The organism is Paramixta manurensis (genome assembly GCF_013285385.1).
GTDB classification, from domain to species: domain Bacteria; phylum Pseudomonadota; class Gammaproteobacteria; order Enterobacterales; family Enterobacteriaceae; genus Paramixta; species Paramixta manurensis.
In genome coordinates, this window is sequence record NZ_CP054212.1 from 2,122,900 (window position 1) to 2,353,585 (window position 230,686).

At 52.2% G+C, this 230,686-nt stretch carries 216 protein-coding genes, 3 tRNA genes, 1 other RNA gene, 1 pseudogene and 1 other annotated feature (2 of these 222 running past the window's edge); of the genes and pseudogenes, 99 read left to right on the forward strand and 122 right to left on the reverse strand.

All coding sequences use genetic code 11. From position 1 onward, the window contains the following. Nucleotides 1–1,334, forward strand: partial view of a YchO/YchP family invasin gene (locus tag PMPD1_RS10310; RefSeq protein ID WP_354292853.1) — the 3' portion only. Its footprint begins 64 nt before the window's first position; only the last 1,334 of its 1,398 coding nucleotides appear in the window; the start codon falls outside the window, past its left edge; the stop codon is at nucleotides 1,332–1,334. Nucleotides 1,335–1,428: 94 nt separating this feature from the next. Next, nucleotides 1,429–2,334 carry a bestrophin family protein gene (locus PMPD1_RS10315; RefSeq protein ID WP_173636183.1) on the forward strand — a complete coding sequence of 302 codons (906 nt, stop codon included), beginning with the start codon at nucleotides 1,429–1,431 and terminating at the stop codon, nucleotides 2,332–2,334. 38 nt (nucleotides 2,335–2,372) lie between these two features. Here the strand turns inward: PMPD1_RS10315 and PMPD1_RS10320 are convergent, their stop codons facing one another. The 3 genes from PMPD1_RS10320 to PMPD1_RS10330 are packed head-to-tail and all read right to left on the reverse strand — an operon-like array spanning nucleotide 2,373 to nucleotide 4,976. After that, nucleotides 2,373–2,531 (reverse strand): DUF2474 domain-containing protein, encoded by a 159-nt coding sequence (locus PMPD1_RS10320; protein WP_173633955.1) that lies wholly within the window; start codon nucleotides 2,529–2,531, stop codon nucleotides 2,373–2,375. Between the two features lie 13 nt (nucleotides 2,532–2,544). Further along, the gene (gene cydB, locus PMPD1_RS10325) at nucleotides 2,545–3,555 is read right to left on the reverse strand and encodes a cytochrome d ubiquinol oxidase subunit II (RefSeq protein WP_173633956.1); all 1,011 of its coding nucleotides are present in this window, start codon (nucleotides 3,553–3,555) and stop codon (nucleotides 2,545–2,547) included. Continuing rightward, nucleotides 3,555–4,976, reverse strand: a complete 1,422-nt coding sequence (locus tag PMPD1_RS10330) for a cytochrome ubiquinol oxidase subunit I (RefSeq protein WP_173633957.1) — start codon at nucleotides 4,974–4,976, stop codon at nucleotides 3,555–3,557. Before PMPD1_RS10330 ends, cydB begins: the two co-directional genes overlap by 1 nt. 512 nt (nucleotides 4,977–5,488) lie before the next feature. Here PMPD1_RS10330 and PMPD1_RS10335 point away from each other — a divergent pair. The 9 genes from PMPD1_RS10335 (at nucleotide 5,489) to spy (ending at nucleotide 14,117) form a co-directional block, all read left to right on the forward strand. Next, nucleotides 5,489–6,709 carry an aspartate aminotransferase family protein gene (locus tag PMPD1_RS10335; protein ID WP_173633958.1) on the forward strand — a complete coding sequence of 407 codons (1,221 nt, stop codon included), beginning with the start codon at nucleotides 5,489–5,491 and terminating at the stop codon, nucleotides 6,707–6,709. Beyond that, nucleotides 6,706–7,740, forward strand: coding sequence for an arginine N-succinyltransferase (gene astA, locus PMPD1_RS10340; protein ID WP_173633959.1), 1,035 nt, complete (start codon nucleotides 6,706–6,708; stop codon nucleotides 7,738–7,740). The genes PMPD1_RS10335 and astA overlap by 4 nt, the downstream gene beginning before the upstream one ends. Further along, complete coding sequence (gene astD, locus PMPD1_RS10345) at nucleotides 7,737–9,206, forward strand: succinylglutamate-semialdehyde dehydrogenase (protein WP_173633960.1); 1,470 nt, start codon at nucleotides 7,737–7,739, stop codon at nucleotides 9,204–9,206. Before astA ends, astD begins: the two co-directional genes overlap by 4 nt. Beyond that, nucleotides 9,203–10,531: an N-succinylarginine dihydrolase gene (astB, locus tag PMPD1_RS10350; RefSeq protein WP_173633961.1), complete on the forward strand. Its 1,329-nt coding sequence runs from the start codon at nucleotides 9,203–9,205 to the stop codon at nucleotides 10,529–10,531. Before astD ends, astB begins: the two co-directional genes overlap by 4 nt. An 89-nt stretch (nucleotides 10,532–10,620) precedes the next feature. Then, on the forward strand, nucleotides 10,621–11,616 hold the full coding sequence (gene astE, locus PMPD1_RS10355; RefSeq protein ID WP_173633962.1) for a succinylglutamate desuccinylase: 996 nt from the start codon (nucleotides 10,621–10,623) through the stop codon (nucleotides 11,614–11,616). Nucleotides 11,617–11,710: 94 nt separating this feature from the next. Continuing rightward, entirely contained in the window at nucleotides 11,711–12,346 is a 636-nt protein-coding gene (locus PMPD1_RS10360) for a hypothetical protein (protein WP_173633963.1), read from the forward strand. Then, a complete protein-coding gene (locus PMPD1_RS10365) occupies nucleotides 12,318–12,536 on the forward strand; it encodes a hypothetical protein (protein WP_173633964.1) in 219 nt (72 codons plus the stop codon). Before PMPD1_RS10360 ends, PMPD1_RS10365 begins: the two co-directional genes overlap by 29 nt. Nucleotides 12,537–12,746: 210 nt before the next feature. Beyond that, the gene (locus PMPD1_RS10370; protein ID WP_173633965.1) at nucleotides 12,747–13,202 is read left to right on the forward strand and encodes a lysozyme inhibitor LprI family protein; all 456 of its coding nucleotides are present in this window, start codon (nucleotides 12,747–12,749) and stop codon (nucleotides 13,200–13,202) included. Between the two features lie 411 nt (nucleotides 13,203–13,613). Continuing rightward, nucleotides 13,614–14,117 carry an ATP-independent periplasmic protein-refolding chaperone Spy gene (spy, locus tag PMPD1_RS10375; RefSeq protein ID WP_173633966.1) on the forward strand — a complete coding sequence of 168 codons (504 nt, stop codon included), beginning with the start codon at nucleotides 13,614–13,616 and terminating at the stop codon, nucleotides 14,115–14,117. A gap of 112 nt (nucleotides 14,118–14,229) precedes the next feature. Here spy and PMPD1_RS10380 read toward each other — a convergent pair whose 3' ends face one another. The 3 genes from PMPD1_RS10380 to nadE form a co-directional block, all read right to left on the reverse strand. Next, nucleotides 14,230–15,153 carry an SDR family oxidoreductase gene (locus PMPD1_RS10380; RefSeq protein ID WP_173633967.1) on the reverse strand — a complete coding sequence of 308 codons (924 nt, stop codon included), beginning with the start codon at nucleotides 15,151–15,153 and terminating at the stop codon, nucleotides 14,230–14,232. A gap of 100 nt (nucleotides 15,154–15,253) precedes the next feature. Beyond that, nucleotides 15,254–16,114: an excinuclease Cho gene (cho, locus tag PMPD1_RS10385; RefSeq protein ID WP_173633968.1), complete on the reverse strand. Its 861-nt coding sequence runs from the start codon at nucleotides 16,112–16,114 to the stop codon at nucleotides 15,254–15,256. A 114-nt stretch (nucleotides 16,115–16,228) separates the two neighbouring features. Further along, nucleotides 16,229–17,056 (reverse strand): NAD(+) synthase, encoded by an 828-nt coding sequence (nadE, locus tag PMPD1_RS10390; RefSeq protein ID WP_173633969.1) that lies wholly within the window; start codon nucleotides 17,054–17,056, stop codon nucleotides 16,229–16,231. A 298-nt stretch (nucleotides 17,057–17,354) separates the two neighbouring features. Between nadE and osmE the strand changes: the two genes are divergently transcribed. Continuing rightward, nucleotides 17,355–17,690 (forward strand): osmotically-inducible lipoprotein OsmE, encoded by a 336-nt coding sequence (gene osmE / locus PMPD1_RS10395; protein ID WP_173633970.1) that lies wholly within the window; start codon nucleotides 17,355–17,357, stop codon nucleotides 17,688–17,690. Nucleotides 17,691–17,762: 72 nt separating this feature from the next. Here the strand turns inward: osmE and PMPD1_RS10400 are convergent, their stop codons facing one another. The 7 genes from PMPD1_RS10400 to hxpB form a co-directional block, all read right to left on the reverse strand. After that, the gene (locus PMPD1_RS10400; protein ID WP_173633971.1) at nucleotides 17,763–18,155 is read right to left on the reverse strand and encodes a DUF6515 family protein; all 393 of its coding nucleotides are present in this window, start codon (nucleotides 18,153–18,155) and stop codon (nucleotides 17,763–17,765) included. Nucleotides 18,156–18,349: 194 nt separating this feature from the next. Further along, on the reverse strand, nucleotides 18,350–20,614 hold the full coding sequence (gene katE, locus PMPD1_RS10405) for a catalase HPII (RefSeq protein WP_173633972.1): 2,265 nt from the start codon (nucleotides 20,612–20,614) through the stop codon (nucleotides 18,350–18,352). Between the two features lie 205 nt (nucleotides 20,615–20,819). Continuing rightward, nucleotides 20,820–22,211 (reverse strand): L-cystine transporter, encoded by a 1,392-nt coding sequence (locus PMPD1_RS10410; RefSeq protein WP_173633973.1) that lies wholly within the window; start codon nucleotides 22,209–22,211, stop codon nucleotides 20,820–20,822. A gap of 180 nt (nucleotides 22,212–22,391) precedes the next feature. After that, nucleotides 22,392–22,973, reverse strand: coding sequence for a metal-dependent hydrolase (locus PMPD1_RS10415; RefSeq protein ID WP_173636184.1), 582 nt, complete (start codon nucleotides 22,971–22,973; stop codon nucleotides 22,392–22,394). Between the two features lie 155 nt (nucleotides 22,974–23,128). Continuing rightward, complete coding sequence (kduD, locus tag PMPD1_RS10420; RefSeq protein ID WP_173633974.1) at nucleotides 23,129–23,890, reverse strand: 2-dehydro-3-deoxy-D-gluconate 5-dehydrogenase KduD; 762 nt, start codon at nucleotides 23,888–23,890, stop codon at nucleotides 23,129–23,131. A gap of 57 nt (nucleotides 23,891–23,947) precedes the next feature. Next, nucleotides 23,948–24,784 (reverse strand): 5-dehydro-4-deoxy-D-glucuronate isomerase, encoded by an 837-nt coding sequence (gene kduI / locus PMPD1_RS10425; RefSeq protein WP_173633975.1) that lies wholly within the window; start codon nucleotides 24,782–24,784, stop codon nucleotides 23,948–23,950. Nucleotides 24,785–24,990: 206 nt separating this feature from the next. After that, nucleotides 24,991–25,659 (reverse strand): hexitol phosphatase HxpB, encoded by a 669-nt coding sequence (gene hxpB / locus PMPD1_RS10430; protein WP_173633976.1) that lies wholly within the window; start codon nucleotides 25,657–25,659, stop codon nucleotides 24,991–24,993. Nucleotides 25,660–25,813: 154 nt separating this feature from the next. Here hxpB and PMPD1_RS10435 point away from each other — a divergent pair, with 154 nt between their 5' ends. Then, the gene (locus PMPD1_RS10435) at nucleotides 25,814–26,350 is read left to right on the forward strand and encodes a YniB family protein (RefSeq protein WP_173633977.1); all 537 of its coding nucleotides are present in this window, start codon (nucleotides 25,814–25,816) and stop codon (nucleotides 26,348–26,350) included. Between the two features lie 16 nt (nucleotides 26,351–26,366). Here PMPD1_RS10435 and PMPD1_RS10440 read toward each other — a convergent pair whose 3' ends face one another. Both PMPD1_RS10440 and ghoS read right to left on the reverse strand, forming a co-directional pair. After that, entirely contained in the window at nucleotides 26,367–27,260 is an 894-nt protein-coding gene (locus PMPD1_RS10440; RefSeq protein WP_173633978.1) for a fructosamine kinase family protein, read from the reverse strand. A gap of 104 nt (nucleotides 27,261–27,364) precedes the next feature. Then, the gene (gene ghoS, locus PMPD1_RS10445; protein WP_173633979.1) at nucleotides 27,365–27,655 is read right to left on the reverse strand and encodes a type V toxin-antitoxin system endoribonuclease antitoxin GhoS; all 291 of its coding nucleotides are present in this window, start codon (nucleotides 27,653–27,655) and stop codon (nucleotides 27,365–27,367) included. Between the two features lie 424 nt (nucleotides 27,656–28,079). On the opposite strand from ghoS, the gene PMPD1_RS10450 reads away from it, so the two are divergent. Continuing rightward, a complete protein-coding gene (locus tag PMPD1_RS10450) occupies nucleotides 28,080–28,835 on the forward strand; it encodes a DUF481 domain-containing protein (protein WP_173633980.1) in 756 nt (251 codons plus the stop codon). Between the two features lie 56 nt (nucleotides 28,836–28,891). On the opposite strand, the gene PMPD1_RS10455 is transcribed toward PMPD1_RS10450, so the two are convergent. Then, nucleotides 28,892–29,149, reverse strand: a complete 258-nt coding sequence (locus PMPD1_RS10455) for a biofilm/acid-resistance regulator YmgB/AriR (protein ID WP_173633981.1) — start codon at nucleotides 29,147–29,149, stop codon at nucleotides 28,892–28,894. Between the two features lie 484 nt (nucleotides 29,150–29,633). Here PMPD1_RS10455 and thrS point away from each other — a divergent pair, with 484 nt between their 5' ends. The 14 genes from thrS (at nucleotide 29,634) to PMPD1_RS10525 (ending at nucleotide 42,516) form a co-directional block, all read left to right on the forward strand. Continuing rightward, nucleotides 29,634–31,562 (forward strand): threonine--tRNA ligase, encoded by a 1,929-nt coding sequence (gene thrS / locus PMPD1_RS10460; protein ID WP_173633982.1) that lies wholly within the window; start codon nucleotides 29,634–29,636, stop codon nucleotides 31,560–31,562. 3 nt (nucleotides 31,563–31,565) lie between these two features. After that, entirely contained in the window at nucleotides 31,566–32,117 is a 552-nt protein-coding gene (infC, locus tag PMPD1_RS10465) for a translation initiation factor IF-3 (protein WP_173636185.1), read from the forward strand. 95 nt (nucleotides 32,118–32,212) lie between these two features. Further along, nucleotides 32,213–32,410, forward strand: coding sequence for a 50S ribosomal protein L35 (gene rpmI / locus PMPD1_RS10470; RefSeq protein WP_006118955.1), 198 nt, complete (start codon nucleotides 32,213–32,215; stop codon nucleotides 32,408–32,410). A 92-nt stretch (nucleotides 32,411–32,502) separates the two neighbouring features. After that, on the forward strand, nucleotides 32,503–32,859 hold the full coding sequence (gene rplT / locus PMPD1_RS10475) for a 50S ribosomal protein L20 (protein ID WP_038626360.1): 357 nt from the start codon (nucleotides 32,503–32,505) through the stop codon (nucleotides 32,857–32,859). Nucleotides 32,860–32,975: 116 nt separating this feature from the next. Next, nucleotides 32,976–33,101, forward strand: a sequence feature (Phe leader region). Next, nucleotides 32,981–33,025 (forward strand): pheST operon leader peptide PheM, encoded by a 45-nt coding sequence (pheM, locus tag PMPD1_RS10480; protein WP_170870447.1) that lies wholly within the window; start codon nucleotides 32,981–32,983, stop codon nucleotides 33,023–33,025. (Overlaps the previous feature by 45 nt.) A gap of 97 nt (nucleotides 33,102–33,198) precedes the next feature. Continuing rightward, nucleotides 33,199–34,182, forward strand: a complete 984-nt coding sequence (pheS, locus tag PMPD1_RS10485; protein ID WP_173633983.1) for a phenylalanine--tRNA ligase subunit alpha — start codon at nucleotides 33,199–33,201, stop codon at nucleotides 34,180–34,182. A 15-nt stretch (nucleotides 34,183–34,197) separates the two neighbouring features. Further along, nucleotides 34,198–36,585: a phenylalanine--tRNA ligase subunit beta gene (gene pheT, locus PMPD1_RS10490; protein WP_173633984.1), complete on the forward strand. Its 2,388-nt coding sequence runs from the start codon at nucleotides 34,198–34,200 to the stop codon at nucleotides 36,583–36,585. A gap of 4 nt (nucleotides 36,586–36,589) precedes the next feature. Next, nucleotides 36,590–36,889, forward strand: a complete 300-nt coding sequence (ihfA, locus tag PMPD1_RS10495) for an integration host factor subunit alpha (RefSeq protein WP_173633985.1) — start codon at nucleotides 36,590–36,592, stop codon at nucleotides 36,887–36,889. A gap of 114 nt (nucleotides 36,890–37,003) precedes the next feature. Further along, complete coding sequence (gene btuC / locus PMPD1_RS10500) at nucleotides 37,004–37,987, forward strand: vitamin B12 ABC transporter permease BtuC (RefSeq protein ID WP_173633986.1); 984 nt, start codon at nucleotides 37,004–37,006, stop codon at nucleotides 37,985–37,987. Between the two features lie 39 nt (nucleotides 37,988–38,026). After that, the gene (locus PMPD1_RS10505) at nucleotides 38,027–38,572 is read left to right on the forward strand and encodes a glutathione peroxidase (RefSeq protein WP_354292855.1); all 546 of its coding nucleotides are present in this window, start codon (nucleotides 38,027–38,029) and stop codon (nucleotides 38,570–38,572) included. Then, nucleotides 38,573–39,322: a vitamin B12 ABC transporter ATP-binding protein BtuD gene (gene btuD, locus PMPD1_RS10510; protein ID WP_173633987.1), complete on the forward strand. Its 750-nt coding sequence runs from the start codon at nucleotides 38,573–38,575 to the stop codon at nucleotides 39,320–39,322. A gap of 81 nt (nucleotides 39,323–39,403) precedes the next feature. Then, on the forward strand, nucleotides 39,404–39,862 hold the full coding sequence (locus PMPD1_RS10515) for a C40 family peptidase (RefSeq protein WP_173633988.1): 459 nt from the start codon (nucleotides 39,404–39,406) through the stop codon (nucleotides 39,860–39,862). A 341-nt stretch (nucleotides 39,863–40,203) separates the two neighbouring features. Further along, a complete protein-coding gene (locus PMPD1_RS10520; RefSeq protein ID WP_173633989.1) occupies nucleotides 40,204–40,944 on the forward strand; it encodes an EAL domain-containing protein in 741 nt (246 codons plus the stop codon). Between the two features lie 132 nt (nucleotides 40,945–41,076). Next, complete coding sequence (locus PMPD1_RS10525) at nucleotides 41,077–42,516, forward strand: protein adenylyltransferase SelO (RefSeq protein ID WP_173633990.1); 1,440 nt, start codon at nucleotides 41,077–41,079, stop codon at nucleotides 42,514–42,516. Here the strand turns inward: PMPD1_RS10525 and PMPD1_RS10530 are convergent. The 8 genes from PMPD1_RS10530 to ppsR all read right to left on the reverse strand — a co-directional run bounded on the left by PMPD1_RS10530 (nucleotide 42,513) and on the right by ppsR (nucleotide 50,668). Continuing rightward, complete coding sequence (locus PMPD1_RS10530; RefSeq protein ID WP_173633991.1) at nucleotides 42,513–43,289, reverse strand: heme ABC transporter ATP-binding protein; 777 nt, start codon at nucleotides 43,287–43,289, stop codon at nucleotides 42,513–42,515. The two genes, PMPD1_RS10525 and PMPD1_RS10530, sit on opposite strands and share 4 nt — an antisense overlap. Further along, on the reverse strand, nucleotides 43,286–44,284 hold the full coding sequence (locus tag PMPD1_RS10535) for a FecCD family ABC transporter permease (protein ID WP_173633992.1): 999 nt from the start codon (nucleotides 44,282–44,284) through the stop codon (nucleotides 43,286–43,288). The genes PMPD1_RS10530 and PMPD1_RS10535 overlap by 4 nt, the downstream gene beginning before the upstream one ends. Continuing rightward, nucleotides 44,281–45,099, reverse strand: coding sequence for a heme/hemin ABC transporter substrate-binding protein (locus PMPD1_RS10540; RefSeq protein ID WP_173633993.1), 819 nt, complete (start codon nucleotides 45,097–45,099; stop codon nucleotides 44,281–44,283). Before PMPD1_RS10540 ends, PMPD1_RS10535 begins: the two co-directional genes overlap by 4 nt. Then, nucleotides 45,096–46,127, reverse strand: coding sequence for a hemin-degrading factor (locus PMPD1_RS10545; RefSeq protein ID WP_173633994.1), 1,032 nt, complete (start codon nucleotides 46,125–46,127; stop codon nucleotides 45,096–45,098). Before PMPD1_RS10545 ends, PMPD1_RS10540 begins: the two co-directional genes overlap by 4 nt. A 46-nt stretch (nucleotides 46,128–46,173) precedes the next feature. Then, nucleotides 46,174–48,189 (reverse strand): TonB-dependent hemoglobin/transferrin/lactoferrin family receptor, encoded by a 2,016-nt coding sequence (locus tag PMPD1_RS10550; RefSeq protein WP_173633995.1) that lies wholly within the window; start codon nucleotides 48,187–48,189, stop codon nucleotides 46,174–46,176. 140 nt (nucleotides 48,190–48,329) lie between these two features. Beyond that, complete coding sequence (hemP, locus tag PMPD1_RS10555; RefSeq protein WP_173633996.1) at nucleotides 48,330–48,497, reverse strand: hemin uptake protein HemP; 168 nt, start codon at nucleotides 48,495–48,497, stop codon at nucleotides 48,330–48,332. 172 nt (nucleotides 48,498–48,669) lie between these two features. Continuing rightward, on the reverse strand, nucleotides 48,670–49,716 hold the full coding sequence (locus tag PMPD1_RS10560) for a 3-deoxy-7-phosphoheptulonate synthase (protein WP_173633997.1): 1,047 nt from the start codon (nucleotides 49,714–49,716) through the stop codon (nucleotides 48,670–48,672). A gap of 118 nt (nucleotides 49,717–49,834) precedes the next feature. Continuing rightward, nucleotides 49,835–50,668 (reverse strand): posphoenolpyruvate synthetase regulatory kinase/phosphorylase PpsR, encoded by an 834-nt coding sequence (gene ppsR / locus PMPD1_RS10565; protein WP_173633998.1) that lies wholly within the window; start codon nucleotides 50,666–50,668, stop codon nucleotides 49,835–49,837. Between the two features lie 490 nt (nucleotides 50,669–51,158). Here ppsR and ppsA point away from each other — a divergent pair, with 490 nt between their 5' ends. Next, the gene (gene ppsA, locus PMPD1_RS10570; RefSeq protein ID WP_173633999.1) at nucleotides 51,159–53,534 is read left to right on the forward strand and encodes a phosphoenolpyruvate synthase; all 2,376 of its coding nucleotides are present in this window, start codon (nucleotides 51,159–51,161) and stop codon (nucleotides 53,532–53,534) included. Nucleotides 53,535–53,645: 111 nt separating this feature from the next. On the opposite strand, the gene rprA is transcribed toward ppsA, so the two are convergent. Together rprA and ydiK are read right to left on the reverse strand one after the other, a co-directional pair. After that, nucleotides 53,646–53,755: antisense sRNA RprA (gene rprA, locus PMPD1_RS10575), an RNA gene on the reverse strand. 251 nt (nucleotides 53,756–54,006) lie between these two features. Continuing rightward, a complete protein-coding gene (ydiK, locus tag PMPD1_RS10580; RefSeq protein WP_173634000.1) occupies nucleotides 54,007–55,134 on the reverse strand; it encodes an AI-2E family transporter YdiK in 1,128 nt (375 codons plus the stop codon). 231 nt (nucleotides 55,135–55,365) lie between these two features. On the opposite strand from ydiK, the gene ydiJ reads away from it, so the two are divergent. Both ydiJ and PMPD1_RS10590 read left to right on the forward strand, forming a co-directional pair. After that, nucleotides 55,366–58,419 carry a D-2-hydroxyglutarate dehydrogenase YdiJ gene (gene ydiJ / locus PMPD1_RS10585; protein WP_173634001.1) on the forward strand — a complete coding sequence of 1,018 codons (3,054 nt, stop codon included), beginning with the start codon at nucleotides 55,366–55,368 and terminating at the stop codon, nucleotides 58,417–58,419. Then, nucleotides 58,419–58,862 carry a hotdog fold thioesterase gene (locus PMPD1_RS10590; protein WP_173634002.1) on the forward strand — a complete coding sequence of 148 codons (444 nt, stop codon included), beginning with the start codon at nucleotides 58,419–58,421 and terminating at the stop codon, nucleotides 58,860–58,862. The genes ydiJ and PMPD1_RS10590 overlap by 1 nt, the downstream gene beginning before the upstream one ends. Here PMPD1_RS10590 and PMPD1_RS10595 read toward each other — a convergent pair. Continuing rightward, nucleotides 58,859–59,263, reverse strand: coding sequence for a hypothetical protein (locus PMPD1_RS10595; protein ID WP_173634003.1), 405 nt, complete (start codon nucleotides 59,261–59,263; stop codon nucleotides 58,859–58,861). The two genes, PMPD1_RS10590 and PMPD1_RS10595, sit on opposite strands and share 4 nt — an antisense overlap. 396 nt (nucleotides 59,264–59,659) lie before the next feature. Between PMPD1_RS10595 and sufA the strand changes: the two genes are divergently transcribed. From sufA to PMPD1_RS10630, 7 genes are all read left to right on the forward strand, one after another. After that, nucleotides 59,660–60,034 carry a Fe-S cluster assembly scaffold SufA gene (sufA, locus tag PMPD1_RS10600; protein ID WP_173634004.1) on the forward strand — a complete coding sequence of 125 codons (375 nt, stop codon included), beginning with the start codon at nucleotides 59,660–59,662 and terminating at the stop codon, nucleotides 60,032–60,034. A gap of 8 nt (nucleotides 60,035–60,042) precedes the next feature. Then, nucleotides 60,043–61,539, forward strand: a complete 1,497-nt coding sequence (gene sufB, locus PMPD1_RS10605; protein WP_173634005.1) for a Fe-S cluster assembly protein SufB — start codon at nucleotides 60,043–60,045, stop codon at nucleotides 61,537–61,539. Between the two features lie 50 nt (nucleotides 61,540–61,589). After that, complete coding sequence (gene sufC, locus PMPD1_RS10610; RefSeq protein WP_173634006.1) at nucleotides 61,590–62,336, forward strand: Fe-S cluster assembly ATPase SufC; 747 nt, start codon at nucleotides 61,590–61,592, stop codon at nucleotides 62,334–62,336. Further along, entirely contained in the window at nucleotides 62,311–63,591 is a 1,281-nt protein-coding gene (sufD, locus tag PMPD1_RS10615; RefSeq protein ID WP_173634007.1) for a Fe-S cluster assembly protein SufD, read from the forward strand. The genes sufC and sufD overlap by 26 nt, the downstream gene beginning before the upstream one ends. Next, nucleotides 63,588–64,811, forward strand: coding sequence for a cysteine desulfurase SufS (gene sufS / locus PMPD1_RS10620; protein ID WP_173634008.1), 1,224 nt, complete (start codon nucleotides 63,588–63,590; stop codon nucleotides 64,809–64,811). The genes sufD and sufS overlap by 4 nt, the downstream gene beginning before the upstream one ends. 28 nt (nucleotides 64,812–64,839) lie before the next feature. Then, entirely contained in the window at nucleotides 64,840–65,256 is a 417-nt protein-coding gene (gene sufE, locus PMPD1_RS10625; protein WP_173634009.1) for a cysteine desulfuration protein SufE, read from the forward strand. Nucleotides 65,257–65,325: 69 nt separating this feature from the next. Next, on the forward strand, nucleotides 65,326–66,297 hold the full coding sequence (locus PMPD1_RS10630) for a L,D-transpeptidase family protein (protein ID WP_173634010.1): 972 nt from the start codon (nucleotides 65,326–65,328) through the stop codon (nucleotides 66,295–66,297). A 57-nt stretch (nucleotides 66,298–66,354) separates the two neighbouring features. Here PMPD1_RS10630 and PMPD1_RS10635 read toward each other — a convergent pair whose 3' ends face one another. The 6 genes from PMPD1_RS10635 to mdtK all read right to left on the reverse strand — a co-directional run bounded on the left by PMPD1_RS10635 (nucleotide 66,355) and on the right by mdtK (nucleotide 70,458). Next, complete coding sequence (locus PMPD1_RS10635; protein ID WP_013201929.1) at nucleotides 66,355–66,591, reverse strand: major outer membrane lipoprotein; 237 nt, start codon at nucleotides 66,589–66,591, stop codon at nucleotides 66,355–66,357. A gap of 309 nt (nucleotides 66,592–66,900) precedes the next feature. Further along, entirely contained in the window at nucleotides 66,901–68,313 is a 1,413-nt protein-coding gene (gene pykF / locus PMPD1_RS10640) for a pyruvate kinase PykF (RefSeq protein WP_173634011.1), read from the reverse strand. A 372-nt stretch (nucleotides 68,314–68,685) separates the two neighbouring features. Continuing rightward, nucleotides 68,686–68,762, reverse strand: a tRNA-Val gene (locus PMPD1_RS10645). A 6-nt stretch (nucleotides 68,763–68,768) separates the two neighbouring features. Then, nucleotides 68,769–68,845: transfer RNA gene (locus PMPD1_RS10650), tRNA-Val, on the reverse strand. Nucleotides 68,846–68,863: 18 nt separating this feature from the next. Continuing rightward, nucleotides 68,864–68,940 (reverse strand) — tRNA-Val (locus PMPD1_RS10655). 144 nt (nucleotides 68,941–69,084) lie between these two features. After that, nucleotides 69,085–70,458, reverse strand: a complete 1,374-nt coding sequence (gene mdtK / locus PMPD1_RS10660; RefSeq protein ID WP_173634012.1) for an MdtK family multidrug efflux MATE transporter — start codon at nucleotides 70,456–70,458, stop codon at nucleotides 69,085–69,087. 225 nt (nucleotides 70,459–70,683) lie between these two features. Here mdtK and PMPD1_RS10665 point away from each other — a divergent pair, with 225 nt between their 5' ends. Further along, on the forward strand, nucleotides 70,684–71,334 hold the full coding sequence (locus PMPD1_RS10665) for a riboflavin synthase subunit alpha (protein ID WP_173634013.1): 651 nt from the start codon (nucleotides 70,684–70,686) through the stop codon (nucleotides 71,332–71,334). Between the two features lie 57 nt (nucleotides 71,335–71,391). On the opposite strand, the gene cfa is transcribed toward PMPD1_RS10665, so the two are convergent. Further along, on the reverse strand, nucleotides 71,392–72,540 hold the full coding sequence (gene cfa / locus PMPD1_RS10670) for a cyclopropane fatty acyl phospholipid synthase (RefSeq protein ID WP_173634014.1): 1,149 nt from the start codon (nucleotides 72,538–72,540) through the stop codon (nucleotides 71,392–71,394). Nucleotides 72,541–72,846: 306 nt separating this feature from the next. Further along, on the reverse strand, nucleotides 72,847–74,049 hold the full coding sequence (gene punC / locus PMPD1_RS10675) for a purine nucleoside transporter PunC (protein ID WP_173634015.1): 1,203 nt from the start codon (nucleotides 74,047–74,049) through the stop codon (nucleotides 72,847–72,849). Between the two features lie 117 nt (nucleotides 74,050–74,166). On the opposite strand from punC, the gene punR reads away from it, so the two are divergent. Further along, nucleotides 74,167–75,084 (forward strand): DNA-binding transcriptional activator PunR, encoded by a 918-nt coding sequence (punR, locus tag PMPD1_RS10680; RefSeq protein ID WP_173634016.1) that lies wholly within the window; start codon nucleotides 74,167–74,169, stop codon nucleotides 75,082–75,084. Between the two features lie 50 nt (nucleotides 75,085–75,134). Here the strand turns inward: punR and purR are convergent, their stop codons facing one another. After that, nucleotides 75,135–76,160, reverse strand: a complete 1,026-nt coding sequence (purR, locus tag PMPD1_RS10685; RefSeq protein WP_173634017.1) for an HTH-type transcriptional repressor PurR — start codon at nucleotides 76,158–76,160, stop codon at nucleotides 75,135–75,137. Nucleotides 76,161–76,446: 286 nt separating this feature from the next. Here purR and cydH point away from each other — a divergent pair, with 286 nt between their 5' ends. Both cydH and PMPD1_RS10695 read left to right on the forward strand, forming a co-directional pair. After that, on the forward strand, nucleotides 76,447–76,536 hold the full coding sequence (gene cydH, locus PMPD1_RS10690; protein WP_173634018.1) for a cytochrome bd-I oxidase subunit CydH: 90 nt from the start codon (nucleotides 76,447–76,449) through the stop codon (nucleotides 76,534–76,536). A gap of 259 nt (nucleotides 76,537–76,795) precedes the next feature. Then, nucleotides 76,796–77,863: an aldo/keto reductase gene (locus PMPD1_RS10695; RefSeq protein ID WP_173634019.1), complete on the forward strand. Its 1,068-nt coding sequence runs from the start codon at nucleotides 76,796–76,798 to the stop codon at nucleotides 77,861–77,863. 93 nt (nucleotides 77,864–77,956) lie between these two features. On the opposite strand, the gene PMPD1_RS10700 is transcribed toward PMPD1_RS10695, so the two are convergent. Continuing rightward, complete coding sequence (locus PMPD1_RS10700) at nucleotides 77,957–78,736, reverse strand: C40 family peptidase (protein ID WP_173636187.1); 780 nt, start codon at nucleotides 78,734–78,736, stop codon at nucleotides 77,957–77,959. 363 nt (nucleotides 78,737–79,099) lie between these two features. On the opposite strand from PMPD1_RS10700, the gene PMPD1_RS10705 reads away from it, so the two are divergent. After that, nucleotides 79,100–79,432: a Grx4 family monothiol glutaredoxin gene (locus PMPD1_RS10705; protein ID WP_173634020.1), complete on the forward strand. Its 333-nt coding sequence runs from the start codon at nucleotides 79,100–79,102 to the stop codon at nucleotides 79,430–79,432. A 36-nt stretch (nucleotides 79,433–79,468) separates the two neighbouring features. Here the strand turns inward: PMPD1_RS10705 and rnt are convergent, their stop codons facing one another. Beyond that, a complete protein-coding gene (gene rnt / locus PMPD1_RS10710) occupies nucleotides 79,469–80,143 on the reverse strand; it encodes a ribonuclease T (RefSeq protein WP_173634021.1) in 675 nt (224 codons plus the stop codon). Between the two features lie 147 nt (nucleotides 80,144–80,290). On the opposite strand from rnt, the gene ampC reads away from it, so the two are divergent. After that, nucleotides 80,291–81,448, forward strand: a complete 1,158-nt coding sequence (gene ampC, locus PMPD1_RS10715) for a class C beta-lactamase (protein WP_173634022.1) — start codon at nucleotides 80,291–80,293, stop codon at nucleotides 81,446–81,448. Between the two features lie 59 nt (nucleotides 81,449–81,507). Here ampC and gloA read toward each other — a convergent pair whose 3' ends face one another. The 4 genes from gloA to eptA all read right to left on the reverse strand — a co-directional run bounded on the left by gloA (nucleotide 81,508) and on the right by eptA (nucleotide 85,450). Further along, a complete protein-coding gene (gene gloA / locus PMPD1_RS10720) occupies nucleotides 81,508–81,915 on the reverse strand; it encodes a lactoylglutathione lyase (protein ID WP_173634023.1) in 408 nt (135 codons plus the stop codon). Nucleotides 81,916–82,031: 116 nt separating this feature from the next. Further along, nucleotides 82,032–83,129, reverse strand: a complete 1,098-nt coding sequence (locus PMPD1_RS10725; protein ID WP_173634024.1) for an alkene reductase — start codon at nucleotides 83,127–83,129, stop codon at nucleotides 82,032–82,034. A gap of 50 nt (nucleotides 83,130–83,179) precedes the next feature. Continuing rightward, entirely contained in the window at nucleotides 83,180–83,773 is a 594-nt protein-coding gene (locus PMPD1_RS10730) for a TetR/AcrR family transcriptional regulator (RefSeq protein WP_173634025.1), read from the reverse strand. A 27-nt stretch (nucleotides 83,774–83,800) separates the two neighbouring features. Further along, nucleotides 83,801–85,450 carry a phosphoethanolamine transferase EptA gene (eptA, locus tag PMPD1_RS10735; RefSeq protein ID WP_173634026.1) on the reverse strand — a complete coding sequence of 550 codons (1,650 nt, stop codon included), beginning with the start codon at nucleotides 85,448–85,450 and terminating at the stop codon, nucleotides 83,801–83,803. 221 nt (nucleotides 85,451–85,671) lie between these two features. Here eptA and PMPD1_RS10740 point away from each other — a divergent pair, with 221 nt between their 5' ends. Next, complete coding sequence (locus PMPD1_RS10740) at nucleotides 85,672–85,911, forward strand: DUF1289 domain-containing protein (protein ID WP_173636188.1); 240 nt, start codon at nucleotides 85,672–85,674, stop codon at nucleotides 85,909–85,911. Here PMPD1_RS10740 and PMPD1_RS10745 read toward each other — a convergent pair. Next, on the reverse strand, nucleotides 85,908–86,264 hold the full coding sequence (locus PMPD1_RS10745; protein ID WP_173634027.1) for a hypothetical protein: 357 nt from the start codon (nucleotides 86,262–86,264) through the stop codon (nucleotides 85,908–85,910). The genes PMPD1_RS10740 and PMPD1_RS10745 overlap by 4 nt on opposite strands. 277 nt (nucleotides 86,265–86,541) lie before the next feature. On the opposite strand from PMPD1_RS10745, the gene PMPD1_RS10750 reads away from it, so the two are divergent. Together PMPD1_RS10750 and PMPD1_RS10755 are read left to right on the forward strand one after the other, a co-directional pair. Further along, on the forward strand, nucleotides 86,542–87,438 hold the full coding sequence (locus PMPD1_RS10750) for an aldo/keto reductase (protein WP_173634028.1): 897 nt from the start codon (nucleotides 86,542–86,544) through the stop codon (nucleotides 87,436–87,438). 54 nt (nucleotides 87,439–87,492) lie between these two features. Then, nucleotides 87,493–87,837, forward strand: coding sequence for an MliC family protein (locus tag PMPD1_RS10755; RefSeq protein ID WP_173634029.1), 345 nt, complete (start codon nucleotides 87,493–87,495; stop codon nucleotides 87,835–87,837). A gap of 39 nt (nucleotides 87,838–87,876) precedes the next feature. On the opposite strand, the gene PMPD1_RS10760 is transcribed toward PMPD1_RS10755, so the two are convergent. Genes PMPD1_RS10760 through PMPD1_RS10770 form a run of 3 tightly spaced genes read right to left on the reverse strand, consistent with a single transcriptional unit; the run spans nucleotide 87,877 to nucleotide 90,977 of the window. Further along, nucleotides 87,877–89,871: an FUSC family protein gene (locus PMPD1_RS10760; protein ID WP_173634030.1), complete on the reverse strand. Its 1,995-nt coding sequence runs from the start codon at nucleotides 89,869–89,871 to the stop codon at nucleotides 87,877–87,879. Between the two features lie 7 nt (nucleotides 89,872–89,878). Next, nucleotides 89,879–90,736: an efflux RND transporter periplasmic adaptor subunit gene (locus PMPD1_RS10765; protein ID WP_173634031.1), complete on the reverse strand. Its 858-nt coding sequence runs from the start codon at nucleotides 90,734–90,736 to the stop codon at nucleotides 89,879–89,881. Nucleotides 90,737–90,740: 4 nt separating this feature from the next. Further along, nucleotides 90,741–90,977: a DUF1656 domain-containing protein gene (locus PMPD1_RS10770; RefSeq protein WP_173634032.1), complete on the reverse strand. Its 237-nt coding sequence runs from the start codon at nucleotides 90,975–90,977 to the stop codon at nucleotides 90,741–90,743. A 148-nt stretch (nucleotides 90,978–91,125) separates the two neighbouring features. Between PMPD1_RS10770 and slyA the strand changes: the two genes are divergently transcribed. Next, nucleotides 91,126–91,569, forward strand: a complete 444-nt coding sequence (gene slyA, locus PMPD1_RS10775) for a transcriptional regulator SlyA (RefSeq protein WP_173634033.1) — start codon at nucleotides 91,126–91,128, stop codon at nucleotides 91,567–91,569. A gap of 57 nt (nucleotides 91,570–91,626) precedes the next feature. On the opposite strand, the gene PMPD1_RS10780 is transcribed toward slyA, so the two are convergent. Further along, complete coding sequence (locus tag PMPD1_RS10780; RefSeq protein WP_173634034.1) at nucleotides 91,627–92,094, reverse strand: outer membrane lipoprotein; 468 nt, start codon at nucleotides 92,092–92,094, stop codon at nucleotides 91,627–91,629. Between the two features lie 288 nt (nucleotides 92,095–92,382). Between PMPD1_RS10780 and anmK the strand changes: the two genes are divergently transcribed. The 5 genes from anmK to pdxY all read left to right on the forward strand — a co-directional run bounded on the left by anmK (nucleotide 92,383) and on the right by pdxY (nucleotide 96,931). Continuing rightward, complete coding sequence (gene anmK, locus PMPD1_RS10785; protein WP_173634035.1) at nucleotides 92,383–93,507, forward strand: anhydro-N-acetylmuramic acid kinase; 1,125 nt, start codon at nucleotides 92,383–92,385, stop codon at nucleotides 93,505–93,507. Nucleotides 93,508–93,553: 46 nt separating this feature from the next. Continuing rightward, nucleotides 93,554–93,865: an MliC family protein gene (locus tag PMPD1_RS10790; RefSeq protein WP_173634036.1), complete on the forward strand. Its 312-nt coding sequence runs from the start codon at nucleotides 93,554–93,556 to the stop codon at nucleotides 93,863–93,865. Nucleotides 93,866–93,933: 68 nt separating this feature from the next. After that, the gene (gene pdxH, locus PMPD1_RS10795) at nucleotides 93,934–94,590 is read left to right on the forward strand and encodes a pyridoxamine 5'-phosphate oxidase (RefSeq protein ID WP_173634037.1); all 657 of its coding nucleotides are present in this window, start codon (nucleotides 93,934–93,936) and stop codon (nucleotides 94,588–94,590) included. 132 nt (nucleotides 94,591–94,722) lie between these two features. Continuing rightward, the gene (gene tyrS / locus PMPD1_RS10800; RefSeq protein ID WP_173634038.1) at nucleotides 94,723–95,997 is read left to right on the forward strand and encodes a tyrosine--tRNA ligase; all 1,275 of its coding nucleotides are present in this window, start codon (nucleotides 94,723–94,725) and stop codon (nucleotides 95,995–95,997) included. 70 nt (nucleotides 95,998–96,067) lie between these two features. After that, nucleotides 96,068–96,931: a pyridoxal kinase PdxY gene (gene pdxY, locus PMPD1_RS10805; protein WP_173634039.1), complete on the forward strand. Its 864-nt coding sequence runs from the start codon at nucleotides 96,068–96,070 to the stop codon at nucleotides 96,929–96,931. A 51-nt stretch (nucleotides 96,932–96,982) separates the two neighbouring features. Here pdxY and gstA read toward each other — a convergent pair whose 3' ends face one another. Further along, on the reverse strand, nucleotides 96,983–97,588 hold the full coding sequence (gene gstA / locus PMPD1_RS10810) for a glutathione transferase GstA (protein ID WP_173634040.1): 606 nt from the start codon (nucleotides 97,586–97,588) through the stop codon (nucleotides 96,983–96,985). Nucleotides 97,589–97,730: 142 nt separating this feature from the next. Then, on the reverse strand, nucleotides 97,731–98,324 hold the full coding sequence (gene betI, locus PMPD1_RS10815) for a transcriptional regulator BetI (protein ID WP_173634041.1): 594 nt from the start codon (nucleotides 98,322–98,324) through the stop codon (nucleotides 97,731–97,733). A 150-nt stretch (nucleotides 98,325–98,474) separates the two neighbouring features. Between betI (PMPD1_RS10815) and PMPD1_RS10820 the strand changes: the two genes are divergently transcribed. After that, entirely contained in the window at nucleotides 98,475–100,025 is a 1,551-nt protein-coding gene (locus tag PMPD1_RS10820) for a BCCT family transporter (protein ID WP_173634042.1), read from the forward strand. Between the two features lie 23 nt (nucleotides 100,026–100,048). On the opposite strand, the gene dtpA is transcribed toward PMPD1_RS10820, so the two are convergent. Both dtpA and betT read right to left on the reverse strand, forming a co-directional pair. Then, the gene (gene dtpA, locus PMPD1_RS10825; protein WP_173634043.1) at nucleotides 100,049–101,554 is read right to left on the reverse strand and encodes a dipeptide/tripeptide permease DtpA; all 1,506 of its coding nucleotides are present in this window, start codon (nucleotides 101,552–101,554) and stop codon (nucleotides 100,049–100,051) included. A gap of 505 nt (nucleotides 101,555–102,059) precedes the next feature. Continuing rightward, nucleotides 102,060–104,072, reverse strand: coding sequence for a choline BCCT transporter BetT (gene betT, locus PMPD1_RS10830; protein WP_173634044.1), 2,013 nt, complete (start codon nucleotides 104,070–104,072; stop codon nucleotides 102,060–102,062). Nucleotides 104,073–104,233: 161 nt separating this feature from the next. On the opposite strand from betT, the gene betI (PMPD1_RS10835) reads away from it, so the two are divergent. Genes betI (PMPD1_RS10835) through betA form a run of 3 tightly spaced genes read left to right on the forward strand, consistent with a single transcriptional unit; the run spans nucleotide 104,234 to nucleotide 108,034 of the window. Further along, nucleotides 104,234–104,827: a transcriptional regulator BetI gene (betI, locus tag PMPD1_RS10835; protein ID WP_173634045.1), complete on the forward strand. Its 594-nt coding sequence runs from the start codon at nucleotides 104,234–104,236 to the stop codon at nucleotides 104,825–104,827. A gap of 29 nt (nucleotides 104,828–104,856) precedes the next feature. Beyond that, nucleotides 104,857–106,317: a betaine-aldehyde dehydrogenase gene (betB, locus tag PMPD1_RS10840; protein ID WP_173636189.1), complete on the forward strand. Its 1,461-nt coding sequence runs from the start codon at nucleotides 104,857–104,859 to the stop codon at nucleotides 106,315–106,317. A 46-nt stretch (nucleotides 106,318–106,363) separates the two neighbouring features. Beyond that, a complete protein-coding gene (betA, locus tag PMPD1_RS10845; RefSeq protein ID WP_173634046.1) occupies nucleotides 106,364–108,034 on the forward strand; it encodes a choline dehydrogenase in 1,671 nt (556 codons plus the stop codon). A 62-nt stretch (nucleotides 108,035–108,096) separates the two neighbouring features. Here the strand turns inward: betA and nth are convergent, their stop codons facing one another. From nth to ydgT, 9 genes are all read right to left on the reverse strand, one after another. Further along, nucleotides 108,097–108,732 carry an endonuclease III gene (nth, locus tag PMPD1_RS10850; RefSeq protein ID WP_173634047.1) on the reverse strand — a complete coding sequence of 212 codons (636 nt, stop codon included), beginning with the start codon at nucleotides 108,730–108,732 and terminating at the stop codon, nucleotides 108,097–108,099. Further along, nucleotides 108,729–109,427 (reverse strand): electron transport complex subunit E, encoded by a 699-nt coding sequence (locus PMPD1_RS10855; RefSeq protein ID WP_173634048.1) that lies wholly within the window; start codon nucleotides 109,425–109,427, stop codon nucleotides 108,729–108,731. Before PMPD1_RS10855 ends, nth begins: the two co-directional genes overlap by 4 nt. Then, entirely contained in the window at nucleotides 109,420–110,052 is a 633-nt protein-coding gene (gene rsxG / locus PMPD1_RS10860) for an electron transport complex subunit RsxG (protein WP_173634049.1), read from the reverse strand. The genes PMPD1_RS10855 and rsxG overlap by 8 nt, the downstream gene beginning before the upstream one ends. Nucleotides 110,053–110,055: 3 nt before the next feature. Beyond that, nucleotides 110,056–111,114 carry an electron transport complex subunit RsxD gene (rsxD, locus tag PMPD1_RS10865; RefSeq protein WP_173634050.1) on the reverse strand — a complete coding sequence of 353 codons (1,059 nt, stop codon included), beginning with the start codon at nucleotides 111,112–111,114 and terminating at the stop codon, nucleotides 110,056–110,058. Then, a complete protein-coding gene (rsxC, locus tag PMPD1_RS10870; protein ID WP_173634051.1) occupies nucleotides 111,115–113,070 on the reverse strand; it encodes an electron transport complex subunit RsxC in 1,956 nt (651 codons plus the stop codon). It abuts the gene before it with no gap. After that, on the reverse strand, nucleotides 113,063–113,641 hold the full coding sequence (rsxB, locus tag PMPD1_RS10875) for an electron transport complex subunit RsxB (RefSeq protein ID WP_173634052.1): 579 nt from the start codon (nucleotides 113,639–113,641) through the stop codon (nucleotides 113,063–113,065). The genes rsxC and rsxB overlap by 8 nt, the downstream gene beginning before the upstream one ends. Then, on the reverse strand, nucleotides 113,641–114,222 hold the full coding sequence (gene rsxA, locus PMPD1_RS10880) for an electron transport complex subunit RsxA (RefSeq protein WP_173634053.1): 582 nt from the start codon (nucleotides 114,220–114,222) through the stop codon (nucleotides 113,641–113,643). The genes rsxB and rsxA overlap by 1 nt, the downstream gene beginning before the upstream one ends. A 114-nt stretch (nucleotides 114,223–114,336) precedes the next feature. After that, the gene (locus PMPD1_RS10885; protein WP_173634054.1) at nucleotides 114,337–114,780 is read right to left on the reverse strand and encodes a DUF2569 domain-containing protein; all 444 of its coding nucleotides are present in this window, start codon (nucleotides 114,778–114,780) and stop codon (nucleotides 114,337–114,339) included. Between the two features lie 122 nt (nucleotides 114,781–114,902). Next, nucleotides 114,903–115,118, reverse strand: coding sequence for a transcription modulator YdgT (gene ydgT / locus PMPD1_RS10890; RefSeq protein ID WP_173634055.1), 216 nt, complete (start codon nucleotides 115,116–115,118; stop codon nucleotides 114,903–114,905). Nucleotides 115,119–115,391: 273 nt separating this feature from the next. Between ydgT and PMPD1_RS10895 the strand changes: the two genes are divergently transcribed. Next, complete coding sequence (locus PMPD1_RS10895; RefSeq protein WP_173634056.1) at nucleotides 115,392–116,432, forward strand: oxidoreductase; 1,041 nt, start codon at nucleotides 115,392–115,394, stop codon at nucleotides 116,430–116,432. Between the two features lie 31 nt (nucleotides 116,433–116,463). Here PMPD1_RS10895 and add read toward each other — a convergent pair whose 3' ends face one another. Next, on the reverse strand, nucleotides 116,464–117,465 hold the full coding sequence (gene add / locus PMPD1_RS10900; protein ID WP_173634057.1) for an adenosine deaminase: 1,002 nt from the start codon (nucleotides 117,463–117,465) through the stop codon (nucleotides 116,464–116,466). A gap of 504 nt (nucleotides 117,466–117,969) precedes the next feature. On the opposite strand from add, the gene PMPD1_RS10905 reads away from it, so the two are divergent. Continuing rightward, the gene (locus PMPD1_RS10905) at nucleotides 117,970–119,226 is read left to right on the forward strand and encodes an oligosaccharide flippase family protein (RefSeq protein WP_173634058.1); all 1,257 of its coding nucleotides are present in this window, start codon (nucleotides 117,970–117,972) and stop codon (nucleotides 119,224–119,226) included. A gap of 1 nt (nucleotide 119,227) precedes the next feature. Next, entirely contained in the window at nucleotides 119,228–120,103 is an 876-nt protein-coding gene (locus PMPD1_RS10910) for an ATP-grasp fold amidoligase family protein (RefSeq protein WP_173634059.1), read from the forward strand. A 123-nt stretch (nucleotides 120,104–120,226) separates the two neighbouring features. On the opposite strand, the gene PMPD1_RS10915 is transcribed toward PMPD1_RS10910, so the two are convergent. Both PMPD1_RS10915 and malX read right to left on the reverse strand, forming a co-directional pair. Next, nucleotides 120,227–121,405: a MalY/PatB family protein gene (locus PMPD1_RS10915; RefSeq protein WP_173634060.1), complete on the reverse strand. Its 1,179-nt coding sequence runs from the start codon at nucleotides 121,403–121,405 to the stop codon at nucleotides 120,227–120,229. An 81-nt stretch (nucleotides 121,406–121,486) separates the two neighbouring features. Beyond that, complete coding sequence (gene malX, locus PMPD1_RS10920) at nucleotides 121,487–123,076, reverse strand: maltose/glucose-specific PTS transporter subunit IIBC (RefSeq protein WP_173634061.1); 1,590 nt, start codon at nucleotides 123,074–123,076, stop codon at nucleotides 121,487–121,489. A gap of 197 nt (nucleotides 123,077–123,273) precedes the next feature. Here malX and PMPD1_RS10925 point away from each other — a divergent pair, with 197 nt between their 5' ends. Beyond that, the gene (locus PMPD1_RS10925; protein WP_173634062.1) at nucleotides 123,274–124,305 is read left to right on the forward strand and encodes a Mal regulon transcriptional regulator MalI; all 1,032 of its coding nucleotides are present in this window, start codon (nucleotides 123,274–123,276) and stop codon (nucleotides 124,303–124,305) included. Nucleotides 124,306–124,448: 143 nt separating this feature from the next. Further along, nucleotides 124,449–124,778 carry a hypothetical protein gene (locus tag PMPD1_RS10930; protein WP_173634063.1) on the forward strand — a complete coding sequence of 110 codons (330 nt, stop codon included), beginning with the start codon at nucleotides 124,449–124,451 and terminating at the stop codon, nucleotides 124,776–124,778. Here PMPD1_RS10930 and PMPD1_RS10935 read toward each other — a convergent pair. The 4 genes and pseudogenes from PMPD1_RS10935 to manA all read right to left on the reverse strand — a co-directional run. Continuing rightward, a pseudogene (locus PMPD1_RS10935) lies at nucleotides 124,756–125,325 on the reverse strand (DUF4225 domain-containing protein); the annotation flags it as partial. The gene PMPD1_RS10930 and the pseudogene PMPD1_RS10935 overlap by 23 nt on opposite strands. Then, complete coding sequence (locus PMPD1_RS10940; protein ID WP_173634065.1) at nucleotides 125,280–125,486, reverse strand: type VI secretion system tube protein Hcp; 207 nt, start codon at nucleotides 125,484–125,486, stop codon at nucleotides 125,280–125,282. The gene PMPD1_RS10940 and the pseudogene PMPD1_RS10935, both read right to left, overlap by 46 nt. A 111-nt stretch (nucleotides 125,487–125,597) precedes the next feature. Beyond that, nucleotides 125,598–127,121, reverse strand: coding sequence for a YdgA family protein (locus PMPD1_RS10945; RefSeq protein WP_173634066.1), 1,524 nt, complete (start codon nucleotides 127,119–127,121; stop codon nucleotides 125,598–125,600). 131 nt (nucleotides 127,122–127,252) lie between these two features. After that, entirely contained in the window at nucleotides 127,253–128,428 is a 1,176-nt protein-coding gene (gene manA / locus PMPD1_RS10950) for a mannose-6-phosphate isomerase (protein WP_173634067.1), read from the reverse strand. A 208-nt stretch (nucleotides 128,429–128,636) separates the two neighbouring features. On the opposite strand from manA, the gene fumC reads away from it, so the two are divergent. Further along, nucleotides 128,637–130,034 carry a class II fumarate hydratase gene (fumC, locus tag PMPD1_RS10955; RefSeq protein ID WP_173634068.1) on the forward strand — a complete coding sequence of 466 codons (1,398 nt, stop codon included), beginning with the start codon at nucleotides 128,637–128,639 and terminating at the stop codon, nucleotides 130,032–130,034. A gap of 47 nt (nucleotides 130,035–130,081) precedes the next feature. On the opposite strand, the gene tus is transcribed toward fumC, so the two are convergent. Further along, nucleotides 130,082–131,002, reverse strand: coding sequence for a DNA replication terminus site-binding protein (gene tus, locus PMPD1_RS10960; protein WP_173634069.1), 921 nt, complete (start codon nucleotides 131,000–131,002; stop codon nucleotides 130,082–130,084). A gap of 177 nt (nucleotides 131,003–131,179) precedes the next feature. Here tus and PMPD1_RS10965 point away from each other — a divergent pair, with 177 nt between their 5' ends. Then, nucleotides 131,180–132,316 (forward strand): Rossmann-fold NAD(P)-binding domain-containing protein, encoded by a 1,137-nt coding sequence (locus tag PMPD1_RS10965; RefSeq protein ID WP_173634070.1) that lies wholly within the window; start codon nucleotides 131,180–131,182, stop codon nucleotides 132,314–132,316. Between the two features lie 59 nt (nucleotides 132,317–132,375). Here PMPD1_RS10965 and PMPD1_RS10970 read toward each other — a convergent pair whose 3' ends face one another. Then, nucleotides 132,376–133,632 carry a multidrug efflux MFS transporter YnfM/SxtP(Kp) gene (locus PMPD1_RS10970; RefSeq protein ID WP_173634071.1) on the reverse strand — a complete coding sequence of 419 codons (1,257 nt, stop codon included), beginning with the start codon at nucleotides 133,630–133,632 and terminating at the stop codon, nucleotides 132,376–132,378. Nucleotides 133,633–133,728: 96 nt separating this feature from the next. On the opposite strand from PMPD1_RS10970, the gene PMPD1_RS10975 reads away from it, so the two are divergent. From PMPD1_RS10975 to bioD, 3 genes are all read left to right on the forward strand, one after another. Next, entirely contained in the window at nucleotides 133,729–134,616 is an 888-nt protein-coding gene (locus tag PMPD1_RS10975; RefSeq protein WP_173634072.1) for a LysR family transcriptional regulator, read from the forward strand. A gap of 164 nt (nucleotides 134,617–134,780) precedes the next feature. Next, complete coding sequence (gene mlc / locus PMPD1_RS10980) at nucleotides 134,781–135,998, forward strand: sugar metabolism global transcriptional regulator Mlc (protein ID WP_173634073.1); 1,218 nt, start codon at nucleotides 134,781–134,783, stop codon at nucleotides 135,996–135,998. 131 nt (nucleotides 135,999–136,129) lie between these two features. Beyond that, entirely contained in the window at nucleotides 136,130–136,792 is a 663-nt protein-coding gene (bioD, locus tag PMPD1_RS10985) for a dethiobiotin synthase (protein ID WP_173634074.1), read from the forward strand. A gap of 46 nt (nucleotides 136,793–136,838) precedes the next feature. On the opposite strand, the gene osmV is transcribed toward bioD, so the two are convergent. Genes osmV through osmY form a run of 4 tightly spaced genes read right to left on the reverse strand, consistent with a single transcriptional unit; the run spans nucleotide 136,839 to nucleotide 140,294 of the window. Next, nucleotides 136,839–137,975, reverse strand: a complete 1,137-nt coding sequence (gene osmV, locus PMPD1_RS10990; protein ID WP_173634075.1) for an osmoprotectant ABC transporter ATP-binding protein OsmV — start codon at nucleotides 137,973–137,975, stop codon at nucleotides 136,839–136,841. Then, nucleotides 137,975–138,622, reverse strand: a complete 648-nt coding sequence (gene osmW / locus PMPD1_RS10995; protein WP_173634076.1) for an osmoprotectant ABC transporter permease OsmW — start codon at nucleotides 138,620–138,622, stop codon at nucleotides 137,975–137,977. The genes osmV and osmW overlap by 1 nt, the downstream gene beginning before the upstream one ends. 9 nt (nucleotides 138,623–138,631) lie before the next feature. Next, nucleotides 138,632–139,555 carry a glycine betaine ABC transporter substrate-binding protein gene (locus PMPD1_RS11000; RefSeq protein ID WP_173634077.1) on the reverse strand — a complete coding sequence of 308 codons (924 nt, stop codon included), beginning with the start codon at nucleotides 139,553–139,555 and terminating at the stop codon, nucleotides 138,632–138,634. A 22-nt stretch (nucleotides 139,556–139,577) separates the two neighbouring features. After that, entirely contained in the window at nucleotides 139,578–140,294 is a 717-nt protein-coding gene (gene osmY / locus PMPD1_RS11005) for an osmoprotectant ABC transporter permease OsmY (RefSeq protein WP_173634078.1), read from the reverse strand. A gap of 429 nt (nucleotides 140,295–140,723) precedes the next feature. On the opposite strand from osmY, the gene PMPD1_RS11010 reads away from it, so the two are divergent. Beyond that, nucleotides 140,724–142,178: an MDR family MFS transporter gene (locus tag PMPD1_RS11010; protein WP_173634079.1), complete on the forward strand. Its 1,455-nt coding sequence runs from the start codon at nucleotides 140,724–140,726 to the stop codon at nucleotides 142,176–142,178. Between the two features lie 53 nt (nucleotides 142,179–142,231). Here the strand turns inward: PMPD1_RS11010 and PMPD1_RS11015 are convergent, their stop codons facing one another. Both PMPD1_RS11015 and PMPD1_RS11020 read right to left on the reverse strand, forming a co-directional pair. Beyond that, nucleotides 142,232–142,528 carry a DUF1161 domain-containing protein gene (locus PMPD1_RS11015; protein ID WP_173634080.1) on the reverse strand — a complete coding sequence of 99 codons (297 nt, stop codon included), beginning with the start codon at nucleotides 142,526–142,528 and terminating at the stop codon, nucleotides 142,232–142,234. Between the two features lie 52 nt (nucleotides 142,529–142,580). After that, nucleotides 142,581–142,925 (reverse strand): DUF1283 family protein, encoded by a 345-nt coding sequence (locus PMPD1_RS11020; protein WP_173636190.1) that lies wholly within the window; start codon nucleotides 142,923–142,925, stop codon nucleotides 142,581–142,583. Between the two features lie 135 nt (nucleotides 142,926–143,060). Here PMPD1_RS11020 and PMPD1_RS11025 point away from each other — a divergent pair, with 135 nt between their 5' ends. Beyond that, entirely contained in the window at nucleotides 143,061–143,387 is a 327-nt protein-coding gene (locus tag PMPD1_RS11025; RefSeq protein ID WP_173636191.1) for a YnfA family protein, read from the forward strand. Nucleotides 143,388–143,434: 47 nt separating this feature from the next. Here the strand turns inward: PMPD1_RS11025 and ydfG are convergent, their stop codons facing one another. Continuing rightward, nucleotides 143,435–144,181, reverse strand: a complete 747-nt coding sequence (gene ydfG, locus PMPD1_RS11030) for a bifunctional NADP-dependent 3-hydroxy acid dehydrogenase/3-hydroxypropionate dehydrogenase YdfG (RefSeq protein WP_173634081.1) — start codon at nucleotides 144,179–144,181, stop codon at nucleotides 143,435–143,437. Between the two features lie 249 nt (nucleotides 144,182–144,430). On the opposite strand from ydfG, the gene dcp reads away from it, so the two are divergent. After that, the gene (gene dcp / locus PMPD1_RS11035; RefSeq protein ID WP_173634082.1) at nucleotides 144,431–146,581 is read left to right on the forward strand and encodes a peptidyl-dipeptidase Dcp; all 2,151 of its coding nucleotides are present in this window, start codon (nucleotides 144,431–144,433) and stop codon (nucleotides 146,579–146,581) included. 33 nt (nucleotides 146,582–146,614) lie between these two features. Here dcp and PMPD1_RS11040 read toward each other — a convergent pair whose 3' ends face one another. Next, the gene (locus PMPD1_RS11040) at nucleotides 146,615–151,276 is read right to left on the reverse strand and encodes an ATP-dependent helicase (RefSeq protein WP_173634083.1); all 4,662 of its coding nucleotides are present in this window, start codon (nucleotides 151,274–151,276) and stop codon (nucleotides 146,615–146,617) included. A gap of 121 nt (nucleotides 151,277–151,397) precedes the next feature. Here PMPD1_RS11040 and PMPD1_RS11045 point away from each other — a divergent pair, with 121 nt between their 5' ends. The 5 genes from PMPD1_RS11045 to PMPD1_RS11065 all read left to right on the forward strand — a co-directional run bounded on the left by PMPD1_RS11045 (nucleotide 151,398) and on the right by PMPD1_RS11065 (nucleotide 154,412). Further along, entirely contained in the window at nucleotides 151,398–152,072 is a 675-nt protein-coding gene (locus tag PMPD1_RS11045) for a hypothetical protein (RefSeq protein ID WP_354292859.1), read from the forward strand. Between the two features lie 8 nt (nucleotides 152,073–152,080). Next, entirely contained in the window at nucleotides 152,081–152,506 is a 426-nt protein-coding gene (locus PMPD1_RS11050) for a WapI family immunity protein (RefSeq protein ID WP_173634084.1), read from the forward strand. Between the two features lie 88 nt (nucleotides 152,507–152,594). Further along, nucleotides 152,595–153,092: a lysozyme inhibitor LprI family protein gene (locus PMPD1_RS11055; protein WP_173634085.1), complete on the forward strand. Its 498-nt coding sequence runs from the start codon at nucleotides 152,595–152,597 to the stop codon at nucleotides 153,090–153,092. A 224-nt stretch (nucleotides 153,093–153,316) separates the two neighbouring features. Continuing rightward, nucleotides 153,317–153,733: a WapI family immunity protein gene (locus tag PMPD1_RS11060; RefSeq protein ID WP_173634086.1), complete on the forward strand. Its 417-nt coding sequence runs from the start codon at nucleotides 153,317–153,319 to the stop codon at nucleotides 153,731–153,733. A gap of 73 nt (nucleotides 153,734–153,806) precedes the next feature. Continuing rightward, nucleotides 153,807–154,412 carry a class I SAM-dependent DNA methyltransferase gene (locus tag PMPD1_RS11065; protein ID WP_173634087.1) on the forward strand — a complete coding sequence of 202 codons (606 nt, stop codon included), beginning with the start codon at nucleotides 153,807–153,809 and terminating at the stop codon, nucleotides 154,410–154,412. A gap of 421 nt (nucleotides 154,413–154,833) precedes the next feature. Here PMPD1_RS11065 and PMPD1_RS11070 read toward each other — a convergent pair whose 3' ends face one another. Beyond that, on the reverse strand, nucleotides 154,834–155,268 hold the full coding sequence (locus PMPD1_RS11070; RefSeq protein WP_173634088.1) for a DUF29 domain-containing protein: 435 nt from the start codon (nucleotides 155,266–155,268) through the stop codon (nucleotides 154,834–154,836). A 5-nt stretch (nucleotides 155,269–155,273) separates the two neighbouring features. Beyond that, complete coding sequence (locus tag PMPD1_RS11075) at nucleotides 155,274–155,588, reverse strand: hypothetical protein (protein ID WP_354292861.1); 315 nt, start codon at nucleotides 155,586–155,588, stop codon at nucleotides 155,274–155,276. A 279-nt stretch (nucleotides 155,589–155,867) separates the two neighbouring features. Here PMPD1_RS11075 and PMPD1_RS11080 point away from each other — a divergent pair, with 279 nt between their 5' ends. The 3 genes from PMPD1_RS11080 to PMPD1_RS11090 all read left to right on the forward strand — a co-directional run bounded on the left by PMPD1_RS11080 (nucleotide 155,868) and on the right by PMPD1_RS11090 (nucleotide 158,273). Continuing rightward, a complete protein-coding gene (locus tag PMPD1_RS11080; protein ID WP_173634089.1) occupies nucleotides 155,868–156,509 on the forward strand; it encodes a dihydrofolate reductase family protein in 642 nt (213 codons plus the stop codon). Nucleotides 156,510–156,676: 167 nt separating this feature from the next. Then, nucleotides 156,677–157,951, forward strand: a complete 1,275-nt coding sequence (locus PMPD1_RS11085) for a glycoside hydrolase family 10-like protein (protein WP_354292902.1) — start codon at nucleotides 156,677–156,679, stop codon at nucleotides 157,949–157,951. 118 nt (nucleotides 157,952–158,069) lie between these two features. Beyond that, nucleotides 158,070–158,273, forward strand: a complete 204-nt coding sequence (locus tag PMPD1_RS11090) for a hypothetical protein (RefSeq protein ID WP_173634090.1) — start codon at nucleotides 158,070–158,072, stop codon at nucleotides 158,271–158,273. 72 nt (nucleotides 158,274–158,345) lie between these two features. Here the strand turns inward: PMPD1_RS11090 and PMPD1_RS11095 are convergent, their stop codons facing one another. Further along, entirely contained in the window at nucleotides 158,346–159,266 is a 921-nt protein-coding gene (locus tag PMPD1_RS11095) for a LysR family transcriptional regulator (RefSeq protein WP_173636195.1), read from the reverse strand. 132 nt (nucleotides 159,267–159,398) lie between these two features. Here PMPD1_RS11095 and PMPD1_RS11100 point away from each other — a divergent pair, with 132 nt between their 5' ends. Further along, nucleotides 159,399–160,103, forward strand: coding sequence for an SDR family NAD(P)-dependent oxidoreductase (locus PMPD1_RS11100; RefSeq protein WP_173634091.1), 705 nt, complete (start codon nucleotides 159,399–159,401; stop codon nucleotides 160,101–160,103). Between the two features lie 31 nt (nucleotides 160,104–160,134). Here the strand turns inward: PMPD1_RS11100 and PMPD1_RS11105 are convergent, their stop codons facing one another. Further along, nucleotides 160,135–160,596, reverse strand: a complete 462-nt coding sequence (locus PMPD1_RS11105; RefSeq protein WP_173634092.1) for a MarR family winged helix-turn-helix transcriptional regulator — start codon at nucleotides 160,594–160,596, stop codon at nucleotides 160,135–160,137. A gap of 72 nt (nucleotides 160,597–160,668) precedes the next feature. On the opposite strand from PMPD1_RS11105, the gene PMPD1_RS11110 reads away from it, so the two are divergent. Next, nucleotides 160,669–161,616 (forward strand): quinone oxidoreductase family protein, encoded by a 948-nt coding sequence (locus tag PMPD1_RS11110; RefSeq protein ID WP_173634093.1) that lies wholly within the window; start codon nucleotides 160,669–160,671, stop codon nucleotides 161,614–161,616. Nucleotides 161,617–161,704: 88 nt separating this feature from the next. Next, the gene (locus PMPD1_RS11115; protein WP_173634094.1) at nucleotides 161,705–162,490 is read left to right on the forward strand and encodes an MBL fold metallo-hydrolase; all 786 of its coding nucleotides are present in this window, start codon (nucleotides 161,705–161,707) and stop codon (nucleotides 162,488–162,490) included. A gap of 1 nt (nucleotide 162,491) precedes the next feature. Here PMPD1_RS11115 and PMPD1_RS11120 read toward each other — a convergent pair whose 3' ends face one another. The 5 genes from PMPD1_RS11120 to PMPD1_RS11140 form a co-directional block, all read right to left on the reverse strand. Then, nucleotides 162,492–163,850, reverse strand: a complete 1,359-nt coding sequence (locus tag PMPD1_RS11120) for an MFS transporter (RefSeq protein ID WP_173634095.1) — start codon at nucleotides 163,848–163,850, stop codon at nucleotides 162,492–162,494. A 47-nt stretch (nucleotides 163,851–163,897) separates the two neighbouring features. After that, complete coding sequence (locus PMPD1_RS11125) at nucleotides 163,898–164,599, reverse strand: SDR family NAD(P)-dependent oxidoreductase (RefSeq protein WP_173634096.1); 702 nt, start codon at nucleotides 164,597–164,599, stop codon at nucleotides 163,898–163,900. Between the two features lie 12 nt (nucleotides 164,600–164,611). Beyond that, nucleotides 164,612–165,901: a flavin-containing monooxygenase gene (locus tag PMPD1_RS11130; protein ID WP_173634097.1), complete on the reverse strand. Its 1,290-nt coding sequence runs from the start codon at nucleotides 165,899–165,901 to the stop codon at nucleotides 164,612–164,614. A gap of 131 nt (nucleotides 165,902–166,032) precedes the next feature. Beyond that, entirely contained in the window at nucleotides 166,033–166,956 is a 924-nt protein-coding gene (locus PMPD1_RS11135) for a LysR family transcriptional regulator (protein WP_173634098.1), read from the reverse strand. A gap of 87 nt (nucleotides 166,957–167,043) precedes the next feature. Beyond that, nucleotides 167,044–167,964: a DMT family transporter gene (locus PMPD1_RS11140; protein WP_173634099.1), complete on the reverse strand. Its 921-nt coding sequence runs from the start codon at nucleotides 167,962–167,964 to the stop codon at nucleotides 167,044–167,046. 89 nt (nucleotides 167,965–168,053) lie between these two features. Between PMPD1_RS11140 and PMPD1_RS11145 the strand changes: the two genes are divergently transcribed. From PMPD1_RS11145 to PMPD1_RS11155, 3 genes are all read left to right on the forward strand, one after another. Further along, entirely contained in the window at nucleotides 168,054–168,908 is an 855-nt protein-coding gene (locus PMPD1_RS11145) for a LysR substrate-binding domain-containing protein (RefSeq protein WP_173634100.1), read from the forward strand. 93 nt (nucleotides 168,909–169,001) lie between these two features. Next, entirely contained in the window at nucleotides 169,002–169,421 is a 420-nt protein-coding gene (locus PMPD1_RS11150) for a DUF2946 domain-containing protein (protein ID WP_173634101.1), read from the forward strand. 80 nt (nucleotides 169,422–169,501) lie between these two features. Then, nucleotides 169,502–171,178, forward strand: coding sequence for a DUF2534 family protein (locus PMPD1_RS11155; protein ID WP_173636196.1), 1,677 nt, complete (start codon nucleotides 169,502–169,504; stop codon nucleotides 171,176–171,178). Between the two features lie 45 nt (nucleotides 171,179–171,223). Here the strand turns inward: PMPD1_RS11155 and PMPD1_RS11160 are convergent, their stop codons facing one another. The 4 genes from PMPD1_RS11160 to PMPD1_RS11175 form a co-directional block, all read right to left on the reverse strand. After that, on the reverse strand, nucleotides 171,224–172,540 hold the full coding sequence (locus tag PMPD1_RS11160) for an MFS transporter (protein ID WP_173634102.1): 1,317 nt from the start codon (nucleotides 172,538–172,540) through the stop codon (nucleotides 171,224–171,226). An 83-nt stretch (nucleotides 172,541–172,623) separates the two neighbouring features. Next, complete coding sequence (locus PMPD1_RS11165) at nucleotides 172,624–173,526, reverse strand: dihydrodipicolinate synthase family protein (RefSeq protein WP_173634103.1); 903 nt, start codon at nucleotides 173,524–173,526, stop codon at nucleotides 172,624–172,626. Beyond that, nucleotides 173,523–174,179 carry a DAK2 domain-containing protein gene (locus PMPD1_RS11170; protein WP_173634104.1) on the reverse strand — a complete coding sequence of 219 codons (657 nt, stop codon included), beginning with the start codon at nucleotides 174,177–174,179 and terminating at the stop codon, nucleotides 173,523–173,525. Before PMPD1_RS11170 ends, PMPD1_RS11165 begins: the two co-directional genes overlap by 4 nt. Next, complete coding sequence (locus PMPD1_RS11175; RefSeq protein WP_173634105.1) at nucleotides 174,163–175,194, reverse strand: dihydroxyacetone kinase subunit DhaK; 1,032 nt, start codon at nucleotides 175,192–175,194, stop codon at nucleotides 174,163–174,165. The genes PMPD1_RS11170 and PMPD1_RS11175 overlap by 17 nt, the downstream gene beginning before the upstream one ends. A 208-nt stretch (nucleotides 175,195–175,402) precedes the next feature. Here PMPD1_RS11175 and PMPD1_RS11180 point away from each other — a divergent pair, with 208 nt between their 5' ends. Next, complete coding sequence (locus tag PMPD1_RS11180) at nucleotides 175,403–176,461, forward strand: LacI family DNA-binding transcriptional regulator (protein ID WP_173634106.1); 1,059 nt, start codon at nucleotides 175,403–175,405, stop codon at nucleotides 176,459–176,461. Here PMPD1_RS11180 and PMPD1_RS11185 read toward each other — a convergent pair. Then, the gene (locus PMPD1_RS11185; RefSeq protein WP_173634107.1) at nucleotides 176,427–176,720 is read right to left on the reverse strand and encodes a DUF2623 family protein; all 294 of its coding nucleotides are present in this window, start codon (nucleotides 176,718–176,720) and stop codon (nucleotides 176,427–176,429) included. The genes PMPD1_RS11180 and PMPD1_RS11185 overlap by 35 nt on opposite strands. A 105-nt stretch (nucleotides 176,721–176,825) precedes the next feature. Continuing rightward, entirely contained in the window at nucleotides 176,826–178,517 is a 1,692-nt protein-coding gene (cysI, locus tag PMPD1_RS11190; RefSeq protein ID WP_173634108.1) for an assimilatory sulfite reductase (NADPH) hemoprotein subunit, read from the reverse strand. A gap of 260 nt (nucleotides 178,518–178,777) precedes the next feature. Between cysI and PMPD1_RS11195 the strand changes: the two genes are divergently transcribed. Beyond that, nucleotides 178,778–179,128, forward strand: coding sequence for a hypothetical protein (locus tag PMPD1_RS11195; protein ID WP_173634109.1), 351 nt, complete (start codon nucleotides 178,778–178,780; stop codon nucleotides 179,126–179,128). Nucleotides 179,129–179,149: 21 nt separating this feature from the next. Here the strand turns inward: PMPD1_RS11195 and PMPD1_RS11200 are convergent, their stop codons facing one another. The 4 genes from PMPD1_RS11200 to PMPD1_RS11215 all read right to left on the reverse strand — a co-directional run bounded on the left by PMPD1_RS11200 (nucleotide 179,150) and on the right by PMPD1_RS11215 (nucleotide 184,151). Then, nucleotides 179,150–179,992 (reverse strand): arylamine N-acetyltransferase family protein, encoded by an 843-nt coding sequence (locus tag PMPD1_RS11200; protein ID WP_173634110.1) that lies wholly within the window; start codon nucleotides 179,990–179,992, stop codon nucleotides 179,150–179,152. 71 nt (nucleotides 179,993–180,063) lie between these two features. Further along, nucleotides 180,064–180,831: a phosphate/phosphite/phosphonate ABC transporter substrate-binding protein gene (locus PMPD1_RS11205; protein WP_354292863.1), complete on the reverse strand. Its 768-nt coding sequence runs from the start codon at nucleotides 180,829–180,831 to the stop codon at nucleotides 180,064–180,066. Further along, a complete protein-coding gene (locus tag PMPD1_RS11210; RefSeq protein WP_173634111.1) occupies nucleotides 180,786–181,811 on the reverse strand; it encodes a fatty acid desaturase in 1,026 nt (341 codons plus the stop codon). The genes PMPD1_RS11205 and PMPD1_RS11210 overlap by 46 nt, the downstream gene beginning before the upstream one ends. A 111-nt stretch (nucleotides 181,812–181,922) precedes the next feature. Further along, complete coding sequence (locus PMPD1_RS11215; RefSeq protein WP_173634112.1) at nucleotides 181,923–184,151, reverse strand: EAL domain-containing protein; 2,229 nt, start codon at nucleotides 184,149–184,151, stop codon at nucleotides 181,923–181,925. A gap of 356 nt (nucleotides 184,152–184,507) precedes the next feature. Here PMPD1_RS11215 and pqqU point away from each other — a divergent pair, with 356 nt between their 5' ends. Next, the gene (gene pqqU, locus PMPD1_RS11220) at nucleotides 184,508–186,664 is read left to right on the forward strand and encodes a TonB-dependent receptor PqqU (RefSeq protein WP_173634113.1); all 2,157 of its coding nucleotides are present in this window, start codon (nucleotides 184,508–184,510) and stop codon (nucleotides 186,662–186,664) included. 16 nt (nucleotides 186,665–186,680) lie between these two features. On the opposite strand, the gene PMPD1_RS11225 is transcribed toward pqqU, so the two are convergent. Further along, a complete protein-coding gene (locus tag PMPD1_RS11225; RefSeq protein ID WP_173634114.1) occupies nucleotides 186,681–187,784 on the reverse strand; it encodes an AbrB family transcriptional regulator in 1,104 nt (367 codons plus the stop codon). Nucleotides 187,785–188,019: 235 nt separating this feature from the next. Here PMPD1_RS11225 and PMPD1_RS11230 point away from each other — a divergent pair, with 235 nt between their 5' ends. Continuing rightward, on the forward strand, nucleotides 188,020–188,970 hold the full coding sequence (locus tag PMPD1_RS11230) for an aliphatic sulfonate ABC transporter substrate-binding protein (RefSeq protein ID WP_173634115.1): 951 nt from the start codon (nucleotides 188,020–188,022) through the stop codon (nucleotides 188,968–188,970). 400 nt (nucleotides 188,971–189,370) lie between these two features. On the opposite strand, the gene PMPD1_RS11235 is transcribed toward PMPD1_RS11230, so the two are convergent. The 12 genes from PMPD1_RS11235 to ssuD form a co-directional block, all read right to left on the reverse strand. Continuing rightward, on the reverse strand, nucleotides 189,371–190,075 hold the full coding sequence (locus tag PMPD1_RS11235; protein WP_173634116.1) for a hypothetical protein: 705 nt from the start codon (nucleotides 190,073–190,075) through the stop codon (nucleotides 189,371–189,373). 462 nt (nucleotides 190,076–190,537) lie between these two features. Further along, nucleotides 190,538–190,732 carry a hypothetical protein gene (locus PMPD1_RS11240; RefSeq protein ID WP_173634117.1) on the reverse strand — a complete coding sequence of 65 codons (195 nt, stop codon included), beginning with the start codon at nucleotides 190,730–190,732 and terminating at the stop codon, nucleotides 190,538–190,540. Nucleotides 190,733–190,831: 99 nt separating this feature from the next. After that, nucleotides 190,832–191,299 (reverse strand): DUF943 family protein, encoded by a 468-nt coding sequence (locus PMPD1_RS11245; protein WP_173634118.1) that lies wholly within the window; start codon nucleotides 191,297–191,299, stop codon nucleotides 190,832–190,834. Next, nucleotides 191,283–192,131 (reverse strand): YPO3983 family protein, encoded by an 849-nt coding sequence (locus tag PMPD1_RS11250; RefSeq protein WP_173634119.1) that lies wholly within the window; start codon nucleotides 192,129–192,131, stop codon nucleotides 191,283–191,285. The genes PMPD1_RS11245 and PMPD1_RS11250 overlap by 17 nt, the downstream gene beginning before the upstream one ends. A 156-nt stretch (nucleotides 192,132–192,287) precedes the next feature. Beyond that, nucleotides 192,288–193,505: an acyl-CoA dehydrogenase family protein gene (locus PMPD1_RS11255; protein ID WP_173634120.1), complete on the reverse strand. Its 1,218-nt coding sequence runs from the start codon at nucleotides 193,503–193,505 to the stop codon at nucleotides 192,288–192,290. Then, nucleotides 193,502–194,959, reverse strand: a complete 1,458-nt coding sequence (locus PMPD1_RS11260; protein ID WP_173636198.1) for an MFS transporter — start codon at nucleotides 194,957–194,959, stop codon at nucleotides 193,502–193,504. The genes PMPD1_RS11255 and PMPD1_RS11260 overlap by 4 nt, the downstream gene beginning before the upstream one ends. 174 nt (nucleotides 194,960–195,133) lie before the next feature. Continuing rightward, nucleotides 195,134–196,009, reverse strand: coding sequence for a MetQ/NlpA family ABC transporter substrate-binding protein (locus tag PMPD1_RS11265; protein WP_173634121.1), 876 nt, complete (start codon nucleotides 196,007–196,009; stop codon nucleotides 195,134–195,136). 2 nt (nucleotides 196,010–196,011) lie between these two features. Further along, a complete protein-coding gene (locus tag PMPD1_RS11270; protein WP_173634122.1) occupies nucleotides 196,012–196,713 on the reverse strand; it encodes a methionine ABC transporter permease in 702 nt (233 codons plus the stop codon). Beyond that, nucleotides 196,710–197,729 carry a methionine ABC transporter ATP-binding protein gene (locus PMPD1_RS11275; RefSeq protein ID WP_173634123.1) on the reverse strand — a complete coding sequence of 340 codons (1,020 nt, stop codon included), beginning with the start codon at nucleotides 197,727–197,729 and terminating at the stop codon, nucleotides 196,710–196,712. The genes PMPD1_RS11270 and PMPD1_RS11275 overlap by 4 nt, the downstream gene beginning before the upstream one ends. Continuing rightward, complete coding sequence (locus PMPD1_RS11280; protein ID WP_173634124.1) at nucleotides 197,726–199,141, reverse strand: LLM class flavin-dependent oxidoreductase; 1,416 nt, start codon at nucleotides 199,139–199,141, stop codon at nucleotides 197,726–197,728. Before PMPD1_RS11280 ends, PMPD1_RS11275 begins: the two co-directional genes overlap by 4 nt. Before the next feature lie 114 nt (nucleotides 199,142–199,255). After that, nucleotides 199,256–200,659, reverse strand: a complete 1,404-nt coding sequence (locus tag PMPD1_RS11285; RefSeq protein WP_173634125.1) for an FAD/NAD(P)-binding protein — start codon at nucleotides 200,657–200,659, stop codon at nucleotides 199,256–199,258. A 47-nt stretch (nucleotides 200,660–200,706) separates the two neighbouring features. Next, on the reverse strand, nucleotides 200,707–201,873 hold the full coding sequence (ssuD, locus tag PMPD1_RS11290) for an FMNH2-dependent alkanesulfonate monooxygenase (protein WP_173634126.1): 1,167 nt from the start codon (nucleotides 201,871–201,873) through the stop codon (nucleotides 200,707–200,709). A 273-nt stretch (nucleotides 201,874–202,146) separates the two neighbouring features. On the opposite strand from ssuD, the gene PMPD1_RS11295 reads away from it, so the two are divergent. Both PMPD1_RS11295 and PMPD1_RS11300 read left to right on the forward strand, forming a co-directional pair. After that, the gene (locus tag PMPD1_RS11295) at nucleotides 202,147–204,063 is read left to right on the forward strand and encodes a sigma-54-dependent Fis family transcriptional regulator (RefSeq protein WP_173634127.1); all 1,917 of its coding nucleotides are present in this window, start codon (nucleotides 202,147–202,149) and stop codon (nucleotides 204,061–204,063) included. Between the two features lie 158 nt (nucleotides 204,064–204,221). Continuing rightward, nucleotides 204,222–204,758 carry a hypothetical protein gene (locus PMPD1_RS11300; RefSeq protein ID WP_173634128.1) on the forward strand — a complete coding sequence of 179 codons (537 nt, stop codon included), beginning with the start codon at nucleotides 204,222–204,224 and terminating at the stop codon, nucleotides 204,756–204,758. A 27-nt stretch (nucleotides 204,759–204,785) separates the two neighbouring features. Here PMPD1_RS11300 and PMPD1_RS11305 read toward each other — a convergent pair whose 3' ends face one another. The 3 genes from PMPD1_RS11305 to PMPD1_RS11315 form a co-directional block, all read right to left on the reverse strand. Continuing rightward, nucleotides 204,786–205,370, reverse strand: a complete 585-nt coding sequence (locus PMPD1_RS11305; RefSeq protein ID WP_173634129.1) for a glycoside hydrolase family 19 protein — start codon at nucleotides 205,368–205,370, stop codon at nucleotides 204,786–204,788. A 13-nt stretch (nucleotides 205,371–205,383) separates the two neighbouring features. Beyond that, on the reverse strand, nucleotides 205,384–205,866 hold the full coding sequence (locus tag PMPD1_RS11310; protein ID WP_173634130.1) for an Hcp family type VI secretion system effector: 483 nt from the start codon (nucleotides 205,864–205,866) through the stop codon (nucleotides 205,384–205,386). A 334-nt stretch (nucleotides 205,867–206,200) separates the two neighbouring features. Beyond that, entirely contained in the window at nucleotides 206,201–206,554 is a 354-nt protein-coding gene (locus PMPD1_RS11315; protein WP_173634131.1) for a DUF1428 domain-containing protein, read from the reverse strand. A 174-nt stretch (nucleotides 206,555–206,728) separates the two neighbouring features. Here PMPD1_RS11315 and PMPD1_RS11320 point away from each other — a divergent pair, with 174 nt between their 5' ends. Genes PMPD1_RS11320 through PMPD1_RS11330 form a run of 3 tightly spaced genes read left to right on the forward strand, consistent with a single transcriptional unit; the run spans nucleotide 206,729 to nucleotide 213,359 of the window. Further along, complete coding sequence (locus PMPD1_RS11320) at nucleotides 206,729–208,042, forward strand: SrfA family protein (protein WP_173634132.1); 1,314 nt, start codon at nucleotides 206,729–206,731, stop codon at nucleotides 208,040–208,042. A gap of 2 nt (nucleotides 208,043–208,044) precedes the next feature. Continuing rightward, nucleotides 208,045–210,990 (forward strand): virulence factor SrfB, encoded by a 2,946-nt coding sequence (locus PMPD1_RS11325; RefSeq protein WP_173634133.1) that lies wholly within the window; start codon nucleotides 208,045–208,047, stop codon nucleotides 210,988–210,990. Continuing rightward, on the forward strand, nucleotides 210,987–213,359 hold the full coding sequence (locus PMPD1_RS11330; RefSeq protein WP_173634134.1) for a virulence factor SrfC family protein: 2,373 nt from the start codon (nucleotides 210,987–210,989) through the stop codon (nucleotides 213,357–213,359). The genes PMPD1_RS11325 and PMPD1_RS11330 overlap by 4 nt, the downstream gene beginning before the upstream one ends. Nucleotides 213,360–213,368: 9 nt before the next feature. Here the strand turns inward: PMPD1_RS11330 and PMPD1_RS11335 are convergent, their stop codons facing one another. The 3 genes from PMPD1_RS11335 to PMPD1_RS11345 all read right to left on the reverse strand — a co-directional run bounded on the left by PMPD1_RS11335 (nucleotide 213,369) and on the right by PMPD1_RS11345 (nucleotide 214,584). Continuing rightward, complete coding sequence (locus PMPD1_RS11335) at nucleotides 213,369–213,641, reverse strand: barstar family protein (RefSeq protein WP_173634135.1); 273 nt, start codon at nucleotides 213,639–213,641, stop codon at nucleotides 213,369–213,371. A gap of 3 nt (nucleotides 213,642–213,644) precedes the next feature. Further along, nucleotides 213,645–214,103, reverse strand: a complete 459-nt coding sequence (locus tag PMPD1_RS11340; RefSeq protein WP_173634136.1) for a ribonuclease domain-containing protein — start codon at nucleotides 214,101–214,103, stop codon at nucleotides 213,645–213,647. A gap of 127 nt (nucleotides 214,104–214,230) precedes the next feature. Further along, nucleotides 214,231–214,584 carry a helix-turn-helix domain-containing protein gene (locus PMPD1_RS11345; RefSeq protein WP_173634137.1) on the reverse strand — a complete coding sequence of 118 codons (354 nt, stop codon included), beginning with the start codon at nucleotides 214,582–214,584 and terminating at the stop codon, nucleotides 214,231–214,233. Between the two features lie 341 nt (nucleotides 214,585–214,925). Between PMPD1_RS11345 and PMPD1_RS11350 the strand changes: the two genes are divergently transcribed. The 3 genes from PMPD1_RS11350 (at nucleotide 214,926) to PMPD1_RS11360 (ending at nucleotide 220,479) form a co-directional block, all read left to right on the forward strand. After that, nucleotides 214,926–216,101, forward strand: coding sequence for an efflux RND transporter periplasmic adaptor subunit (locus PMPD1_RS11350; protein WP_173634138.1), 1,176 nt, complete (start codon nucleotides 214,926–214,928; stop codon nucleotides 216,099–216,101). Nucleotides 216,102–216,125: 24 nt separating this feature from the next. Then, complete coding sequence (oqxB, locus tag PMPD1_RS11355) at nucleotides 216,126–219,281, forward strand: multidrug efflux RND transporter permease subunit OqxB (protein WP_173634139.1); 3,156 nt, start codon at nucleotides 216,126–216,128, stop codon at nucleotides 219,279–219,281. A gap of 121 nt (nucleotides 219,282–219,402) precedes the next feature. After that, the gene (locus PMPD1_RS11360; protein WP_173634140.1) at nucleotides 219,403–220,479 is read left to right on the forward strand and encodes a hypothetical protein; all 1,077 of its coding nucleotides are present in this window, start codon (nucleotides 219,403–219,405) and stop codon (nucleotides 220,477–220,479) included. A gap of 14 nt (nucleotides 220,480–220,493) precedes the next feature. Here PMPD1_RS11360 and oqxR read toward each other — a convergent pair whose 3' ends face one another. The 5 genes from oqxR to PMPD1_RS11385 form a co-directional block, all read right to left on the reverse strand. Next, nucleotides 220,494–220,973, reverse strand: coding sequence for an efflux pump transcriptional repressor OqxR (gene oqxR, locus PMPD1_RS11365; protein WP_173634141.1), 480 nt, complete (start codon nucleotides 220,971–220,973; stop codon nucleotides 220,494–220,496). A 139-nt stretch (nucleotides 220,974–221,112) separates the two neighbouring features. Next, nucleotides 221,113–222,054, reverse strand: a complete 942-nt coding sequence (locus tag PMPD1_RS11370) for an ROK family protein (protein ID WP_173634142.1) — start codon at nucleotides 222,052–222,054, stop codon at nucleotides 221,113–221,115. Beyond that, nucleotides 222,051–222,914 carry an ABC transporter permease gene (locus PMPD1_RS11375; protein ID WP_173634143.1) on the reverse strand — a complete coding sequence of 288 codons (864 nt, stop codon included), beginning with the start codon at nucleotides 222,912–222,914 and terminating at the stop codon, nucleotides 222,051–222,053. Before PMPD1_RS11375 ends, PMPD1_RS11370 begins: the two co-directional genes overlap by 4 nt. Beyond that, complete coding sequence (locus PMPD1_RS11380; RefSeq protein WP_173634144.1) at nucleotides 222,914–223,834, reverse strand: ABC transporter permease; 921 nt, start codon at nucleotides 223,832–223,834, stop codon at nucleotides 222,914–222,916. Before PMPD1_RS11380 ends, PMPD1_RS11375 begins: the two co-directional genes overlap by 1 nt. 28 nt (nucleotides 223,835–223,862) lie before the next feature. After that, nucleotides 223,863–225,404, reverse strand: coding sequence for an ABC transporter substrate-binding protein (locus tag PMPD1_RS11385; protein ID WP_173634145.1), 1,542 nt, complete (start codon nucleotides 225,402–225,404; stop codon nucleotides 223,863–223,865). 254 nt (nucleotides 225,405–225,658) lie between these two features. On the opposite strand from PMPD1_RS11385, the gene PMPD1_RS11390 reads away from it, so the two are divergent. From PMPD1_RS11390 to PMPD1_RS11400, 3 genes are read left to right on the forward strand one after another with little or no spacing between them, the layout of a single operon-like run. Then, complete coding sequence (locus PMPD1_RS11390; RefSeq protein WP_173634146.1) at nucleotides 225,659–226,789, forward strand: ROK family transcriptional regulator; 1,131 nt, start codon at nucleotides 225,659–225,661, stop codon at nucleotides 226,787–226,789. Between the two features lie 13 nt (nucleotides 226,790–226,802). Beyond that, nucleotides 226,803–228,242 carry a M81 family metallopeptidase gene (locus PMPD1_RS11395; RefSeq protein WP_173634147.1) on the forward strand — a complete coding sequence of 480 codons (1,440 nt, stop codon included), beginning with the start codon at nucleotides 226,803–226,805 and terminating at the stop codon, nucleotides 228,240–228,242. A gap of 15 nt (nucleotides 228,243–228,257) precedes the next feature. Next, on the forward strand, nucleotides 228,258–230,075 hold the full coding sequence (locus tag PMPD1_RS11400) for an ABC transporter ATP-binding protein (protein ID WP_173634148.1): 1,818 nt from the start codon (nucleotides 228,258–228,260) through the stop codon (nucleotides 230,073–230,075). Here PMPD1_RS11400 and PMPD1_RS22720 read toward each other — a convergent pair. Then, nucleotides 230,047–230,418 carry an RNase A-like domain-containing protein gene (locus PMPD1_RS22720; RefSeq protein WP_354292597.1) on the reverse strand — a complete coding sequence of 124 codons (372 nt, stop codon included), beginning with the start codon at nucleotides 230,416–230,418 and terminating at the stop codon, nucleotides 230,047–230,049. The two genes, PMPD1_RS11400 and PMPD1_RS22720, sit on opposite strands and share 29 nt — an antisense overlap. 27 nt (nucleotides 230,419–230,445) lie before the next feature. Continuing rightward, nucleotides 230,446–230,686: the final stretch of a hypothetical protein gene (locus PMPD1_RS11405; protein ID WP_354292599.1), read on the reverse strand. Its footprint extends 557 nt past the window's final position; the window shows 241 of its 798 coding nt (coding positions 558–798); its start codon lies beyond the right edge, outside the window; its stop codon occupies nucleotides 230,446–230,448.

Below are 230,686 nucleotides of genomic sequence, written 5' to 3' on the forward strand. Positions count from 1 at the left end.
CCGCGTACCCTTTTGCTAACCCCGCCCGTTTTACTGAGATGCAGAATCAATTGCCGTCGCTGAGTAGCGATGCGACTGATACCAGTGATTTTTCCACCCAACTGGCGACGATGGCGAAAAGCATCGGCGAAACCAGCATGCAAGATGAAAGCGAAGCCTCGCTGGGCCAACAGGCCAGTCTCTGGGCGTTTAACCATTTCCGTGACACGCTTGCCGAACGCGCGGTGGCGAAAGGGCAATCTCTGCTCTCCCCGTATGGCACCGCCAGCCTGTCGTTACAAGTCGACAGAGAGGGGAACTTTAACGGCAGCGGTGGGCAATTGTTGACCCCGTGGCAGGACAAATACCAATATCTGACCTTTTCTCAGGTAGGTTTTGCACAAACCAATGATGGATTGACCGGTAATTTCGGTCTGGGGCAACGCTGGATCGCCGGAAAATGGCTGCTGGGATATAACGGCTTTATCGACCGACTGTTTGACCAGGATTTACAACGTGCATCGGTTGGCACCGAAGCCTGGAGCGACTTTTTACGTTTTTCAGCGAATTACTACGCGCCGCTGAGTGGTTGGCGTAATCGTGGGTTAACGCAGCAAACGCGGTTGGCGCGTGGCTATGATATTACGACCAAAGGTTATTTACCTTTTTATCGCCAACTGGGGATGTCGGTAACCTATGAGCAATACCTCGGTGATAATGTTGATTTGTTCAATAATGGTACCGGCTACAGCAATCCGGCAGCGGTACAGGTTGGCGTCAATTACACGCCGGTGCCGCTGGTGACGTTCACCGCCTCACATAAAGAGGGGGAAGGCGGTCAATCGCAGGACCAGTTCGGCCTGACGCTTAATTACCGGCCTGGCGTGGCATTGAGCCAACAGCTTTCGGCGGATAATGTGGCTGAAGCCCTTTCATTGCGCGGTAGCCGCTACGATATTACCGAGCGAGACAACACGCCGGTGTTGGCATTCCGCCAGCGTAAAACGTTATCGGTATTCCTCGCCACGCCGCCATGGCAATTACAGGCGGGTGAGACCTTGCCGTTAAAACTCCAAATTCGCAGTACCTGGAAAATTACCCGCGTCAGTTGGCAGGGCGATACCCAAGCGCTGAGCCTGACGCCGCCGCCCAATAGCACTGACCCGCAAGGGTGGAGCATCATCATGCCGCAATGGGATAGCACGCCCGGCGCCAGCAATCAGTACCGCTTATCGGTGACGCTGGAAGATGAAAAGCAGCAACGTGTCACCTCGAATTGGATCACCCTGCAGTTATCGCCCCCGATGACGCTGCAAAACCCGCGAGCGAATACTTTTGACGTGATGGCGCCGTAGGGGCAACAGTGTGTGATTAATGTCACAAAAAAGCGCTTTGCAGCCGCCGCGCTTTTTGTCAGAATCGACAAAAAACACTAATCACCTGCCTATCATGATCATCCGTCCACCCCGTCACTGGTTTATCCGCCTGTTTGCCTGGCATGGCTCCGTCTTGCCCGATATTTTGTTTCGCCTGTTTCTCAACCTGTTGATGTCGATCGTCGCGGTTTACACTTTCGATTGGTACAAGACGTTGGGCATTAAGTTGACCCTGGCGCCGTTTAGTTTGTTAGGGATCGCGATTGCGGTGTTTCTTGGCTTTCGAAATAACGTTTGTTATGGCCGTTATACCGAAGCGCGGGTTCTATGGGGCAACCTGCTGATTGCCTGTCGCACCGTACAACGTCAAGTCATCGCCGTCTGCCCGCAAGAGCGGGAATCAATAATGCAGTTGTTGCTGGCTTTCTGCTACAGCCTGAAACACCAGTTGCGGGGCAGCGAAGCCACGGCCGATCTGACACGTTTACTGGGTGATGACGCGCAAAACATTCTGGCGCGTCGCACCCCCACCAATACGCTGGTGCTGCAATTGTCGCAGCGGCTGGCGGCGCGCCGCCAGGCGGGCGAACTATCTGAGATGGTGTACGTCAATCTCGATCAAAGCCTGAAGCAGCTTTCAGCGGTACAAGCCGGCTGTGAGCGCTTAGTCAGTACCCCGGTGCCTTTCGCTTATACGTTGCTATTGCACCGCACGGTATACCTGTTTTGTTGTTTACTGCCGTTTGCGCTGGTACCTGATTTGCATTATATGACGCCGCTGGTTTCAGTGCTGGTGAGCTACAGCTTTCTCTCGATCGATACGTTGGCGGAAGAGTTGGAGATGCCGTTTGGCCGCGAGGGTAACCATCTCCCGTTGGATGCGATTTGTCATAACATTGAGATCAATTTGCGCGAGATGAATGATGAAAACCCTCTGCCTGCCGATTTACGACCGGATGCCTGGTATCGGCTGACATAATTTGCGGGGCGCACCAAACGCCCCGCGAAGGAGATGACCTAATGCAGTTTCAGACCGGCGGCGGTCATTAAAAAGCGAAACACGCTGGCAATGGCGAACAGCGCGGCGACGCTGCCCAGCCAAATGATCGCCATCCATCCCAGCCGCTTCCACAGCGGCTGTTTTTCCGTTTTTTGCGTCATACGTTGAATTAGCATGGGCGACGCCCTCCTAGTGATAACCATGTTCTGGTTTAACTTTTCCACGGAATACGTAATAGCTCCAGAAGGTGTACACCAGAATAAACGGGATAATAAACAGCGCGCCAACCAGCATGAATCCCTGACTTTCCGGCGGTGAGGCTGCCGCGCGGAAGCTGATGTCTGGTGGGATCAGATTGGGCCAAATACTGATGCCTAACCCGCTAAAGCCAAGAAAAATCAGCGCTAATGTGAGGATAAACGGCGCGTAGTGTGCGTTAGGATCCCATGAGGTATGCCATAGCCCCCAAGCCACTAACAGAACCAGAATAGGTACCGGCAAAAAGAAAAACAGGTTTGGCAGTGTGAACCAGCGGTCGGCAATCGCGTGATGGCTGAGCGGCGTCCAGCAACTGACAATCGCCAGCATCACCAATAACGCCAGTAATAAAGGGCGCGCCAGTTTCCGCATGGTTTGCAGCAAATGACCTTCGGTTTTAATAATCAGCCAACTACAACCCAGCAAGGCATACGCCACTACTAAGCCTAGCCCGCAAAACAGGCTAAAAGGGCTGATCCAGTCAAAAACGCTGCCGACCCACTCACGCCCGCGCACTGGAAAACCATTCAGGAAGGCGCCGAGCACCACGCCTTGGGCAAAAGTGGCAATAAACGAACCGGCGATAAAGGATTTATCCCAGAACGGGCGATGCGCCGGGGTGGCTTTAAAACGAAACTCAAAGGCGACACCACGGAAAATAAGCCCGATCAACATAATGGTGAGTGGGATCGCCAATGCGTCCAGGATCACCGAATAGGCCAATGGAAAGGCGCCAAATAACCCCGCGCCGCCCATCACCAGCCAGGTTTCGTTACCATCCCAAACCGGCGCCACCGTGTTCATCATCACATCACGATCTTTCCCGTCGCGAACCATGGGATAGAGCAAGCCAATGCCAAGATCGAAGCCATCCATCACCACATACATCAGGATGCTGAAGACAATAATAATGAACCAGATAAGAGCAAGATCGATCCCCATTAGCGTGTCCTCTGCGTATTATCGTGGGCGTCATCGGCGGCGGAAAGCGGACGCGCTGGCGTGCGATGTTCTCCGGGGCCGCCTTCGGGAGCGTGTTCAACATAGGGTTGCGGCCCACGGGCGACCAGCTTGAGTAAATACATTAGCCCCACGCCAAACACGGAGCCGTACACCACAATAAATGCCAGCAAGCTTAATGACATGTGCAACGTACCGTGGGCGGAAACCGCATCGCGGGTGCGCAGCAATCCATATACTACCCAAGGCTGGCGGCCGATTTCGGTCGTGAACCAACCGGCGAGGATCGCCAGCAGACCCGACGGCCCCATGACTAATACAAAGCGATGAAACAGACGTTGGTCATAGAGACGGTGGCGGAAACGCAGCAGTAGGCTCCACAGTCCGGCGGCGATCATTAATAGGCCCAGCCCAACCATCACGCGGAATGACCAGAAAATCACCGTAGAATCAGGGCGATCCTGTGGTGGAAAACTTTTCAATGCCGGAATTTGGCGCGTTAGGCTATGGGTGAGGATCAAGCTGCCAAGATAGGGCACTTCCAGCGCATATTTGGTTTGCTGCGCGTGCATATCCGGCCAGCCAAACAAGATGAGCGGAGAAGGCTGGCCCGGAACATTGTCCCAGTGCCCCTCAATGGCGGCGATTTTTGCCGGTTGATGCTCAAGCGTGTTTAAACCGTGCGCATCGCCGATACCGGCCTGAATCGGGGCGACGATCAATGCCATCCACATCGCCATTGAGAACATATGCCGAACGGCAGGTGTTTTATTACCGCGTAGTAAATGCCAGGCGCTGGAAGCGCCAACAAAGAAAGCGGTGGCGAGGAAAGAGGCGGTGGCCATATGTAACAGTCGATACGGGAAGGAGGGGTTAAACACCACTTTGAACCAATCCACCGGCACTAACTGATTATTGACGATCTCATACCCTTGCGGCGTATGCATAAAACTGTTGGAGGCCAAGATCCAGAAGGTGGACATTAAGGTGCCGAGCGCCACCATACAGGTAGAAAAAAAGTGTAGCCCCGGACCGACCCGGTTCCAGCCAAACATCATGACGCCCAGAAAACCGGCTTCAAGGAAAAAGGCGGTGAGTACCTCATAGGTCAACAGCGGGCCGGTAATACTCCCGGCGAAGGCGGAAAATCCGCTCCAGTTAGTGCCGAATTGATAAGCCATTACCAGCCCCGACACCACGCCCATGCCGAAATTAACCGCAAAGACCTTCAACCAAAAATGGTAAAGATCGCGCCAGGTTTCGTTATGCGTTTTTAGCCACAGCCCTTCCAGCACCATTAAAAAACTAGCCAGTCCGATGGTAATTGCCGGAAAAATGATATGAAAAGAGACCGTGAACGCGAATTGAATCCTTGCCAGTTCGAATGCGTCTAAACCGAACATAGCCACCTCGATATTGTCATTGTGAAGCTTCCAAAAAAAGAACCGGTGTATCTGGCAGGTAAGCAGACATCACAAGTGTAGAAGAGGCTTTAGTGAAACACAGAAAATAAGACTATAACAGGCACAGTAAATTAAAATAAATCTATAACAGAAGAATCCTGCCACGCACTGGTTTGGTGCGTAAACGCCCGCTTCATGTGCAATACGGCGCTAAAAGTAAAACCAAATCCCACCGGCGATCACAAAAGCAATATTTTATTCCGCCATTGCATAATTGTGCTTTTTTATGTTCGGCAAATAAGGCTTTATCAGACATTTATTCACTTTTTATGCATTAAATGTGAATAAGGATAGGTGGTAACTCTTTGAAAATAGGTGATGGAGATCGATTTATGCATTTTTGCCTCTGGCTGGCACGATGTCTGCACTCTACAGTAGAGCTGCGATGATTCATTTCATTAACATAATTTAAACTTTTCATTCACCCCGCAAGGTGAATCAGTGAGGCCGCTATGCAACAGTCAGTTTCTCGTCAGGATTTTGATCAGTGGATGGTTCCTGTGTATTTACCGGCCAGTTTCGTCCCGGTTAGAGCGGAAGGCTCGACGCTGTGGGATCAAAATAATAAAGATTATATCGACTTTGCGGGCGGTATTGCGGTTAACGCGCTGGGCCACGCGCACCCGGATTTACAGCAGGCGCTGCAACAACAAGCCGCACGACTGTGGCATACCGGTAATGGTTATACCAATGAACCCATCTTACGTTTAGCGAAACAACTCATTGATGCGACCTTTGCAGAGCGGGTGTTCTTCTGTAACTCCGGCGCAGAGGCCAATGAGGCCGCGCTCAAACTGGCGCGTAAATATGCGCATGACCACGGTGGCCCGCAAAAAAGCGGGATTGTTGCCTTTAATAACGCGTTTCATGGCCGCACGCTGTTTACCGTTTCGGCTGGTGGACAGCCTGCTTATTCGAAAGATTTCGCCCCATTGCCCGGCGAGATCCAACACGCGGTGTTCAACGATCTGGAATCGGCGGCGGCGTTAATTAATGACCAAACCTGCGCGGTAATCGTCGAACCGATTCAGGGCGAAGGCGGAGTGGTTCCTGCTGAGCCTGCCTTTCTACGCGGATTACGCGAGCTATGCGATCGCCATAATGCACTGCTGATTTTTGATGAAGTGCAGACTGGCGTAGGCCGCACCGGTTCGTTGTATGCCTATATGCATTACGGCGTCACACCGGATGTGTTATCAACGGCGAAAGCGCTCGGCGGCGGCTTCCCGATTGGCGCGATGCTGACCACGGATAAATTCGCCGCATCGATGGGCGTCGGCACGCACGGCACCACCTATGGCGGTAACCCGCTGGCAGGCGCAGTGGCGGGTAAAGTTATGGAGTTAATCAACCGCTCGGATGTGATGGATGGCGTAGGTTTGCGTCACCGCTGGTTTATCGATGGGCTAAATGCCATCAACCAGCGTCTGCATCTGTTTAAAGAAATTCGCGGTTTAGGGCTACTGATTGGTTGCGTGCTGAATGAAGACTTTAGCGGCAAGGCGAAACAGTTCAACTTAGCGGCGGCGGAGCACGGGCTGATGGTGTTGATTGCCGGTGCGAATGTGGTGCGTTTCGCCCCTTCATTAGTGATTAGCGAGCAAGAAGTAAAAGAGGGGCTGGCGCGCTTTGAACGGGCATGCGAAGTGGTGGTGAGGGGTGCGCAGGTATGATGTTTATTCGTCCCATTGAACGTGACGATTTACCGCAACTGCTGGCGTTGGCGGGGAAAACCGGTGGCGGTATGACGTCACTCCCGGTTGACCATAACACGTTGTCGGCGCGTATCGAACGCTCAATCCAAACCTGGCAGGATGCCTTGCCGCGTGCGGAGCAGGGATATGTTTTTGTGCTGGCCGATGGTGACAGCGGAAAAGCGGTGGGGATTTGCGCTATTGAGGTTGCCGTGGGGCTACAAGACCCGTGGTACAACTTCCGCGTCGGCACGCAGGTTCATGCTTCGAAAGAGCTGAATGTCTATAACAATTTACCGATTCTTTCGCTGAGTAATGACCACACCGGTAGCAGTGAACTCTGTTCGCTGTTCCTCGACCCGGATTATCGCGACGGTAAGAACGGTTATCTGCTTTCGAAATCACGCTTCTTATTTATGGCGGCCTTCCGTTCGCGTTTTATGCAAAAAGTGGTGGCGGAAATGCGTGGCGTGAGTGATGAAAATGGTCGCTCACCATTTTGGGACAGTGTCGGTAGCCGCTTTTTTTCAATGGATTTCACGGAGGCGGATTTTCTGAGTGGCACCGGTCAAAAGGCGTTTATTGCCGAACTGATGCCGAAGCATCCGTTGTATATCGATTATTTGTCGCCTGAAGCGCAGGCGGTTATCGGGCAGGTTCATCCACATACCGCGCCGGCGCGTGCGGTACTGGAAGCGGAAGGTTTTCGCTATCAAAACTATATCGACATTTTCGACGGCGGGCCGACACTGGAGTGCGATATTGACCGAGTCCGTGCAATTCGTAAAAGCCGCTCCATTCCGGTTGAAGTCGGTGAGCCGGCGGGGGAAGAGCTGCCGCTCTGTCTGGTGAGTAACGATAATTACCACCATTTTCGCGTCATGTTACTGCCTGCCGACCCGCATGCGTCTACCTTAACGGTCAGTCCGGCCGTCGCTGAAATAATGAAATGCCAGGCGGGCGATCATCTCCGTGTGGTGAAACTCTGTGTTGAGGAGAAAAAAGCATGACGCACTGTATTAACGGCCAGTGGCTAGTCGGTCATGGCGAAGCGATAACCAAAACCGATCCGGTCGACGGTACGCTACTGTGGCAGGGGCAAGCGGCTGATGAAGCGCAAGTTGGCGCGGCCTGCGACGCGGCGCGTAATGCGTTTCCCGCCTGGGCCCGGCAGCCGTTTGCGGCGCGTCAGGCGCTGGTAGAGGCCTTCGCGGCGCGGTTGGAAGCCCAGAAAGTGGATCTGGCGGAGACTATCGCCCAGGAGACCGGTAAACCTCGTTGGGAAGCCTTAACTGAAGTACAGGCGATGATCAATAAAGCCGCGATTTCGGTCAAAGCCTGGCACAGCCGTACCGGTGAACAGCGTAGTGAAGAGAGCGCGTTGCGCCATCGGCCGCATGGTGTGATGGCCGTGTTTGGCCCTTATAACTTCCCCGGACATTTACCCAATGGGCATATTATTCCCGCGCTGTTGGCGGGGAATTGCGTGGTGTTTAAACCGAGCGAGCTGACGCCGCTAACTGCAGAAAAGACCGTGCAGATCTGGCTGGATGCCGGGCTGCCCGTCGGGGTGCTGAACTTGATTCAGGGCGGGCGCGCAACCGGTCAGGCGTTGTCGCACGCCACACAAATTGATGGCGTACTGTTTACCGGTAGTGCGAACACCGGGTATCAGCTACATCGCCAGTTCGCCGGGCAGCCAGAGAAAATGCTGGCGTTGGAGATGGGTGGCAATAATGCTCTGATTGTTGAAGACCCGGATGATATTGATGCGGCGGTGAACCTTGCTATTCAATCGGCATTTATTACCGCCGGGCAGCGTTGTACCTGCGCACGGCGTATGCTGGTGAAACGTGGCAAAGCGGGCGATGCGTTCCTCGCGCGGCTGGTCGAGGTGGCCGATAAATTACGCGTTGGCCGCTGGAATGATGAGCCCGCGCCTTTTATGGGCAGTGTCATTTCGCTTAGCGCGGCAGAACATATCTGGCAGGCGTGGCAACAACATGTTGACGCGGGCGCCACGGTATTGTTGCCGATGCGTTGGCCGCAGCGCGATAGTGCCATCCTGACGCCCGGTATTGTAGATGTTACGGCGCTGACCGCGGTGGCGGATGAAGAGGTGTTTGGCCCGCTATTAACCGTGATCCGCTACGATGACTACTCGCAAGCGATTGCCATCGCGAATCGCACGCGGTACGGGCTCTCTTGCGGGCTGATTTCACCGCAGCGCGAAAAGTTCGACCAGCTATTAATTGAGGCGCGCGCCGGGATTGTGAACTGGAATAAGCCATTAACCGGGGCTGCCAGCAATGCGCCGTTTGGCGGTATTGGCGCTTCAGGGAATCATCGTGCCAGTGCATGGTATGCGGCGGATTACTGCGCCTGGCCGATGGCCTCGCTGACCAGCGCGGATCTGACACTACCGGCGACGTTATCGCCAGGGTTGGATTTTTCATCACCCGGAGAGTCGATATGAAAGCCCGTGAAGTCAATTTTGATGGATTAGTGGGCTTAACGCATCACTACGCCGGTTTGTCTTTCGGCAATGAAGCCTCTACCCGCAACCAGCATCAGCTCTCCAACCCGAAACTGGCGGCGAAGCAGGGGCTGCTAAAAATGAAAGCGCTGGCGGATTTAGGTTTCGCGCAAGGCATTATTCCGCCCCATGAGCGGCCCAATATTGCCGCGCTGCGGCAACTCGGTTTTAGCGGGAGTGATGCGCAGGTGTTAGCCAGCGCCGCGAAGCATGCGCCGCAGTTACTTTCGGCGGCGAGCTCCGCTTCGGCGATGTGGGTTGCGAACGCCGCGACAGTAGCGCCTTCGGCCGATAGCGCTGATGGCAAGGTGCACTTCACCGTCGCCAATCTCAATAATAAATTCCATCGCGCGATGGAGGCGCCGACCACGGCGGCATTATTGCGGGCGATATTTGGTGATAAAGCGCGCTTCACTGTGCATGATGCGCTACCGCAGGTGGCGTTATTTGGCGATGAAGGCGCGGCTAACCATAACCGTTTTGGCGCTGATTATGGCGAGCCGGGCGTGCAGCTTTTTGTTTATGGTCGTGAAGAGGCGGCAGCCGGGCGAATACCGAGCCGCTATCCGGCACGGCAAACGCGCGAAGCCAGTGAGGCGGTGGCGCGTTTGCATCAACTTGATCCTACGCGCACACTGTTTGCTCAGCAAAACCCGCATGTGATTGACCAGGGTGTGTTTCATAATGATGTAATTGCGGTCAGTAACCAACAGGTTCTGTTTTGCCACCAGCATGCTTTTTTAAATCAACCGGAGGTGTTGGCGGCACTGCGCGAAAAGGTGCGCGGCTTTACCACGATTGAGGTTCCAGAGGCCCGCGTTTCGGTCAGTGATGCGGTCACCACCTATTTGTTTAATAGCCAGTTACTGAGCCGTGATGATGGCAAGATGCTATTAGTGTTGCCAGAAGAGGCGCGTCGTCATCCCGGCGTGTGGCAATATCTGTGTGAACAGGTGGAGAGCGACAGTCCGATTAGCGAGCTAAAGGTGTTCGATCTGCGTGAAAGTATGTGTAATGGCGGCGGTCCGGCCTGTCTGCGCCTACGCGTAGCGTTGACGGCGCAAGAACAAGCGGCAGTGAACCCGGCGGTAATGATGAATGATACGCTATTCGCCGCCTTGAACCGTTGGGTTGATCGTTACTATCGCGACCGCCTGTCGCAGGCCGATCTTGCCGACCCTCAGTTGTTACAAGAAGGGCGCGAAGCGCTGGATGAACTGACGCGTCTGCTAAACTTAGGCAATGTTTATTCATTCCAGCACTAGCCACGGATGTTTTTTACCCGGCGACGGCGAGCATTATTGGCCGTCGTCGCGACAAGGAGGAATGATCCATCGAAGGAGTAGAGACAACAATGCGGGATTTTTTGCAGCAAACCCTGGACGGTAATCGCCCGGTAATATCGTCTGGTCGGAATACACACTTGAGTTGGCAATGGCACGACGACGGCATTCTGGAACTGACGCCGCATCAAAGCACCAGCATGGCGCTGGTGGTGTCGGCGGGCATTCATGGTAATGAAACCGCGCCGGTCGAAATACTCAATGCGCTAACCACTTCTTTACTCAATGGTGAAAAGCCATTGATGCCGCGTTTATTACTTATCTTAGGTAACCCGCCCGCGCTACGTGCCGGCAAGCGTTATGTACGTTGCGACGTTAACCGCCTGTTTGGCGGGCGCTGGCAGCAGTATGAAGACACCTCCGAAGCGCGCCGCGCCTGGCGTCTTGAGCAGGCGATGGAAAACTTTTATCAGGCCGGGAATAACGAAGAGGTGCGTTGGCATCTCGATCTGCATACCGCCATTCGCGGTTCTTATCATCCACGTTTCGGCGTATTGCCACTGAACCAACGTCCGTGGCCGGAGGATTTTTTAGGCTGGATGGCCGCTGCGGGTCTGGAGGCGTTGGTTTTCCACCGCGCGCCGGGCGGCACATTTACGCATTATAGCTGTGAGCATTTTGGTGCCTTGAGTTGTACCCTTGAGCTCGGTAAAGCGCAGCCCTTTGGGGAAAATGATTTAACGCAATTTTCCGCCGCGCGTAATGCGCTGGCCGCGTTGCTGTTTGGCGAGCCGTTGCCGGAAAGCGGTGAAACCCCACGTCGCTATCGCGTTTCACAACAAATTACCCGTACCAACGAGCATTTCACGCTGCATATGAGCGCGGAAACGCTCAACTTTACCGCTTTTCCCCAGGGGACATTATTGGCGGAAGCGGGTGATAAGCGTTATTACGTGCAGCAGGCACGTGAATATGTGCTGTTTCCCAATCCGAACGTGGCGCCCGGATTGCGCGCGGGTTTAATGCTGGTGGAGGATAATCAGCACAATGAAGTGGCGGGAAATTAACCCGCTGTTAGTTGAGTGGCTAATTACAGCGCATCAGGAAGATGCTAAGTTAGCCATTCAATGATGGAGAGTTTATCATTACTAAAGGGATTTTATGGATTCTAAGCAAATAGCATTAGGGATTTTGGATGGTATAACATCTGTCGGTGTAGGTTTTTATGATGGTGTGATAAGAACGGCGCAAGGAAGTGGCTTAGCAGGCTCGCGTCTTAAACAGCGTAATGCGTATGAAACCGAGCGATTTATGCGCATTATCAAATCAACTGCTAATCGACAAGAACCGATCCGCAATTTAATCACGATTATTGTCACTGATTTTTATTCAAAAATTACTCCTGAAGGGCGAGAAGCCATAAATAGCCAAATCGGATATGGGGTAGGGAGGATTAGTGCCAGAACCGGTTCTCAGTTTGTTTTGGCTCAATTTATCGCACAATCATTATTAACGAGAATGGTAACGGCAGAAGCCTATAAACGGTTTATCCGCGTCGGATCTTCATTCACTCTAAACGTGCTAATGCTACAAGGCCTGGTCGAAGAGGCAGCCAAGGCTTCAAGGCGTATGCAAGAGCACTATCCACAGACTTATATGAAAGTGTCTCGCATGAATTTAGATATGGTTTATTTTCTTGTTGAAAAACCGCTTCAACCTTATCTGGTTTATATCAATAGCCATCCTATGTTTTGTAAAAGGGTAGATAATGAACTCTGTAAGAGCATTGTTCGCTAAATTTTGCCGTTTTATTGGCTTTCAAACGGCAAGCTTAGTTGAAGGCATTGCTACCGGATTATGCTCCTTTGCTGCCTTCTTTAGTTTATTTTTACTTGATGGGTGGTGGAAGATTCTGGGGTTTATTGGTTTTTTTTTACTGGCATATGGTATGGCATCGCTACTTGATCGTTTTAAGCGGGAAGAGTGAGCGTGGGGAGAACGCAATTATTAATCGAGCCTGTCAGTAATTCTGTGTAACTGCCCACTCGTTAAAGATGATCAATCAGGCGGTCACCGAACTCGATAATAAAACGGTTCATTGCCAGTTATCTAAAAACCGATCCGGCCCAAGTCAGCTCATACGGAAGAAATAAACTGAGGCTACGATATATTAATGGTGTGTAAAAAAACGGGTCTGATGACCATGCTGATCTTACTCGCGGGCAGTGCCCTGGCCAGTGAGCCTGGTAATTTACTCACGGGCCCGGAAATGGCATCTTGCCAGAAAAAAGAGACCTCAAACGGGAAAGGCTTTGCCGATTATGTTTCTTGCATGCAGGAACAGGAACAGAAAACATCCGTGATGGTAGAGGGTGCCTATAAGAAGTTACTTTCTATAACTCAGTCTGATGAATGGCTTCTCCCAAACGTAGATTACAGTGATGTCACATCGCCCATCGTAACGGAAAATAAAAATAATCTGACAGAAGACCAGCGGTTATGGATAAAGCATAAAAGTCTTTTTTGTGGTGTGTCATCCTCTCAGACAAGCTCATCTGCCCCGATGCATGCGATATACCTACTTCAGTGTAAAGTTAATTTAAATAAAAACAGGCTTAAAGAATTCGATGCTGTTTTTAAACAACTACAGTGATTGAAGGCAATATTTAACACTGAGTAGTAATAGGTAGCCGTCACAGGAGAACGAGCTCCAGACGGTTTCCATTATTTTTATCATACGTTGCATCCCATCTCCTGGCGGACAAATTTCAATACATGCGATGGTTTAAATTTTGTATAAACTAATTGTCATGATTTTCTTTCCATAATTCTGTGTAAAGCGTTACACTCCTCCATAATTCCTGCGAAAACCCCCTGTTATTCATCTCTTTTTGCAATTTCTTGCGCGAATCTTCGCATTCTCTCCATGATTGCCGCTATTTTGTCTTTTATGCTTTCAGGGCTTTACTCACTCTCATGAGTAATTGACGTTCGGTACCGTAAACTTGATTTCGAACTCGCGGCACAGACTGTCGCCATTAAACTGAAAAGTAAGGACAACATTATGCGTAAATTAACTTCTCTGTTTGTTGCTACGACACTGGCTCTGGGCGCGGCTAATATCGTTCACGCGGCGGCCGATAGCCTGACCCCGCCACCGGCGGATAAAGCGCCCCAAACCCATCGCATGATGCATCACGGCATGTACGGTATGCACGGCATGTTCCAGGGTCTGAACCTGACGGATGCGCAGAAGCAGCAGATGCGTACCATTATGAAAGACGCACACAAAGAGATGAAGCGTCCGTCGCTGGAAGAGCGCCGCGCTAATCATGAGATAATTGCTTCCGACACCTTTGATAAGGCGAAAGCGGAAGAGCAGGCGGCGAAACTGACCGCTAATGCGAAGGAGAACGCGGTGGCGATGATGGAAACACAAAACAAACTGTACAACGTGTTGACTGCGGATCAGAAGAAACAGTACAACGCCAATTTTGAGAAACGTCTGACAGAAAAGCCGATGCACCACGGTAAGATGATGACACCAGCATCATCATCAGCACAGTAAACGCGTTGGTTTATACCTAAATAGTTTGAAACCGCCGGCGTTGCCCACATTGCCTTTTAGGTCGTGGTCAGCGTCGGCGGTTTTATATTAAACGGCGTCAGTGAAGTGTCGGTTAAAACACGCCAGAGCCGCCATCTGAACACCAAACCTGGCCAGAGGTGAAACTGCTTTCCGCCGCGGCCAGCGTAACATATAGCGAGGCGATTTCAGCCGGTTGTCCTGGCCGACCCAACGGCGCGTCTTCACCAAACTTAACCACTTTCTCCATTGGCTGCCCGCCGCTAGATTGTAATGGCGTCCAGTAAGGCCCGGGCGCGACGGCATTTACGCGAATACCTTTTTCCGCTACCTGCTTAGCTAAGCCTTTAGTAAAGGCGATAATCGCCGCTTTGGTGGGCGCGTAATCCAGTAAAATTGGGCTCGGTTTTCCTGCCTGTACCGATGAGGTGTTAATAATGGCCGCGCCGGGGGGCAGGTGTGACATCGCGGCTTTGGTAATCCAAAACATCGCGTAGACGTTGGTTTTAAACGTTTTATCAAATGATTCACTACTCAGTTCGGCAAGTGATTCGGCAAATTGTTGGCGCCCGGCGTTATTGACCAGGATATCTACTCCACCTAGCTTTGACACCGCGTCGCTGACTAATTGCTGACAAAAAGCTTCGTCCGTAATATCCCCAGGCAGGGCGATCGCCTTACGCCCTTCGGCGCTAATCAGCGCAATCACTTCTTGCGCATCGGATTCTTCTTCCGGTAGATAATTAATTGCCACATCGGCGCCTTCACGCGCATAAGCGATGGCGACGGCACGTCCAATACCGGAGTCGCCGCCGGTAATTAACGCCTTGCGCCCTGCTAATCGCCCACTACCACGGTAGCTTTTTTCACCGTGATCGGGGAGTGGAACCATTTTACTTGCCAGGCCTGGCGGGTCTTGCGGTTGACGTTCAAAAGGGGGGCGCGGATAAACTTCGCGCGGATCTTTTCCAGTTAACGGAGAGGTGGCAACAAACGACTGCGAGTTATTTTGAGACATAGTTTCTCCTCTAACCTGATAAGTCGGGTACCGCGAATGTGGCACGCAACATGAGTAGTTAAAGGTAGACGTTAACGGTGGGATATGCGAAGCGGCACACTCAAAGCGGAATGATTGGATACTTTCCGCCAATCATCAGGCGGCACAGAATTTTATAACCATCGTTATCGAAACCGCCGGGCGCGCGCGTTAATGCCTGCGCATCCTTAATGTCATTAACCGAACCAAGATAAAACCAGTTATCGATAACATGGATTTGTTCCCCACCGGGGCCGCGCTCAACCAGCCCGACCGCGCCTTGCCACGGCCAGCATTGAACGCGCACCTGTTCTAACGCGGCGATGAGGCGATGCTGGTGCGCTTCAACGGGCTCTTTACCGCAGCAGGCGCCGGCACAACGCCCAAGGCTTGCGCGAAAGCAGGCGCGATCCTTACCGACAGTTTCCAGCCCCAGTAATCCATAACATAACTGCTGCTGGTCAGCGATTTTTCGTAGTGCCTCAAGCGCCGCACGCCGATGGGCAAACAGGCCGAACAGGTTAGGTGAGCGGGAAAAGTCGAGTTCTTTGGCATACACCACCGCAGGTTTGCCCGCATTAATCCATAACGAACAGAGTTGGCGATTACGCCGTAGCCGTTTGTTAAATAGCGGCTGCCGGGTTTTAATCATCTGCGCCTCAAGTAACAACGCGCCCAGCTCACCTGCGGTGGTGTGCCAGCTAATATGGCGCGTTAAATGCAGCATTTTTGCTTCTTCAGGCGTGCGAAAATGAGACATTACCCGCGTGCGTAAATTGACGCTCTTGCCAATATACAGCGGCATAACGTCGCTCTCGCCATGAAAAATATACACGCCGGGCAGGGCAGGCAAATCGGACAGAAAGGGGCGTAGATGCTCTGGATAACGATAAATTGCCGCCGTCTCAAAATTCAGGCGCCAGGGGGAAACCGGTTTAACCACATGTTACTCCGCATACTGTGTATAAAACCAGTATAGCAGCAGGCAATGAGATGGGATAGTGCAGTTCAGAGAGAATAAATGTAGGGGCCTTGCTGCGACCCCTTTATTTTCGGACTATTTTTTCCAGAAATCATCAAAGACGGTAATCGGCGGACGACGCTTATGCTCAGTCTTTAGATACCAGCCTTCAATAATTTTAGCGCTTCCCTCATCGATTTTCTGCCCTTCCAGATAGGCATCAATCATGGCATAGGTGACGCCAAGCGCCACCTCATCCTGCAGGCCGGGGCGGTCATCTTCCAGGTCGGCGGTTGGGTGTTTCAGATATAAATGTTCCGGGCAACCCAGCGCTTTTAACAGCATTTTTCCCTGACCTTTATGCAGACGGAAAATTGGGTTGATGTCAGTACCGCCATCACCGTATTTGGTGAAGAAACCGGTGATGGCTTCTGCCGCATGGTCAGTACCGACCACCACGCCTGCTGTCATACCGGCGATGCTGTATTGCGCTTTCATCCGTTCACGCGCTTTTTCATTGCCACGAACGTAGTCGGAAAGCGTAATACCCGCCTCTTTTAAGGCCTGCTCACTGGCTAATACCGCCGATTTAATATTTACCGTTAGCACGCGATCCGGCTGGATAAAGGTAATGGCATCCTGACAATCTTGCTCATCGGCCTGCACGCCGTAGGGTAAGCGCACGGCGATAAACTGATAATCTTGTTGGCCGGTTTCAGCGCGTAACTCGCTAATCGCGGTTTGACACAATTTACCGGTTAACGTCGAGTCCTGGCCACCGCTAATGCCCAGCACCAGGCTTTTGATAAAGGGATGGGTTTTCAAATAGGATTTCAGAAAGTCAACGCTGGTACGAATCTCCTGCCCGGCCTCGATGACCGGTTTCACGCCAAGCGCGGCAATAATTTCCTGTTGCAGTGCCATATACCTCTCCTCAAAGTCAGTCGCCAGATGGCTAATTGCGAAATCACTGTGGGTTAAGCTAACGCGCATCCAGCGAAACGACAAGATGCAATCTGTCTGGTTGGTGGCAAATGCTGTTAAATCAGACGGCCTCGGCATTGAGGCGGGGGAAGAGAACGCTGTGCCTGGCGCAGGCGAATAACAGCGGCATACATCGGCGCAGTCTGAAAGCGCGCATTAATCTGCGCCATAAATTTGATAAATCAGCAATTATATTCCAGGCTTATAGTCACATGGACAATAAATGAGGAACAATAAGATGACAAAAGTAACAGGGTTTATTGGTGCTGCTGTGGCTTTGGCTGTGTTATCTGGCTGTTCGGCTTACAATCAAGCCGAGAGCTATGTAACCAAGCCGGTCGTTAAAGACGTAAAGAAAGGGATGACGCGTGAGCAAGTCCGTGAAATTGCCGGACCGCCATCAACGGAAATTACGATGGTGCATGCCCGCGGTACTTGCCAAACGTATGTTATTGGCGAAAGTCAGGGTAAACAACAAACTTACTTCGTAAGTTATGGTGATACCGGGCGGGTAATGAACTATGGCTTCCAGAGCTGTAAAGATTACGATACCGATCCACAGGTTAATCAATAACCTTTTCATCGGAACAGGAAACAAGAAACGGCCTCGCGAGGCCGTTTTTTTATGCCATTTGATTCGCTACCACTACAATCCATACGGACGCGGGATTTCGACATATTGCCCGGAAATATCGCGCCGGTAATAGTGCCCATCCTGGACATAGTAGCGCTGCCCATTGTAATCCAGCGTGCGCATTCCACCGCTGACCACTACGGGTTCGGTAGGCGGCTGTACAACCACATAAGTGTCCCCGCGGCGCTGGTAATAGTTACCGTTCAGCAAGTAGTAAGTTAAGCCGCCAATCAACACGGCAGTGGCAGCGGTAGGTAAAAAGCGGAAAGGGGCCGGTCTGCCCCAATAGTGGCCGCCCCAGCCGCCATGATGCCAGCCGGGACCATAGCCGTAGCCAGGATGTGCGGATGCCGCCAGCGGAGCGATCAACGAGAACGCGAGCAGGGATGCAATGACTTTTTTCATGATTAATTCTCCTGGTGTGACTGACACCAGCATTCCTCTGACGCCGGGAAAACTCAAGCATAACCGTGTGGATTTTGCGCTTACTTACAGCACTTAACGATTCCTTTACCCGGTGGAGAAATTGTGGAGAGTTAGTGCAGAAAAAACGGGCGAAAGCGCGCTTCGCCCGTGGTCAGGATTGGCCGGTGAGCCGATTAGGCCGGTACGCTAAGCGCCTTCTGGCTACGTGACCAAATACGGTGTGCGGCAAGGAAGGAAAGGAACTCGCTCATAAAGAACCCTTCGGCTTTATCATCTTCGACAATACCTTCTTCCGCTTCATCGTCCGCCAAGCCGAACTGGGATTTAAAACGCCGCGCATCGCCGCTTAAGCCGATCACCTTGAGATGTTTATACGCTTCCAGCAGATAATAGCGCGCTTCGCCGCTCAGCAGTAAGGCGTCGATATTACCATCCGGAACGATTACCGCATCAAAAGTGAGGGAGGGCAAGCCGCTGAAGGTCGCATCAACCGGTAAGTCAGAGCCATCGTCAGCGCGAACCTGGCCCATATGCGCCGCCAGCAGTTTAGCGTGAACGCCGTTCGCTTTCAGTTCTTGCAAAATAGCCAGCACATCGGCTGATTTGACGCCATCGCTTAACAATAGGGCGACCTGACGGCCTTTGATATTACCGCTTGGCACCGCGTACAGACTGAGGCTGGCATCTTTTTTCAGCCCATTAACATCCTTCGGCGGCGCGGTATGCAACTGTTCATCCGATAGCTCAATACCGAGGTTTTCCGCTACGCCATGTGCCAACGAAACATCAATATGTAGCAGATGATCGAGCACGCGCTCGCGGATATAGGGCCGGCTGACTTTACTCAGTTCGAACGAGAAAGCATCTACAATATGTTGTTGCTCAATCGGCGTTTGGCTTAGCCAGAATAGCCGTGGTTGGGAGTAATATTCACCGAAAGAGGGACTACGCTCGCGTACCTTATGCCCCTCAATTCGCTCTTGGTAACTTTCAAATCCGCCACGATGCGGCCCGGCAGGCGTTTCACGCGGCCAATTATCATTAATCGAGTTCGGTTCATAATTCGCCGGATTGGTATCAATATCCATGCGATGCATACCCTGACGCTGGAAATTGTGGTACGGACACACCGGACGATTGATCGGAATCTCGTGGAAGTTAGGCCCTCCGAGGCGGCTTATTTGCGTATCGGTATACGAAAATAAGCGTCCTTGTAATAGCGGATCATTGGAGAAGTCTAACCCCGGAACAATGTGACCGGGATGGAACGCCACCTGTTCGGTTTCGGCGAAAAAGTTATCCGGGTTACGGTTCAAGACCATTTTGCCGATCAGCTCCACCGGCACCAACTCTTCCGGGATCAGCTTAGTGGCATCCAGCAGATCAAAATCGAATTTAAATTCGTCCTCTTCGGGGATCAACTGCACGCCCAACTCATATTCGGGATAATCACCGGCCTCAATCGCTTCCCACAGATCGCGACGATGAAAGTCGGCGTCGCGGCCAATCAGCTTTTGCGATTCATCCCACAACAGAGAGGCTTTACCGGCCACTGGTTTCCAGTGGAAGCGAACAAAGGTGGCTTTGCCTTCGGCGTTAATCATCCGAAAGGTATGGATGCCAAAGCCTTCCATGGTGCGGTAGCTGCGTGGAATACCGCGATCGGACATTGCCCAAACGACGTTATGCAGCGTTTCAGGTTGAAGCGAGACATAATCCCAAAAGGTGTCATGGGCGGTGGCGCCTTGAGGTATTTCATTGTGTGGTTCCGGTTTTACCGCATGGACGAAATCGGGAAATTTATGCGCATCCTGAATAAAAAACACCGGTGTGTTATTACCGACTAAGTCGAACACGCCTTCTTCGGTATAAAATTTGGTGGCGAAGCCACGGATGTCACGCACGGTGTCGGCTGAGCCTGCGCCGCCCTGAACGGTAGAAAAGCGCACAAAGACTGGCGTGATTTGTTCCGGGTCGCGTAGAAAATCGGCTTTGGTATAGTCGGTAAGGGCACGATAAGGCTGGAAATAGCCATGTGCCGCAGAGCCGCGCGCGTGAACGATGCGTTCAGGAATGCGTTCATGGTCAAAATGCGTAATTTTCTCACGCATAATGAAATCTTCCAGCAACGTCGGGCCACGCGTACCGGCACGCAGCGAGTTCTGATCGTTGGCGATACGCGTCCCCTGATTGGTGGTCAGCGGATAGTTTTCCCCCCCTTTACGGTGGGGTTCTAACTGGTCAATTTTCGCATTATGCGTATCCGGGGCTTTAAGGCTGCCCGAGGCGGTGGGCTGTTTGCCCGGTGGCGTTGGCGTCGCTGAAGGTTTATGTGAACCATCTTCAGGCGCTAAAGAATCAAGGCCGGGTTTAGCGGACTCGGGGCCCGTTGCCGGAGCGTCATGAGTTAACGCCTTGCTATCTTTTTCTTTCGACATTTACGTTGCTCCTGTTGATGTCATGTTTTAGACCTCCTTAACTATAGAACAATGAAGGTTATACGCCTGAAATTAGCAGGGATACCGGGAGGCCTGGCTCGGCGAGGCAGCAGGGGCAACGGCGAGCGTGAAAGAAAGGATGTAATTTTCTGTGTCGGGGCAAAAAAAAGGGCCGGAATTCGGCCCTAAGTCATCATTAGAATGGTTAGCGATGTGCCAGTTCGGTAGGCTCATCCTGATTAAGCACTGATTTATCTGTCTGACGTAGCCAGTGGCTGGTCAGTGAACCGGCGGTCATCGAGCCATTCACATTCAGCGCGGTACGCCCCATATCAATCAGCGGTTCTATTGAGATCAACAACGCGACGAGGGTGACCGGCAGCCCCATTGCGGGCAGCACCATCAGCGCGGCGAAGGTTGCGCCGCCGCCTACGCCAGCAACACCGGCTGAACTGAGGGTAACGATGCCGACCAGGGTTGCAATCCAAACCGGGTCGAGCGGGTTAATCCCAACCGTTGGCGCGACCATTACCGCCAGCATCGTCGGATAGAGACCGGCGCAACCGTTCTGACCAATGGTGGCGCCAAAGGAGGCCGAGAAGCTGGCGATCGATTCCGGTACGCCAAGGCGCAGAGTCTGCGCTTCCACGTTCAGCGGAATGGTGGCGGCGCTGGAGCGGCTGGTGAACGCGAAGGTGATCACCGGCCAGACTTTGCGGAAAAAGCGCAGGGGATTAATACCATTAACCGACAGCAGTAACCCATGCACGGCAAACATAATCGCCAGGCCCAGATAAGAGGCGACCACGAAACCGCCTAGCTTAACAATGTCATGCAGATTAGAGCCGGCGACCACTTTAGTCATTAGGGCCAGAACGCCATACGGCGTCAGCTTCATGATTAAACGCACCAGCTTCATGACCAGCGACTGTAGCGTATCGATCGCGACCAGTACGCGCTGGCCTTTCTCACTATCATCTTTCAGCAGTTGCAGTGCGGCAACGCCAAGGAATGCCGCAAAAATTACCACGCTGATGATTGACGTTGGGCTGGCGCCGGTTAAATCGGCAAAGGGGTTCTTCGGTACAAAAGAGAGCAGCAATTGCGGCACAGTCAGATCGGCCACCTTGCCCACATAATTGTTTTGCAGCGCGGCGAGACGTGCAGTCTCTTGGCTTCCCTGAACCAAACCTTCGGCGGTGAGGCCAAACAGTTGGGTAACAAACACCCCAACTAAGGCGGCAATCGCGGTGGTAAACAGCAGCACACCAATGGTCAGCAGGCTAATTTTACCCAGCGAAGAGGCATTGTGCAGGCGCGCGACCGCGCTCAGGATAGAGGCAAAGACCAGCGGCATTACAATCATCTGTAACAACTGCACATAGCCGTTACCGACGATATTGAACCACTCAATTGACGCTTTCACTATTGGCGCATTTTCACCGTAAATCACCTGTAAGGCGAAGCCGAAAATCACGCCGAAGAGTAGGCCTGTAAGAACCTTTTTCGCCAGGCTCCAGTTAGACTTTCCGGTTTTTGCCAGAAGCAGAAGTAGCGCCACAAACGCCACAATATTAAGAATGAGCGGTAAGTTCATCCTGGTTCTCCGTTAGCTACCTATCCACGACAAGACGCTGTGGTAGGTGTAAGTCATGATAATTTTTATCGCGCAGGACATTGCGCCAGTGTGATCATGGTAACAGTTCGTTTTGGTGCAACCTTAGAACCAAAAGGAATGGGATATAACTTTTCGCTGGTTATTGTCTGTTTTATGCGCTTATGGGTGATTAATTAACCGAATGAAAGTATTTTCCAGGTTATTAATGACTTGCGCGGGCCAACCCGTTGCACCAAAAGGCGGCATGCCCGCCGGAAACCACAATGCATAACCCACCAAACCCAGGCATAACGCGCGCTCTAACTGGTTCCCTTTTTGACTATTTAACAGCGGCAAACGGAAACGCCAGCGGCATGGCCACAGCAACGGCACGCCTGCGGGCGTCAACATGTCGGCAGCAATATGGCTTAGATAGCCCAGCACCATGCCCTGAAAAGCATCGGCCGGTAGCCAACCGTCGCGCGGCATGTGTAAATGGAACAGCGCCAGTGCGCCAAGCACCGCCAGCAGGCTATGGGTAAAGCCGCGGTGCCCAAACAGGCGGGCTATCGGCTGTGAGATCCATTTTAAACGTTGCCCAAGCACTGATTTAGGATGATCAATATCCGGTAACAGGCAGGTCAGCAGCACTGCCGGGAGAATATGCCACCAATCCCCTTGTGCCAGCGCCGGGGTTAGCTCCGCACGTTTGGCAAAGATAGCGCTGGCAATCGCGAAAATAACATGGCCTTCGGCGGTCATCAGGAAACTCGGATACATGGCTGTCGATGCATCCAGTATAGGGGATTTATACAGTAGAAAGGAATGGGTGACGCTGTAACGAAAAATAAATAAAGGGGCAGCAGTATCCATCAGAACGGTCGCGATAACCGGCGTGAAACCGCGACCTTAGGTAATTAGCGCGCCAGCCAACCGCCATCGACTGCCAGCGTGTAGCCGTTAACATAATCTGCCGCGCTGGACGCCAGGAAAACCACCGGGCCGCTCATATCGTCCGGCTTACCCCAACGTCCGGCAGGAATACGGCCGAGAATCTCTTGATTACGCTCTTCATCGCTGCGTAATTGCTCGGTGTTATTGGTTGCCATATAGCCGGGCGCGATAGCGTTCACATTGATATTATGTTTCGCCCACTCATTCGCCATCAGGCGGGTGAGGCCCATGACTGCGCTTTTCGACGCGGTGTATGACGGAACCCGAATACCGCCCTGGAAGGAGAGCATTGACGCAATATTGATGATCTTACCGCCCTGGCCCTGGTGGATAAATTGACGGGCAACCGCCTGCGAAAGGAAGAATACCGTTTTGCTATTGATATTCATCACATCATCCCAGTCTTGTTCGCTGAACTCAATGGCGTCCGCGCGGCGAATGATACCGGCATTATTGACCAGAATATCAAGGCGCCCAAACGCCTGAACCGCTTCTTCTACTACCCGCGTCACACAACCCGTATCGGTTAGATCGGCATCAATGCTGTAAAAACGCCGCCCAAGCGCTTCAACCTGCGCCTGAGTATCATCGGGGCCGGAGCGATTGACGCCAATAATGTCACACCCGGCCTGCGCCAGCCCGAGAGCCATTCCCTGACCTAATCCAGTATTGCAACCGGTAATCAGCGCCACTTTGCCTTCAAGATTAAATGCATTAAGAATCATACTTCGCTTCCTTCCTGTTCCTGTCATTCGAACAGCCGCCAGGGCTGATCGATATGCTTAGCGCAGTTCGCTCACTTTAACGTGATCCATATCATCGAATACCTGGTTTTCACCGACCATTCCCCAAATAAAGGTATAGCGTTTGGTCCCCACGCCCGCGTGAATGGACCAGCTTGGTGAAATCACCGCCTGCTCGTTGTGTACCAATAAGTGACGGGTTTCTTGTGGTTGCCCCATCATATGGAACACCGCGGTATCCTCATCCATATCAAAGTAGAAGTAGACTTCCATACGGCGTTCGTGGGTATGACAAGGCATGGTATTCCACAGGTTACCGTCTTCCAGTTTGGTTAACCCCATGGTTAGCTGGCAGGTGGGTAACACATCCGGCACGATGAATTTGTTGATGGTGCGGCGGTTACTGGTTTCCGCAGCGCCCAGCGTGGCTGACGAAGCTTCTTGCAGGGTGATTTTTTTGTTTGGCCAGGTGGTATGGGCCGGAGCGCTGTTGTAATAAAACTTCGCCGGTTTACTGGCATCACTGCTTTTAAATACTACTGACTGCGCGCCCATCCCGACATACAACGCTTCCTGATGGCCGATCTCCCAAGTTTTACCATCAACTTCAATGAGGCCAGGGCCGCCAATGTTGATAACGCCTAATTCACGACGCTCAAGAAAATAACTGACGCCCAGTTGTTTCCCAACCTCACTGCCAATGGTGACGCTTTGATGCACCGGCATTACGCCGCCAATAATAATTCGGTCAATATGGTTGTAAGTCATGGTGTAATTGTCAGCGTCGAAAATCTTTTCAATCAGGAACTCGCGGCGCAGACCGTCGGTATCTAACTGTTTAGCGTGATCGCTATGGATGCTTTGACGAACGTGCATGTCGATGCCTCTCCGATGTGCGGGTTATCAGGTGTAACCGTGGTTTACACGGGGCGATAACGGCATCATAGGCACGATGGGATGTGAATTCAATAAAAATGAAATGGCGTTTTATTTATTTTGTCAGGCAGATCATATTTGTTGAAAATAAATCGGGCCGCACCCGGCGCGGCCGCAAATTATTGCTAAACAGGGGGCGGTAAACCTTAGCCGACCAGGTGTTGCCGTGCGAGTTGCTCTAGCGAGCCAAGCTTGACGTCCGCTAACGCCCAACGCTTGTCATCGCGGTATTCCGCTGCCGGAACGACAATCGAACGCATACGCGCCGCTTTGGTCGCCACCATACCGTTAACCGAGTCTTCCAGTGTCACGCAGTTAAGCGGGTCGACACCGAGGCCTGCAGCAGCATCAAGATAAACCTGCGGATGCGGCTTGCTATAAGGCAACGCTTCGGCAGAAGCCACTACCGCGAAATAGTGGCGTAAATTGAACAACTCAAGCACGCGTTCCAGCATATGCAACGGAGAGGCAGAAGCGAGGCCCACTTTTAACCCATTGGCATGGCACAACTGCAAAGCGTGCTCAACGCCGGGTAACAGCGGACGGGTTTCTTCTACCAAATTAATCGCCCGGGTAATAATCCGCTGTGTGACTTCTGGCAGGCTTGGGCCGTTCCACGGTACGGTTTCATACCACATCCGCACCACTTGATCGATGCGTAACCCCAGCGTATCCGGCAACTCACCGGCGCGCGATAAATCAATATCCAGCGTGGCTAAAATATCCCGCTCGGCGCGATCCCATAAAGGCTCAGAATCGACCAACAGGCCGTCCATATCAAAGATCGCGGCAAGCACGGGGCGAGAATAAGACATACAACAACTCCATTTTATGGTTTTGCAACACCTTATCATGAAGCGCAACCCGGGGTGAATGAGCCGCCTGCTACGCGAATGGCTGATATTTTCCAGGCGCTTTTGATGTAGTCGGGGTAGACTTATTGCCAAACGAAAGGTGCAAGGAGAAACCATGACTTATCAACAGGCTGGCAGAGTCGCCATCCTTAAACGCATTATTGGCTGGATTATCTTTATTCCGGCGCTGCTATCGACGTTGATTTCTCTGCTGAGCTTTATGTTCAGACACAGTGAAAAAAAACCGGGTATTGATGCGGTAATGCTCGATTTTGTGCATGTTATGATTGATATGATTCGCTTCAACACGCCTTTTCTCGGCTTCTTTTGGCGCAATGCGCCGGTGCCGGAGTTTCATGGCGCCAGTGATGCGTTGTTCTGGATTATCTATATTTTGATTTTTGTTGGGTTGGCGCTGCAGGCTTCAGGCGCGCGGATGTGGCGTCAGTCACGCCACCTCAAGGAAGGAGTAGAAGATCAAATGATTCTGGAAAATGCCAAGGGCAGCGAAGGGCGCAGTCGCCAGGAACTGGAGGCGAAAATTGTGGTACCGCGCCACACGATCTTTCTGCAAATATTCCCGCTCTATATTTTGCCGGTGATTATTGCCGTCGTCGGGTATTTTGTGTTGAAACTGGTTGGGTTTATTTAGCCGTAACTAGCGCCAGTCAGGCCGGCCTGGCCTGACTTTTACCTAACTCGTCTTGCTCAAGCAGCGCACCAATCGCCCGCTGCGCTTCTCCCAACCAGCTCCCGCCGAACACATTGGCGCGGTTAAGCAAATAATAGAGTTGATAAATCGGTTGACGCTCCAGGAAACCGGCCGGTAAAGGCCAGACGGACTGATAGCCATCATAGATTTGCGGCGGCAACGCGGAAAACCACGGTAACATTGCCAAGTCGCATTCCCGATCGCCCCAGTAGCAGGCGGGATCAAAAATCCATGGACCACTGTCGCTGCCGGCACAATTTGCCGGCCACAAATCGCCATGAAGTAGCGAGGGCTGCGGGTGGTGGCTGGCTAGCGCACGCTGTACGCAATCGACGATCACCTCCATATCACCATACTGGATGCCTTTTTCCGCCGCTAACTGGAGTTGCCAGCCGATCCGTTGCTCAGCAAAGAACACCGACCAGCGTCGCAACCAACTGTTAGGCTGAGGGGAGGTAGTGATATTGTTATCGAAATCAAGGCCGAACTGGGGTTGTTCACTCCACTGATGCAATTTGGCTAACTGCTGCCCCAATTGCCAGGCGCTGTGAGCATCCAGCGGTTTAACCGGTAGATACTCCAGCAATAAGAAACTGTAATCCCGATCGCTGCCCACGCCATAAACCTGTGGTACACGAACGGTTTGGCTGCGCGCCAGCAATGCAAGCTGGTCGGCTTCCCAGGTGAAGAGGGTGAGCATGTCGCGGCTATTACATTTGACGAATACCTCATATTCGCCGTAACGGAGGCGCCAGGTGGTATGAACATCCCCTCCGGCAAGCTCGGTGCGTTGACTAATCTCCGCGTTTCCTAACTGTTCACTCAACAGACGACTAATGGCTGACCACATTGGGTATTCCTCTTTTTCGCTGCGTAATGTCAATTGTAACGCTTAAATTTCACACAAAGCCAGCGCTTGCGCGCAATGGTTGGCTGACGGTTACCGTCGCAGCATCATTTCTGCTGTTTTAAAAACGCTTCCAGCGTTTGGACTTCAACTTCTGGTTTGTGTTTCAGCACCATTTCGCCAAGGCCTTGCGCTTGTTGCTGAATTTCTTGCTGAGTTAGGGCGCTGACAATCCCGTAACTGTTGGTTCCTAACTCATGGGGCTTGCCATCGGCATCACTCATGGTGGTGTCAAAACCGCCGTTTACCATCGCACTGGTTAGTTCAAGAATATCGGACAGGCCCTGTTCATCATAACGTAACGTGACAATGTAACGATTAACGCTGGTTGCGTTCATGATTCACCTCGTTGTTATCGAAAGAATTTTTAGCGTAGACCATCATGGACGATGGGGCGAATGAGAGGTGACGGGAATGCGTTAGCGCAGGCGTTTACCGTGCGTCAGAAAGTGCGTTGTAGAGACGGCTGCACCAAAAGAACCGGTGGGAAGCGGGTAGAGATTAGCACCGTAACGCTGCGGACACAGCATTGCGTGCTGCTCAGGAACATTCTTATAGAAAAGCCCGTGTTTCACGGTTAATTACCCTCTATAATGCGCGCCGTTAATGAGATGAATCCCATTAATGGAGCGTGCCAGCCAGGATGCTTAGGAAAAAGAGCGATTTAATACTTTTTTACAAAAATTACCGTAAATGGCGTTGATTGTCCTTTAAAACGCTTCAGACTCAACCCTTTTAAAACTGTCGTACGGGTCACATTTAATGAAAGCGCTTAACAAGCTGTCTGCAATCCTTTTGCTCTCTGCGGGAGCATTTTGTCACCAGGCTCTGGCTGATAATAACGTGTTTACCTCCATGGATGATCCTTCTACGGCAAAGAAGCCTTTTGAAGGCAGCGCCTCCGCGGGTTATTTGGCGCAAAGTGGCAACACCACCAGTTCGTCTCTTTCAGCACAAACGAATATGACGTGGTATCAACCTAATACTGCGTATAGTCTGTGGGGTAACGCGTCGAACACCTCGTCGAACGATGAGCGTGCATCAGAAACGTATCAGGTCGGCGGGCGTACCCGTTATAACATGACCGACTATGATTACCTGTTTGGTCAGGCAAGCTGGTTAAGCGATCGTTTGAATGGTTATGATGGTCGTACCTTCTTTGCAGCAGGTTATGGGCGCCAGATTTTGAACGGCCCGGTACACTCTCTGCGGGTGGAAGCCGGTCCAGGCGTGCGTTACGATGATTTCCATGAGGGCGGCCACCAAACCCAGGCGCTGGCTTACGGCGCATTAAGCTACCAATGGCAGCTTACCGATACCACCAAGTTCATTCAGGGGGTGTCAGTGCTGGGTAGTGACGATACTACCGTTAACTCCGAAACTGGCCTGCAGGTTGCGATTAACGACCACTTCTCGTTGAAGCTGGCGTATAACGTCACCTGGAACCAGGATCCGCCTGATTCGGCGCCGGACCATACCGATACCAAAACCTCGGTATTACTGTCCTACGCGATGTAATGCAAAACGGGCTGCCTAATGGGCAGCCCGTTATTAAATACGGCGTGTGATAGCAGTTACGCGCTTAAGTCATCCGGTGTTTGTTGCACCACCATTTCCAGCGCATGACGGTAAATATCCAGTTGTACAACGTCAGATTCTGTCTCCAGCTTCTCCAGCAAACAAATGATGATGTCTTTATTGGAAAAGGCGCTCTTACGGCGGCGCAAATCGGCCACGATTTGCTTAATCACTTCGCCTTCGGTTTTCAGTAAATCGCCTGCATTGTTAAAATAATCGGTAATTTGCCTTGCGCTAGCCGCTACGTCTTGCATGGTGTTTGCCTCTTACTCGCCAAACGGAGCAGTCCGGGGCGAAAAATGGATGGGGGCGGATCTGTGCCAGATCATAAAAAAAGAAACCTCTGAAGGTGGAAATCCGGTGCACCTTCAGAGGCGGTGCAGCGCACCTTTCGTTACCGGGTGATGATTCACCCACGACAAACTTATACAATGATTTTGAATCTGTACAATTTAATAATGAGCTTTTTGTGTGGTCCGATGAGGTTGGGCGATCTGAGCGACGATTTTGCCGGTTTAACAAACAGTTTTGCCGTGCTGGTTTAACATCATGAAATGAACGTGTAATATATTGCCTCTTCAATAATTACCCGGTCGTGGGCGACGGAAAAGATCTTCGGCTACGTACCAAATTGGCAATTGTGGGCCAGTTTTGGTGGGTAATTTTTGATAAATAAACCCAAACTCACTTTTGCATGTAGCCTTTGGTGTGGGTTACCACTGCAATTAAGGATATGAAATGCCTGTTATTACTCTTCCTGATGGAAGTCAGCGTGTTTATGATGGCGCGGTCAGCGTAATGGATATTGCGCAGGATATTGGTCCGGGGCTGGCGAAAGCCTGTATTGCCGGGCGGGTAAACGGCGAGTTGGTGGATGCTATCGATCCAATTACCACCGATGCTAGCGTGGCGATTATCACAGCGAAAGATGAAGCCGGGTTAGAGATTATCCGTCACTCCTGCGCGCACTTACTCGGTCATGCGATTAAGCAGTTGTGGCCTAACACGAAAATGGCTATCGGGCCGGTGATCGATAATGGCTTCTATTACGATGTAGACCTTGACCATACGCTGACCCAGGAAGATGTCGATCTGCTGGAAAAACGTATGCACGAGCTGGCAGAGAAAAATTACGACGTCATCAAGAAGAAGGTGAGTTGGCAGGAAGCGCGCGATGTGTTCGCCGCCCGTGGCGAAAGCTACAAGACCACCATTCTCGACGAAAATATCAGCCACGATGATCGTCCGGGGCTGTACCATCACGAAGAATACGTTGATATGTGTCGCGGCCCGCATGTGCCGAATATGCGTTTCTGCCACCATTTTAAATTGCAGAAAACCTCCGGCGCTTACTGGCGTGGCGACAGCAATAATAAAATGCTGCAACGTATTTACGGTACCGCCTGGGCGGATAAAAAGCAGTTAAATGCGTATCTGCAGCGTCTGGAAGAAGCGGCAAAACGCGATCACCGTAAAATCGGGAAGCAGCTTGACCTCTACCATATGCAGGAAGAGGCGCCAGGCATGGTGTTTTGGCACAATGATGGCTGGACTGTGTTCCGCGAATTGGAAGTGTTTGTCCGTACTAAGCTGAAAGAGTATCAGTACCAGGAAGTGAAAGGTCCGTTCATGATGGACCGCGTGTTGTGGGAAAAAACCGGCCACTGGGAAAACTACAAAGAGGCGATGTTTACCACTTCATCGGAAAACCGCGAATACTGCATTAAGCCGATGAATTGCCCCGGACACGTGCAAATTTTCAATCAGGGTCTAAAATCTTACCGCGACTTGCCATTACGGATGGCGGAGTTTGGTAGTTGTCACCGCAATGAGCCTTCGGGCGCACTGCATGGCTTGATGCGTGTCCGTGGTTTTACCCAAGATGATGCGCACATCTTCTGTACTGAAGATCAAGTCCGTGACGAAGTAAATAGCTGCATCAAGATGGTGTATGACATGTACAGCACCTTCGGTTTTGAAAAAATCGTGGTGAAGTTGTCTACTCGTCCTGAAAAACGTATCGGCAGCGATGAAATGTGGGATCGTGCTGAGGTTGATTTGGCGGAAGCGTTAAATGAAAACGGCATTCCGTTTGAGTATCAGCCGGGCGAAGGGGCATTTTATGGTCCTAAGATTGAATTCACCCTGCATGATTGCCTGGATCGTGCGTGGCAATGTGGTACTGTGCAGCTTGACTTCTCATTGCCGGAGCGCCTAAGCGCGTCTTATGTCGGCGAAAATAACGAACGTCAGGTGCCGGTGATGATTCACCGCGCTATTTTGGGTTCGATGGAACGCTTTATCGGGATTTTGACCGAAGAGTACGCCGGGTTCTTCCCAACATGGCTGGCGCCGGTTCAAGTGGTGATTATGAATATCACCGATGGTCAGTCCGAATATGTCACAGAATTGACCCGTAAATTGCAGAATGCGGGAATTCGTGTAAAAGCGGACTTGAGAAACGAGAAGATTGGCTTTAAAATCCGCGAGCACACTTTACGTCGTGTCCCTTATATGCTGGTCTGTGGTGATAAAGAGGTGGAAGCAGGCTTGGTTGCCGTTCGCACCCGCCGTGGTAAAGACCTGGGAACTATGGGCGTAAATGATGTTATCGAGAAGCTGCAACAAGAGATTCGCAGCCGCAATCTTCATCAATTGGAGGAATAAAGTATTAAAGGCGGAAAACGAGTTCAACCGACGCGTCCCAATCGTATTAACGGTGAAATCCGTGCTACCGAGGTGCGTCTGACAGGCGTCGAAGGCGAGCAGCTTGGTATTGTTACTTTACGCGAAGCTATTGAAAAAGCTGAAGAAGCTGGTGTTGATTTAGTAGAAATCAGCCCTAACGCCGAACCGCCTGTATGCCGGATTATGGATTACGGCAAGTTCCTCTACGAAAAAAGCAAATCTTCTAAGGAACAGAAGAAGAAGCAAAAAGTTATCCAGGTTAAGGAAATTAAATTCCGTCCTGGTACCGATGATGGCGACTATCAGGTCAAACTACGCAACCTGATTCGCTTTCTGGAAGATGGCGATAAAGCCAAAATCACGCTGCGTTTTCGCGGTCGTGAAATGGCGCACCAGCAGATCGGTATGGAAGTGCTTAATCGCGTCCGTAAAGATCTGTGTGAAGATCTGGATTTGGCCATTGTCGAATCCTTCCCTTCGAAGATCGAAGGCCGCCAGATGATCATGGTGCTCGCTCCTAAGAAGAAACAGTAGGTTTCCAAGTAATCACTCCGCATGGCCTTGTGCGATGCGGCGTGTTTCACCTGTCTGATTCATTTGATTAACAATGCGAAGTGGATATTTTTTAAATGCCAAAGATTAAAACTGTACGTGGCGCGGCTAAGCGCTTCAAGAAGACCGCTTCTGGCGGCTTCAAGCGTAAGCACGCAAACCTGCGTCATATTCTGACCAAAAAATCAACTAAGCGTAAACGTCACCTGCGTCCGAAGGGCATGGTGTCTAAAGGCGATCTGGGCTTGGTAGTAGCCTGCCTGCCGTACGCATAAGTTAATTTTTTTCGCCCGGTTCGCGTTTCCGTTGCGGCTTTGCCGTGGAACGTGGAAGGGCACCAATCAGAATATAAAACAGGAGAGCTCACATGGCTCGCGTAAAACGTGGTGTAATTGCTCGCGCACGTCACAAAAAAATCTTAAAACAGGCTAAAGGCTACTACGGTGCACGTTCTCGTGTTTACCGCGTTGCTTTCCAGGCCGTTATCAAAGCTGGTCAGTATGCTTACCGCGACCGTCGTCAACGTAAGCGTCAGTTCCGTCAACTGTGGATTGCGCGTATCAACGCTGCAGCCCGTCAGAACGGTATTTCTTACAGCCGTTTCATCAATGGCCTGAAAAAGGCTTCGATCGAAATCGACCGTAAGATTCTGGCTGACATCGCCGTTTTCGACAAAGTGGCATTCTCTGCCCTGGTAGAAAAAGCGAAATCAGCACTGGCGTAAGTCAGGCGAAAGAGGGAGCTTTGCTCCCTCTTTTGTTCTATAACCATCTGCAAAATATTGACTTTTTGGGCCACGCGAAGTTCAATATAGGCGTTAAGCATAGCCATAAGGTAACGCAAGCATGCACGCTGCTCTTTTCCGTTTCTTTTTTTACTTTAGCACCTGAAATTCGGGGGCTTTTGCGCATAAGAAAAGAAACGAAAAATCGCGCCGAAAGCCTCCCTCGTGGAGGCTTTTTTATTTTTATACCTTTTGAAGGATGACGGGTATAGCGACAGAACACCCGGACTTCTGTCCCAATAAATCAGACCAGCCATGCGGGCTGGAAGAAGAGGAAACATGCCACATCTCGCTGAACTGGTGACCAGTGCCACGGCGGCTATTGATCAAGCCAGCGACGTTGCCGCGTTAGACTTGGTGCGCGTCGAGTATTTGGGTAAGAAAGGCCATCTGACCCTTCAGATGAATACACTACGCGACTTACCGGCGGAAGAGCGTCCGGCAGCAGGCGCGGTAATTAACCAGGCGAAACAGCAAGTCCAGGAAGCGTTGAATGCGCGTAAAGAGGCGCTGGAGTCTGCGGTGCTGAACGCACGTCTGGCAGCCGAGACGATTGACGTTTCTCTGCCGGGGCGGCGGGTAGAAAATGGTGGCCTGCATCCGGTCACCCGCACTATTGATCGGATTGAAACCTTTTTCGGAGAGTTAGGTTTCGCGGTCGCGACCGGGCCGGAAATTGAAGATGATTACCATAACTTTGATGCGCTGAATATTCCGGGCCATCACCCGGCGCGTGCCGATCACGACACGTTCTGGTTTGACGCCACACGCCTGTTGCGTACCCAAACCTCCGGCGTCCAGATTCGTACCATGAAAAACCAACAGCCGCCGATTCGTATCATCGCGCCGGGCCGTGTCTATCGTAACGATTACGATCAGACCCACACGCCGATGTTCCATCAGATGGAAGGGCTGATTGTCGATAAAAATATCAGTTTCACCAATCTGAAAGGCACGTTGCACGACTTCTTGCGTAACTTCTTTGAAGAGGATTTACAAATTCGTTTCCGTCCCTCCTATTTTCCGTTTACTGAACCTTCCGCAGAAGTGGACGTCATGGGTAAAAACGGTAAATGGCTGGAAGTGTTGGGCTGCGGCATGGTGCATCCGAACGTACTGCGCAATGTTGGTATCGATCCTGAAATCTATTCTGGTTTTGCGTTTGGCATGGGCATGGAGCGTTTAACGATGCTGCGCTATGGCGTGACCGATCTCCGCGCATTTTTCGAAAATGATTTACGTTTCCTCAAACAGTTTAAATAAGGGCAGGTTTGACCAATGAAATTCAGTGAACTCTGGTTACGCGAATGGGTAAACCCCGCCATTGACAGTGAAGCGTTATCTGAACAAATCACCATGGCTGGCCTGGAGGTTGACGGCGTTGATGCGGTGGCCGGTGCGTTCCACGGCGTGGTGGTGGGTGAAGTGGTCGAGTGCGGTCAACATCCGAACGCCGATAAATTGCGTGTGACAAAAGTTAATGTCGGCGGCGAGCGCCTGTTGGATATCGTTTGCGGCGCGCCGAATTGTCGTCAGGGGTTAAAGGTGGCGGTGGCCACGGTGGGCGCAGTGTTGCCGGGGGATTTTAAAATTAAAGCCGCCAAACTGCGTGGCGAACCGTCAGAAGGAATGCTGTGCTCCTTTTCTGAACTGGGTATTTCCGACGATCACAGCGGTATCATTGAGTTACCTGCAGATGCGCCAATCGGTGTCGATATTCGTGACTATCTGCAGTTGAACGATAACACCATTGAAATCAGCGTAACGCCTAACCGTGCTGACTGTTTAGGCATTCTTGGCGTGGCGCGTGACGTGGCGGTGTTGAATAAGCTGCCGTTGAACCAGCCCGAGATTGCGCCGGTGGCGGCAACGATTGCTGATACTTTCCCGATCCGTGTTGATGCAACCGAAGCCTGCCCACGTTATTTAGGGCGTGTGGTGAAAGGTATCAACGTCAAAGCAGCCACACCGTTATGGATGAAAGAGAAACTGCGCCGTTGCGGCATTCGTTCCATCGACCCGGTGGTGGATATCACCAACTATGTGCTGCTTGAACTCGGCCAGCCGATGCACGCGTTTGATCTCGACCGTCTTGATGGCGGCATCGTGGTGCGGATGGCGGAAGAGGGTGAAACCCTGACGCTGCTGGATGGGACCGAAGCAAAACTGAATAACGATACGTTAGTGATTGCCGATCATCATAAAGCATTGGCGATGGGCGGCATTTTCGGCGGCGAGCATTCCGGGGTGAATGCGGATACGCAAAACGTCCTGTTTGAGTGTGCTTTCTTTAATCCTCTGTCAATTACCGGTCGCGCACGCCGTCACGGTTTGCATACTGATGCTTCGCACCGCTACGAGCGCGGCGTTGATCCGGCGTTGCAATATCAAGCAATGGAACGGGCGACAGGTCTATTGCTGGCTATCTGTGGCGGCGATGCAGGCCCAGTGATTGATGTGACCAATCAGGCCACATTGCCACCGCGTGTCACCATCACCTTACGCCGTGAAAAACTGGATCGCTTAATCGGCCACGCGATCGCCGATGATGAAGTGACCGATATTCTGCAGCGTTTAGGGTGCGACGTTACCGTGGGCGATAACCAGTGGCAGGCGGTAGCGCCAGGCTGGCGTTTTGATATGGCAATTGAAGAGGATTTGGTAGAAGAAGTTGCCCGTATCTATGGTTACAACAACATTCCTGATGTACCGGTTCAGGCGAGTTTGGTGATGACACAGCACCGTGAGGCGAACTTAGCGCTGAAGCGGGTAAAAGCGATGCTGGTGGATAAAGGCTATCAGGAAGCGATCACTTACAGCTTCGTCGATCCGAAAGTGCAGGCGTTGCTGCATCCGGGTGAAGAAAACCTGCTGCTGCCAAGCCCGATCTCGGTTGAGATGTCGGCAATGCGCCTCTCGCTTTGGAGCGGTCTGCTCTCGGCGGTGGTATACAACCAGAATCGTCAGCAAGGTCGCGTGCGTCTGTTTGAATCAGGTCTACGTTTTGTACCCGATACCCAAGCCAATCTGGGCATTCGTCAGGATCTGATGCTGGCGGGCGTGCTGAGCGGTAACCGTTATGAAGAGCATTGGGATCTGGCTCGCCAGACGGTTGACTTCTATGATTTAAAAGGCGATCTGGAATCGGTTCTTGAACTTACCGGGAAACTGGAGGCAATTGAGTTCCGCGCCGAAGCGCATTCTGCTCTTCATCCGGGCCAAAGCGCAGCGATTTATTTGCGTGGTGAACGAATCGGATTTATCGGAGTGGTGCATCCTGAGCTGGAACGTAAACTCTCATTAAACGGTCGCACCTTAGTCTTTGAACTGCTTTGGGATAAGCTCGCAGACCGCGTATTGCCTGCAGCGCGCGAGATTTCACGCTTCCCGGCGAACCGCCGAGATATTGCCGTTGTGGTCGCTGAAAATGTGCCTGCAGCGGATATTATCGCCGAGTGTAAGAAAGTTGGCGTAAATCAGGTAGTTGGCGTAAACTTATTTGACGTGTATCGTGGGAAGGGTGTAAATGAGGGTTATAAGAGTCTTGCTATTAGCCTGACGTTACAAGATACCCATCGAACACTTGAAGAAGATGAGATTGCTGCAACCGTCGCCAAATGTGTTGCGGCGTTAAAAGAGCGATTCCAGGCAACCTTGAGGGATTGAACCTATGGCGCTTACAAAAGCTGAGATGTCAGAATACCTGTTTGAAAAGCTAGGGCTGAGCAAACGGGATGCCAAAGAGCTGGTTGAGCTGTTTTTTGAAGAGGTTAGACGTGCTTTAGAAAACGGTGAGCAGGTGAAGCTGTCTGGGTTTGGCAACTTTGACCTTCGCGATAAAAATCAACGTCCGGGGCGTAACCCGAAAACAGGCGAAGATATTCCGATTACGGCACGCCGTGTGGTGACGTTCCGCCCCGGCCAAAAACTGAAAAGCCGGGTTGAAAACGCGTCACCTAAAGCCGAGTAATTTCAGTGACACAAAAGGCCGCATTTTGCGGCCTTTTCCTTTTCAGCTGAGACTTTCTTTTTTCCTTATAGTCACTACAATCAAATCTCTGTTTTCATTGGTAAAGCATCTTTCATGTCTCTGTTCCCCGAACTAGCACATCGCGCGCGGCGGCACGCAACGGCTTGGCTATGGGCGCTGTGCATCACCACGCTCATGGTTGCTGTGATTAGCTTATGCGCCGGAGAACGCTGGATTCTGCCAACGCAATGGTTTAATCCGCAAGACCAACTCTTTGTCTGGCAGTTACGCTTGCCGCGTACCCTGGCGGTCTTGTTGGTTGGCGCCTCGCTGGCGGTGGCCGGAACCGTCATGCAGGCGCTGTTTGAAAACCCGTTAGCCGAACCGGGGTTGCTTGGCGTATCTAATGGCGCCGGGGTCGGGCTAGTGTTATGCGTGCTACTGGGTAACGGGCAACTGTGGGAATTAAGTCTGGCAGCGATGGCCGGTGCGCTGGTGATCACGGTGATTTTGCTGCGTTTTGCCTGGCGCCATTTATCCACTAGCCGTCTCTTACTGGCCGGGGTCGCGCTGGGCATCATTTGTAGCGCGATAATGACATGGGCAGTCTATTTCAGTTCAAATCTGGATCTACGCCAGTTGATGTATTGGATGATGGGCGGCTTTAGCGGCATTGACTGGCACGCCCGATGGTTAATGTTGGCGCTGGTGCCGGTGTTAGGGTGGTTAATCGCGCAATCAAGCGTACTTAATCTATTGGCGTTGGGAGAGGCTCCGGCGCGCCAGCTCGGTTTGTCGCTACGGTTATGGCGTAATGTATTGGTGGTGGCAATGGGCTGGCTGGTTGGCGTCAGCGTGGCGTTGGCCGGTGCGATTGGGTTTGTTGGGTTGGTTATTCCGCATTTATTGCGTCTGAGTGGTCTGACCGATCATCGCATACTGTTGCCAGCCAGCGCCTTGGCAGGCGGCTGTGTCTTACTGGCTGCGGATATTGTCGCACGGCTGGCGCTGACCGCCGCTGAACTGCCAATCGGCGTGGTGACCGCCACGCTTGGGGCGCCGGTTTTTATTTGGTTGTTACGCTATTCTCGTCGCTAGCCAATGCTGGCAACACTCACTTAGCTACAGGAAATCCGTATGAGCATTTACGATACAGAACTGGTCACGTTGGATGGCGAAAGTACCACGCTGGGGCAATGGAAGGGCGAGGTATTACTGGTGGTAAACGTCGCCTCGAAATGTGGTCTAACGCCGCAATATGAGCAACTGGAAAATTTACAAAAGGCCTGGCATGACAAAGGGTTTAACGTACTCGGCTTTCCGTGTAACGCTTTCCTGGAGCAGGAACCGGGTACTAATGAAGAAATTAAAACCTTCTGTAGTACGACGTATGGCGTGACCTTCCCGATGTTCAGCAAGATCGAGGTGAATGGCGAACACCGGCATCCACTGTATGCCCAGTTGGTCGCGGCACAACCCACCGCCGTGACGCCGGAAGGCAGTGGTTTTCTGGAGCGTATGACTAGCAAGGGGCGAGCACCGAAGCAGACCGGCGATATTCTGTGGAACTTTGAAAAATTCCTGATTGATCGTCAGGGAAATGTTGTGCAGCGTTTTTCACCGGATATGACGCCGGACGATCCGCAAGTGCTGGAAAGTATCAAGCAAGCGCTGGCTAAATAAATGTTGTTAGAGATTGAGCGCGCGGCGGTATCCGGTAGGTTATCGCCTTTCTCCGCCTGCGTTAGCGCAGGGGAACGGATTCATCTTCTTGGGCCAAATGGTGCCGGGAAGAGCAGCCTGCTGGCGCGCTTATCCGGCCTGTTACCGGGCGTTGGGCGCGTTCAGTTTCTTGGACAACCGCTGGAGAACTGGAGTGGAAAACAGTTGGCGCGTTTACGCGCCTGGTTACCACAACAACAGCCGCCATTGGGCCAGATGGCCGTATTTCACTATTTACAACTGCATCTGGTGGATGAGGCGCCTCAAGATGAGTCTACGCTGCAGACCATCCTGCATTGCTTACAACTGAAAGATAAACTTTCTCGTCGGCTGACTCATCTTTCTGGCGGTGAATGGCAGCGCGTACGGTTAGCGGCAGCGTTGCTGCAAATTGGCAGCGGGCCGGTAGCAAAAGGGAAGTTGTTGCTGCTTGACGAACCGATGAGCGGATTAGATGTGGCGCAGCAGGCGGCGGTGGATGATCTGCTGGCGCCGCTTAGCGCCAATGGGGTGGCGGTGATCATGAGCGGGCATGACCTGAACCATAGTCTGCATCAGGCACAGCGCGTGTGGTTGATGAAAGCCGGGCAGGTGGTGGCACAAGGCGCAGTAGAAGAGGTAATGCAGCCCGAGCTGCTTCAGCAGGTTTATGAGGTTCCCTTCCGCAAACTGTGCGTTGAGGGGCATAATATGCTGACAGTCTGGCGGTAATCCTCCGATCTGGTTGTCAGAATGCCTGATTTCCCGCTACAGTAAATCCGGTTCCGCTTAATTATTAAAGGATTGTATGCGATGCGCATCGGGCTACTGTTATTGATTATCGTCCTTGCTGGCTGTAGCAGCCATGCGCCGCCACCGAATGGGCGATTATCAGACTCGATTACCGTTATTGCACAACTGAACGAACAACTGGGCCAATGGCGCGGGACACCTTATCGTTATGGCGGTATGAGCCGTGGCGGGGTTGATTGTTCCGGCTTTGTCTATCTCACCTTCCGCGACCGTTTTAATCTTCAATTACCGCGCACTACCGAAGCCCAAACCGATATTGGTACTCGAATCGATAAAGATGAACTGCTGCCAGGCGATTTGGTCTTTTTCAAAACCGGCGGCGGTGAAAATGGTCTGCATGTCGGGATTTATGATACTGATAATCAGTTTATTCATGCTTCAACCAGCCAGGGCGTCATTCGCTCATCGCTGGATAACGTTTACTGGCGGAAGACGTTTTGGCAGGCCCGCAGAATTTAACTACCCAGAGAAGTCCAGGCGGATAACTACCTCAAAGCGGTAAACACTGCCGCTGTTTTTTTCAATGCCGCCGCCGATTACTTAAATAAATTTATCATTTCGCGCTTAATCACAATGTGGTTTTTGCTTCATTGTTGCGTATGGCGTGAAACGTACCACACAGCCTGGCGGATGAAACTGATTAGAGGAGATAATATTGGTTATCGGATAAACCTTAGGAGGTATTATTTGAAAAGAATTGTCAGCATCCGGTCATTTATCGTCTGGTGACGAGGGGCTATTGATTGTCATATTTTGTTGTTATAGGATGCTTAAAGTGCCGCTTATTAATGGCTGAAAAAATGAAAACCCATTTTGTTGCTGATTATCAAAGTCACACAGCCTTTAATCCCGTTTATTCGCCCCATGGTCATCTTATTGCCGTTGATTTGATATCGGAATTTTCGCACCCGGCGGCGTTGGTAGCGGTTTCGCAAGAAATAGCCTTACTGCAATGGGATGCGGAACAGCACCTGGCAACGCTACAAAGCCAAATTAATACTATTGAGAAGCATCACGATTTTTTTAAGCGCCACGCCGTGCCGGCAGTGCTTAGCATCACGGAACATATGGCGGCGGCGATTTTGCAAAGTGAATTCTTGTTGCACAGAATGCAACAACTCGGCTGTCTTGAATTGGGTATTAATGAAAACTTTACTGATTTTAAATTAGGAAAAGAAAATCCGATCTTATTGGCATTAAGCGAACAGTTTAATCTAACGCTGAACAATTTCGGCTCCGGTTACGCACCCGCGAAAGCGGTGTATGATAATTTATTTAGCCGGGTTAAACTTGATAAATCCTTTGTTTACCAAAATAGTAAACGAGCCTCTTTTATACCCTTTATGCAGGCGGTGAGTGATAATGTCGCGCCTCATTGCCGTCAACTTATCGTGCAGGGCGTTGATGAGCTTTCTCTGTTAGAGAACATCACCGATCTCCATTTCGCCGGGATTCAGGGGGCGCTTTTCCCGCCAGTGCCGGAAGCCTCACTGTCGCTATTAATAAATCCGCCCAATGGGTTATCCGGCGGACATTGTTAAATACCCCTGCTGCGGGTGTCTGTTTATTTCTCCAATAGCGGCTTACACTAAAAAAACTGTGACGATGAATCAGAGATTTTATCGTTTGATGGCTATTGGAAATTGCCTCAGTGCGTTTCTTAAGGAGGCAACATGCAGTTTAACAACAGTTGGTTTAACGAGCTGCCAGGCTTCTATACGCCGCTGACACCCACACCGTTAAAAAACCCTCGTCTGCTGTACCACAGTGCCGAACTGGCACGTGAATTAGGGCTGGATGAACAATGGTTTACCCAGGCTAAAACTGCCGTTTGGGGCGGTGCTGAGCTTCTGCCCGGTATGCAGCCGCTGGCGCAGGTGTACAGCGGTCATCAGTTTGGCGTTTGGGCCGGACAATTAGGTGATGGGCGCGGTATTTTACTGGGAGAGCAGCAGTTACCGGATGGGCGGAAGTTTGACTGGCATCTTAAGGGCGCCGGTTTAACACCCTATTCACGCATGGGCGATGGTCGCGCAGTATTACGCTCCACCATTCGTGAGTTTCTGGCTTCAGAAGCGCTGCATCATCTGAATATTCCGACCTCACGTGCGCTCACTATCGTCACCAGCGACGAACCGGTTTACCGCGAAACTACCGAGCGGGGCGCCATGCTGCTGCGCGTTGCCGAAAGCCACGTTCGTTTCGGTCATTTCGAGCACTTTTTTTACACCGGTCAGCAGGAACAAGTGAAACAGCTCGCCGATTATGTCATTCGCCATCACTGGCCTGAGCTGGTTGATGCGGAGGAGGGCTATCGCTTGTGGTTAACCGATGTGGTACAGCGCACCGCACGGCTGATCGCCCACTGGCAAAGTGTGGGCTTTGCCCACGGTGTAATGAATACCGATAATATGTCGATCTTGGGGCTTACGCTTGATTTTGGGCCATATGGGTTCCTTGATGATTATCAGCCGGGGTTTATTTGCAACCATTCCGACTACCAGGGGCGCTACGCGTTTGATAACCAACCGGTGGTGGGTTTATGGAACCTGAACCGCCTGGCTCACGCGCTCTCAGGCCTGATGACGACTGACCAGTTAAAGCAGGCGCTAAGTGAATATGAGCCGACGTTGATGAAAGCCTGGGGAGAGAAAATGCGTGCCAAACTGGGCTTCCTGACGCCAGAAGCAGAAGACAATACCATTCTGACCGATTTACTGGCGCTAATGGCGCAGGAGGGCAGCGATTATACCCGGACTTTCCGTTTGCTGAGTCACACCGAACAGCGCCAGGCGCAATCCCCGCTACGCGACGAGTTTATCGATCGCGCGGCGTTTGACCGTTGGTATAGCGTATATCAGCAGCGCTTATTACGTGAAGAACGCAGCGACACCGAACGGCAACGTGTCATGTTATCGGTCAATCCGGCGGTGATTTTGCGCAATTATCTCGCGCAGCAGGCGATTGAACTGGCTGAACAAGATGATATTAGCGCGCTGACCCGCTTGCATCAGGCGCTATCGCGTCCGTTTGATGATGCGCCTGAGTTTGCGGATTTGATGAAACGCCCGCCGGATTGGGGGAAACGCCTCGAAGTGAGCTGCTCCAGCTAACGGCGCAACATCACCTGTGGCAGGGTATCGGTCGCGTGGCGATAGACCTGCAGATCGGCTCGATACCAACGGGTTAGCGTTGCTTCGGTGAGCACCTCGTTTGGCGTACCATCGGCAACCAATTTGCCTTGATGCAACAGCAACAATCGGTCAGACCAGAGTGCGGCCAGGTTAAGGTCGTGCAGCACGCAACACACCGTTAACGCGGTTTCCCGGGTTAACCGATGAAGCTGGCGTAGAGTGTGTTGCTGGTGGTAAAGATCGAGCGCGGATGTCGGTTCATCAAGAAATAGCCAGCCCTGTGGGCCATCTTCGCGCCACAGTTGGGCCAGCGCCCGGGCTAATTGTACGCGTTGCTGCTCGCCGCCGGAAAGTTGGCGATAGTCGCGCTGCGCCAGGCTGGCGCAATCGGTTAATGCCATGACTTCATCAACCACTTGGGCAATGTGTGATGACCAGGGCGCACGACCTAGTGCCACCATTTCCCGCACCGAGAGTGAAAAGGCAACCTGAGTTTGCTGACGCATCACCGCGCGTTGACGCGCCAATTGCTCACGCGGCCACGCGTCGATAGCGCGTCCGTTAAGCAAGCATTGACCGGCTGATGGCGGCAGGTAACCGGTTAACAACCGTAAGAGCGTCGATTTTCCGGCGCCGTTAGGGCCGATTAAGGCCACCATATTGCCACGGGTGAACCGCAAGGAGACATCATCAATAATTTGGCGTCCGCCGCGGCAATAGCTGAGATGTTCGGCACATAACACTTCGCTCATGGTTGCGCCTCCCGACGACGTAAAATAAGCCACAGAAACCACGGCCCGCCGAGCAGGCTGGTGAGCAGACCGACCGGCATTTCCGCCGGTGCAACTACCGTGCGCGCCAGCGTATCAGCCAGCAGCAGCAGGGTTGCGCCCGCCAGTAATGTGCCGGGCAACAGCCAACGATGATCGGTGCTGAGGCACATGCGCATCAGGTGCGGAACCACCAGCCCGATAAAACCAATTACGCCGGATACCGCCACCGCGGCGGCAACCAGCAACGCGCTGGCGACCAGTAAAATGCGTTGTGTACGGCGCACATCAACGCCGAGGTAATGCGCCTCTTCCTCACCCAGTTGTAGCAGATTAAGCCGCGTCGCCAGGCGCTGTACCACCAGCGCGGTTGGCACGATCAGTAGTGCGCAGGCGAGCACCGTTGACCATTGCGCTTGCCCCAGACTACCCATTCCCCATAATGAAAGTTGGCGCAACTGCTGGTCGTTTGCGACCCATGAAAGCACGCCAACCGCCGAGCCGCATAACGCATTGATTGCGATACCGACCAGCAATAAACGGCCCATTGCGCCATGGCCGATACGGCTAAGTAAAAAAATCACTATTGTCACCGCCAGGCTGCCGAGGAAGGCGGCCAGCATTGGTAGCCATAGGGAGAGGGCGGACGGAAGCGCAACAGGTACAACGATCGCCAGAGCAACCGCCAACGCTGCGCCGCTGCTGATACCTAACAATCCCGGATCGGCCAGCGGATTGCGGAACACGCCCTGCATCACCGCGCCGGAGGCCGCCAGCGCCGCGCCAACCAGCACCGCCAGCAATACCCGTGGCAAGCGGATATTCCACCAGATTTGCCACAACGTATCGTCAAACGACGCTTGCCATAACATCGGCAGAGATAAATGCATCGCACCGACATTGGCTGCCAGTAACGTTAAGCTGACTAACACCACCACCATGGCGACTAACCAGCGAAGTGGGACGGCGGTATTCATGGCGCGATGGCCTCCGCCACTTTCCGCAGCTTGGCAAGCGCGGACGGCGTATCAATGCCAAACCCGAGCAACGCCATATCATCAATCACTAACAATTGTTGATGGATCCCGGCAGGTGTCATTGCAAGTCCAGGTAATTTCCAGAGATTCTGCTCACCGCCAAGCGTATTCAGCCCGTCGGCGGACACCACTACTAATTGCGGAGCGCTGGCGATGACACCTTCTTGCGTCAGCGATTGATAACGCGGCGAGTCGCCAAAGGCATTTATCAGGCCAACACTTTTGATTGCCGCATCGGCAGCGGTCTGATTACCGGCGCCCAGTGCGTTCATCCCGCTGTGCGCCATAATAAACAACACCTTTACCGGTAAAGGCGAACGTGGAATTGCCGCCAACTGTGTGGTCATGGCATCACGTAGCGTTTTTCCCTGCTCTTCGCGGTGTAGCGCGTGGGCGATGGTGGCGATCTTTTCATTGATGGCTTCGGATTGTGTCGCGCCGGTAACGGTGATGACGCGTACCCCGGCCTGTTCGACTTGTTGCAGGGCCAGCGAGGGCTTGGCCTGCGCGCTGGTGAGAACCAGGCTGGGCTTCATCGCCAAAATGCCCTCGGCATTCAGTTGGCGCATATACCCAACGTCTGGCAGATGGGTCGCCAGCGCCGGTTGAAGACTGGTACTGTCGCGTGCGACCAACGTTTGTTGTGCGTCCAGCGCGTAGATAATTTGCGTAACGTCACCGCCAATCGACACGATGCGCTCTGTTGCCAGCGCCGAAAGCGGCAGGGCGATCATGGCTGCCAACCAACGCTTCATGCCGCCGCTCCTTCTGCCGCCAGCGTTGCAAGCTGCTCGCGCCACACGTTTTGTTCAGCTTCACCTTCGGTGCGTTGTCCATAAAGTTGCGCAATTTGCGTTCCGTCAACGGCAAACAGTTCCAGGCTAGTGACCATGCCGTTTGCCGTCGGTTTACGGGTGATCCAACTTTCCGCAATGGTGTTTTCCTGGAGATGAAGCGTAAAGGTACGATTAAACACATTGACCCAATGCTCAATTGGCCGCCAGCTTTCAATTTTACCGGTGAAAATTTGTACACAGCCGCGATTACCGACGAAAATCATAATTTCGTTACCCTGTGTCTGAGCGCTGGTCAGCACTTGACGCAATGCTTGGTTGTCTACCTGGTACGCCAGTTCATCGGAAACGGCGCGAAACGCCTGTTGACGGCTAATATTATGCTGCTTCAGTAAGCGAAAAAATTGGTGAACATCGGTCATCGCGCGCCACTGCTGTTCGATCTGAGCGTGATCTGGCGCGTCGTTATACGCAGGCGACGTTATTTTCGCCAGGTTCAGCGAGGGCGCGCTGGCGAGCGTGAAGGTTTCGATTAGCTTTTGCCAAGCGGTGAGATCGCTCTGTTCGGTGGCATACACTTTCAGCACCGCATCACCGTATGTATCGAAAAACTGAATGCTATGACGCTCACCGCGTGCGGTTTGCTCATTTAAGGCAAACACACTGTTCCATTGCCCGGGAAACAGACGTAAATCGAGCGCGCGTGGATTTAATACCAGCCCGGCGTGGTTGCTAAGGTGCAGATTTTGATAGCACCCAACCTGTTCATGCACCGCGTATTCGTTACGCGTAATGGATTTTGTTTCACCTACGGTTTCCAGCGCGGTTAACAGTGCCGCCACTTCCAGACGTAGCGGCCGGGCATCCACGCCGACGCGGGCCAGGGTAAGTTCTGCTTCACTCAACCCCATTTCCTGCGCCAAATCGCGCGCATATTTGCCAGGCGAGGCCATTTTTAACGCGGTGTAGCGTGAATAAATCGCATTCATTCTCTCTTCCTTATTGTTTTACGCCCACGACAAATGGGCGTGATTATTACCATTGATAACTAACAAACACTTTGCCGTTCACGCCGTCCTGCGGAATGCCCTGCGGCGAGTAATACTGTTTATCAAACGCATTGCCCAATACCAGCGTCGTGGTCACACCTTTTAGCTGTTGTTGCCCTTTATAGCGTAGATAGAAATCACTCACCGCATAACCCGGCTGGCGAGCATACTGACTGCTGATATGCGTAGAACGGTCGGCGAAAGTGCCCACCCAGCCCACCGAAAAACCGCTTTGCGCGAGAGGTACATCCAACGCACTGGTTACCGTGTCCGGATTAAGACTGGAGATCCATTCACCGCTGTTACGGTCACGTCCGCGGGTGCGGTTATAGGCCAGGTTGAGGCTAACATTGTCGGTTGCATATTTCATGGCCGCGTCCCAGCCCCATATTTTGGCGTCCGGAACGTTGTAAGATTGCGTGGTGGCGGCAGGGAAATCGACGCTGGTGGAAATGTAATCTTTGGCGTTGGTGTCAAAATAGCTGCCTTTGAACTCCAGCGCGTCGTGGGCGAACAGCAAATCATCAAACCGCAGGCCAAAACCGGCTTCGCGGGTATTGTTCGTTTCAGGACGCAAGTTGGGGTTTGGCACCCAGCGATTGGTATAAGACGGGCCAGTGGAGAAGTGCACATCATCGTTATACATTTCTCCCATGGTGGGCGCACGGAAGGCCTGAGCATAAGAGCCAAACAGCATCAGCCAGTCGGTTGGGGAAACGGATAAAGCAGCGCGGGAGGACCATTTATCCGCGTCAACATCAGCATAGCCATCACTGCTGCCGCTGTAATTATCATAACGGGTTCCCAACACCAGCGAGGCGGGGACATCGCGTAGCGTAATTTCATCCTGTAACCATCCGGACGCGAAATCAATGCTGGCGTGCGGAAAACCGGTTGCGGCGCCGGAAGGGGCCTGCTGTTGTCGATAGTATTCGCCTCCGTAGGTGAACAAGTGAGAAGCAAAACTCTCGGCAAACAGGCGGCTACGGTTTTCCAGTTTTACCCCTTTGGTGGTTTGTTCGCGGTACTGATCGGCGGTTTGGCGCGTATCGGCATTAATTCTGACTTCTGACCAATAAACCGTCGCATCGGCATTAAGCCAGGCGCTATCCGCTGGCGCGAGATGGTAGCCAAACTGTGCATCACGTTGGATGGTTGATCGGTTGGTCATTGTGTTGCTATGGCTATCTGGCTGAACACTTTGTGGGTTCAGCGGTTCTTGCGCCCGGTTATTGTAATAACGCAGGCTACCTTTTAATGATTGCGCCTCATCCAGTTTCCAACTGCCTTTCGCCATCAGATTGTTGATATTTTCGTCATTCGGCGCATCGTCACCGCTGCTTTGCCGTATATCGCCACGATCGCGGGTACTCCAGGAGAGCACGCCATCCAAATTATCTGAGCGCCCAAAGGCGCTGGCGCCAAAGCCAAGGCTATGATCGCCGGTCGCGGCGCTACCGAATACGCGATAACCGCTGGTTTGTCCGGCCTCTAACAGATCGGCGGCATCAACGGTTTCATACGACACCACGCCACCCAATGCGCCGCTGCCATACAGTAAGGCTGACGGGCCGCGCACGACTTCGATGCGTTTGATCAGCGCCGGATCAACAAATACGCTATTGAGATGCCCGGTGTCCGTGCCCTGGCGAATGCCATCAACCAGCGTTAATACCCCACGGCGATCGTAACCGCGCATTAAAATATCCTGACCGTTGGTGCGCCCGGTACCGTCGAGCGTAATGCCGGGCACGCCACGCAGCATATCCGCCGCCGACGCGGCAGTGGTTGATTGTGGTGAGCCACCGTCCACCACGGAAACCATCATTGGCGCCTCAAAGGCGCTGCGTTGATTGCCGGTCGCGATAACCGTCATTTGATCGGCAGGGTCAGAAGTCGTACTGGTGTTAGCGGTAGCAGCCTGCGTATAAACCGGTAGCACGCAAGCAATGGCCAGTGTTAAGCGCGAGAGGCGCAAACCAGCTCCAGGTTGGTAAAACATGAGGTCAACGCTCCATTATCGTATTGGATTAAGGAGGGCTGGCTGCCTGGGCGGAGTGCCTGGGTGGCTGGCGAAGTTATTGTATTTTACGCGCGAACGAGGCTTCGCAAAGATCGCCTGGTTTTACGGTGCGCATAGGTTTACTTGGTCAGAATCAGTTTTCCGGCCTGCGTCTGGCGTAGCACGTAATGTTGGCCCTGATGCAGGATAACGACACGGCCTTCAGAACCCAGTAACAGTTTGCTGTCTATCTGGCGGAAAGAGGCCGGATGCGTGGCAGCGGCAAGAGGTGCGGGATGCTTGTCCATAAGAATTAACCTGATTGCAAATGTTAATTGTTTTCATATTGATAATCATTATCAACAAATGTAACTAAGACGCAAGAATAAAATGCGTTGCAGACGGGAAAAGCGAAGAGAGTAGGCAGGATGGTGAACCGGAGCGCCAGCCGGGATAGCTCGCGCTCCGTAAATCACGAGGTCAGAAACGGCTATCGACGGCATCCGCCAATAGGGCAAGCACCGCTTCGCTATCATCCCAACCCAGACAGGGGTCGGTAATCGATTGTCCGTAGACCAATGGTTGACCTGCCACCACTTTTTGCGTGCCTTCCTCAAGGAAGCTTTCAATCATGACGCCGGCAATGGCGGATGCGCCATCGCGAATTTGCTGTGCGACCGATTCGGCAACGTCGCGTTGGCGGCGATGTTGTTTCAGGCAGTTACCGTGGCTGAAATCGATCACTAATTGCTCTGGCAACCCAAACTCGCGCAGACTCGCCGCCGCAGCAGCGATATCATCGGGATGATAATTGGGGGTTTTCCCGCCGCGCATAATAATGTGACCAGAAGGGTTACCGCTGGTCTGGTAAATCGTCATTTGCCCGTATTTATCCGGCGACAAAAACATATGGCTGGCGCGCGCCGCGCGGATGGCATCTACCGCGATTCGGGTATTACCATCGGTACCGTTTTTAAAGCCAACCGGGCAGGAGAGCGCCGAGGCCATCTCGCGATGGATTTGGCTTTCAGTGGTACGCGCGCCAATGGCGCCCCAACTGATTAAGTCGGCAATAAACTGACCCACGACCATATCAAGGAATTCCGTCGCGGTTGGCATCCCGAGAGCGTTAATTTCCAGCAACAGTTTGCGCGCCACATCAAGCCCGTGATTCACACGGAAGCTACCATCTAAATCCGGATCGGAGATCAGACCTTTCCAACCAACGACAGTACGCGGCTTTTCGAAGTAGGTGCGCATCACAATTTCCAGCCGGAACTGATAGGTGGTACGCAGCGCATTCAGGCGGCGTGCATACTCGACCGCCGCCTTAGGATCGTGCAATGAGCACGGCCCGATGACCACCAATAAACGTTTATCTTCGCCAGACAGGATGCGGGCGATACGTTTTCGTGACGCGGTCACGTTTTCAATGATGGCTGGCGTGATGGGATGTTTTTCCGCTAATTCGGCAGGCGTTATCAGGCTCTCGATGCGCGCGGTCCGCAGTTCATCTGTTTTGTTCATGGGATTCTCTAAACTGTCTATCTTCGCTGCGGTGGAAGTACCGGGAAGTGATGGCGATCACAATAAACCAATCAACGGCAAATTCAACCCAAACACGCACAAATCAGGGTGATAAAGCCTAATACATTCTTCGATTCAGCCCCATAATATCGAGAATTTTCGTCGCAATTTCTTCTACCGAATAATTCGTACTGTTGAGGTAGCGGATCTGATTAGTACGGAACAGCGCTTCAACTTCACCGACTTCAAGCCGACACTGGCGCAGCGAAGCGTAACGCGTGTTTTCAGCGCGCTCCTGACGAATGGCGGCGAGGCGTTCGGGATCGATGGTTAAGCCAAACAGCTTATGTTGGTACGGGCGCAATGCCGGCGGCAGTTTTAGGTTGTCCATATCATCGGCAATAAAGGGATAGTTGGCGGCCCGCACGCCAAATTGCATTGCCAGATAGAGGCTGGTGGGGGTTTTACCACAGCGTGAAACACCGAGCAGAATCACCTGTGCCGCGTCTAAACCGCGCAAAGAGATGCCATCATCGTGCGCCAGGGTGTAATCAATCGCGGCGATACGCGCATCATATTTCCCCAGATTACTGGCGGTCAGACCATGCGCCCGGTGTGCGACCGGCGCGGGTGCCATGCCCAGTTCACTTTGTAATGGGGCGACCAACGCTTGAACAATGTCTTGGCAGAAACCTTCACTTTGCAAAATGATCTCTCGCACGTCGGGCGTGACGATGGAGAAGAACACCAGTGGTCGTAAGCCGCTTTTCTGATGCAAGGCATTGATTTGTGCTTTTACCGCCTGTGCCCGTTGTACATTTTCGACAAACGGTAGGGTGACACTGTTGGTATTAACCGGAAATTGCGACATTACCGCGTGCCCGAGAACTTCAGCGGTAATGGCGGTACCGTCAGAAATATAAAAAACGCTTCTTTCGCCCGTTACGTCCATTTTATCTCCTGTAGGGAATGAAGGGGGGTAATGCTGCCAGATAGCATCAACAAATAACGGTTATACAGAATAAGTTCAATAGACGCGGATTGGCGCACATTTTGAATTGTTTATTTTTAATCAGAATAAACTGAAAAGTAAGCAGATAACTAAATGAAATGCCGTTTCTTTTTTGTTGACCTTGATTATAGACCTCGCGGCAATATTTCGGCGGACAATTTTGCAGAATATGTTGCGCAACGATTATTTGGCTAAAAACGATATTTTTTATTTTTAACGTTATTTTTCAATCTGTTGATAATTTTTGTCATGTTGCGCAACACGCGGCTTTTGCGCGGAGTTTTCTTAAAATACCCATTTTTGCGTGCTTGAACGATTCACCACTTTCTCATTCTCAAATGAATGTGCCAAGCTTAAAGCGCGTTACGCGTTATAAGCATGTTTGACCGTTTCCTTGTGACTCACATTAAATCTTAAAAGGATTGTTTCAATGTCCAATAAAGGCGAACTGCCGCTAGTGCTCTGGTACGACCAGCTCGGCATGAATGATGTTGATCGGGTGGGAGGCAAAAACGCTTCCCTCGGTGAAATGATTACTAATTTGTCCTCATTGGGTGTCTCGGTGCCTAATGGTTTTGCGACTACCGCAGATGCGTTCAATCAATTTCTCGATCAAAGCGGCGTGAATCAGCGTATCTATGATTTGCTGGACAAGACCGATATTGATGATGTTGATGAACTGGCGAAAGCCGGTAAGCAAATTCGCCAATGGATTGTGGATACCCCGTTTCAGGCGGCGCTGGAAGAGGCGATTCGCGATGCTTACCAGCAACTCTCTGCCGACGATGCGGAAGCATCGTTTGCGGTTCGCTCCTCGGCCACGGCAGAAGATATGCCTGATGCTTCGTTTGCTGGTCAGCAGGAAACCTTTTTAAATGTACAGGGCGTGGATGCGGTGATGGTGGCGGTGAAACACGTCTACGCCTCGCTGTTTAATGATCGCGCCATCTCTTACCGTGTTCATCAGGGCTACGACCATCGCGGCGTCGCGCTTTCCGCCGGGGTTCAGCGGATGGTACGTTCCGATCTGGCTTCATCCGGCGTAATGTTCACCATTGATACCGAATCGGGCTTTGACCAGGTGGTGTTTATCACCGCGGCATTAGGCTTGGGCGAAATGGTGGTGCAGGGCGCGGTAAACCCGGATGAGTTTTATGTGCATAAACCCACCTTGCTGGCTAACCGACCGGCGATTGTACGCCGTAACATGGGCTCGAAAAAAATCCGCATGATTTATGCCGATTCGCAAGCGCATGGCGAGCAGGTCACCATTGAAGACGTGCCGGCGGAGCAGCGCGATCGTTTCTGCTTAACCGATGATGAAGTGCAGGCATTGGCACGCCAGGCGATTGAGATTGAAAAGCACTATAAGCGCCCAATGGATATTGAATGGGCGAAGGATGGCCATACCGGCAAGTTATTTATTGTGCAGGCCCGTCCGGAAACCGTGCGCTCAAATGGGCAGGTGATGGAGCGTTATACTCTCCAGGGCAAAGGCGATGTGGTGGTGGAAGGCCGCGCTATTGGTCATCGCATCGGCGCCGGGGAAGTGAAGGTGATCCACGATATTGGTGAAATGAACCGCATCCAGAAGGGTGACGTGCTGGTAACCGATATGACCGACCCGGATTGGGAACCGATCATGAAGAAAGCGTCAGCGATTGTGACCAACCGCGGCGGACGCACCTGTCATGCGGCGATTATTGCGCGTGAGTTGGGGATACCGGCGGTGGTCGGATGCGGCGATGCAACCGAACGCCTGAAAGATGGACACAAGGTCACCGTCTCTTGCGCCGAAGGCGATACCGGCTACGTGTATAACGATTTGCTGGACTTTGAGGTGAAGAGTTCGCAGATTGATGAAATGCCCGCGCTGCCGTTAAAAATCATGATGAACGTCGGCAACCCCGATCGTGCTTTTGACTTTGCCTGCTTGCCGAATGAAGGCGTTGGGCTGGCGCGCCTGGAATTTATCATCAACCGCATGATTGGCGTGCACCCGAAGGCGCTGCTGGAGTTTGATTCACAAACGCCAGAGTTGCAGCAGCAAATTCGTGAACTGATGAAAGGTTTCGACGATCCGGTTGAGTTTTATATTGCGCGATTAACCGAAGGTATCGCCACCCTCGGGGCGGCATTTGCGCCAAAACGTGTGATTGTGCGTTTGTCGGACTTTAAAACCAATGAATACGCTAACCTGGTTGGTGGCGAGCGTTATGAACCCGAAGAAGAGAATCCGATGCTCGGCTTCCGTGGCGCCGGTCGTTATGTTGCCGATAGCTTCCGTGATTGTTTCGCCCTGGAGTGTGAGGCGGTGAAGCGGGTGCGTAATGAGATGGGGTTAACCAACGTCGAAATTATGATCCCGTTTGTACGCACCGTGGCGCAGGCTAAAGCGGTGGTCGACGAGCTCGCGCGCCAAGGGCTGAAGCGCGGTGAAAACGGACTGAAAGTCATTATGATGTGCGAAATTCCGTCCAATGCGCTACTGGCGGAACAATTCCTTGAACATTTTGACGGTTTCTCGATTGGGTCGAATGACATGACGCAATTAGCGTTAGGGCTCGATCGCGACTCTGGGGTGGTTTCCGAGCTATTCGATGAGCGCAATGATGCCGTCAAAGCGCTACTGTCGATGGCGATCCGCGCCGCGAAGAAACAAGGGAAATACGTGGGAATTTGTGGTCAAGGGCCTTCAGACCATGAAGATTTCGCCGCGTGGCTGATGGAGGAGGGGATCGATAGCCTTTCCCTGAACCCGGATACCGTAGTGCAGACGTGGCTGAGTTTGGCCGAAATTAAATAATTCACCTTATACAGCAGGGCGCGACACACCGCGCCCTGTTTGCATCCGCGATACCGTAATCCAATCCTTGTCATCCCGGACTTTTCGTCGCCGACTACGCCATCCACCAGACAAAAAAAAAGCCCATCACATGGGATGGGCAAAGACTACACACAGCAATTCTTCACTTTACTCAGGGGGAAAAGGTTGTTTTAAAATCAGGGGGTTGATCTCAAACATGTGCTTCATACTATTCAGCTATCTTAAGGACGTCTTTAAGAATCCTCTTATTAGTTTAAAGTCGGTAATCTTTTGTGACAGCCGAAGCAGAATAATAACGGTGAAACTGTCTTTAAAATAATCGATAAATGGCGTAATCGGCTGTGAGTCACCGAAAGAAGAGGTTACTGGTAAAAAAAATTAATGGAATTTTTTGCAGAAGTGACAGAGTGATTTTTACCGGCCTGCGAGGCCGCAGACCGGTAAACCTGGATTAATGCGATTGCTTTTCCGCTACGACGTGTTCCGCAGCGTCAAGTTCCTCGACCACCTCTTCCGGATCTTCATCCGGTGCCGGAGCTTCGTGGACCCATACCGAAACCAGACGGTAGGAGACGGCAAGCACCACCGGGCCGATAAACAGACCAATCATCCCGAATGCAATGAGGCCGCCAATAACGCCGGACAGTATCAATATCATCGGCAAATCGGCACCCATACGAATGAGCATTGGGCGTAGTACGTTATCCAGCGTTCCGACCACGCAACTCCAAATCAGCAGCACCGTGCCCCAGGTTGTATCACCGCTCCAGTAGAGCCAGATAATCGCCGGAACCAGCACCAACAGCGGACCGAGTTGCGCCAGACAGCATAAAATCATCAGCACGGTTAACAGCGTGGCGTAAGGAATACCGGAAATGGCCAGGCCGATTCCGCCCAGAACGCCCTGAACCAACGCGGTAACCACCACACCTAATGCGACGGCGCGAATCGCTTGCCCCGCCAGTAGAACGGCCGCATCGCCACGTCGTGAGGCTAACCGATAGGCAAAATGGCGGATACCGTTGCCAACCTGCTCACCGCGCCAGTAGAGCAGCACGCTAAATAACAACATCAAGCCAAGATGCATTAAAAAGCGACCAAAATGTCCGGCCTGTGCAACAAAAAAGCCCGTTGTGCGACCCACATACGGTTGTACTTTGCTCATCAGCGCCGCACCGCCGCCGGCCACCAGTTTATGGTAGCTGGCATAGGCCTTTTCGCCGATCATTGGAATATCGTTCAGCCAGGTTAACTGCGGCAACTGCATATGACCAGAGGTCACCCAAGCGATAACCGGTGCGCTGTTTTCCAGCAGGCTATTAACCAGCAGTGCGATGGGGATGATGAACAGTAACAGCAGTATCAGCGTCATGGCGATCACCGCCAACGAACGGCGCCCCCATAGCCATGACTGGAGTTTGATCATCAACGGCCAAGTGGCAATTACCACCATACTGGCCCAGGCAAAACCGAGGATAAACGGTTGAACCACCCAAAAACACGCGACAATCATGATGGTGATGAACATCAGAGAGAAAAGCATTTGTGGTAAGTCCATACCACGTTGCAGGTTTTTCATACGAAAATTGATACCTCAAATTATTCCTTCATGGTGCATACCTGTAGACGCAAGCCTACTTTACTAATAATGATGCATTTATCACTTTTACGACAGTAGTCGCACGCAGAAACGAAAAAACCACCGTCCGCTTAGGTGAAATACGGCAGGAAATAAAAAAATGTGATACAACGAGTTAGTCACTAAAAACAGCAACTGCAAACGATTCACACAACATTTGGTCACCCGATAATGATCCCACAGATTTCTCAGGCGCCGGGCCTCGTTCAACTGGTGCTGACATTTTTGGATACGCTAAAGCAACAGGGTTTTACCGGCGACACCGCCACCAGTTATGCCGACCGCCTCACCATGTCCACCGATAACAGCATTTATCAACTGCTGCCGGATGCGGTTATCTTCCCGCGTTCAACCGCCGATGTCGCATTGATTGCGCGCCTGGCCGGTGAAGAGCGTTTTACCAGCCTGATTTTTACTCCACGCGGAGGTGGCACCGGGACTAATGGTCAGTCGCTGAATCAGGGCATTGTGGTTGATATGTCGCGCTATATGAACCGTATTCTGGAAATTAATCCTGAGCAGGGATGGGTGCGGGTTGAAGCGGGGGTGATTAAAGATCAACTGAATGCCTGGTTAAAACCTTACGGCTATTTTTTCTCTCCGGAGCTTTCTACCAGTAACCGGGCCACCTTAGGCGGCATGATCAATACCGACGCCTCGGGTCAGGGGTCGTTGGTATATGGTAAAACATCGGACCATGTCCTGGGTCTACGCGCCGTGTTGCTGGGCGGCGATATGCTTGATACCCGCGCGATGCCGGTCTCGCTGGCGGAACAACTGGCGCAAGAGAAGACCCCGGAAGGGAATATTTATCGCACGGTGTTAAATCGCTGTCGCGAGCAACGCGCACTCATCGTCGAGAAGTTTCCAAAACTTAACCGCTTCCTGACCGGCTACGATCTGCGCCATGTCCTCAGCGATGATCTACAAACCTTCGATTTGACGCGTATCTTGTGCGGCGCAGAGGGAACGCTGGCGTTTATTACCGAGGCGCGGTTGGATATTACGCCGTTGCCGAAGGTGCGTCGTCTGGTCAACATTAAGTATGACTCGTTCGATTCGGCGCTGCGTAATGCGCCATTCATGGTTGCCGCGCAAGCGCTGTCAGTCGAAACGGTGGATTCAAAAGTGCTGAACCTGGCGCGTGAAGACATCGTCTGGCACTCGGTACGTGAATTGATTACGGATGTGCCTGATCAAGAGATGTTAGGGCTGAATATTGTCGAGTTTGCCGGCGATGATGAGGCACTGATCAACGGGCAAATTGACACGTTATGCCAGCGCCTCGATGAATTAATGGCGGCGCGCGAAGGCGGCGTGATTGGCTGGCAACTGTGTGATGATTTGAGCGGCATTGAGCGTATCTACGCGATGCGTAAAAAGGCGGTCGGCCTGTTGGGGAATGCCAAAGGGCGTGCCAAACCGATTCCGTTTGTTGAGGATACCGCCGTGCCGCCGCACAACCTGGCGGATTATATTGCTGAATTTCGCGCCTTGCTGGATCAACATGGGCTCGACTATGGCATGTTTGGTCATGTTGATGCGGGCGTATTACATGTGCGTCCGGCGCTGGATATGTGCGATCCGCAACAAGAGTTGTTGATGAAGCAGATTTCAGATGAGGTCGTGGCCTTGACGGCGCGTTATGGCGGTCTGTTGTGGGGCGAGCATGGAAAAGGCTTCCGCGCGCAATACAGTCCAGCCTTCTTTGGTGAAACACTGTATAACGAATTACGCCATATTAAAGCCGCGTTCGATCCGGCTAACCGGCTCAATCCCGGAAAAATTTGCGCGCCATATGGGGTTGATGACCCAATGCTGCAAGTGGATGCGGTGAAACGCGGTACTTTTGACCGGCAAATTCCGCTTACCGTGCGCAGCGAGTGGCGTGGCGCCATGGAGTGTAACGGCAATGGCCTGTGCTTCAATTTCGATACGCGCAGCCCAATGTGTCCATCGATGAAGATTACCCGTGATCGTATTCACTCACCGAAAGGCCGCGCGACGCTCACCCGTGAATGGCTACGTCTGCTGGCGGAAAAGGGCGTCGATCCACAACAGTTGGAGCAGCAGTTGCCGGAATCGGGCGTCAGCCTACGCGGTCTGATTGCCCGCACGCGCAACAGTTGGCATGCCAAAAAAGGCGAATACGATTTCTCGCATGAGGTGAAAGAGGCCATGTCCGGTTGCCTCGCCTGTAAAGCCTGTTCAACGCAATGCCCGATAAAAATTGATGTGCCGGGCTTCCGTTCGCGTTTCCTGCAGCTTTATCACACCCGTTATTTGCGTCCGCTGAGCGATCATTTGGTTGCCAGTGTGGAAAGTTATGCGCCGTTGATGGCGCGAGCGCCAAAAACCTTTAATTTCTTCCTAAAACAGCCGTGGCTGCGTGAGCTAAGTAAAAAACATGTCGGCATGGTCGACCTGCCACTGCTCTCCTCACCGACGCTTAAACAGCAGTTAGCGGGGCATCAGGCGACCACGGTTACGCTGGAAAAACTGGAGCTATTCAGTCCGCAACAGCGCGAAAAAACCGTACTGGTGGTACAAGATCCGTTTACCAGCTATTACGAAGCACAGTTAGTGGCCGATTTTGTTCGGCTGATTGAAAAACTGGGCTATCGCCCGGTGGTATTGCCCTTTTCCCCCAACGGCAAAGCGCAGCATATTAAAGGCTTTTTACAACGTTTTGCGCGCACCGCACAGAAAACGGCGGATTTTCTTAGCCGGGTGGCAAAATTGGGGATGCCGCTGGTGGGCGTCGATCCGGCATTAGTGCTGTGCTACCGCGACGAATATCGCCAGACGTTGGGTGAATCGCGCGGTGAGTTTCACGTTGAGCTAGTGCATGAGTGGTTACAAAAGGCGTTGGCAACGCGTGAAGTACAGCCGACCAGTGGCGAAGCCTGGTATCTGTTTGGTCACTGTACCGAAGTGACGGCGCTGCCATCGGCACCGAAGCAGTGGGAAACCATTTTTGCCCGTTTTGGCGCCCGGCTGGAAAACGTCAATGTTGGCTGTTGTGGGATGGCAGGCACTTACGGGCATGAACGTAAGAATCTGGAAAACTCTCTCGGCATTTATGAGCTGTCCTGGCATCCGCAATTACAAAAATTGCCGCGACAGCGCTGTTTGGCGACCGGTTACTCCTGCCGTAGCCAGGTCAAACGGATTGAAGGAAACGGCATGCGCCATCCCTTACAGGCTCTACTGGAGATCATTTGATGGCAATCTGGAAACGACCGGCGTCGCTTGAACAACTCAATCAAGGGAGCCTGGGATGTATGGTGGAACACGTAGGGATTCGTTTTACCGTGCTGCACGATGATGGGCTGGAGGCGACGATGCCGGTCGATAGTCGCACCCGACAACCGTTTGGTCTATTGCACGGTGGCGCATCGGTGGTATTAGCGGAAAGCCTTGGCTCAATGGCGGGCTATTTGTGTACCACCGGGGAGGATTACGTGGTAGGGCTCGAGATTAACGCTAACCACGTTCGCGCCGCGCGTGAAGGTGAAGTCCGCGGCGTTTGCCGGGCGCTGCATTTGGGACGCTCGCACCAAGTCTGGCAAATTGACATTTTCGACCGCGAGAACCGCCTCTGCTGCACCTCACGTCTCACCACCGCTGTGATGTATGCTGACGATAACGCATTTCGGCGGCGTTAAAACATCCAGGCGGCGCGCTTAACAAAATCACTCTGTAGCGCGGTGGCTTTCTCCCAGTCACCGCACAAAGTAAGATGGTGGCAGAGTTGTGTCAGTGAATGTCGCGCCAGTTGCCAAGCCTGCATACGGAAAAGTTTATCCCGCTCGGCGTTCCCCAACTCCTGTAGCAGACGATGATGCAATTTCCCCAACGCGTGTAGATAACTCTGGTCATCACCATTGAGTTGACATAATTCGGCCATATCTAAACAGGTATCATTAAATTTGCGTAATTGTGTCAGTGAACAATCAGGGCGATTTAGCCTGGCCTGGGCCATATAAAAATCAACGGTAATATCGCGTACGGAAAATTTATAGTCATCAATTTTGCCTTGCAGCCAGGCGTTAACCGAAACGTTCATCGTACTACCTATTTTTGTGCTAATGAGAATCATTATCATAGTGTAATTGACGCATTATTCAATCCACTGGCGCGGCAAATTTATCGATTAATGCTGCCTGTCAGTAAAATCGGTATTAACAATCCTCAGGTCTTACTTTCGGCGTAAAATGATTATTATTAGTATTTAGCGTAACGGCATTAAAAATTAGTTATTGATATTAAACACTATTTTATCATGACAAGACGAAAGCCAGAGCAGGCAGCAATCCGCTCATGAGGGTCTATCCTTAGTAAACAGGTACCAAAAAAGCTATTTTAGGCTTATCCCTGCAAAACAAGAGGTTGAAGTGATAATCGTTATCACTAACATAGGGGTATTAGCCTAAAGAGGCTACGCATCGCGAGGTATGAAATTATGCAATCTGCAAATCCTGCATCCTTCTCACCGGATGACTTTGTCTGGAAAGGACTTACGCTTACCGATAGCGCAGCGCAACAGATCATTGCGCTAGCGGCGGACGATCCTCACGTCAAAGGATTAAAACTCGGTGTGAAACAGTCTGGCTGCGCGGGCTTTGGTTATACAATGGAACTGGTAAAAGAACCGGCCAGCGATGACCTACAATTTATCCATAAGGGCGCCACACTGTTTGTTCCGCTACAGGCCATGCCGTTTATCGACGGGACGCAAGTCGACTTTGTGCGTGAAGGCCTGAATCAGATTTTTAAATTTAATAACCCTAAAGCTCAACACGCCTGCGGCTGTGGTGAGAGCTTTGGCGTAGAGTAACCATCGTTATGTCTCGAAACACTGAAGCATCTGATGATGTACAAATCTGGGAAGGCGGCCGTCAGAATTACAAAGAGGGCTTCTTTACCCAACTGCAAACCGATGAGCTGGCCCACGGAATTAATGAAGAAGTGGTGCGGGCAATCTCGGCGAAGCGTAATGAACCTGAATGGATGCTTGAGTTCCGTCTGAAAGCCTATGAAGCGTGGCTGCAAATGGAAGAGCCGCACTGGCTAAAAGCGAATTACAAATCGCTTAACTATCAAGATTACAGCTACTATTCCGCGCCTTCCTGCGGCAATTGTGATGATAGTTGCGCCTCCGAACCCGGCGCCATGCAGGCATCGGGCGGTCAGGCCGCCAGTAGCTACCTGACGCAAGAAGTTGAAAATGCCTTTAACCAGCTTGGCGTGCCGGTACGAGAAGGGAGAGAAGTGGCGGTCGATGCCATTTTTGATTCGGTATCGGTTGCGACCACCTATCGCCATAAATTGGCTGAACAAGGCATTATTTTCTGCTCGTTTGGCGAAGCCATTCAAGACCACCCGGAGTTGGTGAAAAAGTACCTCGGTACCGTGGTGCCGCATAATGATAACTTCTTTGCCGCGCTCAACTCCGCCGTGGCGTCAGATGGTACCTTTGTCTATATCCCGAAAGGGGTACGTTGCCCGATGGAGTTGTCGACCTATTTCCGCATCAATGCGGCGAAGACCGGCCAGTTTGAACGTACCATTCTGGTGGCGGATGAAGATAGCTACGTCAGCTACATCGAAGGGTGTTCAGCGCCAGTGCGTGATAGCTATCAGTTACATGCCGCGGTCGTGGAAGTTATCATCCATAAAAATGCCGAAGTGAAATATTCCACGGTACAGAACTGGTTCCCCGGCGGCGAAAGTGAGGGCGGTATCCTTAACTTTGTTACCAAGCGCGCGTTATGCGAGGGTGAAAACAGCAAAATGTCGTGGACTCAGTCAGAAACCGGTTCGGCAATTACCTGGAAATATCCCAGCGTGATTCTGCGCGGCGACAATTCGATTGGTGAGTTCTTCTCAGTGGCGCTGACCAGCGGCCGCCAGCAGGCGGATACCGGCACCAAAATGATCCACATTGGTAAAAACACCAAGTCGACCATTATCTCGAAAGGGATCTCGGCCGGGAAAAGCCAAAATACCTATCGCGGTTTAGTCAAGATCATGCCAACGGCAACCAATGCCCGCAACTTTACCCAGTGTGATTCAATGCTGATTGGGCCGGATTGCGGCGCGCATACTTTCCCTTATGTGGAAGCGCGCAACAATACTGCGCAGCTAGAACATGAGGCAACCACTTCACGTATTGGTGAAGACCAGTTGTTTTACTGTCTACAACGCGGCATCAGCGAAGATGATGCTATCTCAATGATCGTTAACGGTTTCTGTAAGGATGTATTCTCCGAGCTGCCGCTGGAGTTTGCCGTTGAAGCACAAAAATTATTGGCCATTAGTCTGGAGCACAGCGTCGGCTAAGCCGCGCTGAACAATGCGGAGTTGCCTAACGGCAAGCTGAAGGAAATTTTATGTTAAGTATTAAAGATTTACAGGTAAGCATTGAAGACAAGGCCATCTTGCGCGGGCTGGACCTGGAGGTTAAGCCCGGCGAAGTACACGCTATTATGGGGCCAAACGGCTCCGGCAAAAGTACCTTGTCCGCTACGCTTGCCGGGCGTGAAGAATATGAAGTCACAGGCGGCTCGGTTCATTTTAAAGGTAAAGACTTGCTGGAACTTTCGCCGGAAGACCGGGCGGGAGAAGGCATCTTTATGGCTTTCCAGTATCCGGTAGAGATTCCGGGCGTCAGCAACCAGTTTTTCCTACAGACCGCCGTTAACGCGGTACGCAAATATCGTGAGCAGGAAACACTTGATCGCTTTGATTTTCAGGACTTTATCGAAGAAAAAATCCACCTACTGAAAATGCCGGAAGATTTGCTGACTCGCTCGGTCAACGTTGGCTTCTCCGGTGGCGAAAAGAAACGTAACGATATTCTGCAAATGGCGGCGCTGGAACCGGAATTATGTATCCTTGATGAAACCGACTCCGGTTTGGATATTGATGCGCTAAAAATTGTCGCGAACGGCGTTAATTCGCTGCGTGACGGAAAGCGGGCTTTTATCATCGTCACCCACTACCAGCGTATTCTTGACTATATCAAGCCGGATTATGTGCATGTGCTGTATCAGGGCAAGATCGTGAAATCCGGTGATTTTACGCTGGTGAAACAGTTGGAGGAGCAAGGCTATGGCTGGCTTACCGACCAAGAGTGATAACGCGCTGCAGCGTTGGCATCACCTGTTTGAATCGCACGGTAGAAAACGTTCGTTACAGGCGCAGCAGCACTGGCAACAGCTAATGCGGCTCGGCTTGCCAACCCGTAAGCAAGAGAACTGGAAATATACGCCGCTGGATACGTTACTGGGCGAAAATTTTGTACTGCCCGAGGCCACGCAGGTGACTGAGGCGGATGTCGCCGCGTTGGCCTTGCCGCTGGATGCTGTTCGTTTGGTGTTTATCGACGGTCAGTTTAACGCCGCTTTGAGCGATAGCGCACACGGTAACTATCAGATTGAGATTTCCCATGCGGCGGAGCGGCGTGATTTTGAGGCGCCGGTACAACCGGAGGTCTTCTTGCATCTGACCGAAAGCCTGGCTGAAGAGGCGACAACGATTCGGCTGCCGCGCGGCAAAGTAGCCGAGCGTCCGCTGTACTTGCTGCATATTAGTAGCGCCAGCGCGCCGGATGAGATGAATACGATGCATTATCGTCACCATCTGGATGTTGAAGAGGGCGCTGATGCGCGAGTGATTGAACACTACGTTAGCTTAGGCGAGGGTGCTCATTTTACCGGCGCTCGCCTGAGTATGGTGGTAAGTAACAACGCCCGCCTAAGCCACACTAAGCTGTCGTTTGAAAATGCCGAGAGCTACCACTTTGCACACAACGACCTGATCGTAGCGCGTGATGCGCAGGTGAGTAGCCAAAGTTTTCTACTGGGAGCCGGGTTAAGCCGTCATAACACCAGTACGCGGCTGAATGGCGAGAACAGTACGTTGTCAATTAACAGTCTGGTGCTGCCAATCGAGAAAGAGGTGTGCGATACCCGGACTTGGGTTGAACACAATAAAGGTTACTGTCAGAGCCGCCAGCTACACAAAACCATCGTACGCGATCGCGCCAGAGCGGTATTTAACGGCATGATCAAGGTCGCGCCGCACGCGCTGAAGACCGATGGGCAGATGACCAATAATAATCTGCTGTTAGGGCGTTTGGCGGAAGTGGATACCAAGCCGCAGCTTGAGATCTACGCGGATGATGTGAAATGTAGCCATGGTGCAACCATCGGACGTATTGATGACGAACAAATGTTCTATCTACGTTCACGCGGTATCGATGAGGACGCGGCGCAGCGCATGATCATTTATGCGTTCGCGGCGGAACTGACCGAAGCCATTGAAGATGAAACGCTGAAATCGATTGTGCTGCAACGCATCGCACAACGGTTTCCCGGAGGCATCAAATGAATTTCGATCTGACACGCGTAAGGGCCGATTTTCCGATTCTGGCGCGTGAGGTCAATGGGCAACCGTTAGCCTATCTCGACAGTGCCGCCAGCGCGCAGAAACCGCTGGTGGTGATCAATGCGGAAAGCCATTTTTATCAGCATGGCTACGCGGCGGTACACCGAGGCATTCATACCATGAGCGCCGAAGCGACCACTGAGATGGAGAACGTGCGCACGCAGGCGGCGCGTTTTCTGAATGCCGCATCGCCGGAAGAGATTGTATTCGTTAAGGGCACTACCGAAGGGATTAACCTGGTGGCGAACAGTTGGGGCGCCAGCCAGCTACAGCCCGGTGATAACCTGATTATTACGGCGATGGAGCATCATGCCAATATTGTGCCGTGGCAGATGGTTGCAGCGCGTACCGGCGCGGAAATTCGGGTATTGGCAATTACTGATGATGGCGAACTGGCAACGGAACAGTTGGCATCGCTGATTGATAGCCGTACGCGGTTGCTGGCGGTGACCCACGTCTCTAATGTGCTGGGCACCATTAACCCGGTTGAGGCGCTGGTTGCGCAGGCGAAAGCGGCGGGGTTGATTACGCTGGTGGATGGCGCGCAAGCGGTAATGCACCAGAAAGTGGATGTGCAGGCGATCGATTGTGACTTTTATGTGTTCTCCGGCCATAAAATTTACGGTCCTTCCGGTATTGGCATCCTGTACGGGCGTAAAACGGTGCTGGATACGCTACCACCATGGGAAGGCGGTGGCTCGATGATCGATGTCGTTACGCTGCCGGAAGGAACCACCTATGGTAAAGCGCCATGGCGTTTTGAGGCCGGTTCACCGAATACTGCCGGTATTATCGGTCTCGGCGCTGCGCTGGCTTACGTTGAGGAGTTGGGACTGGAGAACATTCAGCAACGCGAGCAAATCTTAATGCGTTACGCGTTGGATAAGCTGGCTTCGGTTCCTGGCATTCAGATGTATGGGCCGCAACATCGCGCTGGCGTTATTGCGTTTAACCTTGGCCCGCATCATGCCTACGATGTGGGGAGTTTCCTTGACCAATACGGAATTGCTATTCGTACCGGGCACCACTGCGCGATGCCGTTGATGAAACACTACGGCGTTCCAGCCATGTGTCGCGCCTCTTTCGCCATGTATAATAGTGAAGAAGAGGCCGATCGACTGGCGGCCGGTTTGACACGCATTCACCGTTTGCTGGGCGGCTAATCGTTCCCGGCAGGCAAGGGAGGAGCTAATGGCGACACTGCCAGACAAAGAGAAACTGGTGCGTAATTTTAATCGTTGCGCAAACCAGGAAGAGAAGTACCTGTACATCATTGAATTGGGTAGCCGTTTGCCAGAATTGTCCGATTCCTTGCACCAGGCAGAAAACACCATTTCGGGCTGCCAAAGCCAGGTATGGATTGTGATGGAACGGGCCAACGATGGTTCGATCCATCTGCGTGGCGATAGTGATGCTGCTATCGTTAAGGGGTTGATTTCTTTGGTTTTTATTCTTTATCAAGGCATGACGGCCAGTGAAATCGTGGCCTTTGATGTACGCCCCTGGTTTGAACAACTCGCCTTAACGCAGTACCTCACACCTTCTCGCTCTCAGGGTTTAGAAGCGATGATCCGCGCCATTCGTCTCAAAGCACAAGCGCTTAGCTAAGCTACACTTCTCGACAAACACCCCGTTATGTTAGCGGGGTGCCTCAGTGAAATGATAAGAGAACTACGCATGAAACCTGCTTACCGCCTCGTCGGATTTTTATTGCTTGCTTGTTTAACCGGGGTCCGTTCAGTCAGCGCCACCGAGTATCCATTACCGCCGGATAACAGCCGATTAATCGGTGAGAACACCACGACGGCGGTGCCGGATAATAAGCGGCCGCTGGAGGACATCGCGGCAAAATACAAAATTGGCCTGCTGGGCATGCTGGAAGCGAACCCTGGCGTCGATCCCTGGTTGCCGAAGCCGGGCACCGAGCTAACGATTCCGGCGCAAATGCTGCTGCCGGATACGCCGCGTGAGGGGATTGTGGTGAACCTCGCCGAATTACGTCTCTATTACTATCCGAAGGGCGAGAATAAAGTCATCGTCTATCCGATCGGTATTGGGCAATTAGGCGCGAATACGCCAACCATGGTCACCTCTGTGCGGCAAAAAATCCCCAATCCAACCTGGACGCCAACCGTCAATATTCGCAAGCGCTACGCAAAAGAAGGAATAACCTTACCGGGTGTGGTACCCGCCGGCCCCGATAACCCGATGGGGCTGTTTGCGCTGCGTTTGGCACGCGGTAGCGGGCAGTATCTCATTCATGGCACCAATGCGGATTTTGGCATTGGGATGCGCGTCAGTTCAGGCTGTATCCGTTTACGCCCGGATGATATTGAGGCCTTGTTCAATAGTGTGCCGAAAGGGACGCGGGTGCAGGTGATTAACCAGCCGGTAAAGTATGCGGTTGAACCCGATGGTAAGCGCTATATTGAGGTACATCAGCCGTTATCGCATAACGAGAAGGATGACCCACAGACGATGAAGATAGCGCTGACTAAAGCGGCCAGAAGCTTTATTCATAGCCCGAAAAGCGATACTGCGCTGGCGCAGGCGGCGATAGTGCGGCGTTCGGGAATGCCAATATTAATTAATCGCGGTGAGCCGCTGGAGAAAAACGCGCCGTTACCGGCGGTGCTGCAACAGCAGTAAGAAAATCCGGACAAAAAAAATGGCGCACCGAGTGCGCCATTTTTATTACCAGAACTCTTACTTACGGTAAGAGTGAGCCTGGTTGTCCAGACGCTGGTTAGCACGAGCTGCGTCATCTTTAGCAGCCTGAACGTCAGAACGCATTGCGTTCACGTCGTTGCTCAGTTGGTCAACTTTCGCGTTCAGAGTCTGAACGTCGGTAGACAGCTGGTCGATTTTAGCATTGCTAGAACAACCTGCCAGCAGAGTTGAACCCAGGATTACCGCGCCCAGTACCAGTTTAGTACGATTCATTATTTATACCCTCTAGATTGAGTTAATCTCCATGTAGCGTTACAAGTATTACACAAAGTTTTTTCTAATGAGAATAAATTTTTGATGAGAACATGCCTAAATTTGATCGTTCGCTCAAAGAAGCATCTGTTAAGCAAAAAATGATAAAAAATTAAGGGAAAACAGGCAGATTTAATCGGACTAACCTTAAACTATTCCTGAATTGAATAGTTATTTTCAATTGGAAATTTTAGCAAACTGTTTTACGTAAGTTGTAAAAAAAAAAGCGCCGCAGGGGCGCTTTTTTATTGGCGGGGAGATTATCCCGAATTACAGCACGTGAACGGAGGCGGTATTAGTAGTGCCGCTAGGAACCAGCGCACCAGAAACCATCACAACGACATCGCCTTTTTGGCCATAACCACTTTCTAATGCCGCTTCTTTACCAATGCGGTAGAAATCATCGGTAGAGGCGATTTCGCTGACGATGTAAGTATCAATCCCTTTACTCAAAATCAACTGGCGTGCCGTTTTCTCGTTGGTAGTCAACGCCAGGATGACCGCATCCGGGAAGTATTTACGCACCGATTTCGCCGACTTACCGCCTTCAGTGGCGACGACAATCAGCGGGGCTTCCAGTTTCTCAGCGGTTTCCACCGCGCCACGACACACCGCTTCAGTGATGCGCAGCTTACGGCTGTCATTCAGGCTATCGATACGCGGCTTCATCACCCGGTCGGTACGCTCGCAAATGGTGGCCATAATAGAGACCGACTCAAGCGGGTATTTCCCTTTGGCGCTCTCGCCTGACAGCATCACCGCATCAGTACCGTCGAGGATGGCATTGGCAACGTCGCCGGCTTCCGCGCGGGTAGGGCGCGGGTTCTTGATCATCGAGTCAAGCATCTGCGTTGCAGTAATCACCACTTTGCGCGCTTTATTACATTTTTTGATCATCATCTTCTGCGCGAAGATAACTTCTTCTACCGGAATTTCTACGCCGAGATCGCCGCGAGCAACCATAATGCCGTCGGAAGCGTCGAGAATCTCATCAAAGTTATTCAAACCTTCCTGGTTTTCAATTTTGGAGATGATCTGGATATGCTCGCCGCCATGCTGTTTCAAGTGTTCACGAATTTCCAGCACATCGGAGCGCTTACGAATAAAGGAGGCGGCAACAAAATCAACGCCTTGTTCGCAACCGAAAATCAGATCGCGTTTATCTTTTTCCGCTAACGCCGGTAACTGAATAGAAACGCCCGGCAGGTTAACCCCTTTGTTTTCCCCCAGGTCGCCGTTATTCAGCACCTTACAAACCACGGTGTTTTCGGTAACTTCAGTCACTTCCATACCGATCAAGCCATCGTCGACTAACACGGTGTTACCAATTTTCAGATCGGAAGTCAGGCCAGCGTAGGTGACGGCCACGCGATCGTGATTACCGATGACTGCCTGGTCGGTGGTAAAGGTAAAGGTCTGGCCCGCTTTCAGCGAAACATCATTACCGCCTTCCAGTTTCATGGTACGAATTTCCGGGCCTTTCGTATCCAGTAGAATAGCAGCCTTATAGCCGGTGTTTTTCATCACTGCACGCAGGTTCGCGATACGGCGACCGTGCTCTTCATAATCCCCGTGGGAGAAGTTTAAACGCATGACATTCATTCCTGCTTCCAGCAGGTTGGTCAGCATTTCTTCCGATTCGGTTTTCGGACCGATAGTACAAACAATCTTGGTCTTTTTCATGACGAGTTATCTATAAGTTGTGATGGATGATAAAGGATTGATTTCGATGCCGACGGCAGCGAAACAGAAATTTATGCTGAGTAAGCGAACAGCAGTACAAACTAAGAATAGGTGACAGAAATAAAGCGTGCAGGAGAAGTTGTGCGAAGGTGTGTCTCGGCCCGCGCGGCGCGTTTGCGCAAACTGTGAACGTTCGGTATAAGGGCACGTCAATTGGCTGAAACCATTCAAGTTAAACAACGCCCAGTATTATAGTCGCTAAGTATGCGAAAACCAATCAAAAAGCATGGCGGCAACCGGGGTTAGATCAACGAAACGTGGGGTTACGCATGAAAGGAAGTGACAAACAGAGCGCGCGTGAAGAAAGGAAGATGGTGCGTTCTAGTGGACTCGAACCACCGACCCCCACCATGTCAAGGTGGTGCTCTAACCAACTGAGCTAAGAACGCGAATCATGGTGCGTCCGAGTGGACTCGAACCACCGACCCCCACCATGTCAAGGTGGTGCTCTAACCAACTGAGCTACGGACGCACAATATGAAGCTGAAAATGGTGCGTTCAATTGGACTCGAACCAACGACCCCCACCATGTCAAGGTGGTGCTCTAACCAACTGAGCTATGAACGCATTGGCTGTCTGGCGACAGCGGGGACGAATATTAACGGCAGCTTACAGCGCTGGCAAGAGGAAACATGCTTTTTTCGTTTCGACTGATGAGCAACTGTGCGACCCGTCGTTTTTTTAAGCGTGAAGGGCGCGCAAGCCCTTCGATTAATGTGCGGCGCGTCCGAGTAAAACCTCGGCGGGCAGACGTTGCAAACGGCGTATTCGCCATATCATCATCACCGCCGAAGAGGTGAGGCCGATGATAAAACCGCACCAAAATCCGGCTGGCCCCATCGCGGGTACCACCAAGTCGGTCAGTGCGAGGATATAACCGCTCGGTAACCCCAACACCCAATAGGCAATCAAAGTGATAAAGAAGATGGAGCGGGTATCTTTATAGCCACGCAAAATTCCGCTGCCGATAACCTGAATAGAGTCAGAAAATTGGTAGATAGCGGCTAAAAACATCAATTGCGCCGCCAGACTGACCACTTCAGGGTTGTCGTTATACAACAGCGCAATTTGCTCGCGGAAGGTGACAGTAAAGATTGCGGTGAGTGCCGCCATAGTAATACCAACGCCTTGCGCGGTCCAGGCGGCAACCTTTGCCGCCTCGGCGGAGCCCTGCCCAAGCCGAAAACCGACGCGAATGGTGGTTGCCACGCCGAGCGAGAGGGGTAATACAAACATCAGTGAACTAAAGTTGAGGGCGATTTGGTGACCGGCCACTTTCACAATGCCCATCGGCGACACCAGTAACGCCACTACCGCAAACAGCGTCACCTCGAAAAACAGGGCCAAAGCAACCGGTAGGCCAAGGGTAGTTAATCGCCACAATACGCGCCAATCTGGCTTACTAAAGGCTGAGTTGAGGCGAATATCACGCAGCGACCGGGCGCGACGCGTCCAAAATTTAATGGCGACAAACATTACCCAATAGACGGATGCCGTCGCCACACCACAACCGACGCCACCGAGGGCTGGCATACCAAAGTGGCCGTAAATAAAGATGTAGTTAACCGGGATATTGACCAACAGGCCGATAAAGCCCATCACCATACCGGGTTTGGTTTTTGATAACCCTTCACATTGATTACGCGCGACTTGAAAGAACAGGTAGCCCGGCGCCCCCCATAATAGCGCGCGCAAATAACCCACCGCGATGTCCGCCAGGCGCGGGTCAATATTGTGCATGGCGCGAATCATATAACCGGCATTCCACAGTACCACCATAATCAGCAGCGAAACGCCTCCAGCCAGCCAGTAAGCCTGGCGAACCTGGTGGGCAATACGCTCACGTCGACCCGAGCCGTTTAATTGCGCAACAATTGGCGTCAGCGCTAAAATCAGCCCGTGACCAAACAGTATGGTGGGCAGCCAAATAGAGGTGCCGACGGCGACTGCCGCCATATCGGTTGGGCTGACCGAGCCTGCCATGATGGTGTCGACAAAACCCATCGCGGTTTGCGCAATTTGCGCGAGGATGACCGGAATAGCGAGAGCTAATAATTGACGCGCTTCTGTCAGGTACTTCTGCACGTATACACCTTTATCATTTTTAGAGATGAACGGGGTTAACGCCGCATTGGACGTTGAAATAAAACTAAGAGAATAAGCGGCCTAGTGTAACCAGAGAAGCGCCTTTAGCCAATCAACAATCGGTTATCATTCGGTGTTATATCGGTGGCATGCAGCGCCTTGTGTGTTTACCATAGACAGAAGACGCAGATGAGAAAATGAAAAAAATCGACTGAGGCCATCACTATGTTTACCGGTATTGTGCAGGGCACCGCAGAGGTGCTTTCTATTGAAGAAAAAGATCATTTTCGTACTCACGTGGTTAAATTACCGGCGGAGTTATTACCGGGTCTGGAACTGGGTGCATCGGTTGCGCATAACGGCTGCTGTTTGACCGTGACCGCCGTTGATGGCGATCGGGTGAGTTTTGATTTAGTGAAAGAGACGCTGCGTATCACTAATCTGGGCGAATTACAGCCGGGTGATGTGGTCAATATTGAACGTGCGGCTAAATTTAGTGATGAAATCGGCGGTCACTTAATGTCCGGTCATATTATGACCACCGCTGAAATCTGTAAGATCGTCGCTTCGGAAAATAATCGTGAGATCTGGTTTAAACCCCAGGACGCGGCGCAAATGAAATACATTTTGCATAAAGGGTTTGTCGGTATTGACGGTATTAGCCTAACGGTTGGCGATGTCAGCAAAACCAAGTTTTGCGTGCATTTAATTCCGGAAACATTGGCGCGCACCACCCTAGGGGCGAAAAAGCTGGGGCAACGGGTAAATATTGAAATTGACCCGCATACGCAGGCGATTGTTGATACCGTAGAGCGGGTGTTAGCGCAGCGTGATGCTGCGCAAGTCATCGCCGCAACCGAAGCTAATATCGGGTAACACCGCATAAAAAAGGGCCGCTACCAAGGTAGCAGCCCTTGTCGGTCTTCGTGCAAGTCAATGTGGGACGCGTAGGCCGCCTTCCACACCGCGGCTAAATACGACTTGCCAGAGTTGGATGTCGCGGGCGCGGAAGGCACCGGCGCAGGAGTTCAGATAATAACTAAACATCCGTTTAAAACGTTCGCCATACTTCTCGGCCAATTGCGGCCATGCCACCAGAAAACGTTCGTACCACGCCATTAACGTAGTGTCATAGTCGGCGCCGAAATTGTGCCAATCCTCCATGACAAAATGCGACTCGCTGGCTTCTGCGATATGGCGCACTGAGGGCAGACATCCATTCGGGAAAATATATTTATTAATCCACGGATCGACATTCATATCGGTTTTAATTGCACCGATAGTATGCAGCAGGAAAATACCGTCCGGTTTTAAATTGCGATCGGCAACGTCGAAATAGGTGGCATAATTTTTAGGCCCAACGTGTTCAAACATTCCGACGGAAACAATTCGGTCAAACTGCAGATTAAGATCGCGGTAATCCTGCAATAGAATAGAAACATCCAGACCTTCACAGCGCTTTTGCGCCATCTTCTGTTGTTCTGCGGAAATGGTTACGCCAGTTACACTGACGCCATAATTCCGTGCGGCATATTCAGCCAATCCACCCCAGCCGCAACCGATATCCAGCAATGACATGCCGGGTTCGAGTTTGAGCTTGTCGCAAATCATTTTTAGTTTGGCGTCTTGGGCCGCCTGGAGATTATCGGCTTCTTTCCAGTAGGCGCAAGAATATTGCATATGCGTATCTAGCATCAGTGAAAAAAGATCATTACCTAAATCGTAATGTTCTTTACCCACAATCCATGCCCGCTTTTTCGATTGCAAATTAGTCAGTCGGGCAGCGGCAATACGCAGCGTATCTTTAAAATGGTGGGGGAGTTTCTCATCCAGTTTATGTTTTAACACTCGGTGAAAAAACATATCCAGCCGTTCACATTCCCACCAGCCATCCATATAACTTTCGCCTAGCCCTAGCGATCCTTCCTGCAACACGCGTTTAAAAAAATCAGGATTTTTGACCTGAATATCCCAGGGGCGTGTACCATTGATTTCAATATCGGCCATGTTAAGCATTTCATGGACGATACGATACCAGTGATTTTCTTCAAGGCTCACTTCTTCTATACACGATGAACTCATAGCTTCTCCATCACCTGTGTGATCTGAACCTGAGAAATAGAATAGACAATTTCTACAGGGTTGTGCGAGAACTCACGGAAAATCCGTGCGGCCTGATATCCGACGTTTAACAGAGGATTGAAATTGAACGAAAAAAACTGCAGAGAAGCGGAACGAAAGCCACGCTGGATAACGCTGCGACAACCCTGTCAGCCCAATCAAAAAAAGTTGATCATTTGTTATAAAATATTGCCTGAACATGAGTATATGCTCACGCCAGACAATATTCAATGGATTATTGTTAGGGTGCTAAGTAAATAATTTCAATCAGTTATTGGTTGCCCGACAGACAGTCGATACCGGCCTCTGCGCCTCGTTCTGACGTTGAAATTGTAGTGCAAAACCGAGTAATGCCAACCCGATAGTTGATAACATTACGCTGGTGGTCGTCAGCAGAGTATGTTCAATCAGTGATGAGACCGCCAGACTGGCGAGAAAACAGAGCCCCAACTGCAGCATATTCTGTAACGCTGCCGCTTTGCCGGTGTCTTGCGGGAAGGGCAGCAGCGCGTTGGCAACCACAATCGGATACAGAGCGCCATTAGCCATTGCCATGCCGCAGAAAGGTATCAACAACCCCACTAACGTGACATGGCCGGTAACCGCAACGGTAAAAATGCTCGCGACGCTCAGAGTATAGAGGGCGAGTAGCCACGGCAGTAAGCTTTTACTCTGCAGATGGTTTAGCGCCGTACGGCAACCGAACCCGCCAATCAGAAACGCGATGGTTTGTGGCACATAGCTCAAGCCGATATCTCCTGGGGTGAGACCCAAGTCGGCAAGAATAAACGGCGAACCGGTGAGCCAGGCGAAAAAGCTGGCGGAGCAGGCCGCATAGATCAACACGTTTCCGCTATATACGCGTGAGGCCAGCAGAGAAAGCACGCTGGCTTTTTTCTGTGATTCATCGACCGGCTGGCGGGTGTTTTTCAGCGAAAGTGTCGCTAACAGCAAAGCCAGTGCGGTCAATAATAAAACCAGGAAAATGCTACGCCATGAGAAATGGTTTAGCAGCCAGGCGCCTAGCAGCGGCGCCAGCGCGGGAGAAAGCGCCACCAGCGGCATAATGGTCGCGAAGACGCGATTGGCTTGTGGCCCGGCATAGCGATCAACCACCAGCGCTTGCCAACTTACCGCCGCCGAACAGACCCCGACCGCCTGGATAAAACGTAGCGCCAGCAGCAATGTGGCGTCTGTCACCCACAACATGCCTGCACAACCAACAATAAACAGACTTAACCCGGCGAGCAGAACGGGTTTGCGGCCAATGCGATCGGAAACCGGCCCCCAGATGAGTTGCGCACAGGCGAAACCGGCCAGGAAGATGCTCAGACTGGCGCTAATCGTACCGGGGTGCGTTTGCAAGTCCTGCTGCATCGCGCCGAAAGCGGGGAGATACATATCGGTGGCGAGAAAGCCCAACATGCTCAGTAGGGCGAGGTACAACAAAAATCCTTTCGATCTCATCATTAAACAACTCTTTTATTATTACAGGTGATTTTAACGCCGCAGAGTGTAAAGGGGTGCAAGAGTGCTTGTGAAACGCTAATATTTGCACATTGCTATCAAAAAAATTGCAGGCAAAAAATGTGGTCTGAATATTCTCTCGAAGTACTTGATGCCGTTGCGCGTACTGGCAGTTTTACCGCAGCGGCAAATGAGCTTCATCGCGTTCCCTCCGCCGTCAGTTATACGGTACGGCAACTGGAGGAGTGGTTGGCGGTAAGCTTGTTTGAGCGGCGGCATCGCGATGTGGTTCTGACCGATGCCGGCGCGCTATTTATTCGCGAAAGCCGTGGTGTTATCAAAAAAATGCTTGCCACGCGGCGTCAGTGTCAGCAGGTAGCTAATGGCTGGCGAGGTCAGTTGAGCATTGCGGTCGATAGGATTGTAAAACCACAGCGAACGCGTCAACTGGTGTTGGATTTTTACCGCCACTTCCCGGATATGGAACTGCTGGTTTCACCGGAAGTCTTTAATGGGGTTTGGGATGCGCTGGCAGATGGGCGAGTTGAAGTGGCTATTGGGGCAACTCAGGCCATTCCGGTCGGTGGCCGTTTCGCCTTCCGCGACATGGGCACCCTGAACTGGCGTTGCGTGGTAAGCGCCACACACCCATTAGCCAGCTATCGCGATGTGCTGGATGATGAAGTCATTCGCGCCTGGCCATCACTGGTACTGGAGGACACCTCACGCGCCTTACCGCGACGAACCACTTGGACGTTGGACAATCAGCGGCGTCTGGTGGTACCGGATTGGGAAACCGGGTTCGATTGCTTACAGGCCGGGCTTTGCGTCGGGATGGTGCCCGGGCACTTCGCCGCGCCGTGGTTAGCCGCGGGGCATTTGCATGAGCTAAATCTGGCGACACGTTTTCCCGACAGCCCCTGCTGCGTGAGTTGGATCGAGCAGGATACGTCTCCGGCGCTGACATGGTTATTGAGCTATCTTGGCACCGGAGAGACGTTGAATGAGGAGTGGTTACGTGAAGAGAAGGGAACCTAACGCCCATCGCGTCGTGTTGCGGACAGCGGCGCTGCCCGCAGCATTAAGCGTTACCGCCGGTAATCAAGGAACGGGCCATCGGCAACCGAGCGGCGCTCGACCAGATGGGGATGAACTTCAATAGTTTGCGGCTCTTCGCGTTTGTTGATAATACGGTCAAGCAGCATATCGAAAGCGGTTTCGCCTAACTGCTCTTTAGGCTGGTGTACGGTGGTCAATGCTGGCGCGAAATAACGCGCGTTGCGCACGTTGTCATACCCGATCACCGAAATATCCTGTGGGACGCGTAACCCCAGTTCATCGGCGGCGCAAATCGCGCCCATCGCCATAATATCGCCGCCGCAAAATACAGCTGTAGGCCGCTGTTTTTGCGAGAGAATCTGTTGCATAGCTTGGTAGCCTGATTCTGGCTCAAAATCGCCCTGAACAATCCATTCGTTGCGCACCGGGATATTCTCTTCAGCCAATGCTTTCAGAAAGCCGGCGTGACGACCGCCGCCGGTATTTCGCTCCATCTGGCCGGGAATCGCCCCAATATCACGGTGACCACGCTCAATAAGATAGCGACCTGCCAAATAGCCGCCTTCAAAAGCGTTATCCAGCACCGTATCGGTAAAGTCGCCGCGTGATTCGCCCCAATCCATCACCACCATCGGAATAGAACGGTTTTCTTCCAGCATTTTTAATAAATCGTTCGGATATTCCGAACACATTACCAGCAACCCGTCGACGCGTTTTTGCGCCATCATTGACAGGTAGGCCTGCTGTTTTTGCAAATCGTTATGCGCATTGCCAAGGATGAGAGTGTAGCCACGCTCAAAACAGCGGTTTTCGACCGCCTCAATAATTTCGGCAAAATAGGGCGCTTCGCTTGAGGTGGCCAACAGGCCGATCGACTTAGTGTGATTAACCTTAAGGCTGCGTGCGACCGCGCTCGGCGAATAGTGCAGCGCTTTAATCGCATCCTGCACCGCTTCCCGCGTCTCTTCGGCTACGAAACGGGTTTTATTGATGACATGTGAAACGGTGGTGGTCGAAACCCCGGCGCGTTTCGCCACATCTTTAATTGTTGCCATTAAAATGGTACTCCTGGTTTATCGCAACTGGCTGATAAACTGAATGTTAATCGTTTGCGTCAATTTAGCTTTTCGACCCGGCGTTATTCATGTTTTAGGGTGGCTTTCTGAGTCATATCAGGAAGGTGGAACACCGGGAACAGGCAGCCAACAACCGAATGCGACGGTTGTTGCGCAACGGAAAAACGAAATTCTATCAAGGCTGTGAGCATAAGACGAGATTTTTACCGGCAACTGTGCGAAAATCTATTCAATTACCCTTTGTAAGGTCTTTCAGGAGCGAAACATGTCAACCGATCTAAAGTTTTCATTGTTTACAACCGTCGCTGCTTTACTGGTGATTGTGGCTTTTAGCCTGACGGCGGTTATGCACTAAGCTGGCGAAAATAAAAAATCATTGATGAGCTGCACGCCAAATGTTGGGCATCCAACAAAGTAAGGTGCAGTTTTTTTATGTGCCGACACGCCCCTCGCTGCAGGCATCTTTGAACTATCACGCATAAGAAATGAACGCACACGCCTTCTTCGCTGATTAAGGACGACATACCCTGTCTGTTCCGGTTGGAAGCGATCACTCGCCCTCGACTTACCGGCAGCTCATTGGCTGCATTCTCTAACCTGAACAGGAGCAATCAATGCCTCTCAATCACTTTGTCACACTTGGACGTTCCGGATTGCGCGTTAGCCCATATTGTCTGGGAACCATGACGTTCGGTGAAGACTTCGGCTGGGGAGCCAGCCCCGAAGAGTCGTTCGCTATGCTTGATGAATATCTGGCGCGTGGAGGAAACTTCGTGGATACCGCCAATATTTATACTGCCGGTCATTCTGAGCAAATTATCGGAGATTACCTTACCCAAAATCGCGTTCGGCGCGATGCGTTGGTACTTAGCACTAAGTTCTATTGCAACCTGCACCCGGGCGATCCGAACGGCGGCGGGGCGGGGCGCAAAGCGCTTATCCAACAATGCGAAGCCTCTTTGAAACGGCTCCAGTGCGACTATATCGATATCTATTGGTTGCACAACTGGGATCGAACCGCGCCCATTGAGGAGACACTACGCGGTCTCGACGATCTGGTTACCGCCGGTAAAATTCGTTATGTCGGCTTCTCAGACATTCCCGCCTGGAAAACGGCCGAAGCGCAGATGTTTGCTCAATTTCGGGGATGGGCGCCGATTATTGCGCTCCAGCTTGAGTATTCGCTGCTAGAGCGAACAAGCGAGGGTGAATTGTTCCCGATGGCACAAGCGATGGGGATGGGGATCATGCCTTGGTCGCCCCTGAAAAGCGGTTTCCTGAGCGGAAAGTTTAGACGTGGCAACGCAGAGAATGTTGATACCAAACGTACCAATCTGGTTGGCGTGCCTGGTGAGGCGGATTACGACATTATTGAAACCGTGGTGGAGGTTGCCTCGCAACTTGGCGCCAGCCCTGCGTCGGTGGCTTTGGCTTGGGTCCGATCACAATCAGGCGTTAGTTCTACTCTGATTGGCGCACGGCGTCTTGACCAGCTTAAAGCCAATCTGGATTCTCTTGATGTGACACTCTCTGCTGAGCAGATGAGTATGCTAAGTAAGGTCTCCAGGCCGAAGCTGAATTTCCCGGCCGACAACAACGCCACCTTGGCACCAATGTTGGCGTTCTCCGGCATGACCGTCGATGGTAATGCCGTGCCGTCGTTCGAGCGGCGCTCTGATTGAAGCCAGTGAGAAGGGGCGTTGCTGCCGAAAACGGGTTATGACCTCAGGCGCATAATCATACCAGCGTCAAAAGCTATTTTGATGCTGGTGGCGTTAGCGAATGGTTTTTGGCGTCATCACCCGACGTGCGCCGACATAGTGCCGTTGCCAATAGTCTTCGGTGAGCTGGCTTATCTGAATATCTTTTCCGGTACGCGGCGATTGAATAAATTTGCCATTACCTAAATAAACCCCAACGTGGTCAGCGGCACCGCGGTTATTAATGCGGAAGAACACTAAATCCCCTTTTTCCAGCGATTGACGCTGTACCGGCGCGGCATCACGCAAGTGATACATCTCGTTGGCGGTGCGGGGGATCTTAAATTTAACCAAGTCTTTATAAGCGTACCAAACCAGCCCGCTACAATCGAAACCGGTATGCGGCGAAGTCCCGCCCCATTGATAAGGCTTACCTAACTGCCCCATTAATTTATTCATCGCCGTTTCACGCGCTTTCTGATAACGCTCGCGATGCACTTTACTCATTTTCAACGGCCCTTGCTCGGTGGCGGCGGTCGAAAGCGTATGGCGATACTTACCACGTTGATGCCCGTAGCGTTTGCCCGTTTTTACCGTATGTTTTTTTACCGGCGCTTTGAGAGAGGCGATTTCTGCTTTAGGTTTTTTCTTGAGTTTAAGTTTCTGGGCAATCGGCAAACGACTTTTTTTCGTGCTGGTTTTTACCTGACGCCGTTTTTTACGCTCATCTTCACGTGCGCTTTTCTTATCAATCTTATGATGATTGGCATTAATAGGGGCCTGCGGCGAAGCCTGCGCCACATTGAAGAATAACTGAGCAAATGCCAGCAAAAAGAGCGTAATGAGTAAACGCATAATCCCGTTACAGGTAAAGCCCTCAAAAAACAGAGAGCGGCCAGAAGAGACAACCCTGCCGTCAGGCAGGCCCGGACCCAATTCTAATCTAACTTTTTCGCAAAAGGTAAGGTCTTTTTCCATTAATCATTCACTCAGGACAAAAAGCCTGCCAAATGAACAATATCAGGCGCTTATCTCACCACAAATATTGCTAACTATTAATCAATTAATGTGGTGAAATGATATCAAAATGTTATTTCTACGGTCACATTTAGCATAATGGAGCGAAAGGCATTATCCCTGCATAAAATGTCGTTTTCAGTGACCACTAAGAATCGCTACAATAAATAGACACGAAGTGAGCAATTAAGGAAGTCAAATATGAGTACTGTTGAAAAAATTCAGCGCCAGATCGCAGAAAACCCGATCCTGCTGTACATGAAAGGTTCGCCGAAGCTGCCAAGCTGTGGTTTCTCAGCTCAGACGGTTCAGGCGTTGTCTGCCTGTGGCGAACGCTTCGCGTATGTTGATATTTTACAAAATCCGGACATCCGCGCCGAACTGCCAAAATATGCCAACTGGCCAACCTTTCCACAATTGTGGGTGGATGGTGAACTGGTCGGCGGCTGTGATATCGTGATTGAAATGTATCAACGCGGTGAGCTTCAGCAACTGATCAAAGAAACGGCTGAGAAGTACAAAGAAGCAGAATAAGTGACAGAGGCGGGTGTTTACCCGCCCTGGTGCAGGTTAGAGGGATGCCTCGTCGTCCGGGGCATCTTCTTCATCCACCGCCAACGGCGGCCAGCCTCCCAAGCGTTTCCAGCGGTTCACTAACTCACAAAATAACGATGCGGTCTGCTCAGTATCATACAGAGCGGAATGCGCTTGCGTACTATCGAAAGGAATCCCTGCCGCTTTGCAGGCTTTTGCCAGCACCGTTTGGCCGACAACCAAACCGCTTAGCGCGGCGGTATCAAACGTTGCGAACGGATGGAAAGGGTTGCGCTTCAGGCCCGCACGCTCCGCGGCTGCCGTCATAAAACTGTGATCAAACGTCGCGTTATGTGCCACGATAATCGCGCGGTTACAGCCTTGATCCTTAATTCCTTTGCGAACCATTTTGAAAATGGCATGCAGCGCGTCATATTCACTGATTGCACCGCGCAGCGGGTTATGTGGATCGATTCCGGTAAAGGCCAGCGCCTCCGGTTGTAGCTGGGCGCCTTCAAAAGGTTCAACGTGGAAATGCAATGTTTCATCCTGCTGCAGCCAACCGTTTTCGTCCATTTTTAGCGTAATCGCGGCAATTTCCAGCAGGGCATCGGTTTTGGCATTAAAACCGGCCGTTTCCACATCAATCACCACCGGATAAAACCCACGGAAACGTTCAGACAAGGTGTTTAATGGTTTCGATTCAGACATCAGGATCTCATTGGTGGAAAAATGCAGCGCGCATTATGGCAAATTTTAAGGTGGCTTGCAGTAGTGGGAAAAAACAAGGGCAGTCATACTGCCGTTAATCGGTTTATTATTGAATTGAAATAATCTTTACGAAAGGAAGGTTTTCGCATGAAAAAAAGGTTTCCTTATGCGCTTTTGTTGGCGACGTTTGCCGTCTCCCCACTCTGCAGCGCCGGGCAGCAGGCATTGTCAGAGCAACAAATATCGGCGCTGGTCAACCGCACACTGACGCCACTGCTCAAAGAACAGGCGATTCCTGGCATGGCGGTTGCGGTGCTTTATCATGGCAAACCTTACTATTTCAATTATGGCCTGGCGGAGTTAAATCACCGACGTCCGGTAACGGAGCATACGTTGTTTGAACTGGGTTCATTAAGTAAAACCTTCACCGGCATTCTCGGCGGTTATGCGGTACAAACCGGTCGGCTTAACCTGAATGATCCCGTCGCGAAATACTGGCCTGCGCTAACCGGTCAACAGTGGCAAGCGATCACCATGTTACAATTAGCCACCTATACGGCGGGCGGCCTGCCATTGCAGTTACCGGATAACGTGACCGACGAGAAGTCGCTGTTTAATTATTATCAGCAGTGGCAGCCGCGTTGGACGCCGGGCACCAAACGTAATTATTCTAATGCCAGCATTGGCTTGTTCGGCGCGCTGGCGATTAAAAACACCGCCTTATCATATGAAGACTTTATGACCCGGCACGTTTTCCAGCCGTTAAAGCTTACCCACACCTTTATTACGATCCCTGCTGTCGAGCGAACGAATTACGCCTGGGGATATAAGAATGGGCAAGCGGTGCGTGTTTCGCCGGGAATGCTTGATGCACAAGCATATGGAATCAAATCCACCGCGCACGATATGTTGCGTTTTATGCAGGCCAATATCACGCCCGAACGCGTGACGAACCGCCAGGTCAGGCAGGCGATTGCGCTGGCGCAGTCTCGTTATTATCAGGCAGGGGAGATGTACCAGGGATTGGGCTGGGAAATGTATAACTGGCCGCTGAACCCGGAGGTGGTTATTAAGGGCAGCGATAATCAGGTAGCATTAGCGCCACAAAACGTAACCGCCTTAAATCCGGCGCAACCGGCGGTTGCCGCATCATGGGTTCACAAAACCGGCGCGACCAATGGCTTTGGCGCGTATGTGGCCTTTGTGCCGCAGGAGCAAAACGGTATTGTGATGTTGGCGAATAAAAATTATCCGAATCGGTTGCGAGTGAAGGCGGCTTACCAGATTTTGCAGGGCTTGCGCTAAACGCTTTGCACGCCGCGCAGAAAAACAAGCGGGCGCCTGAAGGCGCCCGCATCGATCAATTAATCACCTAAGGCTCCGCCAGCCTGTGCGTTCTCAATCAGCTCGATTTTGTAACCATCCGGGTCTTCAACAAAAGCAATAATCGTCGAACCGCCTTTTACCGGGCCGGCTTCACGGGTGACGTTACCGCCATCGTTACGGATACGTTCACAAGTTGCCGCCACGTCATCAACGCCAAGTGCGATATGACCATAGGCGCTGCCCAAATCGTATTTGTCGACGCCCCAGTTGTAGGTCAGTTCAATGACAGCGCCCTGGCTTTCATCGGTATAGCCTACGAAGGCTAGCGTATACTTATACTCAGTGTTTTCGCTTTGGCGCAGTAAACGCATGCCAAGGACACGGGTGTAAAAGTCGATAGAACGCTGTAAATCGCCAACGCGCAGCATGGTATGAAGTAAGCGCATAACACTCTCCTGATTATGAATGTCATCGTCCGATGACAGAAAAAAACGACCTAAGTATAGCGTTGATTTCTCAACACCTATGGCTTAGGTCGTAACAACACATTACTCGTCGCGATTTATAAGGTCGGGTAATCGGTGTAACCTTCCGCCGAACCGCCGTAGAACAGATCCGGTTTCGGCTCATTTAACCCCGCCTTAGCGCGTAAACGCTCTACCAGGTCCGGGTTCGCGATATAGCTACGGCCAAACGCGACGGCATCAATTAAACCTTGCTCAATCAGTGCTTCCGCTTTTTCCGCAGTATACGCGCCAGCGCCAACAATCACGCCAGGATAAACCGCGCGGATTGCCTTACGGAATGCTTCGCTATAAGGTTTACCGCCAGCCCAGTCCGGCTCAGAAATATGCAGGTATGCCAGATTACGTTTCGCCAACTCGCCGATGTAGTACAGCGCTGCCGCTTCCTGGTCTTCACCATTGTCGAGGCCATTGAATGGGCCTAATGGGGAAATACGGATACCAATACGGTCTGCGCTCCATCCGTCAATTGCGGCATCAACCACTTCTAGCGCAAAGCGCGTACGGTTTTCAACGCTCCCGCCATATTGATCAGTACGCTGGTTAGAGGCCGGTGAAAGGAATTGATGAATCAGATAACCGTGCGCTGAGTGTAGCTCCAACAGATCAAAATCCGCTTCACGTGCATTGATCGCCGATTGACGGAAGTCGCCCACGATTTGCTTAATCTCTGCCAGCTCCAGCGCGCGCGGTGTTGATGTCTCTTCACGAATAGCATGGCCTTGCGCATCGCGCAGGGAGGTACGCGTACCGGCAGCGATGGCGGAGGGCGCGACCGGCGCCTGCTGGCCGGGCTGTAAGCTACTGTGGGAAATACGACCGGTATGCCACAGTTGAACCGAACTGTGGCCGCCTGCCTCGTGGATACCAGCATTGATCGATTTCCATGCGGCAATTTGTTCCGCCGTATGCAGGCCGGGAGCGCCAGCATAACCTTTCGCCTGGAAAGAGATCTGCGTAGCTTCAGTAATGATTAAACCGGCACTGGCGCGTTGGCGGTAGTATTCGCCCATCAATGGCGTAGGGATATCGCCAGGTTCGATACTGCGCAGACGCGTCAGCGGAGCCATGAAAATACGGTTTGGAACAGTAATGGCACCCGTTTTGAGCGGGGAAAACAGCTTGGTTAATTCCATAAGTGACTCCTGTATTAGACCGGTCGTCTAGAAAGCGCTTTTTTTAAAAATCACGCGATAGTTAACATACGTTCTATTTCGACAAGCGCATTAGCCAGTGGCCCGCTATCTCGTCGCATTTTACTTTGCAGGCTGGCGCCCAACCAAAGCAGGTAAATTGTTTCTGCTATGTCGTCCGGCGAGCGCGCCAAGCGTAATGCGTTCTTGGTGCTGGCCTGCTGCAAGGCATGGGTCAAAATCTCGATCACCGCCGCAGAGCCATTATTCATCGCATTACGCATCTCTTCGGAGAGATCGCACACTTCAGCCGACAGTTTTACCGCCAGGCAGCCTTCAATATGCCCATGCTCGCGAAAGGTCCGCTCCGCGCGCGCATAATAGTCGAGAATGCGTTGGCGCGGGTTACTCTCTTCGTCCGCAAACCAGGCGCGTAGCACATGATTGGACAAGGCGAAATACCGTTCCAGCAATGCAACGCCGAACGCCTCTTTTGAGCGGAAATAGTGATAAAACGATCCCTTCGGCACGCCAGCAAGGCTGAGCAATTCGCTGAGCCCCATACCGGTAAAACCGCGTTGCAGACAAAGCTGCTCGCCAGTGGCAAGCAGATGTTCACAGGTATCGTTGCGAGTAACTTTATTCATGCGCCACAGACTAGTAGACCAGTTGGTCTAATGCAACTCCGAAGAGGTCGATTGGCACGCTTTGTTCATATCCAGTTGCGGTTGGTACTCGCTGGTTTGAATATTGAACATGCCAAGCAGGGTATGGAACAGGTTATCCTGCGAGACGGCATCCTCTTGCGCGTGCTGACGGAGACAGTTTTGGTTGATGCCAAAGGTTGAGGCATAGTCAGGAGACATCCACATCAGCAACGGAATGTGCGTTTGCTGCTCAGGCGCGAACACATAAGGCGTACCGTGCAGATACATGCCGTGCTCGCCCAGCGACTCACCGTGGTCGGAAAGGTAGATTAGCGCGACATTAAATTTACCGCTCCAGCCTTTCAACAGATTGATGGTATCGCTGACCATCGCATCGGTATACAACAGCGAATTATCGTAGGTGTTGATGAGTGCCTGATGGTCGCAGTCCTGGATCTGATTGCTGTCGCAGGTTGGCGTGAAATGGCGCATTTCCGGCGGATAGCGAAGATAATAGGCCGGGCCGTGGCTGCCCATTTGATGCAGGACAATGACGCTGTCGTCATGGAGGCCTTCAATATAGTTATTCAGGCGTTGTAATAACGCGCCATCGCGACAGTAGCCCTTAGCGCAAAATTCAGGCAAGCGCCATTGCGTCATATCCGTATGTGGGACGCGGTCACAGGCACCTTTACACCCGCCATCATTTTCACGCCACAGCACGTTCACGCCGGCATGGGCCAAAATATCAAGCGCGCCTTCCTGATGATGTGCGAGGTTGGCGTTATAGTGGACACGCGGCATATTGGAAAACATGCAGGGCACGGAAATGGCGGTTTCTGTGCCACAAGAGGTGGCATGTTGATAGTAGATCACCTGCTGTTTTTTCAACTGCGGATTAGTCTCCCGCTGATAACCGCCAAGCGAAAAGTTTTCTGCCCGGGCGGTTTCGCCCAACACAAAAATGACCAACGTTTTTTTATGCTCCGCGCGGATGATGGGGCCTTTTTTCGCGTCCTGACCGATGCGAACCAGTGTTTGGTCGCCCTGAAACCAGCGGTCGTGGATGTAGTGACCGCTGCCACTGACAATATTGACTGGCGTTATCATTTTCACCAGCCCTTTATTATTGCGGATCATCGAGGCGTAATCTTTATAAAACAACGCGGCAACGAGAAGAATAAGTAACAGGGCGCCAAGGCTATAGAGTGCGCGGAGGGCGAGGCTAAACCACCATGGGCGGTTTTGTTCAATCTTGCAAAATGCGATGAGTAGCACCGGCAGCACGCCTGCCAACGCCATCCACATCAGATAGCTACCGGTAAGGAGTGCAGAGGCCTCTTGCAGGTCGGTCTCAAACACGTTTTGCACCATATTGGTATCGATGACCGTGCCAAAGTTATACATAAAGTAGTTGGCTGCGGCGCTCACCAGCACCAGTATGATCAACAGGGGTTTGCGTATCCACGGCAGTGCCAGTAGATTAAAAATTAGCGTGAAGGCTGCAAAAAGAACCAGCGGGATTGAGGCGATAAACAGTGTATCGTGCAGATTGATGCGTGGCGTCAGCTTCCAGGCATCGGCGATAAATAACCCGTTAAAAGCGAGCGTAAAAAATGCAGCGCAGAGGAAATTAAACGTTATTTCGTTACAACGTAACTTTGGAGAAAAATGCATAATGACCAATAAGCAGAAGAGATTATGCACAGCATAAAAGGAAAAGCTTAGAGAAACCTTAATGCTGATTCAACGAAATCGCAGCAGTTTGCGCGCACGTTTACTGATGCGTAACCAACGGTAAATAGTCTCGCCGGATGTTGCCGGAAACCCGCGAGTAACTTGCACAACCTGCGTAAGACGTCTTCAATAGAGGGACGGTGTGATAAACAGGAGCGATGGTGGCGGAACAACTTGAGTTCTTCCCGGTACCCAGTCCGTGCCGGGGTATCTGTCAGTCCGATGAGCGCGGTTATTGCCGTGGCTGCCTGCGTAGCCGTGATGAGCGTTTTAATTGGATGAAATATAGCGATGCGCAAAAGCGCGAGGTGTTACGCCTGTGCCGCCAGCGCTACCTGCGCCTGCACCGCACCGCGAAAAACGATCTCCCCGCCGACCCGGAACAACCGTCACTGTTTTAATCAGAAGGGAAAAGTTGTTTTATTTTGCTGATGATGATGGCGCTATCTTGCGATGCATATTGCATAACGGTGAGGTGAATAATTTTACTTTTGTTGAAACCTCCCGTATAGAAGCGATATTTTAATCCGGGAACGCAGACGATAAGATCAGCCGCTTTCTCGATCAATTCAATATCCGATTCGGTATCATCTCTCTTTACGGTCCAGTTGGGGTTTTTCTTATTTAGTGTGTGTTGTAATGCATTGATATAGTTACACTCTTTTCGCCAGCTAAAATAACCCGAACTAAGCATTAGAGAACACCCAAGCATTGGGCTCGGGTTACAGACAAAATAAATAATCCTTTTTTTCATACTGCCACCTACCTGTGATTTTATTATTTCCTGTGCTACTAAGTAGCCTGTATCTCTTATAACAGTTGAATATTGGCGTCAACGATGAGTGGAGAAATGGCTCGCTTTTTAGCAGAAATATAGTGTTGTTACTCATCTCTTTTACGAGCTTATCTGTAGCCACTTCTCCAGCCAACAACCGTCACTGTTTTGATATTACGCGCATTTTTCCCGGCTGATTACGCTATACTGACGCGCTAAAATCGTTGATGCGCCAACAGGCCGCAGGAGAGAAATCATGACAGAACGTCTGCATATTGCGCCGCAGGGACCGGAATTTTCACGACTGGTAATGGGATACTGGCGCTTGATGGAATGGGGTATGACCCCACAGCAACTGGTCGGTTTTATTGAGCAACATCTGGAACTTGGCATCACCACGGCCGACCACGCCGATATTTATGGCGGCTATCTCTGCGAAGCCGAGTTCGGTAAAGCACTGCGCCTTGAACCATCACTACGCCAACGCCTTGAGCTGGTAACCAAATGTGGGATTGCGACCACCGCCAATCCGCAGAATAAAATTGGCCACTACATTACCGAAAGTGGTCATATTATTAGCAGTGCCGAAACCTCTCTGCGCCACTTCAATACGGATTATCTCGACCTGCTGTTGATCCATCGCCCGGATCCGCTGATGGATGCTGATGAGATCGCAGAAGCCTTCATCAGCCTGCACCAAAGCGGTAAAGTGAAACATTTCGGTGTCTCTAACTTTACCCCGGCACAATTCTCGCTATTGCAATCGCGCCTGCCGTTTACGCTGGCGACTAATCAACTGGAGATTTCTCCGATACATCAGCCGCTGCTGCTGGATGGCACGCTCGATCAGTGTCAGCAACTGCGCATTCGTCCAATGGCATGGTCTTGTCTGGGCGGCGGGCGCCTGTTTAATGATGCGGAGTTCGCGCCGTTGCGCGATGAGCTCCAGACGGTGATGCAGGAAACCGGCGCAGAGAATATTGAACAAGTGGTCTACGCTTGGGTGATGCGTCTGCCGTCGCAACCGTTGCCGATTATTGGCTCAGGTAAGATTGAGCGTGTACGCGCGGCGCTGGGCTCATTGAAAATTAATCTGACTCGCCAACAGTGGTTCCGCATTCGCAAAGCGGCGTTGGGATACGATGTACCTTAAAAAACCGCTGATGTTGGTTCCTCGGCGTAGTACGGTAAACAGAAGGAAACTGTCATGAAATATTTACCGTTGGCGGCAATGGTCGCCGCTTTAACCCTTTCTGCCTGCCAGCAACGGCAGGCTCCCACGTTAACGCTGCCCGGTCAGGGGCCGCAGCAAACCAGCCGTTTGGTTTATCATTGTGATGATGGCACACAATTAAGCGTGACCTACTACAACAACGATCTCAATCGGTTGGCGGTGGTGGCTATACCCGGTCAGGGCGAAGTGGTGATGGCGAATGTCATTGCTGCCAGTGGAGCAAAATATGATGGCAACGCTTTCGAATGGTGGACTAAAGGGAACAGTGGAACCTTCAGCCGCCTAATGGACGATAAACATACCGAGTGTAAAATCTAACCCGGTTAATCATCGGTGCGGCTTCGGCCGCACCTGTGGTTAGACCGCCTGTCTGAGTTGCAACAACGAGCACCAAAGCCGCCACAATATTCCCGCCAGTTCGTTGGTCTGTTCGCTTTTTTGTGCCAGCAACGCGGCAATCATCGCTTCCAGTTCATCCAGAACCTCATTTAGAGAGGTGTGGTGTACCCCTCGTTCGCTAATAATACGATGTAAACCGCGCAAACTGCTGTCGCGCACCGCGGCGAGTGAAGACGAGTCGGTATGCCAGGCACGCAATTGCCAGACAATATGCGAGCAGTTCAGTAATACCACGCCCCAGCGTAGCAGCCAGACACGCGCCTGTTCATCACGGCTGGTATTCAGCTGACTAATACGGTGATAAATCTGCGATTCAAAGCGGCTTTCGCTTAAGCGAGGATGGCGGCCAAGCTGATCGAGAAATTCGCGCCGTAACGCACGAATATTACGGCGGCTTTTACGCTTATCAGAACTGGGACGCAGGATCTGAAACGCTAACCATGCCAGTAACACGCCGCAGACTTTGGCAATATTGTCGTTAAGAAAGGTTTGGTAGTCATAGGTGGGTGGGTTGGTGACGGCAAGGAAGGAACCCATGAAGACGATAAACTGCCCCCACAGCCCGGCAAGTTTCTTTTGTTGCAGCTTAAACAACTGTAACGTTACCACCAGCGGTAGCAAGAACAGAATAAACTGCCATAGAACGCTGACCTGTACCATGATGCCAAATTTAACCACAAAGCTAAACACTGACAGCAGAAGCAAGGTTCTGAGTAGTAATGAGATACTGCCGCCGGGTGAGGGCGCAGAGGAATAGAGCACGCAGGCGATAGCGGTCAACGTTAGCGCCGCGCCGCCGGACTCCCACTGCGTATTAATCCAGAAAGTACAGCCCAGCACAATCACGCAGAAGGTACGTAACGCGCTCCAGGTGGCTTCCGCACTGTCGCTATAACGGGCTAATGAAGGGACCGGCGGTGGTTGAAAACGTGTGTCGGCATCGGCGTGCTCAAACTGGCGCAACCAGCGGCTGACGTTCAAATACATCCAGCAAAAATAACGCAGACGGTGCCAAAAAGCGCGATGACGATAATCTCCCTCCGGCCCCGGCGCGGCGCTCTGTAATATCTGCGCCAGGCGATATTTATCGCAATCGCTACGCGCCAGTTCAGTGAGCAGTTGATGCAATGCGCTAAATAGCCTCTCAGGCGGATCCTGCCAATTGAGCAACATGCGCCGCAAACTGGAGATCACGCTAGTGAGCCGTAGTTGTTGATGTAATACATAATTCAACACATTGTTCTGCCGGCGAAACCGATAATGGCTCCAAAATGCCTGAATGCGCAGCAAATTCATGGTTAGAATTTGACTAATCACATTCTCATGGGCGGTGCGGATCGTCTCGGTGGTTTCTTGTTGCAACAGCAGGCCGGCATGCTCAAGCAAACGGTTATGCATATCTTTTAGCGACTTTATTAACGCATCGCCATCCGAGGTGCTGGGCAATACCATCATCATAAACCCGCCGCACAGAATACCGGAGATAACCTCGCACACCCGTGCCTGGGTAATATCCCACAGGTCATTGATCTCGACGATATTGACGCTACTGAACGCGATGATCGCCGCAGTGTAACCCGCCAGTGAAAAGGCGTAGGCAACGTTATTTTGGAAATGATTGGCAATCCAGGTGCAGAGCGCCAACCATGTGGCGATCGCTAACGTAAATAGCCAGGGTTCATTGAGCGTATGCCCGGCGATCAACAATGCGGCGGCGGCGCCCAGCAGGCTACCGGCAATACGCCCCAAACTTTTACTGATCACACCGCCAATGGTTGGGAAGCTGACCACCGCTGCCGAGGTCATGGCCCAGTAAGGCTCATCCAGATCCAAACCGTAAGCGATACTGAGCGCTAAACACATCGCGATGGCATTGCGTAACGCGTAGCGCCACTGACCGGCAGTGGCCTTTATCCACGGCAACTGTTTCCATTCCAGCCAACTTAGCGTCATTGGCACCTCACGGCTGAATCGAAATAGTGCAGGTGGTACCGGCAACTAACGGAACGTCGGATGGAACATGGGTTAACGTGATGCGTACCGGTACGCGTTGCGCCAGCCGGACCCAAGGCACATTGGGTTTGATATCGGGTACCAGCCCGCTATCGGTTTCAATGCTTTGGTCGTAAATTGCACGACCAATACTCTCCACTTTGCCGCTCAGACGGTGCCCGCTACTGTACAACACAATATTGGCGTTATCGCCCGCGCGGATATGGCGTAGTTTGGTCTCTTCAAAATAACCGATGATATAAAACGAATGGCTATCGACCAGCGCGAACAACGGCGAGCCGCTGGTGGCGTAGTTGCCGGGACGTAGAGTGAGATTGCTGATCCAGCCGTCAGTAGGCGCATAAATTTTGGTTTGTGTCAGGTTCCACTGCGCCTGGTCAAGCGCGGCTTGCGCGGCACGCGCGGTTGCGGCCATGGCATTGGCGTTAAGGTTTGCCGCATCAAGATCTTCTGCCGAGATGACATTCCGCGGCAGGCTGCTACGACGGCGCGCCTCATGCTGTGCTTTTGCCAAATCCGCCTGCGCCTTCGCTAATTGCGCCTGCGCATTGAGCAACGCAATGCGGTAAGGCTCATCATCCAGCGCCAGCAATAGCGTGCCTTTTTTGACAAACTGATTATCTCTCACTTGCAATTGTGTGATGCGCCCGGAAACCTGCGGCGTAATATTCACCAACTCAGCGCGCACTTTACCGTCACGCGTCCAGGGGGATTGCATATAGTAATTCCACAACCACCAACCCGCACATAGCGCAATGGCAAAAACGATCACAGTAGAAAAGTATTTTAAGGTGTTTAATTTCATGACATTACCCAAGGCTCAACAGCCATAACGATCCTGTTACGCACAGCACAAATAAAGAAAGGTCCATCAACGTGGGATGCCAAATCTCGCCGGAGTAGAGCCAGCCGCGAAGCAACGGGTGCAATAATAGCCAGATGAGAAAACCCAGCAATACGGCTTTAAAGATAGGTGGAAAAAACAGCGAAGCGCCAAAAACCAGATCGGTTAGCGGGGCCGGTGAGGAAAAAAAAGGTGTTGCCACGTGTCGTCATCCTTCTTACGGGCGTGGGCGAAGCCCTGAAAAAGTAGTGATGTCTAGCCAGGGATCGCCCTGAATTTGTATTTTGTCCTGTAAACTCGCAGAATAGTCTAAAATCAGGCTTGATAGCTAGCAAGCTAATTATAAGGAGATGAAATTGGATACGCCACTAGGAACGGACTTGGCAAGATTAGTACGCATTTGGCGTGCTTTAATCGATCAGCGGTTAAAACCGCTGGCATTAACTCAAACGCACTGGGTTACGTTACATAATATCCACCAGTTGCCGCCAGAACAGTCGCAGATCCAACTGGCGAAAGCGATCGGTATCGAACAGCCTTCTCTGGTTCGCACGCTGGACCAATTAGAAGAGAAGGGGTTGATTACGCGCTGCACCTGCGCCAATGATCGCCGGGCAAAACGCATTAAGCTGACGAAGCAGGCAGAACCGATTATTCGCGAAGTTGAAAATGTGATTGATGTGACGCGGGATGATATTTTAGCCGGTATCTCACGCCAAGAGGTTGATCAACTGGTCACCCTGATTGCCCGGCTGGAAAAAAATATTCTTGAGCTGCAAAACAAGGGTGAATAATCGGCAATAAAAAAACCGACGCAACGCGTCGGTTTTTTTTCGTCCGTATGATACCCGTTAACGCGGAGAAACGGTGATCTGGCTGCCGTTTGACGCCATCGCGACACGTTGGCCCACGGCATAGCGGCTGGCGTCTTGTTTTTGCACCACCATAATAGTGTTGCCATCATCACGACGAATTTCCAGCTCTACGCCATCCGCTTTGTTAAGCGAGCCCTGCACCCCTTGGCCGGCAACGCCACCCAGCACCGCGCCACCTGCTGTCGCCAGGCTACGCCCCGCGCCGCCGCCAATGGTATTACCCAAAAAGCCGCCCAGCACCGCACCGCCAATGGTGCCAATAACATTGTTATCATCACCACCTTGAATTTTAACCGGGCGAACGTGTACCAACGTACCGTAGCTCACGTTTTGTATCTGTTTCGCTTCGTTGGCGCTGTAGACATCACCGGACAAGGTATCAGTATTGGTACAGCCAGCCAGCGTCATGCCAGCCAGTGCCACGATAAATAAACGCTTGATCATTATAAAACTCCTTTCATGACATTTTCGCTGCCCATAAATGCAGCCAACAATAACCTTATTATATGGCACAAGTCCGGCCTGTTTCCTGTTTATCTTGAAAAAGGCAAGGGTTGTAGCATAGACCACAAGGGCTAAACGAAAATTCAATTGCACCAGATAAAAAGTTTCCGATCGGATAAATGCGTTGCCGGATCCAAAAAACAACAATTAATCATAGAATTACACAGCTAATTTTGCCAGGCTGATAGCAATTAACTTTCTCTTCCGGCACGGAAGTAAGGCAACGTGATGAAATCAGGACGTTATATCGGCGTGATGTCCGGCACCAGTCTTGACGGCATTGATGTGGTTTTGGCGGCGATCGACGAGAATATGGTGGCGCAGCAAGCCAGCTACTGTCACCCGATCCCGCCAGACATTCGGCGCGACATTTTGGCGATTTGCCAGGGGCAGGCGTTAACCTTATCACAACTCGGTCAACTGGATACGCGGCTGGGAAAGTTGTTCGCTGACGCGGTTCTTACCCTGATGAAACAGCAAGGGCTGTCGGCAGAGGAGATTACCGCCATCGGTTGCCATGGGCAAACGGTGTGGCATGAGCCGGAGAGCGAAGCGCCGAATACGCTGCAAATCGGCGATAATAATCAACTGGTCGCCGCCACCGGCGTTACGGTGGTGGGGGATTTTCGTCGGCGCGATATGGCGCTTGGCGGGCAGGGCGCGCCGCTGGTTCCCGCCTTTCATCAGGCGCTGTTAATGCACCCTGTCGAACGCCGGATGGTGTTGAATATTGGCGGTATCGCCAATCTTTCGCTACTGATCCCAGGTATGCCGGTGCGCGGTTATGACACCGGGCCGGGCAATATGCTAATGGATGCCTGGATTTGGCGTCAGCGCGCGTTGCCCTACGATAAAGATGGCGAGTGGGCGCGAGAAGGGACGGTAATTCTACCGTTATTACAGCAAATGCTGACCGATCCGTGGTTTGCGCGACCGGCACCCAAAAGTACCGGGCGGGAGTATTTTAACCTTGGCTGGATTGAGCAACAGTTGAGTCATTTTCCCGGCGTAGCGCCGCAGGACGTGCAAGCGACGCTGGCGGAACTGACCGCCACCACGATTGCGGAACAGGTGTTACTCAGCGGCGGTTGCGAACGCTTAATGGTGTGTGGCGGCGGGAGTCGTAATCCGCTGGTGATGGCGCGGCTGGCCGCGCAGTTAGCAGGGACGGAGGTGTGCTCAACCGACGAAGCGGGCCTGTGCGGCGATGATATGGAAGGGTTGGCGTTTGCCTGGCTCGCTTATCGTACTTTGTCCGGGCTGGCGGGGAATTTACCGGCGGTAACCGGCGCGCGCGAAGAGAGCGTGCTGGGCGCCATTTTCCCGGCAAACTACCCGCCGCGCGGTCACTAACCGACGCGGACGTTATACTCAGGTTTTGATCCCGAAAGGAGAGCCCATGCAAAAATCACTGATGTTAACCATCGTCGCGCTATTATCTGGCTGCGGGCTAATGAAGCAGCATGAAGCGGTACAAACGCTGCATTATACCTGTGGAACTCTGCCATTAAGCGTCACCCAGGATAATCAGCAACAACAGGTCAGCTTCATTATGGATGGTAAACCGCTGGTGCTTAAACAAGAAGCGGCAGCATCAGGGAACCGTTATAGCGATGGTACCTATGTTTTTTGGTCAAAAGGAAATGGCGCGGTGATTGAGCGCAATAACAAAATTGTCATTGATGATTGTGAATTGCATACGGCAGGTTAAGCCGTTGAAGTTCATCAGGATGAGGCGCACAATGGCGCTATCCTTTTCCCTGACCAGAAGCCTGAGCGATGAGCGATAATCAAAGTTTGCAACACATTGCGCACTTGCGCCGTGAATACACACGCGGCGGCTTACGCCGTCATGATCTGCCAGCGCAACCATTGGCGCTGTTTGAAAACTGGTTACGTCAGACCTGCGAAGCGCAATTACCCGATCCTACCGCGATGTGCGTCGCCACGGTTGATGCGCATGGGCAACCGTTTCAGCGTATCGTGCTACTCAAGCACTACGACGAGCAGGGCCTGGTGTTTTATACCAACCTTGGTAGCCGTAAAGCCGCTCAACTGGAAAACAATCCGCGTATCAGCGCGCTGTTTCCCTGGCACTTCCTTGAGCGTCAGGTCATGGTGTTGGGCGAAGTAGAGAAACTCTCTACTCTTGAAGTGATTAAATATTTCCATAGCCGCCCGCGCGATAGCCAAATCGGCGCTTGGGTTTCGCAGCAATCCAGCCGCATTTCGGCACGCGGCGTGCTGGAAAGTAAGTTTATGGAACTGAAACAGAAGTTCCGTCAGGGAGAGGTGCCATTACCCTCTTTTTGGGGCGGCTTCCGCATTAAAATCTCCGCTATGGAGTTTTGGCAAGGCGGTGAACATCGGCTACACGATCGCTTTCTTTATCAGCGTAGCGGCGATGGCTGGACAATTGATCGGCTGGCGCCCTGATTTCGGCAAATATCCTGTTTAAGCGCTGGCGCTGGCTGCCTCAGCGCTTTATTCTATACGCCTTATTTTTTCCGCCACCGGGCGGATAGCTGTGTACCAGCCAGGTGCAATCATTTCTACATGGAGTCATTGATGGCCAGCAGTAACCTGATTCAACAATTGCAAGAGCGGGGCCTTGTGGCCCAGGTAACGGATGAGAACGCGCTGGCAGAGCGACTGGCGCAAGGGCCAATCGCACTCTATTGCGGCTTTGATCCGACAGCCGACAGCTTGCATTTGGGCCATCTGGTACCGTTGCTGTGCCTGAAACGCTTCCAGGATGCCGGGCACACGCCTGTCGCGCTGGTGGGCGGCGCAACCGGGTTAATTGGCGATCCGAGTTTCAAAGCCGCAGAGCGTAAACTCAACACCACCGAAACGGTCAACGAATGGGTGGATAAAATCCGCCATCAAGTGGCGCCGTTCCTTGACTTCGATTGTGGTGACAACAGCGCGGTTGCGGCGAATAACTACGACTGGTTCGGCAGTATGAATGTACTGACCTTTCTGCGTGATATCGGCAAGCACTTCTCCGTTAACCAAATGATTAACAAAGAAGCGGTGAAACAGCGCCTGAATCGTGAAGATCAGGGAATATCCTACACCGAGTTTTCATACAACCTGCTGCAGGGCTATGACTTTGCCTGCCTGAATGAAAAATATGGCGTGGCGCTGCAAATCGGCGGCTCCGATCAGTGGGGGAATATCACATCCGGCATCGATCTCACTCGTCGTCTGCATCAAAACCAGGTGTTTGGCCTGACGGTGCCGTTAATCACCAAATCAGACGGGACTAAATTTGGCAAAACCGAAGGCGGCGCGGTTTGGCTGGATGCGAAAAAGACCAGCCCGTACAAGTTTTATCAATTCTGGATCAATACCGCAGATGCCGATGTGTATCGCTTCCTGAAATTCTTCACCTTCCTTAGCATTGAAGAAATTAATGCGCTGGAAGAAGAAGATAAAAACAGCGGTAAGGCGCCGCGCGCGCAGTTAGTTCTGGCTGAGCAGGTGACGCGTTTGGTGCACGGTGAAGAGGGGCTGGCTGCCGCGCAGCGTATTACCCGCAGCCTGTTCTCTGGCGCGCTGAGTGATATGACCGAGAATGATTTTGATCAATTGGCGCAAGACGGGATGCCGATTGTCGCGCTGGAAAGCGGGCAGGATCTTCAGCAGGCGTTGGTGAATGCTGAATTGGCGCCGTCGCGTGGCCAGGCGCGTAAGCTGATTGACTCTAAAGCCATTAATATTAATGGCGCGCTGCAGGAAGACGCGGAGTATGGCTTTGTGCCGAGCGATCGCTTGTTTAATCGCTTTACCTTATTGCGCCGTGGCAAAAAGAATTATTGCCTGATTGTCTGGCAATAAGCCCGCATTAAACTAAGGGGACGCGATGTCCCCTTTTTAACACCCTCAGGCAGGAAACAGGCCGTTCAGTATGAAAAATATTCTCGCGATCCAGTCCCATGTCGTTTTCGGGCATGCGGGCAATAGCGCAGCGGAGTTCCCGATGCGTCGAATGGGGGCCAATGTCTGGCCGCTCAATACCGTTCAGTTCTCTAATCATACGCAATACGGTCACTGGACCGGGACCGTGATGCCAGCCGCGCATTTAACCGATATCGTGAGCGGCATTGCCGCAATCGATCGGTTAAAGACCTGTGATGCGGTGCTCAGTGGGTATTTGGGGTCGGCGGAACAGGGCGAGCATATCCTGCAAATTGTCAAAGAAGTGAAGGCGGCGAATCCTGACGCATGGTATTTTTGCGACCCGGTAATGGGGCATCCGGAAAAGGGCTGCATCGTCGCGCCGGGCGTCGCTGAATTTCACTGCAACGCCGCACTCCCGGCAAGCGATATTATTGCGCCGAACTTGCTGGAGCTGGAGATGCTGAGCGGGGAGACGGTGAATACCATTGCTGACGCGGTGACGGTGTCACGTAAACTGATCGCCAAAGGGCCAAAAGTGGTGCTGGTGAAACATTTATCCCGCGCTGGTCGTCGTAGCGATCGCTTCGAAATGTTGTTGATTACGCACGATGAAGCCTGGCACATTAGCCGTCCGCTGGTCGATTTTGGCGTGCGGCAACCGGTTGGCGTAGGCGACCTTACCAGTGGGTTGTTGTTGGTGAATTTACTGCACGGCCAGCCGTTGCAACAGGCGTTAGAACATGTGACTGCCGCAGTGTATGAAGTGATGATTAAAACTCACCAAATGGGTGAATATGAATTACAACTGGTGGCTGCACAGGAAGAAATTGCCAAACCACGCCACCATTTTGCCGCCGAAAAGTTGGCATAAGCGCATGTACCACTAACGGGCGCAGCGGCGCCCGTCGTTTTTAACGTTGTTTCAGACCAGGCCTTCTGCTTTTAACGCTGCGGCTACCGCCGGACGCGCCGCCACACGCTCTATCCAACCGTGCAACGCATCCAGCCCCTCCAGATTCAGTTTCAGCGCTTGCGCCCAGCGCGTGACAACAAACAGGTAGGCATCCGCGACGGTAAAACGCAGCCCCATCAGCCACTGCTTCTCTTTTAATTCATGGTTAACGTAGCGAAACTTCTGTTCGAGCTGCTCACGCGCCAGCGCTTTATACTCATCCGGCGTGGTGGGGCGAAACAGCGGGCTAAAGCCCTTATGTAACTCGGTCGCAATGTAGTTAAGCCACTCCAGCGTGTGATAGCGCGTTAAACTGCCGGCAGGCGCCAGAAGCTGACGGTCGGGTTTTAAATCCGCCAGATATTGTACGATCGCCACGCCTTCGGTCAGCAACGAGCCATCATCCAGTTGGAGAGCGGGAACCTGACCTTTAGGATTAATTTGGAGATAGTCATCTCCGCGTTCGGTTTTCTTGGTCGCAAGATCAACGTTCACTTGGGTGAAATCAAGGCCGCATTCGCGTAATACGATATGTGGGGAAAGTGAACAGGCGCCGGGTTTACAGAAGAGGTTCATGGGCATTCCTTTAACGCTGATGAGAGTAGCGTTATTTTACTGACGGCGCGCTAAAAAAACAGCGCATTAGGTGATGAAGCGCCGGTTTTGTTGCCGGGGTCATGGTTCGGGCGGCAAAGAGAGGAGGAGTGAGCGGAGCGCCTTAGCCGATGTGTGGCGCGGCTAATACCTTCTCGACATAATCGCAAGCTAACTGACACGCTTGTTGTCTATTGAAATCGCCACCGGATAAGCTGCCGCGTAGCCACAGGCCATCAATCATCGCGGCTAAACCTCTTGCCGCGTCACGTGCCGCTTCCTTCGTCAGCGTGCGGCGAAACTGATAGCAAAGATGCGTATACAGGCGGCGATCGTTGGCATGCTGTAAACGCCGCAACTCCGCTTGATGCATGCTGGCGGCCCAAAAGTCGAGCCAGGTGCGCATTGAGCGGGCGTTGGTTTGGCTGGGATGAAAGTTTCCCTCAATAATGGCGAACAACTGCGAGCGTACATCGGACTCTGCCTGGTCTCTACAGCGGGCTACCGCATCGCGGAGATCGCGCAAAATTTTACGCATCGTCGCGCTCAATAATCCCTCTTTATCCCCAAAGTAGTGGCTCACAATTCCGGTCGATAAACCGGCCTGGGCGGCTACCAGCGCGATGGTCACGCCGGACAAACCTACATCACCAATCGCTTCAAATGCCGCATTGATCAACTGCTCCTTACGCTGCTCAGGAATGTCTTTGCGTCTCATTATGTCTCCCAGGTCAGAAGGGTTATTTTTATTCATTGATTGAACGTTCAATCAATAATCGATATGCTGCAAAAATGTCAATTAAATGAATTCTAATTGTTAACTACTTGTTTCAACAAGACCGCATCAGGTAATCCGGGAGCGTGATACATGACAGTGATGAGTTCGAAAGTTGAAGAACGTACCGACAGCATACAGCTTAATCTTCCGGTTTTGTTCAGTTCCGCCGCGGTTATCCTGCTGCTGGCGATGCTGATTGTGCTCTATCCGGTAGCCAGCCAACGGTGGCTAAGCCAGGCCCAGGTTTGGGTTTCCGATGTGTTCGGATGGTACTACATGCTGCTGATGGTGGTGTGTATGGTATTCGTCTTCTGGCTGGCGCTATCACGCTACGGCCAACTGCGCTTGGGTGAGGAACAGGAAACGCCGCAATTTAGTTATCTTTCCTGGGTTGCGATGTTGTTCTCGGCCGGGATAGGCATTGCGTTGGTTTATTACGGCGCGTATGAACCACTGGATCATTTCCTTGCGCCACCGGAAGGTCAGGGCGGTAGCGTACAAGCGGCACGTCAGGCGATGGCGATCACCTTTCTGCATTGGGGATTACATGGCTGGGCGCTGTACGCGCTGATTGCTACCGCGCTTTCATGGTTTGCTTATCGGCGTGGTATGCCGTTGGCGCTACGCTCTGCGCTTTGGCCGCTGTTCGGCGAACGCACGCACGGTGTCATCGGCCATCTGGTTGATAGCTTCGGCATTTTGGTGACGGTTATTTCCATGGTGACCAATCTGGGCATTGGCGCACTGCTGGTTAACTCCGGATTACACTATCTATTCAATGTGCCGCAAAACCCACACATCTTGCTGATCCTGATCGTGGTGATGATGGTTGTCGCGACGCTGGCGGCGGTCACCGGCATTGAAAAAGGCATTGCGATGCTATCGAATATTAATGTCGGCTTGCTGTGTCTGTTACTGCTGTTTGTGTTTTTCACCGGCCCGACATTAAACCTCATCAACGGAATGCTACAAAATGTCGGTGACTATCTGACTTCGTTACCGGGCAAAAGTTTTGATGTCTATTTATACGGTAAAGCGCGGCAGTGGCAGGGCGCGTGGACGTTGTTCTATTGGGCATGGTGGGTGGCATGGGCACCGTTTGTCGGGATGTTTATCGCCCGCATTTCCCGTGGGCGAACGATTCGTGAGCTGATTTTTGGCGTGTTACTGATCCCTCTCGGGTTTACCCTCGCCTGGCTTTCTATTTTTGGCAACACCGCCATTAGCTTAGTGCTGGAACACGGGCAGGCCTTGCTGGGAAAAGTGGCATTGGCCGATCCGCCGATGTCAATCTTCAAGCTGTTTGAGTATCTTCCCTATACCGGTATCACTGCCGGTTTTACCGTGATTATCAGCTTTGTGCTGTTCCTCACGCCGGTTGACTCCGGCACGCTAATGATTGCCAACCTGTCGAGCCGAGGCGGGAGCGCCAGCGATGATGCACCGGCCTGGTTACGTATTTTCTGGGCGGGCGTGACGACCCTGGTCTGCGTTGGTTTGCTGTATGCCGGAAGCTTTAGCGCGATGCAAACGGCCGTGGTGCTGTGCGGGTTGCCGTTCTCGGTGGTGTTGGTGCTGTATATGGTGAGTTTGCATAAAGACTTGCGTGGCGTAGACGAAAAAAAAGCCGGTCAACAGTGACCGGCTCTATACCTTGAGAAAGCTTAGCTACGCGCGTTGGCTTCCTGGAATTCCACCACGTTATCATCCTGTGTCATACGGTTGAGCCGTGGGGCGGTCAGCAGCATCAACACCGCGATCACCCCGGTAGCAATACCGATCTGTAGGAAGACATCACCGTAAACATGCAAAGATTGCAGTGGATCGGTCACATCTTCCGGCACCGCCATCAAATTGGCGATTTTACCGGCGATAATCGCCGCGCCGGCGGTGGTCAGGAACCAGGAACCCATGATAAAGCCCATCAGACGTTGCGGGACCAACTGTGCCACCATCGCCAGGCCCAGCCCTGAAATCATCAACTCACCCACGCTCTGTAAGGCATAGCTCAGGATCAGCCAGTTAACGGAAACAATCCCCAACTGGTTGGCAAACTTCGCACCTAACGGCAGCACTAAAAACGCGCCGGAACATAGCACCATGCCAAAGGCAAATTTGTGCGGCATCGGCATCTTATCGCCGAGTTTATTATAAATTGCCGCCAGAATCGGGCTGGCAACCATGATCCAGAACGGATTCAGCGCCTGATACTGCTCCGGCTCAAAGGCGATACCGAAGATGCTGTGCTCCACATTACGGATGGCAAAGAAGTTCAGTGAAGTGGGCATTTGGCTATACAGCACAAAGAACACAATCGCTTCTACCATCAATAAAAACGCGACAATCATTTTACGCCGTGCCGCCCCTTGCAGAGTGAAGGCTTCTTTGGCAAAAATGGCCACAATACCGACCGCGACAACCGCCAGCACCAGGCGGGCGATAGTTTGGTTGTGCAGCAACCAGGTGGCGAGGGCGACCAGGATCACCACGCCAACCAGCGTCGCCAGCAATTTACCGATGTGTAATGGCGCAAAGTCCGGTTTTGAACCGTATTGTTTGACCCATTTGCGACAAAAAAGGAAGTTAACCAGCGTGATCAGCATCCCGACGAACGAGAGCGCAAATGCAACGCTCCAGCCAAATTTGGCCGCCAGCCAAGGCGTAGCCAGCATGGAAAAGAACGAGCCGATATTGATCGCCATGTAATACATGGTAAACGCGCCATCCAAACGTGGATCGTCTTTTTCATAGCAGGTGGAAAGCAGTGCGGATGGGTTGGCTTTAAACAGCCCGTTACCGACGGCGATAGTCGCCATCCCCAGATAGACCAATGCTTCCTGATGGCCTGACCAGGCAACCAGTCCATAACCGAGCGCCAGCACAATGGTGCCGAGGACAATGACACGCTTAGTGCCGAGAACTTTGTCTCCCAGCCAGCCACCCACGGCAACTAATCCGTAAACCAGCGCGCTGAAAGAAGAAAACAGCGTAATTGAATCCGCTTCGGACATACCCAGCATTTTAACCAGGTAGACCGCCATGATGCCCTGTAATCCGTAGAAGCCGAAACGCTCCCACAGCTCGATAGAAAAAATCAGGTAAAACGATTTAGGTTGTTTGAACGCGTTAAGGCTAACCGCCTCGTCGGTGTGTTTGTTTGCAGTAGACACTCGTACCTCTTTTTGCTCGTCCCGATTATTACCGGGAAAGTAAGCACGCGTAATGCCGTCGAGACATTCGGTGCGTTGTTATAAGTTAAGAAAAGCGGCGGTTAATTTCGCTGATCCTGTCCAATCAGGCAAGACTTTTTTCATTCTCTGTTACGCAGAGCGATCTTGGCGTTAAATTTACGCATTACGCCTGTTAAATAGTGTTAAATGCCAGAAAGTAAAATGAGTGCAAAATAATAATCTGGCTGTTTGTTGGTTTTTTATCCAAAGCTGCCATCTCTGTCTGCGGAGTATTTTTTGGTTTTAACCATTAATTAATCGGTTTTATGCAGAATAAATGGCTGGATATTCCATTAATAAATAAATTTATTGAGTGTTAACAGATGCCTGCTGACGGCGCGTTGATGAAAAAAACATCAATAGTGAGGTCGATCACGAAATAAACTAAAGCTAACCTGCAAGATCCAGCGGCAAAGTGAGACCCATTTTGCCGCCGGTTTTTTGCTTAGCGAATCAGATGCAGAAATTGTAGGTGGCGCTCGTAGTGGTCGAGAATGTCGTTAATGATCTGCTCCTCGGTATAGCCCACTAAATCATACTCCTGGCTGCCTTCCCATAAATGTACCTCAGCGCGGTAATAACGGCTGGCGGTATGGCTTAAATTACCGCCGCGCATGAAAGAGGGCGTGGCATAGCCACTCATTTGCACGGCGTAATGGAACGGCGCCTCTTCACCGTGCGCGACGCGTAAGCGGAGAGTAAAATCCTGGGTTGAGAAATCATTCTCTACGTGCAGTCCCTTCTCGTGTAATACCTGTGACACCTTCTCCAGCGCCGGACGCACACTCTCTTCCATAAAGCGATACACCATATCGCGGGTAGGATAGGAGATTGCGCGGTTTAAGCGACGACGCCAGCTACTGGTATGCCCAGGACGATAGCGGTCATTGAGCAGTGGCGAGGCAATGGCCAACGAACGGCTGCGATCGCGCTGTTTTTCATGATGCAAAGCGCGGTACATCGCGATGACGAACAGTACCAGCACCAGAGAAAAAGGCAGGGCGCTCAGTACCACGGCGGTTTGCAGCGAGGTATAGTCGCCGGCAAAGAGTAACGAAAGCGTTAGCATGCAAACTGCGGCGGCCCAGAAAATGCGCAACCAGTTGGGCGCATCCTGGCTGGCGGTATCGCCGACGCACGAGAGATTGGCTACCACCAATGCGCCGGAGTCTGCTGAGGTCACAAAAAAGATGAAGCAGATCACCACCGCCAAAATAATAACCGGCGTTGCCAGCGGATAACTCGCCAGCATGTGATAGACCGCCATTGCCGGTTCGCCCAGCGCGATATCGCCCAGTTTGCCCATCCCGTTTTGGAACAGGTTCAGTGCGCTATTGCCAAATACTGACAGCCACGCAAGGGTAAAGCCCATTGGGATCAGCAACACCCCAATCACAAACTCACGTAGCGTACGTCCACGAGAAATGCGGGCGATAAACATCCCGACAAACGGTGACCAGGCAATCCACCACGCCCAGTAAAACACCGTCCAACTGCCGAGCCAGCTATCTTTATCACCCTGGCTATAGGCATACAGGTCGAAGGTTTTACGCGGCAGGCTGGTGAAATAATCCCCGAAATTTTGTACCAGCGTGTTGAGCAGATGACCGGTGGGCCCGGCAAACAGGACAAAGGCGAACATCAGCAACGCCAGTAACATGTTTATCTCAGACATCCGGCGTATCCCTTTGTCGACACCGCTTACCGCCGACAGGGTTGCCGCGCCCATCACCACAATAATCAGTACCACCTGCATCAGGTGACTTTGCGCGATTCCGGTCAGAAAACTGATCCCGGAATTAATCTGCATTACACCGATACCCAAGCTGGTGGCTAAACCGAACAGCGTGCCGACAATGCCGAAAATATCGACCGCATGACCGATTGGGCCATTAATGCGTTCGCCGATGAGTGGATAAAATGCGGAGCGTAGCGCGAGCGGAAGATTGTGACGGTAGGCAAAATAGGCCAACGCCATTGCCACCAAGGTATAGATTCCCCAACCGTGCAGGCCCCAGTGCATCATGGTCAGGACCATGCCATCGCGCGCGGCCTGTGCAGAACCGGCAACGCCATCCGGCGGTTGTAACAGGTGATCCAGAGGCTCAGATGCGCCATAAAACAGCAGCTCGGAACCGATGCCGGCGGAAAATAGCATCGCTGCCCAGGTGCCATAACTAAAATCGGGCGTCGCGTGGTCAGGGCCCAGTTTAATATCACCGTAGCGGGAGAGGGCGACAAAGAGCACGAACCCTAAATAAAACGCCACCACCAACATGTAATACCAGCCGAAACTGGCCGATGCCCAATTTAGCGCTTTTCCCAGTAGTTCGCTGGCGCGGTGAGGAAAAAATAATACGCTGCCTGAAAACAGCAGGATAATCAAAGCGGCACCAAAAAATACCGCGCGGTTTAGTTTAACAGATTGAATAGTCAGTCTTTCTTGTGACCCCGGCATTACATTCCTCAGTGGTTAATGTGAAGTATCCTTGTAAAAAAATCCCTGATAAATGCATGGATTTGTTATCCAATTGTTATAAATTCTAGTTTTTATTGATTGAACGTTCAATATAAAAAAGCTACTCTGTTTTGACTTCCCTACCGGAAACCGATGAGACGATGCCAAAAGTTGGAATGAAAGCCATTCGTCAGGCGCAGCTTATCAGCGCGACGCTGACAGTAATCGATCGTGTGGGGCTGGCTGAGGCCAGCCTCTCGGCGATTGCTAAACAGGCCGGTGTTTCTACCGGCATTGTTAGCCACTATTTCGGCGATAAAAACGGGTTGCTGGACGCCTGTATGCGGCAAATTCTGCTGGATTTGTACCTGGCAGTAGAGCGTCAGCGCCGTGCGGCTGACAACACGCCGGAAGCGCAAATCCGCGCCATCATCGACGGTAATTTCGATCTGACGCAGGTTGCTGCGCCACTACTTAAGACCTGGCTGGTGTTCTGGACTAATAGCCTCCATCAGGAGAATTTGCAACGTCTTCAGCGCATTAACGATAGGCGCCTATGGTCGAACATCACCGCTCAGTTTGCCCGTGTCTTACCGCATGAACAGGCACGCGCCGCTGGTGGTAGCATCGCTGCGTTGATCGACGGGTTATGGCTACGCATGACGTTGGCGCAAAAGCCAATGACAGATGGGCTGGAGCAGGCGCGCTCACTCTGTTACCAGAACCTTGCGCTTTGGCTTGCAACAGCGCGCTAAACGTACTAACAGGAGGATACATGGCTGACGTGAAACGCTGTGGTTTATATATTAATGGTCGTGAAGAAGCCGGGCATGGTGAGGTTTTTACCAGTATCAATCCGGCTAACGGCGAAGTTATTGCACAAATCACCGCGGCAAATAAACACGATGTTGACCGGGCTGTCGCCTCAGCGTTGGCAGGGCAGCGTCTCTGGCGTAGTTATACGCCGGTAGAGCGTAGTCGGGTGTTACTGAAAGCGGTGGCGCTGTTGCGTGAACGTAACCCATCGCTGGCGGAGCTGGAAACCGCAGATACCGGTAAACCGATTAGCGAAACGGCAGCGGTGGATATTGTTACCGGGGCCGATGTGCTGGAGTACTACGCAGGCCTGGCGCCTGCCATTCAGGGCGAGTCGATTCCGTTACGCGAAAGCGCGCTGGTTTACACACGTCGCGAACCCTTAGGCGTCACCGCCGGTATTGGCGCATGGAATTATCCGATCCAAATCGCACTGTGGAAAAGCGCCCCGGCATTGGCTGCCGGTAATGCAATGATTTTTAAACCGAGTGAGGTCACGCCTCTCAGCGTGCTGGAACTGGCAAAAATCTATACTGAGGCCGGGCTGCCGGACGGTGTGTTTAATGTAGTGCAGGGCGCGGGTGAAGTCGGCCAGGCCTTAAGCCAGCATCCAAATATTGAAAAAGTCTCTTTTACCGGCGAGGTCAATACCGGCAAGCGAGTTGTGGCGGATGCGGCGCTGGCGAACCTAAAAGAGGTCACCATGGAGTTGGGCGGGAAATCACCGCTTATTGTGTTTGAGGACGCCGATCTTGATCGTGCCGTTGATGGCGCGATGATGGCGAATTTTTACAGTAGTGGACAGGTTTGCACCAACGGCACGCGGGTATTTGTACAGCGTTCGGTCGCCAACGCTTTTGAACAGCGGCTGCAAAAAAAGATGCAGAACATCCATATGGGTGACCCGCGCGATCCGCAAGTCAACTTTGGCCCACTGGTTAGCGAAGAGCACTGCCAAAAAGTGACCGCCTATCTGAAGCTCGGCAAGGAAGAGGGCGCACGGGTGCTGGCGGGCGGTAACCGCATCCAGCATGGCATGATGGCGAAAGGATGTTATGTCGAACCCACAGTCTTTACCGATTGCCGTGATGATATGCGCATTGTCCGTGAAGAGATTTTCGGGCCGGTGATGAGCATCCTAATCTTTGATGATGAGCAGGAAGTCATCGAACGCGCGAATAATACCGAGTATGGGTTGGCCGCCGGATTATTTACCCGCTCGCTGGATCGCGCGCATCGGGTTATTCACCAGCTTGAAGCCGGTATCTGTTGGGTGAATAGCTGGGGCGAATCACCCGCGCCAATGCCGGTTGGCGGCTATAAGCAATCGGGCCTGGGACGGGAAAATGGCCTTGAAACGCTACATCACTACACCCGCACCAAATCCATTTTGATCGAGATGGGCGAATACTCCTCGGCATTTGAATAATTCACGCGCGGCCAGCGTCACCCAAGCTGGCCGCTTTGGAGGTTTAATGCAAGAATTTGATTACATCATTATTGGCGCGGGATCGGCAGGCAATGTACTGGCAACCCGGCTGACTGAAGATGCTGACGTATCGGTACTGTTACTGGAGGCTGGCGGGCGCGATCACCGCTGGGATTTTCGTACCCAGATGCCAGCCGCTTTGGCGTATCCCCTACAGGGTAAACGCTATAACTGGGCCTATGAAACCGATCCCGAGCCGAAGATGAATAATCGCCGTATGGAGTGCGGGCGTGGTAAAGGGCTGGGTGGCTCATCGCTGATTAATGGCATGTGTTATATCCGTGGTAATGCCATGGATTATGATAACTGGGCAAAAAAAACCGGCTTCGATAATTGGTCTTATCTACATTGCTTGCCCTATTTTCGTCGGGCGGAAAAACGCGATATTGGCGCTAATGACTATCATGGCGAAGAGGGGTATTTAAGCGTTACGACGCCCAAAGCCGGTAACAATCCGTTATATCGCGCCTTTATCGAAGCGGCAAAACAGGCCGGACACAGCGAAACTGACGACCTAAATGGCTATCGTCAGGATGGTTTTGGGCCGATGGATCGCACCGTTACCGCCAAAGGCCGTCGCTCCAGTACTGCGCGGGGTTATCTTGATGTGGCGAAACAGCGCGCCAACCTAACGATTATGACCCATGCACAAACTGATCGTATTGTGTTTGAAGGGAAAACTGCCGTTGGGGTAACCTGGCTGCGTAACGGGCAGCGTCAGGAGGCGAAAGCGCGGCGAGAAGTTTTACTCTGCGCTGGCGCCATTGCATCGCCGCAAATCTTGCAGCGTTCCGGCGTTGGGCCAGAGGAGTGGCTGCGCGAACTGGATATTGATGTGGTGCATGCGTTACCCGGTGTCGGGCAAAACCTGCAGGATCATCTCGAAATTTATATGCAATATCGCTGTAAAAAACCGATTAGCCTCTATCCGGCGTTGCAGTGGTGGAACCAGCCAGCTATCGGCGCCGAGTGGTTATTTAACGGCACCGGCGTCGGTGCCAGTAACCAGTTTGAAGCGGGTGGCTTTATCCGCAGCGATGACCAGCCAGATTGGCCAGATTTGCAATATCACTTTCTACCGGTAGCGATTAACTACAACGGTAGCAGCCCGGTGAAAGAGCATGGTTTCCAGGCCCACGTCGGGCCAATGCGTTCTATGAGCCGTGGACGGGTAAAACTGCTCTCTAAAGATCCGTATGCTGCGCCCTCTATTTTCTTCAACTATATGTCGCAAGAGCGTGACTGGGTGGAGTTTCGTGCAGCGGTGCGTTTAACGCGTGAAATTATGCGCCAACCTGCGCTGGCTGAGTATTGTGGCGCTGAAATACAGCCCGGGCTCTCGGTACAGAGTGATGAACAGATTGATGCGTTTATCCGCGAACATGCCGAAACGGCCTATCACCCCTGCGGCAGTTGTGCGATGGGCAGTGACGAAATGGCGGTGGTTGATAGCGAAGGGCGGGTACATGGCATGCAGCATCTGCGGGTGGTGGATGCGTCGATTATGCCGCAAATTACCACCGGTAACCTGAATGCGCCGACTATTATGATTGCGGAGAAGATTTCCGACGCAATCCGCGGCCGGGTTTCGCTTACCGCGTCAACGACGGAGTATTATCAGCATCAGCGCCAGAACGCGCTGGAAAATATCGCCTAATGCGTAACGGCCTCTTCGGAGGCCGTTTTGACGTGCAATGCAATAGCCAAACTGGCTGGCTTTCACACCTCAACCTTCTCTTTATACTCACATAAGTCTTCAATCAGACAGGAACCACAGCGTGGTTTACGCGCAATGCAGGTATAACGTCCGTGCAAAATCAACCAGTGATGGCAATCCACCTTAAACTCTGCCGGTACCACTTTGAGTAGCTTTTCTTCAACCTGTTCAACATTTTTACCGGGTGCAAAATGGGTGCGATTGCAGACACGGAAAATATGGGTATCGACCGCGATGGTCGGCCAGCCAAAAGCGGTATTTAGCACCACATTGGCGGTTTTACGCCCGACGCCAGGCAACGCTTCCAGCGCGGCGCGGTCTTCCGGGACTTCCCCCTGATGTTGTTCCAACAAAATGCGGCAGGTTTTAATCACATTCTCGGCCTTGCTGTTAAACAGGCCGATGGTCTTTATGTACTCTTTCACGCCTTCAACGCCCAACGCTAACAGCGCTTGCGGCGTGTTGGCGACGGGATAAAGCTTCGCGGTGGCTTTATTGACGCTAACGTCGGTGGCCTGTGCCGAAAGCAGCACGGCAATCAGGAGCTCGAAAGGGGTGCTGAAATTCAATTCGGTGGTCGGATGCGGATTATTATCACGAAGCCGACGCAAAATTTGCTGCCGTTTGTCCTTGTTCACATCGCTTTCCCGACCTGTCCTTGTGGCTCAGCCTGCTGCGCCGCCGCACGTTCAGCACGTTCTTTCATTTTTTTATCGATCATGTATTTGCCAGCTAACATCATCCCCAGGCCAATAAAGGCACCGGGCGGCAGCATGGCTAACAGCATCGGCGAATCAAAATGTATTACCTCGACCCGCAACACCTTCGCCCACGGCCCCAGCAACTGATCGGCACCGTTAAAAATGGTGCCATTACCAATAATTTCACGAATCGAGCCCAGCACCACCATCGCGCTGGTGGCGCCCATACCAATCGCGAAACCGTCCAGCGCGGCAAGCGGAACACTGCTCTTGGAGGCAACCGCTTCGGCGCGGCCTACCACGATACAGTTGGTCACGATCAATGGAATAAAGATCCCCAGCGACTGATAAAGGCCGAAGGCGTAGGCATTAATCAGCATCTGCACGCAACTCACCACCGAAGCGATAATCATCACGTAAATGGGAATGCGAATTTCCGACGGCGCCCAGCGACGTGACGCGGAAATAGCGCTGTTGGTGCAGGTTAATACCAAAGTGGTCGCCAGGCCAAGGCCAAGCGCATTGGTGGCGGTTGAGGTCACAGCCAGCAGGGGGCACAGCCCCAGCAATTGCACCAGCGCGGAGTTATTTTTCCACAGGCCGCCGATCAATAAATTCTTAGCTTCACTCATTAGCGTCTCCACAGTCGGCTAGCGAAGAGAGTTTCGGGGGTAAGGTTTCCGCAAGAAGTGCGGCGCGTTTTGCGGCGTTAACCACCGCGCGCGGCGTAATGGTCGCCCCGGTAAACTGATCAAAATCGCCGCCATCTTTTTTCACCGCAAAATGGGGGTCATTCGGACCGCTGACTTTTTTGCCATTAAAACTGTTAATCCAGTTAGAAATCCGCAGTTCAATTTTATCACCCAGCCCTGGCGTTTCATGATGCTCAACGACGCGCACGCCAAGAACAGTCCCGCTGAAGTCTGCGCCGACGATCATTTGAATCGCTCCAGAATACCCGTCAGGCGCGGTAGTCTCAATAGCGACCGCCACCGGTTTGCCCTCTTTGCGTGCCAGATACAGCGCATGTGGCTTGGCAGTACCAAGAGCGGGGTCGGTGATAAGATAACACTCTTTTTGTATCGCATTGTTATACAGGCTAGTAGGGACGACCTGATCTAACAGGATTTTTTGCTGTACGGTAGTTTGGTGTTCAATGGTCGGTTTGGTTACCGCATTAATAATCGCGGTCACACCGGTGGTTACCGCCGCGAAAACTGCCAGCGTGATGCCATTCTTACGGATAGTCGCCAGCATCTGTTATTCCTTCCGATGGCCGTAAACGCGTGGTTTGGTGTAGTAATCGATCAGCGGAACGGTAATATTCGCCAATAATACCGCAAACGCAACGCCGTCCGGATAGCCGCCAAAGCTACGAATCAACCACACCAACAGACCGATGAGCGCGCCAAAAATCAACCGCCCTTTATTGGTGGTTGAGGCGGTAACCGGATCGGTGGCAATAAAGAAAGCGCCCAGCATGGTCGCGCCGGAGAAGAGATGAATCATCGGCGATGCCAGCGAACCCGGCGCAAACAGCCAGCCGAGGGTGGCGCAAACCGCCAGCGATAGCAAAAAGCTCAGCGGAATATGCCAGCGGATACTGTTCGTCGCCAGTAAGAAAACGCCGCCCAGCAGAAAGCCGAGGTTGATCCATTGCCAACCGATCCCGGCAAGCCAGCCGCCATAAATCGGCTGCGCCAGCAGATGTTCCGCGCTTTGCCCGGCACGTAAACCGGTTTTAAAGCTATCCAGCGGCGTTGCCTGGCTGATGCCATCTACGCCAATTTGCAACTGCTGCATGGTTTCGCCCGCCAGCGTGTGGTGGGTAAAAATCATGCTCAGCGAGTCGAGAAACCCAGGCGTGATCGACTGCAAAGGGGCGGGCGGCAACCAACTGGTCATCTGTACCGGGAAAGAGATCAACAGCACCACATAGCCGATCATGGCCGGATTAAACGGGTTTTGTCCCAGGCCACCGTAAAGCTGTTTGGCAATCACAATCGCGAAGACGGTGCCGATAACAATCAGCCACCAGGGCGCCAGCGGCGGTAAACTTACGCCAAGCAGCAGGGCGGTTAAGAGTGCCGAGTTATCGGCGAGATTGGCGGCAACCGGTTGCCGACGCAAGGTTAAAATGGCGGCCTCGGTTCCCCATGCCACTAAGGCGGCAATCGCCACCTGAATTAGGTTACCAAAACCAAAAAAGTACCACTGGGCCACCATGCCTGGCAGTGCCGCCAGCAGGACCAAAAACATAATATGGCCGGTACTGCGACGGTTGTGGGTATAGGGAGAACTTGCAATACGAAAAGCCATTTATTCCTCGAGCGTAGAGTGCTGCTGCGCTTTACGCGCTTTGGCGCGGGCAATGGCGGCTGCCACTGCGGCCTTGCGCGGATCTTCCGTGCGGTTATCGTCCGCATCCGATGGTGATTCTGTTGCGACCTGCTGATGTTCCGCTTTACGCGCTTTGGCACGGGCAATCGCGGCTTCCACTGCCGCCTTACGCGGATCAACGTCGTCGCTCTTTTCCTGTGTCGGCTGCTGATGTTCCGCTTTGCGCGCTTTAGCTCGAGCAATCGCGGCTTCCACTGCCGCTTTACGCGGATCGGTTGCCTGGCGAGTGAGCGGCTCGGTTTCCGCCTGTTTCTCGGCCTGGCGTGCGCGAGCCTGTGCTTTACGTGCTTCACGCTGAGCGATGACCGCAGCATTATCGGGCTGGGCTCCGGCTGTTATCTCAACCGGCACCTCATCAGTGGCTTTTTTCGCCTTCACGCGTGCCAATGCCGCCGCAATCTGATCTTTGTCATTGGCGGTAACGTTGCGTTTCGCCTGTTCATGACGCGCTTCGCGCGCCAGTTTTTCGCGCTCAAGGCGCTGTTGCCGCGCCTCGAAACGGGCTTTCGCTTCGGCAGTACGCTGTGCTTCCAGATCAATAGCGCGTAGTTCGGCTTTTTCCTGACGATAATATTGCACCAGCGGGATATTACTTGGGCAAACGTAAGCGCACGCGCCGCACTCAATACAATCATCAATATGATAAGCGCGCGCTTTTTCATGATCGGCGCCCTGGCTGTACCAATAGAGCTGCTGTGGCAGCAACTTAGCGGGGCAGGCATCAGCACAGGCACTACAGCGAATACAGGATTGCTCCGGCTCGTTATGGCCCATTTCACTGGCGGAGGGCGCCAGGATACAGTTGGTGATTTTCACCATCGGGACATCTAACGCTGGCAGCGTAAAGCCCATCAGTGGGCCACCCATAATCACCAGTTGATCGTCCGCTGGCTGGAAGCCTGCCGCCTGTAACAGATGCCCGATAGGGGTGCCTAAACGCCCCCAGACATTAGCCGGATGGGCTAAGGCTTCGCCGGTCAAGGTCACCACACGTTCGGTGAGCGGCTCGCCATCAATAATGGCGCGTTTCACCGCATAAGCCGTACCGACGTTTTGCATTAAGACGCCGATGTCGGATGAGCGTCCGCCATGCGGTACTTCCTTGCCGGTGAGAATGCGCGTGAGCTGCTTAGCGCCACCAGAAGGATACTTGGTCGGAATCACCCGCAGTTGCAGATCGCGGCTGTTGCCCAACGCCTGTCTCATGGCTTCAATGGCGGCGGGTTTATTATCTTCAATACCGATCAATACTTCATCGGCTTGCAAGACCCACGCAAGGATGCGACTCCCTTCGATAACCTCTGCCGCATAATCTTGCATTAACCGGTCGTCGGCAGTGATATAGGGTTCACACTCGGCGGCATTAATAATCAGAGTGTTAACGCCACGCAGGCCACCTTTCAATTTGGTGGCGGTGGGAAAACCGGCGCCGCCAAGCCCGGCTACGCCAGCCTGGTGGATACGTTGAATAATCTCGGTGCGTTCACATTGACGGTAATCGGCCAGCGATTGCCGTTCAATCCAACGGTCTTCGCCGTCGGGGCGAATAAAAATACAGACTTCCGCCAGGCCAGAGGGATGCGCCGTCATATGCGGAGCGATGGCTTCAATGGTGCCGGAAGTGGGGGCATGCACCGGCAGCATACGGCCAGTACCAAAAGTTAATGCCTGCCCGCGCAGTACCACATCGCCGGGCTTGACGCACAGCTCACCTTCGCTGCCAATATGCTGCTTCAGCGGAATAATCAAACGTTCAGGTAACGGGACCTGGCGCAATGGTGTGCCATTGGATTGGGTTTTCATCTCCGGCGGATGAATACCGCCTTCAAAGTCCCAAATTTTGTCCTGGCGAAAGCGTTTTAAAAAATTAAGCATGACTTTCCACGGGAATTACGCGCACCGGAATGGTATTAAGATCCCATTTCCAGTTAGCGGTGGTGGTCGCTACCGGGCGCATTTCAATACAATCGGTCGGACAGGGGGCGACACAGAGATCGCAACCGGTACAGACATCGCTTAAAACTGTGTGCATAGCCCGGGTCGCGCCGACAATGGCATCAACCGGGCAGGCCTGAATGCATTTGGTGCAACCGATACAGTTAGCTTCATCGATCCATGCAACGGTGCGCACTGGCGCTTTTGCGCGTTCATCGCCGTCAATCGGCTGAGGCTCGACGTTCAGCAGTTCTGCCAGTTTCAGCATGGTTTGCTCACCGCCCGGCGCACATTTATTAATCGCTTCACCCTGGTTACCGACCGCATCGGCATAGGGACGGCAGCCGGGGTATCCGCACTGCCCGCACTGGCTTTGCGGCAGCACCGCATCAATCTGTTCAACGATGGGATCTTCTTCAACCTGGAAACGACGCGAGGCGTAACCCAGTAAGGCGCCAAACACCAGACTTAGCGCGCTTAACACAGCAATAGCTATCCAAATCGCGGTCATCAGAATTTCACCAGACCGGTAAAGCCCATAAATGCCAGCGCCATCAGCCCGGCAGTAATTAGCGCAATCGATGAACCTTTAAACGGGGCGGGCACATTCGCCAGTACCAGGCGTTCGCGCATACCGGCGAACAACACCATGACCAGTGAGAAGCCCAGCGATGCGCTGAAACCGTACAGGGCGGCTTGCAGGAAAGTATGATTCAGGTTAACGCTGAGCAATGGCACAGCCAGAACCGCACAGTTGGTGGTGATCAGCGGCAGGAAAATCCCCAATAGGCGATACAGCGCCGGGCTGGTTTTACGCACCACCATTTCAGTGAATTGCACGGTGACCGCAATGACCAGGATATAGGCCATGGTACGCAGATAAACCAGATCGAGCGGCACCAGAATAAGGTGATTCACCAGCCACGAACAAATCGAGGCCAGGGTAATAACAAAGGTCGTGGCGAGTCCCATGCCAATTGCCGTTTCCAGTTTTTTGGAAACGCCCATAAAGGGACAGAGGCCGAGAAACTTCACTAATACGAAGTTATTCACCAGCACTGTGCCAATAAAAAGGAGTAAATATTCGGTCATTATTAAGCCTGGGAAACGAAAAAGCGGCTTATTATCAGGTATTCGGCCGGCTATCACAACAGATCAACCTTAGGGTTATTCCCCTAAAGCACTCAGGATTAAATTTTAGTGCCATTAGGGCGCAATAAATGTCGTCTTAACCCGTTGAGAACGTTTGAAATAGGGCACTAATAGCGCGGCGGCCAGCAGCGAAACCAGTAAAGTCCGAATTGCGTTGCTATCGGCAATGGGAGAGAAGGCGAAACTCTTTACCGCCAGTACCACTGTAACCAATAACCAGATGATGTAGTGACGCGGCAGGCGGTGTGAACGTTTGCAGAACATCCACGTCACCCAGGCGCTATACAGCCACACCACGGTTGAGGTGGCTAACGACAAACCCCACTGAAGCAAAAAGGCCGAAGGGTTAGTCGTCATTGCCTGGCGCAATTCAGGGTGAAACAAGGCGCTGAGATAGACGGCCATGACCAGGGCGCTGGTGAGTAGGGTCATAATCAGCCACGCGAGGGGCAGTAACAGCCAGCCGCCAATTCGCGGCGCCGGGGAAGAAACCGTCATAATGCTTTTTCCTGCAAATCAATAACGTCGGTCTTGACCCGAGACCATACTTAATCTCGATCGCGCCCGACAAGGTGTGCGGATTATACGTAAAAACAGACGGAAGGGTAAACGCGAGGGCGTTACACCACGTAACGCCAGACAGATTTAGGCACCTGCCCAAGGTCAAACAAGCGGCCGCCAGAGGCCAGCTCAGCGCGACGATGATCGGCAGCGCGGTACATTTTCATCAGCTCTTGATCGTCTGACAGCGAATAGTTCAGATGATCGTATAATTTTTCCAGACTTTCCAGAGAGTTAACTTTTCTAAATTTTAACAGATAATCGAGCACGGTCATGGTTGTCATCATGCCAAAAGAAGAAGGGTGTTCCAGTATAGAGAGACGGCCAAAACTGTCCAGATAGCGGATCATAAAAAAATAAAAAAAGGAAAACGGATCGCAAACCAAGCTGATACCTTGCTGATTTTACGCTTCTTGTGCAGCAGGTGACCGTAAAAAAGGCGTTTTTTTCAGACTAAATCGCATTTCTTACTGCGCCATCGCTTCTCGCTTGTTGAGTTGACATAAATCGACTTAACTCAGTGAATAGCTGAACGGAGGAGAAGAGAGATGAATGAAAATATTCGCGTCGGGTTGGTGGGCTATGGTTACGCCAGTAAAACCTTTCATGCGCCGTTAATCGCAGGCACCGCAGGAATGACATTGGCATCCATCTCCAGCCGCGATGCCAGCAAGGTTAATGCCGACTGGCCTTCGGTCGCGACCATCAATGACCCGCAGGCCTTATTTGACCACCCTGAGATCGACTTAGTGGTGATCCCGACGCCCAATGATACCCACTTCCCATTAGCAAAAGCCGCGCTTGAGGCGGGTAAACATGTGGTGGTGGACAAACCTTTTACCGTGACGTTGTCACAGGCGCGCGAGCTATCAGCTCTGGCTGACGCAAAAGGTTTGCTGTTATCGGTGTTTCATAACCGGCGCTGGGACAGTGATTTCCTCACCCTCAAAACATTGCTGGCGGAAGGTGTATTGGGCGAGGTCCGTTATTTAGCGTCACATTTTGATCGATATCGTCCTGAGGTGCGTCAACGTTGGCGTGAAATGAAAGGTGCCGGCAGTGGTATATGGTTTGATCTGGGGCCGCATCTGATCGACCAGGCGCTACAGTTATTTGGCGCGCCGGTTTCCATCACGGTTGATATGGCCGAGTTGCGGCCGGGCGCGCAAACGACCGACTATTTTCATGCGCAACTGATTTGGCCGCAGCGGCGGGTCATTTTGCATGCCAGTATGCTGGCGGCGGCGGAAACGCCGCGCCTGGTGGTACATGGCACCAAAGGCAGCTATGTGAAATACGGGCTCGATCCACAAGAAGATCGGCTGAAAGCCGGTGAGCGCCCGCCGCACGAAGATTGGGGATACGATATGCGTGATGGCGTGCTCACCCTGGCGCAGGGTGAGGTGATGGCGGAAAAAAACCTGCTGACCTTGCCCGGTAATTATCCGGCCTATTATGCCGCCATTCGCGATGCGATTAATGGTGTTGGCAGTAACCCGGTCAGTGCGGAGCAGGCGATTCAGGTCATGACATTAATTGAGTTAGGCTTACAATCCGCCAGCCAGCGCCAGACGCTCACTTTAAAATAGCGGTAATGGGGCGCCAATGGCGCCCCTGCGGTTAAGCGGCGGTAACTTTCGCCCGAATACGCTGTTTTTCTGCCTCACTCAGGAAGGCGATTTTCAATCCATTCTCTTGCGCGGTGCGAATTTGCGCGGCGCTTAAACCCGCCTGTGGTGCGGCAACCCGATATTCATGTTCAATTTCAATGCCTTGTACCGCCGGATCGTCGGTATTTAGCGTGGCGAGAATACCGTGATCAAGAAAGGTCGCCAACGGATGGTGCGCCAGATGTGCCACGGTGCTGGTCTGGATATTGGATGTCAGGCAGGATTCAATGCCGATTTGCTGCTCGGCAAGGAAATCCATCAGTTTCACATCTTCAATGGCCTTGACGCCGTGTCCGATCCGTTCGGCGCCCAATTCACGAATCGCTTGCCAAATGCTCTCGGCGCCCGCCGCTTCACCGGCATGTACCGTAATGTGGAAACCGGCATCACGTGCGCGGTTAAAGTGGCTGAGGAACTCGCTGCCGGGGAAGCCTAGCTCATCGCCAGCCAGATCGACGGCGGTAATGCCATCCCGATGGGCCAGCAGCCCCTCCAGCTCACGCAGACAGGCTTCATCACCAAAGGTGCGGCTCATAATCCCAATTAGTCGAACTTCAATATCGTGTTGCTGACAACCTGCGCGTACGCCATCGATGACGGCTTCAACCACGCCGGCGACCGGTAGATTGTGTGTCATCGCCATATAACCAGGTGAAAAACGGAGTTCGGCATAATGCAAACCTGCCCGCGCGGCGTCTTCGACATTTTCCTGCGCCACCCGACGACAGGCATCCAGCGATCCAAGAACTTTGACACCCCAATCAAGCTTTTGTAAAAAGCTCACCAGGTCGGGCTGGGTTTCAACCACCTGCACATGGGGACGGAGGGCTTCTAACGACGATGCCGGTAATGTCAGATTAAATTCGCGACCTAAATCGAGGATGGTTTGCGCCCGAATGTTACCGTCAAGATGACGATGAATATCGGTAAGGGGGAGTCGGGAATCTATCATGTCGCACTCTCTTGGCTGTTTTAAGTAAAGTGCAGAGTAGTATAAAAACAATTTGCGCAACTACGCCAGAGAATTGCGCAACACGGCGTGCGACTGCCGATTAATTGGTCTTCTTCCTGTGATTTGCTTATGGCAGAGAGTGCATGTTCTAAAGCGTATTTTTCGGAATTTCCTTGGGGAACAGTCTGATATTGCAACAAAGTCGCAAATAAAAATAGACCGCATTGCCGGGCTATGTGTAAACTTAAAATGTTAACCATGTGAAAAGAAGGGGTTTAGTCTCCTGGAACGTCTGGCAAAGAAGCGACATACTTTGTTCTCACCCTCTATCGGAAATCGGAATTCTGGTTATTTATTATTTTAAAACAATTAATTATAGACAGGCCGCCTGATTAATTCAGCATGATGTTCGACTGAACGTTTAACGTTGTCAAAACGGGCTTATCAACCTAAGCGCTTAGCCATAACGTAGTTCTAATAGTAAATAAGCATGGAAGCTTTAAAATGAATCTTTTCAAAAAAAGCATTTTTTCAAATTCAGCATGGATGATTTCGGAAAAATTTGTCAATATTTTTGGTTTGTTTTTTGTCAATTCTTACATGGCAAAATATATCGGTCCTGATGATTTTGGTAAGATCACATTTGCCAACTCCCTATTTATTTTTATTCAGACTTTTGCCTGGTTAGGGGCGCAAAATGTACTATTCAAACGGATGAGTGAAAATAAGAAATCAGGGCTGAATCTTGCTTTATCTACACAGGTCCAAAGACGCAGCGTTTTTTTTATAACAAGTTTGTTGGTTTTATCCTATTTACACGTGTATGCTGATTTTATAACCTTCATTTTTGGCTTAGCCAGTTCGGTTGCTACTTACTATATCATTAGTGATATATTTTCAATTTATAATAATAGTCAGCTAAACTCGCAAATAAATACGTTAACTAATGTGATAGGTTTGATTGTAACGTTTTTAACACGTTACTTAATTACATGGTTCCATCTGCCTATTTATTGGTTTGCTATACCTATTGTTCTACTAGCCGCAATCCCCTATGGCTTAAGATGGTTATATTTAAAAAGAAATTGCAATACCTTGTTGCTATCAAAAAGAAGACAGATTAAATACAAGAAATACTTATTTTATACAGGCGGGTCGTTACTATTATCTACACTATCTATTGCTATATACACACAAATTTCAAATTTATTTTTAGCACGCTTAATTTCTTATCAGGAGTTAGGTGTGTATACCGTTGCATTAACCATCGGCGGTGCCTGGTCGTTTGTTTCTCAGGCATTAATTTCAAGCTTTTTTTCAAAAATCTATGAACAAAGAGATTCGCTAAAGATACGCGTTCTTTTGCAGCAAATAAATCGAATAACTCTTGCTGTTGCAATACTTGTTTTTATAGGGTTTGAGTTTCTTGGCGAATGGTTTATTAAATCATTGTATGGGGTTGAGTATCTACAAGCTGTAAAGCTGATACCATTAATAATTTTGGCCACAACGTTCTCTTCAATGGGAACGATCTGTTACAGATATATAATAAAAGAGGGTGGCTACAGATACCTGACAATTAAAATGCTGATCATTGCCGGACTCAGCATCCCGTGCTCCTATCTTTTTATAAATTATTTCAAATCGACCGGGGCTGCTTATTGTTTTTTCTTGATAGAGTTTTTTTCTTGCACATTAGCTAATTATTTTTTCAAAAAAGGATTTTTATTTCACGTTCATAAGGAAATTATAGGGATATAAAATGAAAAAATATCTGTTAAGGCCTCTTTTTCGGGCGATTATGAAAAAAGCCTCGTCTGAAACTCGTGTGAAAATAGGGTATTTCAGGAGCTATAACAAATGGCCAAACATAAAAAATCCACGCACGTTTAATGAAAAAGTGTTGCAGAGGATGGTTTATGATAAAAATCCACGCTATGCTGAATTGGCGGATAAATACGCTGTCAGGAAATATATTAGTGAAAAAATCGGTGAGGAGTATTTAATTCCATTGCTTTACGTTACATGTGACCCTGAAACGTTATTAAAGTTAAAGGATTGGTCACATACGGTGATTAAACCCAATCATGCAGCCGGCCTGGTGATGCTGTTCGACGAAGACCCTGATATTAAAGAGAAAGAAAGAGTTGTAGCAAAAACAAAAGAGTGGCTCAAGTTGGATTTTTCTAATGTAGCGGATGAGTGGCATTATTCAATGATTGAGCCATTGGTTTTGGTTGAAAGGAAAATAACGCCAGAAAATGTTATACCCAGAGACTACAAGTTTCATTGTTTTAGGCAAAATAATGGTGATATTAAATACGTCATGCAAGTAGTGGATGGTCGATTTGGCACTGTATCGAAAGGATATTATCTAAACTCACTAGACCAATGTGTATGGCATCATGGTGATGGTTGCCACCATTTAACTGAGGATGAGAAAAGCAAGTTAAGTGAAGTTTTAGTTTTGCATGATTTAATTATGGGTAAAGAGTTCAAATATCTACGTATCGATTGGTATTTAATTGAAGGAAAAATCTATTTCGGAGAGCTAACATTTACCTCCGGTGCAGGAAGAATCAATGGATTTGGGGCGAATTTAGAAAAGCAAATGGCTGAGTGGTGGCTACCGGAATGAATAAGGCTAAACGCAGCAAGGTATTGAAATACTCTGTGCAAGCAGGGCGTTGCTGAATAAATAAGATGTTATCTCAGCAAGGCCCGTGGTATCTGATGCTCAAAAATAAACCTTTTCTGGAGGTTATTGCATCATTATCGAATCAATCCCGGCTATCAAACGATCTAACCCATCGGCCAATTTGGCGCGCGGGCAGCCAGCATTGAGCCGCAGAAAACCTTCACCCTCTACGCCATAGGTGTAGCCGGGCATGATCGCGACTTTCTGTTGCTCAATCAGCACCTGCTGTAAACGTCGCTCATCTATGCCGAGCGGACGAATGTCAATCCACGCCAGATAGGTGGCCTGCGGCGGTTGCCAGCCCAGCGCCGGGAATGCCTGGTTAAGACGGGCTGCGATATAACGCAGGTTGTCACCCAAATAAGCGCGCAGTGCGTCAAGCCAGGCCTCACCGTGCCGATAGGCGGCAATATGCGCGGCAATCGCCATGACTGCCGGAGAGGAGAGACCATCGGCATTTTTTAATGCCTGAAACCATGCCTCGCGATCGTGCGGGTCGGCAATCATCCCCCATGCGCCGGTTAGCGCGGGAATATTGAAACTCTTTGAGGCGGAAGTGAACAGCGCCCAGCGATCGCGCGCCACGCTCTGCCACGGAATATGCGGCGTCGCGCCCATCACCATATCCATATGGATTTCGTCACTGATTACCCTGACCTGATAGCGCTGACATAATTCGGCCATCTGCTCCAGTTCATCCCGGCGCCAGACTTTGCCGGTTGGGTTATGCGGGCTGCACAGCAGCATGATTTTACAATCGGGGCGCGCCAACAACTGTTCCAGCGCGGTCATATCGCAAATCCAGGCGTTGCCATCTTTCTGCAGCGGCGCAGCCAGCACATGGCGCTGATTACCCTCAATCACTTTATAAAAAGCATCGTAGGCAGGCGTGTGGATCAGCACGCTGTCATTCGGCGCAGACCAGTGGCGAATCATTTGCGCCACCATATAAATCACTGATGGTCCATAAACCACATGCGTACTCTCAATAGAGAGCGCAAAGCGTTGTTGATACCAATGTGCAATGGCGGACAAAAAATCCTCATGCTGCCAGCGGCTGTAACCGAATACGCCATGCTCAATGCGTTGGCGCAACGCGTCTAATACCGCCGGAGCGGTGGGGAAATCCATATCCGAAATCGTGAAGGGCAGCAAATCTGCCTGCCCAAAACGGTCGGCGACGAAATCCCATTGCGTACACCAACTGCCGTGCCGGTCGGTTATTACATCAAAATCAAACATAAGCGCCTCAATACTAAAAAAGAAAACCCCCGCTGGTAAAAAAAACAGCCGGGGTTTTTGCTCCCTGTAGGGTTTACCGGGTTACGCCGGTACGCTCATCAGGCTGGCGATTTCATCTTTCACCGATTGTACCTGCGGGCCAATAACCACCTGCAGACTATGTTGGTTAAGATGCACCACACCAATAGCGCCATTGGCTTTTAACGCCGCATCATCAACCTGGCTCATATCGGCAATCGATAAGCGCAGACGTGTCAGGCAGTTATCCAGCGAAGTGATATTTGCTACGCCGCCCAGCGCCGCCAAAATTGCCGGTGAGTTATAGCCCGATTTTCCAACGCCCGCCCCGGCGAGGGTTTTCTCTACGCTGCTGCTGTTATCTACGTCACGTCCTGGGGTTTTAATATTGAAACGCGTAATGGCGAAACGGAAAATCGCATAGTAACCAGCAAACCAAATGGCGGCGATAACCGGCACCCAATACCACTTGGTTGCCAGGCCGTGCAGGATACCGAATACCACGAAGTCAATGACGTTGCCGTCAGTATTACCGATGGTCACCCCAAGCATTGCCATCACCGTAAAGCCCAAACCGGTTAATAGCGCATGGATTAAATAGAGCACCGGGGCCACGAACAGAAACAAGAATTCAATCGGTTCGGTGGTACCGCCAACCACGCAAGCGACCACGCCGGAAATCAGCAGTCCTTTAATTTTATGGCGATTCTCCGGACGTGCGCAGTGGTACATCGCCAACGCCGCGCCGGGCAGACCGCCGAGGAAGGCAGGCATTTTACCCTGAGAAAGGAAACGCGTTGCGCTTTCGGCAAAGCCGCCGGAAGTGGGGCAAGAGAGTTGTGCCTGGAAGATGGTTAAGGCGCCGCTGACGCTATGCCCGCACACATCCATGGTGCCACCAGCATCGGTAAAGCGAATGATTGCCACCAAAATATGCTGCAAACCAAAGGGTAACAACAGACGCTCACCGGTACCGAAAATCATCGGGCCAAACTCACCGGCGCCATTGATAATCCAGCCCAGGCCGCTGATTGCGGCGGCAAACCATGGCCAGATTAACGGAATAACCAAACCGACCAAACCCATTACCAGCGTGGTGATAATAGGAACAAAGCGCGTACCACCAAAGAAAGCCAGCGCATCCGGCAGACGGATGGTTGAAAAACGTTCGTGCAGATAGAACACGATAATACCAATGATCACCGCGCCGAGGATCCCGGTATCGATCGACTGAATGCCGATAATGTTCTGGATATTGTTGGCTTTCAGCACCGCCGGATCGGTCGTCGGCAGTATGCCGTTAGCGGTGAGCCAAAAGTTAACGGCAAGGTTCATTACCGCAAAGCCGACAAACCCGGAAAACGCCGCCACACCTTTATTTTCCCGCGCCATGCCAAGCGGAATGGCAATAGCAAACATGACGGGCAGGTAGCTAAAGGCAAATGAACCAATTTTACTCATCCAGATAAAGATTAACTGGAGGACGTGATTCCCCAGCAAGGGAATCAAATTGATCACATCATGACTGCTTAATGAACTGCCAATGCCGAGCATAATCCCGCAGAAGGAGAGTAATGCGACGGGCAGCATAAACGTTTTCCCCAGATTCTGGAAAAACTCCCATACGGTTATTTTTTGTTTGGTGGTAGCCATACGATCTCCTGGCAAAAAAATGCTCAGCAGGCGCTGAGGTAAAATAAGGATAAAACGTTTTACCAACCATTAATGCGCGGCCTATCACACTTTTATTGGCACTCAAGGTTTTATTTAACCGGCTTAAGGTGTAACGTTTTACCACCATCCGATCATTTTGTACGGATGTGGCGTAAGCCCTTCAAAATAGAGCAGCTATGTCGCAAAAAAAAATTACCATCAATGATGTCGCCGAAGAGGCCAGCGTATCGGTAACTACCGTTTCGTTGGTGCTGTCGGGAAAGGGCCGTATTTCAGCCGCGACGGCAGAACGCGTTAATCAGGCGATTGAAACCCTGGGATATGTCCGTAATCGATCCGCGATGATGTTGCGTGGCGGCGATAGCGGCGTGGTTGGGCTGATTGTTCGCGATATTTGCAATCCGTTTTACGCCGAGATGACAGCCGGTCTGAGTGAAATGCTGGAGAAGCAGGGGAAAGTGTTGTTTCTTACCCAAAGCGGTCAGCATGGGCAAAACCTTGATCGCTGTTTTGATTCGCTGGTTGCGCAAGGCGTGGAGGGGATTATTTTGGGCGGCGGGGCGGAGAATGCCAGTGAACTGCCGGAAAAAGCACGCGAATCCTCTATCCCGCTGATTTGCGCCTCGCGCGCCAGTAGCCTTGATGAAGTGGACTCTATTCGGCCGGATAATATGCATGCGGCGAAAATGGCGACCGAGTATTTAATTAAACGCGGGCATCATTGTATCGCCTGGCTCGGCGGGTCGGGGTCTTCACTGACGCGCGCTGAACGTATTGGCGGCTACTGTTCGACCTTATTGCAATATGGTCTGCCTTTTCGTAATGAGTGGATTATTGAATGCGGTAGCCATCAGCGTGATGCCGCCGCGCTTACCGAACAGTTGATTCATCATCATCCGACGATTACCGCGATTTTGTGCCATAACGCCTCGGTCGCGTTGGGTTGCTATTTTGGCCTGCAACGTATCGGTCGCACCATTGGTAAGGGCGCGGTTGATAGCTATTACGATCAACAAGTGGCACTGGTGGGGTTTGGCGATGTGCCGGAAGCTGAGTTAACCGATCCGCCATTAACCTTTGTTACCAGCTCGGCGCGAGAGATTGGGCGCAGCGCGGCGACGCGCTTGCTGCAACGGATGGCGCAGCCAGATGAAAATATTCAGAATGTGATTATGCCATCAACGCTGATTGAGCGTGGCTCGGCTTAGCGGGAATGCTTTGAACGGGTGTATCCGAGGCGAAGAGCCGTGGCAGGAAATAATGCTTTATCGTCCACTGGTGGAGATGTTCCGGACCATTTCAGGTAAACTTATCTCAGAAAGTCCGGGAGCTTTTTAAGGATCAACAGTGAATGAAAGTGAGTGAAGACGCGCTATTAAGGTCGGGCTTTAGCCATTCTGATCTTGAGAAAGTTAAAAACAATGTAGAAAACTTTGGCGGAACGCTTGAGGAAGTGATTCAAGACTTAGCAAAACGATTTAATGTCGCTAAATGGATTACTATTGTTGCCTTCGTTATCCTGATTTTTACGTCGGTCTTATCGACAAAAAGTAATGCTCTATCCTTGGCTTTTTCGCTGGTGGTAGGATTACCTTTCATCTGGTATCTGACGCCCGCCAAACTCGCATTCAAAGCTTGGCGGTATAAAAAATATGTTTCTAGGATTGAGGGCGATCATTAATAGTCATTAAATCAAAAATAACCTTAGCTTTTACGCCGTATCCGACTATTCTCATAGTCAATTTTGGGCGGCTTAACGTACTGACTTTTCGGTAATAATCCACTGGCATATAGCGAAATAATCTCCATGCCCCGGGCTTTCTGATTAAGCCTAAAATGCTATAAGCATTAGCAGCAAGTGAAATTGATTTATATACACCTAACCCATTTTCGCGACTGAATCCCATAAATTCGGCGGTAGACATGGCTGCGTTAGCCGCAAACCCTTCAGACGCTGATTCATGAAGTACCTGATGACTAAATTCCTTGCTCAACCCATTAAATCCGTCCGTAACGAGCACTGCTCCGGCCAACACACCTATCGGAGTGGCACTGGCAAGAAGAGTGGCGCCTAAAGCCATCTCTGCCCCGGACAACACCACATTTACCGCCGAAATCACATAGCCAACAATTTTGTTGTTTTCCCGGACAAATTCGACTTTTGCATACAGTTTTGCCGTCTTCATGCGCAGCATCCGGCCCTGTTCTTCAAGATTTGAAGTCTCTGCCCTGAGATTTTTGAGTTAGTAAATGATGTTTTCCCGGGCCCCGAACCAATGTCATCACGCCGACTGCCCCAGGTATAGGTCACGGCATCTATCCATCCCTCATGGGCGGCATCCCTTGATTCACCGGCCACACCCGCAATTTTCAGAAATACGTTATTCATCTTCTTCCCTGTTGTTTATATAAACATCCCGTAAAGATTACCTGACTACTATCCCGTCTTTTATACCAGCTAAAGGAGGCGCAATCGCCTCCTTATTGCATGTTGCATGCTTTATGGTGCCGGGTTTTCGGCTGGAGCAGCCGGATCGCTGCCCAGCATATAACGCGACAAGAACTGTTCGAGCGGCATTTTCTCGCCATTCATCGTCACCTGGCCGCCGGTATATTGCAGGCTGGAGACGATATTATCATCTTGTTGCGTGGTGAGCTTAAACATCTGCCCCATGGCGGCGACGCCTTTAACCTGCTGATCGGCAAGCTTATTGGCATCATCATCTTTGTAGCCTTCGGTCATCGCGACATGCTTCATTAACTCGGTCGCCATCGGCATATTAATCACCAATTTACCGTCCAGCGTTTTCATTACCCGGTCGAAAACCTGCGCGGTGTCTTGCGCGTCGCCGCTGGCGGTTGCCGGATCGCGGAAATGCAGCGCCAGGTTAAAGGTGCTTTCGCCTTTATCATTTTTCCAGCTAAACGGAGCGATGGTTACTACCGGGTCGCCTTTCAGCACTAAGGGGAGGTTAGCGGCAAGGATCTGACGCACGCCTTCCTGATAACGCAACGGATCGTCGCCAATACCGGGCTGGTTCAGCAACGAAGTCATTTGATTGTGATAGTTTTCCGAGAAGGTTTTCAACGCTTGCGCGTCAAACTGCGACAATTTCATCGACAATTTGCCTTGACCCAGCGGCTGATCCTGCACTTTTAAGCTATCCAGCGTGTAGTCAATCTGCCCGGAAACCTGTTTATTCTCACCGTTAAAATTAGAGGTTCCTTTCAATCCTTCCAGCGTAACGGCGTTTTTGCCATTTACCGTGGCGTCCATCTTTTTCAGCTCAATCGTTTGGTCGCCAACGCGTAATCCTTCAGGGCTCAGGTGTGTATCACCGGAAAGTTTTAAACCATTAAAGGTGAAACCAACCGTATACAGTACCGGGGCGCCATCCTGCTGTTTACTGGTGGTAATCGCGATGCTGTCAATGTCGCTACTAAAGCCAACTTTGTCGCCTTGCGCATCACTATCGATATTTACTGTGCCGCCGTTCCAGGCGTAACGCTCACCGCTCTGCGCATTTTGGTAATCTACCGGTAACAGACCAATATCTGAATTTGTCGCGCCGCTGTAACCGATACGGGTATCCGCCTGAATAATGGATTTCCCGTTAGTCAGTTCAAACAGGCGTTTTACTGCGTCAGTATTTTCCAGCTCGGTATGCACCGAAGCCATGCCAGGCAGCAGATTGAATTTCTTTAACTGCGCCAGCGGGAAGGGACCATGATCGATTTTTTCGTTAAACACCACGCTCTGACCCGGTTTCAGCAGGGCGTTATCTTCAGTTTGAGAGCTGGCCTGAACCACCAATTGTGCGGTACTGCTAAACAGGCCACGTTGATAGTTTTGATAGCTAACTTTTAAACGGCTATCGGGCGCCACGCTATTTAGCCGGGCATTGGCGTTGTCCACCAATTCATTCATATGCGTTTCTAACTGCTTACCGGTCAGCCAGGCGCCGCCGGTCCAAATTACCCCTAGCGCAATCACCACGCCAATCGCAATCTTTGTCTTTTTCATCGATGCTGTCATCCTTTCACTGTATCTTCCACTGCCGGCATTGGCTCTTGGGCAAGTGGCGAAAAAACGCCCGAAGGCGTTTGGTTAATAGCTTGAATAATAATAGCAATTGCTGCCGCTTACGTCAGTGCTTAGCGTAATTGGTTAAATACCCGCGCCAGACGCCCGGTTCCGCTAATTGACACCGGAGGTTCATTGGCGGCAATAAAGCACGACTCGCCGGGTTGCAGAGCTAACTGCTGTTGCCCTTTGTTGATTACAGCCTGACCTTCAATACAGAACAGGATGGCTGCGCTATCCCAGTTCACCGGCTTAGGCTGGCTGGAAAGCGTATGAATAGCGAAAGCAAAGTCCTCAACCGGAATTGGGAAGCTTAGCGTATCGTCACTTTGTACTGGCTGTGTAAGCAATGTATCGTAAGGTTTCGCTTCAAATTTAACGTTCGCCAGCAGTTCGGGAATATCGATATATTTCGGTGTGAGCCCGGCGCGTAATACGTTATCTGAATTAGCCATCACCTCCAGCGCCACACCTTTCAGGTAGGCATGCGGCGTTTCAGCAAATAAAAACATCGCTTCGCCTGGCTGTAACTCAATCACATTTAATAACAGGGGGGAGAACAAGCCGCTGTCATCCGGATAAAACTCGGCAATCGCTTTAATGGTTTCCCACGGTTGCCCTTGTTGCGCATTGAGCGCTGATTTTAAAACCCCTAACGCCAGCGATTTGGCTTCATCCTTCATCGACAACAGGCTGGCAAACAGCGTCGCCAGGTTTTCGCTGTCAGCATGCTGCAAGAAATGTGCGATGGCTGGATGCGCGCCCGCTACCGGTTGTAACAGGGAGACAATCTCATGCAATTCGCGGAAGCCGTTAACTGCCTGGAATGGCGTTAAAGCATAGACCAGCTCAGGCTTATGGTTGGGATCTTTGTAATTACGCTCGGCGGCATCAAGCGGAATACCGGCGGCATTCTCTTTCGCGAAGCCGATTTCCGCCGCGGCTTTGCTCGGGTGCACCTGGATGGAAAGCGGTTGATCGGCACACAGGACCTTAAACAGGAACGGGAGTTCGCCAAATCTTTTCGCCACCGCGTTGCCCAAAAACGCCTCTTTATTACTCTCAATAACTTCACGCAGAGAATGCTGCTCGCCGTCAATTTCAATGCGCGAGCTGCTTTTGGGATGAGCCCCCATCCAAAGCTCGGCCATCGGGCGTAAATCAGGATTAGCGATACCATAGAGTTCGGTTAGCGCAGTTTTACTGCCCCATGCGTAATTTTGCAGCGAATTGATTAATTTTTGCATAATTTATCCCGGATAAACGACGTTTAACTTCGGGTATTAAAACAGAAACTGTGTCTGAAAACACAGCCGAAAAACACGATGTGATCGGGACGACGAGCAGGCATGATGTTAAATTATTGTTTGTGACACTACGACCTGCCCGTTATTTCGCTATTTAATGGCCAGCGGGCCTCTTGAAACCCAATGATTGTGCTAAAGGAGAGTTGTAATGGCAGCCAACCGCATTGAAAAAGACTCAATGGGACCGATTGATGTACCGGCTGATAAGCTATGGGGAGCGCAAACACAGCGTTCACTGGAACATTTCCGCATCTCTACAGAAAAAATGCCGACCGCCTTGGTACATGCGCTGGCGCTCACCAAGCGCGCGGCGGCGCAAGTTAACAACGATCTCGGCCTGCTGCCAACCGAGCGCGCGGAGGCCATCATTAACGCCGCCGATGAAGTGCTGGCCGATCAACACGTCAATGAATTCCCGCTGGCGATTTGGCAAACCGGTTCCGGCACTCAGACCAATATGAACATGAACGAAGTGCTGGCTAACCGTGCGAGCGAGCTACTGGGCGGCGAGCGCGGGATGGCGCGCTTAGTGCATCCGAATGATGATGTAAACAAGAGCCAAAGCTCCAACGATGTTTTCCCAACGGCGATGCATGTTGCGGCGGTGATCGCGCTTCGCGAACATCTGATCCCACAGCTTAAGGTGCTGAAGAAAACCCTGCACCAGAAAGCGGGGGCATTCAAAGATATTGTCAAAATCGGTCGCACGCATCTGCAGGATGCAACGCCATTAACCCTTGGTCAGGAGATCTCCGGCTGGGTCGCGATGCTGGAACATAACCTCAAGCATATTGAGCAAAGTGTACCGCATGTTGCAGAACTGGCGCTGGGAGGAACCGCAGTAGGAACCGGGCTGAATACGCACCCGGAGTATGCGGTTCGCGTGGCGAAAGCGTTAGCGGATTTAACGCAACAGCCGTTTGTTACTGCGCCGAATAAATTCGAAGCGTTGGCGACCTGTGATGCCTTAGTCCATGCGCATGGCGCGCTGAAAGGGTTGGCGGCGTCGCTAATGAAAATTGCCAACGATGTGCGTTGGCTCTCTTCTGGCCCGCGCTGCGGCATTGGCGAAATTGCTATCCCGGAAAATGAACCGGGGAGTTCCATCATGCCGGGGAAAGTGAACCCGACTCAGTGCGAGGCCATGACCATGCTGTGTTGCCAAGTCATCGGTAACGATGTGGCGGTCAATATGGGCGGCGCTTCTGGTAACTTTGAGCTTAATGTCTATCGCCCGATGATCATTCACAACGTCCTGCAATCGATTCGCCTCTTGGCTGACGGTATGGATAGCTTTAATCACCACTGTGCGGTGGGCATTGAGCCAAACCGCGATCGTATCACGCAACTTCTGAATGAATCTCTGATGCTGGTTACCGCATTGAATACCCATATTGGCTATGACAAAGCGGCGGAAATCGCTAAGAAAGCCCATAAAGAGGGGCTCACACTGAAGGCATCGGCGCTAAAACTCGGCTATTTGACCGAGGCCGAGTTTGATGCCTGGGTACGTCCTGAAGAGATGGTCGGTAGTATGAAGCAGTAATGATTGACTTGCAGATGACTACTGTGGGCGTTTCCCTGCGGTAGTCATCAACGGTCGCTATACAGGTGCCAGCGCGGTATCAGCGGAAACAATGGTGCTGCCGCGGGCTTATGGCGGTGGGTGACGTGTGCCGCATCGTAATTTAATAGTTCGCCGATCAACGGCACGGTGCTGCGATCAGGGCAGAGAACCAGCAACGGGGAAGGGCAGGCAAGCTGGGTCTGTTTTTGCTGTTGCTTATGCCAAACTCGTGCAATCGGTTGTACTTTTACCGGACGCTTAATTTTCAACTTCGCCCCTGGCGGTAAGGCTCGCACTGCATCTCTTTCCTGTTCAACCTTCTCCGCCCACTGTTCGCGCGTCCAGGGCGCTTGCGCACGACCGGATTTCAGGCTCTTCTCCAGCTTCTCGATGATTTCTTGCTGCGTGACATTTTTAATGATGTGTTTGTTCGCCCAACCAAAGCGGACCGTATCCGGCGCATCCAGCAGGGTAATGGCGCGGTAAGCGTTAAGCGTGAGTAGCCCGCGCAGATGTGTGTGCACAAAATCGAACCGCGCTTCGCTCGATAACCCGGAATCAACCGTAATGAGCTGTTCTAACCTGGCTTTCAACCGGTTTACCGTGTTCACCTGCTGGTGGATTGCCGTTGATGCTGCCGCATTAGCCTCAAAGCAGAGAATGCCGGGCAAACGAACTGCGGCCTTTGTGCTTATTTTCTCGGATTGTTGTTGCAGGAACAGAAGTTGGTAGTGGGCGAGGGCGCGATCGCGTGCGTCGACGCCAAGGTGTTGAGTGACCGTGATGGTGGTTACAGGATCATGTTCAGTACCTTTATTGATGGGCGGAAGAGCGAAACCCCTGCCGATTAACAAAGGTAACGCGCTTAATTGCTGGTTGAGGTGCGCAAGCGCGTGTTCCAGCGCGGTGGCGCAGCGGCGAAGGTCTGCCGGGAGATCGTAGCGCATCGTCTATCCTGCATAGTGATAGTATTAGTTACAACATACTAATTATGTCGCCATAAATCAATCACCTCAACATCTGTGCAAACTCTCCGTTCAGCAGAAAAGTCAGGCGGATGGGAACCGACCAAAAAAATGAGCCACCTATCACAAAAAGCCGTCGATCTGAGGAGCGAAGTAATAATGAAAGTTAACGCGCCTGGCGCTAATCTGCCGCCAGTTATTAGCGGGGAACAGAGTGATACTAAGGCACATACTTCGGCGTTTAATCGCTTACCGCTAACCGCTAAGTTATCACAGATTTTCCAGCCTCATCATCCAGTTAATGAAAATATGCGAGAGGTCTGGCAGCGACTTGATGAGCTTAATGCCAGGCAGTCGCAATTTACTGGCGGCGGTGCCGCTCTGGTATCGTCAATGGAAGCGGTGGCAACGTATTTGGCAGAAAACCACTGTCAGGTCGCTAAAGCAACACAACAGTTGATGGTTCAGCTCGATTTAGCGATTGCCGATGTACATCATGCATTACCTTATGGGCGCGGCAATGTGCTGGTACGGGCAGCAGATGGCACAATCGATACGGCCGCAACCGCTAAAAAAGTCTCTCTTGATGAACTAACCAAATGGCTGGGTGATGCCTCGCCGAAATGGAAGAAATCACAAACCGTACCGGAAGTGACCTTAGCCGCGCGCAGGGCGGCCTGCGCGATGGTTACAGGGAGCGGCACTTGTGCTAACTATGTCTATTTGCTCTCGTTAATGGCGCTCGATATTAGCGAAAAAAATCAGCACTGTTTCGCGCAGCCGCCCACTCTAACGCTCTATTCCGATCCTATCCTGGAGGGGCGACGTGTCGACCATGCGTGGCTTACGCTCTCTTTTCAGGAACCCAATGGCGGAAAGGCTATCGATTTGGTGCTTGATCCGTGGGCAAAAAACAATCGTCCTATGCTGGCGGAGCACTGTGCCTACCAGGAAGGCAAAGCGTTTTTCTCTCTGGAATGCGGTCAACAAGCAGCAGGTTATCAGCAGTTACTGAAAGAGAACGTGAAAACTCTCCAGCCGATGCTACGTCAGGGATTACGGGAAGAAAGTTTCCAACAGCGTGTACAACAACGACTGGATTCCCTGCCACAGAGCAATGATACCGCCGATACCCAGTATTCAATGACGGATAGCTATGCGGGATTTGTCGATCATGACGCACAGCAAAATGCCGCAGCGAATGTCATTACCGCGCCGGAACGCCGTCCCACGCTTTTATCCGGAAACCATAGCGTACTGGCTAACCGTATTGAGGAAAAACTGCGCGCCCGCTAACTGCGCGCCCGCTAACTGCGCGCAGTAGGGTGGATAAACAGCGCCAACGGCGCTGAAAATTAAAGTCGTTTACCATGCAGACGCAAGGCGACCAGCAACGCAACAACCAGCAGCACGGCAATAAAGCCGGTAATTCCCGCCCAGCCAAAGCGATGCCAAAACACGCCGCCAAGCGTACCTGCAACACTCGAACCAACATAATAACTAAACAAGTATAGGGAGGATGCCTGACCTTTCGCCCGCCGTGCGCGTGGGCCAATCCAACCGCTGGCCACGGAATGCGCGCCGAAAAATCCGGCGGTAAATAGCATCATGCCCGGCAAAATTATCCAAATTGAGTTAAATGCCGTGACTAACAAACCCGCCAACATAATGGCAGTCGAAACGACCAACACCGGGCCGCGTCCAAACCGTGCGGTCATCGCGCCCGCCTTCGGCGAACTCCAGGAGCCGGTGAGATACACCACCGAAAGTAAGCCAACCACCGCCTGGCTATAAAACCACGGGGCGCTCATTAGCCGGTAACCGATATAATTAAACAACGTGACGAAGGCGCCCATTAATAGGAAACCTTCGGCGAACAGTAACGGTAACCCGCTATCGCGCCAGTGCAGGCGAAAGTTGATTAACAAGCTACGCGGACGTAACGACGCCGCTCTGAAATGGCGAGAAGCCGGTAAGATTTTCCAGAACATCAGCGCCGAGGCCAGCGCAAAACAGCCGATAACCGCCACCGCCACGCGCCAAGATGCTATATCGGTGATAACACCGCTGATTAAGCGCCCACTCATCCCGCCGATTGAGTTGCCGCTAATATACAACCCCATGGAAAAAGCGATAAAACTTGGATGAATCTCCTCACTTAAATAGGTCATCCCAACCGCCGCCACGCCGCTGAGTGAAAGACCAATTAATGCGCGCATCAGCAGAATGCCGTGCCAGCTAGTCATCACCGAAGAAAGCAAGGTACAGATTGCCGCCAATAGCAACGCGGTGACCATAACCGACTTTCGCCCAATCGCATCAGACAGTGGACCGGTAAACAATAATCCCAGCGCCATTAGCCCAGTGGAAATAGAGAGCGAGATGCTGCTCTGCGCCGGTGAAATGCCAAACTCTTGCGACAGCACCGGTAAAATCGGCTGCACGCAGTAAAGCAGAGCAAAGGTAGCAAGACCGGCGGAAAACAGCGCCAGCGTCACACGAATAAACTGAGGCGTACCACGCTGGATATACAGATTCTTTTCCGGGGAAGTTACAGAGGCGCGTTCTGCTTGGTTATTTTGTAGCGTCACGGCCTGAGAAGAGCGGTTCACAACGGATCCTTAGGTTTTAATTTCAATCTCTAAAGCATAAGTAAACCGGATTATGTTGTATAATATATTAATAATCTCAAATGATTCTTTTAAAATATGAATATTGAATTGCGTCATCTACGTTACTTTATTGCCGTCGCGGAAGAACTGCATTTTGGACGTGCCGCGTTGCGATTGAATATTTCCCAACCGCCGTTGAGTCAACAAGTCCGGAAGCTGGAGCAAGAGATCGGCGCGCGTCTATTTGCCCGTACCAACCGCAGCGTACGGCTCACCGCCGCCGGGCAGCAGTTTTTACAGGATGCCCGCACCATTTTGGTCAGCGTTGAACAAGCCGCCGAGCGTGCGGCGCGCCTACATTTGGGCGATGAAGGGGAATTACGGGTTGGCTTTACCTCTTCGGCACCTTTTATCGCCGCAGTTTCCGATGCGTTGTCGACTTTTCGCCAACGCTTTCCCAATGTGCATATCCAGATGCAAGAGATTAACACCCGCCAACAGTTGGAACCGCTTAATGATGGACGGCTCGATTTGGGCGTAATGCGCAACACACCGCTACCAGAAACGCTTGAATATCGATTGTTGTTACGCGAACCATTGTGCGCAGTGGTTCACCGCGATCACCCGCTGGCTTCGTGGCAGCAGGTCTCCATCCAGGCGCTGTCTGCGGAACCGTTTATTTTCTTCGATGCGCGAGGGGGAACCGCGTTGTATAGCGAAATTCTGACCCTGCTGCAGCGTTATCACATTCAACCCTACATCACACAAGAGGTCGGCGAAGCGATGACGATCCTTGGACTGGTTTCCACCGGGTTAGGGATCTCCATTTTACCGGCCTCCTTCAGCCGGGTTCGGCTGGCGGATGTGGTATGGATACCTTTACAAGAGACGGATGCGCTCTCCGAAGTGTGGTTGGTTTGGTCAAAACAACGCGAGGTGAGTGCGGCAATGCAACATATGATGAAGTTTCTTTTTAACGATTAACGTTACGTTGGGCGGCGCGGGATTGCTGTTTTTCCACGCGCTTTATGACGTTTTATGTGCTGTAAATCACATATCGAATCAAATATTTGACGGCACCTCATTCCTCCTCCACCATAGCCGAAATGGGTTTATTTAGAAGCGCGAAAATAAGCGGGAGCAGGTTTGTGATAGCGGATAGTCAGCCTGGCCATATCGACCAGATCAAACAGACAAACGCTGGTGTGGTCTATCGCCTGATAGATCGATTTGGCCCAATTTCGCGCATCGAACTTTCCAAACGAGCCCAACTTGCCCCGGCCAGTATCACTAAGATTGTGCGTGAAATGCTGGAAGCCCATTTAGTACAAGAAACCGAGTTTCAAGAGGTTGGGAGTCGCGGGCGCCCGGCGGTGGGGCTTATTCTGGACACCGATGCCTGGCATTATCTCTCGGTGCGTATCGGCAGCGGGGAAATGACGCTGGCGCTACGTGACTTAAGCAGCAAACTGGTGGTTGAAGAGGGCGTTCCGCTCCCTTCTCAAGCCACCGAACCGCTGCTGACCCGGATCATTGGCGAAATCGATCGCTTTTTTATCCGCCAGCAAAACAAGCTAGAACGCTTAACGGCTATTGCTATCACATTACCCGGCATTATTAATACCAAAAAAGGGATCGTTCACCGTATGCCTTTTTATCAGGTGGAGGATATGCCGCTCGGTGCTGAACTCGAAAGGCGCACCGGGTTACCGGTCTATATTCAGCATGATATTTGTGCCTGGACCATTGCCGAGTCGCTGTTTGGCGCTTCTCGTGGCGCGGATGATGTTATTCAGGTGGTTATCGACCATAACGTCGGCGCGGGCGTGATCACCGGCGGGCGTTTGCTGCATAACAGCCGCAGTTCACTGGTTGAGATTGGCCATACTCAGGTGGACCCTTATGGCAGGCAGTGCTATTGCGGAAACCATGGCTGTCTGGAAACCGTCGCCAGTATTGGAAGTATGCTTGAATTGGCGGAACAGCGTCTGCACGCCTCCCCACACTCCACGCTGCAACACCAGCCGTTAACGGTTGAATCCCTGTGTGATGCCGCGTTGGCGGGCGACCAATTGGCGAAAGATATTATTACCGGCGTCGGCAATAGTATTGGCCGCATCCTGGCGATGATGGTGAACCTGTTTAATCCACAAAAAATTCTTATCGGATCGCCACTCAATCGCGCGGCGGAAGTTTTCTATCCGGTCATCACCGCCTGCATTCGTCAGCAGGCTTTGCCAGACTACAGCGCCGAAATTGACGTTGAGCCCACCCAGTTTCTTAATGTCGGAACCATGCCAGGCGCCGCCCTGGTCAAGGATGCGATGTATAGCGGTGAGTTGCTGGTCAAACTTTTACAGGGCTAATGTTTTTTCTTTATTAGCAAAAGATTGCGTTAGCGCAAGCCGTAGTCACCTGCAATCTCATAAAATTCCTGGCTAAAACCATTGATTAAAGATTATCTATTTCAGGTTGTTAGCCTGCCGGAGTTTTCCTCATGTTGAGTCGTATATTTGTCACCGGTACGGATACTGCGGTTGGCAAAACCGTTGTCGCGCGTGCATTGTTGCAAAAACTGGCGGTCGATTATCCCCGTGCAGTGGGCTATAAACCCGTCGCCAAAGGTAGTCATCAAACCGATGATGGGTTGCGAAATAAGGATGCGCTGATACTACAAGCCACTTCGACCCTTTCGTTACCGTATGAGGCCATCAATCCTATTACGCTGCAGGAAGATGAAATCTGCGTACATCCTGAGGTGATTAACTACACGCATCTCAGCACCGGTTTACAAGCGCTCAACGCCCAGGCGGATGTGGTGGTGATTGAGGGAACCGGCGGTTGGCGTAGTCTGATGAACGATATGCGTCCGCTGTCTGAATGGGCGGTGCAGGAGCAGTTGCCGGTAGTGATGGTGGTTGGAATTAAATTGGGCTGCATCAGCCACGCATTACTCACCGCGCAGGCGATTATTAATGATGGGTTACCGCTGCTAGGCTGGGTAGCGAACCGGATTAATCCCGGTTTGGCGCATTATGCTGAAATCATTAACGTGCTTAGCGAAAAGATCCCGGCACCGTTGTTGGGGCAGTTGCCCTATCTGCCACGGGCAGAACAGCGTGATCTGTCGGGATATTTAGATTTATCTGCGGTGAAGTAAGTCATAAAAAAAACGGGCGAGGTTTTCTCGCCCGTCTGACAGTGGATTACGGATTAAGCGCGCGGCGTGTACGGCCGGAGCTGAGGTAATCTGCAATATAATCCTGTGAAATTTCGCCGCTATAGCGGCCCTCTTCATCGACGATCGGCATCCAAACCAAGTTGTGCTCATACAGTTTTGAAAGCACCACGCGCAGGTTCTCTTCTGCTTTGCCGGTTACCGAAAACTTATGTAGCATCTCTTCACACCGTCCACTGGCACCGCGCGCTTCGCGACGCTTCACAAAACCTAACGGCTTACCGTCTTCATCCACCACGGTTATTGAACGCATATCGTTGTCATCCATGGTGCCAAAGGCTTCCGACAGCGGGGTAGAGCGATGGACGGTAATTGTAGGTTGCTGATCGGTCACATCGCCTGCCTGCACCAACAATAGGCGTTTCAGCGTGCGGTCTTGACCGACGAAAGAGCCAACAAATTCATTTGCCGGTTTCGCTAACAGCTCATCGGCACTGGCGCACTGCACGATTTTCCCTTGACCAAATACCGCAATACGATCGCCGAGCTTTAGTGCTTCATCAATATCGTGGCTCACCAGCATGACGGTTTTCTTCAACTGGCGTTGCATATCGAGAAACTCATTTTGAATCACTTCTCGGTTAATCGGGTCAACGGCGCCAAAGGGTTCATCCATCAGCAACACCGGCGGATCTGCCGCCAGCGCGCGAATCACGCCAATACGTTGCTGCTGCCCGCCGGACATCTCTTTTGGATAACGGTTAAGGAATTTTTTCGGGTCCAGCGCTACCATACTCATCAGTTCGCTGGCACGTTCGGTACAGCGTTTTTTATCCCAGCCCAGCATCCGCGGTACTACGGTAATGTTTTCTTCAATGGTCATATTAGGGAACAGACCAATCTGTTGAATCACATAACCAATATTACGACGTAAGGTTACGGTGTCCTGACCGCTGGTATCTTCGCCATTGATCAAGACCTTGCCGCTGGTTGCCGGAATCAGGCGGTTAATCATTTTTAGCGTGGTGGTCTTCCCGCAACCGGAAGGGCCAAGCAGCACGCACATTTCACCTTCAGGGACATTCAAACTCACGTTATCGACCGCGTTAAAGGCGGTACCGTTTTTTTGCGTAAAGGTTTTCGTCAGGTTTTCCAGTTTTATCATTATCGAATCCCCTTAGGAGTCAACGCCAACTGCAGACGATGCAGCAGCCAGTCAAGAATAATGGCCAGCAAACAAATCATTAACGCGCCAGCGATCAACATGCGGATATCACTTCCGCTAATACCATCCAGCAGCAACAGCCCCAAGCCTCCGGCACCAATAACCGCCGCGATAGCCATTACGCCGACATTCATGACCACGGCGGTGCGTATGCCGCCAAAAATAACCGGTAACGCCATCGGAATTTCCACCCAGCGCAGGCGCTGCCAAAATGTCATGCCAATTCCGCGTCCTGCCTCGCGCAAGCCACCCGGAATGTTTTCCAGAGCGGTATGGGTATTACGTACAATTGGCAGCAGCGAATAGAGAAATACCGCTGTTACGGCGGGAACCACGCCAATCCCCTGACCAATCATCGAGAAGAGCGGGATCATTAAGCCAAACAGCGCGATGGAGGGAATGGTGAGCACAATGGTGGCAAGGCCTAACACCGGCGTTGCCAGCCATTTAAAACGCACGATTAAGATCCCCAGCGGGACGCCAATAATAATGGCGAACCCCACCGCTAGCGCCACCAACCAGAGATGTTGCCCGGTCAGCGTTAATAAATAAGCCCAGTTATCAATAATGTAGTGAATAGTATCCATAACGCCTCCTTACAGCATGCCTTTAGATTTCAGGAAATCGCGGGCAACCCGCTCGGGAGATTGATGATCAATATCAACGCGTTTGTTTAATTCGGTAATCGCCTCATTGGTCAGCAGCGGGGAGAGCTGGTTAAGCGCAGCGGCCAAGCCTGGGTGAGAATCCAGCACATCTTTACGTACTACCGGCGTTACGTTATAGCTGGGGAAGAAGTGTTTATCATCCTCCAGCACCTTGAGATCGAACCCTTTAACCCGTCCATCAGTGGTATAGATCAAGCCAGCATCGACAAAACCATCACGTACCGCGTTGTACACCAAACCGGGATCCATCTGACGAATTTGCGGACGATCAAGCGGCATGTTGTAGGCCTTCTGTAATGGTTTTAGCCCATCAGAACGCCCGGAAAATTCTAAGTCCAGGCCCAGCATCCAATTGTGGTCCGGATCATTCTTACGTACCGATTCCACTTTCGCCACCAACTGCGACATGGTGTTGATATGCTCTTTTTCCGCCCGCGCCCGCGTCATGGCGAAAGCGTAGGTGTTATTCATCGGCGCCGGATCAAGCCACACGAGGCCGACTTTGGCATCCAGTTTTTTCACCGTGTCATACGCCTCTTTAGAGGACATCGGCTTGGTGATATGGTTAAAAATTATCAACGAAGTACCGGTATACTCCCACGTCAAATCGATCTGCTTATTCAGCATCGCGTTGCGGCCAATGGTGGTGGCGATATTGGTTTTCGGTTCCACCTGAAAACCTTTCTTCTGTAGCCACATCACGGTCATCGCCGACAGGATATGTTGCTCGGTAAAACTCTTGGTTGCGAAGACCAGCGGCGCGGCGCTGGCAGCGCTACTGAGGGCCAGCGAAGCCACCAGCGCGAGGGCAGTATGACGAACCCGGCGTAATAATGTGTTGGCGTTTGCCATAGCAAAGCTCCTTATTATTGTTTTAGCTGGCAGTATGCGGGCTTAACCAACGCCCCAGCCCGGCCAGCAACATATCGAGAATCAAGGCAAACAGCGCAGTGGCGGCAGCGCCTAAAATTAACGTCGGAAAATCGTTCAAATAGATACCGGGGAAGATCAGCTCACCGTAACTACTGGCGCCAATTAAGAAGGCCAGCGGCGCAGTACCGACATTGATCGCGGTAGCGACACGGATACCGGACAACATCACCGGCCAGGCATTAGGCAGTTCTACCTGACGTAGACGCTGCATTTTGGTCATGCCAATCCCGTTAGCCGCTTCAATTAAAGCAGGCTGAACGCTGATAAGACCGGTGTAGGTGTTACGAACAATCGGCAAAAGAGAAGCCAGGAATAGGGCGATCACCGCAGGCGTATCCCCAATGCCAATAACCACCATGGCGAGCGCCAATACCGCCAATGGCGGCAGAGTGTTACCGACGTTGAAAATTTGCATCACATATTCCGCCCAGTGGCGGGCGAAGGGACGGCTAAGAATAATGCCGCTGGGGATGCCGATTAAGAGGGCGAAGAACATCGACCAAAACACCAGGAAGAGATGCTGTTGACCGAGATACACCAAATCGACCTGACGAGCCTTAATGGTGTTAATGCCCAAACCATAAATCAGCAGACCGAGCACCACAATAATGAACAGCACGGCCAGTGCTGCACGCTTAGCCAGCGTTGAGTTTTGCATGGGTAAGGTTCTCCCTGATACCACATTGGATTTCACTTCCACCGGGAGTCGGAAGGAAACCCTTGTTATGCCATGAAGGTGGCGCATCGACAGAAATTGCAAAATAATCCTGCACACAATTTCCAAAACCGGCTGCGCCCGCGTCGAGCAGTAAAAAATGCTACTTTTTACACACTTAACCGATAAATCTGGTTAGTGCTTTTAAAGCTATAGCAGCGTAAACGCCTAACTGCCAACTTTTATGGGTAAAATCAGGAAGATACTTTCCGGAAAAAGCGCGGGCAAGCTGCGTAATAACTGGTCTAAGCGTAAATTCGATAAAAATTGCGAGGTTTTAGTGACAATGTCACGAAAGAACGAAGCAGCGCACGCAGAGGCAATTGGATTACACGACTTTCGGCCAGACTAACAAAAAAGAAAAGGAACCCTATGTCTGAAAACGTGCAACAACGAGTTGAGCATCGTCACTGGATTTTAATTGCCTGCATGCTGGCCATGTTTATGGCTGCCATTGAAGTCACAATTGTCGCAACCGCAATGCCGACGATTATCGCCGAACTCGGCGGTTTCTCGCAGTTTGGCTGGGTGTTCTCCATTTATCTGCTGACGCAGGCGGTCTGTGTACCCGTCTATGGTCGTCTGGCGGATTTGTGGGGGAGAAAGCGGGTGTTCTTTATCGGAACCGCGCTGTTTTTGCTGGGCTCGGTACTGTGCGGCTTCGCGAATAGTATGGGCTGGCTAATCTTATTTCGCGCGTTTCAAGGGCTTGGCGCCGGCGCGATTATGCCGCTCACGTCCACTATTGTCGCCGATGTGTATTCACCGAAAGAACGCGCCAGTATTCAGGGATGGCTCTCCAGCGTGTGGGGCGTTTCTGCCATTATCGGGCCGCTGACCGGCGCCTGGATTGTGCAGCATTTTAATTGGGCGCTGATTTTTTGGGTCAATGTACCGATTGGTATTATCTCTATGTTAATGCTGGCGCGCTGGCTTCCTCCGCACCACACCGAACATCCGCAACGGCTGAATATTGCCGGTAGCGCCTGGTTAATGATTTGTGTCTCCGCACTCTTGGTCGCACTACTCCAGGCCGAAGCGCTTGGCTACTGGTCGCTGGCATTTCTCGTGCTGGCCGCCGTCACCGGCTATATTCTGCTGCGGCACGAGCAGCGCGCGGATGCGCCATTATTTCCGCTGGCTATCTGGCGCAGTAAAGTCATTGTCGCTGGCAATGCCGGTAACCTGATCATTGGTGCCGCGATGATGGGGATCAGCGCTTTCCTTCCTACCTGGATCCAGGGAATTAACGGCGGTTCTCCTCTGCAGGCAGGGAGCACGCTGGCGATGATGTCGATTGGCTGGCCGCTTGCCAGCACGCTCAGCGGCCATTTAATGCTACGCACCTCCTACCGTTTTACCGGTCAGCTAGGGGCATTTATGCTGATTGTTGGTACCGCATTATTACTCACCTTACGGGCCGACAGTTCGGTGCTTAGCGCCGGGTGCTTTGCGTTTGTTATTGGTACCGGTATGGGGTTAACCAGCACTACCTTTTTGGTTTCGGTACAAAACAGCGCCGATTTTCATATCCGTGGGATCTGTACGGCGTCAATTATGTTTAGCCGCATGCTGGGCTCTGCATTGGGTACTGCGATCATGGGTGCGGTACTGAATTATAATCTGTTGCAACGGTTGCCAGGCCAGCAAGACCCGGTGCAACGTATTATGTCGCCGGGACAACGGGCAGAGATTGCTGACCATGCACTCGATCAGATGATCACGCAAATTGCGGCTTCGCTACACTGGGTGTTTGCCGTGTCGGTGCTAATTGCATTACTGAGTTGGTTTGTCGCGCGTGGCTTGCCTAAAAGAAGGCCGGAGTAGTGTGCAGGAAGAGAAAACCGAGGTGTCGCAAAGCGGCACCTCGAAGGCGCGTGTTACTGTGAAGGCGCATCCTGGGTGGTGCCAGCGTCAGCCGGTACGCCGGTATCGCTGTCGCCGCCAGTGCGTTTGTAGACAATTTTCTGCGTGTCATTCTCACAATGGCCAACGACCTGCCCGCCAGCCTGATCGGCCTGGTCGTTAGGGACAATATCAAGAGAAAAGCCGGATTCCGGCACGCCGTTGCCAATGATTTTTTTACTGATATCCGCCTTTACCGATTCACAAGAGGCCTGAACCGCAATCGGTACCGTGAACAGCAGGGCAGTTAACATCCACTTCGTCGCTTTCATCACATCATCCTTTTGCTAAAAACCTGCGATAACTATAGCAGTTCCCACTCAATCAAGGGGTAACCGGGCGACCGGTAGAACGGTCCAAACAACGCAAGGTGTTGGGTTCCCAATAGGCATTAACGTTATAGCTTTTTTCACACGCGTCGCGGGTATCGAACGCGTGATCGGCTTTATCAAACTCTTTTTCGACACGTGTATTCACTTTTTTACGCAGCGAACGCGTATCGTCCCACTGTTCCTTGCTCTGACGCGCCTCTTCATTACTCATCGCATTATTGCCATTTTCAATCACCAGCCGGTCGGTTCTGGCCGTTGCTGGCGGCACAGCCAATATTCCGCCCAATAACGCCAGCGGCAGCAGGGCGGATAACAGGCGTTTTTGCAGAGTTTTCATCATCAATTCCTTAAGTTTAAAGCCGACATTCGAACCACGGATGCCGTGACAACCTTTTTTATTATATCATCGGCGCTTATTTACTCACCAGCCGACAGCATGGTTTGTTTAACTTTCTGAGAGGCGGCTTGCATGATGGTCAAAACGGCGCTGTTATTTTTTCTCACCGCGATAGCAGAAATCGTCGGATGTTTTTTACCCTGGCTCTGGCTGAAGAAAGGGGTAACCATTTGGGTGTTAATCCCGGCGGCATTGAGCCTGATGGCATTTGTCTGGCTATTAACCTTACATCCCGCTGCCAGCGGCCGCGTTTACGCAGCTTATGGAGGCGTCTATGTGATGACAGCGCTGCTGTGGCTACGAGTCGTTGACGGGGTCAGATTATCCCATTGGGACTGGCTGGGCGCGCTGGTTGCATTTTGCGGGATGCTGATTATTGTCGCAGGCTGGGGCAAAGCCTGAAGGGGGAGAGGTTAGCGGGCGCGGCAGAGGCCGCACCCGCATCGTTATTACGGTTTATACACGTTCAGCCCGGCCGTTGCCTGGCTGACTGGCATCATTTCTAACGTGTTGATATTGACATGCTTTGGCAAGGTCGCCACCCACCACACCGCTTCGGTAACATCGTCGGCGGTTAACGCTTCAGTGCCTTGGTACACTTTACCGGCTCTATCGTCATCGCCTTTAAAACGCACATTGGAGAACTCCGTTCCGCCAACCAATCCCGGCTCAATATTGGTCACGCGTAGCGCGGTACCGTGTAAATCGGTACGTAGATTGAGGCTAAACTGGCGCACAAAGGCTTTGGTCGCGCCATAAACGTTTCCGCCCGCATACGGCCAGTTACCGGCGGTGGAACCAATATTGATAATATGCCCCACGTTACGCTCCACCATGGCTGGCAGCAACGCGCGGGTCATATACACCAACCCTTTGGTATTGGTGTCGATCATATTCTCCCAATCTTCCACGCTGGCCTTGTGAGCGGGTTCAATTCCCAACGCCAGCCCGGCATTGTTAACCAACACATCGATATTGCGCCATTCTGGCGGCAAGCTGGCGACCGCTTCCTCAATGGCGGCACGGTTGCGTACATCAAGTTGCAGAGGATAGACGTTTTCGCCCAGCGCCTCTTTTAGCGCCTGTAAGCGCTCAGTACGGCGACCGGTGGCGATAACGTTGTGGCCCGCAGCAACGAAACGTCGGGTGATACTTTGACCAAAACCGGCGGTCGCGCCAGTAACAAAAATAATCATCTCGCTGTTCCTTAACGGCTTTTAGAGTGTAATTACCTTAGCACCTGATTGAAAAACGGGTTACCTTTTTTACGTTACGGTTCTTGATGACGTGAAGCCGCATCCTCACGAAAAGAGAGATCTCTTCTACGATTATAAAAGGCGTGAAATACGCTTCTATATTAATGTGACATTGTCACTTTTAAGCGGGTTAAACAGCGGAGATTAACCCTGTTATCGCTTTTTAGCACGGAAAAGGAGTGTAAGGATATGCGATTATCAATCTGGTTTCTTGCCAGCAGTCTGGCGCTATGTAGCAGTACGTTCGCCAGTCAGGCGGCGGAAAAAAACGATCGGGAGACGATGATGTCTGGTGAACAACAAAACCCTTTTAGCCAACCGAGCGATTTGCCTTTTCAGGCTCCGCCGTTTGACCGCATTCATGATGCCGACTATCTACCGGCGATCAAGGCCGGTATGGCTGAGAAAAGAGAGGAGGTGGCGGCGATAGCCGATGATCCGGCACCGCCAACCTTTGAAAATACCTACCTGGCGTTGGAAAAAAGCGGGCAAATGCTAAAGCGCGTATTAAATGTATTTAGCGCGATGACCTCGGCAAATACCAACCAGACGCTACAAAAAATCGACGAAGAAACCTCGCCACGCCTCGCTGCGTTGGACGATGAGATTAAACTCAACGGCAAATTGTTTGCACGCCTTGATAAGGTGTATCAGCAACGAGTGACGTTGTCACTAGATTCGGAATCCCGGCGCTTAATTGAGGTGACCTGGCAAGCCTTTCAACTGGCTGGCGCCAGCCTGAGTGATAAGGATAAAAGCGCGTTAAAAACGCTGAATCAGGAAGCGGCAACGCTCAGCACCCAATTTACCAATCGCTTGTTGGCAGCCACCAAACAGGGTGCTCTTAATATTGATGAACGGTCAAAACTATCTGGCTTAAGCGAAAGTGAAATCGCCGCCGCCAGTGAGGCGGCAAACGCACGTGGATTACATGACCGCTGGCTATTGGTGTTGCAAAATACGACCCAGCAACCCGACCTGCAAAGCCTGCACGACCGCGCCACGCGTGAGGCGCTGTTCAACGCGTCCTGGAACCGGGCCGAAAAAGGCGATAGTAACGATACTCGTCAACTGATTACCCGTTTAGCACAAGTACGCGCTCAACAGGCTAAATTGTTAGGCTTTAACAGTTACGCCGAATGGAAGTTACAGGATCAAATGGCGAAAACGCCGGACACCGCGTTGGCATTTATGCGCAAGATTGTACCTGCCGCGACCGCCCGCGCGAAACGTGAAGCGGCTGATATTCAAGCGGTTATCGATCGCCAAAAAGGTGGCTTCACACTGGCAGCTTGGGACTGGAGTTTTTATGCAGAGCAGGTGCGGCGTGAGAAATACGCGCTGGATGCTGCGCAGATTAAACCCTATTTTGAGCTAAATAATGTATTAGAAAACGGCGTGTTTTACGCAGCTAACCAACTGTATGGCATTACATTCAAACTACGTAAGGATATTCCAGTCTATCAGCCGGATGTACGGGTTTACGAAGTGTTTGATAAAGACGGCAAATCACTGGCGTTATTCTATACCGACTACTTTAAGCGAGATAATAAAGGCGGCGGGGCGTGGATGAGTAATTTTGTCGAGCAATCCACACTGCTGCACAGCAAGCCGGTGATTTACAATGTCGCTAACTTTAACAAGCCTGTGGCAGGCCAGCCAGCGCTGCTCTCGTGGGATGATGTCATTACCCTGTTTCATGAGTTTGGTCATGCTCTCCACGGCATGTTTGCCGCGCAACGCTACCCGAGCATTTCCGGTACCGAAACGCCGCGTGATTTTGTTGAGTTCCCTTCACAGTTCAACGAGCATTGGGCAAGTGATCCGCAGGTATTTAAACATTTCGCCCGTCACTACCAAACCGGCGCCGAAATGCCACAGGCGCTTCACGATAAAATCATCAAGGCGGATAAGTTTAATAAAGGGTATGACATGACCGAGCTGTTAGCCGCAGCGTTACTGGATATGCACTGGCATAGCTTACCGGCCACTGCGCCGTTGCAAGATGCCGACCGTTTTGAGCAGCAGGCGTTGGCGGCGGATAATCTCAATCTGCCAGCAGTCCCACCACGCTACCGCTCAAGCTACTTCCAGCATATTTGGGGCAATGGTTATGCCGCCGGTTATTACGCCTATCTTTGGACACAAATGCTCGCCGATGATGGTTTTGCATGGTTTACCGAGCATGGTGGGCTAACCCGAGAAAACGGGCAGCGTTTTCGCGATATGATCTTGTCACGCGGAAACAGTAGCGATCTGAAACAGCTCTATCACGACTGGCGCGGGCATGATCCCGAAATTGAACCGATGTTGATTAATCGCGGGCTGGAAGAACAATAAGTGGCAATGAAAAGGGCAGCGATGCCCTTTTTGCTAGCCGTACCAGCTATAACCTTTTGGTACGCGTGAGAAACCAGCTTCCCGCAGCGCGTAAACCAGCGCTGATGATCCGACCGGCTGGCCATCCACCGTTTCTAACGTAAAAGAGAGGTGTTTTTCGCGCTTCAACGCATCGCCTAAAGCGCGGCAGGCCTCGGGTAGCCATGTTTCATCCATCGCCTTAAAACTCAATAGATCTTTTCCGCCCTGGGCCAGATAAAGCAAAAGACTTCCCTGACCAATCACTACCCATGCGCCATGGCGCCGTGTCGGGCGGTTGCCCGCAAGACTGTTCGGCCAGTTAAGAATGGTTCCAAAAGGATTGGCCGGGTCCAGTGCCGCCAGAGCGACGAACGCCGGCTGTTTGGCGGGTTTATCCGCGACTATCCGCAACCGATCAATGGTGAGATTATCCGCAAATTGCGCTGCGCCCAGCCCATCAACAAAGCGCCCGCGCAACAATTTCCCCGCATCTTCCATGCTCCTCAGCACCGGCTGCAACGCCGGGAATCCGCCGGGAACTTGTTCATTAACCGCAGCGCCGCGGGTGATAACGCCATAGCGGTCGAGCATATTTTCCACCCACGCTAAGGCCCGTGGCGCCGGATCGGCAGGGTCGTGAGGGACTAATGACCAGCGCCCGGGCATGGCATGCATACCCGGACCGGTAGCCACGGTTGACGCCGGACGATGATAGCCGGTTGGGCTATAACGCCCACGGCGGGTGCGTAGCGGACGTGCGGCTCGCGCACGTTGTGGCGTGCTGCTGGTCAGCATGCGCACTGCGGCCCATGTATCGCTAGTAACATAACCGTCCCAAACCAGATCCCACAGTGCGGCGGTCAGTTCTCCCGGTTCACCCTGCGGGTTGGATTGCGCATACAGTTGCCGGATAAACCAGCCGCCGCCTGACGCCAGTTGAGACAGAATAGCCTGCTGCAGGACCGACAGTTCCGCCGATGGATTATCTAAACGAAGCGGCAGTGTCTCAGCGGCAAATTCACTCAGATGCAGTGAGATCAGACCATCGCGATGACCCGATGCTTTGTGCCCGGTCCAGATAGCTTCACCGGAGGACAGTAACTCATCCAACATCGCGGGCTGATAATCCCGCACGCGCGCGGGTAAGATCTGTGCCTCCCAAAGGGAAGCCGGTAGCGGGACACCGGCTAATTGCTCAATGACACGCGCGACGCCGTTGACGCCCTGGTAAGCGCCGATGGTTGGGCTATCGCGATGTGCGGTTTCATTGAGCACGCCATGACGTTCCAACAACAGCGTGACATAGGCGGTTTGCGCCACCGGACGGGTAGCATTGCGGGCAGCCTGCAATGAACGCACGCGCAAGCGGCGAAACACCTCTTCGGCGACCCACTGTTTTCCTTCCGGCGACGGATGTTCGCCGTCTGTTTCAACCAAGGTCGGCGGCAGACCAAAATCACCGTGCAACACTTTTCCCTGTTCACGTAAGCGCTCCAGTTCCTGTTCCACCAGATGGCTACCTAATCCGAGATGGCGCGCCAATTGCAGCGTTGAGAAGGGCGTATGTGTGCGAGCATAGCGGCTAACCAAGTCGCGTAATGGATGCGCGACCGGGACAAGAAAAGCGTCCGGTACCTTTTTCGGCAGGCGAATACCTAATGCATCCCGCAGGCGTGCCGCATCTTCGATCACCGCCCAACGCACTTCACCGCTAAGGTTTAATTGAAAAATCCGCTGCGCGTTTTCGAGCGTAGTCAGCTCGTTGATCAAATGAGGTTGCTCCGCATCCAAACGCGCCGCAATCTGTTCCGATGAGAGTGGCCCCAACTCACGCAGCAGATCGACCACGTTCTCAATCGTGCTGACGCGATAATTGGGTGCGGTGCGCTGGAGTTCCTGACCTACGCGTTCAATGACGGTTTCATCCAGCAGCCCGGCCATATCGACCTGACCAACCAGGTCACTCAGTAATTTACTGTCCAGCGCCAATAAGGAAGCGCGACGTTCGGCTAATGGCGCATCGCTGGCGTACATAAATTCCGCTACGTAGCCAAATAATAGCGGTGCGGCAAAAGGCGAGGGCGTTTCGGTCGTCACTTCGGCAAACTGCACCTCATCACGTTGAATGCGCGACATGAGATGATGAAGCGCTGGTAAATCGTAAACATCCTGCAAACATTCGCGAGCGGTTTCGAGCAGGATCGGGAAATCCTGGTATTCGCGTGCCACCTCCAGCAGCTGTCCGGCCCGGAGCCGTTGTTGCCAAAGCGGCGATCGTTTGCCGGGATTACGCCGTGGCAATAACAGCGCACGGGCGGCGCATTCTCGAAACCGAGCGGCAAACAGCGCTGAACCCCCTACCGCATCTGCCACGGTTTGTTGTAACGGTTCCGGTTCAAATAAAAAAAGCTCCGCGCCAGGTACCTGCCTTTCGCTATCGGGAAAACGTGCAACAATCCCATCATCACTGGACACGACGGCCGGGTCGAGCCCCATGTGGCGCCGAATGCGTTCTGCGACCGCTAATGCCCACGGCGCATGTACTCGCTGCCCATACGGAGAGTGAAGAATAACTCGCCAATCGCCGCTCTCGTCGCGGCAACGTTCAATCAGCAAGGTGCGATCAGTCGGCAGTAGGCCGGTAGATTCACGTTGTTCCTTCACCAACGTCAACAAATTGTTCACCGCAGCGCGATCCAATCCATCTTGTTGCCATTGGGTTATCTGTTTTTCCCGTGCGAGGCTATCTTCGAGGGCGGCTTCGGTTTCACGTAAAAATGCGCCGATGGTTTCACCTAAGCTGGCTGCACGCCCCGGCCCTTCACCATGCCAGAAAGGTAGCCGGGCAGAGCGCCCGGGCGCCGGAATGACAATCACCTGGTCGTGGGTGATTTGCTGTATCCGCCATGAACTGGCACCGAGCGTGATAATGTCATTCACGCGTGACTCATACACCATCTCCTCATCCAGTTCGCCGACGCGCCGTGAGCCCGATTGCTCTTCACCTTCCGGTAGCATCACGCTAAATAAGCCTCGATCGGGAATGGTTCCGCCGCTGGTGACCGCCAGATGTTGCGCGCCGGGACGGGCGGTTAACATGCCGCTGTTTCTGTCCCACACCAGGCGGGGCCGAAAGGAGGCAAAATCATCCGAAGGGTATTTGCCGGAAAGCATATCTAAGGTGGCGTCAAAAACGCTGCGTGGCAGGGAACGGAAGGGATCTGAACGCCGTACGGTAGCGAACCAGTCTTCAATCTGCAGCGGCTCGATTGAAACGGCGGCTACCGTTTGCTGCGCCAGAATATCCAGCGGATTATGCGGTGGCTCTATGGCTTCCAAATCGCCGGTTCGCATGCTGTGTACGGTTACGCAGGCATCAACTAAATCGCGGCGAGTACGCGGATAGACTATCCCGCTGGAGATACCGCCGACCTGGTGACCGGCGCGACCCACCCGTTGCAGCGCACTGGCGACCGACGGCGGTGCGCCAACCTGGATCACTAAATCAACCAAGCCCATATCGATGCCTAGCTCCAGGCTGGACGTTGCCACTACACATCGCAGCTCACCGTTTTTGAGCGCTGATTCAATCTGCAAACGTTGCTCTTTGGAAACCGAGCCGTGATGCGAACGGGCAAGCTCGGCGGGCAAACCTTCGCTGCGTTTCTCGGTACTGCCATTGGAGGAGAGGTAGTGAACCTGTGGCGTTGCCGGACCAGGCGTGTCGTTTTGCTGCTGTGCATAGCGCTCATTCAGCCGGGCGGTCAGTTTTTCCGCCAATCCGCGCGAATTGGCGAAAATAATCGTCGCCCGGCGTGCTAATACTTGCGCCAAAATGTCGGCCTCAATTGAGGGCCAGATCGAGCCGGTGCTGCTGGCGGTTTTACTGTCGGGCTGATCGAAACGCCCTGACAAATCAGTCATATCCTCTACCGGTACCGCCACCTTAAGCTGTAATTTGCGTTCCGAGGGCGGATTCACCACTTGCGTGGGCTGGACGCCGCCCAGAAAGTTCGCCACGCGTTCTACCGGGCGCACGGTCGCCGAGAGCCCAATACGTTGGGCGGGTTGAGGTAACAGACGGTCAAGGCGTTCGAGGCTTAATGCCAAATGCGAACCGCGTTTGCCGCCTGCAACCGCATGAACTTCATCAATAATAACGGTTGTCACGCCGGATAGCGTTGTGCGTGCTTTGGACGTCAGCATTAAGAACAAGGATTCCGGGGTAGTGATCAAAATATCCGGAGGGCGTCGCAATAGTTTCCCGCGCTCCGAGGGCGTGGTGTCGCCGGAGCGCATGCCCACGCGAATTTCGATCTCAGGTTCACCCAGTTTTTTGCGCTCGACATAGACGCCTTCCAACGGTAGGCGCAGGTTACGTTGTACATCTGCTGCCAGCGCTTTGACCGGTGAAATATAGAGGATGCGGGTCGCTGATGCCTTTCGATGCTTATCGGTCTGTTGTGCCCGTTCGGTAAACAACGCATCAATCGCGTGCAGGAAGGCCGCCAGCGTTTTACCCGAGCCGGTCGGTGCAATAACCAGGCAATGTTGGCCAGAGTCGATTGCCTGCCAGGCTTGTTGCTGAACCGCTGTCGCACCGGCAAAAGCCGAGGCGAACCAGCGCTGAGTGGCTGTGGTGAACAGGTGTAGCGGCTGATGTGGTGTGGGCATGGCGGTCCTGGTTGTGGCCTAAGACAAAAAACGGTTAATGATTGAGTGTAATCAGCTTTTCTTTTAGTGTAGTTCCCGAGTATCAAAGGAACGAATCAACGGTTAAAAGGAAACTACCATAATGACAATACGGTTTGCAGGAATTGAAGAACCCGGTCGCTATTACACTTTTCAGTCCAGACTCCCGCCGGGAGAGTTTTTCGAAATCCGCCCACGTTTTTTCCCACATAACTCAAAACCGATTGTCGATGATGAAAGCGGCATGTGTATTGGTTATTCAGTTTTACAAGCTCCAGGCTTATGGCGTATTTATGATATTGATGGCATTGCTGTTCGTCTTGAAGAAGCGCCACTTGAAACTCCGCTGATTGACCCAACAGATCTCGCTTTATTGGCATTTGGCGCTTTTCGTCTGTTTCGGGCGGGAAGGGCGCTGTTAGAAACCAGCGCGAAAACAGCAATAACCGTTAAATTGAGTCAAGCCACTGTCAGTTTTCTGCGTAGCCGACTTAAAGTTGGCTTGTCTGTCAGAAATCTAAAAATGACAGAGTCCGCTGCAAAGCATATGTATAACCCTGGTCGCTATGTACCTTTGCAGCTTCAAGAGAAAGCGATCCGTTACGGACGGAGAATGTCTGATCCCAAAAAAAGGCCGGGACTTTTTCGTTATGAAACTGAAATGTATCGACTCGTTGAGAACAAGCAAGCCAAAGGAATATATCATTATAAAAAATATACTCTTGAGGTCCTTGTCCGTGAAAAAGACTGGACAATCACTCACTTTCAATACTTTTAGGAGTAGTAATGATTGATATAGCCGTCGGAACGTTAAAATTTCAGTTATCGCCTTATGAAAGAGAGTCCTCACAAGAGGAGCTTTCAGAAGACTGGATCAAGACGTTTGTGGAATACGAACTACCAGAATTGTCTATTCAATACAGTACAGCTTTTTCCATATCAGAACTTATTGATTTAAAGAGTGAGTTTCATTCTCTCTATGAAAGCCTAATCACTCAAAAACCTCATCCTGGTTTTTATTTTGACAGCGTTGAACGGCACTTCAGCTTACAGGTTAAGCAGGTTGGTCACCTTGATGTTGCCGAGGTAAACATTATGATGAAACCAGAGGACAGCGCAGATAGTGTTAAAATTACTGATACCTTTTACCTCGATCAGAGCTACTTTCCGGCGCTACTTTCTGGTTTGGATGAAATGATTAATTGGGAATAGTGATATTTTATAGATTGAGCGCTCCAAACCATAAGCGTTGTTGGCGAGAAGTATTAATGGGCTCTTGGAGAATAAGGGTCTTGGGAAAATGAAATTTTTTTTGATTGTGTCATATATAGCTTTGACTTTTTCAGCACCATCTAAAAGCTTTGCTTCTGAAGTGGAAGCAGGTAGCCCCGCATCCATTCTTGACAGCAAAGAAGATGATTTTTGCATTAAAGCATCCCAGACGGACGGCGGTATGAGTCATTATCATGATTGCCTTAATAATGCGTTAAGTAAATCTAATAAAAAGCTCACTGAAAAATATGAAGAAAAACTTAAAGAGATAACTTACTCAAAAGATTATGATTTTTATGACAGCATCAACTCTGACAGAAAAAGCCTAAGGCCTAAAATTGAAGCGTCATATAAAAATGAACAAAAGACATGGATAATCTACAGAGAAAGTTACTGCAAAAATATCGTTTCCGGTAATATTACAGGCGATAGCGCATTTGTTGGTTATATTTCTTGCACAATTAATATGAATAAAAGGAGAGTTGAAGAAATAAACCTTATGTATAATCCAGCTTCTACATGGTAAAAATGAAGAAGAGAAATGTGATAGATAATTGAGGAGGGCAATTTGAGTAGTTACTTTCAATACTTTTAGGAGTAGCCGTAGGAACTGAAACAGAGATGTATCGCCTGGTAGAGGATAGATCTCGCAAAGGATATTACTGCTATAAACGCTTTACACTTGAAGTGGTGGTCCGCGAAAAAGATTGGACGATCACTCACTTTTTATACAAATGACGAGAAATTATCATGATTGACATCGTAAGTGGTTCAAGGTCATTGCGTATTTCGCCATTTGAAAGACAAAAGACCCCAGAAGCACCAGCATATGACTGGATAAGGACATATGTTGAATACTCTCTTCCAGAGTTAAAGGCGCAATATCAAACATCATTCAGCGTTGGTGAAATTATTGATTTTAAAGAAGATATTTATTCTCTTTATCAAGAGGTTTCCAGCGGGCACAAAGCACATGAAGTAGTCTTCGACAGCACAGAAAATCAGCTAAATCTTCGTTTTATTCCCATGACTAATAATACTATTGCAGTGAAATTAACACTCAGGCCTGAAAATCCTGCGGAAAGCGTTATCATAAAAGATTCTTTTGGCATAGATCAGAGCTACTTTCCGGCGCTACTTTCCGGCGCTACTTTCTGGTTTGGATGAAATGATTAATTGGGAATAGTGATATTTTTCAAATAAATAAACAGTCTATTGCCATATAAGAGTGCGTAATTCGATGACCAATCCACTGGCAAAGAACATCATTGGTATCTATCAACGCCACGCCAAAGCGTTTTGGCAACGACGGCCAACCAATCTGTTTGAACAGCCCTGGCTGGATGACTTTTTGAGGCTGATACCTACCAACGGAAAAATTCTGGATATCGGCTGCGGCAGTGGGATGCCAATAGCAGATTACTTTATCCGTCAGGGATTTCAGGTTACCGGTATCGATAGTTCAAAGCCGATGATTGAACGCTGCCAACAACATTTTCCGCAGCATCGCTGGATACACGCAGATATGAGAGAGCCAATCCTGTCAGATAAGTTTGATGGGGTAATTGCCTGGGATAGTTTTTTTCACTTAACGCCTGAAGATCAACGCGAGATGTTCACGGTATTTCGACAGTACGCCAGTGCCAGGGCAGCGTTGATGTTTACCAGTGGCCCCGATAGTGGTGAGGCAATCGGCACGTTTGAAGGTGAAGCGCTTTATCATGCCAGCCTGGCACCGGCAGAATACCGGCAACGTTTAGCAGAACAAGGGTTTCATGTTGTAAAGATGGTGGCAGAAGATCCAGATTGTCAGGGACGTACCGTTTGGTTGGCGCAAAGTCAATGACGCTTGATTCGGGTTCGTGCGGAGTAAACGGATGATTTTGAATCATCATCGAGAGTAGACAGTTGACGGCCAGTGTCAACGATTCACGTTAGATTCCTTCTATATGTATGTTGATGCGCATAATGTATATTATGTTAAATTAGATAACTAAGAGCCGAATCCGGCGTGGCAAGATACTTTTCTCCTCCTGCACCTGTCCCCATTGATTAGCTTTACGCGTTTCTGTTTCAACGACCAATACCGTACGACAAATAAAATTTTTACTACCCCGCTTCCGGCCTGGCTGCTGCGTACTGTACCGGCGTCGCTACGTGAAATCTGAGAGAAAATCTGCACCTGAGCCCGTCATTTTTATCTCAGCGCAACGGGTACAAAAAAGCCCGGACAATGCCGGGCTTCGCGCCGGATGCTGACGGCCAGATTACGCCGGCAGAAAATCCGGGTCGAGCGCCTGCGCAAGCGTCCACGGCATATGGGCCGGAAACAGGTTTTCTTCAAGGCCGGTCTCACGCGCGGCGGATAATATGGCGTCGCCGTAGGATTCCTGTGCCATCTCATCGGCCTTGTTTTTCAGTGACGGATTTTTCTCAAGGTGACGGCTTATTTTCCGGCGTTGCTCTTTAATGGTCAGCGTCCAACTTTTACCACGATAGCCTGGCTGATACTTCCACTTGAGCAAATGCATAAAGAGCACTTCAAGACGTGATTCAAGTTCCCTGCGTTCGCTTCCTCCCATGCTCTCTATTTCCTCCATCAGGTTTTTAGCGTCAATCTCGGAAAGCCTGCCGTCTCGCAGTAAGCCTGCCTGCTCCTGCGTCCAGCCATAAAAATCGGTTTTATATAATTTATTTTGCATTGCGTTTACCTCTCAGTGTCCGGCATCTGGTTAATGGTAAGTTGACGCTCGGTGGCATTAACTACCGCCATAAATGCCTTAATTCCGGGGTCGGTATCCGGTGTTAACATGCGCATGATTGATTTGGGGTTCCTGCCTACGTCTCCCGAAATAACCGGGAAACCGCAGGTTGCTGTAATCAGTGTTCTTAGCATAACTTTAGCCGTTTCCACATCTCCGGCAATAATCAGTCTGCGCACTTCTTTTAACATAACGTCTTTGGTGCCGGGCTCTTCACCAATAAGTGTCACCCACGCATCGCGGTTAAATAATGCTGTCACTACGGTTATTTCCCCTGAATATTGACATAAAAAAGGTAACGTATTCGTTACCCTTCGTCAATCATCAGAGCGCTGTTTTCCCGTCAGCCGCTAAAGACCTCCCGATACAGATCTTCTCCATAAGACTGTGCCATGGCACCGGCAATCAGAACCAAGCTTTGCCAGTGTCAGCCCGGCATTTTTTGATGTAAGAGGTTTAGGCGCGGCAATGGCACTTGCCTAATTATTGGGCTACGCTACCCTATCCCATACAACCTTGTGGTGTCCTGGAGGATTTCAATGTTGGTACGTGTTGACCTTATTGTCTCGCTCGATGGTTTCGCAACTACGACGGACCAAACTCCAGATAATCCATTTGGCGAGGATTGGTCGCGCCTGGTCGGTGCCTATGTTGCCACAAAGACGTTCCAGGAGCGCGTGCTGCATGACACCAGCGGCCAAGGCACCACAGGCCTGGACGATGCTTATGCGAAGGATTATTTCGAGAACATCGGCGCGGAGATCATGGGGGCCGGCAAGTTTGGGCTGCATAACTACCCAGACGATCCGAACTGGAAAGGATGGTGGGGTGACGAGCCTCCATTTCACTGCCCCGTTTTCGTCTTGACGAACACGCCGCGCCCTTCCCTCGAAATGTCTGGCGGCACCACCTTCCACTTCATTACGGCAAATCCGGTCGAGGCACTAAAGCTGGCTGTCGAAGCCGCCAATGGCAAAGATGTTCGCATAGGTGGCGGGCCGACTATGGTTCGCGACTATCTTAAGGCCAGGCTCGTTGATTACCTTCACGTGGCCGTCACTCCCATTCTTCTGGGCGGAGGTGTACGCCTATGGGATGATCTGCGCGGCCTGGAAGCCGGTTATAAGGTCACTTCAGAGACGGCTGAAAGCGGGACTATCCATATCACGTTTCAGCGCTAACTAACTTACCGGCTTACTGCGCTTACTTTATCTGGCGTCTAAATCATTGACTTACGTCCGAATAATAAGAGAATGATCTTTCCCAGGAAGTTGCCAGAAAAAGGAAGCCTATCATCATCCGTTCTCGTCACTTTCAGTCCGCCACTAAAGTTAAACGCGTCGGCGCACTGGTCGGCTGCGTGCTTTTACTGGCGAGCTGCTCTTCAGAGCCGCCGCGTTCTCTGGTTACGCCGTTTCCTTCTGTTACTAAACCACTTCCGGCAAAGCCTCAACAGCCTCAGACTCCGCTACGTGGTGTTTGGCTCGCGACAGTTTCTCGCCTCGATTGGCCGCCGATAGCCTCCGTTTATGCCAGTAGCCCTGCGTTACGTATTAGCCAGCAGCAGGAAGCATTGAAAAACAAGCTGGATAAACTGAAAAGCCTTGGCATTAATACCGTATTCTTTCAGGTTAAACCGGATGGCACCGCGCTCTGGCCTTCGAAAATATTGCCATGGTCTGATATGTTAACCGGCAATATTGGTCAGGATCCGGGTTACGACCCGCTGCAATTTATTCTTGATGAAGCGCATAAGCGCGGGATGAAAGTGCATGCCTGGTTTAATCCTTATCGTGTTGCGGTTAATACTAAACCTTCAACCGTGGCGCAACTGAACCGTACCCTGGCGCTACATCCATCCAGCATATTTGTCCTGCATCGCGAGTGGATACGCACCGCGGGCGATCGTTTTGTGCTTGATCCGGGTATTCCACAAGTTCGGGACTGGATCACCAGCATTGTCGCCGAAGTCGTTGCGCGTTACCCGGTGGATGGCGTGCAATTTGATGATTATTTCTATACTGAAACCGCGGGTTCCGCGCTGAATGACAGCCAAACTTACCAAAAATATGGTCAGGGATTTGCTTCAAAAGCGGATTGGCGACGGCACAACACCCAGCAGTTAATTGAACAGGTTTCGCGCACCATCAAGCAACTGAAACCCAATGTGGAGTTCGGTGTTAGCCCCGCAGGCGTATGGCGCAATCGTTCGCACGATCCGTTAGGTTCCGATACCCGTGGCGCGGCGGCTTATGATGAATCGTTTGCCGATACCCGCCGCTGGGTACAACAAGGGCTACTGGATTATATTGCTCCACAGATATATTGGCCCTTCGCACGCGATGCGGCGCGTTATGATGTGTTGGCAAAATGGTGGGCGGAGGTAGTAAAACCGACCCACACTCATCTGTATATCGGTATCGCATTGTACAAAGTCGGCCAACCTTCGAAAAACGAGCCAGACTGGACGATAAATGGCGGCGTGCCAGAGCTAAAGAAACAGCTCGATCTCAACGAGTCTGTGCCACAAATCAATGGCACGATTCTGTTCAGAGAGAACTATCTTAACCAGCCACAGACCCAGGAAGCCGTCAGTTATCTTAAAAGCCGCTGGGGAAGCTAATTGGGAGGCGTTTTATCATCCAGAGCGTGGGTATTGTCAGAAAAAAACGGGAACTTGTACCAGCGGTTTTCCACTTAACAGTCGGAAATCTGGCAAATACCAAAGCAAAGGAAACATAATGATGAAGCGTTTTGTACTCACTACTTTTATTGCTGGCCTGCTATGTGCATCACCCTTATACGCTATAGCGGATGCAACGGGTAATGGCGTAGGTAATAGCGGCCCGAGCACCGGAAATGGCGTTGGCAACAGCGGTAACGGTGGTATCTCCGGGCCTGCCTGTGACCTGTTGTGCAAACTAAATGGTACCTGTTGCCGTTAACTCGCCATTGATCGTCAATCATGCATAAAAGGATCGGTTAAAGATCCTTTTTTATTGGCACCAGAAAACCGATTACCGTTCACGGGCCACCTGTTGCTGGCAAACGTGCAGCACCAACTGACGTAACCAGCGATGTGCCGGATCGGCCTCTACTCGCGGATGCCACATTTGCGATATCGTAATCTGGTTAGTTTTGACCGGTAGCTCAAAAGTATGAAAAACGCCCTTCCCATCCGGCAACGCCATCATCAGCGAAGCAGGCACCAGCGCAACCAAATCGGATGATTGCGCCACCGTCAATGCAGCGGGAAAATTCGGCACCACCGCCGCCACGCGCCAACTCAAGCCTAATGCCGCCAATGCATCGTCTACCGGCCCTTTCACCCGCCCCCGACGTGAGGCAATAACATGGCCGAAATCCGCATATCTCGCGGCGCTCACCCTGGACTCCGCTTCCAGCGGATGCCCTTTTCGTACTACGCCAATAAAGCGATCCCGAAACAGCGCCTGCAACCGAATCTCCGGTCCCATTTCCTCTAAAACGCCAATCTCAAGATCAATGATGCCTTCACGCAATGGCATGGCGCTCTTTTCTGGTTTGGGTGCAAAACACAAACACACGCCAGGCGCGACCGCTGCTGCTGCCGCAATTAGCGCTGCGCCAAATGCGGCAACGAATCCCTCGTTGGTGCGCAGCGTGAAGATGCGTACCAACGTTGATAAATTCAGGATTGATACGGGCGGACGTAACACACGCCGCGCCGCCGATAACGCATTTTGCGCATCTTGACGCATCTGTTCGGCGTGCGGCGTCAATACCATCTGACGCCCTGCCCGCACTAGCAGCGGATCGCCAGTGACCGCGCGTAACCTACCGAGTGTCCGGCTCATTGCCGAAGCGCTTAATCCCAGACGACGCGCGGCACCAATCACACTGCCTTCAGTAAGCAGCGCATCCAGTGCAATCAGTAAATTAAGGTCAGGTTCAGTCATCACTTATAGTAGCCTGCGGCGTAATATCAGGGAAGGCGTTTAGTGCAGTTTATAACTGCAAATGCTGCGCCTTCCGCCTTATCTCACAACGAACTATAGTTGCGTCATCACCCCCGTAAAAGGACATCAATAATGCCAACCTCCTCTTCGCAACTCACTGTTCTGTTGATTGGCGCTTCCCGTGGTTTGGGCTTTGCCATGGCAGAAGAGTATCTCAAACGAGGCGATAACGTGATCGCCACCGGTCGCGCGACCTCTACTGACAAATTGGTTCAACTTGCCGCCCGCTATCCGCAACAACTCACGGTTGAAACCGTCGATATTACCCAGCCAGACCAAGTGAATGCACTGTATGATCGACTTCGTGAGCGACAGCTAGATATGCTTTTCGTCAACGCTGGCGTGAAAAACGATGATAGGGAAACCATTGCTGACGTTTCCACTGAGGAGTTTACCCGCGTCATGGTGACTAACGCACTGAGTCCAATGCGGGTGATTGAGCGTTTTCAAGATCGGGTTCTGCCAACAGGAACCTTGGCCGTTATGTCTTCCGGACAAGGCAGCCTGACCAACAACACTAACGGCCATTACGAGGTGTATCGCGGCAGCAAAGCGGCGCTCAATATGTTTATGCGTAGTTTCGCCGCTCGCCACGAAACGGATCAACGAACCCTGTTGTTAATGGCGCCCGGTTGGGTCCGTACCGATATGGGTGGCCCTGAGGCTCGCTTAAGCATTGAGGAAAGTATCCCGGCGCTACTCGACACCATCGCGGCTAACCAGGGTCGTGGCGGACTACACTATCTTGATTATCTGGGGCGTGTCGTTCCCTGGTAACCTCCATTGAGAAAGCCGATAGCCTGCCCCCTCACTCGCGTGCTGCGATCAGGCTATCGGCATACTGGCGAACCAGGCGAAACAAGTGATGTACCTCTTCCGGCGGCCAGTCGGTAAATAAACGGTTCATTAACTGCTGCCGCGCTTGGTCGATTTGGTCAGTCATCGCTTTCCCTTTCTCAGTAATCACGACCTCACTCATGCGCTTATCATGAGGATTACTTTGCCTCCCCACCAACTCTTGTACCTGCAGCTTTTTAATTTGCCGACTGACGGTGGTGTAGTCGCGCCCCATACGGTCGGCCAATTCCACCACGCCAATCGGCCCAAAGCGCTCAATACTGACCAGTAGCGGAAAGAGAATCTGATCAAGGGTGACATCAGCCGCGCGCAGTAACTGAATATCGCGTAGCGGATGATTCATGACGCTGAGAATATCGAGTAGTGCGCCATGGAATGTACGAATATCATACTTTATATGTGCATCTTGCATATATTTCTCGTTCAGTTATAGTGCATCAACCATGTGCATTTTACACATATCTCATACAAGAGGAATAATTCTATGAAAGCCGCCATTGTTGCCACTCCCGGGGAAACTCCATTCTACGGTGACTTCGCGTTACCTTCGGCGGGGGAAAATCAACAACAGATAAAGGTCAGCGCGGCGGCGATCAGCCATGTCGTAAAGAGCCGTGCCTCTGGTAATCATTATAGTTTTGATGGTGTCTATCCTTTTGTAGTGGGTATTGACGGAGTTGGAACACTGACCGATGGACGAGCGGTTTGGTTTGCTTTTCCGCCGTCGCCGCTCGGTGCGATGGCGCAATTTACCGTGGTGGATAACGCTAACATCATTTTATTGCCGGAAAACCTCGACCCGGCACGCGCCGCTGCCATGGCTAACCCCGGCATGTCGGCCTGGGCCTCGCTGGTTTTCCGCGCCGGGCTACAGCCAGGTGAAAGGGTACTAATTAACGGTGCAACCGGCAGCGCAGGCAAACTGGCGGTTCAAATCGCCCGCTACCTCGGTGCCAAAAAAATTATTGCGACCGGGCGCAACATAGCGGTACTGCAAAGTCTGGATGTCGACGCCACGGTACAGCTCAGTGAAGATCCCGGGGCGCTCAAACAACAGTTCGCTACCCTCGCCGCTGAGCGCATTGATGTGGTGGTAGATTATCTCTGGGGCGACAGCGCCTTAATGATCTTAACCGCACTGGCGAAATCCCGTGCCGGTGATTATCCCATGCGCTACGTGCAGACCGGCTCGTTAACCGGTGATACCCTTGCGCTGCCCTCCTCTCTGTTGCGTTCAGCGCCGATCCAACTGATGGGCAGCGGCATTGGTAGTTTACCGTTGTCACAACTGATTGCCGCAACCCAGCAAATGTTTGCCGCCGCATTACCAGGCCAATTAACCATTGACTACACGCCGGTTCCGCTCCGCGATGTGAAGGAGGCATGGGATAAGGATGACAGCAAAAAACGCACCGTATTCCTGATTGAGTAAGGCTCTTTTATCAACATGCTAGCTGGAAACTTCATCCATACTGACATCATTAAGCAAACGTCGTGCCTCAACGCGACAGGGAGGAGTGATGATCCAGCTATGCAAAACCTGCGGTACGTCTTACGCTGCGCCGGTCGAACACTGTAAAATCTGTGAGGATGACCGGCAATATGTACCGGCCGCCGGGCAGCAGTGGCTTTCTGACAAGCAGCTACAGGCTACCCATACCAATAAATGGCAGTTATTGGAAAAAGGGCTATTAAGTTTGAATACCGTGCCGACATTTGCCATTGGTCAGCGTGCCCTTTTGCTGCGTACCGCCGAAGGTAATATCCTTTGGGATTGCATTGCCAATCTGGATGATGCCACCAAAACGCTGATTGAAGCACTGGGCGGCCTGAAAGCGATTGCGATTTCACATCCGCACTACTATTCCACCATGCAGGATTGGGCCGCCGCCTTCAATGCGCCCATCTATCTTCATGCTGATGACAGCGCGTGGATTATGCGTGACAGCCCGGCGATCACATTGTGGAATGGCGAAACGCAGGCGCTGACTCAGGATGTTCAAATTGTCCGGCTGGGCGGGCATTTTGCCGGTGGCAGCGTATTGCACTGGAACCACGCCGGTGGCGTATTGCTGGCTGGCGATATTTTGCAGGTGACGCCGGGTGCCGATCGCGTCTCGTTTATGTGGAGCTATCCGAATATGCTGCCGCTCTCCGCTACGGCAGTCAGTACCATCGCCGCCCGTATCAAGCCGCTCAGTTTCGAACGGCTATACGGCGCCTTTGAGGGCCAGAACATGCTACAGCAGGCCAAACAGAACGTGCTGGCCTCCGCGCAACACTATCTCACCTGCCTGCGGCAGTAGGTCAGGATGGCATCGGCTGGCCGGTTCGGTCCTGTAGCCGCCATAATGCCGCCATGCCGAGGATAGCGCCGCTCATCAGATAAAACGCCGGGATCAGCGTCATACCGGTTTTTTCAATTAACCAGGTATTGATCAACGGTGCCGTACCGCCCAACAGCGAAACCGAGAGATTATAGCTAATCGCAAAGCAGCTATAACGGACGGTGGTTCCAAACATGGAGGTCAACGTGGCGGGAACCGTGCCTTCAAAAAACAGCATCGCGAGGATTAAAACGCCCATGCCGATGATAATCGCCGGTAAGCCGTGAGTTTGCAGCGCCCAAAAAACCGGCACGGCGCAGAGCACCATCAGAACACAGCCGACCAATAGCATCCTCTTGCGCCCTATTCTATCGCCCATCATGCCAAATATCGGGATAAACACTAACAGCAAAAGTGTCGCGATCAATGAAAGATTAGCGCTGAATGTCTGCGAACGACCAAGGAACGTAACTAAATAACCGGGGATATAACCCAGCACAATGTAATAGTTGATATTAAAGGTTGCAACCAAACCGGCACTTCTAAGTAATTGTGGCCATTCGCGCAAAATCAGCGACCACAGTGAACGAGATGGCTGATTCAATCGCGACTTGTTGGCCTGCATCTCCCGGAAAACCGGGGTTTCATCGACTTTCAGCCGAATAAATAGCGCGATAATCCCCATCAGTCCGGCAATCAGGAATGGAATACGCCAACCCCAGGCAACCATCGCGTCCTGGCCCACATAGCGCTCGATGACATTGACGATCACACCGCCAACCAAGAAACCGGCAATATTGCCGAATTCGAGCCAACTGGTAAAAAAGGTACGCTTCTTATCCGGGCTGTGTTCGGCGATGAAAATACAGGAACCACCGTATTCGCCGCCGGTCGACAACCCCTGCAACATACGCATTACCACCAACAGAATGGGGGCGGCAATGCCAATGCTGTGATAAGCAGGAATGCAGGCAATCGCTAATGTTGCCAACGACATTAAGCTAATGCTGGTGACTAGCGCGGTGCGACGACCATATTTATCGCCTAGTGGGCCGAACAGGAAACCACCCAACGGACGAATAACAAAACCGGCGGCGAAAGCGGCATACACAGCAATCAGTTCGTTGTAACGGTTGGCCTCCGGAAAAAAAACCTTGGCCATAATTAACGACATGGAGGAGTAGATGGCGAAGTCGAACCACTCCACCATATTGCCTAAGGTAACGCCGGTGACGATTTTCGATAACCCGCTGTTTTTTTCCTCTGGTACAGGCCGGGTATTCTCCTTTACATAATTTACCGCTCCATTCATGGCTGGATTTATTGTTGTCTGTTTCATTGTCTTACCCTGTCAGATTGAGTGGGAGTACGACGAACGTACGGTTTTCACCGCATATAGCTGCCTCCGGAAATAACCACGGTCTCACCGGTGATGTAGCCGGGCGCGGCGCTAAACGTCCACACCCAGTCTGCAATTTCATGAACCGTTGCCGCTCTTTTCATCGGCACCGTTTTCACCCCTTCCTGAATACGCCCGGAAGCCAGCGTCCCTTCGGTTTCGACCCAGCCCGGCGCGACGGCATTAACCACAATGCCTTTGGTCACTAATTCCACCGCCAGGGATTTGGTCAACGACACTACCGCAGCTTTTGACGCACTGTAAAAAAGCTGCCCGGGCGAAACGGCAAAAGCATCTACCGAGGCGAAAAAGAGAAACGCGCCGCCTTGTTCGCTAATACAATCCGCCGCGACTTTGGCGATGTTAATAGTGCCCAATACATTGACATCGAAAATGCGCCGATACAGCGATTCGCTCCCGGTCGCCAACGTGGACAGCGGAAAAATCCCTGCCGCGTTCACCAGCGTATTAACGGTTCGCCCATTCAATGCGGTCACAACGGACTCCCTCAGCGCTGCATAATCAGTAATATCGGCAATCACCGTCGTCATCGCGGGTTGTGGCGACATTTCCGCCACATCAATGGCAATCACTTCCCAGTGCTGTTGCAGAAATTTATTCACCACGGCTTTGCCCATCCCGGATGCCGCGCCAGTCACTATCGCGACCGGTAACTGTCCTGCTGTCATAATCACCTCGAATTACGCAGTTAAAGAAGGATTGAGTGAGGTAGACGCCCGGACTTTTTCCAGTAAATCCAGCGTTCGCCAGGTTTCATCAAAATTTTGCAGCCAGAGGCGGCGCACCACATCAATACGCTTATCGTGCGATTGCTGGGCGGCGAACAGCGCGGCGATGCCTTGTAGCCCCTGTTCCTGCAGAGCAATAAAACGCGCGATCAACCGGGTTTGTTGGCAATAGGTGGGCCATTGCGGGCCGCGTGGCGCCGATAATCCGACAAAGTAAAGGTTCTCCAGCGTCGTGGGCAAGGTCATCGCCGCGGTGCGAAGCGGCACGCCCTCTTGCCATTCGAGGAGAGTTTGGTCCAAAAAAGGCAGGCGGACATGAAAGCCGGTGGCCCACAGAATCACGTCATATTCCGCCGCGTTGCCATCGGCAAAGCGCACGATACGTCCGGCAATCGACTCAATGGCCGGACGCACTTTGATGCGGCCGTGCTGGATCCAGTAAGGTAATAAGCTATTAACCACCGGCGGTTGCTGTTCTAAATCCCAGCTTTCCGGTTCCGGCATACCGGGGTAGTTTTCCCAGCGGCCAAGTGAAATTAAGGTCAGAACCTGTGTAATTGCATTTTGTAATTCAGGGGGAAGTTGATTAAGAAAGGGAATTTCAGCGCGCGGCATGCCTAACAGTGCTTTGGGTTGAAACACCTGCCCGCGACGAATCACAATATCGGTTTCAAAACGATGTTGAGCAGCGTCTGCCGCCAAATCACACCCTGAGTTGCCACAACCGACTACCAGCACTTTACCGGTTAATTGTCCGCTGTTGCGATATTGGCAAGAGTGAAGCGAAAGGCCGGAAAAATTTTTCGCTTCATTGGGCAATGCCGGGTCCCATAAATGCCCATTAGCCACAATCACTCCTTGATAATTGCGGGTGTGTCCATTGACCGTCACCGCCCATCCGCCGTTTCCTCGTTCACCAAGCGGTGTGATGTTCTCTACGGTGTGATTAAAAGCAATATGCTCGTTGAGATGAAAATGTTCAGCATAACGTTCAATATACTGCCGTACCTGATCCCGGCTGGGATAAACCGGCCAGTCATCCGGCATCGGAAAACCGTCAAAGCAAGAGCTGTTCTTCGGGGTAATTAAATGGAGCGCGTCATAATCATGATGCCAGTGCCCCCCCGAACGTGGGCTCTTTTCATAACAATCCGCGTCGATCCCCTGCTCTTGCAAGGTCCTAAGGGCGGCAAGCCCGGCAGCGCCGGCACCAATCACACAATAACGAGCATCGCCAGTCATACGCATCTCCCGCAAAGTTTTTGCAACATCTATGTAACCTGTATGACATAGTTTTAAGCTGCTATTTGCGCGAAATGAATAACCTTAATCAGGTGATTGGTATAGGTTTTACCTATAGGCGTTCGCAGTTATTAGCGTTCGATATGGCTGTACTTACGTTGTACCTCATCCAGATAGCGCCGCATCAGGCGCATTAATTCTCGCGTCGCGGAAGAAATTGCCGTATCTGCCCGATGAATAAAGGAAAACACCTCAAATGCTGGCGGCTCGACCGGTACCCACATCAGGCGATCGTGATAGCCAAGATGATAAAGCATCGGACGCGTAGCAATAAGATCACCTAATCCACGTGACGCTAATTCAAAGGCCGTACTCTGATGTTCAACTTCAATCAGTGGCTCCAGATTGGCACCAACCTGTCTTGCCCGCTCTTTAAGTAACCGGCGAATGGGATCGCGATTATGCCAAGAGGCTTCGCTAAGGATCAGGGGCGCGGAGAGTAACGCGTGAATATCCTTACTACCCACCAGCCGCGTTTCGCTGGCGGAAATATAGCCGATTTGCGTTGACCAAACCGGTTCGCTGACCACCAAATTCTTGGCATCCACCGGCAGCATGACCAATCCGGCTTCGATCTCTCCCTCAGTAACGGCCTGCGCCACTTCTGACGAATTCAACCCAACCAGCCGTAGGCGAACCTCCGGATAAGTCATGCGAAATTCAGCGATTAAATCGGCCAAAAAGTATTGATACGCGGTCCCAAAGGTGCCGAAAGAAGCCACACCGCCCTTCAGTTCGCGTACCGATTGCACCGCTTCATAACCGCGCTGCGCCTCCGTGGTGGCGGCTCGCGCATAAGGTGCCAGACGAACGCCCGCTTCCGTCAGAATCAACCGCCGATTAGTGCGGATAAACAGATGCGTCCCGAGTTCGTGCTCCAACTTTAAAATTTGCTCCGACAAGGAGGGCTGGGAAATATGCAAATGTTCGGCAGCCTTAGACAGCGTGCCAAACTCTATCGCCGTCAAAAAATAGTGCAACTGTTGCAAAGTCATGGAGGGGTACCGGTTGATACAATGTGTTTTCTCCCATTCAACACGGGATAGATAGCCACAGCAAGTTTCGTTAAGGATGAGACGCGACTATTGCGCGCGGATCACTAACCAGAGACCGCCTCCAGAGACTAACACCCCCGCCAGCATTGACCATGACAGCGGCTCGCCGAACATAAACCAGGACCACAGTAAGGTAACCGCCGGACTTAAATACAACACACTACCGACGCGAACCGGCGAAGTGCGCTTCAGGCAAAACCAATACAGGCCATACCCACCAAGCGTCGAAAAGAGCGCGGTCCATAACACGCTGATGATAAAGCCCGATGAGAATATCGGCGTCAGTGAGCCTGTCGGTACGATTGCCCCGCCGAACGCGACCAGGGAAACCGCACACTGTAACCACAGCACGCCCGGCAGGCTGATGGCGGCGGAGGTGTTTATTTTCTTCTGCAACAGCGTGGCACACGCCAGCGAAAACATTCCCAACAGCGGCAACCCATAGGCCCAGGGTGCAGCATTCCCCCACGACAACACGCCCCAGGTCACAATCACCACTCCCGCAACGCCCAATACCAGCCCCAGCCAGGTACTCACCGAAGGGCGCGAATGCAAGAACAGAACGCCGAGCAGCGCCGAGCCGACGGGCAGCAAATCCGCCATTAATGCCGCTAAGCCGGCTGGTACGCCGTATTCAATCCCCTTACCAACACCGGCTAAATAGCCGGACATGGCCAATAGGCCAATGCTGCCCTGGGTCAGCAACACGTTGATCGGCGTCCGTATTAGCTCCCGCCACACCAACGGTAACATCAACGCCACGACCAACGCACAGCGCCAGAACAGCACCAAAAAAACGGGCGCATAATCTGACGATAAACGTATCCCAACAAAACCAGAACTCCACGCCAGCACCAGTAATGCTTCAGGTAAGCAATGCGCAAGACACCCGCGCACACGCTGGATTGATGAGGTTTTTTCAGCCTGCAATAAATCAATTTTCGACATTATTCCCTCCGTTAAGGATTGATCTTAACCAAGGGATGTAATTCAATAAAACGATATATTCTTACCAAGTAATCTAATAAAACTAAACTATGCCTATGACTCTCGATATTGATTTATTACGCACTTTCCATGCTGTGGTTCGCCTTGGACAGTTTCGGGCGGCGGCCACGCAGATAAACCGCAGTCCGGCAGCGGTCAGCGTTCATATACAGCGGCTAGAAACCGTGGTCGGCGGCAAGCTATTTGAGCGGGATAATCAAGCGGTGGAGTTAACGCCATTAGGGCAAAAGTTGTTGGCGTCGACCGCGGTGTTGCTTAAAACCCACGATAAAATATTGGGTGACCTGCAAGCGGATGCGCTGACCGGGCATATAAAACTTGGCGTGCCGGACGAATATGCAGCGCATGTGATTGGTGACATTCTGCCGGTATTTTCCGCCTTATGCCCCGGCGTCGAACTGGAAGTTTCCACCGCGCCAAGCTTAAAGCTAAAACAGCAAGTCGAACGTAATCGCCTCCATTTGGCCTTAACGGTACAGCCGGTGCGCCATGACCACCCTGCCACCTCGCCAATTGCGATCACGCTGCCGGTATGGGTCAGCGGCAGCGAGGTAGATCTTGAGCCGGATGAGCCAGTCCCGCTGGCATTGCATGCTTCACACTGCCCCTACCGGGATGCCATGACCACCGCTTTGACGGCGGCGGGCCGCCGCTGGAAAACCATCCTCAGCAGCCCATCGGCCCGGGCGGTCGAAGCCTGTGTTGAAGCCGGGTTAGCGGTTAGCCTGATCGATCGCTCACGCATTACCGCCAGAATGCGTCAAGTCAGCGGCCTGCCCCCCATCGGAGCGCATGAGGTGCTGATTGCGCGCGCCGCTTCAACCGATGCGCTTCCGGCGGTGGATGCACTGGCAACCGCGATTAGTCAGCATTTTAAATTATAAGTGTCGACTCTACGCTGGCTAAAAGCAGTTAATTATCTGTTGCATTCGCGTTACACTGAGGCCCGAAATAGTGGACCGGTAATCGCCCCGTCAATGAAATCATCGCGCTTAACACAACAATCCTTTACCGCTTGGTTAGCCATCGCGGCGGTATTGTTGTTGTTTGTGGCACCGGTAATATCAAAAACGCTGGCTCAGCAGCAGCCCGACGCGATGAGCAGCATGACGATGGTTAACATGCCGATGATGCACACGATGCCATCAACCGACAGCATGCACGGCGTTCATCATGCCGCGATGGACCACAGTATGCCGGGCGATGACGGTTTCGCCTGCGGTTACTGCGAGCTGTTAGTCCACGTCCCGCTAATGGTCTGGATTTTTATCCCGTTCATTTGGTTAATTCTGCGCATTTCCCACGCCCCGCCGGTACCCGCCGTCGTTGGCAACGAAGTCCGTCGTAACGATAGTTTTCACCATCCCCGCGCCCCCCCATTGGCTTTTTCAGCATGATTGATTAATAAGGTCATTTTTCGCCGTCAGGTACAGCGGAAAGTGGCGTACGCTTTTATCCTGAAAAAGGTGAATGGATGATGTCCTCTTCAACCTATGCCACTTCAGCACCGCGTGGCGCGGTACTGAATTTGCTACGACGTTTGCATTTTTATATCGGGCTGTTCATTGCGCCATTTATTTTTATCGCCGCGCTCACCGGGACGTTGTATGTCCTGACGCCGCAAATAGAAAACCTGCTCTATGCCGAGGCGTTAACTGCGCAACCGCAAGGGACCGCGCACTCGCTTGCCGAACAGATCGCCGTCGCGCGGCGTTATGCTGGTCAGCAAACCGCGATCTATGCCGTACGTCCGGCGCCAAATACGGCTGAAACCACCCGCGTGCAATTTGCCGACCCGGCGTTAGGCCCGTCCGAGTCGCGCGCCATTTTTATCGATCCCTACAGTCTGGCAATAAAAGGCGATATGACGGTCTATGGCACCTCGGGCATTCTGCCATTACGGACCTGGCTGGACCAACTGCACCGTGGGCTATTATTGGGCGACATCGGGCGCAATTACAGCGAACTGGCCGCTTCATGGTTATGGGTTGCCGCATTAGGCGGCGTCTTGTTGTGGTGGGAAAACCGCCCGCGTCGTCGGGTTAAAATGCGTCCGGGAGGCGCTGCCGCCACCCGTTATCAACATATGACGCTGGGGCTATTGCTGTTAGGCGGGCTGCTATTTTTCTCTGCCACCGGCTTAACCTGGTCACAGTGGGCGGGCGGAAATATTGATAAATTGCGCAGCGAACTGGGCTGGCTGACGCCCCAAGTCAAGACCGCGCTGGTCAGCAGCTCGCCGGTTGCGTCAGCCGGGCCTCATGCGGAACATCACGCCGCGATGATGCCGGGGATGGATATGTCAGCCCCCAGTCTACGGTCGGATAATCCGGCCAATGGCGACTGGGACCGCGTATTACAGGTAGCACGTCAGGCGGGTATTCGCGCGGCAAAAGTTGAATTACGTCCGGCATCAGCAAACCAGGCCTGGACGGTGACCGAGGTGGATCGCAGTTGGCCAACCCGTGTCGATGCAGTCTCGGTGAACCCACACAACTTTAACGTAATGGACCAGGTTCGGTTCGCTAACTTTCCTTTGGTAGCGAAACTCACGCGCTGGGGCGTTGATGCCCATATGGGGATCCTGTTCGGTTGGCCGAATCAGCTTCTGTTAGCGCTGTTTGGCGTAGGCCTGTGCGCGATGATTGTGTTGGGATACCGCCTGTGGTGGTTACGCCGCCCTGCCGCCGCGCCTGCGCGTTCGCTACAAACACTGATTACCGCCTGGCAAAGGTTAGCATTGAGCGGTAAAATCGTCAGCCTTCTGCTGGCGTTGACGTTAGGTTACCTGCTGCCAACCATGGGCGTAAGCCTGCTGGCTTTTCTGTTGATTGACACTCTACGCGGGCAGCAGCATCAGCGCCGCTCTGCCGCCGGTTTTGTACCCCAAACAAGGTTTTTCGATATGCGAAAAGAAACACGCCGTTTTATCTCTGCCATAGTGATCGTCCTACTAACCGCCCTGGTGGTGATGACCCGCGTGATGATTGGCGGAGCGATGGATGAATACCACATACCGTTCAGTGACTGGACGGCAGAAATGTATGTGACGCAAGGGTTGATGATACTGGTGTATTCCTGCGTGTTTACCGGGTTGTTGTCGATCCCACTGTGGTATTGGTTTTTAGGCGAAAAAGAGTCTGAACAGGCGTAATACGTTGCATGGCCGGTGGAACCGGCCATGCCCCTCCGCGTTCGATTACTCGTTCCTCTGTCCGGCCATTTCCGGTATGGGATCTTTTAAAATTAAACCGTACGCGATTGCCCCAACCAGCAACATTACCGCGCCGGAAAGGAACACCAGCGTAAAACTCCCGGTACGATCGAGAATCAACCCGGCTAATACCGGCGCCAGCGCCGCGCCGATAAAACCGCCAAAGTTCTGAATTGACCCTAATGATCCCACCGATCCTGGTGGCGCTACATCGGTTGCTAACACCCAAATAACGCCGGACGGCAGTTGAGCGCCAAAATAACCAAGGGTTAACAACAGTACGGATAAAAACGTACTATGGATAAAGGGCACTGGCGCAACCGCACAAGCCGCTAATAATGCTCCGCCCACGATAACCGTTTTGCGCGCCCGAATGGTTGCTACTCCTTTGCGTATCAAGGCATCGGAAATCCAGCCGCCGACCAGTACGCCAATGATGCCTGCAAGATACGGTATGGCGGCAATCCAGCCGGTATTCATTAAGCTGAGATGGCGTTCCTGTTCCAGGTAACGCGGTAACCAGGAAAGGTAGATCCACACGGTAAAGTAAATGCCAAAACAGCCGACAATCATCCCCCAGGTTGAGCGCTCTTTAAATAACGAACGCCACGAGCGCGAGATGCCAGGCGTATCACCCGTCGCCATTTCGCCCTGCGTTTTAAGATCCTGTTGCTCGTGCGCTTCGGGTTCGCGGTACATTTTCAGCCAAACCAGCAACACCACTAAGCCTACAATACCAATCACCACAAACATGCTACGCCAGCCAAGGGTGACCAACAGAATGGTTAAAATAGGTGGCGCAATGGCATTAGCGATTTGTGAACCGGTGTTAAATACCGCCGTCGGCAGGCCACGTTCTTCTTTTGCGAACCAGGCGTTAGTCACTTTAATACCCGAGGTAAAAAACGGGGATTCCGCCACTCCCAACAAAACCCGCATCGCATACAGCAAACCAAAGCCGCTAGCCAAAGAACTGATAATGGTCACCAACGACCAACCGCCTGCGGCCCAGGCGAACATCTTTTTCGGGCCGAAACGATCAACCAGCCAGCCTGCAGGAAGATTAGCCAGCGCGTAAGGCCAGAGGAAAGCCGAAAGCAATAATCCCATTTGGAATGAAGATAACCCAAACTCTGCGGCGATAGTGGAGTTGGCGATGCTGAGATTCGCGCGGTCAAGATAGTTGGTCACCGCCGCCAGCAAAATAATTAACACCAGATACCAACGCAACCGGCTCCCCGCAATATGCGGACGAGCCGGGGACTGAATCCGCGCGGGCGCGGCAGGATAAGATTTTCTCATTATGGTCATCCACAGCGGCACCATGCCGCTCAATCAAAAGAGAAGGTTTCCGGCACGACAGCCCAACGTGCGCAACAATATGGTCAGACTAATCCCGCCTCCTGCTCCAGGATGGTTAACTGATTGATCAGGTCGGCGGCGGCCTCAGGGCTTAAATCACGCTGTGGCGCGCGCATTGAGCCGGCGGCGATCCCACGATGCGCCAGACCCGCTTTAAAAAAGGCCATATTGCTGCCATTGCGTAGCGTTTCACAGAAGCGGTTGGCGCGCCGCTGCGCCCGGCGCGCGGCATCAATATCACCATCTTGCCAGGCTTTCCAAACCGCGATAAAAGGCTCGGGGTACACGCAAGAAACGCCAGATACCACGCCATCACATCCCATCGCTAGCGCAGGCAAGAATAGCCGGTCGGCTCCCACCACCACGGAAAAAGTTTCCTGATTCAGCGTGAGATAGTGATTAACTGTCAGATAGTCGGGATAACTGTATTTGATACCAACCACATTCGGGCAACGATCGGCAACACGTTGTGCCACTTCCGCGCTCAGGTTGTTGGCGGCGCACTGCGGAATATTGTAGAGATACACAGGGAAGTCTTCCGGCACCGATTGGGCTACGTTGATAAAGTAATGCGCCAGTTCTTCATCCGTGGCGCCGAAAAACGCCGGGGTTACCACACCGATCCCATCCGCGCCGCTGTGCCAGGCATGTTGCGCCAGCGCCAATGTTTCACGCTGCGTCATGGCACCGACGTGGATATACACCGTCGCTCGTCGATCATTCTGTTTGATGACGGTTTCCGCTACCTGCTTACGCTCCTGCTCGCTCAGCCGCAACATCTCGCCAGTGGTGCCCAACGGATAAAGGCAGTGCACGCCTTTCGTCACTAAAAAATCGGTAAGCTGCGCGATGGCCGCCAGATCAACGGCGCCATCGGCGGCGAACGGTGTCACCATCGCGGTCGTAATGCCTGTTAGCTTTTTCATTTTTCCCCCTGTTGAAGGTTGTCAACAAATTGCCGCAACTGTTCAAAAAGCAATAACGCCACACTACCGCCCGCATCGGGCAGCCCCAGACTTTTTTCACCAAACACTGCCGCTTTACCGTGCTGCGGTAACATGGTGCGTGTCGCCTGAAGTCCTTGCCGTGCGGCCTGTTCCGCCGCCACGACTGCGTGGGCCAGGCTGTCCTGCTGGCGAGCGCTTTCTCGCAATGCTTCAACTGCCGGCAATAGCACGTCAACCACCGTTTTATCGCCGGGTTGCGCTCCGCCTCGGGCCTGAATCCCCGCGGCGAAAGCGCTAAATAGCTGCGCCAGCGCCGGAACATCGAGCCGCAATAGTTGCTCATCCAGCGCTTTGCCGCCGCGCAAAAAACCGGTCGCCATCAGCGTTCCCATGGTTGACGGCGCCGCTTTGGCCATCGCCATTCCCCATTGAACCAGGCATTGCGCCGGGGTATGCGTTTCCGACAAAGGCAACGCCGCCGCCGCGCGGAACGCTTTACTCATGGTTAAACCAAGGTCGCCATCGCCCACCTGTTGATCTAACTCAATTAGGCTAGACTTCTGCCGCTCAATCTCTGCTGCCCAAACCGCCATTAGCGCCCGACAAGCGGTAGCATCAAGATGGGTTACCATGTTCCCCCTCCGTAATGGCGAATTGTGTAAAAAAGGGCGTATGAGCCGGTTGGGCCAGATAACCCCGTAACTCAGCGTCAACCCGACAGAGAGAGAGTGAAAAGCCAGTCATCTCCATCGCAGTCGCGAATTCGCCGCACCAGACATGGAAAACCTGAATCCCCTGTTCGGCTAATCGTCGATGAATATGGCGATAGAGAATATAGAGTTCATCCTGCGGCGTGGCGCCGAGGCCGTTGATGAGTACCGCTACGCTATCGCCAGGTGCAAAGGTCAATTCAGCCAGCAAGATAGGCAGCAAACGATCGACCACAATGTTGGCATCGGCTTGCGCTTCTTGTGCAATACCGGGTTCGCCATGGATCCCCATGCCAACCTCCATCACTCCTTCTGCTACGCTAAAGGCCGGTTTACCCACTTCAGGAATAATGCAGGGCGTCAACGCAACGCCGAGGCTTTTGGTGGCCGCGCCGGTTTTTTCCGCGAGGCGAACCACTTCATCGAGTGCAAGCCCTTGCGCCGCCGCTGCTCCGGCGACTTTGTATTGAAAAAAAATTCCCGCAACGCCGCGTCGTTTATCATGCCGCTCAGCCGGGGCCGATCCGACATCATCAGCCCCAACAACCGTGCGGGTCGTAATATCGTCAAACTCGGCCAACTCCGCAGCCATGCCGAAATTAATAAGATCGCCGGTATAATTGCCGAAAAGATAGAGCACCCCGGCGCCCCGATCGACAGCCTTGGTGACGTTCAGAATCTGCTCGGCAGAGGGCGACTGAAAAACATCGCCAACCGCGCAGCCATCCAACATGCCTTCGCCGACATAACCAAGGAACAGCGGTAGATGGCCGGAGCCTCCGCCGGTCACTATCGCCACTTTGCCACTAACCTGACGTGCGGCGACAAGGCAGTGAACATCATCATTGACGTAGCGTAACTGCCGTGGATGAGCCAGATAAATGCCTTCAAGCATCTCGGTGACGTAATCACTTGGCTGATTGATAAATTTTTTCATGCCCGCTCCCGTTGAACCATCGACTAACCTGGCGTGCGATAAATAATGGGAGGCAAGCATTTCAGCGGTAAACTAAAATTTTACTAAAATTTAACCTCAGATTTTAATTTGTGAGTCACATCACAGGCCGCTTTCCGTTTCACTGCCTACACTGCACAAGACAAATTAAATCCTTTGGTAGTGCTTTATTGCTGTTAGGGAAAACTGAATGGCGAAAATAAAAGATATTGCGCAACGCGCCGGAGTTTCATTAAGTGCGGTTTCGATTGCATTAAATGGCAAACCGGGATTAAGCGTTGCCACGCGTGAGCGTATTTTGACGCTGGCGCATGAGTTAAATTATCAATCAGCCAGTAAGAAAACGCACAAAGGTACGTTACGGTTTTTAAAAATCGCGCTGCATGGCAATACGGTAAATGATGCGCACCAGCTATTTATTAGTGGCTATATCGACGGTATGTTAGAACAAGCCAGTCAGGCCGGGTTTACGCTAGAAGTGGTCAGTTATCAGGGGATTAGCGTAGAGGATATGGTTAGCCGCGAAAGTCGCATGCCGCCGGTTAGCGGCTTAGTGATTTTGGGTACCGAGTTTGAACAACATGATTTTCAGCCGTTACGTCGCTTAACCACTCCTTTTGTTATTATCGATAATGTTAATGACTTTTTGCCGTATGATTTCATTAACATGAATAACCGTAGTGCGGTATATAAAATATTACAGCATTTTCAGCGACGCGGATTAACGCACATTGGCTTAATTACCAGTGATGCTCATACCCCTAATTTCAAGCAACGTGAACAGGCATTTATAGAGTTAATTTCGCAAACTAATTTATTATTTCAACCGCATGACATCATTCGCGTCAACTCAACGCGAGACGATGCCTGTCGAACAATGACGCAATTATTACAGGATAACCATCCATTAGCGGAGGGGTATTTTTGTGTTAATGACATTATCGCCAGCGGCTGTATTAAGGCGTTGAAGGCACACCATATTGCGGTGCCGGAACGGGTATCTTTTATTGGCTTTGACGATCTACCTATTTCGGCGGTGATGGATCCGCCGCTGACCACTATTCAGGTATTTAACAGCAAAATAGGCGCAGCAGCCATTGAGGTACTACTCAAGCGCCTCAGCGCGCCCCCGGCCCGTGCCAGTATTAACGTGCTGATCTGCGGTGAGCTGATTCGCCGTGAGAGCGTCAGGCGCAATAACGAGCCGTTGAACACTAGCGCTGAAGCGTTTGGTTGTAACCGACGCTAAAGAATTTACGCGGCAAGGTGTTGGCGCTGTCGGAAAAAAACTCCTCCATCAACTCCCCGCTCAGGCCGTAAGCACGGCAAAGCAGACCCGCTTTAAACGCTGCCTGGTTCTCGTCGCCGGAACTCTCGGCTAAATGGTGCGCATAGCCGAGAATAAAACCCCGTTTGTAATCCGAACAAAATTTTGACAGTGCCTCTGCCGGTTTGGCGTTATCCGCTCTCAAACCGGCCATTAACCCTTTACCGAAATGATTTTGCATATCAGGCCCACCCCTTCGTTATATAATCCATTATATAACGAAAATGAAGCAGGTGAACATACCTGGAAAGTTTTATCTTCGCCTGAAAAAGGCCTCTTTTGCGGCTCAGGAGAGATGGAAATCCTTTGCCGAATCCACCACCGGGATCACCACACCACTACGCACCACATAATCGCCAAACCCTTCTCCGGCGGTGCGCCCACTCGCCCAACGTCCAATCAAATCATCAACTTCGTTTAGAATAGTATTGACGTCGATATTGTCGCGATACAGGCGCGGGATGCGCGTTCCTTCGCGATTTCCGCCGATATACAAGCTATAGCGTCCCGGCGCGCGGCCAACCAGCCCCATTTCGGCCAACATTGCGCGCCCACAGCCATTTGGGCAGCCAGTAATACGGAAAATCAGCGCCTCGTCGGGTATACCATGCCGTTGTAAAAGCGTTTCCAGCGCCTGAATAAAGTCAGGCAACACCCGTTCAGCTTCCGCCATGGCTAAAGGGCAAGTCGGAAAGGAAACGCAGGCCATGGCGCTTTTACGCTGGGGCGACAACTCGTCACGCACCAGGCCGTAGCGGCGAGCCAACCCATCAATCTGTTCCCGATTAGTTTCGTCTACGCCGGCAATAATCAGGTTTTGGTTCGCCGTCAGACGAAAATCGCCGCGATGAATGCGGGCAATTTCTGCGACACCACTTTTCAGGGGCGAATCCGCCTTATCCACTAAACGCCCGGAAGGAATAAATAACGTCAGATGATATTTGCCATCGACGCCCGCGACCCAACCAATGCGATCGCCGCGACCGGTGAACGCATACGCTTGCGCCGGTGCAAAGGTATGCCCGGAACGGCGTTCTACTTCAGCCTTGAACACCTCAACGCCAACACGCTCAAGCGTATATTTTGTTTTCGCATTGCGACGATTGGTTCGGTTGCCCCAGTCACGCTGCGTTGACACCACCGCTTCTGCCACCGCCAGCGTGGCTTCTGGCGCAATAAAACCAAACTCACTGGCTAACCGAGGCCAGGTTGAATTATCGCCTTGCGTCATTGCCAAACCACCGCCGACCAGCACGTTAAATCCAATCAGTTTGCCCTGCTCGCCTATCGCCACGAAACTGAGATCGTTGGCATGCAGGTCAACATCATTTTGCGGAGGAATAACCACGGCGGTTTTAAATTTACGCGGCAGATAGCTGTTTCCCAATATCGGTTCCTCTTCCGGCTGCATGACCTTCTCTTTATCCAGCCAGACTTCGGCATACGCATTGGTACGTGGCAACAGGTGCTCGGAGATTTTTTTCGCCCACTCATACGCTTGCTGATGAAGCGCCGATTCTACCGGGTTGGCGGTACAGAGTACGTTACGGTTCACGTCGCCGGCCGTGGCGCGAGAATCCAGCCCCAGCCGATGCAGAAGTTGATGAACCGGTTTGATGTTCTGTTTCAACACGCCATGAAACTGCACCGTCTGCCGGTTAGTAATCCGGATACTGCCATATTGGGTATGCTCACGCGCAAACTGATCGATCCCCAGCCATTGTTGTGGCGTAATGATGCCACCCGGTAGCCGGACGCGCAGCATCACGGTATGTAACGGCTCCAGCTTTTGCGCGACGCGCTCTTGTCGAATATCGCGATCATCTTGCTGATACATCCCATGGAAACGGATTAACTGAAAATTATCACCGGTAAAGCCACCGGTTAGCGCATCCGCTAAATCGTCGCGAATCGTGCCTCTTAGCAAGTTACTTTCGCTTTTTAGACGTTCATTATCGGATAATTTGTCATTACTCACGGCCACACCTCATCTGCTTTTATCGTCAACGGCAGTGAAACATGGTCGTCGTGGTTTAAACAGCAACAGTCCGCGCCAATCAGGGCATAACAGCGTAATGCTTTTGCTATAAGCCATAACGCCATGTAATAAGGCCGATGAGAACAGAGGATGCTTTCCTGACCGCTTGCGTTTGGTGTCCTGCCACAATGTCTTCTACGCTTGTAACACACCCGAAGCCATTTGCGGCGGTACACCGCCCGTTGTCAGAAGGAGATGCGATGAGACTGTTTACTTCCTTGCTTGCCGGTATCATTGGCATTGGCATTGGCGTCGCCCATGCCGCTGAGGATATTGACGCGCAAACCGGCAGTTATATTGCCAGCCTATGCGCTGTCGCTTCACAAGAAAATGCGCCTACCTCCGCCGATGATTATGTGGCGCAGATTGAACGCGCGCAGGTACGTGGTCAATCGCCTTCCGCGATCAGTAAACCGACGTTTGATCGCGATGAAGCCCATAAAGTCGCCACCGCATGGATGACGCTAAGCGATGAGGTCAAAAAGAGAACCCTGTTCAATCCGGCAGGTTGTGAATCGGCGGTAGCCGACGCCTGGAAAAAACAGTCGTAGCGGCGTCATTAAGTGACAATGTCACTCCCGCGGCGTTTCCGGCTGGCGCAAGCTGGCCATCATTGCGCTGAATTGTTCGATAGAAACGCCATAATGCGGATCATCAAGGCGTAAACCAAAGCGTGGCAGCCACTGGCGATACAGCGTTTCATCATCGACGCTCTCGCGCTGTAGATTGCCTTGTGCATCATAACGGCTTAATTGATGATTATTTACTGCCAGCGCCCCGCCCTCGGTAAGTTGCCGGGACAGCAGTAAATGGTGACGAAAGTGCGAATCAGGCCAGTGGGATACGTAGTAGTTGGCCATCTCATAATCGGCCGGATATTGCGTTTCTAGCGTAAAACGATACAGCGGTTGCCAGTCAGCCGCTTGCCGACAAACCAACAGGTAATCGTGTTCTATACGCTGTAATTGATAAGTGCCGTGCGGCGTGTGCTGCGTAACATCGGTGCGCAAACGTAGCGGCGCGGTCAGCGTCTTTCCGCCAAAACCAACATCGGCAATCCAGCGCTCTCCGGCAAGCGTTATCAATAACAACTTATGCGTGCGCGGCGGTAAGGTTGGCGGCGCGGCAATCAATACCCGCGCCGCCAGACCCTCAACCTGAAAGCCCAACGCCTGTAGGCCTGCGGCGAACAGCGCGTTCTGTTCATAGCAGTAGCCGCCGCGCCCTGCCTCAATCAGTTTCGCGAAAATCGCCTGCTGATCGAGCAATATTGGACGTGAGAGCAACACATCCAGGTTTTCAAACGGAATGGCGCATGGATGAAGTAAGTGTAGTTGCGTCAGCGTTTCTAGCGTCGGCTGACGCGAACCGTGATAGCCAATACGCGTAAACCAAGCACCGAGGTCAAAGCTCATGAGCTGCTCCAGCAATAATCAGATGAGATGGGTATAGCTCAATCTCATCACATCATGTGCTTTCTGGTGCGCTATAACCGGCCGCTACCTGCCGCCAAGGCACGTTGACCGATTACCTCCCACGCTTTGCGCGGCAAAGGTGAAAAGCCGGTAATCAATAGCGCGTCGGCGGCAGTCCCGGCAACGCTTGCCGCCAACGCCTGCTGTAAGGCAAGGCATTGCCGATCAGAGGCATTGCTATGTGTAATTAGCGGTAACCCCGGCGTGGCGTCAGTTTGCGCAATAACGCGCAACCCTTCGAGCGCAGCAGGCTGCTCTTGTTTCAGTAATGCCCAGGTAACGCAATCAATCGCTGCAATATCCGCTTCGCCGCGGCGCACCATCGCCATGCTATTAACGTGCGCGCCGCTGGCGCGGGAATCACCAAAAAAGCGCCCTTGATCAGCCAATGGCGCAATTAACGCCCGCAAGGCATGGTAGCCGGACTGAGAATCTTCGCTGTTCCAGGCGACGGTAGCACCGCGAAATGCAGTGAGGGATTGACGGTTATCGTCGGCACGCACCACTATCCAGCTACGATAATTTGGCCCTTCACAACCGTCGGCGGCGTAGTGAAAGGCGCCGAGTACCCGCACCTGTGGCAAGAGATGGACTAACGGATAGCCACAGGTTTGGCTAAGTAACAGATCTGGCTGACGCCAGTGCGGCAACAAATCCTGCGGCCAAACTAACGCCGCAGGCGCTTCAATCTCATCAGCCAGCAACCGCGCCCGTAGCGACTGCCAAAAAAGGTTTACGGCGTCTCGATTGAGGCCGTACATGGGAAGGGAGACCTGCATTCTGCTCCTTGTAACTCTGTACCTGGCGCTGCTGGCGATAAAGGGTGAACCGTTACGTCAATCGGTTTCACCGCGTATTGCCGCAGCCACACGCCATAACCTTGCACCACATACCCGCCGCTACGCTTATGATAAGCCTGACGTTCTGCATGATACACCTGCGGTAATCCATACCAGGGCAAGCCCGGCAGATCGTGATGCACTAAATGATAGTTCAGATTCAAAAACAGCAAGCGCCACGGCCAGGCGGCTTCATTGATGACTGAACGTGTCTCCGGCGCTTCTTCCGCGCGGTGTTCATAAAAGGAACGCACCTTAGTCAGGCTCAGCGCCGGTAAGGCAATGGTCAGCACATACCAGAGTGCTGAAATGCCCTGCTGCCGCAGCCAGTAAAACATGACCAGTAGCAAAATGCCATGCACCAGCCACATGCCAATCGCCCGCAGATTGACGGCGAATAACGCACTTACCGCGCTGCGTAAGGTTAAGGCGATATCCAGCCACGGCCCCATCAGCACACGTCCACTAAACGTATTACGCACCCGCGCCAACAGCGGCAACAGGCGTGGGTAGCGTTGCCATTGTTCAGGGCTAAAATAGTAGGTTTCCGGATCTTCGTGCGGCGTAGTGAGATGGTCATTACGATGATGCTGAATATGCGAATCACGATACAGACCATACGGATAGAACACCGCCAACGGCGCGAGGCCAAATAACTGGTTGAACCCTGCATGGCGGGTCGGATGCCCGTGAATTAACTCATGCTGTAGTGACATATACCAGCAAGTCAGTAGCAGTAACAGTGGCGTACCGAGCCACGGCCCAATAGCGTGCCAAAACAAGGTGCCGCATCCCCATCCGCCATATATCACCGCTATCAGCCCCCAAGTCGGTAACTCCAGACGCCAATACCAGCGCCGGGAAAGCTGTTTAATCCAGGCGCGTTGCGCCGCATGTAGATAATGACTGTGTGATGACATTGGTAGGCTTCCCGTAATAAGCTGGCCTGATTATCACCGGGCAGCCTTGGCGGGAAAACTAACCAAAGTTGAAAAGCTTAGCGATAAAAAGCAAATGGCTCTTATCGAAATTTAGGAAACGCTCCCCTGCTGTAGCGGATGCCTGCCAGCCACAAAGAGTGCCAATAACTCCCCTAATTTATCGGCCGGTAATGGGCGACTTAAATAATACCCCTGAATTTCATCGCAGCCTTCGGCCTGTACCTTGCGCAGTTGCCCGGCGGTTTCAATGCCCTCGGCGGTGATTATCATACCGAGGCTCGCACCTAAACCGGCTATCGCCCGAATGATCGCCATTGACTCGCGGGTATGGTCCATATCACGGATAAACGACTGATCGATCTTAATTTTATCGAACGGGAATTTTTGTAGATAGCTGAGAGAAGAGTAACCGGTGCCGAAATCATCCATTGAAATTCGAATGCCTAACGCGCGTAACCGATGTAAGGTATCAAGATTCGCATTGGTGTCATTCATCATGGCTCCCTCGGTAATTTCCAGGTCGAGGCGATGTCCGGCAAGGCCAGAAATCTTCAGCGCATGTTGAACATCATCCACCAGCGTTTCACTGTGAAACTGATGCGGCGAAAGGTTAACCGAAACGCTCATCGCCACTGGCCAGTTACGCGCCTCCTGACAGGCGGTTTCCAACACCCAGCGCCCGATGGCGGTGATCACGCCAATCTCTTCCGCCAGCGGAATAAACTCCGCCGGCGAGATCATCCCCCGCTCGGGGTGACGCCAACGGATCAAGGCCTCGCAGCCACAGAGCCGCTGTGTATCAAGCTTCATCAGTGGCTGGTAATAAACTTCAAACTCCTGACGGGAGAGCGCGCCACGGAGATCAATTTCCAGCGCCCGGCGCGCCTGCATGCGGGTATCGGCAGCGGTTTCAAAGAAACGGTACAGCCCTTTCCCTTCATTCTTGGCCCGATAAAGCGCCATGTCGGCGTTTTTAATCAACATTTCCGCGCTGTCACCATCGCCGGGCGCCAACGCAATACCAATGCTGGCTTCCATATCCAGGCTGTGCCCGTCAATTAACCACGGCTGCGCCAGGGATTTAATAATTTGTGCCGCAAACGGCGTTGCCGCATCGGAACCGTCATCTACCGGCAGCAGTAAGGCGAACTCATCGGCGCCCAGCCGCCCAAGCAAATCCCCGCTTTGCGTGAGCTTTTGCAACCGATCTGCAACGGCAATCAATAGTGCATCGCCGATCGGGTGACCGAGCGTGTCATTGACGGTTTTGAAACGATCCAGATTGATCAGCAGCAGCGCGCTAGGCGGCGATGCTTGCAGATGTTTATTTAATAACTGCTCGAAGGTATGGCGATTGAGCAGCCCGGTCAGAACATCGTGATGCGCCAGATGACTAATCCGCGCTTCGGCTTGCGCACGCTCGCTAATCTGTTGCTGAAGTAGCGCCAGCGCCCGGGCTAACGCACCCAACTCATCGGAACGTTGTAAATGGGGAATGGCAACCGATTTAGTACCTTTGCCGATGCGGTTCATGGTGAGGATCAGGGTTTGCAGCGGCCGGGCCAGGTTAGCGCCCAGTAGCAGGAGCAGAACCAGCAACAACAGACCGGCAGCGACGGTTCCGGCGGTGAGTTTGGATGACAACAACACGGCTGACGTATGAATAGCGGTGAGTGGCGTACTAACTTCAATAATGCCGCGGACATCACCCAGCTTCCAGTCACGCTTTGGCGACTGCGGACTGTGGTTATGACAATCGACGCAACTCTGCTCCATGCGATCGGCAATTGCGACATGCAACCATTCGCGCCCGTCCACTTTTTGCCGCTGAATAAATCGGCCATTCGGATGCTGAGTAAGATAATCCCACGCCTGTTGCTGATAGTTATCGAGGCGACGCGTGTGGCGCATTGGCCACGGATAGGGGCTAACCAGCGCCACCTGCTGATTTTCATTACTGATGGCTTTGGTGACATCCAAAATAAACGTCGTGGGAACCGGGATCGCCCCCGGCTGCTGATGATAATTGGCGCTGACCGGAATGTTGTCCTTCAGCGCACGCGCCGCGACATTATCGGAGTAAAACGCCCGCAACGTTTTCATTTCATTTGCCGTCAGCACACTTTTATCCACCGCGTGGTCAATGGCATCGCTAACCACAGCGCGCGGAACAAAAAAGGCCGTCGCGCAGACCAGCAACCCAACGGCAACAAAAGCCGGAACGATCAGCCGCCACAGCAGGGAGCGTTTCGCCGTCAGGCGGTACTCATCCGTAACCGGCGCGAGTGGCAACGCCTCGCCCGCTGGCCTGCTTGTCATTGTTTACTCCAGTAGTGAAGTGGGTGCCTGGATAATAAGAGAGGCAGAGTACCGCGCCATTAAAGTGCGCACAATAGCGGTCAGAGTTAAGGTAACTTATTAATAATGAACTAAAAAAGCATAACATCTCTGCTTTTTACAAATCGAACCGCAGAATAATAGCGCCCACTTAAATCGGCAGTGTTAACCACTGAAAAACGGATTTAACCCGGCAGAAAAATTAGCCGCCTAAGATTGAGCCGCGGTTGATAAACCCACGTCTGGAAAAATTCGTCGGTTAATTGCGTCATTTTCCGCATTTCACAATGTAACAACGTATAATGATTGATGTTTAATGACAGAACTAAGTGAAAAAAATGAAGGTTATCAGCATAAAACACACCGCACCTTTGCTTATCTTATCGGCATTATTGCCATGGAGCGCCTCGGCGGCGCAGAATACTGACGCCAGCGATAGCGCGCAAACCATGGTGGTGACCGCCTCCTCTGACGGGCTCTCCGAACTGGACACGCCAGCGGCGGTTAGCGTGGATAACGGCGATGATATACGGCAAGCCACGCCGCGCATAAATCTCTCAGAAAGCTTGGGTAACGTGCCGGGGTTACAAATTCAAAACCGCCAAAACTATGCGCAAGACCTACAGTTGTCGGTGCGCGGTTTTGGTTCGCGCTCAATGTATGGCGTGCGGGGCGTGCGAATTTATGTTGATGGCATTCCGGCGACGATGCCAGACGGTCAGGGGCAAACCTCGAATATCGATCTGAACTCGGTGGATCGAGTGGAAGTATTACGCGGCCCCTTTTCCGCACTCTACGGCAATGCCTCTGGCGGGGTGGTGAACGTTGAAACGGTCACCGGCTCACAGCCCACTACCGTTGAAGCCAGCAGCTATTACGGCAGTTACGGTAGCTGGCGTTACGGTTTGAAAGCGACCGGCGCCGTCGGTGATGGCAGCCAGGCTGGCGATGTAAATTACGCCGTCTCGACGACGCGTTTTACCACCCATGGCTATCGCGACCGCAGCAGCGCACAAAAAAACCTCGCCAATGCCAAACTCGGCGTACGGATTAATGATGTCAGCACCCTCACCTTGCTGTTCAATAGCGTCGATATTGATGCGCAAGATCCCGGTGGGTTGACCGATGAAGAGTGGCACAGTAACCCGACGCAATCGCCGCGCGCAGAACAATTTAATACCCGTAAAACCACCCGACAAACGCAGGCCGGTCTGCGCTATCAACGGCAGATGGGCGAAAATGATGACCTCAGCGTCATGATGTATGCCGGGGAGCGCGAGACGGTGCAATATCAGTCTATCCCGGTGTTTGTTCAGCAACGGAGCCCACAGCACCCTGGCGGAGTCATCGATCTTACGCGCCACTATCAGGGGATTGATACACGCTGGACTCACCGCGATAGCCTGGCAGGCGTGCCGGTCACCTTAACCGGTGGCCTTGATTACGAAACGCTGTCCGAACAGCGCAAAGGGTATGAGAACTTCGTCATTGAAAATGGCGAAACCCAGCTTGGTACCAAAGGCGCTTTGCGCCGTAATGAACGCAATTTGATGTGGAATGTCGATCCCTATCTGCAAACCTCATGGCAGCTCACGTCAAAACTGCGTTTTGATGCCGGCGTGCGTTTTAGTACCGTGAATTTCGATTCTAACGATCACTTTATTACCGCCGGTAACGGCGATGATAGCGGTGATGCGCGTTATCACCGTTGGTTACCGGCCGCCTCGCTCAACTATGCATTAACCAATGCCTGGAATCTGTATCTCTCCGCCGGACGTGGCTTTGAAACGCCAACCATTAATGAGCTGTCTTATCGCTCGGATAACCGTAGCGGGCTTAACTTCGATCTTAAACCTTCCACTAGCGATACGATTGAAGTCGGCAGCAAAACCCGAGTCGGCAACGGTTTGATTACCGCTGCCTTGTTCCAGACCGACACCAAAAACGAGTTAGTGGTGGATGAGAGCCTGAACGGACGTACCAGCTATAAAAATGCCGGACAAACCCGTCGGCGCGGCGCGGAGTTATCGCTAGACCAGCAATTTGGTGAGAACTGGCGGCTGCGTATGGCCTGGACGTTGCTTGATGCGACATATCGCAACCCGGTATGCGGTGACGCGGCTTGTTCAGAAGATGCCACTATTTCACGCGGTAGCCGCCTGCCCGGTATTGCATGCAATATGGGGTATGCGTCGCTCGGTTGGGTTCCGGAGGAAGGATGGTACGCCGGGGCGGAAATTCGCTATATGAGCGATATTCAGGCTAATGATCAAAATAGTGCGCAAGCACCGGCCTATAGCGTGACGGCATTAAATAGCGGTTATAAATTCCGTCATGAAAACTGGCTACTGGATGTGTTTGGGCGCGTCGATAATCTGTTTGACCGCCACTATGTTGGCTCAGTGATTGTTAATGAAGGCAACGGACGCTATTTCGAACCGGCGCCCGGCCGCAATTATGGTGTGGGCGTCTCCATCAGCTACGCCTTTGAATAACGCCCTGCCGCCCTGTTTACCGGGCGGTTTTTGGTGCGCTGTCGGGCGCGAATTTTCGCGCCATAAAACGCGACAGCGCAGGGCCAATCAACAATACCAAAATAAAGCGTCCGGTCTGCATTGCCATCACAAAAGGCATGTCCACGTTGCTGGAGGCGGCAATAATGGCCACTGAATCCGCGCCGCCGGGGCTGGTTGCTAAATAAGCGGTGAGCGGATCGATACCGGCAACCCGTACCAATACCACGGCGAACAGCCCGCACAGCCCCACTAAACTCAGAATCGACAACAAAATGCGCGGCGTGGCTTTTGCCGCATAACGTAAGATCGCGCGGTTGAAGCGTAGGCCAATCGTCCAGCCAACCAGCGCATAAGCGCACATCAGTAACAGCTGTGGAAGTTCGATCGTCAGGCTGTGGGTGTCTTGCAAGATTGCCGCGACAATTAGGCTAACCAGTAACGGCCCGGCCGGGATGCGTAACCAACGCGCCACCGCTACGCTGGCCGCAATCATAATTAGAGTGACGGCAAGCCCTCCCCAGGCAACCGGCGCGAATAGCACCAGTGCTGGCGCATGGGTGCCGCCCGGTGAAACCCAAAGCCGGGTAACCAGAGTGGCGACTACCGCAACAATCACCACGCGCAGATACTGCATAAATGCCACTAAGCGGACATCCGCGCCAAAACTCTCGGCCATCAGCGTCATGGCGGTTGCGGCGCCCGGCGATGAACCCCAAATCGCCGTCGAGCCGGGGAACACCTGCCAACGTGTGAGCAACCAACCTAACAATGTACTGGCAGCGATCACTGACAATACGCAGCCGACAAATATCGGCCACTGCTTGGTGATTTCAATAAAAATAGAGGCCGGGATCGCGCGGGCGATCATCGCCCCAACCACGCCTTGAGCGAGCCAGAACAGTGGCCGGGGTATTGCTAACATACGATCGCTGGCGGCAAACACGACCGCTGCCGCCATCGGCCCCAGTAACAGCGCGGCCGGTAAATGCAAACTTTCCAGCGCGGCGATAAATAGGATTGAAAGCGCGATCAACCCAACCCACCGCAACGGCATGGTGACAGCGGAGATTTCCTCTTCTTCCCGGGGATGACCGGTCATGTTGGCTCCTGTGCGAATACTGAATGACGGCGATGATACGACGCGCCGCAACGCGCAAACCAACCTAATGCATTATTCAGCAATCAAAAATTTAAAAAAGCATTTAGCGATTCATCATAACTTATTCAAATAAACACTTTTCGCTTTTTGTTCTCTGTCGGCAGGATAGTTGCTGATTATTAAGGCTTTATCCATTCGGCTGCGTATAACGGACAACAGGTAAGGTAAATCGCAAATGAAACAGCATAGACGACAGAACGCCTTCGTTACGGCAATTTTGTTAGCCGGACTTAGCGGTTCGGCATGGGCAGCAGAGCTGCCGAAAAAAATTACCATTGGCTATCAAAAAGCGAATATTTTCGCCCTGTTGAAATACCGCGGGACGCTGGAGGCAGATTTCAAACGTCAGGGGATTGATGTCAGTTGGGTCGAGTTTCCCGCCGGGCCGCAAATGCTGGAGGGGTTAAATGTTGGCAGTATTGACCTCGCCGCAACCGGCGATGTGCCGCCCGCTTTTGCGCAAGCGGCCCAGGCCGATCTGGTCTATCTGGCGCACTCACCTGCGAACCCGCAGACCGAAGCGATTGTGGTGCCAAAAGATTCCCCGATAAAAACCGTTGCCGATCTGAAAGGAAAGCGCGTGGGGCTGAACAAGGGCTCTGACGTTAACTACCTGTTGGTCACCGCGCTGGAACAGGCCGGGTTGAAATACTCCTCGATTACCCCGGTCTACTTACCACCGAGCGATGCCCGCGCCGCTTTTCAGCGTGGCGCGATTGATGCGTGGGTGATTTGGGATCCGTACCTCGCAGAGGTTGAGACGAATGAAGGCGCGCGGCAGATTAAAAATGCTGAAGGTCTGGTGCCGCACTACACCTTCTATCTCGCCAGCCGGAAGTTTGCTGATGGCTACCCGGCTACGGCGAAAAAAGTGGTGGATGAACTTTCCTCACTCAGTGACTGGGCCAATAAACATCCGGATGATGCGGCAAAAATTTTATCGACCTCAACCGGCTTGCCACAGCCTATTTGGGCAAAAACCCTGGCGCGCCAGCCCTACGGCGCCGCGCGGATGACGCCAGCGATTTTTAGTCAGCAACAAACGCTGGCCGATACGTTTACCCGCATTGGTATGTTGCCGGTGAAGGTCGATGTCAATACGGCGAAGTGGAAAGCAGATAAATAATGCCCTCTTCTTTGATTTGGGTCGTTTTGTAAGCACACCCGTTTCATCTTCAAGCCAGAGGTGAGACGGGGTAGACATATTTTAAAATTCCTTTTTATTTATTGCCTGGGTAGACGCCAATAAAAATGGCCACACACAGAATGAAAACAAGGGTAGCGATATGAGCATGTGATGGGAAGTAAGAGACAGCCATGATGAAAAATAAAGCGACCAAGGCCACGGGAAAAACTGTCCACGCTACATAGGAGCATTGGTATTTAAGCCATTTCTTAATATAGTTCAGCATGTTGACGCCTTTGAGATAAGTGTGCCTTTAGAATATATGGAATACGTGTATGCGTAAATAAAAAATAGGTAGATAGAGGTACGCTGAATAAGAACCCCTACCTATCCTGTTTTACTACCTGGCTAATTCGGCAAAGGCTTGAGCGATCTCTTCCGGGCTTAGCTGCTTGGGATGAAATACCTTATTCAGTAAAAGTTTTGGGACTATGGCAGGTTCGATGATGAAATACAGCATCTCCACATCATTCTGATACAGGACGCGGTAATACTCAGGATTAGTGTGGCTCAAGCGACGAGCACTTTCGGAGGCCTTTTGGATATATCCGTAGGTGCTGGATAAGAAGACCCCAAAGGATGAGACTCTATTTAAATTACCGATAAATTTGGTTCTAAAGTTTAGACTAAAAGAAATAGAGGTGGTTAGGGCTGCGGATAAAGCTTGGCTGGTTAAGAAAGAGTTAGATATGTTTACACCGAGGGATAGTAGTTTTGTCTGAATGATTCTTAGATCTTGGACGCTTCGACCAGCCAGCATGAGATTAACAAACAACAGGATCATGAGATAAATGACTTTATCTCCTTTCAACAGCCTGACTATAGCTTTGCCAAATCGATAGTCCTCCCTTTTTAATCTGGAGCAGACATCCTGATAGTTCTCAGTAAAACAGGAGAGATACCAAGAGGCTCTGGTCACACCCCCTTCCATCCGTTTAAGATTGTCTACTACACCGTCCTTTACACCAGATAACGCTTTTTCCAGTTGTAAGGCGAGAATCCTATCCGCTTGAAGTTTATCAGCCACCTGTCTACTGTAATACATATCTAAGTTCCTTTTTATTCACAGAGGTTTCTTTCCTTGAGAGCCGTCTAATATAACTCAAAATTTAAGCAGATCAAACTATAATCAATTTTAGAGGTAGTCAGATTAGGGGTTAAGAGTGGGATTTTGAGATAAAAGAGGGTGTGGTAACCGAGTAATACGCAACCTACTAAGATAAATGTATAACGTGTTATCTTACTTTTTATTTTCGTTACGCCATCCGTAATTTATGCAGTAACATATCTATGACAGAATTTACCGGATACTTTTCGCAAGGAAAAATGAACAAGGAACGGTTGTGTACTTAATAATTTAGTTTTTCGAAAAACTCTGCTGCAGATTTGTATTCATCGGATAAACATGCGTTTTCCATCGCAATTTCGGCATCTGTGCTCCTGGATTCGGATGTCAAAAGCTTGCATTTTTCCCTGATTGTGATATCCCATGTTCTTTCTAATTTTATTATCTGTTTTTTTTGTTCTGGCAGATTTGATATTGTTTTTTTATGGTGCTATCCAGTATACGTCTGGAGTCTTCCGTTTTTTTTATTGCCTTATTGTTTATTTCTTCTAACTGACTCATTTCTGGTTCAGTGAATGCAGCGCTAGCATTAAGAGACAGCATGCAAATAATTAAAATGTTATTAATTTTTTTCATAGAACTCAATCCTTCTTTCCTTCTTTTAAACTTGTCCATTTTAAAACGCTTAAATTCCCCATTAAAATCCAGAGGATTTTTAAGCGTATGTATTACTCTTTATTTTCGATTAATTTTAATTATTTCGCCGTTTTTTCCTAATTGGTAATCATCACCATCATACGAAATAAACCGGACTCCAAAATTCTGACTTTTATTTATAGCAAATAGTAGATTTTTATCAATACAATTAGCCTCTGTTTTTATATCACTGAAACAGAGTCTGTCATCCTTTCCCTCTTTCTGATATCCCTTACCAAACAGCCAGAAATTAATAGTAAAGTCTCCATAGGATGCGGGCTTTGGAATATCATAACGATGGTTTAATCTATCCTTATTTTTCAGCCACCACTCTATTCTTCCTTTATCGGTTAGCGGGAAATTTTTTACCAGAACATCACTGTAATTATTCCGCTGATGAACCGCGATAATCTCAACCGGGCGCAGTGATAACCAGAGTAAGTAGCCGAGTAATACACAGCCTACTAAAGTGAATATATAACGCATTATCTTACTTTTTATTTTCATTGCGCTCTCCGGTAATTTCTATACTAACGTCCATATTGACCATAAAAGGTTTAAAACCAAACTGATTATAACGCTGTAGTACAAACCAGATACGAAAAAAACGGAACTGATAGAATTTAAAATTCGAAATATCATCACTGTCCAACCCAAAGTGATCCTGAACCTTGTAATGAATGACAGCACGGTAGCGATTATCTGCAATATGCAGTGACTTTATGGTGATATGCATGGACCATATATCATGAACGGTGATCCCCATTCCGTTAAAATGATCTTTTAATCTGTCAAATTTCGGTAGCCTACCACTAAGTATCGCATCTCTTAACTGGCCTTTTTTCTCGGCTGGATAGATATTATTTACCCAGTCAATGTTTCTGTCAAAGCTATCCTTTAGTAAAAGCCGAGTACTGTTTTTAGTACTATCTCTAACAATATGCTCCTTCAAAGCCCTATCCAGCGCCATATCTCGAAAAGCGGTACCATTACTGTTCTGCATGTGGGTAATCATCTTTTCGATCAGAAACTTGTATGGGCCATACAGGGTGAACGATTGCGAGAGGTGACGAAATTCATCAAAGAGAACTCTGGCACACTCCCGCCGGGTCATTTTTTCACCCTCGCCACGTGCGCCATAAAACATTGATTGAGGCTGCCTAAATGGGGTGATTTTCGTCAATGAATAAGGATCTACTCTGGTAGAAACATCCACCAGATGATAACGCCTTTTTAACTCTGTTTCGGTTAAATCGCCGCAGCGCATATCTTTAGCGCCGTAATCATCCATCCACTTTTGCGTTTTGAATATCGTACAGGGGAAACGTAACGCAGCCATGATAATACACTCCTTGTGTTTGTCCATCCCTATGCGTCCCTACGTCAGAATATTATGTGGTAGCGAAAGCAGGCGCAACCGTTATATCCATCTGTCTAAATCTTTTCCAAATTCTGTACCAAAAATGCCTGGGGCGGCTTATTTGCCGCCCCAGATTTATTCCCCCTGCCCAATCTGCCAAATAAACGTGGGCTCGGTACCATTCACTAACCAATCCCCTACGTTGCGCGTTTTATAAATTACCGGGTTATGCGAAGCCACGGTACGCGCGTTACGCCAGTGGCGATCCAGCGCTTTGCTAAGACGCGTATCCGATGCGCCAAGCGCGTTAAACAACTCCGTCGCCGCACGTGGCACCAGTTCACTGGCAATGGTCTGGGCTTTTGCCGCCTCAACTTCAGCGAGAATATTTACCTCACGCAGCCGTACTTCATCGTCGCTCAGGTGCGTTTCATAGGCCACTTGTAATGACTGCGCTGCCCGCAATACCGTCGCCTCGGTCGCCCAGACTTGGCTGGCGATATTGCCCACCACTTGCAGCACCTGCGCATCGTTTTTCACCTGCCCGGCGTTACCATGGCTGTATACCCGCTTACGTTTGCGCACGCTGTCAGTAACATCGCGGACCACCGCCCGCCCTATCCCGGCAAGAGTCGCTAATAAGACATGCTGATAAAAAGCCGTCTGATAGCGAAAACGGTTGGCGAAATCATACAGATGTTCACCTTCAACCCGCGCCTGGTAGAAACGGGTGGTACCGCTACCGGTCAGACGTTGCCCGAAGCCATCCCAATCATCCAGACGTTCCACCTCCGGTTGACGGGTACTCACCAGCGCAATCACCGTGCCGCCGCCATCACTGCGCTCAGCCAGCACGTCAATCCAGTCGGCAAACAGCGCGCCGGTACTATAAAATTTCTCCCCCTCCAGCCGCCAGGCGTTGCCATCTGCGGTTACACGGGTGTTCAGCTTGCCGAGCTTCACCTCGCCAACCTCCGTCCAGCCGCTACCAACAATTTCACCGTCCAGAAAACGGCGAAACCAGCGGTCGCGCTCCGGCCCCTCCGGCGCGTTAAGTCGGTCTTCAACAAAGGCCACATGCGCGCGTAGCGCCTGCGGCAGATTGGAATCAGCCTCCGCCAACTCAATTAATAACTGGAACAATTGAGGTAACGATACGCCATCGCCACCCTTCTCTTTCGGCACACGTAGCGCGGCGAAGCCCGCCTCTTTTAGCCAACGAATTAGCTCCAGCGGCAGAATGCGTTGTTGCTCGCGCTCACGCGCACCTTCGGCGATACGGGCGAATACCGGGCGGAAACGCGCAATTAAGGTAGCGTAATCCGTGCCGGTCGAGAAAAATGTCGTAGTCATAAAGTGCTCCGTGAATCGTTAAGGTCGTCAATATCCTGATGCGTGGGTTCATAACGTACTGCCAGCAGGAAAAGGATCGGGATAATTGCGCTAATCGACACAATCCAGAACATATCGGTGCCCCATGCCGCCTGCAGAATCGGTAAAATAAACAGTGCTAACGCGCTACCAATGCCGGATAACGAGCGGCTAAAACCAACGCCGGTGGCGCGAATTGAAGTGGGATAAGAGAGTGCCGGATAGATCATTAGCTGTGCGCCGGGACCAAAACCTTCAGCAAATAACCACAAGCCCAACATCAAAATGGCAATCACCACTCCGGTTAGCGCCTGCGGGTGGCCGATTAAGGCCAGCGAAATCAGGGCGATAAATTGCAGAGCGAAACCGGCAATCGCCACGTGGCGAGAGGGATATTTCCATGCCAGGCGCATACCGAGCAGGCCGCCGGTAAAGGCAAACAGCGCGTTTAAGCCGAGCGATGCCGAGATGGTTTCAAACACCCCGGCACCAAGGAACTGCGCAAGGATCGACGGCAAAAAGAAAGCGATAGCGGTATATTCAAATGAAATACACAGGTTCATCACCCCGGCGACAAGGGTGCGTTCGCGGTACGGTTTTTGGAACAAAATACGAAAACTGACTTTGGGGGCTTTACCGGGCGGTGGGTTGCCTTCCGCAGGTGCTTCATGCGCGTTAATACCGTATGAGTCGCGTAAAATGCGTACGGCTCCGGCCAGATCGCCCTGATTGGCTGCCCATAATGGCGACTCATTCATAAACTTACTGCGCACCACAATAATCAGTAGCGCGGGCACCGCACCGAATAATAAAGAGGCGCGCCACAACCAGGCCAAATGTTGTTGCGGCAGCAGGAAATAAAGCCCAAAAACGATCAAGAAACATACCGAAGAAGCGGCATACCACATCGGGCACCAGGCGGCGAGGCGCGCGGCCTTGTTACCTTTACCGGTGAATTTTGAAAACTCAGCAAGGTAGGACATCGCAACCGGTAGATCGATTCCCACGCCGATCCCCATCAGAAACCGCGCGCCAATCAACACCCACACATTGGGCGCCAGCCCGGCGACAATGGCAGAAACCACAAAAAACAGCATATCGGCCATAAACACCGAATAACGGCCATATTTATCCGTTAGCCAGCCACCGATTAAATTACCGAGAATAGTACCGAGCATAATTGACGAGGTAACCAGACCGGTGATGGTCGGCGTAAGGTTAAATTCACGCACCACATCGTCAATACCGTAGGAAAGCGTGGTGAGATCGTAAGCATCAAGAAATACCCCGCCGAGGGCAAGGAACACTATCATGCGCGCATAAGTATTTTTCTTACTGCGGGTATTAATTAAGTGTGCAACATCGCTAACCGACCCCACCGGCATTGATTCCGCCCTCGGTGTGGGAAATACAGGATCCCCGGATAATATACTCATCATTTCCTCTGTCTTTTTTGCAGGTGAAGCCATGGTTATAAGAGGAATACGGCGCGATAACAAATATCAAAAAATCATACTATTTTGTTTTTTTTCAATAAGTTCATTCATTTTTAATCCAGCACAAAACCCCGAATTAACCGGAATTAATTCGGGGCGTTTTCACTCGATTAACTATTGTTGAGAAACGGGTACCAATACGCCTTTCACTAACGGGTCATCGGTCTCTTTCAGCCAGGTTTGCACACGCGGATCGGCAAACGCTTTTTTCAGTTTAATAATATTCTCCTGATCTAAATACGGCGTGCCAATCACTAATTGCGAAGCGAACGTTTTCGGCGCAGGCGGAAATAAGATCCCTTTTTCACGCGGGACTTTACCGGCATCAAATTGCGAGACATAACCAATCGCCGCGTCTACCGAATTTAATGCTCGCGGCATGGTTAACAGATCCAACTCTTTAAATTTAAATTGATGCGGATTGCGCTGAATATCTTTTAATTTCGCGGTGCGCGGTTCAACCGCCGGATCCAGACCAATTAAGCCAATGCGCTGCAGCAACCACAGCGCCTGCCCCTGATTCGCGCCATCGTTGGGTACTACGATTTCCGCGCCCTGCGGCAATGCCGCAATCGAAGGATACCGATCGGAGTAAATACCAAATGCCCACTGGAAAACCGGCAAGGTGGAGGTCAGTTTAAAGTTATTGGCATCGACCACCTGTTTGAGCCACCACTGATGTTGATAAATGGTGCCGGCATATTCGCCCTGTGCCACCGCCCGGTCGGCCTGCACCGGATCTTGTAGCCCCACCGCCGTAAGCTTAATGCCATAATCGGGCGCGATATGCTGACCAATGTATTGGATTAGATGTTCTTCACCCGCCATGGCCGGTTCAAAATGCACTTTCAGCGTGGTGCCAAAGGTGGACTGCTGCTGCTGACCCGCTGTCAGTTTCCAGCCCACCCCAGCGGCGACTACCACCACCACCGCGCCAACCGCCCACGGCCAACGCCTTTTTTTTCTAATTTCAAATTCCTGATGAGACATAATTACTGTGCTCCCTGATGAGGACGTAAGGCGGCAACCAGACGGTCGCCAATAAACTGAATCACCTGAATAGTGGCGATCAGCACCACGATAGTGGCAATCATGATGTGGTTATCGAAGCGCTGATAGCCGTAGACCACCGCCAGATAACCAATGCCGCCCGCGCCGATGGTGCCTGCGATGGCGGAGTATTCGATCATCGAAATAACATTCAGCGTGATCGCCGCTACAATCGCCGGGAGCGCTTCGCTAAGTTGCGCGCGGGTAATAATTTGTAGCGTCGACCCGCCGGAAACCAGCCCTACCGCGGTAACTTCCGACGGCAGTTCACGTAAGGCGTTCTCGACCAGGCGGCCGAAAAAAGGGATCCCGGCCACAATCATCGGGATCACCGCTGCCGGAATACCAACCGTGGTGCCGGTCAGCCAGAAGGTGAACGGAATAATCGCCGCCATTAACACCAGAAACGGTAGCGATCGCCCCATGTTGACCAGCCAGCCTAACCCCCGATTCAACGATGCATGGGGAAACAATCCGCGTGAAGAGGTATTAAATAACACCACGCCGAGCGCGCCGCCCAACACCACCACAAACAGCATCACAATACCGACCATTAGCCAGGTTTCGCCGTAGGCGGGCAGCATTAAGGTATGAATTTGGTTCCAGGGCGTATCCTGACTCATCACATCCGCCGGTTGCTTCATACAGCCTCCCGTAACTGTGGCGGTTGTTCGATCACGTCCGCATGGATGCCAAGCTGCTGTAAATGTTGTAACAATTGTGCGGTTGGCGTCGGGCGGTCGTTAAAGCGCACCGCCACCTGCAACCGACCGGCTAATGCACGGTCGAGCCGTTCGACATGGCCGCCAAGCAACTCAATGTGCAGGTTATGCGCGAGGCTAAGGCGGCTGATCCAATCGGTTGAAACCGGTTTGCTGGTGCTGTAAGTGATGCGCAGTTGTAATGCGCTGTGTGATGGCAGCGAATTGACCGGGAACAACTGTTGACCGAGCAGCGAATCCGGCTGCGCTAACAGTTCCGCCACGCCGCCTTGCTGAATAATCTGCCCGTCGCGAATTTCTGCGACCGCATCCGCCGCACGACGTACCGCATCCATTTCGTGGGTGATTAAGATGATCGAGAGTCCAAACTCATCGCGTAACTGTTTCAGGAGTTGCAACACCGTGGCGGTGGCATCCGGATCCAGCCCGGAAGTGGCCTCATCGGCAAGCAGCACCGAGGGTTGCAGCGCCAGCGCGCGCGCAATACCAATACGCTGGCGTTGTCCGCCGGAAAGCTGCGTAGGATAAAAATCTGCCTTGTGTGCTAACCCGACCGCTTCCAGCAAGGTCGCGACGCGTTTGTTAATATCGCGTGGCACCACGCCAAGGTACTCCAGCGGTAAAGCAATATTTTGCCAGGCGGTTTTCCGTTGCAACAACGCCGAGGACTGGAACACAGTGCCTATCGCCCGCCGTTCACGGCGCAGCGCTTCGCCGGAGAGCAACGAGAGATCGTTACCGTTGACGCGGATGCTGCCGCTATCAGGCTTCTCCAGCAGGCTAATGCATTTCGCCAGCGTAGATTTACCGGCGCCGCTTGGCCCCACAACGGCGGTAATCGAACCGGCGGGTACCCGCAGCGTGATGCCTTTTAACACCGCCACCTCGCCGCCGCCGGGCGCACGATAATGCTTATGCAAATTATCGATTTCGATCATACCGCCCCCGCGCCGCTCAGCGCTGCTTTCTCCGGACGATCGGCCGGTTGCCGGTAGTTAACGCCCGGATGCGGCGCGCTCAGACGTGGCCCTTGCCCGAACAATTTTTCACGTAGCGTGCCCGGCGCGTACTCTTGCTTATAGACGCCGCGCTTTTGCAGTTCGGGAACTAACAGTTCAACCACGTCGCGGAACGTCTCGTGCGTGACGGCATACGCCAGATTAAAACCATCGACATCGGTTTCCTCAATCCATGCTTGTAATTCATCGGCCACGGTTTGCGCGCTGCCGACCAACAAAGGGCCAAACCCGCCAATCCCCACCCAATCGGCTAATCCTTGCACCGTCCACTGGCGCGTTGGATCGGCGGTGGAAAAAGTCTCCACCGCCGACTGAATGGCGTTGGTATGCAAGTGCTTCAGGACCTGATCGGGTTGATACTGCCCAAAGTCGATACCGGTCCAGCCTGAAATCAGCGCCAGCGCGCCCTCATAACTGACCCAGGATTTATACTCTTGCCATTTCTCCTGCGCCTGCTTGTCGGTCTCACCGACAATCACCGTTTGCAGGTTAAAAATTTTGATGCTGTACGGATCGCGCCCAACCTCCTGCGCCCGACGGCGAATGTCGCTGACCACTTTTTTCAGTAAGATTTTGGACGGCGCGGCGACAAATACGCATTCGGCATGTTCGGCGGCAAATTGTTTACCCCGGCTGGAAGCGCCAGCCTGATACAACACCGGAGTACGTTGCGGTGAGGGCTCACACAGGTGAATGCCCGGCACGTTGAAAAAATGCCCCCGGTGATTGATCGGATGAATTTTTGTCGGGTCGCTAAAGATGCGCCGCTGGCGGTCACGCAGCACCGCGCCCTCTTCCCAACTGCCTTCCAGCAGCTTATAGACCACCTGCAAATATTCATCCGCATAGTCATAGCGTGCGTCGTGATCGGTTTGCGCCTGGTGGCCAATATTCCGTGCGCCGCTCTCCAGATAAGAGGTCACAATATTCCAGCCGACGCGCCCTTTCGTCAGGTGATCGAGCGTGGAAAGGCGGCGAGCGAACGGATATGGATGTTCAAACGACAGCGAGGCGGTCAGGCCAAACCCAAGGTGTTCGGTAACCAGCGCCATCGGCGTCACTAAGGCCAGCGGATCGTTAACCGGCACTTGCGTTGCCTGGCGGATGGCGGCATCGCCGTTGCCGTTTAACACGTCATAAACCCCAAGGACGTCGGCAATAAACAGGCCGTCAAATTTGCCGCGTTCCAGTAAACGCGCCAGATCGGTCCAATACTCCAGGTCTTTGTACTGCCAGGAACGATCGCGCGGGTGCGCCCATAATCCCGGTGACTGGTGTCCAACACAATTCATATCAAAAGCGTTCAAACGAATTTCACGTTGCGATGACATAGCGCTCTCCACAGCGAATCCTGGTCTGGCTTAAGCCGACCGGTTCGTAGTTATCATGGTTAAATCTGAGGATGGGACGAGTGCATCGCCCCGATAAGAATTAAGGTGCCAGTCTTAAGCCAGACATCGTCCTTCCTGCTGCGGCGCCAGCACTGTTGCCAGCAGTTGCTGCGCGACCGCTTCGGCATGTTCAGCAACCTGCGGCAACCCCATTAACTCGCCAAAACGTCCACGCGCCGCCGGGCCGACGACCAGTAATCGCGGGTTCGCCTCTCCTGCCTGATTAATAGTTTGGGAGTGCGCATTAACCAGAATACCGAGTTGCAGCGGATCGGCCTGCAGTTCGCCGTTGGCGGCTAATTCACGCAATAGCGGCTGGCTCTCCAACAGTCCGCCATGCGCCGGGCCGGTGGTAACAATCAGCTTATCTACCCTGATGTCACGCGGCGCACCGTGGCGCGGTGACAGGCGCAACCTGATGGCATCGCCTTCTGACGCGGCCTGACGTAAACGTGCCGCCAACACCTGCAACGCTCCTTGTTGTTGTTTTTGCTCTAACAACTGACTGACTTGCGGTGCAATACGATAACGGTGTACATCCCACCAGGCGCGTAGATGGCGCAGAAAACGCCGCTGCTCTGCCAGAGAGAAACCTGACCAAATCCGTTGCCCGTTGGCGCGTACTGTATCCAACACCGCCTGCCATGGTGTGCCTTGCTCTGCCGCACGCGCAATTTCACTGCGGATGTATGCTGTCCAGTCATTAAGTGACAGCGTCAGGTCATCCAGTGCCGCCAGCGGCCACGGTGTAATAGCGCCATTGGCATTCGGGCGAGGCAATAGCCCATGGCGCGAGAAGGCGATGATCGGCCCGGCATGACCGCGCAACTGTAACGAAGCGACGTTATCTGCCATGGTTAGGCCGCTCCCGATAATGGCAATCCGATCACTTGGTTTTACCGCCTCAAGCGCATCCGGGCGCCACGGATCGGCAATTAACCCCGGATGTCCGGCCAGCGAGCGGGCAATCATGCCGGGTAATGCTGGCGGCGGATGACTGACCGCCAGTACCACGGCATCCGCCGCGATTAACTGGCCCTGACGGGTTAATACGTGGTTGTCGCGTAACGCTATCGCCTCGTCGCGCAGATGGCTCAGCGTGGCAGGTGAATAACGCTGGGCTTCAACGAACTTTTCGGCGATATAACGCGCAAACGCCCCACGCTGCGGATAGACGCTCCCATCCGTCCAGCGTGCCGCCGTATCTTGTGTATAGGCGGTTTGTTGACGATACCAGCGGTCAAAATCTCCCTGTTCCGCCGCAGAAAGCTGCATTTTTTCCGCCGGGACGTTAATCCGATGGGCGGGATCAGACGTGGAGTAGGCCACGCCCTGCGCCAATGCAGCACGGGGTTCAACCACCGTAATAGCCAGCGGCGATGACGTTTGACGCGCCAGATGAATCGCCAGCGCCGTCCCGCTAAATCCCCCGCCGATAATCACCACCCGTTTCGTCATGCCAATACCTCATTTCTTTGGCAACGCATTGCGGTATGCATCTACCGTTAGCTTGCGCTGGCTTGCGGACGCTTATCGCCGCCAATAGTTTCGCCAAACGGCCCGGTGTTAATCGTCCGTTCAGCCCGTTGTGATGACTGTGACAGTGGCAACAATGGCATGACCAGTTCGGCAAAACGGTGTGCTTCTTCAAGGTGCGGGTAGCCGGAAAGGATAAAGTTTTTGATCCCTAACGCCTGGTATTCACGGATGCGATCCGCGACCTGTTGTGGATTGCCAACCAGCGCCGTACCGGCGCCGCCGCGTACCAGCCCGACGCCCGCCCATAAATTCGGCCCAATGCGTAAACTCTCGCGGGAACCCTTGTGCAGTGCGCTCATCCGCGCCTGACCGGTGGAATCCATACGGGCAAAAATTTTCTGCGCCGCCGCAATGGTTTCCTCATCCAAATGGGCGATCAGCCGATCGGCGGCGGCCCACGCCTCTTCTTCGGTTTCACGGACGATGACATGTAGACGAATACCGTAATCCAGTTCGCGTCCGCGCGCCGTTGCCCGCTCGCGCACCACGGCAATTTTCTCCGCCACCTGCTCAACCGGCTCACCCCATGTTAGATAGGTGTCAATTTGATTGGCGGCAACGTCAATCGCTTCAGGGGAAGAGCCGCCAAAAAACAGCGGCGGCCCCTGTTCCTGAACCGGTGGGAATAACACTTCCGCGCCTTCAACCCGAAGATGCTTACCGTGGAAATCCACCTTCTCGCCTTTCAGTAAGCGTGAATAGACCTGCAGGAATTCGTCGGTCACTTCATAACGTTCGCTGTGACCAAGGAAAATACCATCGCCTTTGTTTTCAACCGGATCGCCGCCGGTAACCACATTGATCAGCAACCGACCTTCTGACAAACGATCAAGCGTTGCGGCCATCCGTGCGGCGAGTGATGGCGGCTGAAGCCCAGGACGTACCGCCACCAGGTAGCGTAAATGACGGGTGATGGGCGCCAGCGCAGCGGCAACCAGCCAGGAGTCTTCACAGCTTTTGCCGGTAGGAATTAACACCCCGTAGTAGCCGAGATTGTCAGCCGCCAGCGCAACCTGCTGTAAATAAGGTAAATCTACCGCGCGACCGCCTTTAGTGGTCCCCAAATAACGCCCATCGCCGTGGGTCGGAAGGAACCAGAATACGTTGATTTTGTCGTTCGCCGTCTCAGCCATTATGCATTTCCTATATAACCATATCTGTTATTTATCGAAGCAATGTTTCACTTTGGTTATAACTCATTAAGCGAAAAGCGTGCCAACTCGAAAAGAAATAAAACCGCTATTTTTCAATGAATTGACTAAGGCTAATTTTCGATTCACTGTTGCAAATGCAACAGTGACGCGTGTCTGGCTGCCGCATTTGCAACTTTCGCCGCCTTCCCCCTCTCGCTTCGGCGTGCCGGGCAGGATAAGATTTTTTTTCGCCGCCGATTCGGAGTTATTGTTATGCAGAACCCGCCGCTTTTCACCGCCGACAGCCCGGTATTGATCGATCCCGCCTCACGGGCGTTTCAAAGTGTGTTGGACCGACTGGCACCAACCGATGCCACGGTATTAATCGTGGGCGAAACCGGCACCGGTAAAGAGGTGGTTGCACGTTATCTGCATCATCACAGCTTGCGTCGCCAGCAACCTTTCGTGGCGGTTAACTGTGGCGCGCTCACCGAAAGCCTGGCTGAAGCCGAGTTATTCGGCCATGAAAAAGGCGCGTTTACCGGCGCAACGCAAACCCATCAGGGCTGGTTTGAAGCAGCCGAAGGCGGCACCTTATTGCTAGATGAAATTGGCGAGTTAAGTCTGCCCTTGCAGGTCAAACTGCTACGGGTATTGCAGGAGCGGGAAATTACCCGCGTTGGGTCACGGCGGGCCATTGGCATTAACGTTCGGGTGATTGCCGCGACGCATGTCGATTTAACGCAAGCGATTCGGGAGAAACGTTTTCGTGAAGATCTCTACTATCGTCTGAATGTCGCGGCGGTGAAGTTGCCGCCTTTGCGGCAACGGCGTGAAGATATACCGGTACTGGCGGAACATTTTCTGGCGCTCTATTCGCGCCGCCTCGGGCGCCCGCAGTTAAGGCTGACGGCGGAGGCGATGCAGATGTTAGTGGAGTATGCCTGGCCGGGAAACGTACGTGAGCTGGAAAATACGCTGCATAATGCCGTGTTGCTGAGCCGTGAAAATCTCATTCAGCCTGCTCAACTTCGCCTTGAGCAAGTGATCCACGCGCCCTTGCCGGTTGATGATTCACTGGAGCATTTTATTCGCCAGCAGCTACGCGACGCGCCCGATAATCTTTATCAACGTATGGTCACGTCGCTGGTACGTAATGCCGTGGAAGTGAGTGAAGGAAACCAGTTGCAGGCGGCAACCCTATTAGGGATCAGCCGCCATAGCTTGCGTACGCATTTAGCCAATTTAGGCATGATTAAAGGCCGCCGAACAAGCAATGGCGTAAGTAAGCGCCGCGCTGCCGCATTTGGCGGTTCTCATGAGCGTGAATTACGCATTGGTTATCAAAAGTTCGGTAATTTGGCGGTATTAAAGGCGCGCCAAAGCCTTGAAACGCTGTTTGCACAGCAAGGCGTGAGCGTGTTGTGGAGTGAGTTTCCGGCCGGGCCGCAGTTACTGCATGCATTGCATAATGATGAGATCGATTTTTGTAATACTGGCGAAGTGCCGCCGATCTTCGCTCAGGCCAGCGGTAGCCCGCTGGTGTATGTCGGCTGGGAACCGCCCGCGCCGCAAAGCGTGGCGTTGGTCGCTGCAATCGACAGCCCTATCCACACGCTTGCTGACTTACGCGGCAAGCGTATCGCGGTGAATAAAGGGTCGAACGTGCATTATCTGTTGGTACAAATGCTGGATGAGGCCGGGTTGAGTTCAGATGAGGTAAAAGTGGTCTACGCACCACCAAAATATCCACTGACGCCGAGCGATTATCATGCGGTTGATGCCTGGATGATGTGGGATCCGTTGTTAAGCGATGCGGAGCGGAGTGGGACGATGCGGGTGATTGCCGATGGCCGTCAGCGCGTGTTGAACCAGCAGTTTTATTTAGCGCGGCGTGACTTCGCTCATCAGCATGAGGACATTATGCAGCATTTGCTGGAGGCGTTGCGTCAGACCGGGCGCTATATTGATTCACAGCGTCACGATGCGGTGCAGTGTCTGGCGGCAGAATTAGCGATGGATGCCGGTTCGCTGGAACAGGCGTTGGCACGGCGCAGCCATCAAATGCACGATATGGATATGCCAACCATTCGGCATCAGCAAACCATCGCCGACCGTTTTTTTGCCTTGGGGTTGATCCCGCGCGCGGTCAATGTGCGTGATGTGATTTGGACGCCCGGAAATGTGTAACAGGCATCTCATTTATTAAGGTTTTTATTTTTTTCTTGCACAATCGAAAAACGGCACATTCCTGTACGGTTAGGCTTCAGGCCCCTGTTATGGTAAATTGGATAAACAGACAGGGGGTCCACTATAGCTGGCCTGTTTCCGGTTAAAGGAGCGATAACGTGAAGAAAGGGATGATGTTGTGTGTATTGCTGGCGCTGTCGGGTGGGGTGCATGCGGCAGGGAAAACAGAAGCCGTGTATACGGGGCCTGACTGTTCTAAAGATACGGACGGGCGAATCTTCGGTGGTTTATGGGATAGTGTCTTACCCAATACTTCAAAATATAAAAAATATGTTGATATTCTTGCAAAAAAAGACACTATTTTAAAAATAACTCGCCTTTCTTCTGAAAAAATAAGTAAAAAAGAAGCCGAGCGTCTGATGTACCGAAGAGCAAAGAAAGATGGAATAAAACAATCTGAAATAAAAGATAGAGGGATTGTAGAACAATACTTGGGTGAAGATTTATATAGGCAATATTATCTGATTGAATCAAACAAAAAATTCAAAGCAATTGCTGAGTTTTACTCATCTTACCTTCCTGGTGATTACCCTGTCGGTTCTAAAACAGGGGAATCCTGTGGCAATGACATTGAGAATATATATATTATATCTGATTCTATATATGGACATACGGAAGATTTCTCTTCGAGGTAACATGCACAGGGGGTGCCCCCCTGTTTTTTACTTTATGTGAAGAGCCAGTTTAATTTTCTTTAGCGCTTCTTCTCTTCGGGGTTTTCCGTTATATCCCCCATTTATGATGTAGGTTATTTGCATAAAGTTGTCATCGTCGGCTAATCTATTTAATCCTTTTGAACTCCAGAATGCACAGGCGGTTCTTACGGCAAGAGAATACTCTTCTGCCACTCTCTCAGGATGGTTTACTAAGTCTTCATTGAATTTATCACCATATCTCTGATAATTTTCCCGTCCGGTAAGATGCAGTAATCCTCTGCCAATGTATTTGGGGCCATCACCAGGAAATTTGTTTCCTACATTATGACCCGCCCTTGTATCAGGTTCGTACTCCTTGCCGCCATGTGCAGGGTTTTCTGTCATATACAGGAAGTCCTGTGTTTCAACACAGGACTGCGCCAGAAAATGCGCTACCCGGAGCTTTGTTGTGATGCCGTAATGCGGGAACCATAAGTTCATGGCCGGAGGCAGCGCCCTGAAGTTGGCTTCCTGAATATCGTGTTTCTGGTGGTCGGATATGTAGCGATTTGCAATGCTTTTCAGCAGTCCATAGGTGATACTCACGGTCATACCGATTTCCTTTTCAGATTTCGCGGTTCTCTTTAATGTTCCATCCGGTCAGCGATTCCGGTCCTTTTCCGCCGCTGGCGGTTTGTTCCCTGTAGGCCAGGCGAACGGATGCCGCCTGAAATCCGTATCGCATGGCAATCACCAGGCCTCCGCTGACGCCGCTGTAACTCACACGGGTAATCAGCACATCCTCAAGGGTAATCAGGTTGTATTCCATTTGTGAACCGCCTGCTTTACAGGCAGATATTTCCAGTCTGCTCAGGTGCTTACCGCTAGCGCAGTATTTCAGTAGCGCGGGGGTTGCGCTGTCGGTAAAGGCAATAACGGTAAGATCCGTAAAGCTGACCTTTCCAGCGCCTGCACCGCCGCCTGTATGTGCACTGGCTGGCTGTGACGCGCCCCATTCAATGGAAAGTATGTCCGTCCATCCCTTGTGAGACGCATCCTGCGATTCGCCGGTGATCCCACTGACGCGCATAAACAGGCTCGTCGTCATAAATATCATCCTTGTTCCGGGTTGAGTGGCGTCATCGTGATGACGTCATACAGATGTGATAACAAAAAGACAAAAAAAACTAATCGTACAATATTGTACGGTTCCCAATGGCCAGGAAGATCAACTGGGAGCGCCAGGGCTGGTTACTCACGCCGTCATATTATGGAACACGAGGTAGCCCTGGATCATTTCCAGGCACAGGGTGAAACCCTGATCGCTGCGGACCATGACTATAGCCTACGCTCTTTTTACGAACAAAAAAAGCACCAACTCACCTTTTAGTCATTATAAATCAACGCGTTATAACAACAATTAACAGAATAACTGCACTTTATCACTCATCAACCAGCGGCAAAAAACCGCCAAACACCAGACGCTTACCGTCAAACGGCATATTCTTGCCTAACGCTTGCATACGCGGGCTCTCCATCATTTTTGCATTTACCGCGTCGCGCACCTCTTTCGACGGATACTCAATCCAGCTAAACACCACGGTCTCGCCCGCTTCGGCCTTCACCGCCCGCCAAAAATCGGTATGTTCGCCATGCGGCACCTCATCGCCCCAACACTCCACCACCCGTGTTGCGCCGAACTTTTTAAACAGCGACGCGGCTTCAATGGCCGCTTGCCGATACGCCTCTTTACCGGCGACCGGTACCGCCAACAGATAACCTTCCACATAACGCATGATCGTTGCCCTCATCACTCCGCGATGCTGAAAGTATAGTTTTTGCCGTGAAATACCACGCAATATGCCCCTCTTTTCACGCGTTTGATTTGCCCCTACCCGCCGTAAAATGACCAAAATCGCCGATAACACACGATTTTCTGCCTCACACTTCGTCACACAAGGGCTCTGAACGTGGCAAAAACTTTTTTACGCAGCGGAAATCTCGATGCGGTTCTGGCACTGGGAGAAAATGGTCAGCCGGTGTACGCCTCCGCACGACAACTGCGCGAAACGCTGCGGTTGAAAAAATGGTTAGCGATCGCCGATTGCCTGGCCATTCCCTATATCAGCGAGTCGGGCGATCGTCTCGACTGGTATGCCTCTGGCACCGGTAAAGTTAAGTCGTGGGCGGCCGCCAATGAGAGCGAACGCCAGCATGCGCTTACCTTGCTGGAGAGCTATCAACAGCGCCTTAACGATATTAGTCAGCAAGCCCTGAACGCGGATAAACCAGCGTTACGTCGCTTTGGCGCGCTACTGGCGAAAGCATTTCACTTCCCTGACCGTCAATATGTTTATCTGGTTGATAACCAACCGGTATTAACCTTCTGGGGGTTTGTCTCTCTGGATAACAAGCCGCCAGCCAATGCGTTGGATTTCCTGCGTGAAAGTAAGCCGGTGGTGCCAGAGCCGGATAAAGCGCCACCGCCATCGCAAGCCTTACCTGACATACGCCAAGCGCCTGCGCCAATCTCCGTAGTATCGGAGCCGCCGTCGGAACTTTCGCCGCCAGAAAGAGAACCGGAACAGGCGCCCATTGGTTCATCTCGCCACGGCAAAACCGTTCATAAATCGCGTCTGTGGTGGGCGTTAATCCCGGCCGCAATAGCGGCGGCAGGCGCGGTAACGTTTTATGCAAATCATGACGCGCCCACGCCGCCGATTGTTACGGCTCCTCGCGTTACTACGCCCGCAGGTGGGCCACTGCTTCCTGCCGCCATGATAGCAAAAACGACCGCGCTGCCGCAGACCCTCCCGTTGACCCAAGCTGCCGTGCAGCCCGAGACAACGCCAGCGATTCAGTCGGCAAGCGAACCGCCAACGGTAGCGACACCAGAAAGCCGTGCGCCTAAAGATGCGTTAGTGATGCCGACAGATGCGATAAAAATCGGCTCGACCAAATTTCTCAACGGGCGCTGGCGCGTCACACTACAACTCAAAAACTTACCGACGCCGCCCACCCTCCATTATCAATTTAAAAACGGTAAAGGCACGGCGGTGGTCACTCAAGGAGACGGTAACCGTTGCCAGGCTGATGTCGCCGCCGGTTTGATGGGATCAGGCAATTTAGTGATCAACAGCCGTTATACCGCCCGTTGCCGGGACGGGTCGCGCTACAAAATGCCGCAACTGGTTTGCAAACAGGCCGGCTCCGCCGCCGACTGTACGGCACAATATGGCACTGATGCCGCCTTTCCGATGACGATTAAGCGTGAGAATAAATAACGATGCTGGCGACCATCACCGACTTGAAACAAAAAATTACCTTGATCGAAGAGAGCGGCATTCAGTTTCTGGATTTGGCGTTACGCGCGGATGATCGGGAACGGGCGCGTAAATTTGTCCGGCAAACCGCCAATGGTCCACTGCTGCGCGTTGCGCCAGATCAGGGCGCGGGCCGTTACCTGTTGCTGCCGCAAGATGGCGGCACGCCGGAAGTGGTCAAACCCGAATCCAGCGTTACATTACAACACTCATTAACCCTGCTGGATCAGCTATGGCTGCCCCTGCCAATATTACGTTATGCGCCACCGCGCCGTTTTATGGGTGGCCCGGAGAACTGGGCGCGCGTGCAGTTCCTCGCGCTGGAACATCCGGATGCCGAAGGTCACACCCATCGGGTTTGTCTCGCTTTTGATACCGCGACCGTGGCGGCGGATAGCGCCGAAGCGCAACTGGCGCTAAGCCAGAGCGATGCGGAAAACGGCGTCAATTTCGCCCTTGCCTGGCAAAACTACGAGTTGGGGGATTTTCTCGATCTCACTTGGGTAGATGGTTGGTTACGCGAGGCGTTTAGCCAACGCGCGGTTGAGCAAGAACAGCGCCACGATGCCGACCTGCGGCTGGCGCTACGTGAGTTTGAGTATCAGGCGCACTATCTTAATCTGCTGGAGTTGCTTGGCGCGCACCCGGCGCTGAGCGAAATTAAAATTCATGCTGCCACCCCACAACATCCGCCGATCAATGTCGATCTGATTCTCGACGTTGGCAACTCGCACACCTGCGGTATTTTGGTGGAGGATAACCCGGAAGAGAGCAATGGCCTGAAACAGAGCTACGAACTGCAATTGCGGGATTTGGCGCAGCCGCATTATGTGTATAACGAGATGTTCGCCAGCCGCGTCGAGTTTGCCGCTGCCCGCTTTGGTAAAGAGAATTTCTCGGTGCAAAGCGGGCGCGATAATGCCTTTATCTGGCCATCGTTGACGCGCGTGGGTCGCGAAGCGAACCGCATGGCGCTAACGCGTCGCGGGCGCGAAGGCGCAACCGGCCTCTCCAGCCCACGCCGCTATCTATGGGATGAAGAGCCCTACCTGGCGGGCTGGCGGTTTAATCAGCGCCATGGCAGCACGACAGAACCAGCGGCCATCGCCACGCCGCTGATGACCTTGCTTAATGATGAAGGGCAACTGCTTAGCGCGTTACCCGCCGAGGAACGCTTACCGACCTTTGCCGCACAATATAGCCGCAGCGCAGTAATGACACTGATGTTAAGCGAGTTGCTTGCCCAGGCATTGACGCAAATGAATAGCGTTGCACAACGTCAAAAAATGCCGCTTAGCAACCTGCCACGTCAGTTACGGCACATTATCCTGACGCTCCCGTCAGCGATGCCGAAACCGGAGCGGGAAATATTTCGCCGTCGCATGCAGGAAGCGATCCGCCTGGTCTGGCAGGCGATGAACTGGCTAACGCCTGAAGACGAACCTGCCACGCTTCCGGATGTACAAATGGAGTGGGATGAAGCTACCTGTGGACAAATGGTTTGGCTGTATAACGAGACGCAGGTTAATTTTGCCGGCCATGCCGGGGCTTTCTTCAGCAGCATGGCACGCCCTGACCGGCAGCGGCACGACACAGAAGCGCCGGGCAAAACCTTACGTATCGCGTCGATTGATATTGGCGGCGGAACCACCGATTTAGCCATTACCCAATACACGCTGGATGATGGTCAGGGCAATAATGTCAAAATCAATCCACGCTTACTGTTTCGCGAAGGTTTCAAAGTTGCGGGCGATGACATCCTGCTGGATATTATTCAGCTTTACCTGCTGCCGGCGCTGCATGCCGCGCTGGTAAAGGCCGGATTAGCGCAGCCAGATGCGTTATTAACCCGGCTATTTGGTCAGGACGGGCGCATTGACGGCGACAGCGCGTTGCGCCAGCAAGCGACGCTGCAACTGTTTATTCCACTGGCGCAGGCGGTGCTGGAACAGTATGAACGTTTTGACCCGCTTGATAGCCGCGCGGAGATCGAGGCACGTTTCGGTGAGTTGCTCACGCAACCACCGACGGAGCAAGTTTTAACCTTTATTAATCAGGCATTTCAGCGTGAATTAGGCGCGGAGCGTGCGCCAGATATTTTACAGGTGCCGCTGGTGCTGAGTCTCAATGCGCTACATAACGAATTTCTGGCGCAACGGATGGCCATCATTTCCCCGCTCCGCGCGATGGCGGAAGTGGTGTCATTATATGATTGTGATGTGCTGTTGCTTACCGGCCGCCCTGCGCGTTTTCCCGGCGTACAAGCATTGTTCCGTCATCTGCAACCCCTACCCGGCAGCCGGATTTTGTCGCTAGAGGGTTACCACACCAGTGATTGGTATCCGTTTAATAAACGCGGGCGTATCGATAATCCGAAATCCACCGCGGCGGTAGGCGCCATGCTATGCCTGCTGGCGCTCGACCTGCGCCTGGCTAGTTTCTGGTTCAAGGCGGGAGATTTCCAGCCTTACTCTACCATCCGCTATTTAGGCGTGTTGGATGATAACCGTATCCTTACCGACGACAACCTTTGCTACCGCGAGATTGATCTCGATACGCCGCAATTTATGCTGGAAAGTAAAACCAGTTTCCGCATTCGTGGCAATGTTTGCCTCGGCTTCCGGCAATTAGAAAATCAGCGCTGGCTGGCGTCGCCCTTGTATAGCCTGAGCATTGTTGACCCGCAATTGGCGCGTAAAGTCGCGGGCGATAGCGTGTTACGTATCAAACTGATGCTGACGGCGGGCGCGGACGGCGGCCCGGAACATTTTGCTTTAGCCGATGCGCGGCTGGATGACGGTAGCCGTGTTCCTTTGCATCAATTAAGCCTGAAACTGAATACCTTATCCGACCAGGGCAATGCCAGCGCCTGGTACTGGATTGATAGCGGGAGTGTCTTCAACGCATGAGCGCCACAGTAAAACAACCCACGCTCCGTCTGACCAAGGGTCTACATAACCTCAGCGACGGTATTACCCGCATGTTGACGTGGATAGCCGAAACGCGCGATCACTCGGCGCGGCTGGCGCAAGAAGCCGATGGTTTGACGATTAAACTACGTCGCAGCCGTCATCAGGTGCGGCAGTTAACCGGCGCGCTGGCGCAGGAAAGCACCCTCGCCTTGTATGGCGTTTCGCAGGCGGGGAAAGCCTGGTTGCTCAGGCAACTGGTGGCCGATGCGCAAGGCCAGCTTAGTACCCAATCCGGCGGCAGCCTGGATTATTTCACGCATATTAATCCCGGCAACCAGGATTGCGCGCTGGTCACCCGGTTTAGCCATCGTCCGTTGGCGGTTGCGGATGCGTGGCCCGTTGAGCTGACGCTGCTTACGCAAACTGAGTTAACCCAACTGGTGTTGAAAACGTTTCTGCAATCCGGCGGCGTGTGGCCCGATCGGCAGCGGATCGCCGCCCGGCTGGAGATGTTGCGCCCTCTCCGCCATCCCCAGCCACAACCCGGCATCAGCGCCGATGAAATGGTTGTGCTGCGCGACTTCGCCGACCGTCATGACGATGCGCGGCAACCGGTTCTGGCACGCCATTATTGGCCAGAGGTAATAGCGCTGGCGCCTTATTTGGCGGTTGACGATCGCGCACGTCTGTTTTCGTTGTTGTGGAGTGACGATGCCACGCTCAGTGAAACCTGGCGACGGATGGCGCATACCTTACAGGCGCTGGATAATGCGCCGCGCGTCTATGCCGCGTCTGATTTATTGGTCGATAACGCGCGTCTGCCAGCGGAAAGTTTAATCAGCCCGCTGGCGGCTATTGGCCTCGGCACCGACAGAGATCGCGCTATCACCTTACAGCCCGCCAACCGGCAGTTACCGCCGGTCACGGTCGCGTTAGGTGAGTTAAGTTTGTTAGCGCTGGAGCTGCATATACCGCTGAGCACGCCGCCGCGTCAGGCACTGTTTGATCGGGTAGAGGTGCTGGAGATACCGGGTTATGGCGTGCCGCTGGAGGAGGATGCGCGACATGACCGGCGGCGTCTCGAGCAGCAAAACCCGCTGGCGGCCCGCCTGATTAGCGCCAAGCGCAATTTATTACTGGAATATTATCGCGATCGCCAGGCCATTGATCGCTTGGTGGTTTGCGCCGCCGCCGGACAACGCAACGAAGCGAAAGCAGTTGGTCGGCAACTTCATCAGTGGGCGATGAGTCGTCTTACGCCAACAGCGCACCCGGCCCCCTCTCGCAAACCGGCACTGGTTTGGGCGATTACGCCTTTCGATGCCGGTCACCGTCAGCAACACAATGCCGATGAAGCAGTGCAACGTCACGTTGGCGCGCCGGGTGAACAGTGGGGAACGCTGTTGGCCCAGGATCAGGCTAGCGTTCAGCGTATGGCCAACTGGCTACAAGCGGAGATGCACCCGCAAGATAAACTGACCTATCTCAGCGGTCAGTTGAATGCGCTACGGCACGAGTGGCGTACCGGTTTACTGGCGAGTTGGGCTCCCACGCCGCCCGCTGCGAAGCAGCAGATCGCCGATAGCTTGCTGAAGGTATTACAAACGCGTACTGGCCTGCATGGCGAATTGTTGGAACGTCTGCAACCCTCGCGTGATGCGTTACGTCAACGCTATCTGACGCCGGAAGCCGATACCTTGTCCGGTGAGACCACCCCGGCGGCGGCCCATTTTGGTATTGGGTTTGATTTCGATTTATTTGCCGATACGCCGCCGCCCGTGCCGGTTAGCGACTCTCGCGCAACCCATGTAAATGGCGATGACGCGTTTGCCGACCAGGTACATCGTGATTGGATTAGTCATCTGCGCGGGCTGGCGGAAGAGGAGGAAGTGCGTCAATTGCTGGAGGTGGATAAAACCACCCTGATACGGTTAACCGAAGAGTTGATCACCGCCAGTTTCCGTCTTGGAATAGTTGAAAAATTACGCCTGGCGTTAGTCGGGCAGGACACTGCCACTTCGCGAGAAGAGAAAGTCGACCGCCAGGTCACCCGCGCATTAACGGTATTAGGTGATTTTATCGCCTGGCTTGGGTTTGCCGGGCAACCTGCCGCGCAACGCCCCGACAGCCGGGTGAATCGCGGTGAAAAAATCTTTGCTCGTCCGCCGGTTCCTACTTTACAACCGGGGCAGCGGCTCACACGTCTTTCCGCCCAGCCCGCCAATACGACGGCATTTTATATTTATGACTGGCTGGTTGGACTGGATGCGTTGATCACGCAAAACGGCAGTTATAGTGCGGCTGAGGCATTACCTGATGCCCAACGTCAATCGCTAGCGGACGCGCTTGCGCTGTTCGCAGAGTAACCCCACGCGCTAATGATCGATACGGATCGTTAGCGCGCCATCCAGTTCCTCTTCCGCTTCACGAAGCACCCCAACTAAAGCCGTAAATTGTTCCGGGTGGGGATGCTGACGCCAGTGCTTAAGGCGAATCCGCGCCGGTAACGCCAGATCGCCGGTCAGCGCATCCCAGAGAGCATCAAGATTCGCGCCAAAACCGGCACGCCATCGCGCCTGTTCGGCTAACTGACGATAAAAGTCATCGACGTTGGCAATATGCCGAAAATCTAAAGTAATGTTGAGCATGGGTTACTGCATCCGGGTAAAGCTACGATAGTGATCGCGGGTAAGAAAAATCAACCCATCATCTGAGTACAGCAACCGATCGGTATTCCGGTAGCCACACCGATAGTTTACATCGGCTTCATACCACTGACGACCGCGCTGGCTCGGCAGCCGCCCTTCGCGGTTGGCAAAACGATCGCCGCCAATCGCTTTGCCCGGTAAGGTTGCGCATAAATCGCCCTGACCGGGTTGCCAGCCCTGACGCCGTGCTTCACGTTTGGTGACATAGTAAGCGGGTAACCGTTGATGCTGGCGTAAATATTCAACCACTCGCCGGTCTTGAGTCAGGTCGCTAATGTCGTGCCCGTTGTCCGCCTGATGCGGCGTGCTACCGGTCTGGTACCATTGAGAGAAATGGGGTTTTAGACCAACCACCGCAGCGCCGAACACTACTATCAGCGCAATCCAGCGTAGTTTAAACATAAAGATGTATTACCTGAGTCAGGATCAGGTCGACGAATATAGCAGTTTGTCAGGCCGGGGAAAATTAGTCGGGAGTAACCGGGCAGGAAATCACGCGGGCCGGGAGACCCCGGCCCTGGCGCTCAACTCAACTGTGCAAGCATTTGGCGGGCTGATGTCCAAGACTGCGACGCCATGCGCCGGGTGCCTGGCCATATTGACGTTTGAAGCTGCGGTTAAACGATTGTTGTGAATCAAAACCGAGCGAAATCGCCACATTCAGAATCGGCTCATCGCTGGTGGTTAAGCGGTCAGCCGACTTTTTCAGTTTTTGCGCACGGATATATTCACCGAGTGGATACCCGGTATGCTCTTTAAACATCCGTTGAAGATGCCATTTTGAATACCCTGCCCGCTCAGAAACGGTGTCGAGGTCCAAACGCCCCTCAATATTGTTATCTATCCAGTCCAACAAATCGTGAATGAATGCATCACTTCTCATCTTATCTCTCCCGTCGCGGTGGGTTACTGCAAGAGTATCTTTATCAGTTACACTTTAACGGTGACTGACTTTTCCCTTAATTGCAAGTTTTATTATTACATTTAATTCCCTGCCCGAAATGTGGCTTTCTTGCCGCCAGCAAAACAGCACATAAAGTGTATCAGTTATTCTTGCACTAAATTTAGCGCCTACCTACAATCGCCGCGATAGTGTATTTGCAATTGTTACAAATTTTGTGGCGATGAACGTCACAAATAGCCTTAAGCCAGCCTGGCAAAGGATGTGACGCTGCGTCCTCCGCAACGTCTTGTTTGGCGGCTAATACAACTGGAATAAAAATAATGAGCCTGCACAAATCTTGGGTTAGTCAGAGTCAGCGTCTGTTAGGGACAGCGTTACTTATTGCCCTGCTCGCCGGGTGTGATAATGGCGTGGCGCAAAACGCCGCGCCGCCAGCGCCTGCGGTCAGCGCGGCTGATGTGGTGGTCAAACCGATTAGCCAGTGGGATAGTTTTAATGGACGGATTGAGGCGGTAGAAAGTGTTCAGCTCCGACCGCGCGTTTCGGGTTACATCGATCGGGTTAACTATACCGATGGTCAGGAAGTGAAAAAAGGCCAGGTGCTGTTTACCATTGATGACCGCACCTACCGCGCCGCGCTGGAGCAGGCCCAGGCGGAACTGGCGCGCGCAAAAACGCAAGCCAGCCTGGCGCGTAGCGAGGCCAGTCGCACCGATAAGTTAGTAAACACTAACGTGGTATCCCGTGAGGAGTGGGAGCAACGTCGTTCTTCGGCTACACAGGCACAGGCTGATATGCTGGCGGCGCAGGCGGCGGTCGATGCCGCGCAACTGAACCTTGATTTCACCAAAGTGACGGCGCCAATCGATGGACGTGCCAGCCGGGCGTTAATCACCACCGGTAACCTGGTCACTGCCGGCGATAGCGCGAGCGTGTTAACCACGCTGGTGTCGCAGAATACCGTTTACGTCTATTTTGATGTTGATGAAGCAACCTATCTTCATTACCAAAGTCTTGCCCGTAGCGGTCAGGGCCCCTCGACAAACCACACGTCTTTGCCGGTTGAAATTGGGCTGGTCGGCGAAGAGGGTTACCCGCATCCGGGTAAGGTAGATTTTCTCGATAACCAGTTAACGCCAGGCACCGGCACCATTCGTATGCGCGCCGTACTGGATAACGCTCAACGCCAGTTTACCCCGGGGTTATTTGCCCGCGTACGTCTGCCTGGCAGCGCCGAATTTAGCGCCATGCTGATTGACGATAAAGCGGTATTAACCGATCAGGATCGTAAATACGTCTATATCGTTGATAAAGAAGGTAAAGCGCAGCGGCGCGATATCACGCCTGGCCGCCTTGCATCAGGTCTACGTATCGTGCAACAGGGTCTGAATCCTGGCGATAAAGTCATTATTGATGGTTTACAAAAAGTGTTTATGCCGGGTATGCCGGTTAACGCCAAAACCGTTGCCATGACCACCAGCTCCACCCTTAACTGATCCCTTGACCTGAGAATCTGACGCATGGACTTTTCCCGCTTTTTTATCGACCGGCCGATCTTCGCCGCGGTGCTGTCGATCCTGATTTTTGTGACAGGAGTAATCGCGATCCCGCTGTTGCCGGTCAGTGAATATCCTGATGTGGTACCGCCAAGCGTGCAGGTACGCGCGGAGTATCCGGGGGCCAACCCGAAAGTGATTGCCGAAACCGTGGCGACGCCGCTGGAAGAAGCGATCAACGGCGTTGAAAATATGATGTACATGAAATCGGTTGCCGGTTCTGATGGCGTGCTGGTGACGACGGTAACCTTCCGTCCGGGCACCGATCCCGATCAGGCACAGGTTCAAGTACAAAACCGCGTCTCGCAAGCTGAAGCACGCTTACCGGAAGATGTGCGCCGATTGGGTATTACCACTCAGAAACAGTCGCCGACGCTGACCCTGGTGGTGCACCTGTTCTCACCGAAAGGTAAATATGATTCGCTCTATCTGCGCAATTACGCCACCTTAAAAGTAAAAGATGAACTGGCGCGCCTGCCGGGCGTCGGTCAGATTCAGATTTTCGGTGCCGGTGAATATGCGATGCGTATCTGGCTGGATCCGAATAAAGTGGCGGCGCGCGGCCTCACCGCTTCCGACGTTGTGGCGGCGATGCAGGAGCAAAACGTGCAGGTTTCCGCCGGGCAATTGGGTGCCGAACCGTTGCCGAAAGAGAGTGACTTCCTGATTTCGATTAACGCCCAGGGCCGCCTGCAGAGTGAAGAAGAGTTTGGCAACATCATTCTGAAAACGGCGGAGGATGGATCGCTGGTGCGTTTGCGTGATGTGGCGCGCATTGAAATGGGTTCCGGCAGTTATGCTCTGCGCTCGCAGTTGAATAATAAAGATGCGGTCGGGATTGGTATCTTCCAGTCGCCCGGCGCAAATGCTATTGACCTCTCTAACGAAGTACGCGCCAAAATGCGTGAGTTGGCCACGCGTTTCCCGGACGATGTGCAGTGGGCGGCGCCGTATGATCCTACGGTTTTCGTGCGTGACTCGATCCATGCGGTGGTGCAAACCCTGCTGGAAGCGGTGGTGCTGGTGGTACTGGTGGTTATCCTGTTCCTGCAAACCTGGCGCGCTTCTATCATCCCGTTAATCGCGGTGCCAGTGTCGGTGGTGGGAACCTTTAGCATTCTCTATTTGCTCGGTTTCTCGCTCAACACCCTGAGTTTGTTCGGCCTGGTGTTGGCTATCGGCATCGTGGTGGATGACGCCATCGTGGTGGTGGAGAACGTTGAGCGCAATATTGAAGAGGGGCTAGCCCCGCTGCAGGCGGCGCATCAGGCAATGCGGGAAGTGTCCGGGCCGATTATCGCTATCGCATTAGTGTTGTGCGCTGTATTTGTGCCAATGGCCTTCCTTTCCGGTGTGACCGGCCAGTTCTATAAGCAGTTTGCGGTCACCATCGCCATTTCAACGGTCATTTCCGCCATCAACTCGCTGACGCTCTCTCCGGCGCTAGCCGCCCTGCTGCTTAAACCGCATGGCGCGCCGAAAGATATGCCGACACGCTTGATCGACCGCTTGTTCGGTTGGCTGTTCCGCCCGTTTAACCGCTTGTTTCATCGCGGTTCGGACGGCTATCAAGGCCTTGTCGCGAAGACTCTGGGACGTCGCGGCGCGGTATTTGTGGTCTATGTGCTGTTATTAGGCGCCGCCGGAGTGATGTTTAAAGCGGTGCCGGGCGGCTTTATCCCCACTCAAGATAAACTTTATCTGATTGGTGGCGTAAAAATGCCGGAAGGATCGTCGCTGGCGCGTACCGATGAGGTCATTCGTAAAATGAGTGAAATCGGTATGAATACCGAAGGCGTGGATTATTCGGTTGCGTTTCCAGGCCTGAATGCGTTGCAATTTACCAATACACCGAATACCGGGACAGTGTTCTTCGGCCTGAAACCGTTTGACCAGCGTAAACACTCCGCTGCGCAGATTAACGCGGAAATCAATGCCAAAATTGCGCAGATCCAGCAAGGTTTTGGCTTCTCGATTCTACCGCCGCCCATTTTGGGGCTCGGTCAGGGTTCCGGTTATTCGCTCTACGTGCAGGACCGGGCCGGTTTAGGCTATGGCGCGCTGCAAAACGCGATTAATACCCTGTCAGGCGCGATTATGCAGACGCCAGGGATGCATTTCCCGATCTCGACCTATCAGGCTAACGTACCGCAGTTAGATGTTCAGGTTGACCGCGATAAAGCCAAGGCGCAAGGCGTATCGCTGACGGAGTTGTTTGGTACGCTGCAAACGTATCTGGGATCGTCTTATATCAATGACTTTAACCAGTTTGGACGTACCTGGCGCGTAATGGCGCAAGCCGATGGCCCTTACCGTGAGAGCGTCGAAGATATCGCTAACCTGCGCACCCGTAATAACCAGGGCGACATGGTACCGATTGGCAGCATGGTACACATTGGCACCACCTATGGCCCGGACCCGGTGATCCGTTATAACGGCTACCCGGCGGCGGACCTGATTGGCGATGCCGATCCACGCGTGCTCTCCTCTACCCAAGCCATGACCAAGCTGGAAGCGATGTCTCAACAGTTGCTACCGAACGGTATGAATATCGAATGGACCGATCTGAGCTATCAGCAGGCGACACAAGGGAATACCGCGATTATTGTGTTCCCGGTAGCGGTGTTGTTGGCTTTCCTGGTACTGGCGGCGCTGTATGAAAGCTGGACGTTGCCGCTGGCGGTGATCCTGATTGTCCCAATGACCATGCTTTCCGCGCTATTCGGTGTTTGGTTAACCGGTGGCGATAACAACGTGTTTGTGCAGGTCGGTTTGGTGGTATTGATGGGGCTGGCCTGTAAGAATGCGATCCTGATCGTTGAGTTCGCTCGTGAACTGGAGATGCAGGGTAAAGGCATTATGGAGGCGGCGTTAGAAGCGTGCCGCTTGCGTTTGCGCCCTATTGTTATGACCTCGATTGCTTTTATCGCCGGAACCATTCCGCTGATCCTCGGCCACGGTGCCGGTGCGGAAGTACGCGGCGTCACCGGCATTACCGTATTCTCTGGTATGTTAGGGGTGACGTTATTTGGTCTGTTCCTGACGCCCGTGTTTTACGTCACGCTGCGTAAGTTGGTGACGCGTAATAAAACCACCATGGTGGTGCAGCACGAAGCATAAGCCAGATGGGTTGCGGGAGGTGATTGCCGCCCGTAACCCAATTTTTTGTGTGTGGGAACTCTTGCATTCAATATTCCACTTAACTCCGTCAGCCTTACTTTAGAGGTGCCGGATTATGCCCGTGGATATGCTCACTTCATCAACCTCAAATGCCTGGTTACGCGGGGTAGATAGTTATACGCCGCCACTGGATGAAACCAGCCTCCAGCCGCAGGATAAATCGTCATTACCCACTAATGGCGCCGTTAGCTACCTCCAGTCGCCGAATAATGCCATCAATTTTGGTAACACTTCCGCACATCCTCCAGTTAATAATCTGGCGAAATCGGCGCCGAATAACGGCGGCGATGATCTTGGGCAGTTATTACGCGAGCTGATTAGCCAGATAATGATGGCGCTTTCAAAATTTATGCAAGGTAACCAACCGTCTAATGACTCAGCATCCGGCGGTGATAATAGTGCCAGTTCACCACCGCCGGTTTCTTCACGCCCGGCGGTGCCGCAGGATAATAGCGTGACGCCGCCGCAGAATGAAAAACCCCAGGCCGTCTCTCCGCCGCCCACGCAGTCCACGCCGCCGCTTTCTTCGGATGGGACGCAAAAACCGTCCGGTCAGTCATCCACACCTGCCGCCGCAGGCGATGGGCCCAATGCCGGGAGTGGCCCGCGTACCTTTAATATAACCAATCAGGAAGATCATCCGATCAAAGTCGGCCAGTTTGATAAAGATAATAAACTGGTGGCGGAAATGACCTTACAACCCGGCCAAAGTGGGCAGATGCATTATCAGAATGATTTTACCGGTCTGTTAAAACAATCGGATGCCGACGGGAAGTATAAAGACGACGCCAGCAGACTGGAGTTTTTCGACGGTTATGTGAATACCAGCGATATTGATGGGCGCAACGCGGCGATTTACGCCACCGATCATAAAGGCTTTGAAATTGGCGATACGAAAAGCATTGCCGATAGCGCGCCGGATGACATCGTTTCCCGTGATTCGGCCGGAAACAAAACCATTGCCGGTTTCTATGATGGTTCAACCGATAAGATGAAGGAAGGTGGGGAGTTTATGACTGACCAACTGGGCACCGGTATGACCTATATGCACCCGGATGATGACAAGTTGCCGCAGGGGCAAAACCCGATGCGCCACACTGACTCAATGACGCTGGATGTTACCTTTGATGATGCATAACACCGCCAGCGGGCTTAACGCCCTTTTGAGCACAGCGCATCAATATCGGGTACTGAAACGCAGCCGCTGATGTCACCTTTTTTCACTTCTTCGAGCGCACTGGCGACAGTATGGCGCGCCAGAACATCCAGAGAGGCTTGTTCGGCTTCATCAGCGATTGACTTAAAATACCAGCAGGCATTAGCGCTGACCACGCAGCGGGCGGGAACATCCGGGCGCGACGCCCACAGTTTTTTATCTTCAATGACCGAAACGTAAATATCGCGTAGGGTAATTTGTTCAGCCGGGCGACCAAGATGAATAGAACCGGTACGCCCCAGCGTTGAAACGATAATACCGTCACGCGTGAGCGGAACCATTAATTTACGGATAAAACTCGGGTTCGCTTCCAGGCCATAAGCCAGAATCGCACTGGTCGAACGTTTACCCAACTGCTCCGCCATCGCTACGCTGAGAACCATCTGCAAAGCTGTCGGGAAGCGGTAATCTAACATTTCATCTTCCTGGGTTGCGGTGAATCTTCTACTTTTTGGCACCGCGGCTGTGAATAATCAATGAGCAGCAATATAACAAACGCAGTGCCTTTTTAGAAGTAACCCTCGGTTTACAGGGCACATAATAACCATTTTGCGGTTACCTTGGGTGGTGACGGTGCCCTAATACCGAGGCGCCTATCAGGCCGCCATTTTCGGCAAACTGCCCAACCACCACCAACGGTTGCTCGGTCCGCCGCAATATAAGCTGTTTGACCCGGCGATCAAGTAAGGCGATCAACGCCGGTTCTGACGCCATCCCGCCGCCCACCACGACGCGGGCCGCGCCAGTGACGTTAAGCACCCAGGCCAGCGGCTCGCTAACCAGCTCGCACCATACCACTAAAGTACGCTGGGCCCTCGCCTGCCCGGCATGCCAGGCCGTGACAATCTGTTGGCTGCTGAGCGCTTCGCCATAGAGTTGCTGATACAGACGTTCAATACCGCGTGCGCCGCCAACCGTATCCAGACACCCCTGCTGCCCGCAAGCGCAAGGAAGACGGGGTAGTTGTAGCGGTTCAGATTCATCAGCCAATTGCAGCGCGGTACGCATAATCGGCCCATGCCCCCATTCGCCGCAGATACCGGCAGTGCCCTGAATGATATTGCCATCAATCACCAACCCGCCGCCGACGCCGCTACCGAGGATCGCGCCAAACACAATACGCTCTCCCTGCCCTTTACCCGCCACCGCTTCCGCCAACACAAAACAGTCGGCATCGTTGGCAACCACCACCGGACGCGCCAGATGGCGCTGTAATGTCTCCGCCACGCGCCGATAGTGAAACGCCGGTATATTACTGGCATACACCTCACCACTATCGGCATCCACCAATCCGGCAGTCGAAATCGCCAGCGGCGCATCATCACCGGACAACGCACGGTACTCATTAAGCAGCGTTTGGACGGCATCACAGAATGCGGTCCAGTCATTCACCGGCATCGGAACACGTTTCACCGCTGCAATTTCGCCAGGACGCACCGAAAGACCGCTTTTGATGAATGAGCCGCCAATATCAAGGCAGACTACCGCTTTTGTCATGAACGTTTATCCATTAAATCACGCAGGCCATCGCCTAACACATTAAAACCAAGTACTGACAACACAATCGCCAAGCCAGGAAACAGAGAAACGCCAATATTCACACCCAGGAAATTGCGCCCATCGCTCATCATGGTTCCCCACTCCGGGGTTGGCGGTTGTACGCCCAGCCCAAGGAAAGAGAGACTGGCGGCAGCCAACACCACGGTACCGGCAGTCAGCGTCGATTGTACAATAATCGGCCCCATCGCATTCCGCAGAATGTAGTGTACAACAATGCGGTAATAGCCAATACCCAACGCCTGCGCGGCCTCAACATACTCCATGCTCTTCAGGCTAAGCGTAAGATTGCGGCTTAAACGCGCATAGACCGGTACTGAGAAGAGTGCGATGGCGATCAGCATATTGAGCAGCCCCTCTCCTAATACACTCACGATCAGGATCGCCAGCACAATACCGGGAAAGGCGAAAATCACATCCATCAGCCACATGATCGCCTGGTCAGGCAAACGCCCGCTCAGGCCAGCGACGATACCGAGCGGCACACCAATCGCCAGGGAAATCCCCACGCTCATCACCACCTCGAAGACCGAAATCCGCGCCCCGTAAACAATGCGGGAGAAAATATCGCGTCCGTAATCATCGGTACCGAACCAATGTTCAGCCGAGGGCGGCACCAGCGTGTTAAGCAAATCCTGCGTGTAGGGGTCATGGCTGGCGATAAGTGGCGCGAGCAGCGCCATTAAGAGAATAATGCCGACTAATAGCGACCCTAGCGTAATGGCTGGATGTCGCCATAACCAGCGCAGTGTGCGAAATCTACGCACTGAAGGGGCGTGATCCACGTTGCTGAGATTCATTAGTCGAACCTTATTTTTGGATTAAGTAACGCAATGGCGATTTCCCCCAACAGGTTCATTACCACTACTCCTGCGACGGCAATCATGGTGACACCCTGAATGACCGGATAATCACGATAACGGACTGAATCGACCAACAGTCGCCCGATGCCCGGCCAGTTAAAGACCGACTCGGTTACCACCGCGCCGCCAATCAGGCTACCGAAATTCAGCGCAATAATAGTGACGATGGGAATCAATGCATTACGTAACGCATGGCGCCAGTAAACTTGCCCGGGCGCCAGCCCTTTGGCGCGGGCAGTACGAATATAATCTTCGGATAGCACATCGATCACGCTGGAACGTGTCATACGCGCCATCACCGCCATTGGCAAAATGGCCAGGGAGATAGTCGGCATGATGTAGCTTTTCCAGCTATCGGCACCCAACAAGGGTAACCAACCCAGTTGAACCGAAAAGGTATTCATTGCCATCAGCGCTAACCAGAAGTTCGCCACCGAAGCACCGGCGATAGCCAACAACATCACCAGATGGTCAGGTGTGCGATTACGGTATACCGCGCCGATCATCCCGGCGGGAATACCGAACAGTAGCGCCAATAACCACGACAATACCGCCAGCGCTAATGTGTAGGGCAAACGGTCGCTAATCTCCTTCATCACCGGCTCTTGTGATTTGAGCGACATGCCTAAATCACCGTGTAACATGCCGCCGACGAAATGCAGATATTGCAGCGGTAGCGGGCGATCTAACCCAAGCCGAACCCGCATATGTTCTACCGCCTCCTGCGGCGCTTCCGGCCCGGCCATTAAACGCGCCGGATCGCCGGGTAACGCACGGATGGCGATAAAAATAATCATCGAGACACCGAGTAAGATCAGCGGCAGCGAGAGTATTTTCTTGATGACGTAGACTTTCATCGTCTTCTCCGGCGGCGGGTTTTAGTCGTTAGCTTTTGTGCGCATCACGCACTATTACGCTACCGCCCGGCTGCATAGTGACGCCGCTAATATTTTTACGTGTCGCATAGAGATCATCCTGGAAGTAAAGCATCACCTGTGGCGCATCCTGCATGATGGCTTGTTGCGCCTGAACGTACAGCGCGTTACGCGCCGCATCATCCTGAGTGGAGGCGGCATCATCAATTAACTTATCGACCTTCGGATCGCTAAAGAAACCTAAGTTGGCGCTTGCTGGCGCAAAGCTCTGCGTATGGTATAGCGGACGTAACTGTAGATCGGCACCATTAACGCCGGAGGACCATGACGCCAGCACCGCACCAGTTTTCGCGGCGGCTTTTTCTTGCGCATCGGCAAACGCGGCCTTGCTCCAGACGCCGCTTTCCATTTGCTGTACGTTGAGTTTAACGCCAACTTTCGCCCACATGCCTTGCAGTACCTGGGCAATCCGCGCCTCTGGCGCCTGCACTGCGATATTCATGCTAAAGCCTTGTGGGTAACCGGCCTCTTTCAGCAGACTTTTCGCTTTATCGAGATTCAATGGGTAGTCATTCAGCGTCTTATCATAGCCAGGCGTGACTGGCGCCAGCGGGGAGTTAGCCGGAGAAGCATAGCCATACATAATTGCCCGCACGATACCGGCTTTATCGGTGGCGAAATTGAGCGCCTGCCGCACCCGCACATCATCTAACGGCTTGAGTTTGGTATTCAGCGCCACCCAAAAAACCGCCGCGCCCTTCCCTTGTTCAAGCTTAATTTGCGGATTATTTTTTAACATATTGGCGAACTGCGGCGGTACCGGGTTAATCACATCGGCCTGATTCGCCTGCAGCGCCATATTCATGACCGATGTTTCACTCGACCATGTCCATTTAATTTCATCGGTACCGCTGGATTTCCCCCAATAGTTCGGGTTTTTCTTTTCCAGCACAAACTCGCCGTTTTTATACTGCTCAAGCTGATACGGGCCGGTCCCGTCCGCCTTATTCCCCAGCGTACCGGCCTTATCTGCCGTTGGGCTAACCATCAACGCTGCGCCGGAGGTCAGTAAATTGAGGAAAGCCGGATAAACTTTTTTCAGATGAAACTCGACGGTATGGTCATCTACTTTATTCACCGACGCGAGGAATGCGCGGATACGCCCGCTGGCGGCAAGACCGCGTTTCACATCCAGATGACGATCAAAATTTGCAACCACCGCATCGGCATTGAATGGCGTGCCGTCATGAAATTTTACGCCCTGACGCAGGGTAAAGGTCCACACTTTGCCGGAAGCATCGCTTTTCCAGGCAGTGGCCAGCGCGGGCTCAATTTTTAAATCCGGCGTGAAACGGACTAATCCTTCATACATCGGGTCCAACACACTGGCGGTGTAGGTTGCAGTTTGGTCGCCCGGATCCATACTGCGCGGCGCTTCACTTTGCATCACATTTAAGGTCGCGGCCTGAATCTGGCTACTTAACGCGCTGAGCGCCAGGCATCCCGCCAGCGCCACGCGACGCGTTGTTTTTAATTTGCCGATCGCCTTCATAGAACCCTCGCTGATAGTTGGCCTTCGAAGAGTATGCGCCAGCGGGCATTAACATCGCGTCGCCGTTCTGGCACCAAAAATAACGCTCTGCATCACGTTGCAGAAAATACTAACTCTAAAAAGCCATATTTTATTTATACGTTAAACTTATATTTCGAGAATTTGTTATTTTTGTGAACTAAATTGGATTGCACAATTTCTCATCAGGCCTTACTGTCAAAAAAGGGACCCAAGGGTGGAGTGAACAGAGCAAGATGCTGAGTGCAATTCAAAGAGAGCTATTGCAGCTAATCAGCGCCAGCGAAGGCCTAAGTCGTACAGAGCTGGCGCTACGCACCGGTTTAAGTAAGGCGGCCATGAGCGCCATCGTGCGCGATATGCTCGGTGCCGGGCTGATTATCGAGAGTGATACCATGGCGGGCAGCGGTCAGGGGCGCCCGTCGGTGAAACTGGTAATGCGCGCCGAAGCGGCCTATTTCGTCGGTATTTCACTTAACGCCTCTGCGGTTCGTATGGTGTTAATTAATTTATGGGGTGAAATAATTTGCCGCCATGACTTTCCATTAGTGAACAATCCCGAAATATTAGTCGAACACATTCAGCAGGCGCTGCCGAAATTATTCCAGGACGGGAAGATTACCGCCGATCAGGTATTAGGTATTGGCGTCACGCTTTCCGGGTTTATTGATGAAAATCAGGCAACCTGTGTGCAATCTACCCTGCTCGGCTGGCGTCAGGTTCCGCTGGCGAAATTGCTTTATCAGGCGATTGGCATTGACGTATTTATTGAGAATGACGCCAAAGCGCTGGCGGTGAGCGAGAAGCTGTATGGTCATGCTCGCAGCCTGAACAACTTTATCCTGGTCACCCACGGCGACGGCATCGGCAGCGCCAGTTTTATCCACGGCCAGCTATATCGCGGCGCACACGGCGGCGCCGGTGAAATCGCGCATTGCACCATTGAACCCGGCGGTACGCCCTGCCGCTGTGGGAAGCGCGGCTGCCTTGATACCATTGCTTCGTTAATCGCCATTCAGGAACAGGCCAAAGCAGAACAACTTGCCGTCGAGGATCTCTCGCAGTTGGAAACGCTGGCAATGAATGGCTCTGCGCAAGCCATCGCGCTATTACATCGTGCCGGTAATGCGCTTGGTCTGGCGATGGCGAATCTAATACAGCTACAAGATCCTGAAACGCTGTTGCTCGCGCATCAGCCCGCCACCTTCGACGGGTTATTAAATACCGTGGTTAGGCAATCGCTGGAGGCGCATGTTCTGCCAGCGTTTGCCGGAAAGACGCCGCTTATTCGCTTCACCATTGAACCCGATACCTGGGCGCACGCCGCTGCCAGCGTCGCCGCTCACCGTTTTCTCACCCCACGCTAAAACCGAGGTCACTATGCGTATTGCTGTCGGTGGTATCCATACAGAGTGCAGTACTTTTAATCCGGTATTGAGTCGCGACGCGGACTTTCGCGTACTGCGCGGTGAGGCATTGATCGCTGCGCCCTATTTTGCCTTCTTAGGCGATTATCCAGCGCAATTTTTGCCGACGCTGCACGCACGGGCGCTCCCCGGCGGCCCGGTGGCGCACGAAACCTATCAACAACTGAAAGCGGAATTCCTGCAGCGCCTGGAAGCGCAAAAGCCGATTGATGGGCTCTATCTGGCGATGCACGGCGCAATGTACGTTGAAGGGATGGAAGACGCCGAGGGCGACTGGATTACGGCCGCGCGCGAGGTCGTCGGCGCCGATTGCCCCATCAGCGTCAGCTATGATTTGCACGGCAATGTCACGCAACGCATTATTGATGCCATTGATATGTACTCCACCTATCGCACCGCGCCGCATATTGACGTTGAGCAAACTATGCGCCGCTCGGTCAGCATGTTGGTGAAAAGCCTGCAAAGCGGCGTGCGCCCTGGCGTGGTGTGGGCGCCGATCCCGGTGGTGTTGCCCGGCGAACGGACCAGTACCGAAGATGAACCGGCCAAAAGTCTCTATGCACGGTTACCCGGCACCGATGTGCTGGATGGCGTGTGGGACAGCTCTTTGATGGTGGGTTACGTATGGGCCGATGAGCCACGCGCAACCGCCGCCGCTATTTTCACCGGAACCGATAAAGCACTACTGGAGACCGAGGCGAAAAAACTGGCGCAGGCTTACTGGGATGCCCGTGAACAGTTCGTGTTCGGTTGCCAGACCGGAACGGTAAGCGAATGCGTCGCCCAAGCCATTGCCTCAACCACACAGCCGGTGGTGCTGGCTGACTCTGGCGATAACCCCACCGGCGGCGGGGTTGGCGATCGCGCCGATGTGTTAGCGGAATTAGTTCGTCAACAAGCTGAGGGGGTTATCGTCGCCGGTATCACCGATGCGCCCGCCACGTCTGCTGCCTTTGAAGCTGGCGCTGGAGTGACGTTGTCACTTAAAATTGGCGCGACGCTTGATACCAGTAGCCAGCCAGTGGCGTTGCAGGCTGAGGTGATTAAGTTGGTCGCCGCCAGCGAAGCGTCGCCCGCACGTCAGGCAGTGCTACGCAGTGGCGGTATTACGTTGGTGGTCGCCGACCGGCGTCGTCCTTATCACAATATCGCCGACTTTACCGCGCTGGGCCTCGATCCGCATCAGGCCAAGATCGTGGTGGTAAAGTCAGGTTATTTATCGCCAGAACTGGCTCCCATCGCCCGCCCTAATCTGATGGCGCTTTCTGAAGGGGTGGTCGATCAAGATGTGGAGCGGGTACCACGCCAGCGTAAACAACGCCCAACCTGGCCATTTGACAAAGATTTTACCTTTACGCCGCAGACGTTTTCTTCGGCCCGCGCGCGTTTTTAGTTCGGAGAAGCCGTTATGCAACATGAGAGCCGCACGCCAGTGCTGGAAGTGGAGAACTTGTCCGCCGCGTTTTGGGTAAATGACCGGTGGCAGACGGTGATTGATAACGTCAACTTTGCGATTTGGCCGGGTGAAACGCTGGCGATTGTGGGTGAATCTGGCTCCGGCAAGAGCGTTACATCACTCTCGATCATGCGTCTGTTATCATCACGTCAAAGCCGTATTCGCGGTTCGGTACGGCTGAACCAGCGTGAGCTGTTGACGCTTTCTGATAAGGCCATGCGTGATATTCGCGGCAATCAGATGGCGATGATTTTCCAGGAGCCGATGACCAGCCTGAACCCGGCATTTACTATCGGTCGTCAGATTGCTGAAGCGTTGATCACCCATCGCCGCATCTCTGCGCGTGAGGCAAAAATGGAAACCTTACGCTTGCTGGATAAAGTGCGTATTCCCAACGCCAAAGAGCGCTATAACGAATATCCACATCAGTTTTCCGGCGGGATGCGGCAACGTGTGATGATTGCAATGGCATTAGCGTTGCGCCCCGCCTTACTGATTGCGGATGAACCGACCACCGCGCTGGATGTCACCATTCAGGGACAAATCCTTGACCTGATCAAGACGCTGCAGGAGGAGGAAGGCACCGCGGTGCTGTTTATCACCCATGATATGGGCGTCGTGGCAGAGACTGCCGACCGTACGTTGGTAATGTATCGTGGTGAGTGTATTGAGAGTGGCCGCACAGAGGCGATTTTCAGTCAACCGCAACAACCTTATACCAAAGCATTGCTGGCGGCGGTGCCGAGCCTTGGCGCCATGCGTAATCAACCCCATCCCCTCAAGTTTCCGCGCGTCGACTCCGCAACCGGCGCGATCACCTCGTTTGAGACAGGCGTCCACCAACCCGATCGCCAGGCGACGCCGATTTTATCGGTGAAAAATCTGACCACGCGTTTCCCGGTGCGTGGCGGCGTATTGAATCGCCCACGCGGCCATGTTTACGCGGTTGAAAATATTAGCTTTGATCTTTTTCCCGGCGAAACGCTTTCTCTGGTTGGTGAATCGGGTTGTGGTAAATCCACCACCGGGCGCTCTATTACGCGTCTGGTCCCGGCATTAGGCGGCGATATTACGCTCAACGGTTATGACGTCCGTCGCCTGTCGGGCGGTGATTTGCGCCGAATGCGGCGCGATATACAGATGATTTTTCAGGATCCGTTTGCCAGCCTGAATCCACGCCTGACTATTTTGCAAACGCTGACCGAACCGATGCTGCAACATCGGCTGGCGGATAAAAAACAGGCGCGTGCGAAAGCGGCCTCGTTGATTGAACGTGTTGGGCTATCGCCGGAAATGTTGAATCGTTATCCGCATGAATTTTCCGGTGGTCAGCGGCAGCGTATCTGCATTGCTCGCGCCCTGACGCTTGATCCCAAAGTTATTGTCGCCGATGAGTCGGTTTCCGCTCTCGACGTTTCGGTTAAAGCGCAAGTGGTCAATCTGCTGATGGATTTACAGCAAACCATGAACCTTGCCTATGTCTTTATTTCGCACGATATGGCGGTGGTTGAACGTATTAGCCACCGCGTGGCGGTGATGTATTTGGGGGAAATTGTCGAGATCGGCCCGCGCGATGCGGTATTTGAAAACCCTCAGCACCCTTATACCCGTAAGCTGATGGCTTCAGTACCGGTGCCCGATCCCGCTCGCCGGCTACTGAAACGCAACCTGGCGGCGGAAGAATTGAAAAGCCCGGTGCGTGGCCTGGATTACCAGCACCCGCCGCGCGAATACCGTGAAGTCAGTGAGCAGCATTGGGTGATGATATAATGAAACTGCCACTATTTCTCTGCTTCCAGCGGCGCCCTTGTGTAAGCACAAAGTACGGTTTACCGTTCCAGTTCTCAAATTGCAGAATAATGCGAACTTTGTAGCATGGAAATGCCTTCTGCGAGACACGACAGGCCAAAATACCTGTTTGGCTGGCAAATATGCGATCAAGCTCCATTTTTGCATTCATACCGAGCGAGAACGTATTTCGGATCCGCTTGGAAAACGAAAAATATCCTACGCTAAACCTGTTTTTTGAACAAAGCAGCGCTCTGCCGCATTTGAAGTGAAGCAACAGAATACGACATTTTACAAAACAAGCGAGTTCGGAGGTTGAAGGCATAGAAGGACCTCAGGAAGATCCTTTTACTTAATGCATGCTTTGATTATTTATCGACAGTAACTTGTCGTAATCTGGATTAACCTTGCGAATATGTTCTTCATCTCCATCTGGGTAAGTTATGACCATCCCAAAACCTCGTTGTTTATCTGCCTCAAGTGAAACATTTTTTTCCATATGAATGATCGGCTCTATAGTAATGAATCTCGTGTCTTTTAGCTGATAACGTCGGCTCCACCTTCCAGAGTCCGTATCCCCTCCAAAAAGTTTC

Coding starts and splice junctions, on each gene's coding strand:
- ppsR (WP_173633998.1), bottom strand. CDS start 50,668: ATGGACGTAACGGGCGAAAGAAGCGTTTTTTATATTTCTGACGGTACC.
- punC (WP_173634015.1), bottom strand. CDS start 74,049: ATGATGAGATCGAAAGGATTTTTGTTGTACCTCGCCCTACTGAGCATG.
- PMPD1_RS10590 (WP_173634002.1), top strand. CDS start 58,419: ATGGCAATCTGGAAACGACCGGCGTCGCTTGAACAACTCAATCAAGGG.
- PMPD1_RS10315 (WP_173636183.1), top strand. CDS start 1,429: ATGATCATCCGTCCACCCCGTCACTGGTTTATCCGCCTGTTTGCCTGG.
- PMPD1_RS11040 (WP_173634083.1), bottom strand. CDS start 151,276: ATGCCCACACCACATCAGCCGCTACACCTGTTCACCACAGCCACTCAG.
- pdxH (WP_173634037.1), top strand. CDS start 93,934: ATGAGCGATAATCAAAGTTTGCAACACATTGCGCACTTGCGCCGTGAA.
- oqxB (WP_173634139.1), top strand. CDS start 216,126: ATGGACTTTTCCCGCTTTTTTATCGACCGGCCGATCTTCGCCGCGGTG.
- ppsA (WP_173633999.1), top strand. CDS start 51,159: ATGTCCAATAAAGGCGAACTGCCGCTAGTGCTCTGGTACGACCAGCTC.
- PMPD1_RS10755 (WP_173634029.1), top strand. CDS start 87,493: ATGAAATATTTACCGTTGGCGGCAATGGTCGCCGCTTTAACCCTTTCT.
- astA (WP_173633959.1), top strand. CDS start 6,706: ATGATGTTTATTCGTCCCATTGAACGTGACGATTTACCGCAACTGCTG.
- PMPD1_RS11160 (WP_173634102.1), bottom strand. CDS start 172,540: ATGAGAAAATCTTATCCTGCCGCGCCCGCGCGGATTCAGTCCCCGGCT.
- PMPD1_RS11235 (WP_173634116.1), bottom strand. CDS start 190,075: ATGTATTACAGTAGACAGGTGGCTGATAAACTTCAAGCGGATAGGATT.
- PMPD1_RS11230 (WP_173634115.1), top strand. CDS start 188,020: ATGAAACAGCATAGACGACAGAACGCCTTCGTTACGGCAATTTTGTTA.
- osmE (WP_173633970.1), top strand. CDS start 17,355: ATGACAAAAGTAACAGGGTTTATTGGTGCTGCTGTGGCTTTGGCTGTG.
- PMPD1_RS10940 (WP_173634065.1), bottom strand. CDS start 125,486: ATGAATAACGTATTTCTGAAAATTGCGGGTGTGGCCGGTGAATCAAGG.
- PMPD1_RS11380 (WP_173634144.1), bottom strand. CDS start 223,834: ATGAAAGTCTACGTCATCAAGAAAATACTCTCGCTGCCGCTGATCTTA.
- katE (WP_173633972.1), bottom strand. CDS start 20,614: ATGTCGAAAGAAAAAGATAGCAAGGCGTTAACTCATGACGCTCCGGCA.
- PMPD1_RS11305 (WP_173634129.1), bottom strand. CDS start 205,370: ATGACCGTGAGTATCACCTATGGACTGCTGAAAAGCATTGCAAATCGC.
- betA (WP_173634046.1), top strand. CDS start 106,364: ATGCAAGAATTTGATTACATCATTATTGGCGCGGGATCGGCAGGCAAT.
- PMPD1_RS10380 (WP_173633967.1), bottom strand. CDS start 15,153: ATGTCTCAAAATAACTCGCAGTCGTTTGTTGCCACCTCTCCGTTAACT.
- PMPD1_RS10535 (WP_173633992.1), bottom strand. CDS start 44,284: ATGAATACCGCCGTCCCACTTCGCTGGTTAGTCGCCATGGTGGTGGTG.
- ampC (WP_173634022.1), top strand. CDS start 80,291: ATGAAAAAAAGGTTTCCTTATGCGCTTTTGTTGGCGACGTTTGCCGTC.
- PMPD1_RS11050 (WP_173634084.1), top strand. CDS start 152,081: ATGATTGATATAGCCGTCGGAACGTTAAAATTTCAGTTATCGCCTTAT.
- PMPD1_RS11175 (WP_173634105.1), bottom strand. CDS start 175,194: ATGAAAAAATTTATCAATCAGCCAAGTGATTACGTCACCGAGATGCTT.
- PMPD1_RS11100 (WP_173634091.1), top strand. CDS start 159,399: ATGCCAACCTCCTCTTCGCAACTCACTGTTCTGTTGATTGGCGCTTCC.
- PMPD1_RS11045 (WP_354292859.1), top strand. CDS start 151,398: ATGACAATACGGTTTGCAGGAATTGAAGAACCCGGTCGCTATTACACT.
- PMPD1_RS10520 (WP_173633989.1), top strand. CDS start 40,204: ATGAAAACCCATTTTGTTGCTGATTATCAAAGTCACACAGCCTTTAAT.
- PMPD1_RS10320 (WP_173633955.1), bottom strand. CDS start 2,531: ATGCTAATTCAACGTATGACGCAAAAAACGGAAAAACAGCCGCTGTGG.
- PMPD1_RS11330 (WP_173634134.1), top strand. CDS start 210,987: ATGAGCGCCACAGTAAAACAACCCACGCTCCGTCTGACCAAGGGTCTA.
- PMPD1_RS11150 (WP_173634101.1), top strand. CDS start 169,002: ATGAAATCATCGCGCTTAACACAACAATCCTTTACCGCTTGGTTAGCC.
- PMPD1_RS10455 (WP_173633981.1), bottom strand. CDS start 29,149: ATGCAAGACGTAGCGGCTAGCGCAAGGCAAATTACCGATTATTTTAAC.
- thrS (WP_173633982.1), top strand. CDS start 29,634: ATGCCTGTTATTACTCTTCCTGATGGAAGTCAGCGTGTTTATGATGGC.
- PMPD1_RS10415 (WP_173636184.1), bottom strand. CDS start 22,973: ATGACCGCCGAAGGCCATGTTATTTTCGCGATTGCCAGCGCTATCTTT.
- ydiJ (WP_173634001.1), top strand. CDS start 55,366: ATGATCCCACAGATTTCTCAGGCGCCGGGCCTCGTTCAACTGGTGCTG.
- PMPD1_RS11400 (WP_173634148.1), top strand. CDS start 228,258: ATGCAACATGAGAGCCGCACGCCAGTGCTGGAAGTGGAGAACTTGTCC.
- pdxY (WP_173634039.1), top strand. CDS start 96,068: ATGAAAAATATTCTCGCGATCCAGTCCCATGTCGTTTTCGGGCATGCG.
- osmW (WP_173634076.1), bottom strand. CDS start 138,622: ATGGATACTATTCACTACATTATTGATAACTGGGCTTATTTATTAACG.
- purR (WP_173634017.1), bottom strand. CDS start 76,160: ATGGCAACAATTAAAGATGTGGCGAAACGCGCCGGGGTTTCGACCACC.
- dcp (WP_173634082.1), top strand. CDS start 144,431: ATGCGATTATCAATCTGGTTTCTTGCCAGCAGTCTGGCGCTATGTAGC.
- PMPD1_RS10515 (WP_173633988.1), top strand. CDS start 39,404: ATGCGCATCGGGCTACTGTTATTGATTATCGTCCTTGCTGGCTGTAGC.
- pheT (WP_173633984.1), top strand. CDS start 34,198: ATGAAATTCAGTGAACTCTGGTTACGCGAATGGGTAAACCCCGCCATT.
- PMPD1_RS11390 (WP_173634146.1), top strand. CDS start 225,659: ATGCTGAGTGCAATTCAAAGAGAGCTATTGCAGCTAATCAGCGCCAGC.
- PMPD1_RS11025 (WP_173636191.1), top strand. CDS start 143,061: ATGGTCAAAACGGCGCTGTTATTTTTTCTCACCGCGATAGCAGAAATC.
- PMPD1_RS11125 (WP_173634096.1), bottom strand. CDS start 164,599: ATGACAGCAGGACAGTTACCGGTCGCGATAGTGACTGGCGCGGCATCC.
- PMPD1_RS11065 (WP_173634087.1), top strand. CDS start 153,807: ATGACCAATCCACTGGCAAAGAACATCATTGGTATCTATCAACGCCAC.
- PMPD1_RS10545 (WP_173633994.1), bottom strand. CDS start 46,127: ATGAATGCGATTTATTCACGCTACACCGCGTTAAAAATGGCCTCGCCT.
- PMPD1_RS11240 (WP_173634117.1), bottom strand. CDS start 190,732: ATGAAAAAAATTAATAACATTTTAATTATTTGCATGCTGTCTCTTAAT.
- ssuD (WP_173634126.1), bottom strand. CDS start 201,873: ATGGCTGAGACGGCGAACGACAAAATCAACGTATTCTGGTTCCTTCCG.
- PMPD1_RS11165 (WP_173634103.1), bottom strand. CDS start 173,526: ATGAAAAAGCTAACAGGCATTACGACCGCGATGGTGACACCGTTCGCC.
- PMPD1_RS10780 (WP_173634034.1), bottom strand. CDS start 92,094: ATGATCAAGCGTTTATTTATCGTGGCACTGGCTGGCATGACGCTGGCT.
- PMPD1_RS10400 (WP_173633971.1), bottom strand. CDS start 18,155: ATGAAAAAAGTCATTGCATCCCTGCTCGCGTTCTCGTTGATCGCTCCG.
- PMPD1_RS11130 (WP_173634097.1), bottom strand. CDS start 165,901: ATGACTGGCGATGCTCGTTATTGTGTGATTGGTGCCGGCGCTGCCGGG.
- rsxD (WP_173634050.1), bottom strand. CDS start 111,114: ATGGCTTTTCGTATTGCAAGTTCTCCCTATACCCACAACCGTCGCAGT.
- ghoS (WP_173633979.1), bottom strand. CDS start 27,655: ATGAACGCAACCAGCGTTAATCGTTACATTGTCACGTTACGTTATGAT.
- btuC (WP_173633986.1), top strand. CDS start 37,004: ATGTCTCTGTTCCCCGAACTAGCACATCGCGCGCGGCGGCACGCAACG.
- PMPD1_RS11145 (WP_173634100.1), top strand. CDS start 168,054: ATGCCTATGACTCTCGATATTGATTTATTACGCACTTTCCATGCTGTG.
- PMPD1_RS11245 (WP_173634118.1), bottom strand. CDS start 191,299: ATGAAAATAAAAAGTAAGATAATGCGTTATATATTCACTTTAGTAGGC.
- PMPD1_RS10550 (WP_173633995.1), bottom strand. CDS start 48,189: ATGTTTTACCAACCTGGAGCTGGTTTGCGCCTCTCGCGCTTAACACTG.
- PMPD1_RS11095 (WP_173636195.1), bottom strand. CDS start 159,266: ATGACTGAACCTGACCTTAATTTACTGATTGCACTGGATGCGCTGCTT.
- betI (WP_173634045.1), top strand. CDS start 104,234: ATGCCAAAAGTTGGAATGAAAGCCATTCGTCAGGCGCAGCTTATCAGC.
- hemP (WP_173633996.1), bottom strand. CDS start 48,497: ATGGACAAGCATCCCGCACCTCTTGCCGCTGCCACGCATCCGGCCTCT.
- PMPD1_RS11080 (WP_173634089.1), top strand. CDS start 155,868: ATGTTGGTACGTGTTGACCTTATTGTCTCGCTCGATGGTTTCGCAACT.
- PMPD1_RS10365 (WP_173633964.1), top strand. CDS start 12,318: ATGAACTCTGTAAGAGCATTGTTCGCTAAATTTTGCCGTTTTATTGGC.
- PMPD1_RS11070 (WP_173634088.1), bottom strand. CDS start 155,268: ATGCAAAATAAATTATATAAAACCGATTTTTATGGCTGGACGCAGGAG.
- PMPD1_RS10560 (WP_173633997.1), bottom strand. CDS start 49,716: ATGAACAAAACAGATGAACTGCGGACCGCGCGCATCGAGAGCCTGATA.
- PMPD1_RS11395 (WP_173634147.1), top strand. CDS start 226,803: ATGCGTATTGCTGTCGGTGGTATCCATACAGAGTGCAGTACTTTTAAT.
- rsxA (WP_173634053.1), bottom strand. CDS start 114,222: ATGACCGAATATTTACTCCTTTTTATTGGCACAGTGCTGGTGAATAAC.
- astB (WP_173633961.1), top strand. CDS start 9,203: ATGAAAGCCCGTGAAGTCAATTTTGATGGATTAGTGGGCTTAACGCAT.
- PMPD1_RS10665 (WP_173634013.1), top strand. CDS start 70,684: ATGTTTACCGGTATTGTGCAGGGCACCGCAGAGGTGCTTTCTATTGAA.
- PMPD1_RS11120 (WP_173634095.1), bottom strand. CDS start 163,850: ATGAAACAGACAACAATAAATCCAGCCATGAATGGAGCGGTAAATTAT.
- ihfA (WP_173633985.1), top strand. CDS start 36,590: ATGGCGCTTACAAAAGCTGAGATGTCAGAATACCTGTTTGAAAAGCTA.
- PMPD1_RS11115 (WP_173634094.1), top strand. CDS start 161,705: ATGATCCAGCTATGCAAAACCTGCGGTACGTCTTACGCTGCGCCGGTC.
- PMPD1_RS11185 (WP_173634107.1), bottom strand. CDS start 176,720: ATGCAAAATCATTTCGGTAAAGGGTTAATGGCCGGTTTGAGAGCGGAT.
- rplT (WP_038626360.1), top strand. CDS start 32,503: ATGGCTCGCGTAAAACGTGGTGTAATTGCTCGCGCACGTCACAAAAAA.
- cfa (WP_173634014.1), bottom strand. CDS start 72,540: ATGAGTTCATCGTGTATAGAAGAAGTGAGCCTTGAAGAAAATCACTGG.
- astE (WP_173633962.1), top strand. CDS start 10,621: ATGCGGGATTTTTTGCAGCAAACCCTGGACGGTAATCGCCCGGTAATA.
- PMPD1_RS11260 (WP_173636198.1), bottom strand. CDS start 194,959: ATGAGTATATTATCCGGGGATCCTGTATTTCCCACACCGAGGGCGGAA.
- PMPD1_RS10915 (WP_173634060.1), bottom strand. CDS start 121,405: ATGTTTGATTTTGATGTAATAACCGACCGGCACGGCAGTTGGTGTACG.
- pqqU (WP_173634113.1), top strand. CDS start 184,508: ATGAAGGTTATCAGCATAAAACACACCGCACCTTTGCTTATCTTATCG.
- rsxC (WP_173634051.1), bottom strand. CDS start 113,070: ATGCTTAATTTTTTAAAACGCTTTCGCCAGGACAAAATTTGGGACTTT.
- PMPD1_RS10595 (WP_173634003.1), bottom strand. CDS start 59,263: ATGAACGTTTCGGTTAACGCCTGGCTGCAAGGCAAAATTGATGACTAT.
- kduI (WP_173633975.1), bottom strand. CDS start 24,784: ATGCACGTTCGTCAAAGCATCCATAGCGATCACGCTAAACAGTTAGAT.
- PMPD1_RS10930 (WP_173634063.1), top strand. CDS start 124,449: ATGAAAGTGAGTGAAGACGCGCTATTAAGGTCGGGCTTTAGCCATTCT.
- PMPD1_RS10895 (WP_173634056.1), top strand. CDS start 115,392: ATGAATGAAAATATTCGCGTCGGGTTGGTGGGCTATGGTTACGCCAGT.
- PMPD1_RS10700 (WP_173636187.1), bottom strand. CDS start 78,736: ATGCGTTTACTCATTACGCTCTTTTTGCTGGCATTTGCTCAGTTATTC.
- kduD (WP_173633974.1), bottom strand. CDS start 23,890: ATGATTCTTAATGCATTTAATCTTGAAGGCAAAGTGGCGCTGATTACC.
- PMPD1_RS10730 (WP_173634025.1), bottom strand. CDS start 83,773: ATGAATAAAGTTACTCGCAACGATACCTGTGAACATCTGCTTGCCACT.
- PMPD1_RS10410 (WP_173633973.1), bottom strand. CDS start 22,211: ATGAACTTACCGCTCATTCTTAATATTGTGGCGTTTGTGGCGCTACTT.
- manA (WP_173634067.1), bottom strand. CDS start 128,428: ATGCAAAAATTAATCAATTCGCTGCAAAATTACGCATGGGGCAGTAAA.
- nadE (WP_173633969.1), bottom strand. CDS start 17,056: ATGGCACTGCAACAGGAAATTATTGCCGCGCTTGGCGTGAAACCGGTC.
- sufC (WP_173634006.1), top strand. CDS start 61,590: ATGTTAAGTATTAAAGATTTACAGGTAAGCATTGAAGACAAGGCCATC.
- PMPD1_RS11285 (WP_173634125.1), bottom strand. CDS start 200,659: ATGACGAAACGGGTGGTGATTATCGGCGGGGGATTTAGCGGGACGGCG.
- rsxB (WP_173634052.1), bottom strand. CDS start 113,641: ATGACCGCGATTTGGATAGCTATTGCTGTGTTAAGCGCGCTAAGTCTG.
- PMPD1_RS11225 (WP_173634114.1), bottom strand. CDS start 187,784: ATGACCGGTCATCCCCGGGAAGAAGAGGAAATCTCCGCTGTCACCATG.
- cydH (WP_173634018.1), top strand. CDS start 76,447: ATGTCAACCGATCTAAAGTTTTCATTGTTTACAACCGTCGCTGCTTTA.
- PMPD1_RS11375 (WP_173634143.1), bottom strand. CDS start 222,914: ATGAATCTCAGCAACGTGGATCACGCCCCTTCAGTGCGTAGATTTCGC.
- tus (WP_173634069.1), bottom strand. CDS start 131,002: ATGCGCTACGATCTCCCGGCAGACCTTCGCCGCTGCGCCACCGCGCTG.
- PMPD1_RS10440 (WP_173633978.1), bottom strand. CDS start 27,260: ATGTGGTCAGCCATTAGTCGTCTGTTGAGTGAACAGTTAGGAAACGCG.
- PMPD1_RS11060 (WP_173634086.1), top strand. CDS start 153,317: ATGATTGACATCGTAAGTGGTTCAAGGTCATTGCGTATTTCGCCATTT.
- malX (WP_173634061.1), bottom strand. CDS start 123,076: ATGGCTACCACCAAACAAAAAATAACCGTATGGGAGTTTTTCCAGAAT.
- slyA (WP_173634033.1), top strand. CDS start 91,126: ATGAAATTGGATACGCCACTAGGAACGGACTTGGCAAGATTAGTACGC.
- eptA (WP_173634026.1), bottom strand. CDS start 85,450: ATGCATTTTTCTCCAAAGTTACGTTGTAACGAAATAACGTTTAATTTC.
- PMPD1_RS10705 (WP_173634020.1), top strand. CDS start 79,100: ATGAGTACTGTTGAAAAAATTCAGCGCCAGATCGCAGAAAACCCGATC.
- PMPD1_RS11265 (WP_173634121.1), bottom strand. CDS start 196,009: ATGTCTCATCAGGAATTTGAAATTAGAAAAAAAAGGCGTTGGCCGTGG.
- sufA (WP_173634004.1), top strand. CDS start 59,660: ATGCAATCTGCAAATCCTGCATCCTTCTCACCGGATGACTTTGTCTGG.
- PMPD1_RS10820 (WP_173634042.1), top strand. CDS start 98,475: ATGACAGTGATGAGTTCGAAAGTTGAAGAACGTACCGACAGCATACAG.
- betI (WP_173634041.1), bottom strand. CDS start 98,324: ATGAGACGCAAAGACATTCCTGAGCAGCGTAAGGAGCAGTTGATCAAT.
- PMPD1_RS11205 (WP_354292863.1), bottom strand. CDS start 180,831: ATGCAGGTCTCCCTTCCCATGTACGGCCTCAATCGAGACGCCGTAAAC.
- PMPD1_RS10695 (WP_173634019.1), top strand. CDS start 76,796: ATGCCTCTCAATCACTTTGTCACACTTGGACGTTCCGGATTGCGCGTT.
- PMPD1_RS11295 (WP_173634127.1), top strand. CDS start 202,147: ATGCAGAACCCGCCGCTTTTCACCGCCGACAGCCCGGTATTGATCGAT.
- PMPD1_RS10750 (WP_173634028.1), top strand. CDS start 86,542: ATGACAGAACGTCTGCATATTGCGCCGCAGGGACCGGAATTTTCACGA.
- PMPD1_RS11215 (WP_173634112.1), bottom strand. CDS start 184,151: ATGACAAGCAGGCCAGCGGGCGAGGCGTTGCCACTCGCGCCGGTTACG.
- PMPD1_RS10975 (WP_173634072.1), top strand. CDS start 133,729: ATGAATATTGAATTGCGTCATCTACGTTACTTTATTGCCGTCGCGGAA.
- PMPD1_RS10945 (WP_173634066.1), bottom strand. CDS start 127,121: ATGAAAAAGACAAAGATTGCGATTGGCGTGGTGATTGCGCTAGGGGTA.
- PMPD1_RS10630 (WP_173634010.1), top strand. CDS start 65,326: ATGAAACCTGCTTACCGCCTCGTCGGATTTTTATTGCTTGCTTGTTTA.
- PMPD1_RS11015 (WP_173634080.1), bottom strand. CDS start 142,528: ATGAAAGCGACGAAGTGGATGTTAACTGCCCTGCTGTTCACGGTACCG.
- PMPD1_RS11335 (WP_173634135.1), bottom strand. CDS start 213,641: ATGCTCAACATTACTTTAGATTTTCGGCATATTGCCAACGTCGATGAC.
- PMPD1_RS10505 (WP_354292855.1), top strand. CDS start 38,027: ATGAGCATTTACGATACAGAACTGGTCACGTTGGATGGCGAAAGTACC.
- PMPD1_RS10370 (WP_173633965.1), top strand. CDS start 12,747: ATGACCATGCTGATCTTACTCGCGGGCAGTGCCCTGGCCAGTGAGCCT.
- fumC (WP_173634068.1), top strand. CDS start 128,637: ATGGCAGCCAACCGCATTGAAAAAGACTCAATGGGACCGATTGATGTA.
- PMPD1_RS10635 (WP_013201929.1), bottom strand. CDS start 66,591: ATGAATCGTACTAAACTGGTACTGGGCGCGGTAATCCTGGGTTCAACT.
- add (WP_173634057.1), bottom strand. CDS start 117,465: ATGATAGATTCCCGACTCCCCCTTACCGATATTCATCGTCATCTTGAC.
- PMPD1_RS11055 (WP_173634085.1), top strand. CDS start 152,595: ATGAAATTTTTTTTGATTGTGTCATATATAGCTTTGACTTTTTCAGCA.
- sufE (WP_173634009.1), top strand. CDS start 64,840: ATGGCGACACTGCCAGACAAAGAGAAACTGGTGCGTAATTTTAATCGT.
- bioD (WP_173634074.1), top strand. CDS start 136,130: ATGTTGAGTCGTATATTTGTCACCGGTACGGATACTGCGGTTGGCAAA.
- PMPD1_RS10965 (WP_173634070.1), top strand. CDS start 131,180: ATGAAAGTTAACGCGCCTGGCGCTAATCTGCCGCCAGTTATTAGCGGG.
- PMPD1_RS11350 (WP_173634138.1), top strand. CDS start 214,926: ATGAGCCTGCACAAATCTTGGGTTAGTCAGAGTCAGCGTCTGTTAGGG.
- PMPD1_RS11090 (WP_173634090.1), top strand. CDS start 158,070: ATGATGAAGCGTTTTGTACTCACTACTTTTATTGCTGGCCTGCTATGT.
- PMPD1_RS11270 (WP_173634122.1), bottom strand. CDS start 196,713: ATGAAGCAACCGGCGGATGTGATGAGTCAGGATACGCCCTGGAACCAA.
- PMPD1_RS10530 (WP_173633991.1), bottom strand. CDS start 43,289: ATGAGCGAAGTGTTATGTGCCGAACATCTCAGCTATTGCCGCGGCGGA.
- gstA (WP_173634040.1), bottom strand. CDS start 97,588: ATGAACCTCTTCTGTAAACCCGGCGCCTGTTCACTTTCCCCACATATC.
- PMPD1_RS11140 (WP_173634099.1), bottom strand. CDS start 167,964: ATGTCGAAAATTGATTTATTGCAGGCTGAAAAAACCTCATCAATCCAG.
- PMPD1_RS11325 (WP_173634133.1), top strand. CDS start 208,045: ATGCTGGCGACCATCACCGACTTGAAACAAAAAATTACCTTGATCGAA.
- osmV (WP_173634075.1), bottom strand. CDS start 137,975: ATGATAAAACTGGAAAACCTGACGAAAACCTTTACGCAAAAAAACGGT.
- sufB (WP_173634005.1), top strand. CDS start 60,043: ATGTCTCGAAACACTGAAGCATCTGATGATGTACAAATCTGGGAAGGC.
- PMPD1_RS11010 (WP_173634079.1), top strand. CDS start 140,724: ATGTCTGAAAACGTGCAACAACGAGTTGAGCATCGTCACTGGATTTTA.
- PMPD1_RS11370 (WP_173634142.1), bottom strand. CDS start 222,054: ATGACAAAAGCGGTAGTCTGCCTTGATATTGGCGGCTCATTCATCAAA.
- cydB (WP_173633956.1), bottom strand. CDS start 3,555: ATGGGGATCGATCTTGCTCTTATCTGGTTCATTATTATTGTCTTCAGC.
- PMPD1_RS11345 (WP_173634137.1), bottom strand. CDS start 214,584: ATGAGAAGTGATGCATTCATTCACGATTTGTTGGACTGGATAGATAAC.
- PMPD1_RS11200 (WP_173634110.1), bottom strand. CDS start 179,992: ATGAGCTTTGACCTCGGTGCTTGGTTTACGCGTATTGGCTATCACGGT.
- PMPD1_RS11340 (WP_173634136.1), bottom strand. CDS start 214,103: ATGTTTAAACTACGCTGGATTGCGCTGATAGTAGTGTTCGGCGCTGCG.
- PMPD1_RS10450 (WP_173633980.1), top strand. CDS start 28,080: ATGAAAGCGCTTAACAAGCTGTCTGCAATCCTTTTGCTCTCTGCGGGA.
- PMPD1_RS11250 (WP_173634119.1), bottom strand. CDS start 192,131: ATGGCTGCGTTACGTTTCCCCTGTACGATATTCAAAACGCAAAAGTGG.
- PMPD1_RS11310 (WP_173634130.1), bottom strand. CDS start 205,866: ATGACGACGAGCCTGTTTATGCGCGTCAGTGGGATCACCGGCGAATCG.
- pykF (WP_173634011.1), bottom strand. CDS start 68,313: ATGAAAAAGACCAAGATTGTTTGTACTATCGGTCCGAAAACCGAATCG.
- PMPD1_RS11105 (WP_173634092.1), bottom strand. CDS start 160,596: ATGCAAGATGCACATATAAAGTATGATATTCGTACATTCCATGGCGCA.
- PMPD1_RS11155 (WP_173636196.1), top strand. CDS start 169,502: ATGTCCTCTTCAACCTATGCCACTTCAGCACCGCGTGGCGCGGTACTG.
- PMPD1_RS11385 (WP_173634145.1), bottom strand. CDS start 225,404: ATGAAGGCGATCGGCAAATTAAAAACAACGCGTCGCGTGGCGCTGGCG.
- betT (WP_173634044.1), bottom strand. CDS start 104,072: ATGCCGGGGTCACAAGAAAGACTGACTATTCAATCTGTTAAACTAAAC.
- PMPD1_RS11180 (WP_173634106.1), top strand. CDS start 175,403: ATGGCGAAAATAAAAGATATTGCGCAACGCGCCGGAGTTTCATTAAGT.
- PMPD1_RS11280 (WP_173634124.1), bottom strand. CDS start 199,141: ATGTCATCGCAACGTGAAATTCGTTTGAACGCTTTTGATATGAATTGT.
- PMPD1_RS10790 (WP_173634036.1), top strand. CDS start 93,554: ATGCAAAAATCACTGATGTTAACCATCGTCGCGCTATTATCTGGCTGC.
- PMPD1_RS10330 (WP_173633957.1), bottom strand. CDS start 4,976: ATGTTCGGTTTAGACGCATTCGAACTGGCAAGGATTCAATTCGCGTTC.
- gloA (WP_173634023.1), bottom strand. CDS start 81,915: ATGCGCTTACTTCATACCATGCTGCGCGTTGGCGATTTACAGCGTTCT.
- PMPD1_RS22720 (WP_354292597.1), bottom strand. CDS start 230,418: ATGCCTTCAACCTCCGAACTCGCTTGTTTTGTAAAATGTCGTATTCTG.
- ydiK (WP_173634000.1), bottom strand. CDS start 55,134: ATGAAAAACCTGCAACGTGGTATGGACTTACCACAAATGCTTTTCTCT.
- PMPD1_RS11170 (WP_173634104.1), bottom strand. CDS start 174,179: ATGGTAACCCATCTTGATGCTACCGCTTGTCGGGCGCTAATGGCGGTT.
- rpmI (WP_006118955.1), top strand. CDS start 32,213: ATGCCAAAGATTAAAACTGTACGTGGCGCGGCTAAGCGCTTCAAGAAG.
- rnt (WP_173634021.1), bottom strand. CDS start 80,143: ATGTCTGAATCGAAACCATTAAACACCTTGTCTGAACGTTTCCGTGGG.
- PMPD1_RS10435 (WP_173633977.1), top strand. CDS start 25,814: ATGACTTATCAACAGGCTGGCAGAGTCGCCATCCTTAAACGCATTATT.
- ydfG (WP_173634081.1), bottom strand. CDS start 144,181: ATGATTATTTTTGTTACTGGCGCGACCGCCGGTTTTGGTCAAAGTATC.
- hxpB (WP_173633976.1), bottom strand. CDS start 25,659: ATGTCTTATTCTCGCCCCGTGCTTGCCGCGATCTTTGATATGGACGGC.
- rsxG (WP_173634049.1), bottom strand. CDS start 110,052: ATGCTGGCGACTATCCGTAAGAATGGCATCACGCTGGCAGTTTTCGCG.
- PMPD1_RS11210 (WP_173634111.1), bottom strand. CDS start 181,811: ATGTCATCACACAGTCATTATCTACATGCGGCGCAACGCGCCTGGATT.
- PMPD1_RS10760 (WP_173634030.1), bottom strand. CDS start 89,871: ATGACGCTAAGTTGGCTGGAATGGAAACAGTTGCCGTGGATAAAGGCC.
- PMPD1_RS10335 (WP_173633958.1), top strand. CDS start 5,489: ATGCAACAGTCAGTTTCTCGTCAGGATTTTGATCAGTGGATGGTTCCT.
- pheS (WP_173633983.1), top strand. CDS start 33,199: ATGCCACATCTCGCTGAACTGGTGACCAGTGCCACGGCGGCTATTGAT.
- PMPD1_RS11275 (WP_173634123.1), bottom strand. CDS start 197,729: ATGATCGAAATCGATAATTTGCATAAGCATTATCGTGCGCCCGGCGGC.
- PMPD1_RS10765 (WP_173634031.1), bottom strand. CDS start 90,736: ATGAAATTAAACACCTTAAAATACTTTTCTACTGTGATCGTTTTTGCC.
- anmK (WP_173634035.1), top strand. CDS start 92,383: ATGAAATCAGGACGTTATATCGGCGTGATGTCCGGCACCAGTCTTGAC.
- osmY (WP_173634078.1), bottom strand. CDS start 140,294: ATGCAAAACTCAACGCTGGCTAAGCGTGCAGCACTGGCCGTGCTGTTC.
- punR (WP_173634016.1), top strand. CDS start 74,167: ATGTGGTCTGAATATTCTCTCGAAGTACTTGATGCCGTTGCGCGTACT.
- spy (WP_173633966.1), top strand. CDS start 13,614: ATGCGTAAATTAACTTCTCTGTTTGTTGCTACGACACTGGCTCTGGGC.
- PMPD1_RS11110 (WP_173634093.1), top strand. CDS start 160,669: ATGAAAGCCGCCATTGTTGCCACTCCCGGGGAAACTCCATTCTACGGT.
- sufD (WP_173634007.1), top strand. CDS start 62,311: ATGGCTGGCTTACCGACCAAGAGTGATAACGCGCTGCAGCGTTGGCAT.
- PMPD1_RS11195 (WP_173634109.1), top strand. CDS start 178,778: ATGAGACTGTTTACTTCCTTGCTTGCCGGTATCATTGGCATTGGCATT.
- PMPD1_RS10525 (WP_173633990.1), top strand. CDS start 41,077: ATGCAGTTTAACAACAGTTGGTTTAACGAGCTGCCAGGCTTCTATACG.
- oqxR (WP_173634141.1), bottom strand. CDS start 220,973: ATGTTAGATTACCGCTTCCCGACAGCTTTGCAGATGGTTCTCAGCGTA.
- PMPD1_RS10540 (WP_173633993.1), bottom strand. CDS start 45,099: ATGAAGCGTTGGTTGGCAGCCATGATCGCCCTGCCGCTTTCGGCGCTG.
- PMPD1_RS10745 (WP_173634027.1), bottom strand. CDS start 86,264: ATGAAAAAAAGGATTATTTATTTTGTCTGTAACCCGAGCCCAATGCTT.
- PMPD1_RS10925 (WP_173634062.1), top strand. CDS start 123,274: ATGTCGCAAAAAAAAATTACCATCAATGATGTCGCCGAAGAGGCCAGC.
- PMPD1_RS11000 (WP_173634077.1), bottom strand. CDS start 139,555: ATGGCAAACGCCAACACATTATTACGCCGGGTTCGTCATACTGCCCTC.
- PMPD1_RS11135 (WP_173634098.1), bottom strand. CDS start 166,956: ATGACTTTGCAACAGTTGCACTATTTTTTGACGGCGATAGAGTTTGGC.
- ydgT (WP_173634055.1), bottom strand. CDS start 115,118: ATGACCGTGCTCGATTATCTGTTAAAATTTAGAAAAGTTAACTCTCTG.
- btuD (WP_173633987.1), top strand. CDS start 38,573: ATGTTGTTAGAGATTGAGCGCGCGGCGGTATCCGGTAGGTTATCGCCT.
- PMPD1_RS10725 (WP_173634024.1), bottom strand. CDS start 83,129: ATGGAATTAACCAAGCTGTTTTCCCCGCTCAAAACGGGTGCCATTACT.
- PMPD1_RS10855 (WP_173634048.1), bottom strand. CDS start 109,427: ATGAGTGAAGCTAAGAATTTATTGATCGGCGGCCTGTGGAAAAATAAC.
- PMPD1_RS11315 (WP_173634131.1), bottom strand. CDS start 206,554: ATGCGTTATGTGGAAGGTTATCTGTTGGCGGTACCGGTCGCCGGTAAA.
- PMPD1_RS10905 (WP_173634058.1), top strand. CDS start 117,970: ATGAATCTTTTCAAAAAAAGCATTTTTTCAAATTCAGCATGGATGATT.
- PMPD1_RS11020 (WP_173636190.1), bottom strand. CDS start 142,925: ATGAAAACTCTGCAAAAACGCCTGTTATCCGCCCTGCTGCCGCTGGCG.
- PMPD1_RS10360 (WP_173633963.1), top strand. CDS start 11,711: ATGGATTCTAAGCAAATAGCATTAGGGATTTTGGATGGTATAACATCT.
- PMPD1_RS10910 (WP_173634059.1), top strand. CDS start 119,228: ATGAAAAAATATCTGTTAAGGCCTCTTTTTCGGGCGATTATGAAAAAA.
- astD (WP_173633960.1), top strand. CDS start 7,737: ATGACGCACTGTATTAACGGCCAGTGGCTAGTCGGTCATGGCGAAGCG.
- tyrS (WP_173634038.1), top strand. CDS start 94,723: ATGGCCAGCAGTAACCTGATTCAACAATTGCAAGAGCGGGGCCTTGTG.
- PMPD1_RS11255 (WP_173634120.1), bottom strand. CDS start 193,505: ATGACTACGACATTTTTCTCGACCGGCACGGATTACGCTACCTTAATT.
- sufS (WP_173634008.1), top strand. CDS start 63,588: ATGAATTTCGATCTGACACGCGTAAGGGCCGATTTTCCGATTCTGGCG.
- PMPD1_RS10885 (WP_173634054.1), bottom strand. CDS start 114,780: ATGACGGTTTCTTCCCCGGCGCCGCGAATTGGCGGCTGGCTGTTACTG.